Source organism: Streptomyces sp. NPDC048001 (genome assembly GCF_043203115.1).
Lineage (GTDB): Bacteria > Actinomycetota > Actinomycetes > Streptomycetales > Streptomycetaceae > Streptomyces > Streptomyces sanyensis.
In genome coordinates, this window is sequence record NZ_JBIDBN010000001.1 from 286,736 (window position 1) to 512,793 (window position 226,058).

Annotated in this window: 190 protein-coding genes, 3 tRNA genes, 1 pseudogene and 1 riboswitch (2 of these 195 running past the window's edge); of the genes and pseudogenes, 82 read left to right on the plus strand and 112 right to left on the minus strand. The window is 75.0% G+C overall.

The features are described 5' to 3' along the window. A protein-coding gene (locus ACGF15_RS01185) for an amidohydrolase (RefSeq protein ID WP_392796513.1) crosses the window boundary here: on the plus strand, positions 1-1,133 show its 3' portion. 577 nt of this gene lie to the left of the window's left edge; the window shows 1,133 of its 1,710 coding nt (coding positions 578-1,710); its start codon lies beyond the left edge, outside the window; it ends in the stop codon at positions 1,131-1,133. A gap of 264 nt (positions 1,134-1,397) precedes the next feature. Next, positions 1,398-2,033, plus strand: coding sequence for an SMI1/KNR4 family protein (locus tag ACGF15_RS01190; protein WP_392796514.1), 636 nt, complete (start codon positions 1,398-1,400; stop codon positions 2,031-2,033). Positions 2,034-2,101: 68 nt separating this feature from the next. On the opposite strand, the gene ACGF15_RS01195 is transcribed toward ACGF15_RS01190, so the two are convergent. Together ACGF15_RS01195 and ACGF15_RS01200 are read right to left on the minus strand one after the other, a co-directional pair. Next, positions 2,102-2,638 carry a hypothetical protein gene (locus ACGF15_RS01195; RefSeq protein ID WP_392796515.1) on the minus strand — a complete coding sequence of 179 codons (537 nt, stop codon included), beginning with the start codon at positions 2,636-2,638 and terminating at the stop codon, positions 2,102-2,104. A 769-nt stretch (positions 2,639-3,407) separates the two neighbouring features. Next, positions 3,408-3,481, minus strand: a tRNA-Pro gene (locus ACGF15_RS01200). A gap of 132 nt (positions 3,482-3,613) precedes the next feature. Here ACGF15_RS01200 and ACGF15_RS01205 point away from each other — a divergent pair. Then, a complete protein-coding gene (locus ACGF15_RS01205; RefSeq protein WP_392796516.1) occupies positions 3,614-4,108 on the plus strand; it encodes a DUF309 domain-containing protein in 495 nt (164 codons plus the stop codon). A 173-nt stretch (positions 4,109-4,281) separates the two neighbouring features. Here the strand turns inward: ACGF15_RS01205 and ACGF15_RS01210 are convergent, their stop codons facing one another. Continuing rightward, positions 4,282-4,668 carry a DUF488 family protein gene (locus ACGF15_RS01210; RefSeq protein ID WP_345608555.1) on the minus strand — a complete coding sequence of 129 codons (387 nt, stop codon included), beginning with the start codon at positions 4,666-4,668 and terminating at the stop codon, positions 4,282-4,284. Between the two features lie 10 nt (positions 4,669-4,678). After that, positions 4,679-5,308 (minus strand): TetR/AcrR family transcriptional regulator, encoded by a 630-nt coding sequence (locus tag ACGF15_RS01215; RefSeq protein ID WP_392796517.1) that lies wholly within the window; start codon positions 5,306-5,308, stop codon positions 4,679-4,681. A gap of 325 nt (positions 5,309-5,633) precedes the next feature. Here ACGF15_RS01215 and ACGF15_RS01220 point away from each other — a divergent pair, with 325 nt between their 5' ends. Together ACGF15_RS01220 and ACGF15_RS01225 are read left to right on the plus strand one after the other, a co-directional pair. After that, positions 5,634-6,344, plus strand: a complete 711-nt coding sequence (locus ACGF15_RS01220) for a phosphatase PAP2 family protein (RefSeq protein ID WP_392796518.1) — start codon at positions 5,634-5,636, stop codon at positions 6,342-6,344. Then, positions 6,341-7,261: a DMT family transporter gene (locus ACGF15_RS01225; protein WP_392796519.1), complete on the plus strand. Its 921-nt coding sequence runs from the start codon at positions 6,341-6,343 to the stop codon at positions 7,259-7,261. The genes ACGF15_RS01220 and ACGF15_RS01225 overlap by 4 nt, the downstream gene beginning before the upstream one ends. Before the next feature lie 51 nt (positions 7,262-7,312). On the opposite strand, the gene ACGF15_RS01230 is transcribed toward ACGF15_RS01225, so the two are convergent. Beyond that, complete coding sequence (locus ACGF15_RS01230) at positions 7,313-8,110, minus strand: DeoR/GlpR family DNA-binding transcription regulator (protein WP_345608561.1); 798 nt, start codon at positions 8,108-8,110, stop codon at positions 7,313-7,315. Between the two features lie 302 nt (positions 8,111-8,412). Between ACGF15_RS01230 and ACGF15_RS01235 the strand changes: the two genes are divergently transcribed. Together ACGF15_RS01235 and ACGF15_RS01240 are read left to right on the plus strand one after the other, a co-directional pair. Next, positions 8,413-9,426 (plus strand): SIS domain-containing protein, encoded by a 1,014-nt coding sequence (locus tag ACGF15_RS01235; protein ID WP_392796520.1) that lies wholly within the window; start codon positions 8,413-8,415, stop codon positions 9,424-9,426. Between the two features lie 39 nt (positions 9,427-9,465). After that, positions 9,466-10,320, plus strand: a complete 855-nt coding sequence (locus tag ACGF15_RS01240) for a ketose-bisphosphate aldolase (RefSeq protein WP_392796521.1) — start codon at positions 9,466-9,468, stop codon at positions 10,318-10,320. 140 nt (positions 10,321-10,460) lie between these two features. On the opposite strand, the gene ACGF15_RS01245 is transcribed toward ACGF15_RS01240, so the two are convergent. The 3 genes from ACGF15_RS01245 to ACGF15_RS01255 all read right to left on the minus strand — a co-directional run bounded on the left by ACGF15_RS01245 (position 10,461) and on the right by ACGF15_RS01255 (position 14,517). Continuing rightward, on the minus strand, positions 10,461-11,354 hold the full coding sequence (locus tag ACGF15_RS01245) for a lytic polysaccharide monooxygenase (RefSeq protein ID WP_345608567.1): 894 nt from the start codon (positions 11,352-11,354) through the stop codon (positions 10,461-10,463). A gap of 391 nt (positions 11,355-11,745) precedes the next feature. Next, positions 11,746-11,922 carry a hypothetical protein gene (locus tag ACGF15_RS01250; protein ID WP_345608569.1) on the minus strand — a complete coding sequence of 59 codons (177 nt, stop codon included), beginning with the start codon at positions 11,920-11,922 and terminating at the stop codon, positions 11,746-11,748. 294 nt (positions 11,923-12,216) lie between these two features. After that, positions 12,217-14,517, minus strand: a complete 2,301-nt coding sequence (locus tag ACGF15_RS01255) for a M9 family metallopeptidase (RefSeq protein ID WP_392796878.1) — start codon at positions 14,515-14,517, stop codon at positions 12,217-12,219. 405 nt (positions 14,518-14,922) lie between these two features. Here ACGF15_RS01255 and ACGF15_RS01260 point away from each other — a divergent pair, with 405 nt between their 5' ends. After that, the gene (locus ACGF15_RS01260) at positions 14,923-15,633 is read left to right on the plus strand and encodes a GntR family transcriptional regulator (protein WP_362611103.1); all 711 of its coding nucleotides are present in this window, start codon (positions 14,923-14,925) and stop codon (positions 15,631-15,633) included. A gap of 30 nt (positions 15,634-15,663) precedes the next feature. Here the strand turns inward: ACGF15_RS01260 and ACGF15_RS01265 are convergent, their stop codons facing one another. Genes ACGF15_RS01265 through ACGF15_RS01285 form a run of 5 tightly spaced genes read right to left on the minus strand, consistent with a single transcriptional unit; the run spans position 15,664 to position 20,419 of the window. Then, complete coding sequence (locus tag ACGF15_RS01265; protein ID WP_362611106.1) at positions 15,664-16,665, minus strand: proline racemase family protein; 1,002 nt, start codon at positions 16,663-16,665, stop codon at positions 15,664-15,666. 1 nt (position 16,666) lies between these two features. Further along, on the minus strand, positions 16,667-17,563 hold the full coding sequence (locus tag ACGF15_RS01270; protein ID WP_392796522.1) for a dihydrodipicolinate synthase family protein: 897 nt from the start codon (positions 17,561-17,563) through the stop codon (positions 16,667-16,669). A gap of 9 nt (positions 17,564-17,572) precedes the next feature. After that, positions 17,573-19,012: an FAD-dependent oxidoreductase gene (locus ACGF15_RS01275; protein WP_392796523.1), complete on the minus strand. Its 1,440-nt coding sequence runs from the start codon at positions 19,010-19,012 to the stop codon at positions 17,573-17,575. After that, positions 19,005-19,262: a (2Fe-2S)-binding protein gene (locus tag ACGF15_RS01280; protein WP_362611110.1), complete on the minus strand. Its 258-nt coding sequence runs from the start codon at positions 19,260-19,262 to the stop codon at positions 19,005-19,007. Before ACGF15_RS01280 ends, ACGF15_RS01275 begins: the two co-directional genes overlap by 8 nt. Next, the gene (locus ACGF15_RS01285; RefSeq protein WP_392796879.1) at positions 19,259-20,419 is read right to left on the minus strand and encodes an NAD(P)/FAD-dependent oxidoreductase; all 1,161 of its coding nucleotides are present in this window, start codon (positions 20,417-20,419) and stop codon (positions 19,259-19,261) included. Before ACGF15_RS01285 ends, ACGF15_RS01280 begins: the two co-directional genes overlap by 4 nt. A gap of 146 nt (positions 20,420-20,565) precedes the next feature. Between ACGF15_RS01285 and ACGF15_RS01290 the strand changes: the two genes are divergently transcribed. After that, positions 20,566-22,173, plus strand: a complete 1,608-nt coding sequence (locus tag ACGF15_RS01290; protein ID WP_392796524.1) for an aldehyde dehydrogenase (NADP(+)) — start codon at positions 20,566-20,568, stop codon at positions 22,171-22,173. A 1,042-nt stretch (positions 22,174-23,215) separates the two neighbouring features. Continuing rightward, positions 23,216-24,079, plus strand: coding sequence for a LysR family transcriptional regulator (locus ACGF15_RS01295; protein WP_392796525.1), 864 nt, complete (start codon positions 23,216-23,218; stop codon positions 24,077-24,079). A 69-nt stretch (positions 24,080-24,148) separates the two neighbouring features. On the opposite strand, the gene ACGF15_RS01300 is transcribed toward ACGF15_RS01295, so the two are convergent. After that, positions 24,149-25,705: an MFS transporter gene (locus tag ACGF15_RS01300; RefSeq protein ID WP_392796526.1), complete on the minus strand. Its 1,557-nt coding sequence runs from the start codon at positions 25,703-25,705 to the stop codon at positions 24,149-24,151. Between the two features lie 99 nt (positions 25,706-25,804). On the opposite strand from ACGF15_RS01300, the gene ACGF15_RS01305 reads away from it, so the two are divergent. The 9 genes from ACGF15_RS01305 (at position 25,805) to ACGF15_RS01345 (ending at position 43,596) form a co-directional block, all read left to right on the plus strand. Next, positions 25,805-28,639, plus strand: a complete 2,835-nt coding sequence (locus tag ACGF15_RS01305) for a BTAD domain-containing putative transcriptional regulator (protein ID WP_392796527.1) — start codon at positions 25,805-25,807, stop codon at positions 28,637-28,639. Between the two features lie 228 nt (positions 28,640-28,867). Then, positions 28,868-36,112 (plus strand): amino acid adenylation domain-containing protein, encoded by a 7,245-nt coding sequence (locus ACGF15_RS01310; RefSeq protein WP_392796528.1) that lies wholly within the window; start codon positions 28,868-28,870, stop codon positions 36,110-36,112. A gap of 1 nt (position 36,113) precedes the next feature. Further along, a complete protein-coding gene (locus tag ACGF15_RS01315; RefSeq protein ID WP_392796529.1) occupies positions 36,114-37,310 on the plus strand; it encodes an FAD-dependent monooxygenase in 1,197 nt (398 codons plus the stop codon). After that, positions 37,307-38,230: an SDR family oxidoreductase gene (locus ACGF15_RS01320; RefSeq protein WP_392796530.1), complete on the plus strand. Its 924-nt coding sequence runs from the start codon at positions 37,307-37,309 to the stop codon at positions 38,228-38,230. Before ACGF15_RS01315 ends, ACGF15_RS01320 begins: the two co-directional genes overlap by 4 nt. A 356-nt stretch (positions 38,231-38,586) precedes the next feature. Further along, positions 38,587-39,111 carry a flavin reductase family protein gene (locus tag ACGF15_RS01325; RefSeq protein ID WP_345608590.1) on the plus strand — a complete coding sequence of 175 codons (525 nt, stop codon included), beginning with the start codon at positions 38,587-38,589 and terminating at the stop codon, positions 39,109-39,111. A gap of 13 nt (positions 39,112-39,124) precedes the next feature. After that, on the plus strand, positions 39,125-40,333 hold the full coding sequence (locus ACGF15_RS01330) for an acyl-CoA dehydrogenase family protein (protein ID WP_392796531.1): 1,209 nt from the start codon (positions 39,125-39,127) through the stop codon (positions 40,331-40,333). A gap of 44 nt (positions 40,334-40,377) precedes the next feature. After that, positions 40,378-40,773, plus strand: coding sequence for a hypothetical protein (locus ACGF15_RS01335; RefSeq protein ID WP_345608594.1), 396 nt, complete (start codon positions 40,378-40,380; stop codon positions 40,771-40,773). A gap of 12 nt (positions 40,774-40,785) precedes the next feature. Further along, positions 40,786-42,132 (plus strand): hypothetical protein, encoded by a 1,347-nt coding sequence (locus ACGF15_RS01340; protein ID WP_392796532.1) that lies wholly within the window; start codon positions 40,786-40,788, stop codon positions 42,130-42,132. Between the two features lie 33 nt (positions 42,133-42,165). Further along, positions 42,166-43,596, plus strand: coding sequence for an amidase (locus ACGF15_RS01345; protein ID WP_392796533.1), 1,431 nt, complete (start codon positions 42,166-42,168; stop codon positions 43,594-43,596). On the opposite strand, the gene ACGF15_RS01350 is transcribed toward ACGF15_RS01345, so the two are convergent. The 6 genes from ACGF15_RS01350 to ACGF15_RS01375 form a co-directional block, all read right to left on the minus strand. After that, a complete protein-coding gene (locus ACGF15_RS01350) occupies positions 43,531-44,808 on the minus strand; it encodes a LuxR C-terminal-related transcriptional regulator (protein WP_392796534.1) in 1,278 nt (425 codons plus the stop codon). The genes ACGF15_RS01345 and ACGF15_RS01350 overlap by 66 nt on opposite strands. Continuing rightward, the gene (locus tag ACGF15_RS01355) at positions 44,805-46,130 is read right to left on the minus strand and encodes a cation:proton antiporter (protein ID WP_392796535.1); all 1,326 of its coding nucleotides are present in this window, start codon (positions 46,128-46,130) and stop codon (positions 44,805-44,807) included. The genes ACGF15_RS01350 and ACGF15_RS01355 overlap by 4 nt, the downstream gene beginning before the upstream one ends. A gap of 44 nt (positions 46,131-46,174) precedes the next feature. Next, positions 46,175-47,716 (minus strand): amino acid adenylation domain-containing protein, encoded by a 1,542-nt coding sequence (locus ACGF15_RS01360; protein ID WP_392796536.1) that lies wholly within the window; start codon positions 47,714-47,716, stop codon positions 46,175-46,177. 19 nt (positions 47,717-47,735) lie between these two features. Then, on the minus strand, positions 47,736-48,461 hold the full coding sequence (locus ACGF15_RS01365; RefSeq protein WP_345608607.1) for an alpha/beta fold hydrolase: 726 nt from the start codon (positions 48,459-48,461) through the stop codon (positions 47,736-47,738). A gap of 237 nt (positions 48,462-48,698) precedes the next feature. Continuing rightward, positions 48,699-49,670, minus strand: coding sequence for a chlorinating enzyme (locus tag ACGF15_RS01370; RefSeq protein WP_345608609.1), 972 nt, complete (start codon positions 49,668-49,670; stop codon positions 48,699-48,701). A 39-nt stretch (positions 49,671-49,709) separates the two neighbouring features. Continuing rightward, positions 49,710-49,973 (minus strand): acyl carrier protein, encoded by a 264-nt coding sequence (locus ACGF15_RS01375; protein ID WP_392796537.1) that lies wholly within the window; start codon positions 49,971-49,973, stop codon positions 49,710-49,712. A 629-nt stretch (positions 49,974-50,602) separates the two neighbouring features. On the opposite strand from ACGF15_RS01375, the gene ACGF15_RS01380 reads away from it, so the two are divergent. Continuing rightward, the gene (locus ACGF15_RS01380) at positions 50,603-51,088 is read left to right on the plus strand and encodes a VOC family protein (RefSeq protein ID WP_392796538.1); all 486 of its coding nucleotides are present in this window, start codon (positions 50,603-50,605) and stop codon (positions 51,086-51,088) included. A 138-nt stretch (positions 51,089-51,226) separates the two neighbouring features. Here the strand turns inward: ACGF15_RS01380 and ACGF15_RS01385 are convergent. Continuing rightward, positions 51,227-51,300, minus strand: a tRNA-Pro gene (locus ACGF15_RS01385). 138 nt (positions 51,301-51,438) lie between these two features. Between ACGF15_RS01385 and ACGF15_RS01390 the strand changes: the two genes are divergently transcribed. Beyond that, on the plus strand, positions 51,439-52,143 hold the full coding sequence (locus ACGF15_RS01390) for a transketolase (protein WP_362611120.1): 705 nt from the start codon (positions 51,439-51,441) through the stop codon (positions 52,141-52,143). A 33-nt stretch (positions 52,144-52,176) separates the two neighbouring features. Next, positions 52,177-53,073, plus strand: a complete 897-nt coding sequence (locus ACGF15_RS01395) for a transketolase (RefSeq protein WP_345608617.1) — start codon at positions 52,177-52,179, stop codon at positions 53,071-53,073. A gap of 219 nt (positions 53,074-53,292) precedes the next feature. Here ACGF15_RS01395 and ACGF15_RS01400 read toward each other — a convergent pair whose 3' ends face one another. Beyond that, positions 53,293-53,661 carry an MmcQ/YjbR family DNA-binding protein gene (locus tag ACGF15_RS01400; RefSeq protein ID WP_362611125.1) on the minus strand — a complete coding sequence of 123 codons (369 nt, stop codon included), beginning with the start codon at positions 53,659-53,661 and terminating at the stop codon, positions 53,293-53,295. Positions 53,662-54,332: 671 nt separating this feature from the next. On the opposite strand from ACGF15_RS01400, the gene ACGF15_RS01405 reads away from it, so the two are divergent. Beyond that, on the plus strand, positions 54,333-55,529 hold the full coding sequence (locus ACGF15_RS01405) for an acyl-CoA dehydrogenase family protein (protein ID WP_362611127.1): 1,197 nt from the start codon (positions 54,333-54,335) through the stop codon (positions 55,527-55,529). Between the two features lie 94 nt (positions 55,530-55,623). On the opposite strand, the gene ACGF15_RS01410 is transcribed toward ACGF15_RS01405, so the two are convergent. The 10 genes from ACGF15_RS01410 to ACGF15_RS01455 form a co-directional block, all read right to left on the minus strand. Then, positions 55,624-56,193: a GAF domain-containing protein gene (locus ACGF15_RS01410; RefSeq protein WP_345608623.1), complete on the minus strand. Its 570-nt coding sequence runs from the start codon at positions 56,191-56,193 to the stop codon at positions 55,624-55,626. After that, positions 56,190-56,822 carry an ATP/GTP-binding protein gene (locus ACGF15_RS01415; protein ID WP_345608625.1) on the minus strand — a complete coding sequence of 211 codons (633 nt, stop codon included), beginning with the start codon at positions 56,820-56,822 and terminating at the stop codon, positions 56,190-56,192. The genes ACGF15_RS01410 and ACGF15_RS01415 overlap by 4 nt, the downstream gene beginning before the upstream one ends. Beyond that, complete coding sequence (locus ACGF15_RS01420; RefSeq protein WP_345608627.1) at positions 56,800-57,171, minus strand: DUF742 domain-containing protein; 372 nt, start codon at positions 57,169-57,171, stop codon at positions 56,800-56,802. Before ACGF15_RS01420 ends, ACGF15_RS01415 begins: the two co-directional genes overlap by 23 nt. A 1-nt stretch (position 57,172) precedes the next feature. After that, entirely contained in the window at positions 57,173-57,607 is a 435-nt protein-coding gene (locus ACGF15_RS01425; RefSeq protein ID WP_345608629.1) for a roadblock/LC7 domain-containing protein, read from the minus strand. A gap of 7 nt (positions 57,608-57,614) precedes the next feature. Beyond that, positions 57,615-59,495, minus strand: coding sequence for a sensor histidine kinase (locus tag ACGF15_RS01430; RefSeq protein ID WP_392796539.1), 1,881 nt, complete (start codon positions 59,493-59,495; stop codon positions 57,615-57,617). Between the two features lie 448 nt (positions 59,496-59,943). Continuing rightward, positions 59,944-61,914: a hypothetical protein gene (locus tag ACGF15_RS01435; RefSeq protein WP_392796540.1), complete on the minus strand. Its 1,971-nt coding sequence runs from the start codon at positions 61,912-61,914 to the stop codon at positions 59,944-59,946. Beyond that, positions 61,911-65,723, minus strand: a complete 3,813-nt coding sequence (locus tag ACGF15_RS01440; protein ID WP_392796541.1) for a DUF5682 family protein — start codon at positions 65,721-65,723, stop codon at positions 61,911-61,913. Before ACGF15_RS01440 ends, ACGF15_RS01435 begins: the two co-directional genes overlap by 4 nt. Next, on the minus strand, positions 65,720-66,904 hold the full coding sequence (locus ACGF15_RS01445) for an AAA family ATPase (RefSeq protein ID WP_392796542.1): 1,185 nt from the start codon (positions 66,902-66,904) through the stop codon (positions 65,720-65,722). The genes ACGF15_RS01440 and ACGF15_RS01445 overlap by 4 nt, the downstream gene beginning before the upstream one ends. 494 nt (positions 66,905-67,398) lie before the next feature. After that, positions 67,399-72,381 (minus strand): DNA-binding protein, encoded by a 4,983-nt coding sequence (locus ACGF15_RS01450; protein ID WP_392796543.1) that lies wholly within the window; start codon positions 72,379-72,381, stop codon positions 67,399-67,401. Then, on the minus strand, positions 72,378-73,244 hold the full coding sequence (locus tag ACGF15_RS01455; RefSeq protein WP_345608639.1) for a DUF4132 domain-containing protein: 867 nt from the start codon (positions 73,242-73,244) through the stop codon (positions 72,378-72,380). The genes ACGF15_RS01450 and ACGF15_RS01455 overlap by 4 nt, the downstream gene beginning before the upstream one ends. 392 nt (positions 73,245-73,636) lie before the next feature. Between ACGF15_RS01455 and ACGF15_RS01460 the strand changes: the two genes are divergently transcribed. Next, positions 73,637-74,218: a 3'-5' exonuclease gene (locus ACGF15_RS01460; protein ID WP_345608641.1), complete on the plus strand. Its 582-nt coding sequence runs from the start codon at positions 73,637-73,639 to the stop codon at positions 74,216-74,218. Positions 74,219-74,296: 78 nt separating this feature from the next. Here the strand turns inward: ACGF15_RS01460 and ACGF15_RS01465 are convergent, their stop codons facing one another. Next, on the minus strand, positions 74,297-75,490 hold the full coding sequence (locus tag ACGF15_RS01465) for an MBL fold metallo-hydrolase (RefSeq protein ID WP_345608643.1): 1,194 nt from the start codon (positions 75,488-75,490) through the stop codon (positions 74,297-74,299). Between the two features lie 564 nt (positions 75,491-76,054). Here ACGF15_RS01465 and ACGF15_RS01470 point away from each other — a divergent pair. Beyond that, entirely contained in the window at positions 76,055-76,675 is a 621-nt protein-coding gene (locus tag ACGF15_RS01470; protein ID WP_345608645.1) for a TetR/AcrR family transcriptional regulator, read from the plus strand. A gap of 127 nt (positions 76,676-76,802) precedes the next feature. Here the strand turns inward: ACGF15_RS01470 and ACGF15_RS01475 are convergent, their stop codons facing one another. Both ACGF15_RS01475 and ACGF15_RS01480 read right to left on the minus strand, forming a co-directional pair. Then, positions 76,803-77,594, minus strand: coding sequence for an SGNH/GDSL hydrolase family protein (locus ACGF15_RS01475; protein WP_345608647.1), 792 nt, complete (start codon positions 77,592-77,594; stop codon positions 76,803-76,805). 204 nt (positions 77,595-77,798) lie between these two features. After that, a complete protein-coding gene (locus ACGF15_RS01480) occupies positions 77,799-78,782 on the minus strand; it encodes a peptidoglycan DD-metalloendopeptidase family protein (protein ID WP_392796544.1) in 984 nt (327 codons plus the stop codon). Positions 78,783-78,786: 4 nt separating this feature from the next. Continuing rightward, a riboswitch (cyclic di-AMP (ydaO/yuaA leader) is annotated at positions 78,787-78,944 on the minus strand. 566 nt (positions 78,945-79,510) lie between these two features. Between ACGF15_RS01480 and ACGF15_RS01485 the strand changes: the two genes are divergently transcribed. Continuing rightward, complete coding sequence (locus ACGF15_RS01485; RefSeq protein ID WP_345608651.1) at positions 79,511-80,323, plus strand: tyrosine-protein phosphatase; 813 nt, start codon at positions 79,511-79,513, stop codon at positions 80,321-80,323. 67 nt (positions 80,324-80,390) lie between these two features. Here ACGF15_RS01485 and ACGF15_RS01490 read toward each other — a convergent pair whose 3' ends face one another. From ACGF15_RS01490 to ACGF15_RS01575, 18 genes are all read right to left on the minus strand, one after another. Further along, the gene (locus ACGF15_RS01490; RefSeq protein ID WP_256526094.1) at positions 80,391-80,555 is read right to left on the minus strand and encodes a DUF6126 family protein; all 165 of its coding nucleotides are present in this window, start codon (positions 80,553-80,555) and stop codon (positions 80,391-80,393) included. A 21-nt stretch (positions 80,556-80,576) separates the two neighbouring features. After that, a complete protein-coding gene (locus tag ACGF15_RS01495) occupies positions 80,577-81,176 on the minus strand; it encodes an XRE family transcriptional regulator (protein WP_345608656.1) in 600 nt (199 codons plus the stop codon). 382 nt (positions 81,177-81,558) lie between these two features. Then, a complete protein-coding gene (locus ACGF15_RS01500) occupies positions 81,559-82,242 on the minus strand; it encodes a methyltransferase domain-containing protein (RefSeq protein WP_392796545.1) in 684 nt (227 codons plus the stop codon). A 176-nt stretch (positions 82,243-82,418) separates the two neighbouring features. Continuing rightward, complete coding sequence (locus tag ACGF15_RS01505; RefSeq protein ID WP_392796546.1) at positions 82,419-83,813, minus strand: aspartate aminotransferase family protein; 1,395 nt, start codon at positions 83,811-83,813, stop codon at positions 82,419-82,421. A 77-nt stretch (positions 83,814-83,890) separates the two neighbouring features. Continuing rightward, entirely contained in the window at positions 83,891-84,910 is a 1,020-nt protein-coding gene (gene hpnH / locus ACGF15_RS01510; protein ID WP_345608662.1) for an adenosyl-hopene transferase HpnH, read from the minus strand. Between the two features lie 5 nt (positions 84,911-84,915). Beyond that, positions 84,916-85,563, minus strand: coding sequence for a 1-hydroxy-2-methyl-2-butenyl 4-diphosphate reductase (locus ACGF15_RS01515; protein ID WP_345608664.1), 648 nt, complete (start codon positions 85,561-85,563; stop codon positions 84,916-84,918). Then, entirely contained in the window at positions 85,563-87,611 is a 2,049-nt protein-coding gene (shc, locus tag ACGF15_RS01520) for a squalene--hopene cyclase (protein ID WP_392796547.1), read from the minus strand. The genes ACGF15_RS01515 and shc overlap by 1 nt, the downstream gene beginning before the upstream one ends. 146 nt (positions 87,612-87,757) lie before the next feature. Then, entirely contained in the window at positions 87,758-88,843 is a 1,086-nt protein-coding gene (locus ACGF15_RS01525; protein ID WP_392796880.1) for a polyprenyl synthetase family protein, read from the minus strand. A gap of 38 nt (positions 88,844-88,881) precedes the next feature. Next, a complete protein-coding gene (gene hpnE, locus ACGF15_RS01530; RefSeq protein WP_392796548.1) occupies positions 88,882-90,264 on the minus strand; it encodes a hydroxysqualene dehydroxylase HpnE in 1,383 nt (460 codons plus the stop codon). Continuing rightward, positions 90,261-91,199 carry a presqualene diphosphate synthase HpnD gene (hpnD, locus tag ACGF15_RS01535; protein WP_345608668.1) on the minus strand — a complete coding sequence of 313 codons (939 nt, stop codon included), beginning with the start codon at positions 91,197-91,199 and terminating at the stop codon, positions 90,261-90,263. The genes hpnE and hpnD overlap by 4 nt, the downstream gene beginning before the upstream one ends. After that, on the minus strand, positions 91,196-92,110 hold the full coding sequence (hpnC, locus tag ACGF15_RS01540) for a squalene synthase HpnC (RefSeq protein ID WP_392796549.1): 915 nt from the start codon (positions 92,108-92,110) through the stop codon (positions 91,196-91,198). Before hpnC ends, hpnD begins: the two co-directional genes overlap by 4 nt. Positions 92,111-92,476: 366 nt before the next feature. Then, the gene (locus ACGF15_RS01545) at positions 92,477-93,262 is read right to left on the minus strand and encodes an ABC transporter ATP-binding protein (RefSeq protein ID WP_345609817.1); all 786 of its coding nucleotides are present in this window, start codon (positions 93,260-93,262) and stop codon (positions 92,477-92,479) included. Positions 93,263-93,266: 4 nt separating this feature from the next. After that, a complete protein-coding gene (locus ACGF15_RS01550) occupies positions 93,267-94,196 on the minus strand; it encodes an ABC transporter permease (RefSeq protein ID WP_345608672.1) in 930 nt (309 codons plus the stop codon). Between the two features lie 92 nt (positions 94,197-94,288). Further along, positions 94,289-95,134, minus strand: a complete 846-nt coding sequence (locus ACGF15_RS01555; RefSeq protein WP_345609819.1) for a glycosyltransferase — start codon at positions 95,132-95,134, stop codon at positions 94,289-94,291. Positions 95,135-95,169: 35 nt separating this feature from the next. Then, positions 95,170-95,949 carry a CDP-alcohol phosphatidyltransferase family protein gene (locus tag ACGF15_RS01560; RefSeq protein WP_345608674.1) on the minus strand — a complete coding sequence of 260 codons (780 nt, stop codon included), beginning with the start codon at positions 95,947-95,949 and terminating at the stop codon, positions 95,170-95,172. Beyond that, the gene (locus ACGF15_RS01565; RefSeq protein ID WP_345608677.1) at positions 95,927-96,988 is read right to left on the minus strand and encodes an iron-containing alcohol dehydrogenase family protein; all 1,062 of its coding nucleotides are present in this window, start codon (positions 96,986-96,988) and stop codon (positions 95,927-95,929) included. Before ACGF15_RS01565 ends, ACGF15_RS01560 begins: the two co-directional genes overlap by 23 nt. Continuing rightward, the gene (locus ACGF15_RS01570) at positions 96,976-97,725 is read right to left on the minus strand and encodes a phosphocholine cytidylyltransferase family protein (protein WP_345608679.1); all 750 of its coding nucleotides are present in this window, start codon (positions 97,723-97,725) and stop codon (positions 96,976-96,978) included. Before ACGF15_RS01570 ends, ACGF15_RS01565 begins: the two co-directional genes overlap by 13 nt. Continuing rightward, the gene (locus ACGF15_RS01575) at positions 97,722-99,521 is read right to left on the minus strand and encodes a DUF5941 domain-containing protein (RefSeq protein ID WP_392796881.1); all 1,800 of its coding nucleotides are present in this window, start codon (positions 99,519-99,521) and stop codon (positions 97,722-97,724) included. Before ACGF15_RS01575 ends, ACGF15_RS01570 begins: the two co-directional genes overlap by 4 nt. A gap of 435 nt (positions 99,522-99,956) precedes the next feature. Here ACGF15_RS01575 and ACGF15_RS01580 point away from each other — a divergent pair, with 435 nt between their 5' ends. The 3 genes and pseudogenes from ACGF15_RS01580 to idi all read left to right on the plus strand — a co-directional run bounded on the left by ACGF15_RS01580 (position 99,957) and on the right by idi (position 102,402). Then, entirely contained in the window at positions 99,957-100,895 is a 939-nt protein-coding gene (locus ACGF15_RS01580) for a cation diffusion facilitator family transporter (RefSeq protein WP_345608681.1), read from the plus strand. A 254-nt stretch (positions 100,896-101,149) separates the two neighbouring features. Beyond that, positions 101,150-101,665: pseudogene (locus ACGF15_RS01585) on the plus strand (GNAT family N-acetyltransferase); the annotation flags it as partial. 143 nt (positions 101,666-101,808) lie between these two features. Next, on the plus strand, positions 101,809-102,402 hold the full coding sequence (gene idi / locus ACGF15_RS01590; RefSeq protein WP_345608683.1) for an isopentenyl-diphosphate Delta-isomerase: 594 nt from the start codon (positions 101,809-101,811) through the stop codon (positions 102,400-102,402). A gap of 96 nt (positions 102,403-102,498) precedes the next feature. On the opposite strand, the gene ACGF15_RS01595 is transcribed toward idi, so the two are convergent. Further along, positions 102,499-102,975, minus strand: coding sequence for an ATP-binding protein (locus ACGF15_RS01595; RefSeq protein WP_362612279.1), 477 nt, complete (start codon positions 102,973-102,975; stop codon positions 102,499-102,501). A 754-nt stretch (positions 102,976-103,729) separates the two neighbouring features. On the opposite strand from ACGF15_RS01595, the gene ACGF15_RS01600 reads away from it, so the two are divergent. From ACGF15_RS01600 to ACGF15_RS01610, 3 genes are all read left to right on the plus strand, one after another. Next, positions 103,730-104,506: an enoyl-CoA hydratase/isomerase family protein gene (locus tag ACGF15_RS01600; protein ID WP_392796550.1), complete on the plus strand. Its 777-nt coding sequence runs from the start codon at positions 103,730-103,732 to the stop codon at positions 104,504-104,506. 98 nt (positions 104,507-104,604) lie between these two features. Continuing rightward, positions 104,605-105,468 (plus strand): hypothetical protein, encoded by an 864-nt coding sequence (locus tag ACGF15_RS01605; protein WP_345608689.1) that lies wholly within the window; start codon positions 104,605-104,607, stop codon positions 105,466-105,468. A gap of 235 nt (positions 105,469-105,703) precedes the next feature. Beyond that, a complete protein-coding gene (locus ACGF15_RS01610) occupies positions 105,704-108,103 on the plus strand; it encodes a Tex family protein (RefSeq protein ID WP_392796551.1) in 2,400 nt (799 codons plus the stop codon). 131 nt (positions 108,104-108,234) lie between these two features. Here ACGF15_RS01610 and ACGF15_RS01615 read toward each other — a convergent pair whose 3' ends face one another. After that, positions 108,235-109,872: an ABC-F family ATP-binding cassette domain-containing protein gene (locus ACGF15_RS01615; protein WP_345608693.1), complete on the minus strand. Its 1,638-nt coding sequence runs from the start codon at positions 109,870-109,872 to the stop codon at positions 108,235-108,237. Between the two features lie 171 nt (positions 109,873-110,043). On the opposite strand from ACGF15_RS01615, the gene ACGF15_RS01620 reads away from it, so the two are divergent. Beyond that, positions 110,044-111,027, plus strand: a complete 984-nt coding sequence (locus ACGF15_RS01620) for an NAD(P)/FAD-dependent oxidoreductase (RefSeq protein ID WP_392796552.1) — start codon at positions 110,044-110,046, stop codon at positions 111,025-111,027. Between the two features lie 81 nt (positions 111,028-111,108). On the opposite strand, the gene ACGF15_RS01625 is transcribed toward ACGF15_RS01620, so the two are convergent. Together ACGF15_RS01625 and ACGF15_RS01630 are read right to left on the minus strand one after the other, a co-directional pair. Then, positions 111,109-112,857 carry a BCCT family transporter gene (locus ACGF15_RS01625; RefSeq protein ID WP_362611930.1) on the minus strand — a complete coding sequence of 583 codons (1,749 nt, stop codon included), beginning with the start codon at positions 112,855-112,857 and terminating at the stop codon, positions 111,109-111,111. A gap of 82 nt (positions 112,858-112,939) precedes the next feature. After that, on the minus strand, positions 112,940-114,238 hold the full coding sequence (locus ACGF15_RS01630; protein ID WP_362611932.1) for a M14 family zinc carboxypeptidase: 1,299 nt from the start codon (positions 114,236-114,238) through the stop codon (positions 112,940-112,942). A gap of 222 nt (positions 114,239-114,460) precedes the next feature. On the opposite strand from ACGF15_RS01630, the gene ACGF15_RS01635 reads away from it, so the two are divergent. Together ACGF15_RS01635 and ACGF15_RS01640 are read left to right on the plus strand one after the other, a co-directional pair. Next, on the plus strand, positions 114,461-115,999 hold the full coding sequence (locus tag ACGF15_RS01635; protein ID WP_392796553.1) for a M1 family metallopeptidase: 1,539 nt from the start codon (positions 114,461-114,463) through the stop codon (positions 115,997-115,999). A gap of 188 nt (positions 116,000-116,187) precedes the next feature. Beyond that, the gene (locus ACGF15_RS01640; RefSeq protein ID WP_392796554.1) at positions 116,188-117,213 is read left to right on the plus strand and encodes a LacI family DNA-binding transcriptional regulator; all 1,026 of its coding nucleotides are present in this window, start codon (positions 116,188-116,190) and stop codon (positions 117,211-117,213) included. Between the two features lie 77 nt (positions 117,214-117,290). On the opposite strand, the gene ACGF15_RS01645 is transcribed toward ACGF15_RS01640, so the two are convergent. Further along, complete coding sequence (locus ACGF15_RS01645) at positions 117,291-120,062, minus strand: glycosyl hydrolase (RefSeq protein WP_392796555.1); 2,772 nt, start codon at positions 120,060-120,062, stop codon at positions 117,291-117,293. Between the two features lie 382 nt (positions 120,063-120,444). Here ACGF15_RS01645 and ACGF15_RS01650 point away from each other — a divergent pair, with 382 nt between their 5' ends. The 4 genes from ACGF15_RS01650 (at position 120,445) to ACGF15_RS01665 (ending at position 125,177) form a co-directional block, all read left to right on the plus strand. Next, positions 120,445-121,746 (plus strand): extracellular solute-binding protein, encoded by a 1,302-nt coding sequence (locus ACGF15_RS01650; RefSeq protein WP_345608707.1) that lies wholly within the window; start codon positions 120,445-120,447, stop codon positions 121,744-121,746. 107 nt (positions 121,747-121,853) lie between these two features. Beyond that, positions 121,854-122,816: a sugar ABC transporter permease gene (locus ACGF15_RS01655; protein ID WP_345608709.1), complete on the plus strand. Its 963-nt coding sequence runs from the start codon at positions 121,854-121,856 to the stop codon at positions 122,814-122,816. Continuing rightward, on the plus strand, positions 122,813-123,718 hold the full coding sequence (locus ACGF15_RS01660) for a carbohydrate ABC transporter permease (RefSeq protein WP_345608711.1): 906 nt from the start codon (positions 122,813-122,815) through the stop codon (positions 123,716-123,718). Before ACGF15_RS01655 ends, ACGF15_RS01660 begins: the two co-directional genes overlap by 4 nt. Before the next feature lie 58 nt (positions 123,719-123,776). Then, positions 123,777-125,177 carry a GH1 family beta-glucosidase gene (locus ACGF15_RS01665; RefSeq protein ID WP_345608713.1) on the plus strand — a complete coding sequence of 467 codons (1,401 nt, stop codon included), beginning with the start codon at positions 123,777-123,779 and terminating at the stop codon, positions 125,175-125,177. A gap of 109 nt (positions 125,178-125,286) precedes the next feature. Here ACGF15_RS01665 and ACGF15_RS01670 read toward each other — a convergent pair whose 3' ends face one another. Together ACGF15_RS01670 and ACGF15_RS01675 are read right to left on the minus strand one after the other, a co-directional pair. Further along, positions 125,287-126,195 (minus strand): oxygenase MpaB family protein, encoded by a 909-nt coding sequence (locus tag ACGF15_RS01670; protein ID WP_345608715.1) that lies wholly within the window; start codon positions 126,193-126,195, stop codon positions 125,287-125,289. Positions 126,196-126,326: 131 nt separating this feature from the next. Further along, positions 126,327-127,214, minus strand: a complete 888-nt coding sequence (locus ACGF15_RS01675) for an ion transporter (protein ID WP_345608717.1) — start codon at positions 127,212-127,214, stop codon at positions 126,327-126,329. A 296-nt stretch (positions 127,215-127,510) separates the two neighbouring features. Between ACGF15_RS01675 and sph the strand changes: the two genes are divergently transcribed. Then, positions 127,511-128,497, plus strand: coding sequence for a sphingomyelin phosphodiesterase (gene sph / locus ACGF15_RS01680; protein WP_362611950.1), 987 nt, complete (start codon positions 127,511-127,513; stop codon positions 128,495-128,497). A gap of 230 nt (positions 128,498-128,727) precedes the next feature. Here sph and ACGF15_RS01685 read toward each other — a convergent pair whose 3' ends face one another. Next, a complete protein-coding gene (locus ACGF15_RS01685) occupies positions 128,728-129,216 on the minus strand; it encodes a macro domain-containing protein (protein ID WP_392796556.1) in 489 nt (162 codons plus the stop codon). Between the two features lie 175 nt (positions 129,217-129,391). On the opposite strand from ACGF15_RS01685, the gene ACGF15_RS01690 reads away from it, so the two are divergent. Continuing rightward, positions 129,392-130,138: a MerR family transcriptional regulator gene (locus tag ACGF15_RS01690; protein ID WP_345608723.1), complete on the plus strand. Its 747-nt coding sequence runs from the start codon at positions 129,392-129,394 to the stop codon at positions 130,136-130,138. Positions 130,139-130,258: 120 nt separating this feature from the next. Here the strand turns inward: ACGF15_RS01690 and ACGF15_RS01695 are convergent, their stop codons facing one another. Genes ACGF15_RS01695 through ACGF15_RS01710 form a run of 4 tightly spaced genes read right to left on the minus strand, consistent with a single transcriptional unit; the run spans position 130,259 to position 136,025 of the window. After that, the gene (locus ACGF15_RS01695) at positions 130,259-132,436 is read right to left on the minus strand and encodes a 3-hydroxyacyl-CoA dehydrogenase NAD-binding domain-containing protein (protein ID WP_345608725.1); all 2,178 of its coding nucleotides are present in this window, start codon (positions 132,434-132,436) and stop codon (positions 130,259-130,261) included. 45 nt (positions 132,437-132,481) lie between these two features. Further along, positions 132,482-133,696 (minus strand): acetyl-CoA C-acetyltransferase, encoded by a 1,215-nt coding sequence (locus tag ACGF15_RS01700; protein ID WP_362613009.1) that lies wholly within the window; start codon positions 133,694-133,696, stop codon positions 132,482-132,484. Positions 133,697-133,752: 56 nt separating this feature from the next. After that, positions 133,753-134,895, minus strand: a complete 1,143-nt coding sequence (locus ACGF15_RS01705) for an acyl-CoA dehydrogenase family protein (RefSeq protein WP_345608729.1) — start codon at positions 134,893-134,895, stop codon at positions 133,753-133,755. Next, positions 134,892-136,025 carry a CaiB/BaiF CoA-transferase family protein gene (locus ACGF15_RS01710; RefSeq protein ID WP_362613006.1) on the minus strand — a complete coding sequence of 378 codons (1,134 nt, stop codon included), beginning with the start codon at positions 136,023-136,025 and terminating at the stop codon, positions 134,892-134,894. Before ACGF15_RS01710 ends, ACGF15_RS01705 begins: the two co-directional genes overlap by 4 nt. Positions 136,026-136,300: 275 nt before the next feature. Here ACGF15_RS01710 and ACGF15_RS01715 point away from each other — a divergent pair, with 275 nt between their 5' ends. Next, positions 136,301-137,485, plus strand: coding sequence for a saccharopine dehydrogenase family protein (locus tag ACGF15_RS01715; RefSeq protein ID WP_392796557.1), 1,185 nt, complete (start codon positions 136,301-136,303; stop codon positions 137,483-137,485). Positions 137,486-137,500: 15 nt separating this feature from the next. On the opposite strand, the gene ACGF15_RS01720 is transcribed toward ACGF15_RS01715, so the two are convergent. Continuing rightward, positions 137,501-138,199 (minus strand): endonuclease V, encoded by a 699-nt coding sequence (locus ACGF15_RS01720; protein WP_362613003.1) that lies wholly within the window; start codon positions 138,197-138,199, stop codon positions 137,501-137,503. 44 nt (positions 138,200-138,243) lie between these two features. Here ACGF15_RS01720 and ACGF15_RS01725 point away from each other — a divergent pair, with 44 nt between their 5' ends. From ACGF15_RS01725 to ACGF15_RS01740, 4 genes are all read left to right on the plus strand, one after another. Next, on the plus strand, positions 138,244-138,543 hold the full coding sequence (locus ACGF15_RS01725) for a YciI family protein (protein WP_345608735.1): 300 nt from the start codon (positions 138,244-138,246) through the stop codon (positions 138,541-138,543). A 183-nt stretch (positions 138,544-138,726) separates the two neighbouring features. Further along, complete coding sequence (locus tag ACGF15_RS01730; protein ID WP_362613000.1) at positions 138,727-139,146, plus strand: SsgA family sporulation/cell division regulator; 420 nt, start codon at positions 138,727-138,729, stop codon at positions 139,144-139,146. A gap of 393 nt (positions 139,147-139,539) precedes the next feature. Beyond that, positions 139,540-141,195 carry an ATP-binding cassette domain-containing protein gene (locus ACGF15_RS01735; protein WP_345608739.1) on the plus strand — a complete coding sequence of 552 codons (1,656 nt, stop codon included), beginning with the start codon at positions 139,540-139,542 and terminating at the stop codon, positions 141,193-141,195. Positions 141,196-141,401: 206 nt separating this feature from the next. Further along, positions 141,402-142,379 carry an acyl-ACP desaturase gene (locus tag ACGF15_RS01740; protein WP_345608741.1) on the plus strand — a complete coding sequence of 326 codons (978 nt, stop codon included), beginning with the start codon at positions 141,402-141,404 and terminating at the stop codon, positions 142,377-142,379. 154 nt (positions 142,380-142,533) lie between these two features. On the opposite strand, the gene ACGF15_RS01745 is transcribed toward ACGF15_RS01740, so the two are convergent. Both ACGF15_RS01745 and ACGF15_RS01750 read right to left on the minus strand, forming a co-directional pair. Further along, positions 142,534-143,862, minus strand: a complete 1,329-nt coding sequence (locus ACGF15_RS01745; RefSeq protein WP_345608743.1) for an SDR family NAD(P)-dependent oxidoreductase — start codon at positions 143,860-143,862, stop codon at positions 142,534-142,536. A 138-nt stretch (positions 143,863-144,000) separates the two neighbouring features. Then, complete coding sequence (locus tag ACGF15_RS01750) at positions 144,001-144,246, minus strand: WhiB family transcriptional regulator (RefSeq protein WP_345608745.1); 246 nt, start codon at positions 144,244-144,246, stop codon at positions 144,001-144,003. Positions 144,247-144,757: 511 nt separating this feature from the next. On the opposite strand from ACGF15_RS01750, the gene ACGF15_RS01755 reads away from it, so the two are divergent. Beyond that, entirely contained in the window at positions 144,758-145,939 is a 1,182-nt protein-coding gene (locus ACGF15_RS01755; RefSeq protein WP_362612993.1) for an MAB_1171c family putative transporter, read from the plus strand. 160 nt (positions 145,940-146,099) lie between these two features. After that, entirely contained in the window at positions 146,100-146,663 is a 564-nt protein-coding gene (locus ACGF15_RS01760) for a GNAT family N-acetyltransferase (RefSeq protein ID WP_392796558.1), read from the plus strand. Between the two features lie 127 nt (positions 146,664-146,790). Here ACGF15_RS01760 and ligD read toward each other — a convergent pair whose 3' ends face one another. Continuing rightward, the gene (gene ligD / locus ACGF15_RS01765) at positions 146,791-147,795 is read right to left on the minus strand and encodes a non-homologous end-joining DNA ligase (RefSeq protein ID WP_345608750.1); all 1,005 of its coding nucleotides are present in this window, start codon (positions 147,793-147,795) and stop codon (positions 146,791-146,793) included. A gap of 52 nt (positions 147,796-147,847) precedes the next feature. Here ligD and ACGF15_RS01770 point away from each other — a divergent pair, with 52 nt between their 5' ends. Next, positions 147,848-148,915 (plus strand): ATP-dependent DNA ligase, encoded by a 1,068-nt coding sequence (locus ACGF15_RS01770; protein ID WP_392796559.1) that lies wholly within the window; start codon positions 147,848-147,850, stop codon positions 148,913-148,915. On the opposite strand, the gene ACGF15_RS01775 is transcribed toward ACGF15_RS01770, so the two are convergent. The 16 genes from ACGF15_RS01775 to ACGF15_RS01850 form a co-directional block, all read right to left on the minus strand. Beyond that, on the minus strand, positions 148,879-150,162 hold the full coding sequence (locus ACGF15_RS01775; RefSeq protein WP_392796882.1) for a lytic transglycosylase domain-containing protein: 1,284 nt from the start codon (positions 150,160-150,162) through the stop codon (positions 148,879-148,881). The two genes, ACGF15_RS01770 and ACGF15_RS01775, sit on opposite strands and share 37 nt — an antisense overlap. Positions 150,163-150,221: 59 nt before the next feature. Next, a complete protein-coding gene (locus ACGF15_RS01780) occupies positions 150,222-151,052 on the minus strand; it encodes a hypothetical protein (protein WP_392796560.1) in 831 nt (276 codons plus the stop codon). A 23-nt stretch (positions 151,053-151,075) separates the two neighbouring features. Next, on the minus strand, positions 151,076-151,603 hold the full coding sequence (locus ACGF15_RS01785; protein ID WP_392796561.1) for a hypothetical protein: 528 nt from the start codon (positions 151,601-151,603) through the stop codon (positions 151,076-151,078). A 57-nt stretch (positions 151,604-151,660) separates the two neighbouring features. Next, positions 151,661-152,332 carry a hypothetical protein gene (locus ACGF15_RS01790; RefSeq protein ID WP_392796562.1) on the minus strand — a complete coding sequence of 224 codons (672 nt, stop codon included), beginning with the start codon at positions 152,330-152,332 and terminating at the stop codon, positions 151,661-151,663. After that, on the minus strand, positions 152,329-152,817 hold the full coding sequence (locus ACGF15_RS01795; protein ID WP_392796563.1) for a hypothetical protein: 489 nt from the start codon (positions 152,815-152,817) through the stop codon (positions 152,329-152,331). Before ACGF15_RS01795 ends, ACGF15_RS01790 begins: the two co-directional genes overlap by 4 nt. Further along, positions 152,814-154,082, minus strand: a complete 1,269-nt coding sequence (locus ACGF15_RS01800) for an MCE family protein (protein WP_392796564.1) — start codon at positions 154,080-154,082, stop codon at positions 152,814-152,816. Before ACGF15_RS01800 ends, ACGF15_RS01795 begins: the two co-directional genes overlap by 4 nt. Then, positions 154,082-155,209 (minus strand): MCE family protein, encoded by a 1,128-nt coding sequence (locus tag ACGF15_RS01805; protein ID WP_392796565.1) that lies wholly within the window; start codon positions 155,207-155,209, stop codon positions 154,082-154,084. The genes ACGF15_RS01800 and ACGF15_RS01805 overlap by 1 nt, the downstream gene beginning before the upstream one ends. Continuing rightward, complete coding sequence (locus ACGF15_RS01810) at positions 155,206-156,378, minus strand: MCE family protein (RefSeq protein WP_392796566.1); 1,173 nt, start codon at positions 156,376-156,378, stop codon at positions 155,206-155,208. Before ACGF15_RS01810 ends, ACGF15_RS01805 begins: the two co-directional genes overlap by 4 nt. Further along, a complete protein-coding gene (locus tag ACGF15_RS01815) occupies positions 156,375-157,466 on the minus strand; it encodes an MCE family protein (protein ID WP_392796567.1) in 1,092 nt (363 codons plus the stop codon). The genes ACGF15_RS01810 and ACGF15_RS01815 overlap by 4 nt, the downstream gene beginning before the upstream one ends. Then, complete coding sequence (locus ACGF15_RS01820) at positions 157,463-158,494, minus strand: MCE family protein (RefSeq protein WP_392796568.1); 1,032 nt, start codon at positions 158,492-158,494, stop codon at positions 157,463-157,465. The genes ACGF15_RS01815 and ACGF15_RS01820 overlap by 4 nt, the downstream gene beginning before the upstream one ends. Beyond that, entirely contained in the window at positions 158,491-159,729 is a 1,239-nt protein-coding gene (locus ACGF15_RS01825) for an MCE family protein (RefSeq protein ID WP_392796569.1), read from the minus strand. The genes ACGF15_RS01820 and ACGF15_RS01825 overlap by 4 nt, the downstream gene beginning before the upstream one ends. After that, on the minus strand, positions 159,726-160,529 hold the full coding sequence (locus tag ACGF15_RS01830; RefSeq protein WP_345608773.1) for an ABC transporter permease: 804 nt from the start codon (positions 160,527-160,529) through the stop codon (positions 159,726-159,728). Before ACGF15_RS01830 ends, ACGF15_RS01825 begins: the two co-directional genes overlap by 4 nt. A 3-nt stretch (positions 160,530-160,532) precedes the next feature. Further along, positions 160,533-161,348, minus strand: a complete 816-nt coding sequence (locus ACGF15_RS01835) for an MlaE family ABC transporter permease (RefSeq protein WP_392796570.1) — start codon at positions 161,346-161,348, stop codon at positions 160,533-160,535. Further along, positions 161,345-162,370 (minus strand): ATP-binding cassette domain-containing protein, encoded by a 1,026-nt coding sequence (locus ACGF15_RS01840; RefSeq protein ID WP_362613148.1) that lies wholly within the window; start codon positions 162,368-162,370, stop codon positions 161,345-161,347. The genes ACGF15_RS01835 and ACGF15_RS01840 overlap by 4 nt, the downstream gene beginning before the upstream one ends. A 352-nt stretch (positions 162,371-162,722) precedes the next feature. Next, on the minus strand, positions 162,723-164,261 hold the full coding sequence (locus tag ACGF15_RS01845) for a DUF6801 domain-containing protein (RefSeq protein WP_392796571.1): 1,539 nt from the start codon (positions 164,259-164,261) through the stop codon (positions 162,723-162,725). 164 nt (positions 164,262-164,425) lie between these two features. Continuing rightward, the gene (locus ACGF15_RS01850) at positions 164,426-165,019 is read right to left on the minus strand and encodes a hypothetical protein (RefSeq protein WP_345608782.1); all 594 of its coding nucleotides are present in this window, start codon (positions 165,017-165,019) and stop codon (positions 164,426-164,428) included. Between the two features lie 542 nt (positions 165,020-165,561). On the opposite strand from ACGF15_RS01850, the gene ACGF15_RS01855 reads away from it, so the two are divergent. Both ACGF15_RS01855 and ACGF15_RS01860 read left to right on the plus strand, forming a co-directional pair. After that, positions 165,562-166,773: a helix-turn-helix domain-containing protein gene (locus tag ACGF15_RS01855; protein ID WP_392796572.1), complete on the plus strand. Its 1,212-nt coding sequence runs from the start codon at positions 165,562-165,564 to the stop codon at positions 166,771-166,773. A gap of 105 nt (positions 166,774-166,878) precedes the next feature. Beyond that, a complete protein-coding gene (locus ACGF15_RS01860) occupies positions 166,879-168,291 on the plus strand; it encodes a diacylglycerol/lipid kinase family protein (RefSeq protein ID WP_392796573.1) in 1,413 nt (470 codons plus the stop codon). Between the two features lie 77 nt (positions 168,292-168,368). Here ACGF15_RS01860 and ACGF15_RS01865 read toward each other — a convergent pair whose 3' ends face one another. Further along, entirely contained in the window at positions 168,369-169,400 is a 1,032-nt protein-coding gene (locus ACGF15_RS01865; RefSeq protein ID WP_362615073.1) for a zinc-binding alcohol dehydrogenase family protein, read from the minus strand. A gap of 147 nt (positions 169,401-169,547) precedes the next feature. On the opposite strand from ACGF15_RS01865, the gene ACGF15_RS01870 reads away from it, so the two are divergent. Both ACGF15_RS01870 and ACGF15_RS01875 read left to right on the plus strand, forming a co-directional pair. After that, positions 169,548-169,901: a helix-turn-helix domain-containing protein gene (locus tag ACGF15_RS01870; protein WP_345608789.1), complete on the plus strand. Its 354-nt coding sequence runs from the start codon at positions 169,548-169,550 to the stop codon at positions 169,899-169,901. A 510-nt stretch (positions 169,902-170,411) separates the two neighbouring features. Continuing rightward, positions 170,412-170,669 (plus strand): hypothetical protein, encoded by a 258-nt coding sequence (locus ACGF15_RS01875; protein WP_345608791.1) that lies wholly within the window; start codon positions 170,412-170,414, stop codon positions 170,667-170,669. Positions 170,670-170,809: 140 nt separating this feature from the next. On the opposite strand, the gene ACGF15_RS01880 is transcribed toward ACGF15_RS01875, so the two are convergent. Continuing rightward, the gene (locus ACGF15_RS01880; protein ID WP_345608793.1) at positions 170,810-171,244 is read right to left on the minus strand and encodes a YchJ family metal-binding protein; all 435 of its coding nucleotides are present in this window, start codon (positions 171,242-171,244) and stop codon (positions 170,810-170,812) included. Between the two features lie 82 nt (positions 171,245-171,326). On the opposite strand from ACGF15_RS01880, the gene ACGF15_RS01885 reads away from it, so the two are divergent. Then, positions 171,327-172,673, plus strand: a complete 1,347-nt coding sequence (locus ACGF15_RS01885) for a 6-phospho-beta-glucosidase (RefSeq protein WP_392796574.1) — start codon at positions 171,327-171,329, stop codon at positions 172,671-172,673. Positions 172,674-172,986: 313 nt separating this feature from the next. Here ACGF15_RS01885 and ACGF15_RS01890 read toward each other — a convergent pair whose 3' ends face one another. Together ACGF15_RS01890 and ACGF15_RS01895 are read right to left on the minus strand one after the other, a co-directional pair. Beyond that, positions 172,987-173,223 carry a DUF397 domain-containing protein gene (locus ACGF15_RS01890; protein WP_345608797.1) on the minus strand — a complete coding sequence of 79 codons (237 nt, stop codon included), beginning with the start codon at positions 173,221-173,223 and terminating at the stop codon, positions 172,987-172,989. Then, entirely contained in the window at positions 173,224-174,084 is an 861-nt protein-coding gene (locus ACGF15_RS01895) for a helix-turn-helix transcriptional regulator (RefSeq protein ID WP_345608799.1), read from the minus strand. It lies immediately after the preceding gene. Positions 174,085-174,210: 126 nt separating this feature from the next. Here ACGF15_RS01895 and ACGF15_RS01900 point away from each other — a divergent pair, with 126 nt between their 5' ends. From ACGF15_RS01900 to ACGF15_RS01910, 3 genes are all read left to right on the plus strand, one after another. After that, the gene (locus ACGF15_RS01900; RefSeq protein WP_345608801.1) at positions 174,211-174,711 is read left to right on the plus strand and encodes an ATP-binding protein; all 501 of its coding nucleotides are present in this window, start codon (positions 174,211-174,213) and stop codon (positions 174,709-174,711) included. Then, positions 174,705-175,187: a hypothetical protein gene (locus ACGF15_RS01905; RefSeq protein ID WP_392796575.1), complete on the plus strand. Its 483-nt coding sequence runs from the start codon at positions 174,705-174,707 to the stop codon at positions 175,185-175,187. The genes ACGF15_RS01900 and ACGF15_RS01905 overlap by 7 nt, the downstream gene beginning before the upstream one ends. A 113-nt stretch (positions 175,188-175,300) precedes the next feature. Continuing rightward, complete coding sequence (locus ACGF15_RS01910) at positions 175,301-175,597, plus strand: hypothetical protein (protein ID WP_345608804.1); 297 nt, start codon at positions 175,301-175,303, stop codon at positions 175,595-175,597. Positions 175,598-175,673: 76 nt separating this feature from the next. Here ACGF15_RS01910 and ACGF15_RS01915 read toward each other — a convergent pair whose 3' ends face one another. After that, positions 175,674-176,567 carry a transcriptional regulator gene (locus tag ACGF15_RS01915; RefSeq protein WP_345608807.1) on the minus strand — a complete coding sequence of 298 codons (894 nt, stop codon included), beginning with the start codon at positions 176,565-176,567 and terminating at the stop codon, positions 175,674-175,676. Positions 176,568-176,821: 254 nt separating this feature from the next. Between ACGF15_RS01915 and ACGF15_RS01920 the strand changes: the two genes are divergently transcribed. The 5 genes from ACGF15_RS01920 to ACGF15_RS01940 all read left to right on the plus strand — a co-directional run bounded on the left by ACGF15_RS01920 (position 176,822) and on the right by ACGF15_RS01940 (position 181,353). Then, positions 176,822-177,454: a helix-turn-helix transcriptional regulator gene (locus ACGF15_RS01920; RefSeq protein WP_345608810.1), complete on the plus strand. Its 633-nt coding sequence runs from the start codon at positions 176,822-176,824 to the stop codon at positions 177,452-177,454. A gap of 77 nt (positions 177,455-177,531) precedes the next feature. Further along, entirely contained in the window at positions 177,532-178,062 is a 531-nt protein-coding gene (locus tag ACGF15_RS01925) for a toxin-antitoxin system, toxin component (protein WP_256522168.1), read from the plus strand. 4 nt (positions 178,063-178,066) lie between these two features. Then, entirely contained in the window at positions 178,067-179,254 is a 1,188-nt protein-coding gene (locus tag ACGF15_RS01930; RefSeq protein WP_392796576.1) for an MAB_1171c family putative transporter, read from the plus strand. Between the two features lie 68 nt (positions 179,255-179,322). Continuing rightward, positions 179,323-180,738 (plus strand): FAD-dependent monooxygenase, encoded by a 1,416-nt coding sequence (locus ACGF15_RS01935; protein ID WP_392796883.1) that lies wholly within the window; start codon positions 179,323-179,325, stop codon positions 180,736-180,738. A gap of 81 nt (positions 180,739-180,819) precedes the next feature. Then, the gene (locus ACGF15_RS01940) at positions 180,820-181,353 is read left to right on the plus strand and encodes a hypothetical protein (RefSeq protein WP_362612055.1); all 534 of its coding nucleotides are present in this window, start codon (positions 180,820-180,822) and stop codon (positions 181,351-181,353) included. Between the two features lie 54 nt (positions 181,354-181,407). Here the strand turns inward: ACGF15_RS01940 and ACGF15_RS01945 are convergent, their stop codons facing one another. Together ACGF15_RS01945 and ACGF15_RS01950 are read right to left on the minus strand one after the other, a co-directional pair. Next, the gene (locus ACGF15_RS01945) at positions 181,408-182,310 is read right to left on the minus strand and encodes a helix-turn-helix domain-containing GNAT family N-acetyltransferase (protein WP_345608820.1); all 903 of its coding nucleotides are present in this window, start codon (positions 182,308-182,310) and stop codon (positions 181,408-181,410) included. Between the two features lie 349 nt (positions 182,311-182,659). After that, a complete protein-coding gene (locus ACGF15_RS01950; protein WP_345608823.1) occupies positions 182,660-183,355 on the minus strand; it encodes an ATP-binding protein in 696 nt (231 codons plus the stop codon). Positions 183,356-183,568: 213 nt separating this feature from the next. Here ACGF15_RS01950 and ACGF15_RS01955 point away from each other — a divergent pair, with 213 nt between their 5' ends. Continuing rightward, positions 183,569-186,487 carry a LuxR C-terminal-related transcriptional regulator gene (locus ACGF15_RS01955; RefSeq protein ID WP_392796577.1) on the plus strand — a complete coding sequence of 973 codons (2,919 nt, stop codon included), beginning with the start codon at positions 183,569-183,571 and terminating at the stop codon, positions 186,485-186,487. A 21-nt stretch (positions 186,488-186,508) separates the two neighbouring features. Here the strand turns inward: ACGF15_RS01955 and ACGF15_RS01960 are convergent, their stop codons facing one another. From ACGF15_RS01960 to ACGF15_RS01980, 5 genes are all read right to left on the minus strand, one after another. Continuing rightward, positions 186,509-187,570, minus strand: a complete 1,062-nt coding sequence (locus ACGF15_RS01960) for a YeiH family protein (protein WP_392796578.1) — start codon at positions 187,568-187,570, stop codon at positions 186,509-186,511. Further along, entirely contained in the window at positions 187,570-188,142 is a 573-nt protein-coding gene (locus ACGF15_RS01965; RefSeq protein WP_392796579.1) for a cysteine dioxygenase, read from the minus strand. Before ACGF15_RS01965 ends, ACGF15_RS01960 begins: the two co-directional genes overlap by 1 nt. Positions 188,143-188,260: 118 nt before the next feature. Further along, on the minus strand, positions 188,261-189,166 hold the full coding sequence (locus ACGF15_RS01970) for a LysR family transcriptional regulator (protein ID WP_345608834.1): 906 nt from the start codon (positions 189,164-189,166) through the stop codon (positions 188,261-188,263). Positions 189,167-189,424: 258 nt separating this feature from the next. Further along, complete coding sequence (locus tag ACGF15_RS01975) at positions 189,425-190,240, minus strand: SAM-dependent methyltransferase (RefSeq protein WP_345608837.1); 816 nt, start codon at positions 190,238-190,240, stop codon at positions 189,425-189,427. A gap of 285 nt (positions 190,241-190,525) precedes the next feature. Further along, positions 190,526-190,888 (minus strand): MerR family transcriptional regulator, encoded by a 363-nt coding sequence (locus tag ACGF15_RS01980; protein WP_392796580.1) that lies wholly within the window; start codon positions 190,886-190,888, stop codon positions 190,526-190,528. A gap of 125 nt (positions 190,889-191,013) precedes the next feature. Here ACGF15_RS01980 and ACGF15_RS01985 point away from each other — a divergent pair, with 125 nt between their 5' ends. Further along, positions 191,014-191,499 (plus strand): hypothetical protein, encoded by a 486-nt coding sequence (locus ACGF15_RS01985; RefSeq protein WP_392796581.1) that lies wholly within the window; start codon positions 191,014-191,016, stop codon positions 191,497-191,499. A gap of 30 nt (positions 191,500-191,529) precedes the next feature. Here ACGF15_RS01985 and ACGF15_RS01990 read toward each other — a convergent pair whose 3' ends face one another. Together ACGF15_RS01990 and ACGF15_RS01995 are read right to left on the minus strand one after the other, a co-directional pair. Then, on the minus strand, positions 191,530-192,117 hold the full coding sequence (locus tag ACGF15_RS01990; RefSeq protein ID WP_392796582.1) for an isochorismatase family protein: 588 nt from the start codon (positions 192,115-192,117) through the stop codon (positions 191,530-191,532). Positions 192,118-192,201: 84 nt separating this feature from the next. Continuing rightward, positions 192,202-192,531: a deoxyxylulose-5-phosphate synthase gene (locus ACGF15_RS01995; protein WP_392796583.1), complete on the minus strand. Its 330-nt coding sequence runs from the start codon at positions 192,529-192,531 to the stop codon at positions 192,202-192,204. A 696-nt stretch (positions 192,532-193,227) separates the two neighbouring features. Between ACGF15_RS01995 and ACGF15_RS02000 the strand changes: the two genes are divergently transcribed. Further along, positions 193,228-194,043, plus strand: a complete 816-nt coding sequence (locus tag ACGF15_RS02000; RefSeq protein ID WP_392796584.1) for an N-formylglutamate amidohydrolase — start codon at positions 193,228-193,230, stop codon at positions 194,041-194,043. 110 nt (positions 194,044-194,153) lie between these two features. Here the strand turns inward: ACGF15_RS02000 and ACGF15_RS02005 are convergent, their stop codons facing one another. Further along, complete coding sequence (locus ACGF15_RS02005) at positions 194,154-195,350, minus strand: RNA-guided endonuclease InsQ/TnpB family protein (RefSeq protein ID WP_392796884.1); 1,197 nt, start codon at positions 195,348-195,350, stop codon at positions 194,154-194,156. A gap of 156 nt (positions 195,351-195,506) precedes the next feature. On the opposite strand from ACGF15_RS02005, the gene ACGF15_RS02010 reads away from it, so the two are divergent. Continuing rightward, positions 195,507-196,001, plus strand: a complete 495-nt coding sequence (locus tag ACGF15_RS02010) for an NUDIX domain-containing protein (RefSeq protein ID WP_345608849.1) — start codon at positions 195,507-195,509, stop codon at positions 195,999-196,001. 178 nt (positions 196,002-196,179) lie between these two features. On the opposite strand, the gene ACGF15_RS02015 is transcribed toward ACGF15_RS02010, so the two are convergent. Both ACGF15_RS02015 and ACGF15_RS02020 read right to left on the minus strand, forming a co-directional pair. Beyond that, the gene (locus ACGF15_RS02015) at positions 196,180-197,319 is read right to left on the minus strand and encodes a winged helix DNA-binding domain-containing protein (protein WP_345608850.1); all 1,140 of its coding nucleotides are present in this window, start codon (positions 197,317-197,319) and stop codon (positions 196,180-196,182) included. A gap of 130 nt (positions 197,320-197,449) precedes the next feature. After that, on the minus strand, positions 197,450-199,093 hold the full coding sequence (locus ACGF15_RS02020; RefSeq protein WP_392796585.1) for an alpha-amylase family glycosyl hydrolase: 1,644 nt from the start codon (positions 199,091-199,093) through the stop codon (positions 197,450-197,452). 243 nt (positions 199,094-199,336) lie between these two features. On the opposite strand from ACGF15_RS02020, the gene ACGF15_RS02025 reads away from it, so the two are divergent. From ACGF15_RS02025 to ACGF15_RS02040, 4 genes are all read left to right on the plus strand, one after another. After that, a complete protein-coding gene (locus ACGF15_RS02025) occupies positions 199,337-199,828 on the plus strand; it encodes a DUF2975 domain-containing protein (RefSeq protein WP_362615381.1) in 492 nt (163 codons plus the stop codon). After that, positions 199,828-200,049, plus strand: coding sequence for a helix-turn-helix transcriptional regulator (locus ACGF15_RS02030; protein WP_362615380.1), 222 nt, complete (start codon positions 199,828-199,830; stop codon positions 200,047-200,049). The genes ACGF15_RS02025 and ACGF15_RS02030 overlap by 1 nt, the downstream gene beginning before the upstream one ends. Before the next feature lie 316 nt (positions 200,050-200,365). Then, entirely contained in the window at positions 200,366-200,839 is a 474-nt protein-coding gene (locus tag ACGF15_RS02035; RefSeq protein ID WP_392796586.1) for a hypothetical protein, read from the plus strand. A gap of 297 nt (positions 200,840-201,136) precedes the next feature. Next, positions 201,137-201,697, plus strand: a complete 561-nt coding sequence (locus tag ACGF15_RS02040) for a YrhB domain-containing protein (RefSeq protein ID WP_392796587.1) — start codon at positions 201,137-201,139, stop codon at positions 201,695-201,697. 305 nt (positions 201,698-202,002) lie between these two features. Here ACGF15_RS02040 and ACGF15_RS02045 read toward each other — a convergent pair. After that, positions 202,003-202,090: transfer RNA gene (locus ACGF15_RS02045), tRNA-Leu, on the minus strand. A 168-nt stretch (positions 202,091-202,258) separates the two neighbouring features. Between ACGF15_RS02045 and ACGF15_RS02050 the strand changes: the two genes are divergently transcribed. Then, positions 202,259-203,587: a DUF2254 domain-containing protein gene (locus ACGF15_RS02050; RefSeq protein WP_392796588.1), complete on the plus strand. Its 1,329-nt coding sequence runs from the start codon at positions 202,259-202,261 to the stop codon at positions 203,585-203,587. A gap of 259 nt (positions 203,588-203,846) precedes the next feature. Here ACGF15_RS02050 and ACGF15_RS02055 read toward each other — a convergent pair whose 3' ends face one another. Further along, entirely contained in the window at positions 203,847-204,491 is a 645-nt protein-coding gene (locus ACGF15_RS02055; RefSeq protein ID WP_392796589.1) for an HAD family acid phosphatase, read from the minus strand. Positions 204,492-204,568: 77 nt separating this feature from the next. Here ACGF15_RS02055 and ACGF15_RS02060 point away from each other — a divergent pair, with 77 nt between their 5' ends. Continuing rightward, positions 204,569-204,856, plus strand: coding sequence for an AraC family transcriptional regulator (locus tag ACGF15_RS02060; RefSeq protein WP_392796590.1), 288 nt, complete (start codon positions 204,569-204,571; stop codon positions 204,854-204,856). Positions 204,857-204,889: 33 nt separating this feature from the next. Here ACGF15_RS02060 and ACGF15_RS02065 read toward each other — a convergent pair whose 3' ends face one another. Both ACGF15_RS02065 and ACGF15_RS02070 read right to left on the minus strand, forming a co-directional pair. After that, positions 204,890-205,366, minus strand: a complete 477-nt coding sequence (locus ACGF15_RS02065) for an NUDIX domain-containing protein (protein ID WP_392796591.1) — start codon at positions 205,364-205,366, stop codon at positions 204,890-204,892. A 36-nt stretch (positions 205,367-205,402) separates the two neighbouring features. Further along, positions 205,403-206,350, minus strand: a complete 948-nt coding sequence (locus tag ACGF15_RS02070; RefSeq protein WP_345608865.1) for a beta-ketoacyl-ACP synthase III — start codon at positions 206,348-206,350, stop codon at positions 205,403-205,405. Between the two features lie 302 nt (positions 206,351-206,652). Between ACGF15_RS02070 and fdhD the strand changes: the two genes are divergently transcribed. Next, positions 206,653-207,492 carry a formate dehydrogenase accessory sulfurtransferase FdhD gene (gene fdhD, locus ACGF15_RS02075; RefSeq protein ID WP_362613856.1) on the plus strand — a complete coding sequence of 280 codons (840 nt, stop codon included), beginning with the start codon at positions 206,653-206,655 and terminating at the stop codon, positions 207,490-207,492. Between the two features lie 144 nt (positions 207,493-207,636). Here fdhD and ACGF15_RS02080 read toward each other — a convergent pair whose 3' ends face one another. Continuing rightward, positions 207,637-209,076 carry a condensation domain-containing protein gene (locus ACGF15_RS02080; protein WP_392796592.1) on the minus strand — a complete coding sequence of 480 codons (1,440 nt, stop codon included), beginning with the start codon at positions 209,074-209,076 and terminating at the stop codon, positions 207,637-207,639. Between the two features lie 415 nt (positions 209,077-209,491). Between ACGF15_RS02080 and uppS the strand changes: the two genes are divergently transcribed. Together uppS and ACGF15_RS02090 are read left to right on the plus strand one after the other, a co-directional pair. After that, the gene (gene uppS / locus ACGF15_RS02085; protein ID WP_392796593.1) at positions 209,492-210,190 is read left to right on the plus strand and encodes a polyprenyl diphosphate synthase; all 699 of its coding nucleotides are present in this window, start codon (positions 209,492-209,494) and stop codon (positions 210,188-210,190) included. Further along, positions 210,187-211,698 (plus strand): oxygenase MpaB family protein, encoded by a 1,512-nt coding sequence (locus ACGF15_RS02090; RefSeq protein WP_345608873.1) that lies wholly within the window; start codon positions 210,187-210,189, stop codon positions 211,696-211,698. The genes uppS and ACGF15_RS02090 overlap by 4 nt, the downstream gene beginning before the upstream one ends. Before the next feature lie 27 nt (positions 211,699-211,725). Here ACGF15_RS02090 and ACGF15_RS02095 read toward each other — a convergent pair whose 3' ends face one another. Next, entirely contained in the window at positions 211,726-212,136 is a 411-nt protein-coding gene (locus tag ACGF15_RS02095; RefSeq protein WP_345608875.1) for a (2Fe-2S) ferredoxin domain-containing protein, read from the minus strand. Positions 212,137-212,245: 109 nt separating this feature from the next. Continuing rightward, positions 212,246-213,292, minus strand: coding sequence for a bile acid:sodium symporter family protein (locus ACGF15_RS02100; RefSeq protein WP_392796594.1), 1,047 nt, complete (start codon positions 213,290-213,292; stop codon positions 212,246-212,248). A 496-nt stretch (positions 213,293-213,788) separates the two neighbouring features. On the opposite strand from ACGF15_RS02100, the gene ACGF15_RS02105 reads away from it, so the two are divergent. The 3 genes from ACGF15_RS02105 to ACGF15_RS02115 all read left to right on the plus strand — a co-directional run bounded on the left by ACGF15_RS02105 (position 213,789) and on the right by ACGF15_RS02115 (position 217,739). Beyond that, a complete protein-coding gene (locus tag ACGF15_RS02105) occupies positions 213,789-214,715 on the plus strand; it encodes a LysR substrate-binding domain-containing protein (protein ID WP_392796595.1) in 927 nt (308 codons plus the stop codon). 250 nt (positions 214,716-214,965) lie between these two features. Beyond that, positions 214,966-216,765 carry an AMP-dependent synthetase/ligase gene (locus ACGF15_RS02110; protein ID WP_362613862.1) on the plus strand — a complete coding sequence of 600 codons (1,800 nt, stop codon included), beginning with the start codon at positions 214,966-214,968 and terminating at the stop codon, positions 216,763-216,765. A gap of 140 nt (positions 216,766-216,905) precedes the next feature. After that, positions 216,906-217,739, plus strand: a complete 834-nt coding sequence (locus ACGF15_RS02115) for an aldo/keto reductase (RefSeq protein ID WP_392796596.1) — start codon at positions 216,906-216,908, stop codon at positions 217,737-217,739. A 72-nt stretch (positions 217,740-217,811) separates the two neighbouring features. Here the strand turns inward: ACGF15_RS02115 and ACGF15_RS02120 are convergent, their stop codons facing one another. Continuing rightward, positions 217,812-218,114: a 4a-hydroxytetrahydrobiopterin dehydratase gene (locus tag ACGF15_RS02120; protein ID WP_345608883.1), complete on the minus strand. Its 303-nt coding sequence runs from the start codon at positions 218,112-218,114 to the stop codon at positions 217,812-217,814. Between the two features lie 113 nt (positions 218,115-218,227). Here ACGF15_RS02120 and ACGF15_RS02125 point away from each other — a divergent pair, with 113 nt between their 5' ends. Next, the gene (locus tag ACGF15_RS02125; protein ID WP_345608885.1) at positions 218,228-218,734 is read left to right on the plus strand and encodes an FBP domain-containing protein; all 507 of its coding nucleotides are present in this window, start codon (positions 218,228-218,230) and stop codon (positions 218,732-218,734) included. Between the two features lie 18 nt (positions 218,735-218,752). Here ACGF15_RS02125 and ACGF15_RS02130 read toward each other — a convergent pair whose 3' ends face one another. Further along, positions 218,753-220,321: an ATP-dependent DNA ligase gene (locus ACGF15_RS02130; RefSeq protein ID WP_392796597.1), complete on the minus strand. Its 1,569-nt coding sequence runs from the start codon at positions 220,319-220,321 to the stop codon at positions 218,753-218,755. A gap of 156 nt (positions 220,322-220,477) precedes the next feature. On the opposite strand from ACGF15_RS02130, the gene ACGF15_RS02135 reads away from it, so the two are divergent. Beyond that, positions 220,478-221,533 (plus strand): phosphatidylinositol-specific phospholipase C domain-containing protein, encoded by a 1,056-nt coding sequence (locus ACGF15_RS02135; protein WP_392796598.1) that lies wholly within the window; start codon positions 220,478-220,480, stop codon positions 221,531-221,533. 616 nt (positions 221,534-222,149) lie between these two features. After that, positions 222,150-222,581, plus strand: a complete 432-nt coding sequence (locus tag ACGF15_RS02140; RefSeq protein ID WP_345608891.1) for an SsgA family sporulation/cell division regulator — start codon at positions 222,150-222,152, stop codon at positions 222,579-222,581. Between the two features lie 171 nt (positions 222,582-222,752). Here the strand turns inward: ACGF15_RS02140 and ACGF15_RS02145 are convergent, their stop codons facing one another. Continuing rightward, the gene (locus ACGF15_RS02145; protein ID WP_392796599.1) at positions 222,753-224,909 is read right to left on the minus strand and encodes an alkaline phosphatase family protein; all 2,157 of its coding nucleotides are present in this window, start codon (positions 224,907-224,909) and stop codon (positions 222,753-222,755) included. 507 nt (positions 224,910-225,416) lie between these two features. Here ACGF15_RS02145 and ACGF15_RS02150 point away from each other — a divergent pair. Continuing rightward, positions 225,417-226,058: the 5' portion of an MBL fold metallo-hydrolase gene (locus ACGF15_RS02150; RefSeq protein ID WP_345608895.1), read on the plus strand. 141 nt of this gene lie beyond the right edge of the window; only the first 642 of its 783 coding nucleotides appear in the window; the start codon lies at positions 225,417-225,419; the stop codon falls past the right edge of the window.

Below are 226,058 nucleotides of genomic sequence, written 5' to 3' on the forward strand. Positions count from 1 at the left end.
GCATCCTCAAGGAGACGGCACAGGCGCTCGTGCAGGCGATGGTGCCGCCCGCGAGCGTGGAGCAGCGCAAGCAGGCGATCCGGAGCGCGGTCGCCGCACTGCACGCCGAGGGCATCACCAGCTACACCGAGCCGGGACTCGGCCCCGGCGGTACGGAGATCCTCGGCGGCGGCCTGGGCACCGCGACGCTCGACGCCTACGTCGAACTGGCCCGGGCGGGCGAACTGGGCTGCCGGGTGCGGGTGCTGCTGCTGCCCGCTCCGATGGGCGGCTCGGCCGCCGACCTGACGGCCGGCCTGGAGGGGCTCGGCGTGCCCGGGGACGTGCCCGCGGAGAGGCTGGCCGTCATCGGCGTCAAGGTGTTCGCCGACGGTGTGCCGCCGAACGAGACCGCCTGGATGCACGAGCCGTACGCGGACGGCGGCCACGGGGCGCTGTGCGTGCACGGAGCGGACGCCGCCCTGAAGGAGGCCGAACTCGCCGAGATGATCCGCGTCGCCCATGCGGCCGGTCATCAGCTGGGCGTGCACGTCACCGGCGACCGGGCCATCGACGCGGTGGTCGACGCCCTCGTCGCCGCCCAGCGCGCCCATCCGCGTCCCGATGCCCGCCACTATGTGATCCACGGTGACTTCGCCTCCGCGCAGAGCCTGGCGAGACTGGCCGCCCACGGCTACGGCATCAACATGAACCCCGCCATCAAGTGGACGATCGCGGACCTGATGGACGACATCGTCGGCAGCGAGCGGTCCGCCTACCAGTGGCCGGTGCGCTCCGCGGTCGAGGAGGGCATCCCCGTCTGCGTGGGCTCGGACGCCCCCATCACCGCCCCGAACTGGCGCCGCGGCGTCGCGGCCATGCTGCTGCGCGAGTCCAAGGCGACGGGCCGGGTGAGCGGACCCGACCAGCGGGTGGCGCTGGAGACGGCCCTGCGCGCCTACACGGCCAACCCCGCCCGGCAGGACTTCGCCGAGGCCTGGAAGGGCAGCATCGAGGCGGGCAAGGTCGCCGACCTGTGCGTCCTCGGCGGCGACCTGCGCGCGACGGACCCGCACGACATCCCCGACCTGCCGATCGACCTCACGCTCCTCGACGGCCGGATCGTGTTCGACCGCCGGGCGTCTTCCCGCTGAGCCCTCGCGCCGGGGTGGTATGCGCTGCAGACGGCCTGCGGGCGCGGCGGGGCTACGGCGGCCGGGAACGGCCGAGGGCCGGTTCGAAGCGATTGGAGGCGGTCTTGGTTGAAAACCCATCTACCAGGGGCTTCACCACGTTGTCGGTCCAACTACCGAGCTCCGCCTTCAGCTTGGCAAGGGCTCACTGTTGGACGGGTGTGGCGTGGGACTTGTCAGTGCATGCAGCTACGGTGAGCCTCTGACGCCGATCGAGGGAGCGCCGTGCCCGCACAGAACTCTTTGCAGGCGCTGCTCAGTCTTGTCCCCCCGCAGCACGGGGCTGATGAGCACGTGGACTGGCTGGCAGCGGAGCAGGTGCTGGGTACTCGTCTCCCGAGCGATTACCGAGCCTTCATGTCCGTCTATGGCGCGGGTGATATAGGCGAACTCGGAATCCTGGGACCTGTGCCCGTCGACTACCTGCAGTGGGATCCTGGGAGCATACTGGACAGCAAGTCCACATTTCAGGACTTGTGGGACAGGGAGGGCGGTGTCCCCGGCATCACGGCGGCCAGCAGTGCCGTTCTGCCCTGGGGCTCAGGCTGCAACGCCAACGAGTTGGGCTGGCTGATGCTTGACCCGGACCCCAACAAGTGGCCGGTGGTGGCCTGGCGTAGACAGATCCGTTGCGGCAGCTCCAGATGGGCACTCTTCGACTGCGGCATGGTCGACTTCCTGGTCAAGATGATGCGAGCCGAGTTCGACGTATGCCCTCTTGGTGACGCCTCCCTCTGGGGTACGACTGCTCCTTTCGTGCACTGGCGTGAGCAGCAGCGCCGCTGGCTTGCGGGCCTTGATCCCGAGACGGGCGAGCCTGATCCGCTCGTGCAGGACTTTCTTCAGTGGCCCGCACCCTGACCAAAGGGCTCGCCAACCTGCTCATCAGCCAGGTTGGTAAAGGCTCGGTGAATGAGCCGACCTGCGGCCTACGCGATCGCCGGCCGGTCGGAGTCGGTGGTCAGATTCCAGGTGCCCTGACAGTGCACCGCTCGCCATGCCGGTTCGGTGGGCATGATCAGCTCGCCGTCTTTGACCGACCGGCGGCCGCGACACAACTGCTCGACGGCTTGGAACCGGGAGTTCAATCGCTCGATGACGACTTCAACTCTGCGGCTTTCTCGGGTGAGGCGGGCGGTGGCCCTGCTGCCGGTGTAGCGGACGACGCCCCAGCCCTCGCCGCTGATCGAAGTGGTGAACTTCCGGCAACCGCCCACAGACTCCAGCCACGCCTCCCAGTGGGGAATTCTGTCCACGTCGAAATCCAGCGGATCGAACGGTGCTCCCGCAACAGCGTCGTTCGAGATACGGCACCGAACTGATTCCTCGCCACCGTCGACCATCGGGATCGGCAGCCGTGCGGTGAAGTCGCCGCTGGCCTTGAGCAGCACGTCGCGGGGCCGGGTAGTTCTGGCTCCGCGACGCAGCCGCTGCAGAGTGGTCGACAGGCGTTTGCCGTAGGACACGGCCCGAACGACAAGCACCGCCGGAGCGGCGGGGCTCCGGTCGATCCCGAACCCCATCGGTCCGGGACTCTGAAGATGTAGCCCCCTGCTCTGTGCAAGCCGGTCGGTCGGCTCGGCACACCTGGTCCTGTCCCCGATGTGCCTACCGCCTTGTCCGTCCCCTCCGACAGGCCCCTTCTTCTGTCTGGTGGGTCGGGACCGTTCGGGCTGCCGCCCTTGCCTGGCCTGCCCCGTCAGGATCGACAGGTCGCCGTCCTGCAGCCGTACCGCATCCGCTGCGCACACCGGGATCGTCCGGGCCGCGCCGCCCGGTGGGACCCACAGTATTTCGGTGACGGACGGACCGTGTCTCGTATCGAAGAAGCAGAGCGGGACGCACCGTCGGACCGGTCGGCCTCCCTGCGGGCGTCAAGATCTGCCAGCGCCTGACCCCCCTCGGCCAGAGCCTGTCGCACGGCAACGTTCCCCTCGGCTGCGGTGCGGGCGGCAACCAGAACGCGCTTCGCCGCTCCGTATACGTCGAGCGCCGAGGCGCAAGCGGCCAACGAAGCCTCGTCATGCTCAGGCTTCGGCACGAAGTCGTACGCGGCCAGCACCTCACCGAAACGCGTGATCCCCACGTCCAGTTCACCCTCGCCCCGGCACATCGATCAGACCAGGGTGCACTTCGGCCAGTCGAGTGCGCTGATCCTCAACTGGTCCCCAAAAAACGATCAAGAGGCCGCCTCGGATCACTCCGAAGCGGCCTCTGACCTACGACTCTCTCGAGTCGGGACGACAGGATTTGAACCTGCGACCCCTTGACCCCCAGTCAAGTGCGCTACCAAGCTGCGCCACGTCCCGGTGCCCGCTGTGACCTGGGGTTTCCCCCGGCCGAACGTGCATGAGAACCATACAACACTCTGCGGGGCTCCCGTTGCAGCCGGTCCCCGGCACCGCGCGCACGCGGCGGACGGTGTCCGCCACACTGGGTGCATGGACGAGCGAGGAGGCGGCACCGCCCGGCGGGACCGCGACGCGGAGGGACGGGCCCGCAACGCCCGCCCGCGGGACGGGCTGGGGCGGCCGCTCCCCTACGGCGCGCCGGGGGTGGCGCGGCAGCCCGAGGGAGTGCTGCGCACTCCGGCCGGGACCCTGGCGGAGGCGCAGCGGCTGCTGGACGCGGGGATGCCGTTCCACGCCCACGAGGTGTTCGAGGACGCCTGGAAGTCGGGGCCGGAGGAGGAGCGGGAGTTGTGGCGCGGGCTCGCGCAGCTGGCCGTCGGCCTCACCCATGCGGCGCGGGGGAACGCGACCGGTGGCGCGCGGCTCCTGCGCCGCGGGGCGGAGCGGATCGCGGCGCAGGGACCGGCTCACGGGATCGACGTGGCGGGTCTGGTGGTCTGGGCCGAGGACCTGGCGGAGCGGGCGGGCGACGGCGCGGCGGACCCGGTGGCGGAGTCGCCGCGGCTGACGGCGGGACAGGGGTAGCCGCCCTCCGGGGCGGACGGCCGCGCACGGGCGGCGCGGCCCGCGGGTCCGCGGGTCCCGGGAGTCCGGGAAGTCCGGAAGGCCGGGAAGTCCGGGGCCCTCGGCCCGGCTCCCGGATCCCGACTGCCGCCTGTCGCCTCCCGCTTGCCGGAGCTGAATCCGCGCGCCGCAACTCAGTCCGCGTGCCGCCCGGGCCGGGGGTCGAGCAGGCGGCGCAGGACGGCGACGTGCGCGGCCGCCGGGTCCTTCGCGGCCGTGAGCAGGGTCAGGGGGCCTTCGACGGCCCTGGCCCGCAGCTCCTCCAGCGCCTTTGCGGCCTCGGGGGCGGTCAGCTCGGCCTCGTAGCGCCGGCGGAAGCCCTCCTCGTCCGCGTCCGGGCCGTGGTACCAGCGGCGCAGCTCCGTCGAGGGCGTGAGGGCCTTCGGCCAGAGGTCGACGGCGGCACGCCCTCTGGCGAGTCCGCGCGGCCAGAGGCGGTCGACGAGGACGCGCAGTCCGTCGTCGTCCCGGGGGGCTTCGTAGATCCGGCGCACCCTCACGGTGCCGGAGGCTGGCGTCATGCCTCCAGGGTCACCGGGACGGCCGCTCGGGGCCACCCGGCGGGCGGGTGCCCAGTGCGGGGAGGAGGACGGAGTCGACGAAGCCGGCCAGCCCGCCGCTGCCGCCGAACCGCTCCTCGAACAGGCCCTCCACACGGAGCATGCCGAGGAAGCACGGCGCCACATGGGCGAGGGCGGGGTGGTCCGCGGCGAGTTCACCGCGGGCGACGGCCCGGGCGAGGATCCCGTCGAGGGCGGCGACCTCGGGGCCGATGACCGTCTCCCGCAGCGCGGTGCGCAGTTCGGGGTACTGGAGGTACGCCTGGCCGACGGCCTCCATGAGTTCGGGGTCCCGCAGGGAGCGGTCCCCGGCGACGCGGGCGGCCTCGCGCAGGTCGCCGGCGAGCGAGCCGGTGTCGATGCCGCCGAAGAAGGCGCAGCGGCTGCTGCCGAGAGCCGCGGTGACGAGCTGGGCCTTGGTCTTCCACTGGCGGTAGAGGGTCGCCTTGCCGCAGCGGGTGCGCGCGGCGACGCCCTCCATGGTGACGGCCTCGTAGCCGCCCTCGCGCAGCAGGTCGAGGACGGCGGCGTACAGCTCGCGCTCGCGCTCGGGTGTGATGCGGCTGCGCCGTGCGGCGGCCGTGGCGGCCTGCGTGGACATGGGCCCCTCTCCCCGGTTCGGGCGTGCCGGACGGCTCATGGCGGGCATGGCCGCAGTGCCGAGCGTAGCCCCGAAGGAAACGAGACGCAAGCGTATCGAGACGTTTGCGTCTCGATACGTCCGGGATCTAGGCTTCGCCCGATTGCTGCCGACGCGCTCGACCGAAGGGGCCGCCATGACCGCCGGGACGCCCCCTGGCATATCCGGCGATGCCGGCACCGCACCACCACGGCAGCGGAGCCGGACGCGGCCCGCGCGGCGCCCGGCGTCCGCACCTCCCTCGCAGACCCCTCGCAGGCCGCCCCTGGCCCGTGAACTCGCCCTGGTGGCGGCGCTCTTCCTCGTCTACAAGCTGGGACGGGTGGTCGCCGGCGGGCACGAGGCCCGGGCCCTGCGCAACGCCGACGCCGTGTGGAGCGCCGAGCGGGCGCTGCACCTTCCGGACGAGGGCCTGGTGCAGCAGGTGCTGCTGGGCGCGGAGCCGCTCGTCCGGGCCGCCAACACCTACTACGCGGCCGTCCACTTCCCTGCCACGGTGCTGTTCCTGGGGTGGCTCTACCTGAAGCGGCCCGGGCACTACCTGTGGGCGCGGCGCACGCTCGCCGTGCTCACGGCGGCCGGGCTGGCCCTGCATCTGCTGGTGCCGCTCGCGCCGCCGCGGATGCTCGCGTCCGCCGGCCTGGTCGACACCGCCCAGGTGTACGGGCCCTCGGTGTACCAGGCGTCACCGGAGGCCGACCCGCTGGCGAACCAGTTCGCCGCGATGCCCTCGCTGCACGTGGGCTGGGCCCTGGTGGTGGCGATCGGCCTCACCGCGGTCACCCGGGGGCGGCTGCGGGGGCTGTGGCTGCTGCACCCCGCGGTGACCCTGCTGGTCGTGGTCGGCACGGCCAACCACTACTGGCTGGACGCCGTGGCCGCCGCGGTGCTGCTGGCGGGGGCGCTGGCCCTGGTCCCGCGCCCCACGGGCGCGGCGGTGCGCACCGGGCCCCGCCGCACCGCCCCGGGGCGGACCCCCGAGGCGGTGCCGCGATGAGCGGCATCGTCACCGCGGTGCTGCTCTCGCTGCTCTCCGCCGCCGGGTACGCGCTCGCCGCCGTCGCCCAGTCGCGGCTGGCCCGCGCGACCGCACCCGGCCGCCGCGGGCTGCGCTCCCTCGCGGCGCGGCCCCTGTGGTGGTGGGCCGTCGGGCTCAACGCCGCAGCGGCCCTCGCCCATGTCGGCGCGCTGCACCACGGTCCGCTGGTCCTGGTGCAGCCGCTGGGTGCACTGACCCTGGTCGCCGCGCTGCCCCTGGCGGCCCGGCACGCCCGGCGCCGGGTGCACCGCACCGAGTGGCGCGGAGCGCTGGCGACGCTCGCGGGCCTGGGCGCCCTGGTCGCCGTGACGGGGCCGACGCCGCCGGGCGAGTCGCTGTCCGCGGCGGAGTCGCTCGGCGTGGCGGCCGCGGCGGCGCTGCTGATCACCGCACTGGCCCGGGGCCGGGGTCTCGGGTACGCCACCGCCTCCGGCATCGCCTCCGGGGTGGCCTCCGCGCTCACCCAGACCGTGACTGCCGCCGTGGCGGCCGGCGGCGCGGCGGGCTCCGCGTGGTGGGTCACGGCGCTGGTCGCGGCCCTCGTGGCGGCCTTCGCGGCGGGCGGACTGCTGCTCTCCCAGGCCGCCTACCGGGTCGGGCTGGCCGCCCCCCTCGCGGTGGTGAACCTGGCGAACCCGGCGGCGGCCGCGGTGATCGGGGTCCTCCTGCTCGGCGAGACCTTCCGGATGGGCGCCTGGGGCTGGCTGGTCGCGGCGGGCGCCGCGGCGCTGGCGGCGCGCGGTGTGGTGCTGCTGTCCCGCGGCACCGCGCGGGCCGCCGTCACGCCGGCCGGCGCCCGGCCGGAAGGAGCCCGGGAGGCGCGTTCCGGGGACGCGGGGGCGCCGCCGCTGCCGCCCCCGGTGGCGGCGGGCTGACCCCGTGCGGCGCGCCCGGTCCCACCGGCACGGGCGGGGGCCGGAGCGGGTTCAGACGGCGAGGAGCCTGATGCCGGCGTCCTTCAGGCGGGTTGCGCTCTCGCCGTCGATCCCCGCGTCGGTGACGACGACGTCCACCCGCTCCAGCCCGCAGATCCTGGCGAAGGCCCGCCGCCCCATCTTCGAGGAGTCGGCGACGACCACGACCCGGCGGGCCCGCTCGGCGAACTGGCGGCTCACGCTGGCCTCGTCCTCGTGGCGGGTCATCACCCCCAGTTCCGCGTCGAGGGCGTCGACGCCGAGGACCGCGACGTCGAGCACGACCTCCCCGAGCACCCCGGCGGCCAGCGGACCGACCAGCTCGTAGGTCTGGGGGCGGGCGACGCCACCGGTGACGACGATCTTGATCTGGGGCCGGACCGCGAGTTCCCCCGCGATGTTCAGCGCGTTGGTGACCACGGTGAGGAAGGGCGCCCGGGGCTCCGGCGCGTCCCGGTGCGCGCCGCCGGCCCTCAGGGCGAGCACCCGCGCGACCTCGGTGGTCGTGGTGCCCCCGTTCAGGCCCACGACCTCGCCCTGCCCGATCAGGTCCGCGGCGGCCGCGGCGATCCGCTGCTTCTCGGAGGCGTGCCGTGCCGACTTGTAGCGCAGGGGCAGTTCGTAGGAGACCCCGTGCGCGACGGCACCTCCCCGGGTGCGGACGAGCATCTGCTGCCCGGCGAGTTCGTCCAGGTCCCGGCGGATCGTCGCCGGGGACACCCGCAGCGCCCCGGCGGCCTCCTCCACCTCGACCCGGCCCTCGGCGGCCAGCAGCTCCAGCAGCGCGTTCCACCGCTCGTGTTTGGACATGGCTCGCTCTCCTTCGGGCCGGGGCCGGGCACGGACACGCTAGGCCATGGCCGGTTCGCACCCTTCGCAGGGCGGCGCGTGCGTGAAACGGAGGGGGACAGCGCACCGGCACGCACCTTCCGTCATCCCCGCGGGGGCATCGAACGGGATCCGGGGCACCGCACTGGACCGCGGGGCAGTGCCTGCTGAATACTGCCGGGAGCCGACACTGCGCAGTTCTGCTCTTTTCATGGCCCTTATGCGCACTATTGCGCAGGCAGTCGCCACACAGCACCGTCCGCCCGTCCGAGGAGCCCGCCACGATGCCGTCCCCCGCCTCGCCGTCCGCAGCCGGCTCGCCCGGCGCCGACCGGTCATCCGCTGCCGCCACCGCCCCGCCCGGGGGCGCCGCCTCCCCGAGCTTCACCGAACAGGAGATCGCCTCCCAGCCCGCCTGCTGGCGCCGGGCCGCGGCCCTGGCCGGGGAGTTCCGGGGACTGCTGCCGCGCCGGGGGGAGCGGGTCGCCGTCGTCGGCTGCGGCACCTCGTGGTTCGTCGCCCAGTCCTACGCGGCGCTGCGCGAGGCGGGCGGCGGCGGGTACACCGACGCCTTCGCCGCGTCCGAGTTCCCGCTCTCCCGTCGCTACGACAGGATCCTCGCCGTCACCCGCTCCGGCACCACGACGGAGGTGCTCGACCTCCTCGACCGGGTGCGCGGAGCGAGTCCCACGACCGCCCTGACCGCCGACCCGGACACGCCCGTGTCGGCCGCGGCCGACCGCACGGCCGTGCTCGGCTTCGCGGACGAGCGCTCCGTGGTGCAGACCCGGTACGCCACCACCGCCCTCGCCCTGCTGCGGGCGGCGCTGGAGGCCGACGGCACGCTGCCCGCGGGGGTGGCTCCACTCGCGGACGCGGCCGAGCAGGCGGAGTCCGCCGTCTCCCGCGAGCTGCCCGAACACCTGCTGCGCGCCGAGCAGTTCACCTTCCTGGGCACCGGGTGGTCCCACGGCCTCGCCCTGGAGGCGGCGCTGAAGCTGCGCGAGGCGGCGGGCGCCTGGACCGAGGCGTACCCGGCGATGGAGTACCGGCACGGCCCCCTCAGCATCGCGGCACCGAACCGGGTCGTGTGGACACTGGGGCCGGTCCCCGGCGGACTGGCCGCGCAGATCGCCGGGGCGGGCGCCGCCCATGTCCACCACCCCGGCAGCGACCCGCTCGCCGAGCTGGTGCTCGTCCAGCGTCTCGCCGTGCAGACGGCCCTGGCGGCCGGGCGCGACCCGGACGCCCCCCGCCACCTCACCCGCTCCGTCGTCCTGGACGGCGGCCGCGCCTGAGCGCGGCCGCCTCCCCGACCGTTCCGCTGGAGGAACGCGATGCCCCTGTGCCCCACCGAGAGCCTGCTGGGCCGCGCCGCGGAGTCCGGCACCGCGGTCGGCGCGTTCAACGTGATCCAACTCGAACACGCCGAGGCCGTCGTGGCCGGGGCGGAGGCCGCGGGCCTCGCCGTGGTCGCGCAGATCAGCGAGAACACCGTCCGCTACCACGGCTCGCTCACCCCGGTGGGGCTCGCCGTGCTGGCCCTCGCTCGGGCCGCGGCCGTTCCGGTCGCCGTCCATCTGGACCACGCCGAGTCAATCGAGCTGGTGCACGAGGCGGTGTCCCTGGGCTTCGGCTCGGTGATGTTCGACGGCTCGCGGCTGCCGTACGAGGAGAACGTGGCCCGGACCCGCAAGGTGGCCGCGCACTGCCACGGCCACGGCATGTCCGTGGAGGCCGAGCTCGGCGAGATCGGCGGCAAGGACGGTGCCCACGCCCCGGGTGTGCGCACCGACCCCGACGAGGCCCGGTCCTTCGTCGCCGCGACCGGTGTGGACGCCCTCGCCGTCGCGGTGGGCAGTTCGCACGCGATGGCCACCCGGGACGCGGTCCTCGACGACGCGCTCATCGCCCGGCTGCGCGAGACGGTGCCCGTGCCCCTGGTGCTGCACGGCTCCTCGGGGGTCGACGACGCCGGGCTGGTGCGCGCGGTCGCCGCGGGCATGCGCAAGGTCAACATCGCGACGCACCTGAACCGGGCCTTCACCGGTGCGGCGCGCGGCGCGCTGGCCGCCGACCCGGGGCTCAGCGATCCGCGCAGGTACCTGGGGCCCGCGCGCACGGCGATGGCCGCCGAGGTGGGACGGCTGCTGGCGCTGCTGCACGGCGCGGAGCCGCACCGGACGTCCTGACCGGGACCGGACCCGCCCCACCCGGCCGCCCTCCTCCGGGAGGGGCGAACGGCGTGCGGGCGGACGCTCCCTGCCCTGCGCACCGGGAGTCCGGCCGCCGCCGGTGGACCGGCGGCGGCCGGGTCCCGCCGGCCGGCCCGTCAGGAGGCGCGGCGGCGGATCCGGGTGGAGAGGACGAGGCTGCCGACGGCGAAGGCCGCGAGAGCCCCGGCGCCGCCGAGGGCGAGCGGGAGCGAGGAGGAGGCGGGCTCGGCGGGCGAGGAGGCGAGCGCCGGCGGGACCTCGTCGCCGCCGTGGCCCGCGTGGCTGACCGTCGAGAGCTCGGCCCCGGCGGCGATCCTGGCCTCGGTGGGGGCGGAGGCCGAGGCGGCGCCGCCGAAGGTCACGTCCGAGCAGCTGTAGAAGGCCTCCGGGCTGTCGTTGCGCTGCCAGACCTTGTAGATGACGTGCCGTCCGCTGCGGGCGGGCAGGTCACCGGTGAAGTTGTAGTAGCCCTGGTCGGAGGTGCGGGTGGTGCCGTACACCGCGACCGGGTTCGGGTCGAGGTCGGACCACTTCAGGGGCTGCGTGGGGTCGAAGCCCTGCTTGGTGACATAGAGGGTCATGGTGCCCGAGTGGGGGGCGGTCACCCGGATCCTGAAGTCGAAGGCACCGGCCGACACCGCCGTGGAGGGCCAGTCGGTGCGGGCCCAGTCCAGCGCCCGGTACTTCGTGCGGTTGGCCGAGCAGAGCTTGCCGTCGGGGATGACCTCCCGGTGGCGGCCGGCCGCGTCGGCGATGTTCACCTCGTTCCAGTCGTAGAGCGGCTGGGTCCCCGAGTCGGCGACGAGGTCCTTGCACACCTGCGACCTGGGGTTCTCGGGGCCCTCGGCATAGCAGGCGGCGACCCTGCTGACCGGGTTGAAGACGGCGCCGTGCGCGCTGGCCGCGGAGGGCACCAGCGGGACGAGGACGGCGGCGGACAGACCGGCGGCCAGGGCGCCGGACGCGCGCAGGGCACGGGGGGACGACGGCATGGGGATGCTCTCTCTCATACATGGGGGACCTGCAAGCGGCATGCAGGACAAGGGAGTTGGAACCGGACCGGAATCCCGGAGAGAGCGTGGCATTGGTTTATACCAATGCGCAAGAGGCGGGTGGGAATCGGGGCGCGCCGTGCGCGGCGGGCCCTCCGCCCCGGGAACCCGCGCGGAGCGGGGTGTGCGGGCGCGTCCCGCGCGGCCCCGAGGGGGTCTCAGCGCGCAGGACGCCCGCCGGCCCTCGCCCGCGGCACCGGGGCCGCGGGCGCCGCCGAGGACCCCGGGGCCGCGCGGGGGCGCCCGGCCCGGGCTGCGCACCGCCGCCCCGGCCCGCCCCGGACACGGCTTCCGGGTGGGTCCCCCTCCTGGGGACCCACCCGGAAGCCTGCGAACCGCTGCCGTGCCGTCAGCCGAGATCCCAGCAGACGGCGCCGAGGCCGGCCACGTTCACATGGCCGGCCGAGACGTAGCCGCCGCTGCCCCAGCAGCCGCTGTCCTCCACGGGGTCCGCCGCGGCGGGGGCGGCGGCGAGGAAGCCGACAGCGAGCAGACCGGCAAGAGCGATCGAGATGCGCCGAAGCATGTTTCTCTCCTTCGAGTGGGGGGCGTCGCGCCATGAGCCTTTACCAGCGGCCGACCGGCCGCACCCCGGGACCATCCGTCCGGGTGGCCCCGCTCGGCGGCCGGGCCGGGTGCCCACGCGCACCCGGCTGCGTCCCGCGCGGCCGGCGAGCCGCCTGCGTCCCTGCGTCACCACGGCAGGGCAGAGCCCGTCCGGGGAGGTCGCCGGGACCCCCGGGCCCGGGCCGCCCCGCGGTGCCGGGCGAGCACGGAGCGGGGACCCGGCGCCGGGCCGGGGCGGCCCCGGCCCGGGGGCTCAGTACGCGGAGGCGACGGCGGCCCCGGTGAAGGCGCTCGCGGCGTGGAGGCTGACGTAGGTGTAGCCGGCGGGCGGGTCGGTGACCGTCAGGACGTGGCTGGTGCCGGGACCGGCGGAGCGGCTGGTGTACGAGGTCGCGGTGGCCCAGCCGGACCCGCTGTAGTAGAGGTCGGGGTCGCCGGTGCCTCCCGTGGAGGTGATCGTGAGCCGGGCGGTTCCGGGCGGGACGTACAGGTAGAGGTGGACGTGGTCGCCCTCGGCGGCGGTGAGGCCGCTGCGGCGGCACCCCCCGCCGAGGGCCCGGGTGTCCGCGCCGGTGCACTCGGGGACGGCGGTGCCGCAGTCGCCGGCCGCGCACGCGGCCAGCCAGGCGGCGAAGTCGGCGTCGTAGCGGGAGCCGACGGTCGTGGTGAGATGGGCCCGGGCGGCCTCCCACCGCCCGGCCCGGTAGTGGCCCAGCACCCTGTGCAGGTCGGCGGGGTGCCTCTCCAGCAGGTACCGCACGGCCAGGTAGCCCCAGCGGTAGACCCGTGCGCTGCCGTGGCCGTAGCCGGTGTCGAACAGGGTGCTCAGGGCGTAGGTGCCCCGGGCGGCCTCGGCCATCGCCGCGGTGTAGGGCAGACCGCGGTAGGAGTAGGAGACGTACTCCGCGACGCCCTCCACCCACCAGACGGTGGGGGTGGCCATGGCCGCGGCGAAGTCGCCGTACAGGGTGAAGCGGCCGTCGAGGTAGTGGGTGTACTCGTGGTTGAGGTTCCAGACGGCGAACTCCGGGCGCAGCCAGTCCGCCTCGTAGGCGATGAAGCGCGCCTGGTTGCCCGGGGCGGCGGGGTCGCCCTCCAGGTACATGCCGCCGTTGTCGGTGCCGATGCCGTACATCGCGCCCGCGTACGTCCGGTAGTCGGTGCCGGAGTCGTAGACGACCACCTCCAGGACGGTGTTGCCATCGTCGGCGACCGGACCGCCGTGGCCCACGATCCGCTGGAAGGCGGCGTCCTGCCCCGCGAGGCTCGCGCACGTGGCGTCCAGCTGGGCGGCCGTCATCTGCTGAGCGAGGATGCGGACAACGGGACCGCAGGTGCGGCGGACCGGCAGGACCTCCCGCTCCAGGCGCTCCCGCAGGCCGCAGGTGCCGTAGGCGGAGCAGTTGGCGCTGTCGTAGGCGTCGGCCATCTCGGCGACGCCCACCCACAGGGGCGCGGTGGGCCCGGTGGCGGCGCTCCGACCGAGCAGGTCGGCGGCGAGCGGGCGCACCCGGTCCCGCAGGCTCGCGTGCTGGAGGAAGCGGCCGAGTTCCCGGCCTGCGTTGGAGGTCAGGTACGCCTCGTCGGTGCCGAGCAGGGCGGCGTGGTCCACGGCGAAGCGGTGCAGGGCGTGGAGCACACCCGGGTCCGCCTCGACCGCTCCGACGAACTCGGGCGAGTAGTGGCCGCGGAAGGTCACCGTGTACCCGTTGTTCACGGCGGCGAGCATCCACCGGGACGTGTTCCAGGACGGGTCGTACTCCGCCAGCAGCCGCTCGACGACGTGGAGGTAGCGGGCGTTCTCCTGGGCGCTGTCGATCAGCGTGACCGCCTCGGCCAGGGTCTCGCCGTTGGCGTCGGTGACGTCGCGCGAGCGGGGATTCGCGAAGAAGGCGTCGAGGCCCGCGCGGACGGCGGTCCGCAGCCCGCTGCCGTAGGGTCCGACGTCGTCCGGGTGGTACCACTGCACGTAGTACCCGGCCCGGAGGAAGAGCACGAGCTGCGGGGTTCCGGTGCTCGGGTCGCCGGGGTAGTCCGCGGACGCGTCGCGCAGCGCACGGGCGACGGAGGTCATCTGCGCCTCGCGGAAGGCCAGTCGGGCGTCCTCGCCGGTCAGGCCGAAGAGGGTGTTGACGCACGCGGTGGCGGCGGCCTTGATGCGGCGCACCAGCGCCTCGCCGGTGCTGCCGGTGAAGTCGGCCGGATCGCAGGCGGCGGAGGGGGACACGGGCGGCACGGCCGCGTCCGGCTCCCGGGAGGCGTCGTGGTCGTCGTAGGACGTCCTGAGGCGGGACGTGTCGGCGCCGAGCGGCGGGAGCTGGGAGGCCGCCAGCCGTTCCGCGGCCACATGGCCGAGGTCCGGACCGGCGGACTGCTGCGCCCGGGGCGCGGGGGCGGGCGCCGCGGCCGGGTGGGACGGCCGGGCCGGGCCGGGCGCCGTGGTGGCCGGAGGGGAGTCGGGACGCGCGTGGGCCGGTGGCGCGAGCAGCGCGAGGCCGATGGCACCGGCCAGCGCCAGGGGGAGTGCGGCACCCGCACCTCTGCGGACGAGCATGGCTCTCACGTGGTTCCTCCCATGGGGGATCGGGGCACGCGGGGACGTGACCGACGGGGGCGGACGGGCCGTGGGCCGGGGATCTCGCAGGCGGCGGGACGCAGCACACCGCGAGGATTGACATGCTCACGACCTGTGCCATGTACCATGGCACAGGTCACACTTCACAGGGAAGGCGGCCGACCCGATCCCTCAGGACTCCCCCGGCACGGCGAACCCCCCGGCCACGGCACTCCCGGCACCCCCGGCGGCCCCTGCCGGGGGCGCGCACCGAGCGCCCCCGCCTCCCCCACGCACCGGGGGCCGATCGCACCGGCCCTGCCCGCCCCCGCCCTGCCGGCAGTCGGCACGAAGGCCGCGCAACGTGACATTGTAGAGTGCGGTCAACGGCATGAAGGGGAACGCATGAGCGAGCTGACGGGCCGCAAACTCATCTCCGTCCAGGAGCATCTGCGCGACCAGGTGGCCAACGCGCTGCGCGCCGCGCTGATCGCGGGGGACCTGCAGCCCGGCGTGGTCTACTCGGCGCCCTCGCTGGCCGCCGAGTACGGCGTCTCCGCCACGCCCGTGCGCGAGGCCATGCTGGACCTGGCCCGCGAGGGCATGGTCGAGGCCGTGCGCAACAAGGGGTTCCGCGTCACCGAGCTCTCCGAGCGCGACCTGGACGAGTACACCGAGATCCGCTCGCTCGTCGAGATCCCCACCGTCGGCCGCGTGACCCGGACCGCCTCGCGCGGGCAGCTGGAGGCGCTGCGGCCCGTCGCCGAGGAGATCGTGGCCGCCGCGCGGCGCGGCGACCTGATCGGCTACCTGGAGTCGGACCGCCGCTTCCACCTCGACCTGCTCGCCCTGGCGGGCAACGCCCGCCTCGTCGAGACGGTGGCCGAGCTGCGCAAGCGCTCCCGGCTCTACGGGCTCGCCGACCTCTCGCACGAGGGGGCCCTGGTCGCGTCGGCCCAGGAGCACACCGCACTGCTCGACCTGATGATCGCGGGGGACGCCGAGGGCGCGGAGGACCTCATGCGCCGCCATCTCGCGCATGTGCGCACCCTGTGGGCGGCACGGAAGCAGCAGGCAGGACGCGTCTCCCCGCCCCGGCGGCCCGGCGCCCGCTGACCCCGGGGTCCGGGCGCGGGTCGCGGGAGGTCACAGGGTGAAGCCCGCCGGGTAGGGGTCGGCGGGGTCGAGCAGGTACTGCGCGGTGCCGGTGATCCAGGCGCGGCCGGTGACGGAGGGCAGGACGGCCGGACGGCCGCCGACCGTGGCCTCCGCCAGGATCCGCCCCGTGAAGCGGGAGCCGATGAAGGACTCGTTGACGAACTCCTGCCCCTGCCCCAGCAGCCCCCGCGCGTACAGCTGGGCCATCCGGGCGCTGGTCCCCGTCCCGCACGGCGACCGGTCGAACCACCCGGGGTGGATCGCCATGGCGTGCCGGGAGTGCCGGGCACCGGAGCCGGGTGCCTCCAGGTAGACGTGGTGGCAGACGTCGATCGCGGGGTCCTCCGGGTGCGCCACCGGGTTCTGCGTGTTGACCGCCTCCATGACGGCCAGTCCGGCGGCGAGCAGGCGCTGCTTCTCCGCACGTTCGAAGGGGATGCCGAGTTCCTCGGTGCGCACGACGGCGTAGAAGTTGCCGCCGTAGGCCATGTCGTAGCGGACCGGGCCGAAGCCCTCGACGTCGACGACCTGGTCCAGTGCATGGCTGTAGGAGGCGACGTTCTCCAGGGTGACCGCCTCGGCCCGTCCCTCCCGCACGGCGACCCGGGCCGTCACCAGGCCGGCCGGGGTGTCGAGGCGGACGACGGTCTCCGGTTCGGCCGCCTCGACCATGCCGGTCTCCACCAGGACCGTCGCCACGCCGATGGCGCCGTGGCCGCACATGGGCAGGCAGCCGGAGACCTCGATGAACAGCACGCCGACGTCGGCGTCCGGCCGGGTCGGGGGCTGGAGGATCGCTCCGGACATGGACGCGTGCCCGCGCGGCTCGCACATCAGCAGGGTGCGCAGCCGGTCGCGCTCCCGTACGAACCGCTGCCGCCGCTCGGCCATCGTGGCCCCGGGCAGCACGCCGACCCCGCCGGTGACGACCCGGGTCGGCATCCCCTCGGTGTGCGAGTCGACCGCGTGGTAGACGGCGACGGACCGCATGTCACCGCACCCCCGCGTCGACGAGGGCCCGGGTGGCGGCGCGCACCACGGCCTCCGCCTCCGGGGCCAGCGGCTGCCGCGGGGGCCGGCAGGGCCCGCCGGGCCGGCCGGTCATCTCCTGGCCGAGCTTGACCGCCTGGACGAACTCGGTCCTGCTGTCCCAGCGCAGCACCGGGTGGAGTCGCCGGTAGAGGGGCAGCGCGGTGTCCAGGTCCCCCGCCAGGGCGGCCTCGTAGAGGGCGAGGCAGGCCCGGGGGAAGACCTGGGCGTAGCCCGCGACCCAGCCGCGGGCCCCGGCGAGGGCGGCTTCCAGGAGGGTGTCGTCGGTGCCGGCCACGAGGTCGAGCCCCGGGGCGAGCTCGCGGAGGGCGTAGCAGCGCCGGACGTCTCCGGAGAACTCCTTCACTCCGGCGATGAGCCCCTCGGCGTGCAGCTTGGCCAGCAGTTCGGGGCGCAGGTCGACCCGGGTGTCGACGGGGTTGTTGTAGGCGGTGACGGGGAGTCCGGCCGAGGCCACCATGGCGAAGTGCTCCAGGACGGCGCCGTCTCCCGCCCGGTGGCCGTTGGGCGGGAGGCACATGACGGCCTGGCAGCCCGCGTCCCGGGCGACCTGCGCGTGCCGCTTCGCCTCCATCGCGCCGTAGGCGCCCACGCCCGGCATGACGGTGAAGCCCTCGGGGGCGTGCGCGACGGCGGTCCGCACCACGCGGTCGCGCTCCTCGTCGGTCAGGGTCTGGTACTCGCCCAGCGAGCCGTTCGGGGCGACACCGTGCACGCCCTGCTCGGCGAGCCAGGCGACGCTCTCCCCGTAGGCGCCGTAGTCGACGGACAGGTCCCGCCTCAACGGGAGGCTCGTCGCGACGACGACGCCGTGCCAGGGCCTGCGGTCGTGTGCCATGGGGACTCCTCAGCTGGGAACGGAGGGCGGCTCGCCCGGTCCGGCGAGCGCACCGAGGGTGAGGGGGGTCGCGATCAGTCGCTCGGCGGGCGCGTACGGCTGCCCCGGGGCGGCGAGGCCGTGCACGGCGGGCCCGCACATCCGGCCCTGGCACCACCCCATACCGGCCCGGGTCAGCTGCTTGACCTGCCGGTGGTCGGCCGCCGAGCCGTCGGCGCAGACCGAGCGGACCGCGCCGGCGGTCACCTCCTCGCACCGGCAGACGGGGGTGTCGTCGGTCAGCCAGGAGGACCAGCCCGGCGGCAGGGGGTGCGCCCTTGCCACCGCACGGGCGAAGGCCCGGTGCCGGGCCACCGCGGCGCGCCCGGCCGCCAGGCGCCGCGGGTTCGGCCGCCCCGGCGCCCCGAGGTCGGCGAGCACCGACACCGCCGCCAGGCGGCCCTCGCCCACGGCGAGGGCCGCACCGCCCACGCCGCAGGTCTCGCCCGCCGCGTAGAGGCCCGGCACACCGGTGCGCTGGCCGCCGTCGACGGCAGCGGCCATGCTGCCGTCGCCGGCGTCGGCGAGGGGGCAGCCGAGGGTCACCAGGAGGTCGAGCTGGGGGACGAAGCCCCAGCCGACGCCGACGGTGTCCGCCGCGATCGTGCGCTCCGTGCCCGGCAGCGGGCTGCCGTCCGCGTCCAGCAGGGCGGTGCGCACCGCGGCGACCCGCCCCGTGCCCTCGGCCGCGGTGATCGCGGTGCGGGTGCGGACGGGGACGCGGTGCCGGGCGAGCGCCGCCGCGTAGCGGGCGGCCTCGGCCCACCGGGCGGGGCATCGCAGCAGCGGTCCGGGGCGGCGCACCCAGGCCGAGGGCCCCGACGCCTCGCACACGGCGGCGACCTTCGCTCCGCCCGCGGCGAGGGCCGCGGCGACCGGCAGCAGGAAGGGCCCCGTGCCCCCGAGGACCACCCGGGCCCCGGCGGGGACTCCCCCGCCCTTCAGCAGGGCCTGCAGCCCGCCCGCGGTGAGCACTCCGGGCAGGTCCCAGCCGGGGAAGGGGAGCTGGCGGTCGTAGGCTCCGGTCGCCACCAGCAGGGCCGGGGCGCGCAGCGCCACGGCGGTCTCCTCGGGCGCCCGGCCGCGGTCCACGGCGTGCACGGTGAAGCCGTCCTCCGCGCGGGCGGCGGTCCAGGCGTGGTGGTCCGTCAGCAGGGTGAGGCGTCCGGTGCGCCGGTGTGCGGAGAGCGCGGCGGACAGCGCCCGGTAGGTGCGCCGTCCGTGGCGCGGGTCCGCGGCGCGCGCGGCGGCCGGGCCCGCGGTGCGCACGGGGCGGCGCCAGAACTGGCCGCCCGGCGCGGGCCCCGCGTCGAGGAGGGTGACGCGCAGCCCGCCGTGCAGGGCGGTGGCCGCGGCCGCCATGCCCGCCGGGCCCGCGCCCACCACCACCAGGTCGCCCGCCTCACTCATCGCCGTCCTCCATCCCGGTCGTGACGGTCATGCCTCTGCGGGCCCGCACCAGGCAGGCGCGCTGCCCGCCCCTGCCGTCGACGGTGACCAGGCAGTCGAAGCAGACGCCGATCCCGCAGAAGACCCCGCGGGGCCGGCGCCCGATCCGGGTGGTGCGCCAGGCGATCCGGCCCGAGGCGACGAGGGCGGCGGCCAGGGTCTGCCCGGGGACGAAGGGCAGCGGTTCGCCGTCCACGGTGCACTCGGTCATGACGGCGCCCCTTCCCCGGTGAGGAACCGGTCGGGCAGCAGCCCGGCATGGGCGGCCGGGTCGGCGCCGCGCCACGGGCGGCCGAGCAGATGGGCGGTGACCAGGGCGCCGGTCGCGGGGGCGAGGCCGACGCCCGCGCCCTCGTGGCCGCAGGCGTGGACGACCCCGGGGACGCGCGGGTCCGGGCCGACGACCGGCAGGTGGTCCGGGCAGTACGGCCGGAAGCCCCGGTAGGTGCGGATCACCTGGGTGGTGCGCAGGAAGGGGAACAGGCGGCACGCCCCGGCGGCGAGCGCGGCGACCACGGCCGGGTCCATGGCGGTGTCGAAGCCGACGCGCTCGCGGCTGGCCCCGATCAGGATCGTGCCCGCCCGGGTGCCCTCGACGACGCAGGAGGTCTCCAGCCCGGCGCTGTCGGAGGCGACGGCGGCGACGTAGTCGGCGGAGTAGACCTTGTGACGGATCATCGGCGGCAGCGGCTGGGTGACGAGGACGAAACCGCGGCGCGGCAGGATCTCGACGGGGGCACCGAGCCGGCGGCCGACCTCGCCGCCCCAGGTCCCCGCGGCGTTCACCACGGCGTCGGCGGGCAGCACCGCGCCGTCGGCGGTGCGGACCCCGCGGATCCGGCCGCCGCGTCCGGTGACGGGGGCGACGGCCTCGCCGGTCCGCGCCCGGGCGCCGCGCCGACGCGCCGCACCCAGCAGCCCGGCCGCCGCGAGCACCGGCTGCACCTGGGCGTCCTGGGGGTAGTGGACGCCGCCGGGCAGGCCGGGTGCGAGGTGCGGCTCCAGGTCCCGGGCGCAGCCGACGCGTTCGGTGCGGACGCCGGCCGCCGCCTGGCGCGTCGCGAAGACCTGCAGCCCGGCGAGGGCGCCGGGAGTGCTCGCGACGACCAGGCCGCCCTTCGCCTGCAGTTCGACGGTGTGCGGGCCGAGTTCGGCGCCGGCCTCGTCCCACAGCTCGCGGCTGAGCCGGGCCAGCTCCAGCTCCGGTCCCGGCCTCTTGTCGGAGAGGAGGATGTTGCCCTCCCCGCGGCTGGTGGTGCCGGCGCCGACCGGGCCCCGGTCGAGGACCGTGACATCGAGCCCGGCCGCCGCGGCGTGGAACGCGCACGCGGCGCCCACGATGCCCGCGCCCACCACGACGACCTTCATGCCCACCCCCTGGTGCAATGTCACATGCCATTACCTAGGCTAGCCACCCGACCGATCCGAGGACAACGCCGCAAACCGGGCGAGTTGGGCCCGGTACCCGACGAGGGCGCGCCGGACGACCGGCGCGCAGAGGGAGACGCATCGCCGTGAAGCCGCTCGGACACCCGCACCTGAACGGACACTCGCTCCTGGCCGGCCGCGAGGTCACCGGCACGGGGGAGGCCTGGTACGCGGTCGCCGCCGCGTCCGGGAAGCCGTTCGGCCCCGCCCTGCACGACGCCTCGGCGGAGCAGGTCGCCGAGGCCGGGCGGCTCGCCGCGGCGGACGCGCGGGCCTTCCGCGCCCTTCCGCCCGACCGGCGGGCGGCCTTCCTCGACGCCTGCGCGGAGGAGATCGAGGCACTCGGCGAGAGCCTGCTGGAGCTCACGGCCCGCGAGACGGGGCTCGCGCCGGCCCGTCTCGCCGGTGAACGGGCGCGTACCTGCGGGCAGTTGCGGCTCTTCGCCGAACTGGTCAGGGACGGGGCGGTATCCGGCGCCCGGACCGACCCCGCGGCCCGGGGGACGGACCTGCGGCTGCGCAGGATCCCGCTCGGCCCGGTGGCGGTCTTCGGCGCGGGCAACTTCCCCCTGGCGTTCTCCGTCGCGGGCGGCGACACGGCCTCCGCACTGGCCGCCGGGTGCCCCGTCGTGGTCAAGTCGCACCCGGCGCACCCCGGCACCGGCGAGGCCGTGGCCCGTGCCCTGACGGCCGCCGCCCAGCGCACGGGGATGCCGCCGGGTGTGTTCTCGCTGCTCGTGGGCCGCGCGCACCGGGTCGGCCTCGCCCTGGTCAGGGACCCTCGGATCGCCGCGGTGGGCTTCACCGGATCGCGCGCCGGGGGGCTGGCCCTGCTCGCCGCGGCCAGGGCGCGCCCGGTGCCCGTCCCCGTCCACGCGGAACTCTCCGCAGTCAACCCCGTGATCGTGCTCGACGGGGCGCTCGCCGATCCGGAACGGGCGGCCGAGGGCTACGCGGCCTCGCTGACCCTCGGTGCGGGGCAGTTCTGCACCAATCCCGGCCTGCTGCTGCTTCCGGCCGGGCCGGCGGGCGACGCCTTCCTCACGTCCGCGGCGCGGGCCGTGCGGAGCACCCGCGGCCAGGTCATGCTCACACCGGGCGTCTGCCGCGCGTACACCGAGGGGGTGCGGCGGTGGGCTGCGGTCGACGGGGTGCGGGAGGTGGCCCGGGGCGCGCCGGGTCAGGGCCGGTACGCGCCCGCCCCGGCCCTCTTCAGCTGCGAGGCGGCCGTGTACACCGCCCAACGGGACCTGCGCGGAGAGGTCTTCGGCGCGGCGGGGCTCGTGGTGCGCTGGGCCGGGACGCGGCAGCTCCTCTCCCTGCTGGAGGGCCTGGAGGGGCAGCTGACGGCCACGGTGCACGGGACGGAGGCCGACGGGGCCACGGCGGCGCGGCTGCTGCCGGTGCTGGAGGAGCGGGCGGGCCGCGTGCTGTGGGGCGGCTGGCCGACCGGTGTCGAGGTCAGCCGCGCGATGGTGCACGGGGGCCCGTGGCCCGCGACGACCTCACCCGGCACGACGAGCGTCGGGACCCTCGCCGTCGAACGCTGGCTGCGCCCGGTCTGCTACCAGTCCTTCCCCGGCACCCTGCTGCCCCCCGAACTCCGGGACGCCGATCCGCCGGAGGCCGACGCGGCCCGCACCACGCCCCGCGCCACGCCCTGCGCCCGGTGCGAATACCCCCGCCCTACGTGAAATTCACCGGGGAACGAAAAGGAGCGCCGGTACGCCGTGCCGTTTCCCGGGCCTCCGCGGATGGATTCGTGAACCACACGGACCGGCACGCTCTTTACTGGCACTATACCCTGACATGGCGGCGATCCGACCGGTCCTCAACTCCCCCTGGACGGCCCGCTCGCGTACGGATCAGAGGCCCGGAAGGGCACACGACCGGTGTCCGAAAAGGGACGCGCCGACTTCTCGCCATTCCGGACGACACACACTCCGTTCCTGCCACCCGGACCGGCCCCTATCGCTCGGCAATCCTTGTTTCCAACGGCCGCACCCCGCTTCCCACCTGCACCGAAACGCTTCGCCCCAACGCTTCACACAACCCGGACGCGAATCTCGTGGCAGGTGTATATCGGTCCTTCGTCGAAACACCGTTGAACACTTAAGCGCCACCGGTCACACTGAGGACCGAAGCCGCCGGGGCGCGGGCAGTGGGTGTTTCGTCGGCGCCAGGGTCCCCTTACATGCCGATATTCGTCGTTCCCTCGATGCCCATGCGGGGTGGTCCACGTGTGCCGTTCTCCTGGAAAGCGATGACGTGACCCGAAGAGCCACGGCCGGTCTCCTGCCGAGGACCGGCCCTGGGGACACCTCTCAGCCCCCTCAAGGGAATCGGCCCGCCTCCGGGGCCGGCCTGTGGAGCGGGCGGCGTGGCACCGGTGCTGCGGTGGGGAGAGGGCGGGCTGCCCGGGACGGCCTCGCGGAGTGGAGTACGGGGCCGGGGCCGGGGCCGCCGCTGACACCGGCACCGCGGGCGAACCGGCGGACGACAGGCGCAGAGGCGCGCTTCCTCCGATGTCCGGGGCCGCTTGCACGCTTCTGACCGGGTACGCCTCCGGGCCCCGGCGCAGGCCGCGGGTTCCCGTGCGGCGGCCTTCCCGCCCTGGCGTACCGGCGCCCCCTGCCCGACGCGTCCCCGTCCCCCTCGAACGCGCGTCGGTACGGCCCGCGTGCACCCCTTCCGCTCCTCTGCGAAGTACTCCTCTCGCGAAAGGACAGCAGCGTCATGGCTGTGGGAATCCACCACTTGAGGACGTTCCTCACGGCGGTCGACGAAGGCAGCATGTCGAAGGCCGCGATCCGTCTGCACGAGGCCCAGTCCGCGGTGTCCCGCAGACTCGCAGAGCTGGAGCGCCACGTGAAGCAGACCCTGCTGGAACGCTCCGCGGAGGGGGTGCAGCCCACCGTGGCGGGAAAGTTGTTCTGCGCCAAGGCGGATGCGGCCGTCACCGCCTTCGACGACGCCATGCGCTCGGACCTGCACCGGGTCCGTGCCCTGCGGGTGGGGCACGCCTGGTCGGCGATCGGTGTGTACACCAGCGAGATACTGCGCCAGTGGCGGGAGGCGAACCCCGAGGTCCTGGTGCGCCTGAAGCGGGTCGACGACCCCGCGGGCGGGCTCACCACCGGCCAGTCGGACGTGGCGATCATGCGCACGCGCACCGGACGGTGCAGTCTGCACGAGGAGTTGCTCCTCATGGAGCCCCGGGTCGTCGCGGTCCCCCCGGGCTGCCCGCTGATCGGCAGGGACGAGGTGCTGCTGCGGGACCTGGCCGAGTACCCGCTGGTGATCAACTCCTTCTCCGGCACCACCAACCTCGACCTGTGGGAGGAGGGCGGGCAGCCCGTGGTGGCAGTGGAGGTGGACACGATCGACGACTGGCAGAGCTACATCGCCGCCGGTCTCGGGATCGGCGTGACCCCGGCCTCCACCGCCTGGATGCACCCGCACGCCGAGATCAGCTACCTCCCCCTGCGGGACGCGCCCGCGGTGCCGGTGTACCTGGTCTGGGCTTCCAACAATCGCCATCCGGCGCTGCGCTCCTTCATCCAGTTGGCGCGGGACGTGGTGGCGGAGGGGGCCGCATAGGCCGGGGAGGGGCGCGCCCCGCCCCCGTGGCCCCCGCGAGCGGGGGCGACAGGCGCGGGACGCGGCCGGTCAGACCTGCGACTCCGCCGGAAGCGACTCCGCCGCGGGCTCCGGCCCGTCACCGATGACTCCGACGTGCCGCAGCACGACGGCGGACAGGACCGCCAGGACCACGGTGCACGCCGCGGCCACCAGCATCGCCGTGTTCATGCCGGAGGTGGCGGCCTCCTTGGCGAGGTCGAGCCAGCCGGCGGGCAGCTGCTGGGCCGAGGCGACGGCGCCGGCGAGGCTGTCGCCCGCGGCGTCGGCCACGTCCGACGGGGTGCCGACGGGGATCTGGTCGTCGATCCGGCTGCGGTAGACCGCAGTCGCCAGACTGCCCAGGATCGCCACACCCAGCGCGAGGCCCAGTTCCTGCACGGTCTCCGACATCGCCGAGGCCGAGCCGGCCTTCTCGGGCGGCGCCGCCCCGACCACCAGGTCGGTGCCCAGGGCCGCGATCGCCCCGAGCCCGAGGTACACGAGGCCGAATCCGACGACCATCAGCGCGATGCCGCCCGAGGGGCCCACCAGGGCGAGCAGCCCGTACCCGACCGTGGACAGCACCAGGGTGGCCGCCACCACCAGGCCCGGCGGCACCCGCCGCGCGACCAGGGGCGAGCCGATCGCGGCCAGGAACATCATCAGGGCGGGCGGGCCCATCCACAGCCCCGCCTCGACCGGCGCCAGCCCCTCCACGAACTGGAGCTGCTGGGTGATCAGCAGCATCGAGCCGCCGACGCCGACGAGGCCCACGAGCAGCACGCTCAGGGCCGCGCTGAACGTACGGTTGCCGAACAGGCGCACGTCCAGCAGCGGGCTCTCCAGCCTGTCCTGCCGGCGGACGAACAGCACCGCGAAGACCACGCCGACCAGCGCGGCGAGGAGCATCGGCAGATCAAGGCCGTCCTTGGCGAAGCGCTTCACCGCGTAGACCACCGGCAGGACCGCGAGCAGCGACAGCGTCACGCTGATCAGGTCGAACCTGCCGCTCCGTGGCGCCGAGTACTCGGGGATCAGCAGCGGCGCGGCCACCAGCAGCACGATCGCCACGGGCACCGCCAGCAGGAACACCGAACCCCACCAGAAGTGGTTCAGCATCGCCCCGCCGACCACCGGGCCGAGCGCCATGCCGAGCGCGAAGCTGGTGGCCCAGACACCGATCGCCAGGGAGCGCTGCCGCTGGTCGGCGAACATGTTGCTGATCAGGGCCAGCGTGGACGGCATCAGCGTGGCACCGGCGACCCCCAGGGCCGCCCGCGCGGCGATGAGCATGTCGGCGCTGGTGGAGTAGGCCGCCAGCACCGAGACGATCCCGAAGGCCGCGGCCCCGATCATCAGCAGCCGGCGGCGGCCGATCCGGTCGCCCAGCGTGCCCATGGTGAGGAGGAAGCCGGCGATCAGGAACCCGTAGGCGTCCATGATCCACAGCTCCTGGGTGCCGGACGGGCGCAGATCCTCGGCCAGTGAGGGGAGGGTCAGGTACAGCACGGTGACGTCGAGGCCCAGCAGCACGGTGGGCAACGACAGGACGGCCAGCCCTCCCCATTCCCGGGCTCCCGCCCTGCCTGCGGTCGTTGTGCTCATGGCTCTCCCTGCTCTTTCCCGGATCGTCGGCCTGCGGTCGCCACTGTGCCGCCCACCGCGCACGGTTTCCTGAGGGTCGTTCGGCGATAGACTGCGGCCATGCGTTACGGGGTGCTCGGCCCGCTGGCCGTCTGGGACGCCGAGGGACGGCCGGTCAGGGTCCCCGAAGCGAAGGTGCGCGCCCTGCTGGCGGACCTGCTCGTCCACGGCGGCGGGCCGGTGCCGGCGGACCGCCTCATCGAGGACCTGTGGGCGAGCAACCCGCCGGGCGGGTCCACCAACACCCTGCAGACCAAGATCTCCCAGCTGCGCCGGGTGCTGGGCCGGGAGCAGGTGGTCCGCGAGCCCGCCGGGTACCGGCTGCAGCTCGCGGACCACGTGGTGGACGCGCTGAGATTCCAGGAGCTCGCCGACCGCGCCCGCGCCCACCGGGAGCCGTCGGTGAAGGCGGACCTGTTCGCCGACGCGCTCGCCCTGTGGCGGGGCCCGGCCTACGCGGACATGGCCGAGCCCCTGTTCGCCCGCAGTGAGATCGCCCGGCTGGAGGAGCTGCGCCTGGCCGTCGTCGAGGACCACGCCGAGGTCCGGCTGACCCTGGGCGAGCACACGGCGCTGGCGGCGGAACTGGGGACGCTGGTGGCACGGCACCCGCTGCGCGAGCGGCTGCGCATGGCCCACATGCGCGCCCTGTACCGCTCCGGTCGGCAGGGCGACGCGCTGCAGAGCTTCCAGGTGCTGCGCCGGGAGCTGGCCGAGGAGCTGGGGACCTCGCCCGGTCCGGAGGCCGCGGCGCTGCACGAGGCGATCCTGCACCAGGAACCTCACCTGGCCACACCGGCGATCGGGTCGCGGTCGTGCCGGACGAACCTGCCCGCCCCGCTGACCCCGCTGATCGGCCGGCGTGAGGCTGCCGCGCAGGTGCTGGCCCGGCTGGACCCCGGCGCGAGCAGCCGTCTCGTCACGCTCACCGGCCTCGGCGGGGTGGGCAAGACGCGGCTGGCCATCGCTGCGGCGGGCGACGCGGCCGGGCAGTACGCCGACGGGGTGTGGCTGGTCGAGCTGGCCGGCCTGGGCGCCGCGTCCGCCCCGGACGACATCGCCGAGCGCGTCATCACGACGCTGGGCCTGTGCGAGACGGCGGCGACCGAACCGGACCTGGACGACCTGGTGGGCTGGCTGTGCCAGGCGGTGGCCGACAAGCAGCTGCTGATCCTGCTGGACAACTGCGAGCACCTCGTCGAGTCGGTCGCCGTGCTCACCAGGTCCCTGCTGTCGGCCGTGCCGGCGGCCCACCTCCTGCTCACCAGTCAGGAGGCCCTGGACGTCCCCGGCGAGGTGGTGCACCCGGTGCCGCCACTGGCGCTGCCGGAGGACACCGATCCGCAGGTGGTCGCCCGGTCCAGCGCCGTCGAGCTGTTCGTGGAGCGGGCCGCCGCGGCGGCGCCCGGCTTCGTCCTGGACGCGGACAACGCGGCGGCGGTCTCCACCATCTGCCTTCGCCTCGACGGCATTCCGCTCGCCCTGGAACTCGTCGCGTCCCGGCTGCGGACGCTGAGCCCCGGGGAGCTCGCCGCCCGGCTGGACGACCGGTTCGCCCGGCCCGAGGTACGCGTGCGCGGGCTCCCGGACCGCCAGCAGACGCTGCGGGGCATGCTCGACTGGAGCTGGCAGTTGCTGACGCCGGACGAGCGCACCGTGCTGCGCCGCCTGGTCGTGCATGCCGACGGCTGCGTCATGCCCTCCGCCCAGGCGGTCTGCGCCGACGGGGAGCTGCCCGCCGGGCGGATTCCCGATCTGCTCTCCCGGCTGGTGGACCGCTCGCTCGTGGTCCGTGAGGGCGACCGGTTCCGGCTGCTCGAATCGGTGGCGGCCTACTGCGCCGAGCGGCTGGCGGAGACGGACGAGGAGAGCGCCGTGCGGGGGCGCTTCGTGCGGTACTGCACCGAGTCGGCCGAGCGGGAGAGCGAGCGGCTGCGCGGCCCGGACCAGCGGTGCTCCCTGGAACGCCTCGACGCGGAGACCGTCAATCTGCGCCGTGCCCTGGACCTTGCGGTCGCCGGGGGGCCCGCCGGGTACGCGGTGCGGCTGGTGAACGCGCTGGCCTGGTACTGGTTCCTGCGGGGGCGGCTGCCCGAGGCCCGCAGGTCGCTGCGGACGGCGCTGGCGGCCGACGCCGGCGCCGCCCCGGCCGCGCGCCTGACGGCACGGGTCTGGCTGGCCGGTGTGGAACTGCGCACCTCGCAGGCCGAGGTCGTGCCCGGCCCGGCGGGCGAGGACCCCACCGCCGGGATCGAGGACCCGGTGCTGAGGGCCCGGCTCCAGTGGTTCGTCGGCACCGGGCTGACCGGCCAGGGCCACCACCGCGAGGGGCGGCGGCTGGTGGAGGCGAGCCTGGCCGGCGCCCGCGCCGCCCGGGACCCCTGGGGCGAGGCCGCGGCCCTGGTCGAGCTGGCGGGCCACGCCCCGGCCCGGGACGGGTCCGCGGAGCTGGGCGCCGCGCTGTTCCGCGAGGTCGACGACCGCTGGGGCCAGCTCCGGGCCACCCGCTCCCTGGCGCTGGCGGCCGAGCGCGAGGGCGAGCGCGCACGGACCGAACGGCTGCACCGCGAGGGCCTCCTGATGGCCGAGGAGCTCGGCCTGTGGACCGAGGTCGCCGAGACACTGGTCTTCCTCGGCAGGACCGCGCTGGCCGGCGGCCTCACCGAGCGGGCGACGGAGCTGTACGAGCGCGCGCTGTCCGTGTCGAGCGAACGCGCCTACCACCGGGGCGAGATCCGTGCCGAGATCGGCCTCGGGCACGCCGCCCGGCTCCGCGGTGACCGGGACGCCGCCGTGTCCCACCTGAACCGGGCCCTGGCCAAGAGCCGGTCCTCGGGCCACGCCGGGCACGCCGCGGCCGCGCGGGCGGAACTGGACCTCCTCACCCGGGCGTGACCGAACCGCCACGGCCGCGACCGGCTCCGCCCGGGGGCGGCGGGCTGCACGCTGCGGTGTTCCGGCCCGCTCCGGCGGCGTATCCCGGAGCGAGGGCGTATTCGTTCTCGCTGCCTACTCGAATACGCCCTACTCGATTACGCAGTAGCCGCGCCAACCCCTTCACCCTAGCCTGATCCGAGCCGTTGTTTGTTCGCGCACGAATGGCAGGCGAAGGAGTGGCATTCCGTGGGGATAGCAGCTGAATCCAGGGCCCTCGGACTCACCGGATACCAGCGCGACATCTGGGCGGCCGAAGCAAGAACACCGGGGAGCTGCCAGTTCAACGTGCTGGTCCACGAGCGGCTGGCGGGGGCCCTGGACCGGGAGCTGCTCGGTGCCTGCCTGGCCCGTGCGGTGCGGGAGCACGACGCCTTCCGGCTGCGGTTCGGCGAGGACGGCGAAGGGATCCCCCGGGTCCGGCGGATCGCGGAGGAGCCGGACGCCGGGGGGCCTGCCTTCCAGCACATCGACCTCTCCGGGGGGCCGGACCCGGCCGGGGCCGTGCGGAACTGGTGCGAGCAGGAGCTGGGCCGACCGCTGGACCTCGGGGGCGGGCCGCTGTTCCGGGCCGCCGTGGTCACCGAGGGGCCGCAGGCCGTCCACCTGGTGCTGACGTCGCACCACATCGTGACCGATGCCTGGGCCCTGAACGCGCTGACCCTGCGGATTCTCTCCGACTACCGCTCGCGCGTGTCCGGAGAGGACGTTCCGGCCGCCGGGCCGGAAACCGCCGAGTCGGCAGGACGGACCGGTTCCGCCTCCTACTGGAATTCCATCCAGGAATTCGGATCCGCCGTCGGCGACACGGAACGCGAGAACGACCGCGCATTCTACCGAGAATATCTGGCGGGAATGGAGCCCGCTCTCTTCACGCGTTCCGGCGCCGCCCGGCCCGGCCGCGGCCGGCACTCCTTCCCGGTCGGCGAGGAGCTGGTGCGTCGCATCCTCGACGCCGGCGCGTCCCCCTTCCCCTACCTGCTCTCGGCGTTCGCGGTGTGCCTCGGGCGCATCCACCAGGCCGACGAGGTCGTGGTCGGCGTGCCGTTCCTGAACCGCCGGACCGAGGACGAGCGCTCGGTCGTGGGCCAGTTCGCCAACAACCTGCCGGTGCGCATCCCGGTGGCGGAGGATCTGCCGCTGGTCGAACTCGCCGAGGGGGTCCGCCGGCAGATCGACCGGCTCAGGGAGCACGAGCGGCTGCCGTTCGGCGAGATCCTCCGCGAGGCCCCCGCGCAGGACGCCGACGGCCGACGGCTGTTCGACGTCACCGCTTCCTACCTGCGCTTCCCCCGGCCGCCGGGAATCCCGGGAGTGGACCGGACCACCACGATCATGGCCCCGGTCCACGCGTCCGACGCGCTCTCCGTCATGGTGCAAGCCTTCGACGGCGAGCCGGGCCTGCGCGTCGACCTCGACTACGCCGACGACGTGTTCGACGGGCACCTGACGGCCACGGCCCTCGCCGGACACGTCGGGGAACTCCTCCGCCGCGGACTGGACTCCCGGGAGCTGCCGCTCGCGGAGCTGCCCATGCTGACCGACGACGAGTACGAGGACGTCGTCCGCCGCGGCCAGGGCCCCTCCGCGCCCTACCCGCGCGACAAGACGCTGCACCAGCTGTTCGCCGAACAGGCGGCGCGCACCCCCGATCTGACGGCCGTGGTGGACGGTGCCTCAGGCGCCACGCTGACCTTCGCCGAGCTGGACCGGCGGTCCAACCAGGTGGCACGGGCGCTGCGCGAGCGGGGCGCCGGCCCCGGCGACCGGGTGGCGATCCTCGCGGAGCGCGGCCCGGAGCTGCTGCCCGGCCTGCTCGGCATCCTCAAGGCGGGCGCCGCCTACGTACCCGTCGATCCCGGCCACCCGCCCTCCCGCGTCCGGCTGCTCCTGGAGGACTGCGGGGCGAAGCTGGTCCTGTGCGGTGCGCAGGCGGTCGGGGACCTGCCCACCGGCGCCCCGGTGCTCCGGATCTCCGCGCTGTACCGGGGCTCCGGCCGGCCGCTCGGGCGCACCGCGCGCCCGGAGGACCTCGCGTACACCATCTACACCTCGGGCTCCACCGGTCGCCCCAAGGGCGTGATGGTGGAGCACCGCGCGGTGGGGAACCGGCTGGCGTGGATGCAGCGCCGCTACCCCGTCGGTCCGGGCGACACGCTCCTGCAGAAGACGCCCATCTCGTTCGACGTCTCGGTGTGGGAGCTGCTGTGGTGGGCCGTCCAGGGGGCGCGGGTGGTGCTGCTGCCACCGGGAGCGGAGAAGGACCCGGAGCGGATCGCGCGCACGATTCGCGACCACCGGGTGAGCGTGGTCCACTTCGTGCCCTCGATGCTCGGCCCGTTCCTGGACCTGCTGGAGGACCACCCGGAGCTGGCCACCGGAGTCGGCTCGCTGCGTTCCGTCTTCTGCAGCGGGGAGGCGCTGCCCCCGGAGCGGGCGACCCGGTTCAACCGGGTCTTCGACGGCGGTGACCCGCCCCGTCTGGTCAACCTCTACGGCCCCACCGAGGCCGCGGTGGACGTGACCTGCTTCGACTGCCCGCCCGCGTCCGAGGGCCCCGTCACCCGGGTGCCCATCGGGCGTCCCGTGGAGAACACGACGCTCTACGTGCTCGACCGGCACGGCCGCCCGCAGCCGGTCGGCGTCCCCGGCGAGCTGCACATCGGCGGCGTCCAGGTCGCCCGCGGCTATCTCGGCCGGCCCGAGCTCACCGCCGAGCGCTTCGTCGAGGACCCCTTCGTCCCCGGCGGCCGCCTCTACCGGACCGGGGACCTGGCCCGGCTGCTGAACGACGGCAATCTGGAGTACCTCGGCCGGAACGACGACCAGGTGAAGATCCGCGGCAACCGGGTCGAGCTGGGCGAGGTGCAGAACGCACTGGTCGCCCTGGACGCGATCCGCGACGCCGTGGTCGTCGACCACCGGTCCGGCGGCCGGGGTCCGGTCCTCGTCGCCTACTGCACGGCCGACCGGGACCTCGACCCGGGCAGCCTGAGAGCGGCGCTCGGGAACGTGCTGCCCGCCTATATGATCCCGTCGTCCTTCGAGCGCCTCGACCGCCTCCCGCTCACGCCCAACGGCAAGGTGGACCGCAGGGCCCTGCCCGCCCCGTCCGCCGACGCGGCCGAGGCCGCGGACAGCACGCCGCGGACCGCCCGGGAGTCCGAACTCGCCGGCATCTGGGCACAGGTGCTCGGCGTCGAGGAGGTCGGCGTCCACACGGACTACTTCGTGATCGGCGGCGACTCGATCAGCATGCTCCGGGTGCGGGCGCTCGCCGAGAAGGCGGGCATCCGGTTCACCACGGACGACTTCGTGCGCAACCCCACCGTGGCGGGGCTGGCCACCTGCGCCGAGAACGCCTCGGACGCCGGCTCCGCCGTCCCGGCCGGCTCCGCGGCCCCGGCTCCCTTCGCCCTGGTCTCCCCGGTGGACCGGGCCCGCCTGGAGACGTGCGAGGACGCCTACCCGATCACCCGCCTCCAACTCGGCCTGCTGTTCCACAGCCGGGAGAAGCAGGACTCCGCGACGTACAAGGACGTCTTCCGCTACAGCCTCGCCATGCCGTGGCGGGAGCGGGAGTTCCGGGCGGCCTTCGACCGCCTGGTCGCACGCCATCCGGTGCTGCGGTCGTCGTTCGCCCTGGCCGGCCACGCCGAGCCGCTCCAGATCGTCCACTCCTCCGTCGAGGGCGGACTGAGTTGCGGTGATCTGAGGGAGGTTCCGGCCGCCGAGGCCGAGGCGGCCGTCGACGAGCACATCGCGGCCCGGCGCCGGTACGACTACCGGTTCGACCGTGCGCCGCTGTACCACTTCCGGGTGTTCGCCCTGCCCGGGACGGTGGAGCTGGTCTTCAGCTTCCACCACGCCATCCTCGACGGCGGCAGCGTCGCCAACCTCGTCTCCGAACTCCTCCAGGACTACGGCCACCTGCTGGGACTGGACCTGGCGCCGGTACCGGACACCGTGCCGCCCTCGGCCGCGCTGCACGTCGCCCAGGAGCGCGCGGCCGTCGACGCGAAGGAGGGCCGCGCCTACTGGCGGAACCTGCTGACCGACGCGACGCAGCCCCATCTGGACAGCTTCCGTCCGCACGAGGCGCCGGGGACGGACGAGCGGGTGGAGTGCGACCTGCGGCTGCCCGCCGATCTCGTCGACGTTCTGCGTACCACCGCCGGCGACCGGCGGGTCCCGGTGAAGTCGGTCCTGTTCGCCGCGCACGTCCTGATGCTGCGGGCCTTCTCCGGCGAACGGGACATCACGACCGGTCTGGTGACGCACAGCAGGCCGGATGTCGCGGGGGCGGAGCGCACCTGCGGCCTGTTCCTCAACACCCTGCCCGTGCGGGTGGACGCGGAGCAGGCCACCTGGTTCGACGTCGTGGTCCGCGCCCTGGACCGGGAGCGGGAGAGCCACCCCCACCGGCGGGTGCCGCTGGCGGTCATCCAGGAGGACCTCGGCCGGACGTCGCTGGTCGACACCCTGTTCAACTTCATCCACTTCCGGCAGCTCGGGAAGGTCTTCCGGACCCCCGGGATCGCCAGCCGCGGCTTCGCGGTCCGGGAGGAGACGAACTTCTCCCTGGTCGTCAACGCCATGGTCGACCCGGTGGACGAGGGCATCCGGCTCCGTCTCGACTTCTCGGGGCAGTCGTTCACCCCCGCGCAGGCCCGCCTGTACACCGACACCTACGTGCGCATCCTGCGCAGACTCGCCGAGGAGCCGGACGGCGCGGTGGAGTTCGGCTTCCTCGCTCCGGCGCCGGAGCCCCCGCGGGCCGGGCGTCCGCCGGTGAACGCGGTCCGCGCCTTCGAGGAACGGGCCCGTCGTGCGCCCGGGGCGCAGGCCGTGGTGTCCGAGGACCTGACGTGGACGTACGGGGAGCTGGACCGGGCCGCCACCCGGTTCGCCGCCGGTCTGCTGGAGTCGGGGGTGCGCCCGGGCGACCGCGTCGCCCTCGCCATGGGCCGTACGGCCGGTACCGTCGCCGCGCTCCTGGGCACCGCGAAGGCGGGGTGCTCGGCGATGCCGCTGGACACCGCCTATCCGGTGGACCGGCTGCGCGCCATGATCGAGCAGGGCCGCCCCGCCCGCGTCGTCGTGGACGCGGAGCACCGGGGTCTGCTGGAGACCTCCGTCCCCTCCCTCCCGTACGAGGCGCTGGCCGCCGCCCCGCCCAGCGTCGAGCTGCCGGAACTCTGCGAGGACGACGAGGTGTACCTGCTGTTCACCTCGGGCTCGACGGGCCGCCCGAAGGGGGTCTCGGCGCCGCACCGGTCCCTGTCCAACCTGGTGGCCTGGCAGAACGGGATCGCCAGCACCGCCGAGGGGGCCCGCACCGCGCAGTACGCGCCGCTCAGCTTCGACGTCTCCTTCCAGGAGCTGTACGCCACGCTGGCCGGCGGCGGCACCCTGGTCGTCGTCTCGGAGGCGCTGCGGCGGGACATGCCCGCTCTGCTGCGGCTGATGGACCGGGAGCGCGTCGAGCGCATCCACCTGCCGTACGTGGCCCTCCAGCAGCTGGCGGAGGCGTCGGTGACACTCGGCCTGGTGCCGCGGAGCCTGCGGGTGCTGTGCTCGTCGGGCGAGCAGTTCCGGACGACGGACGAGATCCGCCGGTTCTGCGCCTCGCTCGGCGACGTGGTGCTCGACAACCACTACGGCCCCACCGAGACGCACGCCGCCGCCTTCCACGGGATGACCGGCGATCCCGCCGCGTTCCCGGCGCTGCCCCCGGTGGGGCGGCCCATCCACGGGGCCCGGCTGCTGGTGCTGGACGAGCGGATGCGCCGGGTGCCGGTCGGCAGCCGGGGTGAGATCTACGTCGGCGGTGCCGGGCTGGCCGACGGGTACGCGGGCCGGCCCGACCTGACCGAGGAGCGGTTCGTGCCCGCCCCGGACGGCGACGGGCTGGTCTACCGCACCGGGGACGTCGGCATGGTCCTGGCCGACGGGAACGTGGTCTGCCTGGGCCGCGCCGACCGTCAGGTCAAGATCCGTGGCTACCGGGTCGAGCCCGGGGAGATCGAGCTGGTCGCCGCCGGGGCCGCGGTGGGCGGTCCCGACGCGCTCACCGACGTCGCCGTGGTCGCCCGGCGCGGCGAAGCGGGCGAAACCTCCCTGGTGGCCTTCCTGGTCGGCGACGCCGAGCGCGCGGACCTGGACGGGCTGCGGCGCCACCTGCGGGCGAAGCTGCCGGACTACATGGTGCCCGCGCACTTCGTGTGGCTGCCGGCCATCCCGCTCACCCCGAACGGCAAACGCGACGAGGCCGCCCTCCAGCAGGTGCGGCCGGTCCGCACGGGGCCGGCCGGGCAGGTCGCTCCCAGGGACGACCACGAGCGGGTGCTGGCCCGCATGCTGGCCGACCTGCTGCACCTGCCGGACGTCGGGGTGCACGACAACCTGTTCGACCTCGGTGCCACGTCGATCACGGCGATGCGCCTGGTCGTGCTCATGGAGGAGCGCTTCGGCACCGCGATCCCGCTGTCGGACTTCATCCTGGCGCCGACCGTGGCCGAACTGGCCGAACGGCTCCGCTCGGCGGGCAGCACGGCCGCCGGCTTCGACCCGCTGGTGGCGATCCGGCCGGAGGGCTCCCGGCCGCCGCTGTTCTTCGCGCACCCCATGGGCGGCAACGTGCTCTGCTACGTGCCGTTCGCCAGGCACCTGCCGCCGGACCAGCCCCTCTACGCCTTCCAGGCGGCCGGGGCGGACGTCGGCACGGAGCCGGTGCGCGGCCTGGAGCGGCTCGCGTCCGACTACATCGCGGCGATGCGCCGGGTCCGGCCGTCCGGCCCCTACCACCTCGGCGGCTGGTCCTTCGGCGGGTTCGTCGCCTTCGAGATGGCCCGGCAGCTGCACGCCGCCGGGGAGAGCGTCGCCTCCCTGGTCCTGCTGGACACGACGGCGCTCAACCCGGAGCGGCGGCCCTGGACCGACGACGAGGCGCTGCTCGGCTGGTTCTTCTGGGAGCTGCTCTGGCTCCGGCACGGCAGCGCCACCGCCGGCGACCTCCTGCCGCCCGGTCCGGCCACGCTGGACGAGAAGTTCGCGTTCATGACCCGGCTGGCCGTCGACGAGGGCGTCCTGCCCGCGGGCAGCGGTGACGCCGTGGTCCGCAGGCTGTTCCGGGTGTACGAGGCGAACTGGCGCTCCGCCTTCGACTACCGGCCCGGGGCCGTGGACTACGACGTGGTCCTCGTCCGGGCCCGCGATCCGCTGCCGGGCGTGCTGCTGGACATGCACACCGCCATCGACAGCATGCACGCGGACGAGACCAACGGGTGGCGGGCGCGCACCTCCGGCCGCCTCACGGTGGTCGACGCCGAGGGCGACCACCTCACGATCATGGAGGAGCCGCGCGTGGGCGGCCTCGTCGGACCGGTGCTCAGGGCCATGGGACTCCGAACGAACGAAGGCGGGCAGCACTGACATGAGCAGCACACGAACAGCCATCGTCGTCGGCGCCGGGATCGGCGGACTCACCGCGGCCATCGCGCTGCGGCGCGTCGGCTTCGACGTGGAGGTGTTCGAGCGGGCGCCGGAGATGCGGGCGGCCGGGTTCGGGCTCTCCGTGATGAGCAACGCCACGGCCGCGCTCGCCACCCTGGACATCGACCTGGGCCTGGAGAAGCGCGGCCGGGTGATGGAGACGTACCGTGTCAAGGACCGGAAGGGCAGGCTGATACGGGAGTTCCCGTTCCCCGAGATCACCCGGCGCATCGGCGTCCCGTGCATCTGCATCAGCCGGTCCGACCTGTTCGCCGCACTCCTCGACCAGACGGCGGACATCCCGATCCGGCTGGGCGCCGCCGCCGACCGGTTCGCGGTGGAGGGCGACCGGGCCCGGGTGCACCTCACCGACGGCCGGGAGGCGGAGGCCGATCTCCTGGTGGGCGCCGACGGGTTCAACTCGGCCGTACGGCGGCAGCTCACCGGACCGGACGAGCCCGTGCACGACAGCGGGTACATCGCCTGGCTCGGCATCACCGAGTACAGCCACCCCCGGTTCACCCCGGGCTCCGTGGTCCACCTGTGGGGCGACGGGATGCGGTTCGGCCTGGTCGACATCGGCCGGGGCCGGCTCTACTGGTGGGGCACGCAGAACATGCCCTTCGCGCAGTCCAGCACCTGGGACGGCGGCAAGGCGGGGGTCCTCGACGCCTACTCGGGCTGGCCGGACGAGGTCCGGGAGGCGATCCGGGTGACCCCGCCCGAGGACCTGCTGACGCTCAACACCCGGGACCGGGCGTTCCTCCAGCCCTGGGGCACGGGGCCGGTGACCCTGCTCGGGGACGCCGCCCACCCGATGCTCACGAGCCTGGGCCAGGGCTCCGCCATGGCGATGGAGGACGCCGCGGTCCTGGCCCAGCACCTGCGGCACGCCCCGGACGTACCCCGGGGGCTGCGCGGCTACGAGTCGGCGCGGTACGAACGCACCCGGACGATGGTGGAGGCCACCCGCGCCATCAGCGAGTTCGAGCAGTCGCAGGGCCCGGTGCGCCGCCGGGTCCGGGACGCCTGCTTCCGGTGGATGTCCCACCGGAAGCTGGTGGGCAAGCTCGAACCGGCGCTGACCTTCCCGGGCGCCGGCCTCCCCGCCGGCGCGGACGGGGAGGCAGGCCGATGAGCCGGAACCGAGTGCGCGGACCGCGCCGCGGGAGCATCCCGCCGTACGGCCCGGTCCTCGTCACGGGTGCCTCCTCGGGGCTGGGCCGCGAGTGCGCCCTGGAGCTGGAGCACCGGGGCTTCCAGGTGCTCGCGGGCGTCCGCCGGGAGGAGGACGGGGAGAAGCTGCTCACCGAGTCGCAGCACGGCAGGCTCCGCTACGCCGTGATCGACATCACCGACGACGCGTCGGTCCAGGCCTCGGCCGAACTCGTCGAGGACCGCTGGGGCGGGCTGCGAGGGCTGGTGAACAACGCCGGGATCTGCGTACCGGGCCCGCTGGAGTGCATCGACGGCGAGCAGTTCCGCCGGCAGCTCGACGTCAACGTGGTCGGTCACCTCGCGATGATCCGGGCCCATCTGCCGCTGCTGCGCCGGTCCAACGGCCGGATCGTCAACGTCACCTCCGGCCTCGGCAAGGCCGCGGTCCCCTTCCTCGGAGCCTACTCCGCCGCTCAGTTCGCCAAGGAGGCGCTCAGCGACGCCCTGCGGCGCGAGCTGGGGCCCACCGGCGTACACGTCTCGGTGGTCGCTCCGGGCGCCATCCTCACCCCGATCTGGACCAAGGTGTCGCGGGCGGGCGAACAGGCGCTGGCGGATGCCGCTCCCCCGGTCGCCGGCCTCTACCGGTCCGCCCTCCAGGCGTTCCTGGAGGGCAACGCGCAGCAGGCGATGGCGAGCAGGACCACCCCGGAGGACTTCGCCCGCACGGTACTGCGCGCCCTGACCGACGCACGCCCCCGGGCCCGCTACTGGGCCGGGGCGGACGCCCGCCGGATGGCCCGGTTGGCACGGCTGCTCCCCGACCCGCTGCTGGACCGCCGGTTCCGGGCGGTCACGGCCCTGGTGGGCACGCCCGGCACCGCGGACCCGAGGCCGTGACCGCGGCGGGGCGGGGCGGGGCCGGCTGCGGGTGCGCGCAGGGCCGGGAAGGTACGCACCCCGCGCCCCGGGCCGGGGGCCGTGCCGCACGGCCCGGCGGGCGCACGACGACGGCCACGGCACCTCGCCGCGTTCTCGCACCGCCCGCATGCGCCCGGCACGAAGGCACCCCTCCGCCGCGCGAGGCAGCACATCCGGCGGCGCACACCGAGCCACCGGGGCCCGCGGGACGGCACCCGGCGTACGCAGCGTCCCCGCCACGGGGAGAAGGCCCGGCCGGATCGCCGCACGGCCGGCGAACCCGCAGGAGCGGCCCCGTGACCACGCCCGGCCCCTTCACGCTCTGGAGAGAAGACATGGTGACGGAGCGAGACTTCAAGGACTTCATGGCCGATGTCTGCACCCCGGTGGCGGTGGTCACGGCGATGGCGGACGGACTGCCCCACGGCACGACCGTCGGCTCGCTCACCTCGCTCTCGCTGCGGCCGCCCATGGTGACGGTCGCGCTGGAGCAGCGCTCCCGACTGCTGCCGAAGATCCTGCGGTCCGCGCGGTTCGGCGTGAACCTGCTCGGGGCCGGACAGGCGGACGTGGCCGGGGTGTTCGCCTCCTCGGCCGCCGAACGGTTCGACCGGGTCGGCTGGTGCCCGGACGACGGCCTCCCGCGTCTGCGGGGGGCCCCGGGGTGGCTCGTGTGCGAGCTCCGGCGGCATGTCACCGGAGGGGACCACCTGCTGCTGCTCGGCCTGGTGACCCGGGTCTCCGGCACGCGGGGCGCCGCCCCGCTCGTCTACGGCGGCCGGACGTTCGGTACGCATTCCGGGGCAGCGCCGACGAACACCCGTTCCCTAACCGACCGCATCACGGCATTCGCCCACTGAGACGGAGACTCCCATGGCCGACACCCGGACCGAGAGCACACTCCTTTCCTCGGAACCGTCCGAGCTGCTCCGCACCGCACGGGACCTCGTCCCGGTCCTCGCCCGCAACGCCGACCGGGGGGAGCGCGACCGTCGGCTGACCGACGAATCCGTCGAACTCCTCACCTCGGGCGGCATGTTCCGGCTGGCGGTGCCGAAGCGGTACGGCGGCCACGAGGCGTCCCTGCGCACCCTGGTCGACGTGTCCGCGATCCTGGCCGAGGGGGACGGCAGCAGTGCCTGGGTGGTCGCGGTCGGCAACTCGCTGGCCTGGGTCACCAGCCTCTTCCCGGAGCAGGCACAGGACGAGGTGTTCGGGGCCGGTCCCGACACCCGTGTGTCCGGCGTGCTGACGCCCAGCGCCACCGCCGAGCGGGTCGACGGCGGCTACCGGGTGTCCGGCCGCTGGCACTACGCCTCCGGCTCCTGGCACGCCGGCTGGTCCGTGATCGGCTTCCCGGTCCCGGACTCCAGCGGGCAGATCGTCGACCAGGGCATGGCCCTGATCCCCGCCGCCGACTACACGGTGGAGGACACCTGGTTCGTCGCCGGAATGCGCGCCACCGGCAGCAACTGCCTGGTGGCCCGGGACATCCTCGTACCGGACCACCGGGTGGTGTCGGTGCCGAGGGCGATGGCCGGCGACTACCCGGTGCAGCGGTCCGGCGGACCCCACGCCCGCTCCGCCTTCGTGCAGTTCCTCACCGCCGCCCCCCTGGCGGCCACCCAGCTGGGCCTGGGCCGTGCTGCGCTGGAGCTGGTCAGGGACAAGTCCGCCGAGAAGGCCATCACGTTCACCTACTTCGAGAAGCAGCGCGACTCGACGGCCTTCCAGCTGCGGGTCGCCGAGGCCGCGCAGAAGATCGACACCGCTCACCTCCACGTCCACCGCGCCACCGACGACATCGACGGGGCGGCACGGCGCGGCGAGGCCCTGGACCCGCTCCGGCGCATCCAGGCGCGGGCGGACCTCAGCGGGGCGATCGGGCAGGTCACCGAGGCGATCGACACGCTGCTGACCGCGCACGGCGCGGCCAGCTTCGCCGACGCCAACCCGCTCCAGCGGATCTGGCGGGACTCGGCCGTGAGCGCCCGGCACGCCATCCTGCAACCCTCGATGATCAAGGAAATGTACGGCAAGGCCCTGCTGGGCGTGGAGGAGCAGATCTCTCCGCTGGTCTGACGCGGACAGCCCGTCGAGCGGAACACCTCGTGAAGGAGCCGGACATGGCGGCACACACGTACGGAACGAAGCAGGCGAACTGGCAGCAGTTCGCGGACACCCGCATCTACATCGGAGACCTGGCCGACGACGGCGTCCCGAAGTCGATGGGCGCGGGCTTCGCCTGCCTGCACCCCGGCGACGTCATGGAATGGGTGCCCAGCTACGACGAGTTCATCGTCGTCCTGACCGGCCGGTTCGCCGTGGACTTCGAGGGCGGCTCGGTGAGCGCCGGCCCGCACGAGATGGTGTGGGTGGAGCAGGGCGAGCCCGTCGCCTTCCGGGCCGACGGCGAGGAGGTCCTGATCGCCTTCGGCACCAACCCGCCCTGGCAGACCACCCCGGAGACCCGGGCGAGCGCGGGCATGTTCCGGCCGCTCTCCGCGTCGCCGGTCGACTGACCGGGAACGCCCGTGTCCACGACCTCCGGGGCGGTCCGGCGGGAACTGAGCCCGCTGGAGCGCTGGTACTGGATAGCCGACCAGATCTCACCGCTGAACGTCGTCGGACGGGTCCGCCTGCACGGGCCCGTCTCCCGCGCCTCGCTGCGCACCGCTCTGGACGGACTCCAGGCCCGCCACCCGCTGCTACGGGTGGCGGTCGAGGCCGACCCGACGGGACGGCACCCGCGCTTCGTCCCGGCGGACGGCCGTCCCGTCCCGCTCGACCACCGCACCCTCGGCTCGCCGGAGGCCGTGCAGGACGGCTGGCGGCGCGTCGTGGACGAGGAACTGGTCAACGGCCGCATCGACCCGCAGGCCGGTCCGCTCGCCACGGCCGTCGTGCTCAGCGGCCCCGGGCCCGACGGCGAGGTGCACGACCTGGTCCTGAGTCTGCTCCACGTCGTCGCGGACGGGACCACGCTCATCTCGCTGCTACGGCAGTGGGCGGAGCTGGCCGTCGGCGGCACCGTGGCACACCGTACGGTGCTGCCCCCGGCCGAGGACCTGTTCCCGGCCGAACACCGCGGCGCCGCGGGGCAGGTACGGGCGAAGGCGAAGGCCGACCGGGACGGGGCCGACCTGGAACGGCTGCGCCCCCGCCGGGTGGACGCGGACCGGCCGGTGCCCTTCGAGGAGCGCCGCACCCGGTTCCTCCACCGGTCGCTGGACGGCCCGACGCTGGTCCGGCTCGCCCGCGCCTGCCGGGCCCGCGGGGTCACCGTTCACGGGGTGCTCGCCGCCGCGATGGTGCGGGCACTCGCCGTGGACGCCGGGGCCGAGGAGGGCGCCTGGTACTCGATCGGCTCCCCGGTCGACTTCCGGGGCGGCCTCGAACCGGCGGTGGGCCCGGACGACGTGGGCAGCTATGTGGCGACGATCCCCTCGCTCGTCGAGCACCGGGCGGACCTCCCGCTGTGGGAGACGGCCCGGGAGATCAGCGCCGATCTCAGGGCGCGCACGGCGCGGGGCGAGCAGTTCTCCATGATCAACGGGATCGGCGGGGCCGGGCCGCAGAACCTGGCCGAGAGCCTGCCGTTCGTGCGGCACCTGGACGAGAGGGGGCCGATCAACCTCTGCCTCTCCAACCTCGGGCGGGTCCCGTTCCCGGACGCCGTCGGACCGCTGCGGGCCTCCGGCGCCCAGTTCATCGCCTCCCTCTCGGTGGTGGGCGCGTTCGTCGCCACCGTCAACTCCACCCACCACCAGCTCGCCTGGAACTTCACCTACGCCCAGGGGATCGTCCGGGACGACCGCGCCGAGCGGCTCGCCGACCGCTGTGTGGAGCTCGTCCTCGCCCTCGTCCGAGCGGCCGGCTGAAGCCCGCCGCGAACCGCATGGGAGCACCCTCCGATGACATCACCGTCCCGCACGCCCGCCGGTTCCCCGGAGTTCCTGCCCGCCTGCGCACTGCGCGACCTGATCCGCGCCGGGGAACTGTCCGCCCTGGAGGTCACCGAAGCGGTCCTCGGCCGCCTGGAGAAGGTGAACCCCCGGCTGAACGCGGTGATCGCCGTACGGGCTCAGGGCGCGCTCGCCGACGCCCGTGCCGCGGACGCCCTGCCGCCGGAGGAACGGGGGCCGCTGCACGGGGTCCCGTTCACCGTCAAGGACGCCAACGAGTCGGCCCACCTGCCGACCGCCTACGGCTCGCAGCCCTTCACCGCCCACCGGCCCGGCTTCGACAGCGAGGTGGTCGCCCGGCTGCGCCGGGCGGGCGGCATCCTCGTCGGCAGCACCAACATGCCGGAGTTCGGGCTGCGGATCACGACGGACAACCGGGCCTTCCCGCCCACCCGCAACCCGTGGAACACCGCGCACAGCCCGGCGGGCTCCAGCGGCGGCGCGGCCGCCGCCGTGGCCGCCGGCATCGGCCCGATCGCCCTGGCCGCCGACGGTGCCGGCTCCGTGCGGGCCCCCGCGTCCGCCTGCGGCACCGTGGGCCTCAAACCCACCCGCGGCCGGGTCCCCTGGGCGCCTGCCTCGCAGGAGCAGTGGGCGGGCTACGTCAGCAACGGCCCGATCGCCCGCACGGTCGGCGACACCGCTCTGATGCTCGACGTGATGGCGGGCCCGTCGGTCGGGGAACCGTACGGGCTGCCCGCGCGCTCCGCCCCCTTCCTCGCCCCCGGGGCGCGGCCGCCGCGGAGGCTGCGCGTGGCCCACACGTGCACACCGCCGCACGGCAGGGTCGTCCCCGCGGTACGGGAGGTGTTCGACGAAGCGGTGTCGGCCTTCGGCGAGCTGGACGTGGAGCTGGTCGAGGACTCCCCCGACCTCGGCGGACTCCTGGACCCGCTGCTGACCGTCATCGCCGCGAACACGGCCGCGACGGTCCGCGGCGTACCGCCCGGCCGGCTGTCCCGGTTGGAGTCGACGAGCCTCGACATCGCCCTGCACGGCGAGCGGCTCCGCGCGGTCGACTACTGCGCCGCCCTGGCGGCCGCCCAGCGGCGGGCGGCCGAGGTGCTGGGCTTCTGGACCCGGTACGACGTCCTGCTCACCCCCACACTCACCGTGCTCCCGCCCGAACTCGGGAAGGCCCCCGAGGGCACGGGGTTCGAGGAGCGGTGGCGCGAGTACGCCGACTGGCTGGCCTTCACCTACCCCTTCAACATCACCGGCCAGCCGGCGCTCTCGGTGCCCGCCGGGGTGGCCTCGGGGGACCTGCCGGTGGGCGTCCAGCTGGTCGGCGCGCCCGGGGCCGAGGACCGGCTGCTAGAGCTGGCCGCCGCCTTCGAACGCGCCCGGCCGTGGGCGCACACGCGGCCCCGGCTCGGGTGACTCCTCGGACGGGTCGTTCCAGCCCGTCTCCCGCAGCAGGGCGATGCGGGAGTTGACTCCGGTCTTCTGGAACAGCTTCTTCAGGTGGTAGTTGACGGTGTGGGGCGAGATTCCCAGCCGCCGGGCCATCTGCTTGTTGGTCAGCCCCTCCGCGACCAGCTGGACGATCCGGTTCTCCCGGCCGTTGAGCTCCGGCGGCCCGGCGGGCGGTTCCGGCCGGGCCGCCGGGCTCGGGACCTGGCGGCAGTCGGCCGCCTGGCGGCGCAGCGCCTGCCGCAGCGGGACCGGCACCGAGTCGACGACGAGCCGCCACAGCAGCTCGTTGGGGAAGCGGACCCGGGTGCTGCCGACCGCCAGCATGCCGGTGCCGATCAACCGGTCGAGGACGAGCAGCAGGGCGGACGGCGGCACCTGGAGGATCGGCAGCAGGTCGTCGACCGTGCTCTCCCGCCCGAGGACGGCAGCCACCCTCAGCAGCTGGCGGCACTCGTCGGGGAGGTCCAGGAGCATCGACTGCAGGAGCGCCCGCAGCCGCTGGGGGATGCGGTCCTCGACCAGTTGGGCCTCATGGGCCCCCACCCGGAGCGACTGCTCCTCGCGCATCCCCTCCACCAGCTCCACCAGCAGCTTCGGGTGCCCGCCCGCGCCCCGCAGGACGCGGGCCAGCGGAGCGGAGGGCGGTACCCCCAGCAGGTCGGCGGCGATCTGGAGGGCGGCCGGGGCGCGAAGCTCCGCCAGGCGGATCCGCTCGGTGTGCGCGGTGGGCCAGCCGGCCGGCGGGCCGGCGGCCCCCGGCCCGGCGCCCTGCCGGTACGCCACCAGCCGGACCAGCGCCCGATCGCCGTACGGGGCGTGCCGACGGGCGAGCAGGGCCCCGCCCGGCTCCACCGCCGGGAAGTGCGGGTCGTGCAGGACGATCAGCCGGGGCCGGCCGGCCGGGCCCGGGTGCCCCGACCGGGAGCCCGTCACATAGCCGAGCCGCTGCGCCAGGCCCGCGCACTCGTCGAGGAACCGTGTCCGCCCGGAGCCGGGCGGGCCCTCGACCGTCACAAGGGCGCAGCCGCCGTCGGCGCCGAACTCCAGGGCCCGCCGGACGCGGGCCAGTTCCTCCTCACGGCCGCGCAGCGGCAGCCGCGGCCGGACGGGGTCGGGGGGCGTGGCCCGCGTGGCGGGCGAGGACGCCGGCTGCTGCCTCGTGGTCGTTCCGGTCATCGGGCGGCGTCCTTTCCGGCGTGCTTCACGGGTCGCGACGCGGGCGCCGGGACCGGCTCGGCGTCGAGCGGGAAGCGGCTCAGCAGGGGGCCGGTCATCAGGGTGGTGAGCAGGGCCATCACGACCATCGCGGTGAACAGCCGGCTGTCGAGCGCCCCCAGGCCCAGCCCCACGTTGAGGACGACGAGTTCGGTCAGTCCGCGGGCGTTGAGCAGGATGCCCAGCACGGTGGACTCGCGGCCGCCGGAGCCGCAGAGCCGGGCGGCGCCCATGGCGCCGAGGAACTTTCCGGCGCACGCCACCGCGACGGTCGCCAGGACCATGACGACCCCCTGCGGGCCGAGACCGGCGAGGTCCACCGAGAGCCCCGTGACGGTGAAGAACACCGGGAGCAGCAGCAGGCTCGTCTGGTCGATGCGCTCCGGCACCTCGGGGGCGGTCGCGTCGATGTGGCGGCGGGGCGCGACGGCCCCGAACAGGAAGGCCCCGAACACCGCGTGCAGGCCGATCTCGTCGGTGATCCACGCGCTGGCCAGCAGCCCCGAGCAGAGCACGACGTGGACGGTCGGCGCGTTGCCGGCCCAGGGCCGCTGCGGGGCCAGCAGCCAGGCCAGGGCCGGCCGCACCACGAGGAGCAGCAGGAGCCCGAAGGCCAGGGCGCCGCCGACGGTCCGGCCGAGCGACCACAGGCCGCTGACGCTGACGACGGTGACGACCGCGGCCAGCACGGTCCAGGCGATCACGTCCTGGATGGCGGCGCTGACCAGGGCCATCGCGCCCACCCGGTGCTTCTGCAGACCCCGTTCGACGATGATCCGGGCGAGTACGGGGAAGGCGGTGATGGACATCGCGGCGCCGAGGAACAGCGCCGGGCCGAGCATCCCGTCCGTCTTCAGCTGGGACCTGTCGAGCCACGGGTGGAGCAGGACGGCGAGTGCGGCCCCCATGACGAACGGCAGCGCCACCGAGCTGAACGACACCAGGGCGATATGCCGTCCGACGCCCTTCACATGCGACAGGCTCAGCTGGTAGCCGACCCCGAACATGAAGAGCACCAGGCCCAGTTGGGCGAGGACCTCCAGATAGGGGCGGGCCTCCGGGGGGAACAGCAGCCCGGGCAGATCGCCGGGCAGCAGCCCCAGCAGACTCGGCCCCAGGGCTATTCCGGCGACGATCTCGCCCATCACCGCGGGCTGGCGGACCCGTTTGGCCGCGGCGGAGAACAGGAACGCGGCGATCAGTACCAGGGCCAGCCCCACCAGGACGGTTCCGGTGACAGCTGCGCTCTCCTCCGCGCCGAGGACCGGACCGTGCGTCGTCATGCTTGTCCTCATTCCTTCTCCGGAGAAAGGGGAGCGGGCGGTGGTCACAGACGCCGCGCCAGCGCCCTGCGGTCGACCTTGCCGCTGGAGGTGAGCGGCAGCGCGGGCAGGGGGCGGACCGACGAGGGGATCATGTGGTCGGGCAGCCGTACGGACAGGCTCCGCCGGACCGCGGACGCCGCCACCTCGGCGCCGCGCGCCGGGACGCAGAACGCCACCAGCTGCTTGACGCCGCCGGGCCCCTCCCGCACGACCACCACCGCGTCGGCGACCTCCGGCAGGGTCCGCAGGTGCGCCTCGACCTCTCCCGTCTCCACCCGGTGGCCCCGGATCTTCACCTGGTCGTCCAGCCGGCCGAGGAAGTGCAGGATGCCGTCCGGCCGGAGTTCGACCAGGTCGCCCGTGCGGTAGATCCGCCTGCCGCCGGCCAGTCCGGGGACGTTCCGGAACCGTGCGGCGGTCGCCTCGGGCATCCCCAGGTAGCCCTGGGCCAGCACGGGGCCGCCGATGCACAGCTCCCCCGGTGTGCCGGGCTGCCGCGGCCGCAGCCGCTCGTCGAGGACGTACGCCTCGGCGTTGGCGATGGGCCGGCCGATGCCGGGCCGGTCGGGCCAGCCGTCCGGGTCCCCGCGGAGTTCGAGCGAGGTCACCACATGGGTCTCGGAGGGGCCGTACTGGTTGACCAGCACCGCTCCGTCCAGCTGCCGGAAGAGGGCACGCACGGCGGGGGTGACCTGGAGCTGTTCGCCGGCCGTGACGACCTCGCGGAGGGAGGCCGGCCACACACCGACCGAGGCGGCGTGCGCGGCGATCGACTGGAGCGCGACGAACGGCAGGAACATGCGCCGCACCGAGGCGCCGTTCAGCAGGTCGACGAGGGCCTGCCAGCTCCGGCGGGTCGTGTCGTCGGCCACCACCAGGGTCCCGCCGGACGCCCAGGTGCTGAACATCTCCTGGAAGGAGACGTCGAAGCTGAGCGCGGAGAACTGGAGGGTCCGGTCGCCGGTGCCGCAGGCGGAGTGCGCGCACTGCCATGCGATCAGGTTGGCGAGCGGACCGTGGGGCATGGCCACACCCTTGGGCACCCCGCTGGACCCGGACGTGTAGATGACGTACGCGAGGGAGTCCGGGCCGATCTCCGGCGCCGCCGCCGGGGGCGCGTCCCCGGCGGCGGACAGGGCGTCCTCCAGGAGGAGGGCACGGGTGCCGTCCGGCAGCGGGATGCGGTCCAGGAGCGCCCTCTCGGTCAGCAGGACCCGCGCACCGCTGTCGTGCACCATGGCTGCGAGCCGTTCGTCGGGGTAGGCGGGATCGAGCGGCACGTAGGCGCAGCCGGCCTTGAGCACGCCGAGTACCGCGACGGCGATGGAGAAGCCCCGCTCGAAGAACACCCCGACGGGCTGCCCGATGACGCCCGCCAGCCGCAGCGCGTGGGCGAGCCGGTCCGCCTCGCGCCCCAACTCCTCGTAGCTGAGGGACCGTTCGCCCCACAGCACGGCGGGCCGCTCGGGACGGGAGCTGCGCCGCGCCTCGAACAGTTCGTGGGCGAGAGGGGGGTTGCCGCTGGAACTCACTGCCTCGTTCATCGGGGGCTCCCAGGCCGGATCAGGTTCGGGACTGCGCCGGTTCGCCCATGACCGAGGCGATCGCCGCCGCGAGCGGTTCGGCCCCGGCCCCCTCCAGGTAGAGGTGGCCGCCGGGGAACGTGAGGGTGGTGAGCGGCTGGACGCTGCGCAGCCGCCACGGGTCGGTCTGCTCGTCGCCGAAGGCGTCCTGCCTCCCGCGGCAGACGACGATACGGCTCTCGGTCACGGTCCGGGACATGGTGCGGACGAAGGAATCGCAGACGTCGAAGTCGGACCGCAGCAGGGCCACGGCACGACCGGCGATGTGGGGGTGGCCGATCAGCCGTTCGTCCAGCGCGTCGAACCGGGCGGCGCAGGCCAGCACTTCCTCGTCGGACGCGGCGGCGGTGCCGTCGGGGAACAGCGGGGAGCCGAGCTGCGGGGCCAGGTTGGCGGAGGCGAAGAGCGTCTGGCAGCGCGGTCCGCCGCGCCGTTCCAGGTCCGCTGCCACGCCGAGTCCGAGGTAGGCGCCCATGCTGTGGCCGAAGACGGACAGCTCCTCGTCGGGTCGCACCTCCGCGGCGAGCAGGTCGGCCAGATCCCGGACAGCCTCCTGCGCGGTGTGGGCGGCGGGCTCCCGCCAGCGGCGGCCCCGGCCGGGCAGCTCGGCCGCCACGGGCCGGATGGAGTCGGGCAGCAGTCGGACCAGCCGGCGGAACACGGCCGCCGAGCCTCCGGCGTGGTGGAGCAGGGCGAGCACGGTCATCGGTGCGCCTTCCTCAAGGTGGGGGCGGAGCAGCACGACCGGAGGGGACACGGGCACGGGCCGGGCGCGTGTGGGCGGCACCGCAGGGGCGCCCGCCACGCCAGGGGCCGCGGTGGCGGGGCGGTGGGTCGCCGCGTCACCGCGCCCCGTCCGGTCGCCGTCGGCCACGTGCTGCGGGACCGGCCGGCGGGCCGGGCTCGCACGGCCCGTGCCGCCGCCGGCACGGGTCCGGGGCGGTCAGCCGCTGTAGGCCTCCCGGAAGTCCCACGGGCTGAACCTGCGGCCGCGCCGGTTCCGGTCGGTGAGCGTGTTGTGGCCGTACTCGTCCTTGCCGGCGACGAGCACGGAGGCGAAGTCGTCCAGCGGGATGGTGCCCCCGTACTCGGACACGTCGTCGAGGTCCGGGTAGACCTCGACCTGGGTCGGCACGTAGCGGGTCGCGAACCCCATGCGGTAGTCCTTCCTGCTGCCGGTGTGCGGCAGCGAACCGTGCATCAGGGTGGACCAGAAGATCACGCACTCGCCGGGCTGCATGACGAGGGAGAACGCCTTGGACTCGTCGGGGCGCCAGTCGGGGTCCTTCTGGAGTTCGCGGTAGTCGTAGCCGAAGAAGCCGCGCCGGACGCTGTCCTTCTCCCGCTTGTTGATCGTGTCCGGGTTGTAGGACATGCCGAGGGACTCGTCGTAGTTCATCACCCGGTGCGTGCCCGGCATGAGCTGGAGGCAGCCGTTCTCGCGGGTGGAGTGGGTGAACGCGGTCCAGGCGGTGATCGTGCCACCGAACGCCGGCGCGTTGTTCTGCGCGGGCCACCGGATCTGGGGGCGGCCGCTGGAGTGGGCGAACGTCGACGCCTGGTGCCAGTCGGTGCCCTCGTCGCCCTGGTACTTCGGGAAGAACTCGGTGCGCCAGCACAGCAGGTCCGGGCCGAGGACGGAGGCCACCCGCTCGACGATCGCCCGCTGCATGATGTGCTCGCTGAGCAGATCGATATCGAGGTGCCGGTCGTAGTTGGAGAGGTTGGTCACCGCACCCAGCGCGTCTTCCGGGTAAATCGCCCGCGAACGGTCCGGAATGGCTCGGCGTATCTGGATCCAGCGCTTCTCCATCTCCTCGGGTTCATACACCTTGATGGGGCCGATGAAGCCCTGCTCCTCGAACAGGGCGAGCTCTTCGGGGGTCAGTCGGAAATCGGCGGTGCGGTCATTCACGGCTACTCCGGTGGTCGGTCCGAATGCTGGGTGAGCGAATTACGCGACGGCCTGTCCGGCCATCCGCGCATGCAGTTCCGCGATCGCACTGCCGAGCGACTCCTCGAACAGGACCTTCACGTCCAGTTCATGTCCGAAGCGCTGTTGGAAACGCGTGTTGAGGTTCATGGCGAGGAGCGAGTGACCGCCGAGGTCCAGGAAGTTGTCCTCGGGGGAAACCTCCGGATTCTCGACGAACTCGCCCACCCATTCGACGAGCAGCTTCTCAAGTTCGTGCACGCCCTCGGGAATGGAAGCGGGCATTGCCTCCGTACTCCTCTCATAGGGTCCCGTACGGCCCTACGGCCCATGACGGAAATCAGTCTCGGACCGGAGGGTCGCCGAACACGTTGCACAGGGCCAGGCACATGCATATGGCTTGCTGCACGCCTCACCCTATGACCACGGGGACGAGGGCGGTAATGCCGGATACTTGGGGGGTATGCCCGGCGAGGATACGCCAGGAGAATACGCCAGGAGCATGGTGCGGTTTTCTGCCGGGCGGGAGTTCCACCGTCCCGGCCGACCGCGCCGGACCGGCGGATCGCCACCTCGGCGGGGCCGTGCGCCGCCAGGCCGGCACACCGGAGCGATCCGGTTCGACGACGCCTGGGTCCGGGTGCACGCCCTCCGCAAGATCGCCGGCCACGCCTCCCTCCGCCACCCGGCGGTATCCGCACCCCCGGAAGAAGCCGGCGCCCAGCACGTGAATCCGGACGGTCGGCTTGGCGGCGCGCCCGCCTTCCGGACGATCACGGGAGCCCGGCCTGCGACATACCACCGAGTGGCGCAATCGAGCGCTCGGGGCGACGGGTCGGGTCACGCTGTGCCGCATTGACCAAGGTTCCGTCAGAGCCCGGCCGTCGGCGGCCGCCGCGGTTGAGGAGGAGCACATGGGAGTCGGCGTCTCCGGCATTGCGGCGGTGACCATCCTGGTCAGCGACCTCGCACGCAGCACTCGCTGGTATCGCGACGTACTCGGTCTCACCGTCATCAGGGAGTTCGCCGTTGACGGCGCCCTCTGGGGCGTGGTGCTGCTCGACACCGACGCGAACTTCGTGTTCGTCCTCCAGGACAAGGGCACCGCCCCAGGGGTGCAGGATCTGCGGGGCACGCGCCCCGTGGTACTCGCGGCCCCATCACATGCATCCGTCGAGAACACGGCTGAACGCCTGCGCGATATGGCGCTGAGCCCGCGAGGGCCGGTGACCGACCCGGACGGGACCTTCGTGGACGTGACCGACCCGGACGGGATCATTCTGCGGTTTCGGCATGTACCGGACGACGTGTCGTTGGGCTTTCAGGGCGTGTCCTACAGTGCCGACGGCAGTGTGGTCGGCACCTACGACCGCCCGCGACTGGCAGACGCCGCCTCGTGACGGTTCTTGATCCCGGAGTCGCTGCCCACCAGTGCGGTGCGTGAAGCATTGTGGGACGAGAACCCCTGAAACGATCAAGGGTCTTGTCTCACCACAGTGAAACAAGACCCTGACCTGCAAGGACGGAGAAAGCTCCCGTCGGGACGACAGGATTTGAACCTGCGACCCCTTGACCCCCAGTCAAGTGCGCTACCAAGCTGCGCCACGTCCCGATGCCCGTTGTGACCTGGGGTTTCCCCCGGCCGAACGTGCACGAGAACCATACCGCACTCGACCGGGTGGTCACGAACCCGTTCTCCGGCAGGCGGACATTTGACCTCAAGTTCACTTGAGGTTGCACGGTGGGGCTCATGACCACGACACACAACGGCTCCGCGGCCGGCCTCCGGGACGTCGGCCGGCTGATGGCCCTGATGACCGGCGACGAGAAGCACGGGCCCGCCGCCACCTCCACCCTCGACGCCCTGTGGGTGCTCTACGACCGCGTGCTGCGCGTGTCGCCGCACACGGCCGACTCCCCCGGGCGCGACCGGTTCCTGCTCTCCAAGGGCCACGGCCCGATGGCCTACTACGCGGTCCTCGCCGCCAAGGGGTTCGTCCCGGAGGAATGGCTGCCGGGCTTCGGCTCCTACGGCTCCCCGCTCGGCCACCACCCGGACCGGACCCTGGTGCCGGGCGTGGAGATCGGCAGCGGCTCGCTCGGGCACGGCCTGCCGCTCGCCGTGGGGACCGCGCTCGGTCTGCGGGCGCAGGGGCTGACCGAGCCCCGGGTGTGGGTGCTGATCGGGGACGCCGAGCTGGACGAGGGGAGCAACCACGAGGCCCTCGCCTACGCGGGCCCGGAGGGCCTGGAGTCCCTGCACACGCTGGTGATCGACAACGCCTCCGCCACCCCGGGCTGGCCGGGCGGCATCGCCTCGCGCTTCGTCGCCGCGGGCTGGTCCGCGGAGACCGTCGACGGGCGGGACCACGAGGCCCTGTACCGGGCCTTCACCGCGCCCCACCCGGGGCGCCCCCGCGCGGTCGTCGCCCGGGTCGAGCCCAAGAACGCCTGAATCCACCCCTGCACCACCATCGGAGAACCGCTCATGGACACGATGCGCGACCGCTTCATCTCGACCACCACCCGACTGCTGGACGAGGACCCCGGCCTGGCCCTCGTGCTGGCCGAGATCAGCCGCGACGGCTTCGACCAGGCCGCCCGCCGCCACCCCGACCGGGTGATCAACGTGGGGATCCGCGAGCAGCTGCTGGTCGGCGTGGGCGGCGGTCTGGCCCTCACGGGGATGCGGCCCCTCATGCACACCTTCGCCAGCTTCCTGGTGGAGCGCCCGTTCGAGCAGGTGAAGCTGGACCTGGGCCACCAGGGCGTGGGCGGGGTCCTGGTGAGTGCCGGCGGGTCCTACGACTGGCCCGCGGGCGGCTTCACACACATGGCCCCGGGGGACGTGGCGCTCCTGGACACCCTCGACGGCTGGACCGTGCACGTCCCGGGGCACCCGGACGAGGCGGAGGCCCTGCTGCGGGCGGCCGCCGCGGGCGAGGACCGGGTGTACGTGCGGCTCTCCCTCCAGTCCAACGCCGCGGCGATGGAGGTCGGCGGCGGTTTCACCACGGTGCGCGCCGGACGGGGGCCGGTGGTCGTCGCGGTCGGCCCGATGCTGGACGGGGTGCTGGCCGCGACCGAGGGAACGGATGCCGCGGTGCTCTACGCCGCGACCGTGCGTCCCTTCGACGGTGCGGCCCTGCGGGCCGCGACCGCCGGACGGAGGACGGCCGACGTGGTGCTGGTCGAGCCCTATCTGGAGGGGACCTCCACGGCGGCGGCGAACGACGCGCTGGCGGACGTGCCGCACCGGGTGCTGGGGCTCGGGGTGCCGCGACGCGAGCTGCGGCGCTACGGAACGATGGCCGAGCACCTCGCGGCACACGGGCTCGACCCCCGCGGGCTGCGACGCCGGATCGAGGCCTTCGCAGGACGCTGACCGGGGCCGCGGACCGGGACAGCGGACCTGGGGCGCAGGGGCTGGGTGGGCGGCGCCCACGCGAGGTGCCGAGGGTGGCGGACGCCGAGCGGCCGGACGGGCGCCGGGCCGGGCGCGGGGCCGGGCGCGGGACCACCGGCCCCGGGGAACGGGCACCGGCACCGGGGAACGGGCACGGGGAACGGGCACGGGGAGCGGCGCGAGCGGGCCGCGCGGCCTTCAGTCCCCGGGCCCCGCCGCCAGGTCGGGGTGGGCGTCGAGGAGGGCGCGGGGCGCGGCCTGGCGCCAGGAGTCCACCAGGATCGCCCGCAGCTCCTCCTCGTCGTCGAGGGCGGCGAGCCGCACCCGGATCCACGCGAAGGCGTCGTCGTGGCCCTTGCGGAGGAAGAACTTCCCCGGCTCGGCCGCGATGAGCTCCTCGCGGTCCTCCTTGGGGCACTTGACGCCCATCGCCAGGTCGTCCCGGTCCAGCGAGGCGAAGATCCGGCCGCGGGCCTCCAGCCGGAAGGTGGGCATGCCCCAGGCGAGCTTCTCCTGCGCGCCGGGCAGGGCGAGCGCGATTCTGCGAACGTCGTCAGCGGTGGCCATGCGCCGACGCTAGCGCCCGGCACGGACACCCGCGCGGGACACGGGGCCCGCGCGGGGCCTCCCCTCCGGCCGTCCGCCCGGCACCGCGGGCCCGGATGCGGCGCCGGGGAGCGGCGCCCGGCAGGGTGCCCGGGCCCGCGGGCATCCCGCTCGCCGGCCGTGCTCCCCGAGCCGAGCGCCCAACGGGGCGCGCGGTTTCCTGCGCGCGGGACGCGCGCGCCCCCTGCTGCCCGGACGGGCGGCGCACGCTCCCCCTCGCCTCCGCGCGCTGCTGCGCCGGGATGCGCTCCGCCACCACGCGGTGGATTTCGGTCCGTTCCGGCGCAGTATCGATCCTGCCTTCTTTCCCTGAGGCCACATCCGTTCACCTCCGCGCCGGGCGGGGGTGCCGCCGGAGGCACCCGGAGCGAAACCGGAACCGGCCGACAGGTGGCATCCTCCATCCGGAGGGGAAGTGTCCGGTGCGGGGCAGGGCGTCGACCTACCACGCGGTACACGGCCTCAATCACACGTCAACGGTCCATATTTCGGCCAAAGTCGGCATCCACCTTGTCCCTCGGGGCGGCGCTCAACAGGCTGATGTGGTCGGCCTGTTCGGCACGGGATCGCTGCCGACGCACCACCTGCTCGCACAAGTGCGCGAACAGGCGTTTCGCGGAGGGGAGCTCGCGATGGACGGTTACTTCGCCAGTCGACTGCACCACCGGCTGCGCGCCCAGGTGAGGGAGTTCGCCGAGAGGGAGGTGAGGCCTCGTGTTCCGGCCATGGAGGACGCCAGGGTCGTGGACCGCGACCTCTCGCAGCTGATCGCACGGCAGGGCTGGCTCGGGGCCACCATCAGCGAGGACTACGGCGGAACGGCGCTGGGGCACCTGGCGAAGACCATCGTCATCGAGGAGCTCTCCCGGGTCAGCGGTGCCATGGGCGCCATGATCCAGGCTTCGCAGCTGGGCGTCGCCAAGATTGTCCATTTCGGCAGTGACGAGCAGAAGAAGACCTGGCTTCCGGCGATAGCCGCGGGCGCCTGCCTGCCCACGATCGCGGTGACCGAGCCGGAATCGGGCGGGCATGTACTCGGGATGTCCGCGACGGCCGTCCGGGACGGCGAGGACTATGTCCTCAACGGCCGGAAAGTGTATGTGGGAAACAGCCATGTGGGGGATCTGCACGGTGTGGTCGTCCGGACCGGTCCCGGGGCGCGCGGACTGACGGCCTTCCTGGTGGAGTCCGACCGTCCGGGTTTCCGCGTCGGCGAGCAGCAGCCGACCATGGGACTGCACGGGTTCAGCTTCGGCGAACTCCTCTTCGAGGACTGCCGGGTGCCCGCCTCGTGCCGCCTCGGGAACGAGGGGGACGGGCTGGCCGTCGCGTACTCCTCCAGCGTGCTCTACGGCCGGGCCAACCTGACGGCGGTCTCCCTCGGCCTGCACCGCGCGATCCTGGAGGAGACCACGCGCTTCTGCGAGCAGCGCCGGCGCTACGGCAAGCCGCTGCACGAGCTGCCCTCGGTGAAGCTGAAGCTCGGTGCGATGCAGTCCCGGCTGATGACCTCCCGGCTGGCCGCCTACCATGCGGTGCATCTGCTCGACCAGGGCCTGCCCTGCGACGCCGAGCTGATGAACGCCAAGCTGGTGAACGTGGAGTCCGCCATCGACTCCGCGCGCAACGCGATGGAGGTCCACGCCGCGGCCGGGCTCTTCACGGACCGTCCGGTCGAGCGGTACATGCGGGACGCCCTGCACATGTTCGCCCCCGCGGGCACCTCCGACATCCAGCTGCTGCGGCTCGCCGAGGTCGCCCTCGGCACGGCGAAGGGCGACTGGTCCGAGCGGCTCTCGGACGCGGTGCGGCTGGCACCGGCCGGCTGAGGCTCCGCCGGGCGGAAGGCGAGGTCGCGGAGCCCCGGGGGGCCGCGCCCGCTTGCCTCACGGGCGGCCGCGGGCCGCCCGTGAGGCGAGCGGTTCAGATGCGGCCGTCCTCCCGGCGGTGGATCTGCCCGACCAGCTCGGCGGCGAGGGACTTGATCGTCTCCAGTCCCGCCCTCCCCCAGGGCCGGGGCTCGGTGTCCACCACGCAGATGGTGCCGAGCGCGATGCCCGTCCGGTCGATCAGGGGCGCCCCCAGGTAGGAGCGGATGCCGATCTCGTCGACGACCGGGTTGCCCGCGAAGCGGGGGTAGTCGCAGACGTCCTCCAGGACGAGCGCCTTGCGCCGCACCACCACATGGGGGCAGTAGCCGTGGTCCCGGGCCATGAAGCGGCTCACTCCGCCGCTGCCGCCCCCGGGGTCGGCATGGGTGCCCGTGTGGGTGCCGCCCGGGGTGTGCAGTCCGGCGAAGAACTGCTGGTTCTCGTCGATGAAGTTGACCATCGAGTACGGGGCGCCGGTCACCTCGGCGAGCTTCTGGGCGAAGGAGTCGAAGGCCGGGTCCGGGCGGTCGCCGAAGCCGAGCTGGCGCAGCCGCCGCACCCGGGCGGGGGCCTCCCTGTCGACCGGGGTGAGCAGCAGGTGGCCGGTGGGGTCGTAGGTCATGAAGGTGCTCCATAGCTCGGCGCCGGGTCCGGTACGACGGCGGGTGTGCGGGTGAGCAGATGCTGGACGAGGGTGACCAGGGTGCCGATGCCCGAGCTGGCGATCCGGGCGTCGCACAGCACCACCGGCACCTCGGGCCGGAGGTCGATCGCGGCCCGCACCTCCTCGGGGTCGTAGCGGTACGCGCCGTCGAACTCGTTGACGGCGACGACGAAGCCGATACCGCGCCGCTCGAAGAAGTCCACGGCGGAGAAGGAGTCCTCCAGCCGGCGGGTGTCCGCCAGGACCACCGCGCCGAGCGCCCCCTGGGAGAGTTCGTCCCACATGAACCAGAAGCGCTCCTGCCCCGGGGTGCCGAACAGGTACAGCACATGGCGGGCGTCCAGGGTGATCCGGCCGAAGTCCATCGCCACCGTGGTGGTCCGCTTGGCCTCGATCCCGTCCAGATGGTCCGTGCCCACACTCACCTGCGTCAGCAGCTCCTCCGTGCTGAGCGGGTCGATCTCGCTCACGGCGCCCACGAAGGTGGTCTTGCCGACACCGAAGCCCCCGGCGACGAGGATCTTCAGCGCGGTCGGGAAGAGGTCCCCGGCTGCCGGGCCGGAGTCAGAGCCGTCGTCGTAGGCCATCGAGCACCGCCTCCAGCAGTGAACGGTCGGTGGGTGTGTCGTGCGCACGCGGAGCCCGGGCCGTGACGGCTCCGCAGTCCACGAGGTCCGAGAGGAGCACCTTGGTGACGACGGCGGGCAGCCGCAGGTGCGCCGAGATCTCGGCGACCGAGGTGGGGCCGTGGCACAGTCCGAGCGCGAGGGAGTGCTCGGGGCCCAGGTGGCCCTGGGGGGCCGAGCCCGTCGCCATCACCAGGGAGAGCAGGTCCAGGGCCGTCGTCGGGCGGGTGCGGCCGCCGCTCACGGTGTAGGGGCGGATCAGCCGGCCGGCGGCGTCGTCCAGCAGCGGCCCTTCCTTGGGAGCGGGCACGTCACTGCCCCACGGTGCTCGACGCCCCGGCGGCCGTCCTGGCGGGGGTGGTCAGGTACGGGCGCACGCTCTTGACGAGCATGGCCATCTCGTACCCGAGGACGGCCGCGTCGGCCTCGCGGCCGGCCAGGACCGCCAGGCAGGTGCCGGAACCGGCGGTGGAGACGAACAGCAGCGTGGAGTCCAGCTCCACGACCACCTGGCGCACCTCCCCGCCGTCGCCGAAGCGGGCCCCTGCACTGCGCCCCAGCGAGTACAGACCGGAGGCGAGGGCGGCCATGTGGTCCGCGCTGTCGTTGTCCAGGCCGTGCACCGACTTCACCAGGCCGTCGGAGGAGAGCAGTACCGCGTTGCGGGTGTAGGGCACCCGCTGGACCAGACCGGTCAGGAGCCAGTCGAGGTCCGATACATGACCGGTCGGCACATCGCTCGCCATGCTGCATCTACTCCTTGGTCGTGGGGTCGTGGCGGTGCTGTAAGGGCTGTGCGGGCGCGGGCCGGGCCGTGTCGTGGGCGGACTCGGCAAGGACGATGCCGCGCTGGAAGGCGGCCATCAGGCCCGGGTCGTGCAGGGTGTGCTCGTCCTCGCGGCGCGTCGCCGGGGCCTCGCGCAGCTGCGGTACCAGGTGCTCCTGGCTGCGGCGCCGGGGCAGCCGGGGCCGGCCCTCGGCGCCCCGGACCGGGGCGGTCGCCGGATCGGGTTCCGGGTGCCCGGCGGGCGCGGACGCCATCGGCGCCGGGTGGGCCGGGTGGGCCGGGGGCGCCGCGGCTCCGGGGCGGGCTCCCGCCGGACTCGGGCGGTCACGGTAGTCCCCGCGCACGGGGAGGGGGTCCGGTCCGGTCCCGGGCTCCCGGGCGGGCTCCCGCTGCGCGGGCAGCGGCTGGGCGGTTCCTGCCGGTGGGCCGGCGCGGCCGGGACCGGGGTGCGGCCCAGGGCCGCCCGCGTGGCCGGTCCCGCGGGCGTGCTCGCCGTGGAAGCGGTCGCCGGGCGGTTCGGCGGGGGGCGGCTGCGGGAGCCGCGGGGGGGCGGTTGCCGCGTCGGCGGAGGCGACGGCGGTCGCCCGGGCCCCCTCCGGGGCGGCCGCGGCGGGGTCGGGGCCGAGCAGCCCCTGGGGCAGCACGAGCACCGCCTGGACGCCGCCGTAGATGTTGGACTGGAGCCTGACCGCGATGCCGTGGCGGCGCGCCAGGGCCGAGACGACGAACAGTCCGATCCGGCCGTCCTGGAGCAGATGGCCGACGTTGACCTGGTCGGGGTCGGTGAGCAGGGCGTTCATCCTCTCCTGCTCCTCGGCCGGCATGCCCAGCCCGCGGTCCTCGACCTCGACCGCGAGTCCGGCCGTGACGTGCTGGGCGCGCATCAGCACCTGGGTGTGCGGTGCGGAGAAGAGGGTGGCGTTCTCGACGAGTTCGGCCAGCAGGTGGATCACGTCGGCCACCGCGTGGCCCCGCAGGGTGCCGTCGATGGGCGGAACGAGCTTGACCCTCGGGTACTGCTCCACCTCGGCGATGGCGGACCGCAGGACCTCGGTCATGGTGACCGGGTTGGACCACTGCCGCCGGGAGATGGCGCCGCCGAGCACCGCCAGGTTCTCGGCGTGCCGCCGGATGCGGGTGGCGAGGTGGTCGACGTGGAAGAGGCCCTTCAGCAGCTCGGGGTCCTCGACCTCGTTCTCCAGCTCGTCCAGGAGCTGGATCTCCCGGTGGACGAGGGACTGCAGACGCCGGGCCAGGTTGACGAAGACCTCGACCTTCTGCTCGTTTCCTACGCTGCTGGACAGCCGCGAGGCCTGCACCACCGCCGCGAGGGCGGCCTGGTGGGAGCGGCCGAGCTCATGGGCCAGCAGGTCGAACTCGTCCCCGCCGCGGGGCGCGGCCCCGGCGGCGCGGCGGGCGGGCGGGGCCTCGCCGCGGCGCAGCCCGTCGACGGCGGTGCGCAGTTCGGCCTGGCCGCGGGCGGCGCCCCGGCGCAGCGCGGAGGCACGGGCGAGCAGGGAGGCGGCGGTGCGCTCGGCGCCGACGGCGGCCGAGACCACGGCCGCGGCGGCGAGCGAGGCCGCTCCGAGGAGCACGAACCACAGGGTGAAGGTGGGTTCGGGGGAGGCCGCCTGGAGCACGAAGGTGACCGCGGCGGCCCCGCTGAGCGTGGCGACCACGGCCGGCAGGACGGCCGCACGCAGCAGTTGGGGGCGTATGCGGGTGTCCGGCCGTCCCGGCGAGGAGGGCGACCGCCCCGGTGACGGCAGGGAGCGGGCGCCCGGCCGCCCGTGGCGCCCGCCCTCTCGGCGGTCGGACCGCGCGGCGGGTGCGCGTAGTTGAGACATCGGCGTCCTTGGTACGTGGGGTCCCAGGAATCGGCGTACAGCGGGAGAGCGGTGCAGGGGCAGGCCGAGGACACAGGGAGCGCAGCCCACCGTTGATCACCGGCAACACACGGTAGTCGGCGACCGGGCGAGGACGAGCAGCAGTGGGAAAAGTTCCCCGGGGCGCGCGCTGCTCTGGTATGAGGCCCCGCGGGGCGGCGCGATACGGCGTGGGGTGTCACGGCATGTCCCGGGGCGGCGCCCCCCTCGGCGGCGGCCGGAGCGGGGGACGGGGAGGCCGGGCGGATGCCGGGGGACGTGTGCGGGCAAGAACGATTCACCCGGACGGAGGAGGGGGGCGCCCCCCTCCGTACCGGCCCGGCCGAGGCCCGCCCCCGGCGGACGCGCTCCCCTCCGCGACTCCGCCCGGTCCCGGACGGGGTCCCGCATGGGCGGCGGTGCGCGGCGGTCAGCGGGCGGCGGCCGCCACGGGCGGGCGGGGGACCTCCCAGGTGGCCCGGACCAGGGCGCGTTCGGTGGCCGCGAGGTGGAGGGCGGCGGCCAGCCAGGCCCGTGCGTAGCGGTCGGGATCGGCGTCGGTGGACCGCCCGAAGGTGTCGCGGCCCCGCCGTCCGGCCTCCTCGGCGAGGGCGGCGCCCAGCTCGGCGGCGGTGTGGAAGCCCGCACGGCGCAGTCGCGCGGATCCGGGTGTGCCGCCCGCGCCCCGGCCGCCGCCGCGGAGTTGCTCCGCGACCGTCCTGCGCCCCCCGGCGACGGCGAGTTCCACGAGCCGGCGCGCCTGCCACAGGGGCGCGTCGGCCAGGGGATCGGGACCGGTCGCCTCGGCGGGCGGGGGCTCGCTCCCGTCGGCCGGCGGGACATGCGAGCCCTGCAGGCGGTCGTAGCCCAGGTCCGCGCGCCCGCTCCATTCCGGGGGCAGGCGCAGTGTCGGGCCCGTGCCGGGCACGGGGCCCACCGCCAGGGCGTGGAGGGTGGCCGTCCGCGTGGTGTCGACCCGCCCGAGCACCCGTATCCGCAGACCGGGACGGGCCGCGAGCCTGCGGAGGTTGGCCGTGTGGGCCAGGTCGGGATGGCTTCCCGCGGCGACCAGCCGGATCAGCGGGCCGTCCGGCCGGTCCGTCCCGCCGGGGGGCAGCGCGCGGGCGAGCACCTGGTCGCCGCGGGCGCCGACGACCACCATGTCGCCGCCGACCGGTTCCCGGGCCGCCCGCTCCGCCGCCTCGGGGTCGTCCCAGGGGTCGGGGGACAGCCGCTGCGCGACCGCTTCGGCGAGCGGGCGGGCGAACAGGGCGCCCACGGGCCCTGAGGACCACGGCAGGCCGGGCAGCGGCGTGGCCCTCACTCCGCGGCCGGAGCCCAGGCGGCCGTCCGGGGAGACCGTCGCCCCCGCGATCAGCAGCCCCCTGCGGGCGAGGGCGCCGTGGTCGAGGGCGCCGCCGCCGAGTGCCACGGCGGCCGTCCCGGCGCCGCGGGCGCGTGAGGGGCCGCCGGGCTTCACGTCGGCGAGGGTGTACCAGCGGCCGTCCTCCCCCACCAGATGGGTGACCACCCCGGCGTACCCGGTTGCGCTGATCACCGGCTCCCGCAGGACGCCGTGGACCCGCAGGCCGCCCTCCGGCCGGTAGTCGCGGCGGACGGTGCCGACCAGCCCCGGGGCGGGGCTCCCCGAGGCGAGCAGGTCCGTCGTGCGCAGGAGGTCGCACAGGGCCGAGACGAGGTCGGCGAGCCGGTGGCCGTCGTGGCGGGCGCGGGCGGCCCGCAGGCCGCGGACCACCCGCAGCGCCGCGGCCTCCGCCCGGACGAGCCCGGCCAGCCGGGCGGTGTGCGCGGCGCGCAGGAGCTCCGCCTGCGGCACGGCGCCCGCGGCGGGGGTCCCGGCTTCCAGGACGGCGGCCGCGGCCGCCCAGAGTCCGGTCGCGGCCGACCGCTGGGCGGAGGTGGGAGCGGGCGCGGCGGACGGGCGGACCCGGTCCCGGGCGGTGGACGCCTCGGGCGTCCCGGGGCCTGCGTCCGGTGCCCCGGCCCCCTCCCCCGCCCCGGCGGGCCGCGGGTCCGCGGACCGGCGGTCCGGACCACCCGCCCCCGGGTCGGCGACGGGGCAGGCGCCGAGGACCGCCGCCCGGTGCAGGCACCGGGGTGCGAGCAGACAGGTGCAGCGGGCCTGTTCGGCGGCTACGACCGTCCCGGAGGCTCCGGGGTGGAGGGTGACCTCGGCGTCCGCCCCGCAGTCGATGCGCCAGGCGCCGTCCTCGACGGCGACCGGCGCCGCGGCGCAGCGCTCGATCGCCGCGTCCAGCTTCTTGCGGAGTCGCGAGGTGAGGCCCTCGACGGCCGCCGCCACCACCTCGGGTGCCACGGGCGGCAGCGGGACGCGGTCACCCTGGTCGGCGGTGGTGCGGGGGGTACGGGACGATGTCACCGGGCTTCTCCACGGAGGCGGTCCCCCACCCAGCGGGCGAGGGCGAGCGGGCTGAGGGCGGCGACGGGCATCCCGGCCGCGACGAGCTGCCGGGCGACGGGCACCGAGTAGCGCGGCGCCCCGGCGTCGTCCAGCGCGGCGCAGCCCATCAGATGGACTCCGGACGCGGCCAGAGCACGGACCTCGCCGAGCAGCCCGCCGAGCGCGTGGCCCTCCTCGAAGTCGCTGACCACGACCACCAGGGTGCGGCTCGGCACGGTCACCAGCGTGCGGGCGTGCGCGAGCCCCGCCGCGATGTGGGTGCCACCGCCGACCCGCACCTCCAGCAGCAGTGACAGCGGGTCGGCGACCCGGTCGGTGAGGTCCGTGACCCGGGTGGAGAAGGCCAGGAAGTGGGTGGAGAGGGTGGGCACCCCGCCCAGTACGGCGGCGGTCAGCGCGGACCAGACCACCGAGGCCTCCATCGAGCCGGACACGTCGACCACGAGGATCAGCCGCCAGTCCGCCTCCTTGCGGGCCCGGGTGCCGAAGACGGGCCGCTCCGGGACGACGACCGTCCGGCCGTCGTCGAGCCGCCGGGTGTGGGCCAGGTTGGCACGCAGGGTGCGGGGCAGGTCCAGCGGCCCGCCGGGGCGGCGGGTGGGCCGCGGGGTGGCGAGGCCGGTCAGCGCGGGCCGGACGCGGGTGGCGAGCTCCCTGGCGAGTTCCTCGACGAGGCGGCGGACCAGCGGGCGCAGCGGGGCGAGCCGCTGCTCCGGCAGGCCACCGGCCAGGGACAGCACCGAGGTCAGCAGCTCGACCGAGGGGCGGACGGCGTCGGGGTCCAGCTCGGTCAGGACGTCGGTGCGGCCGTGCTCGGCGGCGGCGGCGAGGACCTCCTGCCGGATCTCCTCGCCGAACAGGACCTGGAGTTCCTCGGCCCACTCGCGTGCGGTGGGGAAGGGAGCCTCCCGGCCGCCGCCGCTGCCGCTGCCGTGGTCCGGCGCGAAGTCGGTGGCGCCCTCGCCGCTGCCCCGGCCGTACAGCTCGTCGAGTGCGTGCGCATAGCCGCGGGCGCCTTCGGGGAGGCGGTCCGTCTCCCGGCCGAGGAGCAGTCGCCACCGGTCGGCGGGGGCCAGTCGGGGCTCCGGGGCGCCGGGGGCGGGGGGCGCGTCCCTCTCGCGGTCGGGTCGGCCGCCGGCGCCCGCGGCTGCTTCCGGCGGGGTGCCGGAGGGGGTGGCGGACGGCGGGGCGCCGCCGGGTGCGGGCCCGTCGGCCGGTTGCGGCAGGCCGAGTTCGCGCAGGGCCGCCAGGCCCTCGGCGTCGGCCGCGGTCCACAGGGCGAGGAGCTCCGGTGGGATGTCCAGGGTGAGGTCGACGTTGTCGCCGAGGCGGTCGGTGACGGCCCGCAGCACCCGGTCCCGGCCCGCCGGGGTGAGTGTGTCGAAGCCGCCGCGGAGCGCGGGCAGCCGGTCCAGGAAGGCGCCGTCGGCCAGGCTGCCGATGCGGTCGAGCAGCGGATCGAGGGCGGCGGGGGCCGACTGGAGCAGCGGGGCGGCCGCCGTCAGCAGGCCGGTCAGCCGGCGGGCCAGCCGGCGGCGGCCTTCGGGGGTGGCCGCGCCGTCGATCCAGCCGGCGGCGCGGGTGCCGAGGGTGCCGGCCCCTTCGAGGTCCAGCAGGACCCGGGCGGCCAGCGCGGCACCCTGCACGAGCGGGGAACCGGAGTCGGCCAGGCCGCCCAGGACCTGGTCGAGCCGGAGGCCGAGGCGGTGCTCGGCGGCCCGCGCCGCGAACGCGACCAGGGCCGCGGCGTCCTCCGGGTCGTCGCTGCCCGCGAGTCCCGGCAGCGACCTGACGGCCGTCTCCAGCAGGACGGCGGCCAGTTCGCCTGCCTGCTCCCGGGTGGCCGGGGTGGTACCGGGCAGGTGCTCGCGCCGGAGCGCCTGGAGCAGGTCGAGGGCTTCGAGGAGTTCGGGGAGGGTGGCGGAGGCGGGCAGCACGGCGGAGGCGTCGGCGAGCCGGTCGGCGACCAGCGACGGCAGATCGCAGCGGGCGGCGGCCCCCAGCGCGGTCAGGACCTGCGCGCTGGTGGCTCCGCCGTCGGAGGCCGCGCGGCGGAAGGTCTCGCGGAGCGTGCCGGCGGCCGCCTGGGCGGCCGTGACGCCCCGTGCACCGGCGAGGTCGAGCAGCGCGGGGACCGAGGGGGTCCAGGCCGACCGCCACCGGGTGGTGAGCGCGGTCGAGTCGCCGGTGCCGGTCACCTCGACCGGATGGCCGTAGCCCACCCCGCAGGCGTCGAGCCGTCGCAGCAGGACCTCCCTCCGCCGGTCGAGCTTCGAGCGGAGGGGGTCGAGGCGGAGTTCGCGGGGCTCGGGCCTCTCCGGGCAGGGCAGGCGCAGTTCGGCGAGCTCGGCTTCCACGGACGGGCCGAGCCCTGAGCGGGGTGTGCCGGGGGCGGTCCTGCCCCGGTCGGTGCCGACCAGGACCGTCTCCAGGGCTCGGGCCAGCGCCCGGCCGCGGCCGAGGGGCTCGCCCTGCCCGAGCACGGTCGTCACCGCCTCCAGCAGTTCTCCCCGGCCGGGCGCGGGCAGGCCGCGGATCCGGGCAAGGTCGCAGGCCAGCCGCAGGGTCTCGGCGGCCTCGCCGGTCCCCGCGGTGTGCCCGGCGGAGCGCAGTTCGCGGCACAGGGAGGTGAGGGCAGCGGCGGCGGCGTCGCGTACCCGCGCCGGGTCTCCCCCGGCCTCGAACACGGCCTGCTGCCACCGGGGGTCGCGGATGCCCGCGGGGTAGCCCGAGCGGGAGTCGAGCAGGTCGAAGGTGTAGGGGACGAGCGAGGTGACCGTGGCGCCGGGTGCGGACGGGGCGGGGGGCTCGGCGCCGGCGCCCCTGCCCGGTGCGGCGGCCGCGTCGGCGGGCGCGTCGGCGGGCGCGGGCGGTGGCACCGGTCCGGCGGGCGCGGAGCCGAGCAGGGCCGGGGCGTGGAAGGCACCGACCACCGCGGCGACCCGCCGGCCTCCGGCGGCCGCGCCGGCGAGCACCCGGCGCATACGGGCCTCGCGCGCCAGGTCCGCGGGGGGCACCCCGCCCGCGTTCTCCGCGTCCCGGCGCAGTGCCCAGCCGACGCCGAGTGCGGCCCTGCGGACCGCTTCGGGCGGGCAGCCGGGGGCGAGGACCTCCACGGCCCGGTCCCACAGGTCGTCGCCGTCGCGGCCGGTGCCGGCGGCGGCCAGGGCCTCGGAGAAGGAACGGCCGGGGCGTGCGGGGGCCGCCTCCGGGTCGGTCGTCCCCCGGGTGTGCGCGGCGGTGGTGGCCGTGGGAGCCGCGGGCGCTCCGGGCGCCTGCCGCTCCCCCGCCCCGGGGTGGGCCGCCTGGGGCTCCGGTGCGCCGGAGCGGCCTCCGCCCGGAGCGCTGCGGGCCGGGTCGGACAGGGGGAGGTCGCAGCACAGGACCTCGGCTCCGCGCTCGCGGGCCCAGCGCACGGCGGCCAGTTCGGGCGAGAAGTCGGCGAACGGGTAGAAGCCGAGCCGTCCTTCGGCGGCACCGGCGAGCGCCACGGGTGCCCGGGTGGCCGGATCGGACAGGTAGGGCAGCCAGGGCTGGAACTCGGCCGGCAGCTCGACGCAGACCGTCTCGGCGCCGCAGGCGTCGAGCAGGGCCGGGACGGCCGCCGCCAGCGCGGGGCTGTGGTGGCGTACGCCCAGGAGGTAGGGGGCCGCGGAACCGGCGAGCGCGGCGACGGCCTCGCGGGGGTCCGCGCCCTTGGCGGGTCGTGCGGGGCCGGCAGGGCTCTCGGGGGCCGCGCCGGGTGCGCTGTCGTGGTGTGCCGTCACCGCAGGTTCTCCCGCAGGTCCCACAGGCGGCGCCACAGGGCGGAGCCGTGCTCGGCCCTGCGGCGCACCGGGCCGTCCCAGTAGCCCAGGAGCCGCTCGTGGTCCGCGGGGTCGTCCTTGCGGACCACGCCGAGGAGGTGACCGGGCATCAGGTCGAGGGCGTCCCCGGCGGGCAGGTAGGCGGAGGCCACCCCGAGGGAGGCGGCGACCTGCACCGCCTCGGCGGTGGACATCACGGTGCCCGGCCGCTCCACGTCCCAGCCCTCGTCGGAGCGCCCGGCGCGCAGGTCCCGGAAGACGGTGACCAGGGCGTCCAGCACGGCGTCGTCCACCCCGAAGGACGCCCCGGCCCGCTCCACCGCCGCCGTGGCCTGGCGGCGCACCAGCGCGGTCTCGGCGTCCGCGTCGGCTATGGGGTGGACGGTCTCGAAGTTGAACCGCCTCTTGAGCGCCGCGGACATCTCCGAGACGCCGCGGTCGCGCAGGTTGGCGGTGGCGATCACGGTGAAGCCGGGGGCCGCGGGCACCAGCCCGTCGGCGGTCCCGGCGCCCGAGAGTTCGGGCACGCTCAGCCGACGGTCCGACAGGATCGACACCAGGGCGTCCTGCACCTCGGGCAGGCAGCGGGTGACCTCCTCGATGCGGGCGACCCTCCCCGTGCGCATGGCGGTGAGGACCGGCGAGTCGACGAGCGCCTCCGGACTCGGCCCCTGGGCCAGCAGCAGGGCGTAGTTCCAGCCGTAGCGGAAGGCGTCCTCGGTGGTGCCCGCGGTGCCCTGGACGGTCAGCGCGCTGGTGCCGCAGACGGCGGCCGCCAGCAGTTCGGAGAGCATCGACTTGGCCGTGCCGGGTTCGCCGACGAGCAGCAGTCCGCGTTCCCCGGCCAGGGTGACCACGCACCGCTCCACCAGGGAGCGCTCCCCCACGAACTTGCGGGTGATCTCCAGCTTCGCGGGCACTCCCGCGGGCGGCTCGCCGGTGAGCACCAGGGGCTCGCCGGCGCTGCCGCACACGAAGGTGACCACGGCACGCGGGGTCAGCGCCCAGCCCGGTGGGCGGGGGCCGTCGTCGAGGGCGGCGAGGAAGGCCAGTTCGGCGGCGTGGCGCTGCTCGGCCGGCCGGGTCTGTGTTGCCGGGGGCTCCGTCGTCGGGTCGGCGGGCCGGGTGGCGGATCGGGTCATGGGCTGGGGACTCCGGTGTCGTGCGGGCCGGTTCGGGCCCGCGGGGGGCTGACCGGACGGGTTCTCGGACGAGTTCTCGGACGGGGTGGCCGGGGTGGCCGGGGTGCGCGGGTCCGCGGGCGGTCCCCCGCGTGCCGGTATGCGTCGGCTCCGCGCCGGGGCGCCCGGTGCCGGGCGCCGGCCTGTGCGACGCACGCTACCGACGGGCACCGACAGCGCGTGCCCGCGGGTGCTCCCGCTCGGCACCGGTCCGGTGCCGAGCGGGCTCCCGGCGGCCGACTCGGGCGCACCCGGCTACGCGTGCGCCTGTGCGGCCGCCGGACACGGCGGCCTGGACGCGGCTGCGCGGCGGTGGCGCGTCCGCCGGGGCCCGCTCCCGTGCAGGGGCCCTGCCGGGACGGCGGTGGCCGGGGCCGCCGCCGTCCCGGGCCCTGCCCGGGAGCGGGCAGGCCGTCCGGGCGGGGAGCGGGGGTGCAGCCTGCGGGCGGACGGGCTCAGCGGCGTCCGCCGCGCGGCACGTCCAGCTCCTCGAAGCGGGGCGCGTCGCCCTCCCGGACGCGGGTCCAGGCCCTGCGGTACAGGTCCGAGGCCGGTTCGCCGGGGACCACGACGCCCAGCGGCGCGTCCTGGCCCGCGAGCAGGTCTCCGAAGAGCGGGAGCTTCCACTGCTCCAGGGGTGTGAGCGGGGACCTCAGGGCCGTCCAGCCGCCCGGCAGGAAGAGCGAGCGCCCCGCCCGGGTGCGCCGCGCCTCCACCACCAGCCGCCCGTGCGCGGCCAGTTCGGCCCGGGCGGCCTTGAGCCGGGCCGGTCTCCACCCGGTCCAGCGCGCCGTGTGGCGGTCCGTCGGGTCGGGCATCGCCAGCAGCATCAGGTACAGCGCGGCGGCGTCCGCCCCGAGGCCGTACGCCTCGGCGGCCTCGCCGACCAGCTGGGGCACCGAGCGCGTCGGGTCCTGCGGCCACCAGGTGCCGTCCTGGCTCCGCTCCCCGGCCACCGGGTCGCCGGGACCGGCCAGCAGCGCCTCGAACCGGGGGTCGCGTGCCAGCCGCAGGGCGGCCTCGGCGGGGAAGCGCTCCTGCGTGGCGGCGCGCAGTGCGGGCAGGTACGGGTCCTCCCCGGACGTGTCCAGCAGCGCGGTGCGCAGCGCGGGCGCGGGCTGGTCGTCATGCGTGGCGAGCACCACCGCTCCGTACCGCTCCCATCCGTCGCCGGTCTCGGTGGGGGCGCCGGCCGCCGCGCGGAAGTCCGGGAGGTCGATGTACCGGTCCAGGTCCAGCATCAGCCCCGGGTGGGCCAGCCTGTCCCGGACCGCGGCCAGGGCGGCGGGCAGCGCAGCGCGCAGCGGGTCCCCCTCCGGGAGGCGGTGGGCCAGCCAGGAGGTCAGGGCCACGGCACCGACCAGGGTGGTCGCGTCGAATCCCGTGTCCTGCCCGTCGACCCGGTGGACGCGGTCGCCCTTGATCCGCCACTTCAGGTCCCGGCTGAGCTGGGGTGCTGCGGCGGGGTCGAGCAGGGCGGGCAGCGCCTCGGCGGGCTTCCAGCGGGTCCGCACCGCGCGGACGGCGTCGCCGAGCAGCGCCTCGGGTATCGGGGTCCGCCGGCCCACCCGGGCGTTCCAGACCCGGGCGGCGGCGGTCACGTCGGGGCCCTCGGTCCACAGCCGCCGCGGTTCGGCGGGCAGCAGCGCCGAGGTGACGGCCCGGCGGAACCGGGCGTCGAAGCCCTGCAGGAGGTCCTTGGCCACGGCGGCGTCGGCGACCTTCACCCCCAGGGTGGTCCGCGCCTGCTTCGACAGGAAGGAGCGCCCGAACTCGTCGGTACGGGGCATGCCGGCGAGGACGAGCCGGGCCGTGGTGGAGGTCACGCCGGTGAGGCGGGCGAACTCCTCGGCGGCCGCCGGGAGCCAGGGAGCCGGGCCGCGCTCGTCCAGCTCGGCCAGGAACTCGCGCACCCACCGGGCACCGCGGTCCGGCTCGCCGACCGGCTGCGAGGACCGCACGGTGTACGGGGCGGGCACCTCGAAGCGACCGGACGGGTCGTGGAGGAGTGCGGTGAGGGAACGGCCCCCCTCTCCCTCGCGCGGGCTGCCCCAGGCGACGACGACGAGGCAGGCGCCGCCGTCCAGCGGCAGCACGCCCGACCAGTCGCCGTCGCGCCGCTTTCCGCGGTACGGCGTCAGATGGTGTGCGTCCAGGTGCAGTTCGAACCGGCGCCACCGGGCCGGTCCGGCGCCGGACGCGACTCCCGCGGCGTCCAGCTCCCGCAGCACGGCGAGCAGCGTGTCGCGGTGCTCGGGCTCGGTGGTCTCCGCCGCGGCGCGGAACGCGGCGGCAGCGCACCCGTCGGCGAACGCCTGGAGGTCCGGCCAGGAGCGCTGCGGCAGGGGAGGTCCGTCGAGGTGGAGGCGGACGGCGGCCGCGGCATCCGCGTCCGGGGAGGTCTGCTGCGCCTCGTGTGCGGCCCGGGCGACGGCGCGGAGGCGGCGGAGCGCCCGGTCGGAGTCGGCCTCGCCGTACCGGGTGTAGCCGCCGTCGACGAGTCCGGCGAGGGCCTGCCGGACGAGGGTGTCGCTCGGACCCGCCGGTTCCTCCTCGTGGCGGGTGGCCGTGAGCTGCTGGTCGAGCCGGGCGGTCACCTCGTCCAGCTCCTCCTGGCGTGCCGCGGCGTACCGTGCCACCCCGGCGATGCCCGTCACCAGTGCCTCGTGGGTGACCGCCGGGAGCAGTGCGCGCACCGCCTCGCGGAGGCCCTTCCCCTCGTCGGCGGACGCGGCCTTCAGCAGCGCCGCCGCCGTGTCCCGGCCGGCCCGGCGCAGGGCGGCCGAGCCCTCCGGGTCCCGGGGGCGCAGGCAGTGCCAGTACTCCACCGGCGGAAGGATCGGGGTGCCCTCCCCGAAGGGGCCCGGGGGGTCGTCGGTGTCGGCCGTGGCCGTGACCGCGCCGTCCGGGTCGACCAGGCTGACCGCGTAGCTGCCGCGGGTCACGGCGCGCGGCCGGTCGTCGCCGGGGAAGAGCAGGGCCGCGACCGGTCGCCCGCACCCGGACGGCACGGTGACGGCCCGCCCTTCCGCGTCGGTGCCGCGTTGCGAGCCGTCGGGCAGGCCCACCACATGCCAGCCGGCCACTCCGCCCCCGGGGGTGCCGGACGCGGCCGTGCCGTGCGCGGGCAGCAGCCGGGCCTCGAGGAGCGTGCTGCCCTCGGGGGCGGTGCGCAGCGCGCCGGTCAGGAACGCGGGCGCGCTGCGGGGCCCCCGCTGCCCCGTGGCCGGGTCGTACGCGTACCAGCCGGCGCCCGCCGAGCCGTCGCCGTCCCGTTCCCGGTCCCACACCCAGAACGAGCTGCCGTCGCCCATCACCGGGCGCTCGGCGGGCAGCACGCTGTCCCCCCGGTGCAGTACGCCGCCGCCGGTGGTCCGGCCGCCTGCGGGGAGCGGGAGGCTGAACTCCCGGAACCCGCTGTAGTAGTCCATCTGCCTGCCCCGGGGGCTGTCCGTGCCCTCCAGGGGCTGCGGCCGGCCGGGGGCGGTGTGCCAGTAGCCGCGCAGCGATCCGTCCAGCGCCCGGGACTCCCAGTGCACGAGGAGTTCCCCGTCCACGAAGTGGAAGCCGGGGTCGCGCCAGGTGTCCCCGGCCGGGATCCGCAGGTCGTGGGTGAGGACGGTGCCCTCGGGGCCGATGACCCGGGCCTGGGTGGGGCCTGCGACGACCAGATGGGGCCAGGCCTCCGCGACGATCAGCTCGTCCACGTCCTCCTTGCGTACCAGGGCGGCCGCCGCCTCCTCCCAGGCGGGCCAGCCCAGTTCGTCCAGGAGCCCGGCCCGCAGCGTCCGGGCGAGCAGGTCGTCGACGCGGCCGCGGGCGACCGCCCGGCGCACCTCGTCCGGGGCGAGGGCCAGTGCCTCGCCCGGGATCCAGGCCAGCCGCTTCAGGGCTTCCGGGAAGCCGGGCAGGCCGGCGGCCGACGACCGCGCGGCGACCGTGCGCACCCACTCGGTCAGCAGGGGCCGCCCTCCGGGCGAGGCGGCGAGCAGCCGGACGGTGCGCTCTCCGTCGGCGTCGTCGAAGGAGGCGTCGGCGGAGCGGAGGAAGGCGGGCCGGAACCGGGGGTCGGCCGCCAGGGCCAGCAGGTCCCGCTGCCCCTCCCCCTGCCCCCAGGAGTTCAGGCGCAGGCGGCCTTCTCCCGGGTCGGCCACCGGCAGGCCCAGCGTCAGCAGCAGGTCCAGCAGGTCGACATCGGCCGTGTGCGGCAGCGGCGCCGCGCGCTCGGCGAGTTCCCTGCGCAGCCGCGGGGCCATCCGCTCCACCAGCGCGTACAGGGCGGGCATCCGGTCGGGCCGGTTCCACCGGTGCCGGCGGAAGTCCAGGAACCGCTCCAGCCAGCCCGCGCTGCCGTCGGCGGGGCGTACCGCGCCGGAGTCCTCGTCCTCGCACAGCCCGGCGGTGGCACCGGACTCCTCCAGGATCTCCAGCCACAGGGCGGACAGGCCGTCGTCGTCGCTGTGCGGCAGGACCTCCAGCAGGGTGGCGCGCACCCCCGCGTCCCGGCGGGCGAGTGCCGCCAGGGCCGTGCGGTGCGCCTTCCACCAGCCGGCCGCCGCCCGCACCGTACCGGCAAGCCCCAGCAGCTGCGCCAGGTACTCCTGTTCGGCCTCGCCGGACCGCTGCCCGTGGGCGGCCTTGGCCAGCCGCCGCACGTCCGCGGCCATCTGGGCCGACGGCGGAAGACCACCGGAGGTACGGCGCACGCACAACCGGACGTAGCGCCGCAGCGCCTCCTCCGCGGGGACCCGTGCCGCCAGTTCCTTCGCGTATCCGGACAGCGACTTCACCGGCAGCGCTCCCGCGAGCGCGAACTCCAGGAACACCGCGTCCAGCCGGTCCTCGTCGACCGCCAGTCCGTGCTCGGCCTCGGCCCGGCGGGCCGCGGTGAACATCCGGCCCGCGAAGGCGATGTTGTCCACTCCGAGGAAGGTCCGCCCGGCCTGCTCGTGGAAGGTGGGCAGGAAGTGCGGAACGGACGCGGCCAGTCTGGCGGCCAGCTTCTGGTACGCCTCCAGCGCCGCCTTCGGCTTGGTCCTGGCCCGCTGCGCCGCGCGCTCCAGCTCCGGTACGAGGTCCAGGGCGCGGTGCCCGTCCTCGGGATGGTGCACCAGCACCCACTCCGGGAAACCCAGCTCCCGGCGTGTGCCGACGCCGACCACCGCCGGCGGACCGTGGGGCTCCAGGCCCATGAAGCCGCACGTCAGATCCTCGGCCCCGCCCAGCGTCTCGGGGACCAGGCGCACCACGGTGCGGTCCGGGAGCCCGGGATGGCGGTAGGCGCGGGCGGTGAGCCCCACCGCCGCGGGACCGGCTCCCCCGGTGCCGGGCGGCAGCACCGCACCGGCCGCCAGCAGCTCCTCCGGATCGGTGCCCGGTGCTGCCGATGCGGTGTCCCGGGTCGAGGCGGTGTCCCGGGTCGTGGGGTGGTTGCTCATGCGTCCTTGCCTTCCTCGATGATCCGGCCGGCGTGCAGCGCCGCGGCCATCCGCATGCCCTCGGACCAGGCCACGGGCCCGACGTCACGCAGCCTCAGAATCCTGCCGTCGGCGTCCCGCCACTGCAGGGCCCCGGTCTCGGTGTCGTCGTCCCAGTAGGGCTCCCCGATCCACACCGCCGCCTCGGTGGTCCGCCCGGCCTCCCGTACGAGGCAGGTGGCGCTGCCGCCCGAGACCCGGTAGCCGAGCGAGGCGGCGCGCGCCGCCAGACCGAATCGCGAGGTGTACGCCCCTCCGGCGTACTCCCTGACCTCGGTGCCGCCGGGGGTGGGGTGCTCCGGTGTGCGCCAGGTCGCCCGGTGGATCTGCTCGACCTTCTGCACCACGCCCAACTCGGCGGCGAACTCCCGCAGCTCCTCGAGGTCGGGCAGCAGGACGGGGTGCGGCAGCAGCACCGTCGGCGGCGCCATCCGCACGGTCTCGCCGTCGAGGTTCACCACCCGCAGCTCGCCGGACGCGGTGACGTCCCTCAGCAGACCGGGCTCCTCGGGGTCCTCGCCGACGACCACCAGGTCGCGCAGTGCGGACTGCCACGCCTCGTCCGGCCACACCCGCGCCAGCAGCCCGGTCGGCACCGGCAGCGAGGAGACCATCCAGTTGTCCACGCGCGCCAGGCAGTCCTCGGCGTGCCGGTCCAGCCACCGCGCGAACCGCCGCAGCCGGTCCACCTCGGGGTGGTCCCTGAGCGCCTTCGGCAGCGTCTTCAACTGCCGCCCCGCGGACCGCCCGGTCGTCGACCGGGCGGTCACCCGGCCCCCCACCAGGGCGATTTCGTACCCGTCTCCCGCTGCCAGCCAACCCACCGCAGTCCCCGCCCTTCGCGCACGTGCCCCCGGCGCACGCACCGAAGGCCCGGGCACACCCGCGCCACGGCCTCCGGCACCGCCGTACTGATGCACCGAAGACTAGGTGCCGCCACCGACAACCGGTCCGGGGGCCGCGGCGAACCGTCCGGGGCGGCGCGGCCTTGGCCGGGGCACGCGGCGGTTCCGGGTGGCGCCGGGCCGCCTGCGGGCCAAGGGCCGTCCTGTCACACCCCGGTGGATCGGTGTGCGGCGTCGGATACGGTGCACCCCGCACGGCGGAGGGCCGCCTTCCCGACCGGTGCGGGCGGTGCGACGGCGCGGCTCCGGCCGCGTGCTGCGGCGCGTCGTGCGCCCGCCGGGTACGGCGGGACAGGCCTTAGGCTCCCCTCATGGACGCTGAGGGGACATCGCTGCTGAACGTCGTGGACGTCGAGGCCACGTGCTGGGAGGACCGGCCTCCGCCGGGCGAGGTCGGCGAGATCATCGAGATCGGGCTGACGGTGGTGGACCTGGCCGCGCGGGAGCGGCTGGCCAGGCACCGGATCCTGGTGCGGCCCGCGCGCTCGTCGGTGAGCCCCTTCTGCACCGGCCTGACGGGTCTGACGCAGGACGAGGTGGACACCGGGCTGTCCTTCGCCGAGGCCTGCCGCGCGCTCGCCGCCGAGCACCGGGCCGGGCAGCGTCCCTGGGCCAGCTGGGGCGACTACGACCGCCGGCAGTTCACCCGGCAGTGCCGGGCCACCGCCACCCCCTACCCCTTCGGCTCCCGGCACACCAACGCCAAGGCCGTGTTCACCGAGGCCCGGGGACTGCACAAGCGCCCGGGCATGGCGCAGGCGCTGGCCCTCGCCGGACTGCCCCTGGAGGGCCGCCACCACCGGGGCGAGGACGACGCCTGGAACATCGCCGCGCTGGTGCTCGCTCTCGCGGAGGACGGGGCCTGGCCGACGGCGGAGCGCGCGGCGGGGTGAGCGCTCCCGGGCCGCGCGGACGCGCTGCGGGCCCGGGAGCGCCCGGTGCGTGCCGTCGGGCCGCCCCGGGCCGCACCCTCAGGCGGGGTCGAGATCACCCCTGCGGGCCTCGGCGGGAGCCTTCGCCCGCTCCGGGCGGGGCCAGGCGGGAGTGAGCGGTGCGGACACCGCGCGCCACCACGGGTCGACGGGCAGGACGCCCGCCGGTTCGAAGGGCTCCCCCGGACGGGGGAAGGCGGCGGCCTGGCCCGCCTCCCCGGCCGCGTCCCTGGTCCACTCCCCCGGCTCGGCCCACGGGTGCGGTGCGAGGTTGAAGGTGCCCCAGTGGATGGGCAGCAGGACCCCCGCCGGAACTCCGCCCTGGAGGTCGAGGTGGGCCCGCAGCCCCTCGTCGGGGCGCATGTGGATGTCCGGCCAGTAGTCCGAGTAGGCACCGATCTGGATCATGGTGGCGTCGAAGGGGCCGTGCTGGGCGCCGATGTCGGCGAAGCCGGGGAAGTACCCCGTGTCCCCGCTGTGGTAGATCCGGTGCTCGGGCCCGGCGACGGCCCAGGAGGCCCACAGGGCGTGCTGCCGGTTGCGCAGGCCCCGGCCGCAGAAGTGGCGTGCCGGGGTGGCGGTCAGGCGCAGCCCCGCGATGTCGGTGGTCTCGTTCCAGTCGAGTTCGCGCAGCCGGTCCGGCGCCACGCCCCAGCGCTCCAGATGGGCCCCGACCCCCAGGGGCACCGCGAAGACCGTGCCGGATCCGACGAGGTCGCGGATCGTGGGCAGGTCGAGGTGGTCGTAGTGGTCGTGCGAGATCACCACGGCGTCGACGGTGCCGAGGGAGGCGAGCGGGACGGGCACACGGTGCAGTCTGCGGGGGCCGACGAAGTCGAAGGGGGAGCAGCGCTGCCCCCAGACGGGGTCGAACAGGACCCGCCGGCCGTCGATCTCGGCCAGGACGCTGGAGTGTCCCATCCAGGTCAGGCGCAGGCCGGAGGCGGGCCGCCGGGCCAGGTCGGCGAGGGTGGTGGTGTGCACGGGCACCGAGCCGGACGGGCTGCGGCGGGCCCGCGCCTCCTTCTCGAAGTAGATCCGGGCGAATTCCGACAGGGAGGCGCCGGAGGGGCGCGTCCGGGCGCCGATCGGGTTCCGGAAGGAGCCGTCGGAGAAGTTGGGCGAACTCCGGATGCGCCGCAGGCGCTCACCCGAAGGGTCGGCGCCGAAGGCGGCGGTCCTGAGGGCGCGCAGCCGCGCACGCAGCGGGTGGAAGGGACCTGCGCCGGTCACGGCACCTCCTGGTGGTCGGCGGTTGCTTCCATTATGGGTTTTCCCCGGCGCTCCGGCCGGTTCGGACGGGGCGTCCGCGGTCCCCGGGCAACGTGTGCGCGGGTCGCCGTGTTCCCTGCCGTGGCGGTGCAGGGGTCGTCGGCCCCGTCTTCATCGTGCGCCCGCCGCCTCCGGACGGCCGCCGGACGGGGCCGGGGCGTCCGTCCTCCGGGGGCCGGTCGCCGGGACGCGGCGGGGGCTGCGGGCGGGGGCGGTCGGGGCGGGTGTCACATCCGGCCGGGCCTGCCCCGTCGTACGGGTGGAGATCCGGACACCCCTTCAGGAGGCCGCCATGCCCCGCCCGCCGTCGACGTCCCGCCCCTCCCCGGCCCCCGGGGCGCCCGTGGCGGGCCCGCGGCGGGTGCCCGACCCGGTGGGACACCCGGCGCAGGGCAGCAGGGCCACCGGGGTGCACCACGGGCCGGAGCCGGTCCGGGGGGCTCTGCGTCACGCCTCCGGAATGACCGGAATTAGAGGCTCCGCACTCTGGACCCGCGCCAAGATCCGCTGTGTAGGGTGACGGCCGTGGCCAGAGTCCGATTGAGCGTTGCGCAGCGCCGGGAGGAGCTGCTGAACGCCGCCGTGGAGCAGATCGAGCAGCGCGGTGCGGCGGCGGTGCGGATCGCCGACGTCGCCACCGCGCTCGGTGTCAGCAACGCGCTCGTCCTCTACCACTTCTCCTCCAGGGAGCAGCTGGTGGCCGCCGCGTTCAGCCATGCCGCCGACGCCGATCTGCGGCATCTGCGCAAGATCGCCGCCCGGCGCACCTCCGCGCTGCGGCGCCTGCGCTCGGCGGTGCGCTGGTACGCGCCCACGGGCCAGGCCAAGGGGTGGCGCCTGTGGATCGAGGCGTGGTCGATGTCGCTGCGCGATCCGGACCTGCGCGATCTGTCGCGCGGGCTGGACCAGCAGTGGAAGTCCGCCCTGGCCGAGGTGATCGCGGAGGGCGCCGCGGCGGGCGAGTTCTCCTGCGAGGACCCGGCGGCGGCCGCCTGGCGCCTGACGGCCTTCCTGGACGGCCTCGCCGTGCAGATGACCTGCTACGCAGGCGCGGTGTCCCGGGCGGCCATGCTCCAGTGGGCGGACGACGCGCTCGCCCGCGAGCTGGGGCTGGACCGGGAGGTTCCGGCGCCGGCCGGCGGCTGAGAGAGGGCGGCCCCGCTGCCCGTGCACCGCCCGTCCGGGAGCGGACGGGACGGCCACCGGGCGGCGGCGCCCGGCCCGTGGGCGGTCCCGCCCGGCCCCGGGGTCCGGGGCGGCCGGACGTGGCGGCTCACAGGGGCATGAGGTCCGGGCGCTTGGCCTCGACGTGGTCGCCGGAGCTCTGGCCGCGCAGGCGGCGGCCGATCCAGGGCACCAGGTGGTCGCGGGCCCAGTGGATGTCGTCCCGGCGCACCTCCAGGGCGCCCCGCGGGGGCAGCGGCGGCCAGGGCTGGTCGGGGTCGGCGGGCACCTCGATGCCCAGCACCTGGGCGGCCCGGAGCGCGACCCGGGTGTGCCCCTCGGGGGAGAGGTGCAGCCGGTCGGTGTCCCAGGCCCGCCGGTCCTGCACGGACCTCAGGGACCAGAGGTCGAGGACCGGGCAGCCGTAGCGGTCGGCGATCGCCCTGACGTGCGCGGTGTAGGTGGCGATCTTGCCCCGCAGGTGGCGCAGGACGGGGACGTCCCGGGTGTCGAAGCCGGTGGTCACCATGACCGTGCCCACCGAGGAGGTCAGATCCGCCACGGCGCGCTCGAAGCGGGCGGCGACGTCGTCGGGGTCGGTGCCGGGGCGGATGATGTCGTTGCCGCCCGCGCAGAAGGAGACCAGGTCGGGGGCGAGTTCCTTCGCCCTCGGGACCTGGTCGGCCACGATCTGGTCGAGCAGTTTGCCGCGTACGGCCAGGTTGGCGTAGCGGAAGGCGCCCTCCGGCGCGAGGTCGTCCAGGATCACCGCGAAGCGGTCGGCCCAGCCGACGAACGCGCCGTCCGGTCCGGGGTCGCCGACACCCTCGGTGAAGCTGTCGCCGATCGCTGCGTACGACCCGAATGTGCCGCTGGTCCGTGTTCTCGAATCGTCTGCCACGGACAGTATTTTCCCTGCCCGGATGTGACCTACGCGACCGTAGGGAGGGGTTGACGCCGGGTGATCTTTACCACCGGTCAAGTTTCCCCCAAGCCGGAATACGCGGAATCCCCCGCTCCGCGGGGTGGCGGTGCGGGGGACGCGTCGAGGCCCGGGAAGCGGTCCGCCGCCGGCGCGGGCCGGCGGCGGAACGTGCGGGGGGCGTCAGATCGAGACGCCGTGCTGGCGCAGGTAGGCCACCGGGTCGATGTCCGTGCCGTAGGAGGAACCGGTGCGGATCTCGAAGTGCAGGTGCGGGCCGGTGGAGTTGCCGGTGGAGCCGGAGAGCCCGATCTGCTGGCCGCCGCTCACCTGCTGGCCGCCGGAGACGGAGAGCGAGGAGAGGTGGGCGTACTGCGAGTAGGTGCCGTCGGTGTGGCGGATCACGACCTCGTTGCCGTAGGCCCCGGCCCAGCCCGCGGAGACCACGGTCCCGGCTCCCACGGCCTTGACCGAGGTACCGGTGGAGGCGATGAAGTCGACACCGGTGTGGTAGCCGCTGGACCACATGGCGCCGCTCTGGCGGTACGGCGTGGAGACGGTGGCCCCGGGGATGGGGGCGCTGAAGCCGGAGGCGGGGGCCTCGGCGGCGGGCTTCTGCGCGGGCGCGGCGGCCTTCCCAGCCGGTGCCGCGGCCTTCCCGGCCGGGGCGGCGGCCTTCTCGGCCGGGGCGGCGGCCTGGGCCGGGGCCGCCTCGCGGGCGTCGTCACGCGAGGCGCGGGGCGCCGATCCGGTGCGCACCTCGGGGTCGTTCTTCGCCGCGGACTTCGCGCCGATGGTGAGCTCCAGCCCCGGGTGGATCAGCGAGGGGTCGGCACCGATGGCGCGGCGGTTGTCGTCGTAGAGCTGCTTCCAGCCGCCGCGGAGGCCGCTGTCCTCGGCGATCTGCGACAGGCAGTCCCCGGCGACGACGGTGTACGTGCGGGGCGCCTGCGCGGCCGCGGCCGGGGCCGGGGCCGCCGCGGGGGCGGCAGCGGGCGCCGCGGCGGCCCGGGCGGGTGCGGCGGCGGGCGCCTGGCCCGTGGCCGCGTGGGCGCCCGCGGCGCCGAGCAGCGGCAGGGCGATGGCGGCGCCGCCGGTGCCCGCGACGACGAAACCGCGGGTCAGCGAGGTGGACTTGGGACGGCGGTGCTTACCCTTTCCGGGCATGGCGCATTCCTCTCCGGCGCCTGCGAGGTGAGCTGTCGGGTTCGAGCTGGAGATGCCCGATCGCGCAGTACACGCGATTTCACCCCAAGCCGTCCGAAATCAACCGGATACGGCGTACTACCTGGGTCCCCCGCTCCTGCCACGCGTGGGTGAGTGCGAACTCCGGTCGGCGGCAGGACTAGGCGGTCCGTCCGGATTGAGCGTGACCGTAGGCGAGCCGCCCCGGCGGAACAACCCACCCTGATCCACCGCACCCCGGGAACTCCCGCACGATCACCGCACCCCATCACCCTGCGTGGGCGACCACCCGTCAACTTCCGTCCCTGAACTGGAACTGACACTCCGGCAGCGGGCACGGTGCGTCACGATTATGATCCTGCTCACCCAGGCATTCCCATTTCCCCCATGAAAGGACACCGCCTACTCAAAAACCCAATCCGGACAGAAAGCGCGAAGGCTTATCGAATAGTGCACTTGCCGCGCAGGGCCCGGGGGCCTCGTCCCCTTCGCCCCCATTCCCCTCCACCGGGCCGGCGCACGCCCGCTCCACCCCGGGAGAGTGCGGACCGGCGCCACGGGGCGCAGGGGCGCGGGGCCGGGGCGGAAGCCCGGTGCCCGACGCTTCCCGCGCCCCCGGTCGAGATGGTTGCCGCATGAAACGGATGTCGTATCGTCGGGTTCCCGCCCTCGTCGGCCCCCGCCGACGGCTGTGACCCGAAGGAGTCCATGTGACGCAGCAGCTGCCGCAGGCCCCGTCGGCCGAGCCCGAGCTCGCCGGAGTCCGAAACTTCCGGGACGTGGGCGGGCTGCCGACCGTCGACGGCCGCACAGTCCGCCACGGCAGGCTCTACCGCAGCGGTCACCTCGCGCACGCGACCGCCGCCGACGCGGCGTTCCTCGCCTCGCTCGGGCTCCACACGATCTTCGACTTCCGCAACGCGGCGGACCAGCGGCTGGAGGGACCGGACGTCGACCTCCCCGGGGTGCGCAACCTCAACCTCCCCCTGAGCGACCCGGCCGACGGCGCCGAGTTCTGGCGGATGGTGCGCGACGGCGACCTGGAGCAGCTGAAGGCGATCCTCGCCGACGGCAAGGGCGCGGCGCGGATGACGGAGTCGTACCGCTCGATCATCCGGGAGCGGACCGCGGAGCACGGCCGTGTGCTCCACGCGATCGCCGAGGACAGCGTCCCGGCCCTGATGCACTGCGCGGCGGGCAAGGACCGCGCCGGTCTGTCCGTGGCCGTGACCCTCCTGGCCGTCGGCGTGGAGCGCGACGCGATCGAGGCCGACTACCTCAAGTCCAACGACCCGCACCGCCGCTACAAGGTCCGGCGCGGGCCCGGTGCCCCCGAGGGGATGTCGCCCGCGGTCATGGAGCTGCTGAACCCCCTCTTCGACGCCCGCGCCTCCTATCTGGAGGCGGCCTTCGAGGCCATCGACGACACCTGGGGCGGTACGGAGCGCTATCTGTCCGAGGGTCTCGGCCTCTCCCCCGCCACCCGTGAACGGCTGCGCGGGCGGCTCCTCGACGGCGCCTGAGCCCGCGAGACACCCGAGGGGCCCGCGGGCCCCTCGGGTGCACGCCGTCCCCTGCGGAGCGGCGGGTCTACTGGTTCGAGCCTCCCACCAGGAACAGCAGGTAGAGGAAGGCCGCGATGACGTGGCCGGCGACCAGGTAGGCGAAGAGGCGTATCACCAGGCCGCGGGGGAAGCGGTCCCCGCGCGGTCCGCCCGCCTCGCCGCTGCGGCCGTCCAAGGGGTCGTGGGACATCGCGTGATCACCTGTCTCGGGTCAGGGGCGGACGGATCCGTGGGGGTGGGGGTCGGGGCTCCGGAGCAGCGTGTGGACGAAGAGCAGCTCGGCGCCGCCGGGTTCGGCGGCGGCGATGCGGTGGGGGGTCTCCGAGTCGAAGTGCGCACTGTCCCCCGGCCCCAGCTCGTGCACGGTGTCGCCGAGCGCGAGCCGCAGCCGGCCCTCGACGACGTGCAGCCACTCCTCGCCGGGGTGCACCCGGACCAGGTCGCCCTGGGTCCCGTAGGGGACGGTGACCCGCAGCGCCTGCATGGCCCGGCCGGGCGCGCCGGCCTGGTGGTAGGTCCAGCCGTCCGCCCGGACCGCCTCGTGGCGGCCCGCACTGATGACCGGCTCGCGTTCGGGGGCCTGCTCGCCGAGCACCTCGCCCACGGTGGTGCCGTAGACACGGGCGAGGGCGAGCAGCAGGGGCAGCGAGGGCTGGCGGTTGCCCGTCTCCAGCCGGGAGAGGTGCGCCGGGGAGAGTCCGGCGCGGCGGGCGGCGGACTCCAGGGTGAGCCCCCTGCCCCGGCGCAGGTCCCGTAGTCTCGGGGCGACGGCGTCGAGCCCCTCGGGCGCCGGGTCGGCGGAAGTGGTCATGCCTCCATTCCGCCACCCTTTTGCCGTTGGGGCAAGTTTCTTGCCTGGGAGGCAAACGGAGCGCCCTCCGACGGCGGCCGTGGACGGCTCCCCGGGAACGGCTCCCCGCCCGTCGGAGGCCGCTGCCGCCGACGGCACCGGGCGGCGGGTCGCACGCGCCTCCCGTGCCCGGAGGTGAGCCCGGAGCCCGTGGAGGTCGTCCTCCACCGGCTCCGTCGGGAGCACCCGGGCGTCATCGGTGACGAGGCCCTTCCGCGGGAGCCGGAAGGGGTGCGCGGCACCATCCCCGAGGGGGACCTCCGCCGCCGTCCTCCGTGCCGCCTCCGGGCGGAACCCCGGCGGCGCCTTCCGGGACGCTCCGCAGGTGCCCCGCCCCTGCGGCTCAACGCGCCCCGTCCAGGCGGGCCAGCAGATGGGCGTCGAGGAAGCCCCGCTCGGAGGCCGGATCATGGAGCAGCCTGGCGAACACGGGGAGCCCGGCCCCGGCCAGCAGCTCGGCGAGCCGGTCCGGCGGCCAGCTGTAGGCGGGCGCCACCCTGTGGTCGAAACGGACCGGCCCGGGTGCCTCGGTCGCGAAGAACGAGACCAGGAGCAGCCCCCCTGGTGCCAGGACACGCGCCTGCTCGGCGAGCAGCGCGGGCAGTTCCCGCGGAGGGGTGTGGATCATCGAGTAGTGGGCCAGCACTCCGCCGAGCGCGCCGTCCCCGACGGGAAGGGCCTCCATCCGCGCCTCGGAGAAGCACAGCGCGGGATGGGCCCGCCGGGCGTACCCGACCATGGCCGGGGAGAGGTCGAGCCCGAACGCGTCGACCCCCAGCTCGTGCAGCATGGCCGTCAGATGCCCGGGCCCGCAGCCGACATCGGCCGCGCGCGGGTTGCCCGTCCCGCGCACCAGCTCCGCGAAGGTGTTGATCATGTTCCGCGCGAACGGCTGCGTCTCCAGCCGGTCGCCGAACATCGAGGCGTACAGCTCGGCGACCTCGTCGTAGGCCGCCCTGGTCCGTTCCCGGTGGTCCGACACGGGAGGGAACGTAGCACCCCGGTCCGCAGCCGCTCCCCGGCCCATGGCGGCTCCCTTCGCCGCCGCCGCGGACGAACCCGGACCGCCCGGGCGGAACCGCCGCCGGGCTCCGCGGCGGGGGCCGGGAGCACCTGGAGCGGCGGCCGGCCCGCGACCGGGCGTCGGCTCCGCGGGGAACCGGCGGGCCCCGTCCCGGCGGGCGGGCCGGTGCCGGGCGCCGGTCAGCGTCCGGAGACGGCTTGCTTGACCAGGGTCCGGCCGAAGTCCCACAGCAGACCGCCGCCGGAGTGCGCGTCGTCCATCACCGCGGTGAAGGCGGACACGAAGCGGTCCACCTCCGCCTCGCCGATGATCAGCGGCGGGATCAGCTTGATCACCTCCAGGCGGTCCCCGGAGACCTGGGTGAGGATCCGGTGGCGGTGGAGCAGGGGGTGCACCACCGTCTGCGCGAAGAGCCCCTTGCGGGCCGCCTGGAGCATCGTCCAGCGGCTGCGCAGGCCCAGGGAGTCGGGGCGGCCGAACTCGATCCCGATCATCAGCCCCCGGCCGCGTACCTCGTGGAGCAGCTCGTAGCGGTCCACCAGGGCGGCGAGCCGGGAGCGCAGGAGTTCCCCCGTCACCCGGGCGTTGGCCACGACCTGCTCGTCCTCCAGCACCGCCAGCACCGCGAGCCCGGCGGCCATGGCCTGGGCGTTCGAGCCGAAGCTGGCCGAGTGCACCAGGACCCGGTCCATCGAGGAGTAGACCTTCTTGAAGATCCAGTCCCGCCCCAGGGTCGCGCCGACGGGGACGTACCCGCCGGAGAGCGCCTTGGCCACGCACACCAGGTCGGGTTCGATCCCGGCCTCGTACTGGAAGGCGTAGAAGTCGCCGGTGCGCCCGAGGCCGGTCTGCACCTCGTCGGCGATCAGCAGGGCGCCGTGTCGGTGCAGCAGCTCCTGGGCGCCCTGCAGGAAGCCGGGCGGTGCCGGGTGGACCCCCTTGCCCTGGATCGGCTCGACGACCAGGCCCGCCACGTCCCCCCGGGCCAGCTCCCGCTCCAGGGCGTCGAGGTCGCCCAGTTCGATGGCGGTGTCGGGCAGCAGGGGCGCGAAGCCCTCGCGGAACCCGCTCTCGCCGTTGACGGAGAGGGAGCCGGCGGTCAGCCCGTGGAAGGCGTGGGTGCAGTAGAGGATCCTGGGGCGCCCGGTGGCGTACCGGGCGAACTTCAGCGCCGTCTCCACGGCCTCCGTGCCGCTGTTGCCGAAGAAGACCCGCTCCAGGTGGGGGGTGTGCCCGAGGAGCTTCTCCGCGAGGAGCCCGGGCAGCGGCTGGCAGTCGAAGCGGGTCAGGTCGGCGAGCTGGGCGTCGAGCACGTCGTGCAGGGCGCGGCGCACGACCGGGTGGTGGCGGCCCAGGCCCATGACGCCGAAGCCGGCCAGCATGTCCAGGTAGTCGTTGCCGTCCGCGTCCCAGAAGTAGGCGCCCTCGGCGCGTTCGTATACCTTGTCGAAGCCGAGGGTGTGCAGCATCCGCGGCAGTTGGTGGTTGAGGTGGCGGCTGTGCAGCGCGTAGCGCTCGCCGCCGCGCCGCGCCAGCAGCTCCGCCAGGTCGAAACCCCCCGGTGCCCGGGTCATCGCTCAGCTCTCCTCGTCTCGTGGACCGCTCCGCCGCCGGGCGCGCGGGCGGCGGAGCGCCGCCCGCGCGCCGCCGTTCACCGCGTGCCGCCGACCGACTCCCGCGCCGCCCTCAGGGACTCCTTGAGGGAGCCCATCGTGGCGAGGACGGCGGTGGGCTCGTACCCGCAGTGCGCCATGCAGTTGGCGCAGCGGGCGTCCTTCCCGCGGCCGTAGGCGTCCCAGTCGGTCTCCTCGACCAGCTGGCGGTAGGTCGGGACGTAGCCGTCGCTCATCAGGTAGCAGGGCCGCTGCCATCCGAAGAGGGAGTAGTTGGGGATGGCCCAGGCGGTGCAGGGGAAGTCGGCCCTGCCCTCCAGGAAGTCGAGGAAGAGCGGGGAGTGGTTCAGGCGCCAGCGGCGGCGGTTGCCCCCCGCGAAGGCCTTGCGGAACAGTTCGCGGGTCTGCTCCACGCCGAGGAAGTGCTCCTGGTCAGGTGCCTTCTCGTAGGCGTAGGCGGGCGAGATCATCATCTCGTCCACGCGGAGCTCGTCGTTGAGGTAGTCGAGCACCTCGACGACGGTCTGGGGGGTGTCGGTGTTGAAGAAGGTCGAGTTGGTGGTGACCCGGAACCCCCGGCGCTTGGCCTCCTTGATCGCGGCCACCGCCTCGTCGAACACGCCCTCCTTGGCGACCGACTCGTCGTGGCGCTCGCGCAGCCCGTCGATGTGCACGGCGAAGGCGAAGTACGGGGAGGGCGTGAACTTCTCGATCTTCTTGCGCAGCAGCAGGGCGTTGGTGCACAGGAAGACGTACTTGCGGCGCGCGACCAACTGGCGCACGATCTCGTCGATCTGGGGGTGCATCAGCGGTTCCCCGCCCGCGATGGAGACCATCGGGGCGCCGGACTCCAGCACCGCGCCGACCGCCTGCGCCACCGGCATCCGCTGCTTGAGCACCCCGGCCGGGTGCTGGATCTTCCCGCACCCCTCGCAGGCGAGGTTGCAGGCGTACAGCGGCTCCAGTTCGACGATCAGCGGGAACTTCTCGCGCCTGCGGAGCTTCTGTTCGAAGAGATAGGTCCCGACCCTGATGGTCTGGCGGAGCGGCATGGCCATCTGGCTCACCTCCTGGGGAGCAGCAAAGAACGGTGCCATTCGTGGAATGCGGGAAGGACGGCACAAAGGACGCGGAATGCCGATATTCCACCGCGCACGGTGCTGATCCTGACCAGTTCGTGCTCGGGGGCGTCCACGACCACCCGGACGGCGGCAACCGGGCGGGGGCCCGCCGCCAGGGCGCTGCGCAGGGTGGCCGCGGACTCCATGTCCACGGCGATCGCCCCGGTCGCCTCCAGCCGGGCGCGCTCCGGGCCGCGCACCACGTGGTCGGCTCCGGCCAGCACCCCGGCGTGGACGGTGCGGCCGGGCAGGGCGCGTGCCACCGCCCGCCGCAGCAGGGCGGGTTCGGTGCAGCGCGTGCCGGTGCCGTCGGCGCGGGTCTCGTCGGCGACCACGACGTCGCCCGGGTGCATCCCCGGGGCGAGTCCGGCGCAGAATCCGGAGGCGACCACTGCGGCCCGTCGGAGCGGGTCGGTGGAGCAGGCGGCGAGCACCGCCCGCTCGGCGTTGGCCGGGCCCATGCCCGTGCGCAGCACGGTGGCGGCGGCCCCGCGGGCCGGCCTGCGCAGGGCGAGGCGCTCGATGCCCAGTGCGCAGGCGACCAGCAGCGGCGCGTCCCCGGGGGCCGCGGCCTCCGGCGGGAGGGCCATCAGGCCCCCTCGCGGGGGCCCGCGGGGCCGGTCGACGGGCCGCCGTGGAGATAGCGGCCGAGCGCGGTGAGCGGGAAGACCTGCCGGTAGAGGTGGTAGTTGATGGAGAAGTCCCAGGGGAAGCCGGTGCCGGTGAACTGCGGCTCGTCCCAGGATCCGTCGGGGTGCTGGGACGCGGCCAGCCAGCCGACACCGCGCCGCACCGCCGCACCGTCGTGCTCCCCCGCCGCCAGCAGGGCGAGCAGGGCCCAGGCGGTCTGGGAGGCGGTGGACCCACCGCGCCCGATCCAGCTCCGCTCGCGGTAGGAGCGCAGGTCCTCGCCCCAGCCTCCGTCCTCGTTCTGGACGGACTCCAGCCAGGCGACGGCGCGCCGGACGGCGGGGTGGGCGGGCGGCAGGCCCGCGGCCGTCAGGGCCGGGACCACCGCGCCCGTGCCGTAGACGTAGTTGACGCCCCAGCGGCCGAACCAGGCGCCGCTGGGCTCCTGTTCGGCCAGGAGCCACCGCAGTCCGCGGCGGACGCGGGGGTGGTCGGCCTTGCCCTCGTGGGCGAGCATCTCGACGACGTGCGCGGTGACGTCGGCGGACGGAGGGTCCACCACCTCGCCGAAGTCGCAGAAGGGCAGCCGGTTCGGGAAGGGGCTGGTGTTGTCGGCGTCGAAGGCGGCCCAGGCTCCGTTGCGGGACTGCATGCCGAGGGTCCAGCGGGCGCCGCGCTCGGCGGCCGCCTCGATGCGTGCGGGGTCGGGGTGGCTCACCCGGCGCAGTGCGAGGATCACCTCGGCGGTGTCGTCGATGTCGGGGTAGTTGTCGTTGTGGAACTCGAACGCCCAGCCGCCCGGGCCGAGTTCCGGGCGCCGGACGGCCCAGTCGCCGGGTCGGACGATCTGCTCGCCGAGCATGAAGTCCGCGGCCTTGACGAGGGCGGGGTGGTCGGGCGGCACGCCCGCGTCGCCGAGGGCGATGGTGGCGAGGCAGGTGTCCCAGACGGGCGACTGGCAGGCCTCGACCATGCGGACGGGCAGGCCGTCCTGCTCCCTCCAGACGGCGAAGCGGTCCAGGGAGGCGAGCCCTTCCCGCAGGACGGGGTGGTCGAGGTCGTAGCCGAGGAGGTGGAGGGCGATGAGCGAGTACACGGCCGGGGGCTGGATGCCGCCCCAGCAGCCGTCGTTCTCCTGGCGCTCGACGATCCAGCGGGCGGCGCTGCGCATCGCGGCGCGGCGCAGCATCCGGGGCGCGACGCGGTGGTAGTGGTGCAGGAGCCGGTCGGCGCGCTGGAAGAGGCCGTCCCAGCTGGTCGCCGGGGCCATCCTGCGCGGCGGGCAGGGCTCGTCCGGGTCGCTGTGCAGCTCCTCGAGGGCGAAGGGCGCGGGCCGCACCGGCCGCTTCGCGGAGACGATGGACAGGGGCACGATGGTCTGCCGGGCCCAGCAGCCGAAGTCGTAGATGTTCAGCGGGAACCAGGTCGGCAGGAAGATCAGCTCCGGCGGCAGCTCGGGCAGGTCCTCCCAGCGCCACCAGCCGAAGAGCGCGAGCCAGATGCGGGTGAAGACCCGGCTGGCGGCGATGCCGCCCTGGCCGCGGATCCAGAGCGCGGCGCGCAGCATGTGCGGGTCGTCCGGCCGGTCCCCGGCCAGCCGCAGCGCGACGTACGCCTCCACGGTGGTGGACAGGTCGCCGGGACCTCCGTGGAAGGAGGCCCAGGTGCCGTCCTCGCGCTGGAGGCCGCGGACATGGCGTGCGGAGGCCTGGGTGGTGCGCTCGTCCCGGATGCCGAGGAACTGCCGCAGCAGCAGGTCCTCGGCGTCCATGGTCACATTGGTCTCGAGGTCGCCCTTCCACCAGCCTCCCTCGTCCTGGCGGTCGAGCAGGTGCCGCACCGCCCGCTCCGCCGCCCGGGCCGCGGCCGCGCGGGGGTCGGAGGGGGGCGCGGCCGGGGTCTTGCGCACCGGGGCCCCCGGGCCGGCCCCGGCGGTCGCGGTCCGCGCTCCGGCGGGCGCGGAGCCGGCCCGCACGGGCCCGCTGCCGCCGTCGGTCGTCGCTGTCATGGTGTCCCCTTCATGGCAGTGGTCTCGCATGAGCTTCTGCTGAGCTGGGGTATCCGTCGGCCGGTGACCGCGTGGGTCACCGGCCGGCGACGCGCGTCATATGCTGCGGGGGGTGCTCCGCCCGGTGGTGCTGGCAGTGATGGTGATCATCTCTTTCGTACGACGACGAAGTCCGCGAGCGCGACGAGCTGTTCGCGGACCTCCCGGGGCATGTCGACGCGGTCGAGGGCCCCGATCGCGACGGCGTGCTGGCGGCGGGCCTCCTGGGCGGTCCACTCGCGGCCGCCCGCCTCCTCGATGAGGGCCGCCCGGACGGCGAACTCCTCCTCGGAGAAGGTGTCGAAGTCGATGCTCTTGGCGTCCGCCGCGAGCAGTTCGCCGAGCCGCGCCGAGGCCGGGCCGTCCGCGGCGAGCGCGGCGACGACCGGGAGCGACTTCTTGCGCTGGCGCAGGTCGCTCCAGGTCTGCTTGCCGGTGGACTCCGGGTCGCCCCAGATGCCGAGGAGGTCGTCCACGGCCTGGAAGGCGAGGCCGAGGTGGTGGCCGTAGGACTCCAGGATGTCGGCGGTGCGGTCGTCGGCGCCGCCGAGCACCGCGCCGATGGAGACGGCGCAGGCGAGCAGCGCCCCGGTCTTGTTGCCCTCCATCTCCAGGCACTCCTCGACGGTGACCCGCTCGCGGTGCTCGAAGGAGATGTCCTGGGCCTGGCCGTCGATGAGCTTGCGGGTGGCGGTGGTCAGGCGCCGGGCGGCCCGTCCGGCCTCCACCGTGCCCAGTTCCAGGAGCAGTTCGTTGGCCAGGGCGAACAGGGCGTCGCCGACGAGGATGGCCTGCGCGGGACCGTGCACCTTCCAGACCGTGTCCCGGTGGCGGCGCTGCTCGTCCCCGTCCATCAGGTCGTCGTGGAGGAGGGAGAAGTTGTGGACGAGTTCGACGGCCACCGCGCCGGGGACGCCGACCTCGGGCTCGGCGCCGGCCGCCTCGGCCGACAGCAGGGCCAGGGCGGGGCGCACGGCCTTGCCGCCGTCTCCGTGGGAGGGGTTGCCCGCGGCGTCGATCCAGCCGAAGTGGTAGGCGGCCACGGTGTCCATGGGCGCGGCGAGGCGGTCCACCGCTGCGCGCAGCACCGGCGTGGACAGGGCTCGTCCGCGCTCCAGCAGCGCGGCGATGTCCGTGTCGGGCACGGTCCTTGCGGTCTGTGCGGTGTCTTCGGCCGGATGGGCCGAGGGCACTGTCGGCACGCTTACTCCTCTGATTCCGGTACGGATGCTCACGCCGCCTCCCCGGGCGGGTTGCCGTGGGGGCGGCCGAGCGCGGAGAGCGCAGCGGCTGCGGCACTGAAGCCGCTGCGTACGGCACCCTCCATGGTTGCGGGCCAGCCGGTGGCCGTCCACGCGCCAGCAAGGTACAGGCCGGGGGCACGGGTGTGCGCATCCGGCCGGAGCCTGGCGACCCCGGGGGCGGGCGCGAAGGTCGCGGTGCGCTCCCGGGTGACGAAGAAGTCCCGGACCCGGGCGCCGCGTGCCGCGGGCAGCAGCCGTTGGAGTTCGGGCAGGTAGCGCTCGCGCAGCACGGCGACGGGATCGTCGATCTCGTCCTGCGCCGCGGACTGCGAGAGCGCGAGGTACTGGCCCCCGGTGGCGCCGGAGGCCCCGGTCCGGTCGAAGACCCACTGGACGGGCGAGCCGAGCGCCGCGGCGAAGGGCCCGCGCATCACCCGGCGGTCGTAGTGGACGTGGACGTTGAGGATGGGCGCGGTGCCGATGTCCAGGAGCCGCCCGGGCTCGGGGAGGGCGCCCTCGGGGAGCAGTGCGTGGGTCTCGCGCTGGGCGGTGGCGAGGACCACGGTGTCCGCGTCGAGCCGCCGTTCGCCCGCCGCGACCCGCCACCGGCCGTCGGTCCGGGTGAGGTCGCGGACACGGGTGGACAGTTCGGTGCGCACCCCCGCCTCGTCGAGCGCCTTGCGGCTCAGCGTGTCGTGGAGGTCGCCGAGCGGGACGCGTGCCCAGCCGATGTCCGCCGCTCCGCGCTCGGAGAGCAGGCCGGTCCTGAACACCATGGCGGCCAGCCCCATCGACACCTCGGGGGCGCGGGCGTTGAGCGTGGCGACGCCGACCAGGTCCCACAGCGCGGCGACGGCCCTCGGGGACTGCCCCCGGCGGGCCAGCCAGGTGGCGAAGTCGATGCCGTCCAGGGCGGGGTCGGCCGGGTCGAGGCGCCGGAGCGCGAGGGCGGCGCGGGCGACGGCGGCGCGCTCGGCGAGCGAGAGGTGCGGGTAGCGGGCGAGCCCTCCGGCGAGGTGGAGCGGGACGGGCAGGCCGGTGCGGCGCAGCCGGCCGAGGCGCGGTCCGCCGGGAGCCGCGGCGTCGACCACGGGGACGTCGAGCCGGTCCTGCAGGGGGGCGAGGGAGGTGGCCCCGATCCGTTCCAGCAGCCAGCGGTAGGCGGTGCAGCAGCGCAGGAAGACGTGCTGCCCGTTGTCCACGGTGAGTTCGCCCCGGCGGAAGGAGAAGGCCAGCCCGCCGAGCCGGGGGCGGCCTTCGAGCAGGGTGACGTCCAGTCCGGCGTCGGCGAGGCGGAGCGCGGCGGTGGTGCCGGCGATGCCGCCGCCCACCACCACGGCGCTCCGGGGCCCGGGTGCGTCGGAGCTCACGCGCGCCCCCGGGGGACGCGCCGGGTGTCGAGACCGGACAGGCCGCGGACGGCGACGTACGCCTTCTCCCGGCCGGGCAGGGACACGCGTCCGCGCAGTACGGCGTGCGGGTCGCGGTCGATGCGGTCCAGGAGCCGGCGGTAGATCCCGGCCATCGCCGCGACGCAGGCGCCGCTGCGGCGGTCGAGCAGGGGCAGCAGCCGGTAGCCCTCGGTGAACAGGGCCCTGGCGCGGCGCACCTCGAAGCGGACCAGTCCCTCGAAGTCGGCGCCCGGCGGGAGGGTGCGGCCCGCGAAGCCGTCGGTGCAGCCGAACCTGGCGAGGTCGTCGGCGGGCAGGTAGAGGCGTCCGTTGCCGGCGTCCTCGCGGACGTCGCGGAGGATGTTGGTGAGCTGGAGGGCGAGGCCCAGGGTGTCGGCGTACTCGGCGGCGCGTTCGGCGCCCGGTGCCCCGGACGTGGTGCCGAAGACCCCGAGGGAGAGCCTGCCGATGGCGCCCGCGACGCAGCGGCAGTACTCCCTGAGGTCGTCCCAGGTCTCGTAGGTGCGGCCCCGCACGTCCATGAGCACGCCGTCGATCAGTTCGTCGAGTCCGTCGAGGGGGATCGGGAAGCGGGCGGCCGCGTCGGCGAGGGCCACGGCGACGGGGTCGGTGTCGTCCTCGGCGACGTCGTCCTTGCGGATGCGGTCGAGCAGGTGGCGGGTGTCCTCCAGCCGGGACTGCTTGGCCTCCGGGGCGAGGCCCCCGTCGCCGATGTCGTCGACGCGGCGGGAGAAGGCGTAGAGCGCCGACATGGCCTGGCGCTTGCCGGTCGGGAGCAGCCTGATCCCGTAGGCGAAGTTGCGGGCCTGCTGCCCGGTGACGGCCTCGCAGTAGCGGTAGGCCGCCTGCACCGGGGCCGGCATGCGCTCGGGTTCCTCCATCGTCCGGCTCATCCCTTTCTCCGTGCCCTTCGCAAGACCTGTCCCGTTTCTCGAAGTACCTCCACCTTTGTCGCTTTTGGTGGCCCGGGCAGCACATCATGTCCGGCGGCGGCGATCGCCGCGAGCGCGGCACGCCCACCGCCGACGAAACCGGCGAGCAGCAGCCGCAGCCTGCCGTGCACGCTGCCGACGAGAGCGGCGCCCTCGTCGAGGAGCCCGGCCGCCCGCTCCGCCTCGGCGGCGACCAGGGCGCGCACCGGGGCGCCCGCGGAGGGCGCGGCCAGCTCGTCCTCCGTGACGCGGAAGCGCTTGAGGTCCTCGGCGGGCAGGTACACCCGGTCGCGTGCCAGGTCCTCGGCGACGTCCTGGAGGTGCTCGACGACCTGGAGGGCGGTGCAGACGGCGTCCGAGCGGCGGATCCGCTCGGGGCTCGCCGTCCCGGTGATCCCGAGGACGAGCCGGCCGACGGGGTTGGCCGAGAGCTCGCAGTAGGCGAGGAGGTCGTCCCAGGATCCGTAGCGGCGCACCAGCTGGTCCTGGCGGTTGGCCGCGATCAGCGCGCGGAAGGGCTCGGGGGTGAGGGAGCACCGCCGCACGGTGGGGCGCAGGGCGCCCAGCAGCGGGTGGCGGGGGGCGCCGCCCGGGGCGAAGACCCGTTCGAGGTCGACCTCGAGGGCGTCGAGCAGGGCGAGGCGGTCGGCGCCGTCGCCGTCGCCGGCGCCGAGCCACCGGGCGTCGGCCCCTGCGGGGTCGAGGTCGCCGTCGCCGATGTCGTCGACCAGGCGGGCGTATCCGTAGACGGCCATCAGGTCCCCGCGCCAGGCGCGGGGGAGGAAGAAGGGGGCGACCGGAAAGTTCTCGTCGGCGGCCTTGTCGAGGGTGGCACGGGCCCCGGCCGGGCGTGCCTGCCGTGCTCCCGTCACCGCGCGACGCCCCCTGCCGCGGGGGCCGCGGAGGCCGCGCGGAGCTGATGGGTTTCCGTCAAGGCCGTCACATCTCCTAGTTGTACACCGCTGAACCGGTACATCCCTTTTCGGACACGCCGCCCCCGAGCGGGCCCCCTGTGCCGAGCAGAAGAAGGGTCACTTTGGCACGGTTTGCCCCACTTGCCGAGAATGCGCACCGGACCAGCTTACGTCGTACAACGTCCGGGCCCGCCGCGGGGTGCCCGTGATCGGCGGCCGGAAACGAGCGGGCCCCCGCCGTGCGGCTGCGGCGGGGGCCCGGGGAGCGCCGTCGGGGGTGGGCGCGACCGCACGGCCGGGCATCCGCCCGGCCGGGGCGCCGCGCTACTTGCCCGTCTCCTTCTCGTACGCCCGGATGACCTCGTCGGTGGGACCGTCCATCAGCAGTTCCCCCTTCTCCAGCCACAGGACGCGGTCGCAGGTGTCCCTGATCGACTTGTTGCTGTGGCTGACCAGGAACACCGTGCCCGCCTGCTTGCGCAGTTCCCGGATGCGCCGCTCGGAGCGGATCTGGAAGCGGCGGTCGCCGGTGGCGAGCGCCTCGTCGATCATCAGCACGTCGTGGTTCTTGGCGGCGGCGATGGAGAAGCGGAGCCTGGCGGCCATGCCGGAGGAGTAGGTGCGCATCGGCAGGGTGATGAAGTCGCCCTTCTCGTTGATCCCGGAGAAGTCGACGATGTCCTGGTAGCGCTCGCGGATCTCCTCGCGCGACATGCCCATGGCCAGGCCGCCGAGTATGACGTTCCGCTCGCCGGTGAGGTCGTTCATCAGCGCCGCGTTCACGCCGAGCAGCGAGGGCTGCCCGTCGGTGTACACCTTGCCGCTCTCGGTGGGCAGCAGGCCCGCGATGGCGCGCAGCAGGGTCGACTTGCCGGAGCCGTTGGTGCCGATCAGGCCGATGGCCTCACCGCGGTACGCGGTGAAGGAGACACCGCGGACGGCGTGCACCTTGCGCACCCCGCGGGACTGCCCCCGGTCGCGGCGCAGGATGCGGCTCAGCGCGGCCGTCGCGCTGCCGCGCCCGCCCCCGCCCGCGTTGACCCGGTACACGATGTGGACGTCGTCGGCGATCACCGTGGGGATCCGCTCCCCCGCGGGCGTCGCAAGCATCTCGTCAGCCACGGCCGTACCGCTCCTCCGCCTTCCAGAAGTACACGAAGCCCGCGACGCCGGCGACGAGCGCCCAGGCCAGCCCGGCGGCCCACACGTGGGAGGGCAGGTTGGACGAGCCGTACTCGTCGATCAGGGCGAAGCGGACCAGGTCCATGTAAATCGCCGCGGGGTTGTACATCAGGATGTCCGCGATCCAGGCCGGGCGGTCCTTGAGCATGATCGGGATCGAGAACATCACGCCCGACGCGTACAGCCAGGTGCGCATCACGAAGGGCATCAGCTGGGCCAGGTCCGGCGTCCTGGCACCCAGCCGGGCCATGATCAGCGCCAGGCCGGTGTTGAACACGAACTGGAGGGCCAGGGCGGGGACCACCAGCAGCCAGGACCAGGTGGGCAGGCTGCCGAAGGCCACGACCACGGCGACCAGCACGACCATGGAGAACAGCAGCTGCTGGAGCTGCTGGAGCGAGAAGGAGACGGGGAGCGAGGCCCTGGGGAAGTGCAGCGCCCGCACCAGGCCCAGGTTGCCCGAGATCGCCCGCACGCCGGCCATCACCGAGCTCTGGGTGAAGGTGAACACGAAGACGCCGGTGACCAGGAAGGGCACGTAGACGCTGGTCGACATCCCCCGGTTGGCCTGGAGGATCAGGCCGAAGATCAGGAAGTACACCAGAGCGTTGAGCAGCGGGGTCGCCACCTGCCACAGCTGGCCGAGCTTGGCCTTGCTGTACTGGGCCGTCAGCTTGGCCTGCGAGAAGGCCAGGATGAAGTGGCGCCGCCCCCACAGCTGACGGACGTAGTCGGCCAGCCCGGGGCGCGCGCCGCTGACGGTCAGGCCGTGGGCGGCCGCCAGCTGCGCCGGTGGGAGGTCGTCCTCGACTGGCGGGGCCGGGCTCGTGGCGACGGCACCGTGGTGGGTTGTCTCACTCACAAGTGGATACTTTCATGGTCAAGTTGCACGGCGATCGGGGGCTGGGACGTCCCCCGCCGCCCCGGGCCCAGATGCTCTCAGAACCGAGCTTGTCAGATCACAGGAGGTCGGCCCATCCGTGTGAGCCGCCACACAGTACGCCACCTCATGGGGCGGCGTCCCCCGCAGGGGGTGCGCCAGCCCTCCGCGAAGCCGGAGAACCAGGCCCGCAGCGCGGACGCGGAGGGGCGGCGGAGCAGGGTCAGCAGCAGCCACACCCCGAGGTAGACGGGGACCAGCGGCGCGGGCAGGTTCCGGCGGGCCAGCCAGACGCGGTTGCGGGCCACCAGGCGGTGGTACACGGCGTGCCGGGACGGCGGCGCGGTCGGATGGAAGAGCACCATGTCGGCCCGGTAGCCGACCGACCACCCGGCGTCCAGGGCGCGCCAGGCGAGGTCGGTCTCCTCGTGTGCGTAGAAGAACTCCTCCGGCAGCCCCCCGACCTCGGCGAACACCGCGGTGCGAACCGCGTTGGCACCGCCGAGGAAGGTGGTCGCGCGGGAGGAGCGCAAGGGGTCCGAGGCACGCAGCCGCGGGACGTGGCGGCGCTGGGTGCGCCCCGTGTCGGGGTCGGCGATGCGGAAGCCGACGATGCCGAGGCGGTGGTCGGCGGCGAAGGCCTCGCGCACCAGGCGTGCGGTGTCGGTACGGGCGAGCCGCCCGTCGTCGTCCAGGAAGAGCAGCACGTCGACGTCCCGGCCGGCCGGGCCGAAGGCCTCGATGCCGGCGTTGCGGCCGCCGGGGATGCCCAGGTTCTCGGGGAGTTCCACGGTCCGCACGCCCTCGGGGAGGCCGGTGACCGGGGTTCCGTTGCCGACCACGACCACCTCGACCCGGTCGCCCTCCTGGGCGGCGACCGAGTCGAGCAGGGCGCGCAGTTCCCCGGGGCGGTCCCCCATGGTGATGACCACCGCGCCCACGGTGAGCGGTGCCGTCACTTCAGCCTGCTCGACGCCAGGATCGACACCAGGTGGAGCACGGTCTGGAGCAGGGCGATCCCGGCGAGCACCGCCACACCGAGCCGGGTGAAGAACAGGTCGCCGCGGATCTCGTCCGCGACCGCCAGGACCAGGATCAGCAGCGACGCCTCGATGCCGAGGACCAGCCGGTGGAACTTCAGCGCCGCCGCCGCACGGCGGGCCAGCGCCATCCCCGAGGAGCGCGGCTCGGAGGCGGCCTCCTTGACCGGCGGCAGCCCGCCTTGGTGCCGGGCGAGGCCCACGAGGTCGGTCTCCGCCTTGATCAGGATCGCCCCGAGGGCGGCGAGGGTGCCCAGGAAGGCCCACAGCCAGTCGATCCGCCCGGAGCCCCACAGGTCGGCGGCGCGCAGGCCGAAGCCCACCAGGACCGCCGCGTCGCAGAGGTAGGCGCCCACCCGGTCGAGGTAGACCCCGCCGAGCGAGAACTGCTTCTTCCAGCGGGCGACCTCGCCGTCGACGCAGTCCAGCAGCAGGTACAGCTGCACCATGACGACGCCGAGGACGGCGCCCCACACTCCGGGCACCAGCAGGGCCGGGGCGGCGAGCACGCCGAAGACGGTCATCAGATAGGTCAGCTGGTTGGGCGTGACCCGGGTGGCGACCAGGTACCGGGTGATCCTCAGCGAGATCTCCCGCATGTACAGGCGACCGCCCCAGTGCTCACCGCTGCGCCGGTCCTTCACGCCCGGCGGGTGCACCACGGGGCGGAGTTCAGCTACTGATGGTCTTGGCATAGTCGGCGTACGCGTCCCTGATCTGGTCGTGGGTGAGGTCAAGGTGCTCCAGGACCGTGAACCGTCCCGGGCGGGTCTGCGGGGCGTACTCCACGGCGCGCACGAACTCCTCCGCGGAGAACCCGATCTCCTGCGGCAGCACCGGCAGGCCGTGGCGGCGCAGCACCTCGGCGAAGCTCCGGGCCTGTGCGTGCTCGCCGCGCAGGTGCATGGCGAACGCGGCCCCCAGTCCGACCTGCTCGCCGTGGCTGGCGGCGCGCCCGGGGTACAGCAGGTCGAAGGCGTGGCTGATCTCGTGGCAGGCGCCCGAGGAGGGGCGGGAGTCGCCGCTGATGGACATGGCGATCCCGGAGAGCACCAGCGCCTCGGCGAGCACGGTGAGGAAGGCGTCGTCGCCGACGGTCCCCGGGTGGCGCAGCACCGACTCCCCGGCGGTCCGGGCCATGGCGGCCGCGAGGCCGTCCACGCTCTCGCCCGTGACCCGGTGGGAGAGTTCCCAGTCGGCGACGGCCGAGAGGTTGGAGACCGCGTCCCCGATCCCGGAGCGCACGAAGCGCGCGGGAGCGTCGCGGACCACGTCCAGGTCGATGACCATGGCGATCGGCGACGGGACTCCGTAGGAGCCGCGGCCGTTGTCGTTGTCGAGGATGGAGATCGGCGAGCACAGGCCGTCGTGCGCGAGGTTGGTCGCGACGGCGACCAGCGGCAGGCCGACGCGTGCGGCGGCGTACTTCGCCACATCGATGATCTTGCCGCCACCAAGGCCCACGACGGCGTCGTAGCGGCTGCCCTTGATGCCGTCGGCGAGCTTCACCGCGGAGTCGATGGTCCCGTCGCCGACCTCGTACCAGTCCGCCCCGGGAAGGGCGGGGGCCAGGCGCTCGCGCAGGGCGAGGCCGGAGCCGCCGCTGACGGCGAAGGCCAGCCTGCCGGAGGAGGAGATCCGCTGGTCGGCCAGGAGCCCGGCGAGGTGGTCCAGCGCCCCGGCGCGGATGTCGACGACGACGGGCGAGGGGATGAGGCGGGTCAGTACCGGCACGCGATCTCACGGCCCTTCGCGAGGTCGTCGTGGTTGTCGATCTCCACCCACGCGACCTCCCCGATCGGGGCCACGTCGAGGGTGAACCCGCGGTCGACCAGTTCCTGGTAGCCGTCCTCGTAGTAGAGGTCGGGGTCCCTCTCGAAGGTGGCCCGGAGGGCGTCGGCCAGGTCGGCGGCCGCCTCGGGCTCGATGAGGGTGACGCCGATGTACTCGCCGGTGGCCTCGGCGGGGTCCATGAGCTTGGTGATCCGCCGGACGCCCGCGCCGTCCTCGGCGACCACCTTCATCTCCTCGTCGGCGAGCTTCTTGGCGGTGTCCAGGGCGAGGATGATCCGCCTGCCCCCGCCGCGGGCCGCCAGCAGCGAGCGCTCGACGGAGACCGGGTGGACGGTGTCGCCGTTGGCGAGGATCACGCCGCGGGAGAGCAGGTCACGGGCGCACCACAGGGAGTAGGCGTTGTTCCACTCCTCGGCCTTGTCGTTGTCGACGAGGGTGAGGGTGAGGCCGTACTTCTCCTCCAGCTGCGCCTTGCGCGCGTACACCGCCTCCTTGCGGTAGCCGACGACGACGGCGGCCTCGGTGAGGCCGATCTCCGCGAAGTTGGCGAGCGTGAGGTCGAGGACGGTGAGCGAGCCCTCGCCCTGCGGGTCCACCGGCACGAGGGCCTTCGGGAGCGTGTCGGTGTAGGGACGCAGGCGGCGTCCGGCACCGGCTGCCAGTACGAGGCCGATCATGCGGGTTCTCCTTCGTCGTGTACGGCGGGTGCGCCCCGCCGGTGGGCCGACACCCAGAAGCGGATGCTCTCGGCGAGCACCACGAGCGCGAGGGCGCAGGCGAGCGCCGTCAGCGCGACGGCCAGGCCGTCCCCGTCCAGCAGGAGCGCCAGCAGCGCCACCGCCAGGACCCGCCCCTCGTGACCGCCGAGCGCCCGTACGAGCCACCCCGGCGGTGCCCCGGCCCCGCCGCGGATGCGGTACACGGTGTCGTAGTGATGGTAGGCGACGGCCGCCACCAGCCCGTAAGCGGCCGGAAGGGCGCCGTTCACCCCGGCGTGGGCGGCGAGCAGCAGGACGGTGAGGTACTCGGCGGCGCGGAAGACCGGCGGGACGAGCCAGTCGAGCGCGCCGGTGAGCGGCCGTGCGACGGCGGCGCCCGAGGAGGCGCAGTAGAGGAGGGCCGCCAGGACCGTCCAGGGCGAGCCGTAGCCGGTCAGGCCCGCGGTGGCGACGAGCGCGGCGGCCCCGGCCGCGGCCAGCACCGGCGTGGCCATGCCCGGCAGCCGCCGGGCCGGGCCGCGGGCCGCCCGGGCCACCGCGGAGGCGAGCGGGCCGGAGTCGGCCAGGTCCGCCAGGGCGCGCGCGGCGCGGTCGGTCCGGGTGGCCCGGCGGGTCAGCGAGCGCAGCACGCGCCCCGCGGTGGTGTAGCAGGCGGCGAAGGCGCAGCCGGCGATCAGGGCCCAGAACACGACGCGGGGGGTGGTCACCGCGGTGAGCACGGCGATCATGGCCCAGCGCTCGCCGATGGGCAGCACGATCATGCGGCGGACCCAGACCGTCCAGCCCAGGCCGTCCAGGCGGTCGGAGAGGGCGGCGGTGGGACTGGTGTTGCCGGTGGCGTCGTGGTTGGCCTCGTTGAAGGAGAAGTCGACCACATGGCGGCAGGTCTGGAGGACCATCGCCCCGAGCGCCAGCGCCCACACGTCGTCCCCGTTGCGGGCCGCGCCGAGGGCGAGACCCGCGTAGAACGCGTACTCCTTGGCCCGGTCGAAGGTGGCGTCCAGCCAGGCCCCGAGGGTGGAGTACCGGAGGGAGTAGCGGGCGAGCTGCCCGTCGGTGCAGTCCAGCACGAAGGAGACGATCAGCAGCAGCCCGGCGGCGACGTAGCCGGGGCGGGTGCCGGTGGCTGCGCACCCCGCGGCAACCAGTGCGGTGAGCAGCGAGGCGGTGGTGACCTGGTTGGGCGTGAGTCCCCGGCGCGCGCACCAGCGGGCGAGGTAGCGCGAGTAGGGGCTGATGCAGAAGGTGGTGAAGAACCCGTCGCGGGCCTTCACCGCGGAGCGCAGCCGCACCGCCTCGTCGTCCACGGCCTCGACCGAGGCACGCGCCCGGTGGCGCTGCTCGGCGTCGTCGGGGGTCTCGGCGACGAGCGGGCCGAGGTCCGGGCGGTGCACGGCCGTCCCCTCCGCCTCCAGGGCGGTCGCGGCGCCGTCGGGGAGCGCGGCCCGGCCCTCCGCGGCGGCGGTGCGCAGGGCCCCGGCGAGCGCCGGGCGCGCCTCCGGCTGCGCGGTCAGGGCCCCGGCGACGGCGGCGGCGGGGAAGCGGGGGTCGGTGAGCGCGAGGCGCAGGGAGTGGACGTGGCCGACGAACCGGGGGTCGACCAGGGCGACCCGCTCCCGGGCCGGGGCGGCCGCGACCAGCGCGGCGGCCTCGTCGGGCCCGGCCGCGACGCGTACGTCGAAGCCGAGCGACCGCAGATCGCCCTCCAGCGACGACCCGGGTACCGGCGGACCGGTGAGGATGGCGGTCGACAGACGAACTCACTCCTTGGAGCTGACGCGGCGGGATCCGCGCGGCCCGGCCCGGACCCCGGGCGGCGGCGCGTCGGCAGAGGCTATCGGATGGCGGGGAGCGGAAATTCATCGGGCGTTCACACCGCCGAGGTCCGCGCGCCCATCATGGTCGATGATCACCCTGCGCTCCAAACCTGGCCCGGGCCCGGGCCGGACTCCCCCCGCCCGGTGCGGGTCCCCCGGCCGGGTGCCGCACCGAGGGGCGCCCCGGCCCCGGCCCGCCCGCCCCGCGGCGGCCGGTGGGGGCGCAGCGGGTCCGCACCTCTCTGAGCTGCTGACGTTTCCGCAGGTCAGAGCACATGACAACGGTGTTCAGTCCCGTGTTGACCATACCCCCACCCCGTAGTTCACTGAGCGCTGGAAGGCATGACGGCGACGTTCCACGGGAGGCATCCGATGGGGGCTGGGCACGACCACGGGCACACACACGGCCCCCCGCCGACGGGGACCGCGGCGGCGGCCTACCGCGGCCGGCTGAGGATCGCGCTCTCCATCACCCTCGGTGTGATGGTGGTCGAGATCGTGGGCGGCGTGCTGTCCGGCTCCCTCGCCCTGATCGCGGACGCCGCCCATATGGCGACGGACGCGGTGGGGCTGGGCATGGCCCTGCTCGCCATCCACTTCGCCTCCCGGCCCGCGGCGGGGAACCGGACCTTCGGCCTCGCCCGGGCGGAGATCCTGGCCGCGCTGGCGAACTGCCTGCTGCTGCTCGGCGTGGGCGGCTACCTGCTGTTCGAGGCGGTGGGGCGGTTCATCACACCGACCGAGACCCGCGGCGGCCTGACGGTGGTGTTCGCGCTGATCGGCCTGCTGGCCAACCTGGTGTCCCTGTCGCTGCTGGTCCGCGGCCAGAAGGAGAGCCTGAACGTCCGCGGGGCCTATCTGGAGGTGCTGGCCGACGCCCTGGGTTCGGTGACGGTGCTGGTGTCCGCGGGGATCATCCTGGCGACCGGGTGGCAGTACGCGGACCCGATCGCCTCCCTGGCCATCGGCCTGATGATCGTCCCGCGCACGCTGCGGCTGCTGCGGGAGACCCTGAACGTCCTGCTGGAGGCGGCTCCCGAAGGGGTCGACATGGCCGAGGTCCGCCGCCACGTCCTGGAGCTGCCGGGCGTGGAGGACGTGCACGACCTGCACGCCTGGACCATCACCTCCGGGATGCCCGTACTGTCGGCGCACGTGGTGGTCAGCCAGGAGATGCTGGACGCGGTCGGCCACGAGAAGCTGCTGCACGAGCTCCAGGGCTGCATCGGCGACCACTTCGACGTCGAGCACTGCACCTTCCAGCTGGAACCGGTCGGCCACGCCGAGCACGAGGCGCGGCTGTGCCACTGACCGCGGTTCCCCGCCGGGGAGCCGCACGCGGTCACCGGGCCCGGGCCCGGTGACCACCCGGCGGGGCCCGGCCCCGCCCCCACCGCCCCGCACGGCGCCGCCGCCGTGCCCCTCCCCGACCGAGGAACCCCCCGTTGTCCGACACCTCCTCCCAGCACCCGCACGGCTCCCCGCACGGGGAGCCGAACCGAGCGGGGGCCGCGGCCCCCGGCCGCGAGGCCGGGCATCCGCCCGCCCCCGGCGCCGGCGGTACCCCCGCGGCCCGGCGCTGGCCCACCCGGCCCGAGAAGGAGGAGGACGCCGCGGCCGTGCACGCGCTCCACGCGGCGGCCTTCCCGACAAAGGACGAGGCCCGGCTGGTGGACGCGCTGCGCCGGGACCCCGGGGCGTGGCTGCCGGGGCTGTCCTGTGTCGCCGAGGCACCGGACGGCTCCGTCGCGGCCCATGCGCTGCTCACCCGCTGCCGGGTCGGCGACGCACCCGCACTGGCCCTGGCCCCGGTGGCGACCGACCCCGCGCAGCAGGGCCGGGGTGCGGGCACGGCGGTGATCCGGGCGGTGCTGGAGGCCGCACGGGCCCGGGGCGAGCGCCTGGTGGTGGTGCTGGGGCACCCCGACTACTACCCCCGGTTCGGTTTCGTACGGGCGTCCGCCTATGGAATCCGGACGTCCTTCGAGGTGCCGGACGAGGCGCTGATGGCCCTGGGGCTGGACGGATCGGACGAGGCCCCGGGCGGCACGATCCGCTATCCGGCCGCTTTCGGGGTCTGACGGCGGCACCGCCGCTTCCGGCCACCGTGCGCCGCGGGCGGCGGCGACCGGACATGCCAGAGGGCCGAAGTGCGGAGAAGCACCGTCTTTGCGGCAGACTGGGCCGGGCTCCCCACGGCCGAGGACCGATGCGAAGGACGGACATGCCGATCACACCAGCCACCGAGGCGAACAGCTCGTCGAACGGGACCTCCCCCGCGATCCTGCTCGAACTCGTGGACGAGCAGGGCAACACCATCGGCACCGCGGAGAAGCTCGCCGCCCACCAGGCGCCCGGGCAGCTGCACCGCGCGTTCTCGGTCTTCCTCTTCGACGAGCAGGGCAGGCTGCTGCTCCAGCGCCGCGCGGCGGGCAAGTACCACTCCCCCGGCGTCTGGTCCAACACCTGCTGCGGGCACCCCTACCCGGGCGAGTCCCCCTTCGCGGCCGCGGCGCGGCGCACCTACGAGGAGCTGGGTGTCTCCCCCTCGCTGCTGGCCGAGGCGGGGACGGTGCGCTACAACCACCCCGATCCCGCCTCGGGACTGGTGGAGCAGGAGTTCAACCACCTGTTCGTGGGCATGGCGCAGTCCTCGCTGCGCCCCGACCCCGAGGAGGTGGGCGAGACCGCCTTCGTCTCCCCAGGGGAGCTGGCCTCGCTGCAGGACTCGGCGGTCTTCTCCGCGTGGTTCACGACGGTGCTGGACGCGGCGCGCCCCGCCATCCGGGAGCTGACCGGCGCGGCCGGGGGCTGGTGACCGGACCGCACCGAGCCGCCCCGGGCCCGTCCCGGGGCGGCTGCGTCCTCACCGGCGCGGCCCGGGCGCGCGGCGGGGCCGGGACCGGACGGGGTGTCAGAGCGGGGCCGGATCGCCGAACAGGGCGGGCACCAGCGGCAGCTCCGCCCAGATGACCTTTCCGCCCCCGGCCGTCTGCTCGACATCGCACCGGCCGCCCGCCTCGCGGGTGATCTCCCTCACGAGCAGCAGGCCCCGTCCGCCCGTCTGCGCGGAGTCGGCCTCCAGGGCCCGGGGCCGGTAGGGGTGGGCATCCTCGACGGACACCCGGACCCACCCGCTGCCGATGGCGAGTTCGACGGCCACCTCGGGGGAGAGCAGCGCGGCGTGCCGGACGGCGTTGGTGACCAGCTCGGAAACGATCAGCAGCAGCCCCTGCACGGTGTCCTCGGCCGCCGGCACGCCCTGCCGCGCGAGCAGCTCGCGGACGGCCCTGCGGGACTGCGGGACGGAGGCGTCGACGGCCGGAGCGGTGAACCTCCAGACCCCCTCGTACGACAGCGGTCTGGCGGGCACGCTCTCGCGGCTCTCCATCAGGACCCGGCCAGGTGACGTCCCGCTCCAGCGGGGTGGGGAACGGTTTCCCCGGGCTGCTCCGATCTCGCCTGGGTGCCTGGATGCGCACTGTTCACCTGCACTGCCTTTCTGCCCGCACGGGACCTGCCGCGCTCGTAGGGGGATCGCGTGGCCGCGACCGGGGAGGTGCCCCCGTTCGCCGCCGGCGCGTGCGGCCTCGGACTCCGGGTGCGGTGTCCGCGGCACCGCCGACCGGCCGGACGGCCCGGGAGGCGGCCGGACGAGCCGCGGGGCTCGCGTGCGCCGCACCGGGGCGCACGGCGGACGCGGACCGCGCCGGTGGGGCGGGGGCCCCGGCTCCACCGGGGGCCCCCGGCCGGGCCGGGCGGGCCGCCTGCCGGGCCGGGCGGGCCGCCTGCCGGGCCGGGCGGGCCGTCTGCCGCGCGGCCCGGCCGCGACCGCGGGAAGCCCGCGCGTTCACGCGTGGGTGGAGTCACGTCGACACCCTTGCTCGTTCCGGGACCATCGGGTCATCAGTGTTGGCAGCGCGATGGTCCGGACCGGGGAGCCGATCGCAACTGACCGTCTTTGTGCGACATCCGACCGAACACGGTGGGCGGCGCCCCCGGCGCGACTGCTCGGAGCGGCGTTCTGTCCGTTCGGGGAGGCCGATCGTTTCAGCAGCTTTATCCGCGCCCCGTGTTCCGCGCAGCACGCCACCGCCCGTGGACCGCCCGGGGTACGGGCCGGTACGCCGGATAGCATCCGCACCATGCAGCACTCCGAGATGCCCGGGCCCCGGCTCGCGGTCACCGTGGCGAACGGGGTCGCCACCCTCACCCTCGACAACCCCGCCAAGCGCAACGCGATGACCACCGCGATGTGGCGGGCCCTGCCCGAGGCGCTCGTCCCGCTGGCCGCCGACCCTGCGGTGCGCTCGCTGGTGCTCACCGGAGCAGGCGGCACCTTCTGCGCGGGGGCGGACATCTCCTCGCTGCGCCGGCCCGGCGAGGACCCGCAGGCGCTGTCCGTGCGCGCGGAGGAGGCGCTGGCCTGCTTCCCCAAGCCGACGCTGGCCGTGGTGCGCGGCTACTGCGTGGGCGGCGGCTGCCAGTTGGCGGCCGCGTGCGACCTGCGCTTCGCCGCCGAGGACGCGCGGTTCGGCGTCACCCCGGCGAAGCTCGGGATCGTCTACCCGGCCTCCTCGACCCGGCGGCTGGCCCGGCTGGTCGGCCCCTCGGCTGCCAAGTACCTGCTGTTCTCGGGCGAGTTGGTCGACAGCGCACGGGCCCTGCGCACCGGACTGGTGGACGAGGTGCTACCGGCCGCGGAGCTGGGCAGGCGGGCCGCGGAGTTCACCCGGGTCCTGGGGACACGCTCCCTGCTCACCCAGTGCGCCGCCAAGGAGTTCACGGACGGCCGCACCGACCGCGACGCCTTCTGGGCGGCGGCCGCGGCCGGCAGCGGCGACCCCGCGGAGGGCGTGGGCGCCTTCCTGGAGCGCCGGTCCCCGCGCTTCACCTGGACACCCGCGCCGGACGGGAGCTGAGGCGCCCGGAGGGCGGCGGCCCCGCCCCGGGGGAGCGCCGCGGGCGGGGCGCCCTCCGGGGCTGTACGCCCGTACCGACCAGTCGGTAACCTGCGGCCATGACGCCTCTGCCCCCACGCGCCGGACGCCGGTGCCACAACGCGCTCAACCCCCTGCACTCGACCGTCTACTTCTCCCCCGACCTGGACAGGGAGCTGTCCCGCCTCGGCGTGGCCGACGCCAGGGCCGCCTACTTCGCGAGCCGCTCGGCGGCCATGGGGGCCGTGGGACCGGGCGCCGTCGCGGCCGCCTTCTACAACTTCAACCCCGAACTCGTCGCCCGCCACCTGCCGGCCGTGTGGGAGACCGCCGACCCGGAGCAGGTGCTGGCGGCTCGCACCCGGGCCGCCGACACCACCCTGCGCCGGCTCCTCGGCGAGCAGGTGATCGAGTCCAAGGAGCTGGAGGAGGCGGCGGAACTCGCCCTGCGGGCCGCCGAGGGCTGCTCCCGCCACGCCCGTCCGCTCTACTCGGCCCACGCCGACCTTCCCGTGCCCGGGGAGCCCCACCTGGCGCTGTGGCACGCCGCCACGCTGCTGCGCGAGCACCGCGGAGACGCCCACCTGGCGGCCCTGCTCCTCGCGGAGCTCGATCCCCTGGAGGCGCTCGTCAGCCACACCGCGACCGGCAAGGGCATGGCCCCCGGCTGGATCCTGGCCACCCGGGGCTGGCGCCGGGAGGACTGGGACGCGGCCCGTGAACGGCTGCTCGGGCGCGGCCTGCTGGACGCCGACGGCTCCCTGACCGACGCGGGCACCGCGCTGCGCACCGAGCTGGAGGAGCGGACCGACCTCATCGACCGCGGCCCCTACGAGCACCTGGGCGCGGACGGAGTGGAACGCCTGACCGTGCTGGGCAGGGACCTGCTGATGACGGCCTTCGCGGCCGGGGCCTTCCCCCCGGACCTGATGGGCGGCGCCTGACGCCCGTCCCCGCGGCGGCGTGCGCGGCGGCACCGCGGGCCGCGGGTGCCGCGCGTCGGGCGCCGCCGTGCCGGGAGGCCCCCGGCAGGGACACGGCGCTTCGGCAACGCGGGACCGGCGCGCGACACGGCACCGGCTTCGGCGACCTGCGGGACCGGCACGCGACACGGTCCCCGGCACCCGGCAGAATGCAGGCTCGAAGCACAGCCAGCACGAGAAGGCGAGTCAGGCAACCGTGACCACGTCCATCGAAGGCAGGATCGCCGAGGAGCTCGGCGTACGCGAGCGGCAGGTGAAGGCGGCCGTCGAGCTGCTCGACGGCGGGTCGACCGTGCCGTTCATCGCGCGCTACCGCAAGGAAGCGACCGAGATGCTCGACGACGCCCAACTGCGCACCCTGGAGGAGCGGCTGCGCTACCTGCGGGAACTGGAGGAGCGCAGGTCCGCGATCCTGGAGTCGGTCCGGGAGCAGGGCAGGCTGACCGAGGAGGTGGAGGGGCGGATCCGGGCCGCCGACACCAAGGCCCGCCTGGAGGACGTCTACCTGCCGTTCAAGCCCAAGCGGCGGACCCGGGCGCAGATCGCCCGCGAGGCCGGGCTGGAGCCGCTGGCCGAGGGGCTGCTCGGCGACCCCGGCACGGACCCGGCCGCGGCGGCGGCCGCCTTCGTCGACCCGGACAAGGGGGTCGCGGACGCGGCGGCCGCACTGGACGGCGCCCGGGCCATCCTCACCGAGCGCTTCGCCGAGGACGCCGACCTGATCGGGGAACTGCGCGAGCGCATGTGGACCCGCGGCCGCCTGACCGCCCGCGTCAGGGAGGGCAAGGAGGAGGCGGGAGCCAAGTTCGCCGACTACTTCGACTGCGCCGAGCCCTTCACCGACCTGCCCTCGCACCGCGTGCTCGCGATGCTGCGCGGGGAGAAGGAGGAGGTCCTGGACCTCGTCCTGGAGCCCGAGGAGCAGACCGAGGGGCCCTCCTCCTACGAGCCCCTGGTGGCCTCCCGCTTCGGCATCTCCCAGCAGGGCCGCCCGGGCGACAGGTGGCTCGCCGACACGGTCCGCTGGGCCTGGCGCACCCGGATCCTCGTCCACCTCGGCATCGACCTGCGGCTGCGGCTGCGGACGGCCGCCGAGGACGAGGCGGTCCGCGTGTTCGCGGCCAACCTGCGCGACCTGCTGCTCGCCGCGCCCGCCGGGACCCGGGCGACCCTCGGTCTCGACCCCGGCTTCCGCACCGGGGTGAAGGTCGCCGTGGTGGACGCCACGGGCAAGGTGGTGGCCACCGACACGATCCACCCGCACGTCCCCGCCAACCGCTGGGACGAGGCACTGGCCCGGCTGGCCCGGCTGGCCCGGGAGCACGCGGTCGAACTCGTGGCCATCGGCAACGGCACCGCCTCCCGGGAGACCGACAGGCTGGCCGCCGACCTGATCGCCCGGCACCCGGAGCTGAAGCTGACCAAGGTGATGGTCTCGGAGGCCGGCGCCTCGGTCTACTCGGCCTCCGCCTTCGCCTCGCAGGAGCTGCCGGAGCTGGACGTGTCGCTGCGCGGCGCGGTGTCGATCGCCCGCCGGCTGCAGGACCCGCTGGCCGAGCTCGTCAAGATCGACCCGAAGTCCATCGGCGTCGGCCAGTACCAGCACGACCTGTCGGAGGTGAAGCTCTCCCGGTCCCTCGACGCGGTGGTCGAGGACTGCGTGAACGGTGTGGGGGTCGACGTCAACACCGCCTCGGCGCCGCTGCTCGCGCGGGTCTCCGGCATCAGCACGGGTCTCGCCGAGAACATCGTGGCCCACCGCGACGGGCACGGCCCCTTCCGGTCCCGCAGGGCCCTGAAGGACGTGTCCCGGCTCGGGCCGAAGGCCTACGAGCAGTGCGCGGGCTTCCTGCGGATCCGCGGCGGCGAGGACCCGCTGGACGCCTCCAGCGTGCACCCGGAGGCGTATCCGCTGGTCCGCCGGATGGTCAAGGCCCACGGCGGGGACATGGCGGCGCTCATCGGCGACACGGCGGTGCTGCGCTCGCTGCGGCCCTCCGACTACGTCGACGACACCTTCGGGCTGCCGACCGTGACCGACATCCTGCGGGAGCTGGAGAAGCCGGGCCGGGACCCGCGGCCCGCCTTCCGGACGGCGGCCTTCAAGGAGGGCGTGGAGAAGATCGGCGACCTGGCGCCGGGGATGGTGCTGGAGGGCGTGGTCACCAACGTGGCGGCCTTCGGCGCCTTCGTGGACGTCGGCGTGCACCAGGACGGCCTGGTGCACGTGTCGGCGATGTCCCGGGACTTCGTCAAGGACCCGCGCGACGTGGCCAAGCCCGGTGACGTGGTCCGGGTGAAGGTGCTGGACGTGGACATCCCCCGCAAGCGCATCTCGCTGACCCTGCGCCTCGACGACGACGCCTCCGCGCCGCCCTCGGGCGGCGCGCGGCGCGAGCGCGGCGGGCGCGCGCCCCAGCAGCGCCGGTCCGACGGCGGGCGCGAGGGCCGCGGCGGCGGACGGCAGCAGGGCGGCACTCGGCAGCAGGGCGGCGGGCGCCCGGCGGCCGCGCCCGCGAACAGCGCCATGGCCGACGCGCTGCGCAAGGCGGGGCTGCTCGGCGGCGAGCAGGGCGGCGGACGGCAGCGCGGCTGAGGCGCCTTGCGCGCGGGGGCGGGCGTCCAACGGCTCCCGCTCGCAGGGGGACAGCGACTGAGGCGCCTTGCGCGCGGGGGCGGGCGGTCCCGGGCCGCCCGCCCCCGCGCGACGGGGGCGCCCTGCCGCCCTCAGACCTCCGTGACCTTGCCGTCCGCGACCTCGACACGGCGGGTGGTGTGCACCGCGTCCAGCATCCGGCGGTCGTGGGTGACCAGCAGCAGCGTGCCCGGGTAGGAGGACAGCGCCTTCTCCAGCTGCTCGATGGCCGGCAGGTCGAGGTGGTTGGTCGGCTCGTCCAGGACGAGGAGGTTGACCCCGCGGCCCTGGAGCAGCGCGAGCGCCGCCCGGGTGCGCTCCCCGGGGGACAGGGTGGCGGCGGGACGCAGCACATGCCCGGCCCTGAGGCCGAACTTGGCCAGCAGGGTGCGCACCTCGGCCGGCTCGGTCCCGGGTACGGCCGCGCAGAAGGCGTCCAGCAGCGTCCCCTCGCCGTGGAAGAGCCGCCGGGCCTGGTCCACCTCGCCCACGACCACTCCGGGCCCGAGCGAGGCGTGGCCCGCGTCCGGCTCAAGGCGGCCCAGCAGCGCGGCCAGCAGCGTGGACTTGCCCGCGCCGTTGGCCCCGGTGACCGCGACCCGGTCCGCCCAGTCGACCTGGAGGGACACCGGGCCGAGGCGGAAGCCGCCGCGCACCACCTCGGCCTCGCGCAGGGTGGCCACGACCGCTCCGGAGCGGGGAGCGGCGGCGATCTCCATACGCAGCTCCCACTCCTTGCGCGGCTCCTCGACGACGTCCAGCCGTTCGATCATCCGCTGCGTCTGGCGGGCCTTGGCGGCCTGCTTCTCGCTGGCCTCGCTGCGGAAGTTGCGGCCGATCTTGTCGTTGTCCCCGGCCTTGCGACGGGCGTTCTTCACGCCCTTGTCCATCCAGGCCCGCTGCATGCGCGCCCTGCCTTCGAGGGCGGCCCGCCGGTCGGCGTACTCCTCGTAGTCCTCGCGGGCGTGGCGCCGGGCGGTCTCGCGCTCCTCCAGGTAGGCCGCGTAGCCGCCGCCGTACAGGGTGGTCCGCTGCTGGGCGAGGTCCAGTTCGAGGACCGCGGTGGCGGTCCTGGTCAGGAACTCGCGGTCGTGGCTGACGACGACCGTGCCCGCGCGCAGCTCGCGGACGAAGTCCTCCAGGCGTTCGAGCCCGTCGAGGTCGAGGTCGTTGGTGGGCTCGTCGAGGAGGAAGACGTCGTAGCGGGAGAGCAGCAGGGAGGCGAGCCCGGCGCGGGCGGCCTGGCCGCCGGAGAGGTCGGTCATCGGCCGGTCCAGGCCGACGCCCAGGCCCAGGGCGGCGGCCACGCCCTCGGCGCGCTCGTCCAGGTCGGCGCCGCCGAGGCCCAGCCAGCGCTCCAGGCCCGCCGCGTAGGCGTCGTCGGCACCGGGCGCACCCTCGACCAGTGCCTCGGTGGCGGCGTCCAGCCGCTGCTGCGCGGCCGCCACCCCGGTGCGGCGGGCCAGGAAGGCGCGCACGCTCTCCCCGGGACGGCGCTCCGGTTCCTGCGGGAGGTGGCCCACGGCCGCGCCGGGCGGCGACAGGCGCACCTCCCCGTGCTCCGGGCGGCCGGCTCCGGACAGCAGGCGCAGCAGGGTCGACTTTCCGGCGCCGTTGGGGCCGACGAGGCCGATCACGTCGCCGGGGGCCACGACGAGGTCCAGTCCGGTGAAGAGCGGGCGGTCGCCGTGGCCGGCGGCGAGATCCTTGGCGACGAGGGTGGCAGTCATCAGGGCGGCATTCTACGGCGGCGGCCGACGCGGCCGGGGCGCTGCGCCCCCGCCTCCCGCTCCCGCGGGCACCGGCCGCCGGGGCCCGTCGGGCGGCCGGTGCCGCTGCCGATGCCGGCCGATGCGCACGAGGGCCGGTGACGGGCGGGCGGATGGGCTACGGTCCCCGGCATGACGGGTGATGTGCTGGTGCTGGGAGGCGGGGTCGCCGGGCTGACCACCGCCGTGGAGCTCGCCGAGCGGGGGCACCGGGTCACGGTGTGGAGCCGGGACGCCGCCGAGGCGACCACCTCCGCCGTGGCGGGCGCCCTGTGGTGGCCCTACCGGATCGAGCCGGAGGAGCGGATCGGCCCGTGGGCGCTGGCCTCGCTGCGGGTGTACGGGCGGCTGGCGGGCGAGGGGCCGCCGGACGGCGGGGACAGCGGGGTCCGGCTGGTCGAGGGGGTGCATGCGGGGGTCTCGCTCGACGGACTCGGGCCCTGGGGCCGGGCGGTGGAGGGGCTGCGCGCGGTCGGCGCGGGCGAGGTGCCGGGCGGCTTCGCCACCGGGCTGCGGGCGCGTCTGCCCCTGGTGGACATGCCGGTGCACCTGCGCTGGCTCCAGGGGCGGCTGCGGGCGGCGGGCGGGGCGGTGGAGCGCCGCACCGCGGGCGGCCTGGAGCGGGCCGCGGCGGACGCGGGGGCCTCCGCGGTGGTCAACTGCACGGGGCTGGGTTCACGCGAGCTGGTCCCGGACGCCTCGCTGCGCCCGGTGCGCGGGCAGCTGGTCGTGGTGGAGAACCCGGGCGTGACCGAGTGGTTCACGGCGGCCGACCCGGCGGGCGAGGAGACGACCTATCTGCTCCCGCACGGGGACCGCCTCCTGCTGGGCGGTACCGCGCAGGAGGGCGGGACCTCGACGGAACCGGACGGCCCGACGGCGGCGGCGATCGTGCGGCGGTGCGCGCGGATCCGTCCGGAGGTGGCCCGGGCGCGGGTCCTGGGCCACCGGGTGGGACTGCGGCCCTGCCGGGCGGAGGGGGTGCGCCTGGAGGCGGAGGCCCTGCCGGACGGGCGTCCGCTGGTGCACAACTACGGCCACGGCGGGGCCGGGGTCACGGTGGCCTGGGGGTGCGCCCGCACCGCGGCGGACCTGGTCGAGGCGGCGGTGGGCTGACGCCGGGCGCCCGGGGTGCCGCCCGCCGCGGGGCCCTTCCACCGGTGGAGGGCCCCGCCGGGGCGGCGCGGTGGGGGTCCGTCAGGGGGAGCCCACCGGCGGGCGGTCCAGCGGCCCGCCCGGCGACTCCTCCCCGTCCTCGCCGGAGCCCGGGCCGATCCGGAGCTCGAAGTCGCCGTCGTAGTGCTCGTGCCCGGCGATGACGGCGGACTCCACCGCCTCGGTCCCCAGCTCCCCGCGGACGATCAGGGGGTCGTGGCGCAGGTCCCGCATGAGGGCGAAGCACATGCCGATCATCACCAGGACGAAGGGCGCGGCCACCAGGATCGTCAGGTTCTGCAGCCCTGCCAGGGCGTCCCCCTCGCCACCGCCGATGAGCAGCATGATCGCCGCCACGGCGCCGGTGACCACGCCCCAGAAGATGACGACGGGCCGGGTGGGCTCGAAGGAGCCGCGCTGCGAGAGGGTGCCCATCACGATGGAGGCGGCGTCCGCGCCGGAGACGAAGAAGATGCCCACCAGGACCATGACCAGGATGCTCATGAGAGTGGCGGCCGGGTACTCCTGGAGCACGCCGAACAGCTGGCCCTCAGGGGTGGCGTCGTCGGGCAGCCGGCCGGCCCTCTGGAGGGTCATGGCGGTGCCGCCGAAGATGGCGAACCAGACCAGGCTGACCGTGCTGGGGACGAGGATGACGCCGCCGACGAACTGGCGGATCGTGCGGCCGCGGCTGATGCGCGCGATGAACATGCCGACGAACGGCGTCCAGGAGATCCACCAGGCCCAGTAGAAGACCGTCCAGCTGCCCAGCCAGTCGGCGACGCCCTCGCCGCTGCTGGCCTCGGTGCGCCCGGCGAGCTGCGGCAGGTCGCCGAAGTACGCGGCGATCGAGGTGGGGAGCAGGTCGAGGACGATGATCGTGGGTCCGGCGATGAAGACGAACAGGGCGAGCACCAGGGCGAGCACCATGTTGATGTTGGACAGCCACTGGATGCCGCGTTCGACGCCGGAGACGGCAGAGGCCACGAACGCGGCCGTGAGCACGGCGATGATGCCGATCAGGAGGGCGGTGCTGACCTTCTGCATCCAGTTCAGCTCGGTCATGCCGCTGCCGATCTGGAGGGCGCCCAGGCCCAGGGAGGCGGCGGAGCCGAAGAGCGTCGCCAGGATCGCGAGGATGTCGATGACCCTCCCGAAGACGCCGTTGACGTTGCGTTCGCCGATCAGCGGCACGAAGACGGCGCTGATGGTCTGCCGCCGGCGGCGGCGGTAGGAGGCGTAGGCGATGGCGAGCCCGACGACCGCGTAGATGGCCCAGGGGTGCAGCGTCCAGTGGAAGAGCGTGGTGGCCATGGCGACTTCCATGGCCTCGGCCGCGTCCTGCGGCGAGGTGCCCGGCGGCGGGGTGACGAAGTGCGAGAGGGGCTCGCTCACCCCGAAGAACATCAGCCCGATGCCCATGCCCGCGCTGAACATCATCGCGATCCAGGACACGGTGCGGAACTCGGGCTCCTCGTTCTCCTGCCCGAGTCTGATCCGTCCGTAGCGGCTGATCGCGAGCCACAGTGCGAAGACCACGAAGCCGGAGGCGGCCAGGACGAAGGCCCAGCCGCCGTTGTGGATGAGCCCGTCCAGCAGGCTCGCCGACACGTCCTCCAGGGTGTCCGTGGCCAGCGCTCCCCAGAGCACGAAGGCCACGGTGAGCACGGCGGACACGCCGAACACCACGGGGTCCGTCCGCTGACGCACCGTCTCGTGGTCGGGCTCGGGGAGGTCCGCCGTCACCGGCAGATCACCCCGGCCCGCCCGTCCCTCTTCGTCATGTGACACCGGCGGCACCTTTCACGGGGTAAGGGCGAAGCGATTTCGCCATCCGCTACCCCCTACCACACGCGGCACTCCACCCCACTTCTCAACAGGCGGCGAGGGGCCGTCCGGGGACGAGGTGAAAGCCCGCACGCGCGTCCAGGAGCAGGGGGACGAGGCCGCGCAGCGGCTGGTCCAGCGGCACCAGGGCCCCTTCGCCGTCGGGCACCACGGCGACTCCGTGCAGGGCGAGTTCCCCGCGCACCCCGGCGTAGGCCGCGGCGTCCAGGCGGTAGGCGCACGGCGGGTCCGCGAGCGTCCGCCCGGGGGCCGGCGGGTCCTCGTCGGCGCCGCCGAGGAACAGGGGCCCCGGGCCGGGACGGCGGGCGGCCGCGGTGGCGGCCTCGACGCGGTCCCGGTCGGCCGCGCTGAAGGCGAACACCCCCCTGAGGGCGGCGCGCTGGTTGTCCACCCTGCGGCGGCGTTCGCGGACGGGGTCGTCCCACGGGCCGCGGGGACCTGCGCGGACCTCCACGAGGAGGGCGACGGCGTTCTTGATCCCTGCGGCGTTGCGCAGCATCCGCTCCTGGCCCCCGCCCGCGGCCCGGTCCGCGTCCCCGCCCGCCGCCGGTCCGGCCCGCAGCCCGAAGGTGCCGGTGCTCGCGCCCGCCTCCCCGGCCGCGGCGCGCACCCGGGCGGAGAGCAGGAGCGAGGCCCGGCGCACCTCGGGGCGGGTGTTGGGGTTGCGGGGCCAGAGGTCGAGGACCTCCGGCTCCGCCGACGGCGGGGAGCCCTCGTACTCGTGCAGGTCGACGACGATGTCCGGCAGGTGGTCGCGCAGCACCGCGGCCACCGCCCGCGCCTCGGCCGTGCGCAGGGCGATGTGGTCGCGGTTGACGTCGGCGCCCTCCGCGGTGAGCCGGGAGCCGGCGGCCCGCCCGTCCGGGTTGGCCGTGGGGAGGACGAGCAGCCGGGTCCGGGCGAGGAAGGCCCGGGCCGCCGGGTCGCGCGGGAGGGCGAGGTCGCGGACGGCCGTCAGGCACGCCTCCCGGCCGGAGGGTTCGTCACCGTGCTGCCCGCAGACCAGGAGCACGGTGTGCGGAGCCCCCGGGTCGCCGAGCCGGACCAGGCGCAGCGCCCGGCCCTGAGCGGTGGTGCCGATCCGCGTCACGGCGGCCCCCGGGGTGCGGTCGACGGCGCCGAGCAGCGCCCGCTCCTCGGCCGCGGTGGTCCAGCGGGCCCCGGCGGTCAGCTCGAACCCGGTGCGGGGCAGGGCGTGGGCGGCCTGGGCGGGGCCGGTGACGAGCGGACCGAGGACGGCAGCGGCGGCGGCCCCGGCGACCAGCGCGAGGGCGCGCAGGGGGCGGTGGTGCGTCACGCGGGTGCCGCGCACTCGTATCGGCATGCGCGGGACGGTACTGTGCGCGACCGCGCGGCGACAGAGGGCGTTCGGTGCGGAAGTGCGCGGCCGGGGGACCCCCGCCGCGGCGGGAAGCGCCCGGCACCCCGGACCCCGCCGCGGCGGGCGGGGCACGGTCACGGGAAACGGCTTGGTTCACTCCTGTCACGGGCCCGCGCCGCGCCTAGGGTCGACGGGTTCGCACACCCCTTACGACAGGGAGCATCCGTGCACCGCAGACTCATCGTCCCCGGCGCCCTCGCGTCCGTCCTGCTGCTGGCGGTCCCGGCGTCGGCCGCGTCCCCGGCGCCCGGGGCACCGGGGATCGGCGACCCCTACTACCCGGCGTCCGGGAACGGCGGATACGACGTCTCGCACTACGACCTCCGGCTGACGTACCGGCCGGAGACCGACCGGCTGGAGGGCACGGCGACGATCCTGGCCACCGCCACGCAGTCGCTGAGCCGCTTCAACCTGGACCTCGGGCTGGACGTCCGGGAGGTCCGGGTCGACGGCCGTCCGGCCGTCTCGGTGCGGGAGGGCGAGCAGGAGCTGGTCGTCACCCCGGCCCGTCCGCTGGCCGAGGGGCGGCCGTTCTCGGTCGTCGTCCGGTACGCGGGCAAGCCCTCCGAGGTCAGCATCGGCGGCTGGACGGCCTGGCACCGCACACCGGACGGCGGTGTCGCCGCGCAGGAGCCGGAGTCGGCGGCGTGGTGGTTCCCCAGCAACGACCACCCGCTCGACAAGGCGACCTACGACGTGTCGGTGGCGGTGCCCGACGGCAGCCAGGCCATCAGCAACGGGGTCCTGGTCTCGCAGCGTTCGCGTCTGGGGTGGACCCGCTACACCTGGCGCTCCGACCGGCCGCAGGCCAGCTATCTGGCCACCCTGGCGGTCGGCAGGTTCGACATCACCACCGACACCACGGCGAACGGGCTGCCCGTGCTGAACGCCTACAGCAAGGACCTCGGGGCCGACGCCGGGGCCGCCCGGGCGAGCCTGGAGCGCACGACCGAGGTCGCCGAGTGGCTGACGGAGGTGTTCGGCCCCTACCCGTTCAACGCGCTCGGCGGCTACGTGCCCAATGTGACCAGCGGATACGCCCTGGAGACGCAGACGCGGCCCTTCTACAGCCCGCGGCAGTTCGCGAACGGCGCGAACGTCTCGGTCGTGGTGCACGAACTGGCGCACCAGTGGTACGGCGACAGCGTCTCGGTGCGCGGCTGGAAGGACATCTGGATCAACGAGGGCTTCGCCCGCTACAGCCAGTGGCTGTGGTCCGAGCGGGAGGGCGAGGGGACGGCCCAGGAGCTGGCGGACTGGGTGTACGCGCAGCACCCCGAGGAGGACCCGTTCTGGACGGTGCTGCCGGGTGACCCGGGACCCGAGCGCCAGTTCCACCTCGCCGTCTACGACCGGGGCGCCCTGGCGCTCCAGGCGCTGCGCAACGAGATCGGCGACGAGGACTTCTTCGCGGTGCTGAAGGGCTGGCCCGCGGAGCACGCCTACGGGAACGCCGACGTCGGCGACTTCGTCCGCTACGCGGAGCGGGTGTCGGGCCGCCCGCTGGCCGGGCTCTTCCACACCTGGCTGTACGAGCCGCGCAGGCCCGCCGCCCCGGCGGCGGCCGGGGCGGGGATCGCCGCCGCGGACACCGGGCGGGCCGCTGCGGTCCGGCCGGCGTCCTGGGAGAGGATCGCGGCGACGAACGCGGTGCACGACCACGGCCGGCCGGGCGCGGCCGGTGGCGCGGGGCACCGCCGCTGACGGGACCGGGCCGCCGCCTCCGCCCGGCGGGGGCGGGCGCGGCGGCCCGCGGTGGCCTGGGTGCCGCCCGCCGCGTGGGAGCGCTCTCAGACAGCTGCGGCCCCCCGATATCCTGGGCGTGTCACCCGGCGCCGCAGGTGCCGGGACGAGCCGCCGTACGCGCCCGAGAGAGCCGAGGAGCGCCCGCCTTGCCCGAGCAGACCACGGGGCCCCGCCCCACGCTGGAAGCCGTCGCCGCGCGCGCCGGTGTGTCCCGGGCCACGGCCTCGCGGGTCGTCAACGGCGGGGCGGGGGTGCGCGCCCCGCTGGTGGACAAGGTGCGCCGGGCCGTCGAGGAGCTCGGCTACGTCCCCAACCACGCGGCGCGCTCCCTGGTGACCCGGCGCAACGGCGCGGTGGCCGTGATCATCGCGGAGCCGGAGTTCCGGGTCTTCTCCGACCCCTTCTTCGAGCAGCAGGTGCGCGGGATCAGCCGGGAGCTGACCGCGCACGACGCCCAGTTGGTGCTGCTGTGGGTGGAGGGCCCCGGCGACCACGACCGGATCGCCCGGTACCTGGGCGGCGGGCACGTGGACGGCGCGCTGGCCTTCTCGCTCCACGACGACGACCGGCTGCCCGCGCTCATCGGCCGCACCCGGGTGCCGGCCGTCTTCGGCGGGCGCCCCGCGGCCGGCTCGCGCCAGGGCGTCCCGTTCGTGGACGCCGACAACCGCGGCGGGGCACGGGAGGCGGTGCGGCACCTGGTCTCCCTCGGGTGCCGCACGATCGCGCACATCGCCGGTCCGCGCGACCAGACCTCCGCCCTGGACCGCCTGCACGGCTACCGCGACATCCTGCCCGGCGCCGACCCGGCGCTGCTGTGCCAGGGCGACTTCACCGAGGAGAGCGGGGCCCGGGCGATGGCCGGGCTGCTGGAGCGGCGGCCGGACGTGGACGGCGTGTTCGTGGCCAACGACCTCATGGCCTCGGGGGCCCTGCGCACCCTGCGCGAGCGGGGCGTCGCGGTGCCCGGGGACGTCGCCGTGGTCGGCTTCGACGACATGGCCTCGGTGGCCCCCCGCACCGATCCGGCCCTGACCACGGTGCGGCAGGACATCGAGGGCATGGGGCGGCTGATGGTCAGGCTGCTGATGCGCCTGCTGGACGGGACCGGCGGCGAGGCGCCGGCGTCCGTGGTCACCCCGGTCACCCTGGTCCGGCGGGCATCCGCCTGAGGCGGGCCCGCCCTCCCCGGGAGGCCCCGGGGAGGGCGGGCGCGGCGCGGGCGGCTCCTCATTCGTGCGGGCGGCCCTCAGCCGTAGGGGATCACCACGGCCGAGTCCTCCGCACCGGTGCGCAGCCGCGCGTCGGCGTTGCCGATCGCGCTCCACACCTCCAGGCGGACGGTGCCGCCGCGCAGGTCGCCCCAGGTGCCGGTGGCGCTCTTCAGGCCGCGCCCCTGGTGGTACTCCTCCCAGCCGGCGACCGGGTCGGTGGCGAAGTAGCGGTAGGTCTCGACCCGGTCGAAGGTGCCGTCCCCGGTCAGGTCGTAGCTGATCCGCGCCTGCTGGCCGAGGGCCACGGCCGTGCCGCCGTCCACCGGCAGGCGGAAGGCGGTGGACCCGCCGGGGCGGTAGGTGCCGTCGACGCCCCTGATCTCGTAGACCAGCGGGCGGTGGGGCGTGCCGTCGTGGTTGGCGCCGCCCGCCGAGGGGACGGTGTCGCTGCCGGGTGCGCCGCCCGCGGTCGCGGCCAGGGCGCCGCCGGTGCGCGGGTGGAGGGTGCCGCCCGTCGGGGGCTCGGGGTCCGGGCCGGGGCCGCCCGGCCCGGTGGCGGTGGCGGTGGACCGCGCGGGCACGGTGAGGGTGCGGCCGTCGGAGAAGGTGACGGTGCGGGCGGTGGGTCCGTGGTTGTGGGCCGCGTAGGTGCGGGTGCCGCCCTTGGCGAAGACGGCGGAGGTCGGGACGGAGCCGGTGACGGAGGGGTCGGGCGCGCCCAGGGCGTCGAGGGTGGTGATCCAGTGGTACGTGTGGGCGCGCGACTCGCCCGCCTCCGGGGTGTAGCCGGAGTGGCCCGCGTCCCAGCGGGACTTCGCGGCGGACGGGTCGGCGAGGGACCGGAACTCCCAGAGAAGGTCACGCCACTCGACGGCGGGTCCGCCGTTCTCGCGCTCCATCTCGGCGAGGTTGCGGCGGATCGCCTCCTTCCGCCCGCCCAGGTGGAGCGAACCGCCGGTCACCGGGAGGACGTTGATGCCGTGGATCTCCTCCGGGTTGGCGGTCCACCAGGTGGCGTAGGCGGCGCCGCTGCCCCAGACCATGCCCGCGGTGTCGTGGCCGAAGGAGGCGGGGAAGACCTGCTGGTCGGCGTCGAACCAGTACTGGGCGATCGCCTCCCCCTCGGTGGTGAGCAGATAGGTGCCGAGGTCGCGCAGGGCGGTGTCGCCCGTGGCGGACCCCCACAGCACCAGCGCGGCGCTGAGGTTGGTGGACTCGGAGGAGGACTCCTGGTTGTTGCCCGCGGCGAAGCCCTGGTGGCCGGAGGCCCAGCTGTGGCCGGCGTAGACGTCGAAGCCCCGCAGGAAGGGGTAGGCGGCGTCGGTGCGGCTGGGGTTGGCGGTGTCGCGAACGAGGGTCCCGACCATCCCTCCCCAGGCGGACTCGGCCGCCCAGGCGGGGTCGTACTGGGCGACGACGGCGGCGGCGTAGACGTAGTAGCCGTAGTGGAAGTGGTGGTCGTTCAGTTCGGTGTCGCTGCCGTAGGAGGCCGGGTAGCCGGTGAGCGTCCTCCAGGTCCGGTCGTAGGAGAACTCGGAGGGCCCGCCCGCGGTGAACCACTCCTGGAGGCGGCCCTTGACGAGGGCGAGGAGCTTCCCGCGGAGCGCGTCCTCGCCGATCTGGTCGGCGAGCGGCACGAGTTGCGCCAGCTTCCCGAGCGCCTTGCCCGTCCAGTAGGTGTCGACGGCGCCGGAGAAGGGGTCGGCGGAGTCCGCGACCTCGCTGAGGTACCCGCGCAGCCGGGCGGAGTCCACGGCGCCGGTGGGCGGCAGGCCCGGCAGCACCGGGGCGGCCTTCTGGACGGTGGTGAAGGAGGTGCCCCGGCGGACCTTCATGGTGCCCCGGGGGGAGGCGTAGGTGTAGGCGGTGAGCGGGTCCTGCACGTGGAGCCACTGGTGGCGGTAGAGGGCCTGGAGGGTGCCGCGCTCGGTGCCCTCCCTGGCCTCGGTGGTGAGCCGGTAGGTGGCCCGTACGGTGCCCCCGGTGTAGTCCCACTCCACCGCCGAGCCGGTGACGAAGCTGTAGGCGTAGGGGCGGTAGGCGGCGAGCGCGCCGGTGTCGGGGAGGACGGCGAGGGAGAAGTAGTCCTTGCCGCCGAGGTCGGCGGTGAGGGTGGAGCCGGAGACGTTCCAGTCGCTGCCGGTGGGGGCGAACAGGGCGTAGTGGTGCCCGGCGACGGTGATGCCGAGGACGTTGCCCTGGTCGGCGAAGACGGCCGGGGCGGTGGCGGTGGTGATCCGTGCGCTGCCGCCGGTGCCCTGGGCGTAGACGAAGGGCAGGCCGTGGCCGATGGTCGTCCGCAGGGTGCGGGAGCCGTCGGACCAGTAGGGGGTGACGGTCCAGTCCGACCAGGAGTCGGCCTTGGTGTCGGGGGAGTTCAGGCCGGTGAGCCCGAGGGTGAGGTCGCGGCGGTGGGGGTACTCGTACTGCCGGCCGTCGCCCACGATCGCGGGGGTGGTGGGGTAGCCGATCTCCAGGCCGCCGGAGACGGCCTGGTAGGTCAGCGGGTGGCCGTACATCGGGGTGGACCAGGGGTTGTCGCCGTAGCGCTGGAAGGCCAGGGAGGACCACCAGTCGTTGGTGGGCACCGGCTTGTCGCGGGCGGCGGCCGTGACCTTGGGGGTGACGGGCGTCCCGGTGGCGGTGGTGGGGCCCGAGGTCCCGGGGGGCCGGGTGTCGGAGTGGCTTCCGGCGCCGACGGGGACGGTGGCGGCGGCCGCGGGGGGCGCGGCCGGGCCGAGTCCTACGGCGGCGAGCGCGGCGGCCAGGACCAGCACTGCGGCCGGTCGGGTGCGGGGGGCTGGCATGGAGGCACCTCATGTCATCACGGTGGACGGGCGGACCGCGGGGCGGCCGCCCGTGCCCCGCGGCGCGTCACGCCGGTGCGCGCCGCGGTATACGGCCGATGAGCAGGACGGTGGAGCGGCGGGTCTGGTGGGTGCGGGCCGGGAGGACGGGGAGCATGTCCGGGGGCCCTTCGAGAGCGCTCTCAGATGGCCGTGAACGTAGGACCCCGGAAACGCGGGTGTCAAGACATGGAGCACCGCCGGCCGTCGGCGCCGAATCCAACCCGTTACGCCTTCGACTCTTGACGGAGTGCTCGACCTGCGGGCACGCTCCCCTCGCAGCACTGAGAGCGCTCTCAACCAGCTCGCTCTCGTTCGACCCCGGAGCCAAGGGAGGCTTCCCATGCCCATTGCCCGAGCCGCCACAAGGGCCGCCGTCCGCCTGGGCGCGGTCGCGCTCACCGGGGCGCTCCTCGCCGCCTGCGGCGGCGCGTCGGACGGAGCCCCGGACGCCGCCGGAGGGAAGGTCACGCTCACCGTCGACCTGTTCGGGTCCTTCGGCTACCAGGAGGCCGGGCTCTACGCCGAGTACGAGAAGCTGCACCCGGACGTCACCATCAAGCAGACGGACACCGAGGACGAGGCCGACTACTGGAAGTCGCTCCAGACCCGGCTCGCGGGCGGCGGCGGCCTCGCGGACGTCCAGGGCATCGAGGTGGGGCGGATCGCCTCGGTGACCCAGCAGCAGGCCGACCGGTTCCAGGACCTGCGCGCCTACGGCGCCGAGAAGCTCAAGGGGGAGTTCGCGGAGGCCAAGTGGGCCGCGGCCACCGCGAAGGGCGGCGAGGTGCTCGGCCTCGGCACCGACGTCGGCCCCGAGGCGCTGTGCTACCGCACCGACCTGTTCGCCCGGGCCGGGCTCCCGACGGACCGCGAGGAGCTCGCCCGCACCTGGTCCACCTGGGACGGCTACCTGGAGCTCGGCAAGCGGTACCGGGAGAAGGCCCCCGCCGGGAGCGCGTGGATCGACAGCGTCGGCAGCCTCTACTCGATCATGATCGGCCAGGAGGAGGAGCGGTACTACGACGCCTCCGGGAAGCTGGTCTGGGACACCAACCCCGCCCTGCGCACCGCCTGGGACACCGCCGTGGAGGCGGCGCAGAGCGGTCTCAGCGCCAAGCTGGACCAGTGGTCGCCGCAGTGGAACCAGGCCTTCGCCGCCGGGTCCTTCGCCACCATCCCCTGCCCCGCGTGGATGCTCGGCTATATCAAGGGGCAGGCCGGGGACGCGGGCGAGGGCAAGTGGGACATCGCCGCGCTGCCCGGCGGCGCGGGCAACTGGGGAGGCTCCTACCTCGCCGTCCCCAAGGCCGCCGAGCACAAGGAGGAGGCGTACGAGCTGATCGCCTGGCTCACCGCCCCCGAGCAGCAGGCCAAGCTCTTCCGCACCCAGGGCAACTTCCCCTCCGCCACCGGTGCGATCGAGCAGGTCGCCGACGCGAAGGACCCCTACTTCTCGAACGCGCCGATCGGCAGGATCTTCGGTGAGGCCGCCAAGGCCGCACCCGTCCAGGTGCTCGGCGTCCACGACCAGAACGTCGCCCAGCAGATCACCAACGCGCTCGGCGAGGTGGAGCGCAAGGGCACCGACCCCGCCAAGGCGTGGGCCAACGCCGAGAAGGGCGTGGCCAACACCCTCGGCTGAGGCCCCGCCCCCGCCGCCGCGCACCGGGCGGCGGCGGGGGCCGACGGCCCCCGAGCACCCCCGCGGCTCCCGCCGCACCGCCCGACCTCCTCCCCGAAGGGCTCCCCGTGACCCTCACCGCGCCCGCGCGGCCGGCACCCGGGGGCGACGCACCGCCGCAGCGGCGGCGCAGCGCCCGGCGTGCCTGGCAGACCGTCTCGCCGTACGCCTACATCGCCCCGTTCTTCACCCTGTTCGCCGCCTTCGGGCTCTTCCCGCTCCTGTACACGGCCTTCGTGTCGCTGTACCGGGTCGAACTCCAGACCCCCGGCGAGATGGAGTGGCGTGGCCTCGGCAACTACACCGCGCTGTTCGGCGACGCCTTCTTCTGGACCTCGCTGCGCAACACCTTCACCATCGGGGTGCTCTCCACCGTCCCCCAGCTGGTGATGGCCCTCGGCCTCGCCCATCTGCTCAACTACCGCCTGCGCGGGCGGACCTTCCTGCGCACGGCGATGCTGCTGCCCTACGCCACGTCCGTGGCCGCCGCCACCCTGGTCTTCGCCCAGCTCTTCGGCCGCGACTTCGGTCTGGTCAACTACGTGCTCGGACTGGCCGGCATCGACCCCGTCGACTGGCAGACGGGCACCGTCGCCTCCCAGGTCGCGGTCTCCACCATCGTCGTGTGGCGCTGGACGGGCTACAACGCGCTGATCTACCTGGCCGGCATGCAGTCCATCCCGCGCGAGCTCTACGAGGCGGCCGAGATGGACGGGGCCTCGCGCTGGCGGCAGTTCCTTCACGTCACGCTGCCGGGGCTGCGTCCGACGATCGTCTTCACCGTGGTCGTCTCCACCATCGGCGCCACCCAGCTGTTCGGCGAACCGCTGCTGTTCGAGGGCTCGGTCTCGGGGGGCATCTCGCACCAGTACCAGACGCTCGGCCTCTACCTGTACGAGCAGGGATGGGGCTTCTTCCACCTGGGGCGCGCGGCGGCGATCGCCTGGGTGATGTTCCTGCTGATCGTGGTGCTCGTCGGCACCAACGCCGCCCTCGCACGGCGGCGCACCCGCAAGGAGGCCCGCCCATGACCCGGCTCGCCGACCCGCCGGCCGCACCCCCCGCCGCGGGGGCGGCCCCGCCGCCGCGCCGCGGGCGCCGCTCGCGGGCGGGCCGCACCCTGCACGGCGGGCCCGTCGCCTACACGGTCCTGGTCCTGGCCGTGCTCGTCTCCGCCTTCCCGTTCTACTGGACGATCGTCGCCGCCAGCCGCTCCAACGCCGACCTGGCCCAGGTCCCGCCGGCCCTCCTGCCGGGCCCGAACCTGATGCGCAACTTCGAGGCGGTGACGGAGGAGGCGGACATCGGCAAGGCGCTGGTCAACTCGGTCATCGTCTCGGGGTCGATCACGCTGGGCACGGTGCTGTGCTGCACCCTCGCGGGCTTCGCCTTCGCCAAGCTGCGCTTCCGCGGGCGCGGAGCGCTGCTCGCCGTCACCGTCGGCACCATGATGATCCCGCCGCAGCTGGGGGTGATCCCGCTGTTCATGCTCATCGCCGAACTCCAGTGGGTCAACCAGCTCCAGGCGGTGATCCTGCCCGGCCTGGTCTCCGCGTTCGGCGTGTTCTTCATGCGCCAGTACCTGGTGCAGTCGCTGCCGGACGAGCTGATCGAGGCGGCCCGGGTGGACGGCGCCTCCACGGCGCGGATCTTCTGGTCGATCGTGGTGCCGATCGCCCGCCCGGGGATGGCCGTGCTCGGCCTGCTCACCTTCATGGCCGCCTGGAACGACTTCTTCTGGCCCATCGTCGCGCTCACCTCGTCCGAACCGACCGTGCAGGTCGCCCTGCGGCAGCTCGGCGGCGGATACGTCCACGACCAGTCCGTGATCATGGCGGGCACTCTGCTCGGCACGCTGCCGGTGCTGCTGGTCTTCGGCCTGCTGGGCCGCCAGATCGTCGGCGGCATCATGCAGGGCGCCGTCAAGGGCTGAACCGGTGAACCCTCGCCCCCGTCCGCACCCACGTCTCACCTCCGGGAGTTCCCCCTTCATGACCGCGATCGACACACGGCCCGACGCCATGACGACGCACCGGTTCCCCGAGCACTTCCGCTGGGGCACCGCCACGGCGGCCTACCAGATCGAGGGCGCCGCCGCCGAGGACGGGCGCACCCCCTCGATCTGGGACACCTTCAGCCGCACGCCCGGCAAGGTGCGCAACGGCGACACCGGGGACATCGCCGCCGACCACTACCACCGGATGAGCGAGGACATCGCCCTGATGCGGCGCCTGGGGGTGACCGACTACCGCTTCTCGATCTCCTGGCCCCGGGTGCAGCCCACGGGCCGGGGACCGGTGGTGCGCAAGGGGCTGGACTTCTACCGGCGGCTCGCCGACGAGCTGAGGGAGGCCGGCATCCGGCCGGTCGCCACGCTCTACCACTGGGACCTGCCGCAGGAGCTGGAGGACGCCGGCGGCTGGCCGCAGCGGGAGACGGCCCAGCGCTTCGCGGAGTACGCGCGGCTGGCGGGTGAGGCCCTGGGCGACCGGGTCGCCACCTGGACCACGCTCAACGAGCCCTGGTGCGCGGCCTTCCTCGGCTACGGCAGCGGTGTGCACGCCCCGGGCCGCACCAGCGCGCTCGCCTCGCTGCGCGCCGCGCACCACCTGAACCTGGCGCACGGGCTGGCCGCACGCGCCCTGCGGAGCGTGCTGCCCGCGGCCTCGGAGGTGTCGCTCACGCTCAACCTCCATGCGGTGCGGGCCCACACCGAGGCGCCCGGGGACCAGGACGCGGCCCGCCGGATCGACGCCGTGGGCAACCGGATCTTCCTCGACCCGGTCTTCCGCGGCCGGCTCCCCGAGGACCTGGTCCGCGACACGGCCCGGGTGACCGACTGGTCCTTCGTCGAGGACGGCGACCTGGCCGCCGCCGCGGCGCCCCTGGACTGCCTGGGCATCAACTACTACTCCCCCACGGTGGTGGCGGCGGGGACGAGCGACGCCCCCTCGCCGTGGGCGGGGGCGGAGCGGCATGTGCGCTTCCTGCCCGCCGCGGGCCCGCGCACGGCGATGGACTGGCCGGTGGACGCGGACGGGCTGCACGAGCTGCTGGTGCGGCTGCGGGACGACCTGCCGGGGACGCCGCTGGTGATCACCGAGAACGGCGCGGCCTACGACGACTACGCGGACCCCTCGGGCGAGGTGAAGGACCCCGAGCGGGTGGCCTATCTGCACGCGCACCTGGCGGCGGTGCACCGCGCCCTGGAGGACGGTGCGGACGTGCGCGGCTACTTCCTGTGGTCCCTGCTGGACAACTTCGAGTGGGCCTACGGCTACAGCAAGCGCTTCGGCATCGTGCACGTCGACTTCGCCTCGCAGCGGCGGACGTTCAAGGACAGCGCGCGCTGGTACGCGGACGTCATCGCCCGGGGCGGGCTCGGCGGCTGACCCGCGCAGGGGCCTGCGGGTCAGCCGCACGGTCCGCAGGCCCCTGACCGTGCCCCCCGGACGCCCGTCCGGCAGCCGGTTCGGCACGGTGGCGTCCGTACCCGGCGTTCTACGGTGCCGGTGACGCGCCGGACACGTCCCGCAGCGCTGCCTTCCGTGCCGCGGGGCCCGCCCGCTGCGCCCTCCGGGCCTCGCGGGCCAGGGGCAGGTAGCGCAGCCGCTCCGGGAGCAGCGGCACCAGCAGGCGCAGGACCCGGCCGAAGCGCCGCAGGCGCCGCTCCTGCACCGGCGTCCAGGGGAGCCCCAGGGCGGCGCGGGCGTCGGGCGGCATCAGCCCGACCGTCATGAAGCGGCGGAACCGGGCGAGCGGCGGCAGCAGCACCGGCCAGAGCACCGCCAGCACCGCGCGCAGCGCGCGCGGTCCCCGGTCCGGCGGGGGGACGGCGGCGTCCACGTCCACCAGTTCGCGGACCACCGCGGTGGCCTCCACCTCCTCGGCGAGCATCCGCCGCCAGTAGGGCCAGAACGCCTCGACGGTGGCCGGCATGTCGCGGTCGCGGATCCCGAGGACGCGTCCGACCTGGAGCCACTCGGCGTACAGCCGCCGCTCCTGCGCCGGCGTCAGCTCGCGCACCAGATAGCGGCAGGCGTGGCGGTAGACGGGGAACCCGGTGGCGTGCACCCAGGCGTAGGTGGCCGGGGCGAGGGCGTGGTAGCGGCGGCCCCGGGTGTCGGTGCCGCCGATGGTGCGGTGCAGTTCGCGGAGCCTTCGGCCCTCCTCGGCCGCCCGCTCCCCGCCGTAGATCCACAGCTGGAGGGAGCGCAACGAGCGCTCACCGCGGCCCCAGGGGTCGGTGCGGAAGACGGAGTGCTCGTCGACCCCGGCGCCGACGGCGGGGTGGGCGACCTGGAGGGTGAGCGCGGCGGGCAGCATCAGCAGGGCACGCACGTCCCCGGCGAGGTTCCACAGCACCCCGCCGGGCGGGGGCGGTGCGACGGGGGCTGCGGGGCGGGGCATCCGGGGCTCCTGGGGCGGGTCCGTGCGCCGGGCTCCGGTGCCGGGCGCTCGCCACCAGTATCCCGCCCCCGGGGCCGGCCGCGGGCGGCGCCCGGACGGCACCGGGGCCCGGCCGCCGGGTCGGGGCGGGCTCAGGGGCCCTGCGGCAGCCGGGTCCTGTCGGGTTGCGCGGGCACCTGGGGCAGCAGGCGCTCCATGTCGTCCAGCCCGGCCCGGACGGCCGCGAGCGCCTCGCGCAGCTCCTCGCCGCGGGCGGCGACCGCGGCGGGCGAGCGCCGCGCCTCCTCGGCCTCGCGGGCCCGCGCGAGCGAGTCGATCACCACGCCGATGAGCAGATTGACCATCAGAAAGGCGCTGAGCAGCACGTACGAGGCGTAGTAGACGGCCGCCCAGGGGGAGATCAGCAGGCCGCCGTAGAGGGCGTCGCCGAGCCCGTCGAGGGTCATCAGGACGAAGAGGGTGAGCGCGGCGCGCCCGAGGGAGCCGTAGTGCTCGGGGTCGTCGTCGGCGAAGGCGGCCCACCCGAGCATGGCGTACAGGTACAGCAGGAGCGTGCCGACCATGAGGAAGCTGACCGCCCCGGGGATGGACTTGCCGAGGGCCGTGACGATGATCCTCAGCTGGGGCAGGAAGCGGGCCGTGCGGATCACCCGGGCGAGGCGCACCAGCCGCAGCACGGTGGTGTTGTCGCCCGCGAACGGCAGGAGGGCGCACAGGACGACGGCGGCGTCGAAGAGGTTCCAGGGGTTGCGGAAGAAGGCGGAGGGGCGGTCGGCGTGCGCGACCGCCCGCAGGGCGAGTTCCGCCGTGAACAGCCCGAGCAGCAGTTCCTCCGCCCGGCCGAGCTGGACGGACCAGTCCCGGGCGAAGCCCGCATAGGTCTCCGCGCCGAGCAGGGCGGCGTTGAGCAGGATGGCGGCGACGGCGGTGGCCGAGAACCAGCCTGCGTCCGTGACCCGCCGGGCGTGCGCCGCGACCACCTCCCTGAGGGGTGCCGCGGTGGGGCTGTCGATGCTCATGGTGCTTCCCGTGTCGTGCGTGTGCGTGGCTGCGCGGACCTGCCCGCGCTCTCCGTTCGTGATCAGCTTCGCGCACGCGTGTGCGCCGAACGGGGGCTGCACACCACGTGCGGCGACATGCCAACCGGGTGGGTGACAGCGCGCACTTCTGATCGATCACCGGGAGGGCGCGGCAAGCGTTGCGACCCCGTCAAGAAATCCGGCACCTACCTATTACCTGAAAGTAACTTTGGCTGGTTTGATGTGCGTCGCCGGACGTCGTCCGGCCGACCCCCCCACCCCCGACGGGAGTTCCTGTGCCGACCTCCACGCTCCGCCGCGCCCTGCGCGCGGCGCTCGCCGCCGCACTCTCGGCCACCGCACTCGCCACCGCCGCACCCTCGGCGTCGGCCGCGGCGGACACCTACGAGACCCCGCGGCTGAAGGTGCTCAGCTACAACGCGTTCCTGTTCAGCAAGACGCTGTACCCCAACTGGGGCCAGGACCACAGGGCCTCCGCCATTCCCCGGACCTCGTTCTTCCAGGGCAACGACGTGGTCGTCCTGCAGGAGGCCTTCGACAACTCCTCCTCCGAGGCGCTGAAGTCGAACGCGGCCTCCCAGTACCCGTACCAGACCCCGGTGATGGGGCGCAGCAAGAGCGGCTGGGACGCCACCGGGGGCGCCTACTCGGCGACGACGCCCGAGGACGGCGGTGTCACCGTGCTGAGCAAGTGGCCGATCCTGCGCAAGGAGCAGTACGTCTACAAGGACGCCTGCGGCGCGGACTGGTGGTCGAACAAGGGCTTCGTCTACGTGGTGCTGGACGTCGACGGCACCCGGGTCCACGTGGTCGGGACGCACGCCCAGTCCACCGACCCCGGCTGCGGCTCCGGTGAGGCGGCGCTGATGCGCAGCCGCCAGTTCCGGGCCATGGACGCCTTCCTGGACGGCAAGAACATCCCGGCCTCCGAGCAGGTCGTCGTCGCGGGGGACTTCAACGTGGACCGGCACAGCGCCGAGCACGCGACGATGCTCGCGGACGCGGGGCTGGTCGACTCCGACGCCCGGACCGGGCACGCCTACTCCTTCGACACCCGCGACAACTCGATCGCGGCGTACCGCTACCCCGACGACCCCCGCGAGGACCTCGACCACGTGCTGCACCGCGCCGGGCACGCGCGGCCCGGCCACTGGACCAACGACGTGGTCAAGGAGCAGAGCGCCCCGTGGTCGGTGTCCAGCTGGGGCAGGACGTACACGTACACCAACCTCTCCGACCACTACCCGGTGATCGGCGGCTGAGGCCCGCCCGGGGCCCCTCCCGCCCGTCCGCCGGGGGACGGGCCCCGCACGGATACCGCCCCGGGGCCCGTCCCGGGCCGCCACGGGGCGCCTGTCCGCCGCATCTCCCGTCCGGGCCGCGGCGGACAGGCCCCGTGGGCCGGGGTGCCCTCGCGGGGATCCCCGGGGCACGGTGGCGGCGCGCCGCTCCCCGGGCCTGAGGCGGGGGAGCGGCGCGCCGCTCCCCCGCCTCAGGCCCGCCCCGCGTCACCGCCCTCGTGGTCGTACACCGTCACCGCCACGCCCCGGGCCACCAGGCGCCGGGTGACCAGGGGCTCCACACGGGACCACTCGCCGCCCGCCAGACCGCAGCCGATGCGGGGCATGTGCACGGAGGCGCCGAGCTCCAGCGCCTTGTCCCCCAGGGTCCCGAGCGCCGTGTCGATCGCCGCGGACCGCACGGGCACGGCGGTGCTCCCCTTGGTGCGCAGCCCGTGCTGGCCCACCATGTTCGCCACCCACAGCTCGGGCTCGACCCGGACGAACTGCGCGTCCCCGAGGGCGAAGCCGTCCGCGTACCATGCGCGGAACGCGGCCTCGGGCCCGGGCCACCGGCGGGAGAGGGCGAGCACGAAGCCCTTGCCCCAGCCGCCGGAGTCGTTGCACACATGGGCGATGATCCTGGCGCCACCGCCCCGGGGCGCGGTGGCGTCCCCCTGTACGTACTCGATCGTCGTCATGGAACAAACGTACGATGCCTCTCCGGTGGGCACCCGGGATTTCCTCCGCCCCCGCGGCCCCCGCCCCCTGGAGGCAGGGGGCGTCCCGCGAGGACTTCGCAGTCCCGGTGAGACAGCAATACTGTTGAGCCGGACCGCGGCGGCACGGCACGCGGGAGGCGACGGAGGGACAGGCATGGCGGACGGGAACGGGGAGCCGGCCCTGACCGTGGACGAGCTGGCCGCGCGTGCCGGGGTCACCGTGCGCACGATCCGCTTCTACGGCACCCGCGGCCTGCTGCCGCCCCCCGAGATCGGCCCGCGCCGCGTCGGGCGCTACGGCTCCGGCCATCTGTCCCGGCTCGCGCTGATCGAGGAGCTGCAGCGTCAGGGCATGACGCTGGCCGCCATCGAGCGGTATCTGGAGCAGCTCCCCGAGGACCTCAGCGACCGGGACCTGGCCATCCACCGGGCCCTGGTGGCCTCCTGGGCACCGGAGTCGGCCGAGGAGGTCACCCGGGAGGAGCTGGAGCGGAAGGCCGGGCGGGAGCTGCGCGAGGCGGACGTGGACCGGCTCGCCGCGATGGGGGTGCTGGACCGCACGTCCCGCGGGGAGCTGCGCCTGGACTGCTCGCTGCTGCGCCTGGGGCTGGAGCTGCTGGACGTGCCGATCGCGCACGAGACGATCCTCGCCTCGCGCACGGTCCTGCTGGAGCACGCGCGTGCCGCGGCCGAGGAGCTGTCGCGGCTCTTCCGCGACGAGGTCTGGGGCCCCTACCGGGAGCGGGAGGGGGACGGGGACCATCTGGCGGCCATGAAGTCCCTCTCCGCGCACATGCAGCCGATGGTGGTCCAGGCCCTGGTGACGGCGTTCCAGAGGTCGCTGCGCGAGGAGCTGCGGGCGGCGTTCGAGGCGGACGGGGTGCCGCCTGCGGGCGGGTGACGGCGGCCCGCAGGCCGGCGGCGCCCCCAGGGGCGACGCCCGGCTCCCGGGACCGCGACCGGTCCCGGGAGCCGGGCGTGACGGACGGCGCCGGACGGCGGTGGCCCGCCGCCCGGGCCGTCACCTGGCGTCGGTGAAGACCTCGCCCCGCTCCGCCTTCTCCACCAGCCCCGCCGACGGCAGGAAGCGGTCCCCGTAGCGGTCCGCCAGTTCGCGGGCCCGTGCCACGAAGCCCGGCAGCCCGCCCTGGTAGCCGTTGATGTACTGCAGGACGCCGCCGGTCCACGCGGGGAAGCCGATGCCCATGAGGGAGCCGATGTTGGCGTCGGCGACGGTGGTCAGGACCCCCTCCTCCAGGCAGCGGACGCTGTCGAGCGCCTCCGAGAAGAGCATCCGCTCCTGCATGTCCGCGAAGGGGATCTCCGTTCCCGGGCGGGTGAAGTGCTCGCGCAGGCCCGGCCACAGCCGGGTGCGGGCACCGTCCCCGTCGTACTCGTAGAAGCCGGCGCCGCCGCTGCGGCCGGGGCGGCCGAACTCGTCGACCATCCGGTCGACGACGGCCTCCGCCGGGTGCGGCGTCCAGGTGCCGCCCGCCTCCTCGACCGCCCGCCGGGTCTCGTTCCGGATCCTGCGGGGCAGGGTGAGGGTGAGCTCGTCCATCAGGGAGAGCACCTTGGCGGGGTATCCGGCCTGTGCGGCGGCCTGCTCCACGGAGACCGGGTCGGCACCCTCGCCCACCATGGCCACGCCCTCGTTGATGAACTGCCCGATGACCCGGGAGGTGAAGAAGCCGCGCGAGTCGTTGACCACGATGGGCGTCTTGGAGATCTGCCGCACCAGGTCGAAGGCGCGGGCGAGGGCCTCGTCCCCGGTGCGCTCGCCCTTGATGATCTCCACCAGGGGCATCTTGTCCACCGGGGAGAAGAAGTGCAGCCCGACGAAGTCGGCGGGGCGCCCGACGCCCTCGGCGAGTGCGGTGATCGGCAGCGTGGAGGTGTTGGAGCACAGCAGCGCGTCGGGCGCCACCACGTCCTGGATCTCCTGGAAGACCTTGTGCTTGAGGCCCGTGTCCTCGAAGACGGCCTCGATGACCGCGTCGCAGCCCGCGAGGTCGGCGGTGTCGGCGGTCGGGGTGATCCGGGCGAGCAGGGCGTCGGCCTTCTCCTGCGTGGTGCGGCCGCGGGAGACGGCCTTGGCGCACAGCGTGGCGGAGTAGCCCTTGCCCTTGGCGGCCGCCTCCTCGGTGACGTCCTTCAGCACGACCTCGATGCCCGCGCGGGCGCAGGAGTAGGCGATGCCCGCGCCCATCATCCCGGCGCCGAGGACGGCGACCCTGGAGACGGTCCGCGGTGCGGCGCCCTGCGGGCGGCTGGCACCGGAGTTGACGGCCTGGAGGTCGAAGAAGAAGGCCTGCATCATGTTCTTCGCCGTCTGGCCGGTGACCAGCTCGGTGAAGTAGCGGGCCTCGATGACCTGCGCGGTCTCGAAGTCGACCTGGGAGCCCTCGACGGCGGTGGCGAGGATGTTGCGCGGCGCCGGGTAGGGCGCGCCCGCGGTCTGCTTGCGCAGGTTGGCCGGGAAGGCGGGCAGGTTGGCGGCGAGCTTCGGGTGGGCGGGGGTGCCGCCCGGGATCCGGTAGCCGGGGGCGTCCCAGGGCTGGCGGGACTCGGGGTGGGCGTCGATGAAGGCGCGCGCCTGCCGGATCATCTCCTCCGGTGTGGCGGCCAGCTCGTGCACCAGCCCGGCCTCCAGGGCGCGCTTCGGGGAGTACTGGGTGCCCTGGAGGAGGACCTTCAGCAGGGCGTCCGCGATGCCCATGAGACGCACGGTGCGGGTGACGCCGCCGCCGGCGGGGAGCAGCCCGAGGGTGACCTCGGGCAGGCCGATCCTGGAACCGGGGGCGTCGAGGGCGATCCGGTGGTGGCAGGCGAGGGCGATCTCGTAGCCGCCGCCGAGGGCCGCGCCGTTGATCGCGGCGACGACGGGCCTGCCGAGGGTCTCGATGCGGCGCAGGGCGCGCTTGATGCCCATGCCCGCGTCGAAGACCGCCTGGGCGTCCCCGGGCCCGGCCTTGATCATCTCCTTGAGGTCGCCGCCGGCGAAGAAGGTCTTCTTCGCGGAGGTGACGATGACTCCGCGGACGGACTCCCGCTCCGCTTCGAGGCGTTCGGCGACCTGGGCGATCGACGCCTTGAACGCCTGGTTCATGGTGTTGGCGGACTGGTCCGGATCGTCGAGCACGAGGGTGACGACGCCGGTCTCGTCCTGTTCCCAGCGGATGGTGGTGGACTCGCTCATGGTGGTGGCTGCTCCGTAAGACAGGGCCGAAGGGGACGGGACGATTCAGAGGCGCTCGACGACGGTGGCGACTCCCATCCCGCCGCCGACGCAGAGGGTGGCGAGGCCGTAGCGCTGGTCCCGGCGCTCCAGCTCGTCGACGAGCGTGCCGAGGATCATGGCGCCGGTGGCGCCGAGCGGGTGGCCCATCGCGATGGCGCCGCCGTTGACGTTGACCTTGTCCAGGCTCAGGCCCATGTCCGCGGCGAAGCGCAGCACGACGCCGGCGAAGGCCTCGTTGATCTCGACCAGGTCGATGTCGTCGATGGTGAGACCGGCCTTGGCCAGGGCCTTGCGGGTGGCGGGCGCGGGGCCGGTGAGCATGATGGTCGGCTCGGACCCGGAGACGGCGGCGGAGACGATCCGGGCGCGCGGGGTGAGTCCGTGGCGCTCGCCGACCGCCTTGCTGCCGATCGCGACGAGCGCGGCGCCGTCGACGATGCCGGAGGAGTTCCCGGCGTGGTGGACGTGGTCGATGCGCTCCACCCAGTGGTACTTCTGCAGCGCCACGGCGTCGAAGCCGCCGAGTTCGCCGATGTCGGCGAAGGACGGCTTCAGCCCGGCGAGCGAGTCGGCGGTGGTGCCGGGGCGCATGTGCTCGTCGTGGTCGAGGACCACCAGGCCGTTGCGGTCGGTGACGGGGACCACGGAGCGGTCGAAGCGCCCGTCCTTCCACGCGGCGGCGGCGCGCTCCTGGGAGAGGGCCGCGTACTCGTCCACGTCGCGGCGCGACCAGCCGCCGAGGGTGGCGATCAGGTCGGCGCCGATGCCCTGGGGAACGAAGCCGGTCTGGAGGTTGGTCATCGGGTCGGCGAACCAGGCGCCGCCGTCGGAGGCCATGGGGACGCGGGACATCGACTCGACGCCGCCGGCCAGGACCAGCTCCTCCCAGCCGGAGCGCACCTTCATCGCCGCCAGGTTGACCGCCTCCAGCCCCGAGGCGCAGAAGCGGTTCTCCTGGACGCCGGCGACCGAGTCGGGGAGCCCCGCGGCGATGGCGGCGATCCGGGCGATGTCGGAGCCCTGGTCGCCGACGGGTCCGACGACGCCGAGCACGATGTCGTCGATCGCCGCCGGGTCCAGGTCGGGGAAGCGGCGCCGGACCTCGTGGATCAGGCCGACGACCAGGTCGATGGGCTTGGTGCCGTGCAGGGCACCGTTGGCCTTCCCGCGTCCGCGCGGGGTGCGGATCGCGTCGTACACGTACGCTTCGGTGCTCACCTTGGTTCAGCCTTTCGGGGGAGGATGGGGCCCGGCGGGGAGGGTGCCGGCCGCCGTCAGCCGAGCAGCGAACGGCCGATGATCTCCTTCATGATCTCGGTCGTGCCGCCGTAGATGGTCTGGATGCGCCCGTCGGTGAAGGCCCGGGCGACGGGGTACTCGTTCATGTACCCGTACCCGCCGTGGAGCTGGAGGCAGCGGTCGGCGGCCCGCTTCTGGAGTTCGGTGGCCCACCACTTGGCCATGGAGGCGTGGACGCCGTCGAGGGTGCCGGCGGCGTGGTCCTCGATGCAGCGGTCCAGGAAGGCCCGGGTGACGGCGCACTCGGTGGCCAGCTCCGCGATCTCGAAGCGGACGTGCTGGAGCCTGGCCAGCGGCCGGCCGAAGGCCTCGCGCTCCTTGACGTACGCCGTGGTGATCTCCAGCAGGTGCTCGGCCGCCGCGATCCCGGCGACGGCGATGGCCATCCGCTCCTGGGCCAGGTTGGTCATCAGGTGGACGAAGGCGCCGTTGAGCTCGCCGAGCAGGTTCTCCTTCGGGATCCGCACGTCGCGGAAGAACAGCTCGGCCGTGTCCTGCGACTTCTGGCCGATCTTGTCGAGGTTGCGCCCCCGCTCGAAGCCCTCCATGCCCCGCTCGACGACGAGCAGGGACAGGCCGTGGGCCCCGCCCTCGGGGGTGGTCCGCGCCACCACGAGCACCAGGTCGGCCAGGATGCCGTTGGAGATGAAGGTCTTGGAACCGTTGAGCACCCAGTGGTCCCCGCGGTCCTCGGCGGTGGTGCGGATGCCCTGGAGGTCGGACCCGGCGCCGGGCTCGGTCATGGCGATGGCCGTGATCAGCTCGCCGCTGCAGAACCCCGGCAGCCACCGGCGCTTCTGCTCCCCGGTGGCCAGTGCGGTCAGGTACGGGCCGATGATGTCGTTGTGCAGGCCGATCGCGAGTCCGGGGGCGCCGGCCCGGGTGAACTCCTCGTGCAGCACCGCGGCATAGCGGAAGTCGGCGTTGCCGCCGCCTCCGTACTCCTCCGGCACGGCGAGGCCGAGCAGCCCCTGGCGTCCGGCGGCCAGCCAGGCGGCCCGGCTGACGATGCCGTCCTGCTCCCACTGCGCGTAGTGCGGCAGCACCTCCTTGGCCAGGAAGGTGCGCACGGTCTCCCGGAACGCCTCGTGCTCGTCGGTGAAGATCCGGCGCTTCAACGGTCCTCCTGGGGGTCGGTCAGGGGCACGCCCCAGTCCCGTGCGACCTCCGCGGTGTCCGCGCCGGGCAGGGCGGGCCCCCGGCGCACCGCACCGGGAGTGGCGGAGAAGCGGGGGGCGGGCGCGGGCTGGATGGTGCCGCCGTGTTCGACGAAGGTGGAGCGGGCGGCGAGGTGCGGGTGGTGCGGGGCCTCGCGCAGGGACAGCACGGGGGCGACGCAGGCGTCGGAGCCCTCGAAGAGGGCCGTCCACTCGGCTCGGGTACGGGTGCGGAAGCGGGCGGCGACGGCGGCCCGCAGCTCGCCCCAGCGGCCGAAGTCCTTGCGGGCGGGCAGGGTGCCGGCGATGCCGAGCAGGCGGACGAACTCCTCGTAGAACCGCTGCTCCAGGGCGCCGACGGCCATGTACTCGCCGTCGGAGGTCTCGTAGGTGCCGTAGAAGGGGCAGCCGCCGTCGAGGAGGTTGCTGCCGCGCCGGTCCTGCCAGCCGCCGGCGGCCATCATCCCGTGGATCATGGTGGCCAGATGGCTGGCGCCGTCGACGACGGCGGCGTCCACGACCTGCCCGGTGCCGCCCTCGGTGCGCGCGTGCTGCAGGGCGGCGAGGACGCCGACGACCAGGTAGAGCGCGCCGCCCGCGTAGTCGCCGAGCAGGTTGGCGGGCAGCGCCGGCGGCTCCCCGGCCCGGCCGACCATGGACAGGGTGCCGGTCACGGCGATGTAGGAGACGTCGTGCCCGGCGCGGTCGGCGAGCGGGCCGTCCTGCCCCCAGCCCGTCATCCGGCCGTACACGAGCCGGGGGTTGCGGGCGAGGCATTCCCCGGGCCCGACGCCGAGCCGTTCCGCGACCCCGGGGCGGTAGCCCTCGATCAGGATGTCCGCCGCCGCGGCCAGGTCCAGCACCCGCGCGGGCCCGTCCGCCGACTTGAGGTCGACCAGCACGGAGCGCTTGTTGCGGTTGGTGAGGTCGTGGGCCGGGTCGATGCCGAGGCCCGGCCCTCCGGGGCGGTCCACCCGGACCACGTCGGCGCCGAGGTCCGCCAGATGCATGGCCGCGAACGGGCCCGGCCCGATGCCGGCCAGTTCGACCACGCGCACCCCGGCGAGCGGTCCGTTCCCCGATGCGGCCATCCGCCGACCCCCAGAGGTGTGACACAGTTGATGTAACACCATCGATGATAAGAACGCGCCCCCTGGCGCACAAGGGCTTCCGGCACCTGTTCCGAGCGAGCGCTTAGCTCCGTCCGCCCGCCAGGTTACCGATGGGGAACCCGTCTTCTGCGGGGCCGCGCGGCGCGTTAGGGTCTCCCGGACGGATCACCCGCGGTCCGCTCCCCGGACCCCCGGGGGGACCCGCCCGGCCCCGGCGCCGGAGGGCCGCCGCGGGCCGCACCGCGGAGGAGCCCTTGAACAGCAAGAACGCGCGCCCCTACGACCTCGTGCTCTTCGGGGCGACCGGGTTCGTCGGGGAGCTGACCGCCCGACGGCTCGCCCTCAGGGCACCCGCCGACTGCCGCTGGGCCCTCGCCGGCCGCAGCAGGGCGAAGCTGGAGGCGCTCCGGGACCGGCTGAGCGCGGAGCACCCCGGCTGCGCCTCGCTCCCCCTGGTGGTCGCGGACGCCGCGGACCCCGCCTCGATGCGCGAACTCGCCGAGTCCACCCGGGCCCTCGCCACGACCGTGGGCCCCTATGTCTGGTACGGCGAGGCGCTGGTGGCGGCCTGCGCCGAGGCCGGCACCCACTACGCGGACCTGACCGGGGAGCCGGAGTTCATCGACTCGGTGTTCGTCCGGCACGACGCCAGGGCACGCGAGACCGGGGCCCGGCTGGTGCACGCCTGCGGCTTCGACTCGATCCCGGCGGACCTGGGCGCCTACCACATGGTGCGGCAACTGCCGGAGGGCGTGCCGCTGCGCGTCGACGGCTTCGTCCGCTCCGGCGCGATGTTCTCGGGCGGCACCTTCGCCTCCGCGCTCACCGCCATGGGGCGCGGAACCCAGACGCTGCGGGCCGCCCGCGCGCGGCGCCTGCACGAGCCCCGCCTGGTCGGACGGCGCGCCACCTCCCCCGTCGGCATACCCCAGTTCCGCCGCGAGACGGGGACCTGGGCGCTGCCGCTGCCCACCATCGACGGGCCGATCGTCGCGCGCAGCGCGCGCGCCCTGGAGCGCTACGGACCGGACTTCCGCTACCGGCACTTCGCCTCGGTCCGGACGCTGCCGATGGCGCTCGCCGGGCCCGCGGTCGTCTGCGCGGGCGCGGCCCTCGCACAGATCCCGCCGGTGCGCCGTCGGCTGATCGACCTCGTGGAGCCCGGTACCGGCCCGAGCGCGGAGCGCCGCGCACGCAGCTGGTTCTCCGTCCGCTTCGTGGGCGAGGGCGGCGGACGGCGCGTCCTGACCGAGGTGACCGGCGGCGACCCCGGGTACGACGAGACGGCCGTCATGCTGGCGGAGTCCGTGCTGTGCCTCGCCCTCGACGAACTCCCCGAGGCGTCGGGCCAGTTGACCACCGCGGTGGCGATGGGCGACGCGCTGCTGGAGCGGTTGCGCAGCGCGGGGCTGTCCTTCCGGGTGGTCCACTCCCGCTGACCGGGGCGCGGGAGGTCACCGGGATCCGGTCGCCTCCCGCAGGGCGCGACGGCACAGGGCGTCCGCGCGCCGGGTGGTCTCCGGGAGGCGGAAGTCCCGCGCCAGGTGGAGGGTGTGGGCGCAGGCCGCCTCCAGCGTGGTGCGGTGGCCCGCGGAGACGAAGAGGGGCTTGACCCCCGCGCGGGTCCGCAGCGCACGGCCGACCTCCTCGCCGTCGTCGGCGAGGAGCGGCGCCGTGGCGCCGCGTGCCGGGCCCGGCTCCTCGTGGCGGAAGACGAAGGGGTTCTTGGCCACGCCGATCGCGGGCAGGTCCATCAGCACGCCCAGATGGCTGGCCAGTCCGAAGCGCCGAGGATGCGCCAGCCCGTAGCCGTCGCAGACCACGAGACCGGGATCGGTGCCGAGCGCCTCCAGCGCGGCGCGGACCGTCGGGAGCTCCCGGAAGGCCAGCAGACCGGGGACGTAGGGGAAGGACACCCTGCCCACGGCGGTGGCCTCCGCGACGACGTGCAGGTCCGCCGCGTCCAGCACGACGGCCGCGGCGGCCACCAGGTCGCGCCCGTCGTCGTAGGCGACGTCCACCCCGGTCACCAGGCCGGAGCCCACGGGGGGCGCCTCGTCCGCGAGGACGACACGGCAGCGCAGGTCGTCCTGGAGGGCGCGGGCCGCCTCCTCGGTGGCAGGCCAGTCCGCGGGCGCTTCGACGATCGTCATGGTGGCACCCAGCCTACGGTGTGCGGGTGGGTAACCTGCCCGTCATGTTCGTGATGGAATTGACGTACACCGCCCCGGTCGACCGCGTCGACCCCCTGCTGCCCGCGCACGTCGCCTGGCTCGACGCGCTGTACGCGCAGGGCGTGTTCATCGCCTCGGGCCGCAAGAACCCGCGGGACGGAGGCATCATCCTCGCCGTCGCGGACGACCGGGCGCGGATCGAGGAGATCGCCGCGGGCGACCCGTTCGTCTCGGGCGGTGTCTGCAGCTACCGCATCACGGAGTTCGCGGCGACGAAGACGGCGCCCGCGCTCTCCGCCTACCGGGAGCAGCTCCCCGCCTGACCTCCCGGGGCACGGCAACGGGGCGGCGGGGCGGCCGCGCGCACCGGTGGGTGGTGACACAGCTCACGGTGCGCACCGATGCACGCGAGGGGCCGCCGCGCCGTCTTCCCCCGTACCGGGATATCCGCACCCGGGGGACCACGGCCGGAGGACCCGGCAGCGGCACAGGTGGAGGAGCGGCCCTTGTCCAGCGTCATCGAGCAGGCCGTCCAGGCCCGGCTCGTCGCCTCCGCGCCCCGGATGGAGTCGGTTCCCGCGACGCTCCACTACGACCGCCGGGACCCGTTCACCGTGCGCATCGACTTTCCCGCCCCGGCGACGCTGGAAGGCCGGGACGTGTCCTGGGAGTTCGCCCGGGAGCTGCTGGCGGAGGGGGTGGAGGCGCCCGCGGGCATCGGCGACGTGCGGGTGCGTCCCTTCGGCTACGACCGCACGGTGATGGAGTTCCACGCACCGGAGGGCGTGGCGATGGTGCACCTCCTCACCGGCGAGCTGCTGACCTTCCTGCGGCGCACGGAGGAGCTGGTCCCGCTCGGCGACGAGCGGGACCGCCTGGACCTGGACGGGGCGCTGGCACTGCTGCTGGGAGGCGGCACCCCCTGAGCGGGCCGCGGGGCATGCAGGCGCCCGCGGCACGGGCAGCCGCACTCCCCGCGCCCGGGCCCGCGCCCACGACGGGGACGGTGACGCCGTCGCCGTCGCCGAAAAACAGGTGGCCGCGCGCCGACGCCCCGACTACTGTCGTCCTCGGTTCTGCCGCCGTCGATCGGAGAAGGACGTTGCTCGTCTGAGGTCTTGAGACACCGTGCCCGCCAGCCCTGCGCCGGCGCGCCGCGTGCGACCTCGACGCCCTGCCGTCCTCCGCCCGGCCCGTACCCGACCGCCCCGTCCCCTGCACCCCGTGCAGCGGCCCGCGGTCCACCGCGCCGGCGGCCCGTCGCCGCCCCGGTGTCTCCACCCGTTGCCCCTCTTTCGCCCCGCAACCGGGAGGCCACCGTGCCAACTGCCACCAACCACCATGTCGTCTGCTCGTCCCTCTCCTTCTCCTGGCCCGACGGAACCGAGGTCCTCTCGGGCCTCGACCTCGCCATCGGCCCCGGCCGGACGGGGCTCACCGGCTCCAACGGCTCGGGCAAGTCGACCCTGCTGAAGCTCCTCGCGGGGCGCCTCGCTCCGACGGCGGGCACCGTCCGCGCGGTCGGGGACATCGGCTGGCTGCCGCAGGACGTCGTGCTCGACACCGCGTCCCGGGTGGACCAGGCCCTCGGCATCGCCGCCACCCGGGCGGCCCTGCACGCCATCGAGGGCGGTGATCCGGGCGAGGAGCACTTCGCGGCCGTCGGCGACGACTGGGACGTGGAGGAGCGCTCCCGGGCCACGCTGGACCAGCTGGGCCTCGGCCACATCGGCCTCGACCGCACCATCGGCGAGGTGTCGGGCGGGGAGGCCGTCCTGCTGCGGCTGGCGGCACTGCTGCTGGCCCGCCCGGACGTCCTGCTGCTGGACGAACCGACCAACAACCTCGACCTGCACGCCCGGCGCCGGGTCCACGAGGCCCTCTCCGGATGGCCGGGCGCGCTGGTCGTCGTCAGCCACGACCGGGAGCTGCTGGAGCGGGTGGACCGCATCGCGGATCTGCACGAGGGCGAGGTGCGCCTGTTCGGCGGCCGCTACAGCGAGTTCGAGCAGGCGCTCGCCACGGAGCAGGAGGCGGCCGAGCGCATGGTCCGGGTCGCCGAGGCCGATGTGCAGCGGCAGAAGCGGGAGTTGGCCGAGGCGCAGGTGCGCCTGGCCCGCCGGCGGCGCTACGGGCAGCGGATGCAGGAGTCCAAGCGCGAGCCGAAGATCGTGATGGGAGCGCGCAAGCGTGCCGCGCAGGAGTCCGCGGGCAGGCACCGCATCCTGCACGCCGAGCGGCTGGCCGAGGCCCGCGAGCGCCTGGGCGCGGCGGAGGGCGCGGTGCGGGAGGAGGACGCCATCCGCGTCGACCTGCCGGACACGGCCGTCCCTGCCGGGCGCCGGGTGCTGCGGCTGCGCGGGCTCCGGCTGCGCCACGGTCTGGACCTCGCCCGGGACCTGGACGTGCACGGCCCCGAGCGGATCGCGCTGGTGGGGCGGAACGGCACGGGCAAGACCACGCTGCTGCGCACGCTCGCCGGGGAGCTGGCCCCGCTCGGCGGCGAGGCGGTCGCCGAGGTGCCGCTGCGCTTCCTGCCGCAGCGGCTGGACCTGCTGGACGACGGGCTGAGCGTGGCGCGGAACGTGGCGCGGTTCGCCCCGGGCGCGACGGACAACCGCATCCGGGCGCAGCTGGCGCGGTTCCTCTTCCGGGGGACGGCGGCCGACCAGTCCGCGGGAGCCCTGTCGGGCGGCGAGCGCTTCCGGGCGGCACTGGCCGCCCTGCTGCTGGCGGACCCGGCCCCCCGGCTGCTGCTGCTGGACGAACCGACCAACAACCTGGACACGGCGAGTGTGCGCAGCCTGACCGGTGCGCTCGCCTCCTACCGGGGGGCTCTGGTGGTCGCGAGCCACGATCCGGCGTTCCTCGCCTCTGCGGGGATCACCCGCTGGCTGCTGCTGGACGCCGGCGGCCTGCGGGACGTCTCGCGGGAGGAGGCCCTCGGCGGCGGGGAGGAGGGCGCCGCGGGATAGCACCGGGCGGCGGGGGCGGCGGCGGACGGCTTGCGAGCTGCGTCTCCGCCCGCCCCGCCCTCGCCGTACCCCTCCCCCACCTGGGGACATAACGGTGCGCAAGGGGGCATCACCGATCCGGGCTTGGCCGCAGGCTTACGGCCGCTTAACCTACGGGTTCGTAACCTACGAAGCCGTAAGTACCACTCCCGTCCCCAGGAGCACCAGTGACGATCACCTCTCCCCACCTCGGCAGCAGCTCGGACGCCTGGACGGACGCCCGGCTGCTGTACGCACTCGAAGAGGTGGTCGAGAAGGAGCTGAACCGCCACCTCAAGGCCGCCAAGGACTGGATGCCGCACGAGTACGTGCCCTTCGGCGACGGCCGGAACTTCCCCGGCTTCTTCGAGGACGGCGAGGCCTGGGAGCCGGGCCAGTCCAAGGTGACGGACATAGGGCGCATCGCGCTGGTGGTGAACCTGCTCACCGAGGACAACCTGCCGAGCTACCACCACGAGATCGCCTCCCTCTTCGGCCGCGACGGCGCCTGGGGCACCTGGGTGCACCGCTGGACGGCGGAGGAGGGCCGGCACGGCATCGTGATGCGGGACTACCTGCTCACCTCCCGGGCCGTCGACCCGGACAAGCTGGAGCAGTTCCGCATGGCGCACATGGCGGAGGGCTTCGAGTCGGACAACCGGCACTCGATGCTGCACTCGGTGGCGTACGTGGCCTTCCAGGAGCTGGCGACCCGGGTCTCGCACCGCAACACCGGCCACCAGTCCGGCGACCCGGTGTGCGACCGGATGCTGGCGCGCATCGCCACGGACGAGAACCTGCACATGGTCTTCTACCGCAACCTGCTGAAGGCCGCCTTCGAGATCGCCCCGGACCTGACCATGCAGGCCGTGCGCGACGTGGTGGTGAACTTCCGGATGCCCGGGCACGGCATGCCGGGCTTCGAGCGCGCCGCCGCCCAGATGGCCATCGGCGAGATCTACAACCTGCGCATCCACCACGACGACGTGCTCCAGCCCGTCCTGCGGTTCCTGAAGATCATGGAGATCGACGGCCTGGGGCCGGAGGGCGCCAAGGCCCAGGAGGAGCTGGGCCTGTACCTGGGCGGCCTGGACGCCGAGGCCGTGAAGTTCGACGACCGTCTCGCGGCGCGCAAGGCGCGGATGGCGGCCCGCGCCGCGCAGTGAGGCCACCCGGCCCGGTGCGGCGCCCCGCGCAGTGAGGCGCCCCGCCCGGTGCGGCGCCCGCGCGCCGCACCGGGTGCGGACGGGATTCCCGGGCGGTGCGCCGGAGGGGCGCCGAGGCGCCCGCGCCCCGCAAGGGCCCGCCCCGGCGGGGGGCTCACCAGGCGGCCTCCCGGTAGTCCTTGAGGAGCACACCGGCGACCGGGTCGCCCGCCTCGCCCCGCACGATCGGGTCGTAGACGCGGGCGGCGCCGTCCACCACGTCCAGCGGGGTGCGTCCGCCCGCCTCGGTGATGCGCGCCAGCCGCGGGGCCGGGTTCTCGTCGGTGACCCAGCCCGTGTCCACGGCGCACATGTGGACGCCCTGCCGGGCGAGGTGCGGTCCGCTGGTGCGGGTCAGCATGTTGAGCGCGGCCTTCGCCATGTTGGTGTGCGGGTGGTTCGCCGTCTTGCGGCGGACCGCGAACCGGCCCTCCACCGCGGAGACATTGACGACATAGGCCCGGCCCCGGGGCGAGGCGAGCAGCAGCGGCAGCAGGCGGTCGGCCAGCAGCACGGGCGCGAGGGCGTTGACCAGCTGGGTCTCCAGCACCTCCGCCGGATCGAGCGCGCCCAGCGCGGTGGTCCAGGAGTTGCGGGCGGACGGGTCCGGCAGCAGCCCGGCCTCGTCCGGCTCCCCCAGCACCAGGGCGAGCGCCCCCGCCGGGGTGCCCACCGCCGCATGGGGCCGGTAACCCGGCGCGAGGAGGATCCCTGGGGCCGGGGCGCCGCTCTCCCCCTCCGCCAGCAGCGCGTACGAGGCGGGCGGGCGCCGGATCGTCTGGGCGGCGTTGTTGACCAGGATGTCCAGGGGTGTGCCCTCCCTGCGCAGGTGCGCGCAGAGCCCGAGGACCTGCCGGGGGTCGCGCAGGTCCACCGCGACGACGGTCAGCCGGTCCAGCCAGGCGTCGCTGCCGGGGGCCGCCCGGAAGCGGCGCAGGGTGTCCTCGGGGAAGCGGCTGGTGACCAGGAGTTCGGCGCCGTCCCGCAGCATCATCAGGGCGAGCTGGAAGCCGATCTTCACCCGGCCTCCGGTCAGCAGCGCCCGGCGCCCGGCCAGGTCGGTGCGCAGCCCGCGCCGCGCGGCGTTGTCCGATGCGCACCCCGGGCAGAGGCGGTGGTAGAAGGCGTCGGCCCCGGTGTACGGCTCCTTGCACACATAGCAGCGCCGGGGCTTGAGATAGTGCTCGCCGGTCGGGCCCGGCACGGCCGGGGCGGGCAGCGGGGCGTCCGCACGGCGGTCGGCGGCACCGGTGGCGGTGCGGGCCGCCAGGCTCCGGTCGGCGGCGGCGCGGGCCCGGCGGGCCTGCTTGACGCGCCGGTTGCGGCTCTCCAGGACGAACCGGGAGGCAGCCGTCTCGGCACGCCCCCGGACCGGGTCGTCCAGCGGCAGCTGCCTCAGCCGCGCGATGGTGTCCGTGAAGGACTCCAGTTCCTCGTCCGTCATCTGCCCGTCCATGTGACGTCCCCACCCGTGAAGTTGCCCGGAGCGTAGCGCCGGGCGGGCGGGAGCGGCATCCGCTTATCGCACCGACGCCCCGGGGGACGGGCACCGGCGGGCAGGGGGCGCGGCCGGCTGCCGGGGTCAGCCGCTCTCGCGGCGCAGCTTCAGGCGCTCCTTCTCCGACAGTCCGCCCCAGACCCCGAAGCGTTCGTCGTTGGCGAGGGCGTACTCCAGGCAGGCCTGACGGCCCTCGCAGGCTCCGCAGAGCCGCTTGGCCTCGCGGGTGGAGGAACCGGGTGCGGGGAAGAAGAACTCCGGGCCCGCCTGGGCGCAGAGCGCGGCTTCCTGCCAGGCCAGTGCCGGCTCGGTCGTCGTGTTCATCGGCATGGCGCACAGCCTGCACGGCGGCGATAAACGGCCGATCAACGACACGTCAACGGTCCCGGCGTCAGGGGGCTCCCCGCCCTCCGGCTCCGGGGCGGCCGGAGACCGATTCTGCCGGGGGGAAGGGACCCGCGCCGCACCGTCGCCGCGCTTCGGCGCGTCGCGCGGCGCACAGGCGCCCCACCCGGGCGGCGCGGCGGGCGGCGCGTCCGACCGGCCCGGGGCGGTGCGGCGCAGGCCCCGGATCGGGCCCGCGGCGGAGGGCACCGGCCGACGCGGCGACACGGCGATGTGCTCCCCGGCGTCGCGGCGGGGCGGACCCGGCCGACGCGGCACTAGGATGGGCGGCCCCGCTCGGCCGCGTACGGGAGTTCGAGACGCCGGGGAGCGAAGGAGGACCGACGGGTGGACTCCCACACGATGCGGGCGGCACCCCCGCGGACCGCCCGCGTCCCCGGGCCCGCTCCGCGCGCCGCGGCGCCCGTGCGACGCGTGCACCGGCGGAGAGGGTGACATGGACGGACTGGACTTCTACCTCCCCGCCGCCGTCCTGTTCACGGCCTTCGCCGCCAAGATCCCCGAACTGGCCCGCAACAGGCGGGACCCGCTGCTGCTCTCCATGGGCGTGCTGCTCTTCGTCGCGGGGCTGGTCTTCCTGTTCGCCGCACCGCCCACCATCGTCGCCGTCAACGACCTCACGGGCGTGCCCAACGCCAGTGCCCCGCTGGTCTACACGGTCCTGACCGCCTTCTGCGCGTCCTGCCTGGTCCTGGTCGTGCACTGGCGCGAGGAGCGGCCCGGCCGGGCCCGGTTCGTCACCCGCTGGGTGGCCGGCGTCTACCTCGCCGTGATCGCCGCCCTGTGGGCGCTGTTCCTGCTCGCCGACGCCCCCGTGGAGCGGGTGCACGACCTGGACACCTACTACGCCACGACCCCGTACATGCGGGAGATGATCGTGCTGTACCTGGTGGCGCACCTGGTGGCCTCCTCGGTCACCGGCGGCCTGTGCTGGCGCTGGTCGCTGCGGGTGGGCGGCTGGCTGCGCGGCGGGCTGCTCCTGCTGGTCCTGGGCTTCCTGCTCAACCTCGGCTACGACGCGGCCAAGTTCGCGGCCGTCTTCGCCCGCTGGAGCGGGCGAGACTGGGACGGGCTCAGCACCGACACGGCCCCGCCCCTGGCCTCCTCCTCGGCGCTGCTGATCGGGCTGGGCTTCCTGCTGCCCCGGGTGGGCGGCACGCTCTCGGAGTGCTGGCGCGCCCACCGGACCTACCGCCGTCTGGGCCCGCTCTGGCGGGAGCTGCACGGGATCGCACCGGCCGCGGCACGTCCCTCGGTCTCCTGGCGCGACGGCAACGCCCGCCTCATCGCCCGGGAGTCCGCCATCCACGACGGCCTGCTGCAACTCGCCCCCCACCTGGACGGGCGGGTGCGCGCCGCGGCCGTCGCGCGGGCCGCCGCCGAGGGTGCCGGACCGCAGCGGGCCCAGGCCGTGGGGGACGCGGCGATGGTCGCCGCCGCTCTGGCGGGCCTTCGGACCGGGAGCGTGCCGCGGGATCCGCCGGGCGGCGCGGGCGGTGTGCCTCCGGAGGGCTTCCGGGACCTGGTGGGCATGGCGCAGGCGCTGCGGACCTCGCCGGTGGTGGCCGGTGCGCGGGCCGCGACCGCCGTGCGGCCGCGCAGCCCGGCGGCGCCCTGAGCGGGCCGGCACCCGGGCGCCCGCCGGGCCGGGGCGTCTCCCGGACGGCCCCGCTCCGGGGGCCGGGCACTGCCGGGGCGGGGCACGTACCATGCGGGGTACCGAGGCCGATCCCCCTGCTCCTCCCCCTGTTCCTGCCCCGTCCTCCCCTGGAGCCACCATGCCGCTGCCCTGCCCGGACCTGCTGCCCGGTGAGGGCTTCACCCTGCGTCGGCACCGCCCGGCGGACCGGGAGGCGTTCGCGGCCTTCCTCACGGACCCCGAGGCGACCCGCCACATGGCCTTCACCGCGGAGCAGAAGACGGCGCAGGGCGCGCGGAGCATGCTCGACCACGTGATCTCCGCCTACGGCACCGAGCACGAGGTCCTGTCGCTGACCATCGCGGACGCGGCGGACGACTCGTACCTGGGCTCGGTCGGGGGCACCGCCACCGGGACGGACGGCGTGGTGGAGATCTACTACACGGTCGTGCCCGCCGCACAGGGGCGCGGCCTGGCGACCGGCGCCGTGCGGCTGCTGCTCGCGTACCTCTTCTCGCTCGACGGCGTCACCTCGGTGCGCGCGGACGTCACCGCCGGGAACCGGCCGTCCGTGCGCGTGCTGGAGAAGCTGGGCTTCCGTGACCACGGTCCCGTGGAGCGGACGGCCGAGGGCGGCGAACTCGCCCACGACGCCCTCACCGGGCGCCGGTACGTACGGGACGCCGACGCCTCCGAGGGGTGAACCGCCGCTCCGCGGCCCGCCGGTCGGGGTCGCGCGAGCGGACCGGCAGCGCGCGGGCAGCCGGGGCGGGGCAGCGGCCGGCGGGCGGGAGCGGACCGGCCGCTGCGGCTGCGGCCCGGCCCCACCGTCAGTCCTTGGCCCGGCTCGGCTGCACCCGCTTGGGCTCGCCGGGCATCTTCGGGTACTCCGGCGGGTAGGGCAGGTCGCCGAGGCCGTGGTCCGCCTCGTCCTTGCGCGCCCACTCCAGCAGGTCCTCCAGGGAGAACCGGTGCTCGTCCATGTCCGCGTGGACGTCGCCGAGCTCGGCGTAGCGCCCGGGCATGGTGCGGAGGTCGAAGTCCTCGGGCCGGGCGTCGTCGACCTCCTCCCAGCGCAGCGGCGCGGAGACGGGGGCATGGGGCCGGGGGCGCACCGAGTAGGCGGAGGCGATGGTCCGGTCGCGTGCGGTCTGGTTGTAGTCGAGGAAGATCCGCTCGCCGCGCTCCTCCTTCCACCACCTGATCGTCACCCGGTCGGGCATCCTGCGCTCCAGCCCGCGCCCGCAGGCGATCGCGGCGCGGCGGACCTGGGTGAACGTCCAGCGGGGTTCGATGGGGACGAAGACGTGCAGGCCGCGCCCGCCGGAGGTCTTGGGCCAGCCGCGCAGCCCGGCCTCGTCGAGCACCTCCCGGAGCACATGGGCGGCGCGGACGGCGTCGGTGTAGTCGGTGCCGGGCTGGGGGTCGAGGTCGAGTCTCAGCTCGTCCGGGTGCTCGGTGTCCGCGCGGCGGACCGGCCACGGGTGGAAGGTCACGGCCCCCAGGTTGGCCGCCCAGAGCACGGCCGCCGGCTCCTGCGGGCAGAGCTCGTCGGCGGAGCGGCCGGAGGGGAAGGTGATGTGCGCGGTGGGGATCCAGTCCGGCAGGTGCTTCGGGGCGCGCTTCTGGAAGAAGGACTCCCCGTTCACCCCGTCGGGGTAGCGCTCCAGGGTCGTGGGCCGGTCGCGCAGCGCACGGGTGGCGCCCTCTCCCACGGCGAGGTAGTAGCGGACCACGTCCAGCTTGGTGTAGCCGGGCTCGGGGAAGTAGACCTTCTCCGGGTGGGACACCCTGACGGTGCGCCCGCCTGCTTCGATTTCCACGGCGTCGGCCATGCCCGTCAGCGTAGGCCGCGCCGTGGCGGCACGCATACCGGACAATCGGGCCATGGAGCTGCCCGTGATGCCGCCCGTGAAACCGATGCTGGCGAAGTCGGTGAAGAGGATCCCGCCGGGGATGCAGTACGAGGCCAAGTGGGACGGGTTCCGTGCGATCGTGCACCGCGACGGGGACGAGCTGGTGCTGGGGTCGCGTACCGGCAAGCCGCTGACGCGGTACTTCCCGGAGCTGGTGGCGGTGCTGCTGGACCAGCTGCCCGAGCGCTGCGTGCTCGACGGCGAGATCGTGGTGGCGCACGGGGGGCGGCTGGACTTCGACCGGCTGTCCGAGCGCATCCACCCGGCGGACTCCCGGGTGCGGATGCTGGCCGAGCGGACGCCCGCCTCGTTCGTCGCCTTCGACGTGCTCGCGCTCGGCGACACGGCGCTGCTGGAGACGCCGCTGCGGGAGCGCCGGCGTCTGCTGGAGCAGGCGCTGGCCGAGGCCCGGCCGCCGCTGCACCTGGCACCCGCGACGACGGACGCGGCGCTGGCCGAGCGGTGGTTCGAGCAGTTCGAGGGGGCGGGCCTGGACGGGATCGTGGCCAAGCCGCTCGACCTGCCGTACCGGCCGGACGCGCGCCTGATGTACAAGATCAAGCACGAGCGGACGGCGGACACGGTGGTCGCGGGCTACCGCTTCCACAAGAGCGGCCCGGTCGTGGGCTCGCTGCTGCTGGGTCTGTACGACGGCGCAGGCGCCCTGCAGCACGTGGGCGTGTGCGCGGCCTTCCCCATGCGGCGTCGCGAGGAGCTGGTCGGGGAGCTGGAGCCGCTGCGGATGGGGGACGTCTCGGAGCACCCCTGGGCGCGCTGGGCCGAGGAGGCGGCCCATGAGGGTGCCCGGCTGCCCGGGGCGCCGAGCCGGTGGTCGGGGAAGAAGGACCTCTCCTGGGTGGCCCTGCGGCCGGAGCGGGTGCTGGAGGTGGCCTACGACCACATGGAGGGCGACCGCTTCCGGCACACCGCGCAGTTCCGGCGGTGGCGTCCGGACCGCGACCCCTCCGGCTGCACCTACGCGCAGCTGGAGGAGCCCGTGCGCTACGACCTGTCCGAGGTGCTGTCGGCGCGTGTGTGAAGTGCCGTGCCGGCAGGGCCCCTCGGGGCGCGTGCACCGGATGCGGGCCCGCCGGGCCGGGCCGGTGGGGCGCTCGCCCCTGCTGTCGCGCCGGGGCCGGGAGCCGGAGCGGGCGAGGTGGTCGGGGACGCCGAGGGGCCGGGGGTGGCGGTGGGTGACGCAGGGGGGTCGGGGCGCGGCGAGGGGTCCGGCGTGGGCGAGGGGTCCGGGTCCGGTGACGCATCGGGGGTGGGTGACGGATCGGGCGTCGGCGACGGGTCGGGCGTCGGCGAGGGGTCCGGGTCCGGGTCCGGTGAGGGATCGGGCGTCGGTGACGGGTCGGGGGCGGGTGACGGACGGGGCGACGGCGAGGGGGCGGGGCCCGTGGTGGGCCGGGGGACGGGTGTGGTGCCCCCCGGAGGCGCCGGGCGCTCCGGGGGCGGCGTCCCGCGCGAGGGCTGCACCGGGGGCGGGCCGATGATGATCGAGTCGTCCGGGGCTCCGGTGTCCGGGCCGCCCGCGGCCCCGGGCACGGGGTGGGCGCCCTCGCGGTAGAAGGCGTACCAGGCCAGGACCGTGCGCAGATACGCCCGCGAGCGGTTGTAGGCGAGCACCGCCCGGGCGAGGTCCTCCAGCCGGGCGAGGTCGCGGTCCCCCGCGCACAGGTGGTGTCCGGCGGCGAGTGCGGCGTCGTGGATGTCCGACGGGTCGCGCCGTCCGTCGCCGTCGGCGTCCCGGCCCCACACGGCCCAGGTGGACGGGATGAACTGCATGGGCCCCACCGCGCGGTCGTAGCGGGTGTCCCCGTCGTGGCGGCCGCCGTCGGTGTCGGGGATGCGGGCGAAGCGCACACCGTCGAGGACCGGTCCCAGGATCGGGGCGAGGGCGGTGCCCCGGGCGTCCACCCGGCCGCCGTGCGCGTGGTCCGACTCCACCTTGCCGATGGCGGCCAGGAGCTGCCAGCGCAGCCCGCAGCCGGGGTCGGTGCGGGCCACGGCTGCCGCCGCGCCCCGGTAGGCGGCCAGCACCGTGGCGGGGATGCCGGACTCGGCGCGGAGACGGTCCGGGGCCGGGGCGGCGCGGCGCTGCCCCGGCCCCGCGCCCAGGGGCACGCCGTCCGAGCCGCGCAAGGGAGGCAGTTCGGTGCGGAACGCGCCGTCGCCCGGCCCGTCGGCCGGGGCGCCGCCGGGCTGTCGAGCGGTGGCCGCGGCTCCGGTGCCCGCCCCGCCGGGTCCGGCAGGCGCCTGGGAGGCCGTGAGCGCCGCCATGGCGGCGACGGCCGCGGCGGTGGCGGCCAGGCCCCGGCGGGCACGGGCCGCGGGGCGCCTCACGAGCCCGCTCCGAGGGTGTCGAGGGCCGTGATCCGCCAGGTTGCGTCCTGGCGCACCAGGTCGACGGCGAGCATCGCCGCGGCGTAGGTGGTCGCGCCCTGCGGTGCCGCTCCCCCGGTGCCGGTCCCGGCCTTCCCCGTGTCGCTCGCGGCGCGCTCGGTGGCGGTGCGGGTGCTGCTCTGGTCGGCGTAGACCAGCACCCGGGCACGGTCCCCCTCGACCCTCTCGACCCCGCTGTCCGTGACCGTCGTGGTGAGCACCAGCCGCTGCCGGGGGCCCTGTTCGCGGACGGATGCGAGCAGCGCCGCGTGCTGCCCGACCGCGCCGCCGGTCAGATGGGCCGCGACGGCGCGGTCCAGCGCCTCGGGGTCGGAGAAGTCGTAGCGGAAGACGGCCTCCACGGCGCGGGTGGCGGCGCCCCTGGCCTCGCTGGTGCGGGCGGTGTCGGTGAGGGCGGTGTTGCGCACCGCGGGCCGGTCGCGGAGGTCGTGGGCCCGGGCGGCACCGTAGGCGGCGCACACGCCCAGTACCGCGGCCAGCAGGCACAGCAGCGCGGGCAGCCGGCGGCCGCCGCGGAGCGCCGCCGGCCCGCGGGCCGCCCGGCCGGGCGGCTTCGCCGGTGTGGCGCCGCTCCCGCGGGCCGCCGGGGCGGAGCGTCGGCCCCGGCGAGCGGGCGGGGGCGCCCCGGCGGTGTCCGGGGCGGGCGCGGCGGTGTCCGGGGCGGGCGCGGCGGTGTCCGGGGCGGGCGCGGCGGTGTCCGGGGCCGCTCCCCGGGAGGCCGAGGCCAGTCTGCGCTGCCGGTTGATGAGATGACGGGTCGTCGACATCGGCGGGATCCTCTCGTCGCCTGCTACTCGGCGGCCGTGCGGCCCACGGGCGCCTGGCCGAGGGCGCTGAGCTTCCAGCCGCCGGGGGTGCGGGTGAGCGCCGCGAGCATCCGGCTCTCCTTGCGGACGGGTTCGCCCTCCGGGGCGGTGACGGTGATCCTCAGGGCGACGAGCACCCGGGCTTTCCCGGCCCGTTCGTCGAGCTCGGTGACGGCCGCGGAGAGGACGGATGCCTCCGTCACGGTCCCCGCCTCGCGGATCTGCTTCTCGAAGGCGGCCCGGCCGTCGGTGAGTTGGTCGTGCAGGTCCCCGGTGGCCGAGTCCTCCCAGCCGTCCAGGCCCCGCCGGAGGTCGCGGTGGTCGAGGGTGTTCAGGTTCCGCACGGCCTGCCGCCCGGCGGCGAGCACCTCCTCACGGGTGTGGGCGAAGGCCGCCGCGTCGTCGTGCGCGGCCGCGTACCAGGACCAGCCGCCCCAGCAGGCGGCGGCGGCCGCGGTCGCGGCCAGGGCCAGCGCCGCTGCGAGCACCGGGTTCCTCGGGGTCCGTGCCATGGGTGGCCAGTTCCTCTCCCGGGCGCCGCGCGCCCGTGTGCCCGTGGGGCGCGGCGGTCAGCGTGCGGCGATGTCGGTGATGCGCCACCGGCCGTCCTCCAGGCGGGCGGTGACGGAGAGCTGTGCGGGGACGGTGGCCGGCGCCCGGCCGGGTCGCTCGGCGACCTGGTCGAGGAAGACCAGCAGCCGGGCCCGGCCGCCGTCGAGCCGGGTGACGCCCGCGCGGACGACGTGGGTGGTGAGGGTCAGCTTCTGGCGGGCGGCCTCCTGCTCGACCCGGGCGAACAGCGCGGTGTACTGGCGGGCGGCGCGGCCGTCGAGCAGTTCGGCCGCGGCGGCGCGGGTGCGGCCGGTGTCCTCGGGCCGGTAGGAGAACACCTCTCTCAGGGCGGCGCCGACCTCGGCCGCGACCCGGTCGGTGGCCGCGCCGTCGGTGAGGGCGCGGTTGGCGGCGGTGGGCGAGCCGCTCAGCCGCCGCTCCTGGTGGAGCAGGACGGCGGCGGCGAGGAGCAGCAGGAGCGCCGCCGCGAGCACGGCGGCCGTCCCCCGGGTCCGGGCGGCGGCCCGGTGCGCGGGGGCGGTGGTGTCCTCGGGGGCGTCCGGCGGCTGCGGGGGCCGGGGTGCCCGGGGTGCGGGGGCGGTGGTGTCCTCGGGGGCGTCCGGCGGCTGCGGGGGCCGGGGTGCCCGGGGTGCGGGCGGTTGCGCAGCGGCCTCGGGTGCGGGGCTCATCGCTCCCCTCCCACCGGGACGGCGGCCAGCGAGCGGGGCTTCCAGCCTCCGCCGGTCCGGTCGAGGAGGGCCTCCAGGCGCTTGCGCTCGGTGTGCGCGGCTCCCTCGCCCTCGGGGCGGGTCTCCACCTCGACGGTGGCGATCAGCTCGGCCGTCCCGGCCCTGCGGTCCAGCGCGGTGACCGCCGCCGCCGTGACACGGGCGCGGGCGGTGGGGCCCGTCCCCGCGCCCGCCCGGGCCAGCTCCTCGCGCAGCGCCCCCGTCGAGGCCCGCAGCCAGGACTCCCGCGCGGCGCCGGGGTCGTCGGCGTCGAAGCTGGTGAGTTCGGCGACATGGCGCGTGGCGTCGGCGAGGACCGCCTCGCGGGCCCTCGCGTGGGCGAGGTCCTCGCCGCCCCTGGTCTGCGCGTAGGTCCACCCGGCGAAGGAGCACAGCAGGGCCGCGAGGACCAGGGCGGCCCGTGCGGCGGCGCGGCCGGCGGTCATCGGCCCCCCTCCGGCCCGAGCAGCCCGAGCAGCCCGCGCATGCCGGTGGGGCCCTCGGTGAGGGCGGGCAGCCCGAGGACTCCGGGGAGCGGGGCGGCTTCCGTCCCCGGGCGCCCGGGGTCCGGGAGCACCCCCGGTCGGGCGGGGTCGGGCACGCCGCCGCCGTCCGGGGCGTGCGCGCTGCCGCGGACACCCGTGCCGGTGGAGGCCGGAGCGGTGCAGCGGGCGCGGGTGTTGGCGGGGGCCGGCCCGGTGTCCAGGCCGTTGCGGTAGGCCGTGTCCTGGTAGCCCGCGGTGCAGGGCAGGGGCTCGAAGAAGGTGACGGACAGGCCGAAGGAGGCGCCCTCGGGGGTGACGGCCGTCGCCCCGGCCGCCGCGACGGCGGGAAGCTTCACCAGCAGTTCCTCGATGCCGCGCTGGCGGGTGACGGCGAGTTCGGAGGTGGTGAGCAGGTTGGCGACGACGACGCCGAACGAGGGGTCGAGGTCGCGCAGGAGTGCGCTGAGCTGACCGGCCGCCGCGGGGGCGGTGGCGATCAGGCGCCGCAGGTCGGTGTCGGACTCCTTCAGGGTGGCGGCGAGTTCCGCGGCCCCGCGGGCGAAGCCCCGCAGGGCGCGGCCCTGTTCGATCTGGGTGCGCAGCACCGTCTCCCCGTCGGCGAGCAGGCCGGTGGTGGCGGGCAGCGCCCGGTCGGCCGCGCGCACGAAGTGTCCGCCGCTGTCGAGGAGGACCTGGAGGTCGTCTCCCCTGCCCTGGAGGGCGGAGCCGAGTTCCTCCACGACCGTGCGCAGCGACTCGGTGTCGACGGAGGAGGCCAGGGCGTCGACGCTGGTGAGGACGGTGGTGACGGGTTCGGGGATACGGGTGCGGGAGCGGTCGATGACGGATCCGTCGGCGAGGTGGGGTCCGGCGGACCGGGCGGGGCGCAGGTCGATGTACTGCTCTCCCACGGCGGAGAGTCCGGCGACCACCGCCTGGAGGTCGGCCGGGATCGGGGGTGCGGAGTCCTTGATGCGGAGTTCGGCCTCGACCCCGTCGTCGGTGAGTTCCACGGCCCCGACCCGCCCGACGGAGACGCCCCGGTAGGTGACGTCGGAGTGGGTGAACAGCCCTCCGGTGGCGGGGAGCTGGACGCGCACGGTGTAGTGGTCGCGGAGGCCGAGCCGGGGGCCGAGGTCCGCGTAGCGCAGGCCGAGGAAGCCGAGGGCGAGCACGGCGACGAGCAGGAAGGCCAGGTTCTTCAGGCGGGTGGCGGCGGTGACCATCAGCGCTCCCCTCCCCCGGCGGGGACGGCGGGCAGGGCGAGGGGCGCCCCGCCCCCGCCCGCCGAGGCGGTCGGGCCCTCCCCGTCCGTCTCCGGGACGAACTCCGGGACGACGGTGGTCCCGGGCGCCGCGGCGGTGTCGAGGTAGACGTTGAGGTAGTCGCCCTTGACGCCGCGCAGCACCTCGTCGGTGAACGGGTAGGTGAGCAGCACCTGGAGCGAGTCGGGCAGGTCCTGCCCGGAGTCGGCGAGCGCCCTGAGCGTGGGGGCGAGCGCCTTCAGGTCGGCCACGGTGTCGGCCCGGGACCGGTTGACGGTGTCGACGGCGACGTCGGCGAGGCCGTCGAGCGAGCGCAGCATGCCCAGCAGGGCGGTGCGCTGCTCCTCGAGGACCTTCAGCCCGGGGCTGAGACCGGTCAGGACGGTGCCGACGTCCTGGCTGCGGGTGGCCAGGGTGGCGGAGAGCCGGTTGACGGCGTCGAGGGCCCGGGTGATGTCGCCCTTGTGGGAGTCGAGGCTGGTGACCAGTTCGTCCATCCTCCTCAGCAGCGAGCGGACCTCGGGTTCGCGCCCGCCGAGTGCCTTGTTGAGTTCGGTGGCGATGGTCCTGATCTGCTGGACGCCGCCGCCGTTGAGCAGCAGGGAGAGCGCTCCGAGCACCTCCTCGACCTCCGGGTTGCGGTCGGTGCGGCTCGCGGGGATCACCGCGCCGTCGGCGAGGGTGCCGCGGGCGCCGCGGACGGGGGCGGCGAGCTGGACGAACTTCTCGCCGAGCAGGCTGGACTGTTCGAGTCGGGCGTAGGCGTTGGCGGGGAGGCGTACCTCGCGGTTGATCCGCAGGGTGACGGCGGCCGTCCAGCCGTCCGGGGCGAGTGCGATGCGGGTCACCCGGCCGACGGGGACGTCGTTGACCTTGACCGCGGACCGGGGCACCAGGCTGAGGACGTCGGCGAACTCGGCGGTGACTTCGTAGGGGGAGTCTCCGAGGTCGGCTCCGCCGGGCAGCGGCAGGGAGTCGATGGCGCCGAGTCCGGGGGGCGCGCAGGCGGCGGCTCCCGCGGTGAGCGCGAGGGCGAGCAGGAGGCCGGCGGCGCGGCGGGGGGCGGGGCGGGGCGGGGCGGTGGTCATCGGTGCTCTCCCTCCCGTGCCGCGGGCGAGCTGGAGGGCGCCGTCCCGGGTGGTGCGGAACGGTTCTGCCCGGGTGTGCCGTAGACGGTGCCGACGGCGGGCAGGGGCACCGCGGGCAGGGCCCGCCGGTGGGAGCCGGCGACGGGGACGAGGCCGGCGGGGACGAGGCCGGCGGGGCCGCCCGCCTCGGCCGGCACGGTGATCTCGGGTCCGAAGGAGAGTTCGTTGATGTTCGCGCGGCCGTTGAGCGTGCGGTGGAGGGGGTCGTAGGCGCCGAGGGCGTTGCCGGCGGCCAGCGGCGCGGTGTCCAGGGCCTCGGCGAGGGAGGCCCGCTGCTCGACCAGGGTCCGGGTGAGGGGGGCGAGGGCGTCGACGTTCTCCTTCAGCGCGCCGCGGTTCCTCTGGATGAAGCCCTTGACCTGGCCCAGGGCGGTGCCGAGTTCCTTGAGGGCGGCGCCGAGGTTCTCCTTGTCGTCGGCCAGGAAGCCGGTGACGTCGGCGAGTTGGCGCTCGGCCCTGGCCACGTTCCCGTCGTTCTCCTTCAGCATGGCCGTGAAGGACCGGAGGCGGGCGAGCGCCTCGAAGAGGTCGTCGCTGCTGCCGTCGAGGGTGCGGGCCGCCTTGGCGAACTGGTCGACCGAGTCCCCGATCGCCTTGCCGTTGCCGTCGAGGTTGGCCGCGGCCGTGTCCAGGAGCCCGGCGAGGGCCCCCTGGGCGTTGGCGCCGCCGGGTCCGAGGGCGGTGGCGAGCTCGGTGATCGACGCGTAGAGCTGGTCGACCTCCAGCGGCAGGGCGTTGCGTTCGGCGGGGAGCACGGCGCCGTCCCGGAGGGCCGGGCCTTTGGTGTAGGCGGGGGCGAGCTGGACGTAGCGGTCGGCGACGACGCTGGGGGCGACGACCACGGCGCGGGCGTCGGCCGGCACGGTGACTCCCTCGTCGACGCGCAGGGTGAGTTCGACCCGGTCGCCGTCGGGGCGCACACGGTCGACGGTGCCGACCTTCACTCCGAGGACCCGCAGGTCGGAGCCTGCGTAGACGCCCGTGGCGCGTTCGAAGTAGGCGGTGATCCGGGTGCTGCCGGAGGTGTCGAGGGCTCTGACCCCGCTGATCGCCGCGACGAGGGCGAGGGTGAGGCCGCCGGCGGTCGCGGCGGTGCGTCGGAGGTTCACGGGGCATCGCCTCCGCTGGTGGGCTTGGGCGGCATGCACCCTGTCTCGGGGGGTGTGCCGTCGGGCAGGTAGTGGCGGGGGACGAGTCCGCAGAGGTAGGTGTCGATCCAGCGCCCGTTGCCCAGGGTGTTGCCGATGAGCCGGTAGTAGGGGCCGGCCAGGGCGAGGGTCTCGTCGAGGTGCTTGCGGTTCTTCAGCAGCACGGCGGTGACCTTGGACAGGGCCTCCAGTGTGGGGCCGAGGCGGCGGTCGTTGTCCTGGACGAGGCCGCGGAGTTCGGTGCCGAGGCTCCTGGTCCCGGCCAGCAGCGCATGGATGGCGTCGCGGCGGGCCTGGATCTCGCCGAGGAGCAGGGTGCCGTCCTGGAGCAGGGTCTCGAAGCTGCTCTTGTTGCGGTCGAGGGTGCCGGTGAGCCGCTTGGCGGCCCGGAGCAGTCCGGCGAGCCGGGCGTCGCGTTCGGAGACCGTGCGCGAGAGCGCGGACAGGCCGGTGGCGGCCTTTTTGACGTGCTCGGGCGAGTCCTCGAAGGTGGCGGAGATCGCCTCGAAGCTCTGGGCGAGGCGGCCGGTGTCGATCGCGCCGAAGGTCTCGCCGAGCCCGTCCAGTGCCTGGGTGACGTCGTAGGGGCTGGTGGTGCGGGAGGCGGGGATGCGGGTGCCGGGGTCCTGGGGGCGGGTGCCGAGCGGGTCGACGGCGAGGTACTTCTCGCCGAGGAGGGTCTTCACGGCGATGGCGGCGGTGCTGGCGTCGCCGACCCAGGCGTCCTCGACCTCGAAGGACACGGCGACCCGTGCGCCGTCCAGCCGGACTCCGGCCACCCGGCCGACGGTGACGCCGGCGATGCGCACCTCGTCGCCCTCGGTGATGCCGGCGGCCTCGGTGAACTCGGCGGTGTAGACGGCGGGCCGTCCGGTGAACGGCAGGGAGTCCGCGCGGTAGGCGCCGACGGCGAGCAGGGCCAGGGCGAGCAGCCCGGCCACGGCCACGGCGACGGGGTTGCGCTCGCCCACCGGGGTGCGGCGGCGTGGGGGGCGGTCCGCTGCGCCGCGTCGCGGTCCTCGGCGGTTCCATGGGGTGGTGGGGGTCATGCCAGGCACCTCGGCTCGGTGATCGCGATACCGGTGGGGGGCGCGCTGCCGTCGGAGGTCGACACCCCGCTGACGGTGGCCTCGCACAGGAAGAGGTTGAGCCAGGATCCGTAGGAGGCGAGGCGGGTGAGGGCGCGCATCTTCTCGGGGGTGCGGCGCAGGAAGTCCTCCACCTGCCCGCTGCCGCGGTCCAGCTCCCGGGCGAGGCGGCCGAGTTCGGCGATGTCCTGCTTCAGGGGCTCCCGGCCCTCCTGGAGGAGTCCCGCCGTCACGGTGGTCAGCTCGCCCATGGCGGTGACGGCCTCGCCGAGGGGGCGCCGGTCGCCGGAGAAGCCGGAGACCAGCTTGCGCAAGGTCACCGCGAGGTCGTCGAAGCCTTCCTCGCGGTCGTTGACGGTGGCGAGCACAGTGGTGAGGTTGTCGACGACCTCGCCGACGACCCGGTCCTTGGCGGCGACCGTGGTGGTCAGTGAGCCGATGTGGCGGATCAGGCTGTCGACGGTGCCGCCCTCGCCCTGCAGGACCCGGACGATCGAGTCGGCGAGCTCGTTGACCTCGTCCGGGGCGAGGCCCTCGAACAGCGGCTGGAAGCCGTTGAACAGCTGGGTGAGGTCCAGCGCCGGGCTGGTGCGCTCCAGGGGGATGGTCCCGCCGGGCGGGAGGGAGTCCCCCCCGGGCCCCGGGCCCCGGGCGAGGGCGAGGTAGCGCTGCCCGACCATGTTCCGGTACTTGATCGAGGCGGTGGCGCCCGCGGGGAGGCTGCGCCCCTCGGCGACGCTGAAGGAGACCTCGGCGATCCGGCGGTCCGCCACGCGCACGGATTCCACCCGGCCGACCTTGACCCCGGCGATGCGGACGCCGTCCCCGGGGGCGAGGCCGGTGGCGTCGGTGAACCGGGCGGTGTAGGAGGTGGTGGCGCCGACGCCGGGGTCCGCGATCCCGAAGGCGAGCAGGGTGGTGGCCAGGACGGTCACCAGGACGAACACGGCCGATTTCAGCAGGGGGCCGACGAGGCTGCGGCGTCTCATCGGAGCGTCACCTCCGTTCCCCGGTAGACGGGCCCGGCGAGCACGCTGCTCCAGTCGGGCAGTTCGGCGGGGCCGGTCCCGAGCCCGGGTGCGAGGAGTTCGTTGACCAGCCGGTTCTCCTGTGGGGAGTTGGGCAGCGGCAGGTTCTCGGCGGCGGCCTCGGCGGCGGCGGGTGCGGGGCGGCCGGTGTAGGGGACGCCGTAGCAGCGCGGCCCTCCCGTGGCCTCGTAGACGGGGGTGTCCTCGCCCGGGACGTACCGCCCCAGGGAGGGCACGGAGGTGACGGTGACATGGAGTCCGGGGCGGTCCGTCCCCTTGCCGAGGGCCTTGTCCATGGCCGGGACGAACCCGGCGAGTGTGCGCAGGGTGCAGGGGAAGGACGGGGCGTACTCGGCGAGGAGTTCGAGGGTGTCCCGGCTCGTCGCGGTGAGCCGGATGAGGTGGTCCCGGTGGGTGCGCAGGAAGTCCGCGAGGTCGTCGGCGGCGGTGGTGGCGGTCCGGTGGAGCGCGGCCAGCTGGTCCCGCCGGTCGGAGAGGGTGGCGCTGGTGGTGGTGGCGTCGGTCAGGGCGTCGAGGATGCCGGGGGCGGTGTCGGCGTAGAGGTGCCCGACCCGGACCAGGGCGGTGATGTCGCGGTTGAGGGTGGGCAGGTGGGGGTTGAGCCTGCCGAGGTGGCGTTCGAGGGCGGTGAGGGTGTCGCCGAGCTGCTCACCGCGGCCCCGGAGGGCGTCGGCGGCGGCGGTGAGGGTGGCGGCCAGCTTCTCGGGCTTGACCGCGGTCAGCAGGGGCAGCAGCCCGTCCAGCACCTGCTCCAGCTCGACGGCGCTCGCGGTGCGGTCCTGGGGGATGGTGTCCCCGGGCGCGAGGCGTCGGGCGGTGGCCGCTCCCCCGGGCTCCACCAGGGCGACATGGCGGGCGCCGAACAGGGTGGTGGGCAGCATCCGGGCGGTGACGCCGGCCGGGACGCGGGCCAGGGCCTCGCGGCGGAGGGCGAGGGTGAGCCGGGCTCCGCGGCCGTCGGTGGCGACGGCGCGGACCTCGCCGACCACGACGCCCCGCAGCTTGACCTCGGCCCCGCGCCGCAGCTCGTTGCCGACGGGGCCGGCGAGCACGGTGACGGTCGCGTCGTCGCTGAACTCCTTGTCGTAGACGGCCACGGCGAGCCGTGCGAGCAGGACGGGCACCAGCAGGAAGACGACGCCGGCCAGGCGCCGGCGCAGGGTGTGTGCTTTCATCCGGCCACCTTCACGGTCGTGGTCGCCCCCCAGACGGCGAGGGAGAGGAAGAAGTCGGTGACGCTGATCAGGACGATGGCGTTGCGCACCGAGCGCCCGACGGCGATGCCGACGCCCGCGGGGCCGCCCTCGGCCCGGAAGCCGTAGTAGCAGTGGGCGAGGATCACCATCACGCTGAAGACCAGCACCTTGAGGACGGACAGCACCACGTCGTCCGGCGAGAGGAAGAGCGCGAAGTAGTGGTCGTAGGTGCCCGCCGACTGGCCGTTGACGACCACGGTCACCCACCGCGAGGCGAGGTAGGAGCTGAGCAGGCCGACGGCGTACAGGGGGACGATCGCCACGACCCCGGCGATGATGCGGGTGGTGACGAGGTAGGGCAGCGAGCGGACGCCCATGGCCTCCAGGGCGTCGACCTCCTCGTTGATCCGCATGGCCCCGAGCTGTGCGGTGAAACCCGCGCCGACGGTGGCGGACAGCGCCAGGCCCGCCACCAGGGGGGCGATCTCGCGGGTGTTGAAGTAGGCGGAGACGAAGCCGGTGAACGCCGAGGTGCCGATCTGGTCGAGGGCGGCGTAGCCCTGGAGCCCGACGACGGTTCCGGTGAACAGGGTCATGGCGACCATCACGCCGATGGTGCCGCCGACGACGCCGAGGCCGCCGCTGCCGAAGGCCACCTCGGCGAGCAGGCGCTGCACCTCCCTCAGGTAGCGGCCCAGGGTGCGGGGGGTCCAGAGCAGGGCGCGGACGTAGAAGGCGAGGTGGTCGCCGGAGCGGTCCAGCCAGCCGAGCATCGCCATCGCTCAGCCTCCCTTCGGCGGGACGGTCTCGAGGTAGACGGCGGTGAGGACCATGTTCACGAAGAACAGCAGCAGGAAGGTGATCACCACCGACTGGTTGACGGCGTCGCCGACGCCTTTGGGGCCGCCGCGCGGGTTCAGCCCCCGGTGGGCGGCGACCACTCCGGCGATGAAGCCGAAGACCAGCGCCTTGAACTCGCTGATGTAGAGGTCGGGGAGCTGGGCGAGGGCGGAGAAGCTCGCCAGGTAGGCACCGGGGGTGCCGTCCTGCATCACCACGTTGAAGAAGTAGCCGCCCAGGGTGCCGACCACCGAGACCAGGCCGTTGAGCAGGACCGCCACCAGCATGGTGGCCAGTACCCGCGGGACGACGAGCCGCTGGACGGGCGAGATGCCCATGACCTCCATGGCGTCCAGTTCCTCCCGGATGCTGCGGGAGCCGAGGTCGGCGCAGATCGCCGAGCCGCCCGCGCCCGCGATGAGGAGGGCGACGATCAGGGGGCTGGCCTGCTGCACGACCGCGAGGACGCTGGCGCCGCCGGTGAAGGACTGGGCGCCCAGCTGCTGGGTGAGCGAGCCGACCTGGAGGGCGATGACCGCGCCGAAGGGGATGGAGACCAGCGCGGCGGGCAGGATGGTGACCCCGGCGATGAACCAGAACTGCTCGACGAACTCCCTGAACTGGAAGGGCCTGCGGAAGACGGCGCGCACCACGGCGGCGGCGAGGGCGAACAGCCTGCCCGTCTCCCGCAGGGGGGCCAGGGCCCGGGAGGGCGTCCGCCCACCGGTGGGGGACGCGGTCCCGGGGCGGGCGGTCACGGGCGCACCCCGTCGGCGGCGGGCGGGTGGCCGGGGGCGGGCGACGGGTCCGGTCCGGGGGCGGTGCGTCCGCGGAGCACGGCCTCGCGCGCGGCCCCGGGCAGGGTGTCGAGCAGGCCGAGCACCCGCTCCCGGCGGCGCAGGGCGCCCTGGCGCGGGGGCAGTCCGGGCGAGGGTTCGAGCTGCGGTGCCAGGAGCCGGGGGCCGTCCGGGCGCGGGGCGGAGGCGCGGTCCTGCTCGCGGGCCAGGGCCGCCGCGTCCTTCTCCTCCGACATGCCGATCGGGCCTTCGCGCCGCCCGCCCAGGAACTGGGCGACGACGGGCTCCTCGCTGGTCAGCAGCACCTCCCGGGGGCCGAAGGCGACGAGCCTGCGCAGAAAGAGCATGCCCATGTTGTCCGGGACGGTGGCCGCGATGTCGAGGTTGTGGGTGACGATCAGCATCGTCGCGTCGATCTGGGCGTTGAGGTCGATCAGGAGCTGGGACAGGTAGGCGGTGCGCACGGGGTCCAGCCCGGAGTCCGGTTCGTCGCACAGGACGATCTGGGGATCGAGTACCAGGGCGCGGGCCAGGCCGGCGCGCTTGCGCATCCCGCCGGAGATCTCACCGGGCAGCTTCCCCTCGGAGCCCACCAGGCCGACCATGTCCATGCGCTCCATGACGATGCGCCGGATCTCCGACTCCTTCCTGCGGGTGTGCTCGCGCAGCGGGAAGGCGACGTTGTCGAAGAGGGACATCGAGCCGAAGAGCGCGCCGTCCTGGAACATCAGGCCGAAGAGCTTGCGGACCTCGTAGACGTCCCGTTCGCGACCGCCGACCATGTCGACGCCGTCCACGAGGACGCGGCCGTGCTCGGGCCTGAGCAGTCCGACGAGCGATTTCAGGAACACCGTCTTCCCGGTGCCCGAGGGGCCGAGCATCACGCTGACCTCGCCCGCGGGGAGGGTGAGCGTGACGTCCTGCCAGATGTTCTGTCCACCGAAGGACTTGGTCAGTCCCTCGACGACGACCTCGATTCCCATCTCACCTCCCGGTCCGGCTGGTTGCGCGCACACGCAGGCGGTGTGTGCGCGGTGGGGCGGAAGTTGCATCGGGCGCCCGCACGCTACGGTCGCCCACATCACCGGGGCAATGCCTGTGACCAGCGGTTTCCGGTCGAACCGCAGGGTTTGTCACCCGGTGACAACGCGGGGTGCGCACCTTGTCGGCGGGTGCGCGCCCCGGCGGTCGGCCCGCGCCACGGGCCGGGGCGCCGGGCGAGGAGCCGGGGCGCCGGGCGAGGAGCCGGGGCGCCGGGCGAGGAGCCGGGGCGCCGGGCGAGGAGCCGGGGCGCCGGGCGAGGAGCCGGGGCGGCTGCGCGCGGGGCCCTCCGGCTCAGTCGCCCTCCTCCCGGCCGGGCAGCACCGGCACGTCCGGCGGGCAGGACAGCTGGGACACGGGCACGCACAGCGGGCCCTGGTTCATGGCGACCAGGTTCCCGGGGCCGGAGAGCGCGGCGCTGAACAACGGGTCGAGGTCCTCGCCCGGGGTGCCGCAGCCCTCGAACTCCGGAATGGTGACCGTGCCCCGCATCGGCCCGCCGAACAGCACGTTCTGGTAGTGCGGGAACTCTCCGTGCAGCACGACGCGGAAGGGGCGGGCGGTGCGGCAGACGGGGCCGACGTCCAGGGGGGTGCCGTTGACGGTGACGTCGTGGATGCGCAGCGACTGGTAGAAGCCGGCCATGGCGAAGTTGACGCGGTCGGGCGGTGAACCGATGGTGCCCGTGGTGATGGTGAGGGGGCCGTTGGTGAACTCCACCCGCGCGCTGACCGGTTGGAAGCCGAAGGCGAGGAAGGTCGACTCGGCGTCGGGGAGGGCGATCTCACCGAAGGAGTCGGCGCGGAAGTAGTTGCCGCCGGGGCGTGTGCCGGGCCGGACCACGGTCCGCTTGACGGCCATCGCGTTGATCTTCTGCGGGTTCCGGGCGGGGTCGTTGACGATCATCGCGCCGCCGAGCTTCCTGACGTTGGCGAGCCCGACGACGTAGGCGCAGCCGTGCCGTCCGGGGAGGTCGATCACCCGGGGCGGCTCCCCGGGGGTGGGTTCGGGGACGAAGCTCTCGTCGAAGCCCCCGGTGGGCGGGGCCTCGGGGCAGGTGTCGGCGGCGGGGGGCTCCGCACGCGCGGCACCCTCCCGGCCGCCGGACGGGGCGCCCGGGCCGGGCACGGTGTCGGGGCCGGTGTCGGGGCCGGTGTCCGAGGGGGGTGCGGCGGGGCCGGTGTCCGGGGGGCTCGGCGGCCGCGTCGGGGGGTGGAGTGCACGGACGGTGGCGAGCAGCGTGTCCCGGTCCTCCGCGGGGGTGCACTCCACGGGCGGCAGGGGCAGGGGCTCCGCGCCGTCGGCGGTCTCCGGGTGCAGCTCCAGCCGGATGTCCCCGGCCCGGAAGGCGACGTCGCCGGGACCGGTGACGGTGACGGCGGGGACGGGGCCGGTGTGCTCCAGGGCGAGCCCTCCCTCGGGGCCGGGGGCCGCGGCCGGGGCGGTGAGGCGGTCCCAGGAGGCCTCGGCGGTGCGGCCGTTGTGCGCCACCAGGGTGGTCATCCGCAGGGTCGCGGAGACGGAGGCGGTCCCCTCGGGGAGCAGTCCGGCGACGGCCTCGGGCGGCAGTGCGACCCGCACGGCCGGGTCGCCCGGGGTGATCGGCCGGCCCGGCACGGCGGTCTCCGGGAAGGCCCCGGTCACACGCACCGCCACCTCGTGGGTGCGGCCGAGCACCTGGCAGCGGTAGGCCAGGGGGGACGTGCCGTCGCGGGCCTGGGCCGGACCGGGCCCGGCGAGGAGGCCGGCGGCGAGCCCGGCGGTCAGCGCGACGCCGGTGAGGACGGTGGTACGCCGTATGCGGCGAGCGTGCCGCTCCGCGACCGCGGTCATGCGTGTGCCCCCCTGTGGGGTCCCCTGCTGCGGGGGACGTCGGGATCGGGTGCCGTGGGCCGGGGCGGTCCCCGGGCGCGGGCCGTACCCGCGGCCCGCGCCCCGGAGCGGCACGGGCCGCGGGTGGGGCCCGCGGTGCGGGCCCCACCGCCGCCTCCCGGGCGTCAGTCCCGGGTGATGGTGTGGTTGCCGGTGACGGCGTAGTCGGCCTCGAAGAGGGCCTCGTCGCCGTCGTTGATGAGGCCGAAGCAGTCGGCCCCGGAGGCGGTCAGGTCGCCGCCGTCGATCACCAGGCGCTTGGTGCCGTTGAGGTAGCGGCCCGTGACGGTGCCGGTGAAGTCGGCGGTGCAGCCTGAGCCGCTGATGGTGGCGTCGACGCCGCTGATCGAGCCGTCGACGGCGCCGGGGACGGCGCTGACGGCATCGACGTTGAGGCTCCAGGGCTTGCTCGCGGTGGTGACGTCGAAGGGGATGCCGATCACCGAGCAGTCGGTGAAGGTGAGTTCGGTGATCGAGCCGATGCCGGCTCCGGCGTTGCCGGAGCCCGTCTTCAGGGTGCCTTCGGCATCGGAGCCGGCGCACTGCAGCGTGGCGGCCGGGGTGCTGAGCGTGGGGTTGTCGGCATGGGCGGTGAACGCCCCGCCCGGGGCGACGGTCCAGGTGGCCGGCGAGGTGGCGGAGGCGGAGGCGGCCGTCATTCCGAGGGCCGCCGTGAATGCCGCGGCGGCGGTCACGGCGTTTCTGGTGAGTCTGCGCACGAGTCGGTTCCCTTCCGGGGGATAGGCGCGTACCGAGGGATCGCTTTTCGGCCGCACGGCCCGAAAAGCGATTGCGGCTCTTTCGTGGAACGCGCACGGAAACGGAGCGCGGGCAATGCCTTTCAGCCACGCGAGCGAGCGGGTTGCGGAAGCGACGTTACGAGCGGGTAACCCGGCAGGCAATACCGGCCCGCCAGTTTCCCGGGCGCCCCCTACCAGCGGGTATTTTCTTGTCGCGACGCGAGGAGGGGACAGCGCTTTCTTGTCGCCCGGTGAGCAATCGGCCGCGGCCCTCCGCGGCCGCCGTCGCGTATCGGTCGCGCTCGCACCCGGCCGTCCCCACCGCTGTGCAGGGGCGCCGGACTGGTCTATGTTCAGCACTCAATGACCGCCGCCGCGCCTGGGAGGACCCCGGCAGGGCCAGGCGCGGTCCGCCCCGTCGCGCCCCCACCGGACGGGACCGGAGAAACACCGCCGGGGCCGCGGAGAGGAGCAGCGGAGGCGCGGTTCTCCGGGAATCCCGGCCCACGAGGGGAGAATGCATGCAGAGAACCACCCGTCCGTCCGGGGCCGGTGAGCCCCTGGCACCACTCCCCCAGGAGTTCGCCGCCCTCATCCGGCCCGAGTTGCCGAGTCTCATCCAGGAGATAGGAATCGAGGTCACCCGCGCCTATCCCGAGTACGCCCGATTACTGAACGGACCGTACGGAAAGGCCGTCCAACTCGGCGTGGAACAGAACATCCGGGTCTTCGTCGAGCAGGTGGCCCGGCCCTCCTCCCCCTCCCCGCTGCGGGACGAGATGCTGCGCCGGTTCGGCCGCTTCGAGGCCTACGAGGGGCGCAGCCTGGAGTCGCTCCAGGGCGCCTACCGGCTGGGCGCGCGCGTGGCCCTGCGCCGGGCCAAGCGCATCGGCCGGCGCTACAACCTCTCCCCCACCCTGATGCTGAGCTTCGCCGACGCGCTGTTCGCCTATGTCGACGATCTGGAGGCGCTCACCCGGGAGGGGTACCTGGAGGTGCAGGCCCGGTCGGGCGACCGGGCGGAGGCGACCCGGCGCAGGCTGCTCCATCTGATCCTGGCGGGCCCGCCGGTACCGCGGGCCGCGCTGGCGGAGCTCTGCGAGCAGGCGCGCTGGCCGCTCCCGGAGCAGGTGACCCTGGTCGCCCTGCGGCCCGTGCCGGATCTGACCGAAAGAGGGCTCGACAACGATGTCCTCGCCGACCTCGCAGGACCGCAGCCCCATCTGCTGCTCCCCGGTCCCTTCGACGACCGCCGCCGCCGCACACTCTCCTCCCTCCCCGAGGACGCCCGTGCCGCGGTGGGCCTGACGGTGGCCGTCGAGGGCGCGGCCGACTCGGTCCGCTGGGCGCGGCGCCTGCTGGAGCTGGTCGACACCGGGGCGGTGGACGACGCCCCCGTGCTCTGCTGCACCGACCACCTGCTCACCCTCTGGCTCCTGTCCGACCCCGCGCTCCTGGAGCATCTGGCCGACCGGGAGCTGGCCCCGCTGTCGGGCCTGACCGCGACCCGGCGCAACCGGCTGGTGGAGACGCTGCGCACCTGGCTGGAGACACGCGGCACGGCCGCCCGGATGGGCGAGCTGCTGGCGGTGCACCCGCAGACGGTGCGCTACCGGCTCCGCAGCCTGGAGGCGATCTTCGGGGACCGGCTCGCCGACCCGGACGGGCGCTTCGCCACGGAGGCCGTGCTGCGGGCGCTGCAGCTGCGCGGGCGCGGCAGGCCCGGCAGCTGAGGCCCGGCCCCGGGCCGGCCGGGGGCGTCCGTGCGGGGCCGTGCACCGGGGCGCCGCCCCGGCCCCGGCGCCGCCGCGCGACCGCGGGGCCGTCCGCTCCCTAGGATGACCTCCGGACAAGGGGGATCGATGGGGCTGGAGACGACGGAGCGCGCACACCGCGCCCAACGCTGGGCGGCGAGGGCCTCGCTCGCCGCGGCCGCGCTGGCCGCGCTGCTGCCGCTCTGGTTCGGCGGCGCGACGGGGGTGCTGCTGCTCCTGGCGGGAGCGGCCGGGCTCGCCGTCACCGCGGCCGCCCTGTGGTGGGCCCTCTCCCGGCGGGGACCCGTCCGGGCGGCGGCGGCGGTGCTCGCGGTGGCCGCGCCGCTGTCCGTCATGGTCCTGGTGGTCTCCACCCGCCTGCTGTGGGTGGTGGCCGCCTCCGCGGCCCTGTGGGCCCTCGCGCTGGCCACCGGGCGGTACGCGCTGCGCTCGACGGGCCTGCGCCCGGCCCGCCCCAGGGAGTACCGCACTGCCCGCCCCCGCCGCCCGGTCATCCTGATGAACCCGCGCTCCGGGGGCGGCAAGGTCGGACGGCACGGGCTCAAGGAGCGGGCGGAGCAGCTCGGGGCGCGCGTGGTCCTGCTCGACGCGGACCGCCACGTGGACGTGGCGGCGCTGGCCCGGCAGGCGGTCCGGGAGGGGGCGGACCTGCTGGGCGTGGCCGGCGGCGACGGGACCCAGGCCCTGGTGGCCGCCGTCGCGGCGGAGCACCGCGTGCCGCTGCTGGTGGTGTCCGCGGGGACGCGCAACCACTTCGCCATGGACCTCGGACTCGACCGCGAGGACCCGGCGAGCTGCCTGGAGGCCCTTTCCGACGGCGTCGAGCTTGACGTGGACCTGGGCTTCGCCGGGGACCGCCCCTTCGTCAACAACGTCTCCTTCGGGGCCTACGGGGCCGTCGTGCAGAGCCCGGCGTACCGGGAAGACAAGGTGGGCACCGCGCTGGAGCTGCTGCCGGACCTGCTCAGCAGACGGCGCGGCCCGCGGCTGACCGTCCGGGCGGGTGCCACCGTCCTCAGCGAGCCGCAGGCGGTGCTGGTCAGCAACAACCCGTACCGCACGGACGACCCGCTCGGGCTGGGACGGCGCGAGCGGGTGAACGGCGGGGTGCTGGGAGTGCTGGGGCTGCGGGTGGACAGCGCGGCCGAGGCGGCCGCACTGCTCCTCGCCCCCGAGCGCGAGGGGTTCACGGTGCTCACGGCCCGCACGGTGGTCGTCGACGCCGACGCGGCGGAGCTGGAGGCGGGCATCGACGGGGAGGCGGCCGTCCTGGCCGCGCCCGTCCACTGCCGGATCGCCCGGCACGCCCTGCGGGTCCGGGTGCCGCGGCACCGCCCGGGTGTGCCGGGTGTGCCGCCCCGCTTCGAGTTGCGGCGGCTGCGCAAGCTGGCCGCCGCGGTCGGCCGCACGGCCGTCACCGGGTACGACGCCCCGCGCCGGGAGCGCGCCGGCCGCGGCGCGGGCCCCGGGGCGTGAGGGCGCCCGGGGCGTGAGGCGGCCCGGGGCCCTGGGGCCCGTTCCCGCCGCGCTCCGCCCGCCGGGTCGGCGGCCGCTCAGAAGCCGGTGAGCGTGGTCTTGCCGATCGTGCCGCCGGACTCCTGCAGCCGGTGCGCCCGGCGCAGTGAGGCCGCGCTGACCGGGCCCAGGTCCCGGGTGGCGGTGCTGACCAGGGCACCCACGTCGGCGAGGCGGGCGATCCGGGTCAGGATGCGGTGCTGGGCCTGCCGGTCGGACGTGCCGAACATGGACCGGGTGAACATGAACTCCCAGTGGAAGGAGATGCTCTTCGCCTTCAGTGCGCCGAGCGGCAGCTCGTCCACGTCGTCGATGGCCACGATCCGCCCGAAGGGGTTGAGCACCTCGGCGAACTCGCCGAGCCGGCGGTCGGTGCCGTTGGTGCTGAACACGTAGTCGACGCCCTGCGGGGCCGCCTCGGCCAGCTGCGGCACCAGCGGCCGGTGGTGGTCGACCACGTGCTCGACGCCCATGCGCCGGGCGAACTCGGCCGTCTCGGGGCGCGACGCGGTCCCGATCACCGTGAGGCCGGTCAGGGCGCGGGCCAGCTGGGCGGTCACGGCCCCGACGCCCCCGGCGGCGGCCGTGATCAGCAGGGTCCCGGTGCTCTCCGTCCCCGCGTCGCGCACGCCCAGGCGCTCGAACAGCCCCTCCCACGCGGTGAGGGAGGTCAGCGGCAGGGCGGCGGCCTCGGTGAACGAGAGCGAGGCGGGCTTGCGGCCGACCAGGCGCTCGTCCACCGCGTGGAAGCGGGAGTTGGCGCCGGGGCGGTCGAGGGCCCCGGCGTAGAACACCTCGTCTCCGACGGCGAACAGCCGGACCTCGGAGCCCACGGCCACCACGGTGCCCGCGGCGTCCCAGCCGAGGACCTTCGCCTCCCCGCCCGGGTCCACGTTCTGCCGGACCTTGTGGTCCACGGGGTTGACGGCGATCGCCTCGACCCGTACGAGCAGGTCGCGCGGACCCGGCTCGGGCACCGGGAGCTCGACGTCGACCAGGCTCTCGGGGTGGTCGACGGGCAGCGACCGGCGGTAGGCGACGGCGGGCATGGTCGCGGGGACGGTGCTCATGGGGGCCTCTCACGGGGTTGCGGATGCGGGCGGGCACGGCGGCCCGGGTCCGGCGGACGGGTGGGCGGCCGCCGGTGGCGACAACGGTATGGAAGGGGTAGTGGTTACCCGCAAGGGATACTGGTACCCGTTGGGTACCATGGCGCCATGACGACGACCACCGAGCCGGGGGCCACCCCCGGGAGCGTCTACGCCGCCGCCTGCCCCTGCCGCGACATGCTCGATCTGCTGGCCAACAAGTGGAGCGCCCTGGCCCTGGGGGCCCTGGAGGAGGGCGCGCAGCGCTTCGGCGCCCTGCGCAACCGCCTCCAGGGTGTGAGCCCCAAGGTGCTCACGCAGACGCTGCGGCGCCTGGAGGAGCACGGGCTGGTGCATCGCGAGGTCTTCGCGGAGGTGCCGCTGCGCGTCGAGTACAGCCTCACCCCGCTCGGCCGGGACGCCTGCGCCCCGCTCGCGCACCTGCGCTCCTGGGTGGAGGAGAACATCGACCGCTTCGACTGAGCCCGGGGGCGGTGCTCGGGACGCGCGCGGGCCGGGCGGGAGGCACGACCGCGTCGACGGCGCCGTCCTCGGACGCGCGGGACGCGCGCGGGCCGGGCCAGGACCGAGGGGCGCGCCGCCCGGTCGCCGTACGGACGCGGGACGCGCGCGGGCCGGGCGGGGGCTCCCCGGCCCGCGCGCGTCGGCGCGGGCGGCCCTCGGGGCGCGCGCGGTCGGGGCGGGCGCGGCCTTCGCGTAGGGTGGTCCGGCGCCGCCGACGGGGGGCCGCGGCACGTGGCCGCGGGCTTCCGGGGACGCGGCGGCGCCGCTCCGGCAGGTCCGCGCACCACCGCCCCCTGCCCGCACGCACCCCTGCCCGCGCGGAGGCGGACGCGGGCCGGGGCGGGCCGCGGGGACCGGCGTTCCCCGCCGAGGGGACCCCGCCGGGGAACCGGGATGACCTTCCGGTACTCATGAAGGACGGGACCGACCGACCGACGGGCCCGACACAGCAGAAGACAAGGACTCCACGTGACCGCCTCCGACCTCGTACCGGTCCCCATCCCCGACCGCGTCGCCGTGCTCATCGGCTCCTGCATGCCCGCGCATGTGCTGAACGCCGAGATGGAGGCCGTCTGGGCGGCGCGCGAGGTGGGGCGGTTCCGCGGGCCGCTGTGCACCGAGGACCGCGCCGACCGCGAGCACGCGCTCGCGGCGCTGGCCCGGGCGAACAAGGTGCTCGCCGCGTACAACCCGGGCCTGACGGTCCGTCCCGACGGCGCCCACTGAGCGTGCCCTGAGCGACCGCGGGCCGCCCCCTCCGGAGGGAGCGGCCCCGGCGTCCGGCCGCCCGGGGCCCGCGACGGGTGCGGCCGGGTGCTCCGGCCGCGGGCCCCGCCGCGGCCTTCGGCGGGGAGCCGCAGGGACGGTCAGTCCAGGAAGGTGCCGTCCACGTAGACCCAGGCCCCGCCCTCGCGCGCGAACTCGCTGCGCTCGTGCAGCTCGCCCCGCTTGCCGTGGTGGCGGTAGCGGGCCCGGAAGGTGACGGTGCCCCGGGAGTGGAAGGCGCTCCCGTCGGTGGCCCCGGTGATCTCCAGGCCGGACCAGCGCATCCCCTCGTCGAGTTCCAGGCGCGGCGGCCGGGTCGAGGAGTGCCAGGTGCGCAGCAGGTACGCGGCGTCGCGGACCACGAACGCGCTGTAGCGCGAGCGCATCAGCCGCTCCGCGGTGGGTGCCGCCTCCTCCCCGCGGTGGAGGCGGCCGCAGCACTCCCCGTACGCGGCGGGAAGCCCGCAGGGGCAGGGCGATCCGGCGTCGGGGAGGGCCGGTGCGGTGCGTTCGCTGCGCTTGGTGTGACGTGGCATGCATCCATCTTCCCGCCGGGGCGGCGAACGGCCCACGCGGGTCCCGCCCCGGCGCACGGGGCGCGCGCGTACCGTACGGGACATGAAGCTCACGATCCTCGGCGGCGGCGGGTTCCGGGTCCCTCTGGTCTACGGGGCGCTGCTCGGCGACCGCGGCTCGGGGCGGGTCACGGAGGTGGTGCTGCACGACGTGGACGGCACGCGCCTGGCCGCGGTGCGCAGGGTCGTCGAGGAGCTTGCGGCCGGGAGGGCGGACGCCCCCGCGGTGACGGCGGCCCGCAGCCTGGACGAGGCGGTGCGGGGGGCCGACTTCGTGTTCTCGGCGATCCGGGTCGGCGGCCTGGCGGGGCGTGCCGCGGACGAGCGGATCGCGCTCGCCGAGGGCGTGCTCGGCCAGGAGACGGTGGGCGCCGGGGGCATCGCCTACGGCCTGCGCACGGTGCCCGTGGCCGTGGAGATCGCCCACCGGGTCGCCGCTCTGGCCCCCGAGGCCTGGGTCATCAACTTCACCAACCCCGCGGGGCTGGTCACGGAGGCGATGAGCCGGGTGCTCGGCGACCGGGTCGTCGGCATCTGCGACTCCCCCGTCGCCCTGGGCCGGCGGGTGGCGCGGGCCGCCGGGGCGGACCCGGCCACCGCCTGGTTCGACTACGCGGGCCTGAACCACCTGGGCTGGCTGCGCGGACTGCGGGTGGGCGGACGGGACCTGCTGCCCGGGCTGCTCGCGGACGACGCGGCGCTCGGCAGCTTCGAGGAGGGGAAGCTGTTCGGTGCGGACTGGCTGCGCTCGCTCGGTGCCGTCCCCAACGAGTACCTGCACTACTACTACTTCAACCGGGAGACGGTGGCCGCCTACCGCCGGGCGGACCGGACCCGGGGGGCGTTCCTGCGCGAGCAGCAGGCGGGGTTCTACGAGCGGGTGCTGCGCCCCGGCTCGCCCGCGCTGGAGGTCTGGCGCCGCACGCTGGCCGAGCGCGAGGCCACCTATATGGCCGCCAACCGGGGGGCCGCGGGAGCGGGCGCGCGCGAGGAGGAGGACCTCGAGTCCGGGGGCTACGAGCAGGTGGCCCTCGCGCTGATGCGGGCCATCGCCCGCGACGAGCGCACCACCCTGGTCCTGGACGTCCGCAACCGCGGTGCGCTGGCGCCCCTCGACGCGGACGCGGTGGTGGAGGTGCCGTGCCTGGTGGACGCGGGCGGGGCGCACCCGGTGGCGGTGGACCCGCTTCCCGGCCATGCGACCGCGCTGGTCACGGCGGTGAAGGCGGTGGAGCGGGAGGTCCTCGCGGCGGCGGAGGGCGGTTCGGTGTCGGCGGCCGTGCGGGCCTTCGCCCTGCACCCGCTGGTGGACTCCGTGTCCGTGGCACGGCGGCTGGTCGACGCCTACCGGGCGGAGCACCCCGGCCTCGCCTACCTCAGGCGCCCCTGAGTCCTGCGGCAACCGCGGCCCCGCAAGCCCGGCCGAGGCGGGTGCGGCACCCGCCCGGGAGCGGGTGTCGTGGGTCGGCGTCGTCCGGCGCCGCAAGCGCGGGTGCGGCGCCCGCCCGCGAGCGGGCCGGCGACCGGGTGCGCCCGGGGTGCCGGCTCCCGGGGCTTTACCATCCGTTGATCATTCACGTACACTGAGCACCGGCCGCCCGGAGTGCGGCCGGTGCTCCCGGGCGCCGGAACGGCTCCTCTTCGTCTGACGAGGTGCCACCCGCCCGCGGCTCCGACGAGCCTGCTGCCCCCGCGGCAGCAGGTCAGCCGACCAGGAAGTCCGCCTTGCCCGCCTTGGCCCCCTGGATGAACGCGGCTATCTCGCTCCGGGTGTAGATCAGGGCGGGTCCCTCCGGGTCGGAGGACTGGCGTACGGCCACCCTGCCGTCGGCGAGCTTCATGGTCTCGACGCAGTTGCCGCCGTTTCCGCCGCTCCAGGGTTTGTGCCAGCCCTCCTCGCCCAGCTCGGCGGCGGGCATCCCGTTGTATATGGGTTTCATTCACAGCTCCTTGCGGAGTTCATCGAGGATCTCCTTCGTGCGTTGCGCCGACGCGGCCTGTGCCGCCATGCGGTCCATCACCTCCAGGTGCGTGGCGACTTCGGGGCGCGCGTCCAGGTAGACGGCGCCGGTCAGGTACTCGCTGTAGACCATGTCCGGCAGTTCGGGCACCGAGAACCGGAAGAGCACGAAGGGCCCGTAGGTGCCCGGGTGGTGCCCGCCGGCGAACTCGGCGATCTGGAGCGTCACATGGGGCAGCCGGGTGCAGTCGAGCAGCTTCTCCACCTGGCCCCGCAGCACCCCGGGCGCCCCGACCGGCCTGCGCAGCACCGTCTCGTCCATGATCACCCAGAGCCTGGGCGCGTCCGGGCGGGCGAGCAGCGCCTGACGCTCCATCCGCAGGGCCACATGGCGCTCGATCTCCTCGGGGTCGGTGTGGCCGATGGCCCCGCCCCGCATGATGGCCCGCGCGTAGTCCTCCGTCTGGAGCAGTCCGGGGACGAACTGCGGTTCATACGCACGGATGAGGCTGGCGGCACCCTCCAGGCTGACGTACATGCTGAACCAGCCGGGCAGGACGTCGTGGAACCGCTGCCACCAGCCCGGCTTGTTGGCCTCCTCGGCCAGCTCCACGAAGCCCTGGGCCTCGTCCTCGGGCACGCCGTAGGCGGCCAGCAGCAGTTGGACGTAGGGGATCTTCAGCGCGACCTCGGCGGTCTCCATCCGGCGGATGGTGCCGGGTGCGACGCGCAGGACCTTCGCCGCCTCCTCGCGCCTGAGCCCGGCGCGCTCACGGAGGTCCTGCAGGCGCCGGCCCAGGACCACCTGGCCCACGGTGGGGGCGGACCGCGGCTCGCTCACTTCGACTCCTCCCCACGTGCTCCGATGCGAGCAGTGTGCCACGGAGCATCCGCCTTGAATACGACCACTCTGAATTTTTCAGAGTGAGCCTTGCCAAGGTGGCTGTTGCGGCGGGAGACTTGCCGTGTGAACCGTGACGCGCTCACCACCCCCCTCCTGGACGCGAGTCCGGCCGCCGACACCTTCCGCCACGGCTTCGAGGTGCCCGCGCGCGCCGAGTCCGTCTCACGGGCCAGACGCCGGGTGGACGAGGTCCTGCACCGGTGGGGCGTCAGCGGCGACGACCGCGAGACAGCCCTGCTGGTCGTCTCCGAGCTGGTCACCAACGCCGTGGTGCACACCGGCGGGCACCTCGTCTCCTGCGTGCTCCACCGCACCGCCGACCGCCTGCGCGTCACGGTCCACGACCAGGGCTCGGGGCCGTCCGGCCCGCGCGTCTGCCGGGAGGCCCGAGGGGAGCGCGGGCGCGGGCTGCTCCTGGTCGAGGCGGTCAGCCTCGCCTGGGGGAGCTACGACGGCGAGCGCGGCGCGGGCCGCTCGGTCTGGTGCGAACTCCCGCTCCACCCGGACGCGTTCCCCGCGGAGGGGCCCGGCAGCGGCCCCCGCGGTGCGGCCTGGCCGTGCTGAGGAGCCTGGCGAACCGGCTGGCCCGCGGCCAGGCCCCCGTCGGGGCGGGCCGGGAGGCGCACCGCCCCTCCCGGCCCGCCCCGCGGCTCCTCCCCTCGTTCCTGCGCGAGGAGGCCCGCCCGATCCGGCTCGACGTGCCCCTCGCGGACCCCGGCGGCCCGGGGTACGACGCCGTGGGGCTGCCCGCCCGCTACGGGACACGGCTCATCGGCCGGACGGGCGGGGGCGGTTGCGTCTTCGCGGACGAGGGCTGGTGGTGGTGGATCGTCCCGGCCGGCTCCGACCACGGGCTGCGCTGGCCGCTGCCGTCGCACTACGCTCCCGGCGCCCGGGTCCCCGGGCACCGGCCCCGGCTGATCCGCGGCGCCGACGGCCCCTCCCCCTACACCCCGCCCATCCCGCTGTACCTGATGACCTGCCAGCTGACCGGCTCCGAGCCGCACTGGCCCGTCGCCGCCCCGGGGCTCCGGCGGTGACCGGGCCCGCCTCCGCACCCGCGGGGCGGCCCGGGGCCGGCGGGCCGCCCGGACCCGCCGAACGGCTCCGGACCACCGGGGCGGGCCCCCGCCCGGGCCGATAGGCTTCCCGCATGTCAGAAGCCAACGTCGACCCCGACGAGCACCCGGGTCTCACTCCGCGTCAGGCGCGCCGTATCCGCATAGCCCTCTCCGGCGGCATCATGATCGCCGTGGGCGCGGTCCTGGCGCTGCGCCTGGGCAGTACGCACTCGGTGCTCACCGTGGCGTTCTACGGGATGGCGCTGATCCTCTCCGGCAGCGCCCTGATGCTCAGCCGGGCGGGCCGCACCCGCTGGGCCACCCTGGTCCTGGGCGCCGGCGTCGCGGTGGCGGTCGTCGCGGAGTGGGCCGTGGCGTCCGCGCGCTGAGGCGTGCGGCGCCCCTCCCGGGCCCCGCATGCGCAACCGGGGCGGCACGGTCCGCGCCGGTGCCGCCCCGGGCCGCTCAGCCTCCCGAGACCGCCCGCAGATACGGCTTGGCGCGATGGGCGCCGGGGACCGCGGAGCGGTTCTCGCGCAGCACCAGCGTGAGCCGGGTGTACCCCTGGCCGCGCAGACCGGCCGGAGTCTCGTCCACCACCCGGCAGTCGGTGCTGCCCCACCGCGGGTCGGGGTGGTGCACGGGGCGCACGGCTCCGTCGTGGCGGAGGGCGGCCGCGCCCACCGCGCTGATCCACAGCGGCAGACCGCACCGGTAGGCGGCGTCCATGATCGGGTCGAGGGCGATGTCGTCGCGGACCGCCTGCAGGGCCCGGTCGTCCGCCCCGTCCCCCGCCTCCTCCAGGGCCGCGGCGAGCTGCGCCATCACGGGCAGGCACCAGCTGGTCTCGTGCTCGGCGAGCACCGTCCGCGCCTCGGGGTGGAAGAGCACGAAGCGCAGGAAGTTCTGCTGGGGCATGGCGGTGGGGTGCGGGCCGATCGCACGGAACAGGGCGTCGAAGGCGGCGTTGGCGTGCACCACGTCCCACCGGCGGTCGATGAGCAGCGAGGGCAGCGGCACGGCGTCCATCAGGGCGGCGTAGTCGTGCAGGTACGCCTCCCCGTCCGGCTCCCGGGGCGGCTGCGGCCCGGCGGGACGCGCAGGGGGGCGCGGGGCGGCGGGGGCGGGGTCCGGCAGCGGGTGCACGGGCCCCGGGGGGCGCACCGGCACGGGCCTGCGGCCGGGCGAGGAGGGCGGGACGGGGCCCGAGGGGCGCAGCGGTGCGTTCCACGGGCCGGACGCGGGGCGCTCACCGATCAGCCTGCGCAGCCGTATGCTCCTCACGCCGCCGCGCGCCGTTCCGGTCCGGCCCAGGGGTCCCTGGGTGCCGGTGAGTCCGATGCCCGCCTCGTTCGCCATCGAGAACGCCACCTCTCCGAAGTTCTCGAAGTCCTGCCAAGTCCCGCTCTGGCAGCCCCCTTTGGATCTTCTCGTTCTTCCGCGATCCTGCTACCGCGGAGCCGCGGATGTCAACTATCGTGGCATTCGGCCGCCCTGAGCGCCGGTTTCGCGCCACAGCTGTGGCAAGGTGTGGCTGCCTTCGTCCATAGCGGCTAATCTCCCGGCAGCCCCTTGTGTGCGGGGCGGCCCCGCATGATCTAGGAGACCCACAGGTGACGGACGGCTTCTCGGTTCCGGGTCCGGCGTCGCACGGGCAGTTGGCGGCCACGGTCGCCCGCATCGCCGACCTGGCGGACAAGCTCGGAATCAGCCATGACGAGGTCTTCGACGTCGAACTGCTGTCGGAGGCCTCCGGCGTCCCGGCGGACGTGGTCCGGGCGCTGATCGACGGCAGACCGGCCGGCGAACCCGACCTCCAGGCACGCTTCCTGCAGCGCTTCGACCTGCTCCGGCGCACCCGCCTGAAGGCCAACGGCCGCCGCTACACACAGCAGGAGATCGCCGACGGAGCAGGGATGTCGCGCCAGCAGGCCGGTGCCCTGATCAACGGCGACCGCAGACCCACCATGGAGCACTGCGACGCCATCCAGCGCTTCTTCCGGGTGCACGCCGGCTTCCTCACCGCCGACGACGCGGACGCCCTGGAGACCGCCCTGCAACGCACCGAGCAGGGTCTGCTTCAGGACGTAGCCGGGGAAAGCGACCCGCTGGAGCGGCTCTTGCAGGACCATGGAGTGCGGGGCATCGCCTGGCGGGCGGCGCAACTGCCCACGGACAAGCACCGGGACAAGGTCACCGAGTGGCTGGACCTGCTCCTGGAGAGCGTGAAGCCGACGGGCACCTGACAGCGGGACGGACGGGATCCACACGTGTCCGAACGGGAACGGGCGGGGAAGGGAGAGCGATGAGCATAGGCAGGGACATGCGCCGGCTGTGCGGCGAGCTGGTCGCCGGGATCGACCTGCCCGCCCCCACCGCTCCCGCCCATCTCTACGGGGCGCTCTGCGGAGTGATGAGCCGCCGCCGCGGCAGGCCCGTCAGCTACCGCATGGCCTCCTTCCCGCCGGGGACGGCGAGCGGCCTGTGGCTCGACATGGCCGAGCAGGACCTGATCGTCGTCGAGGAGCGCACCGCGCCCGACCACCAGCTGGTCATCCTCGGCCACGAGCTCTGGCACATGAACGCCGGCCACTGCAGCCACCACGTCGAGGGCGCGGCGGTCGCCGCACGGCTGCTGAGCGACGAGGCCGACCTCCAGGCCACCGTGCGGCAGGTCGCCGCCCGCTCCCGCTCCGACGCGGCCGAGGAGCGGGAGGCGGAGAGCTTCGGGCTGCTGCTGGGCAGCAAGTGCCGCGCATGGCTGCCCGGTTCACCGGGGCGCGGGCCGGTGCGCCGGGACGGGCTGGCCGGGCGGATCGAGGCGTCGTTGGGATACCGAGGGCCACAGGGCTGACCGAGTGGACGGTTCGGACTACTACATACCGGCCGCGGCCCTCGCCGTCGCGCTCGCGTGCAAGCTGCCGGGGCTCAGGCGCGACTGGCGCGACCCGCTGCTGCGCTCGGTGTGCGCACTGCTGGTGCTCGGGGCCTGCACCTTCTTCTTCGCCGCGCCGCCCACGATCGGGGCGGTGAACCGGCTGACGGGTGTGCCGAACGTCTCCGCGCCGCTGGTGTACTGCATCCTCTCGGCGTTCAGCGCCTCCTGCCTGATCCTGCTCGTCAACTGGCGCGGCGGGCCGCCGCGGGAGACGCGCAGCGTCTCCGCCCGGTGGATGGCGGGGTACGCCGGCGTCGTGATCGCCCTGGTGGCGCTCTTCCTGCTCGGCGAGGCGCCGGTCGAGCGGCTGCGCGACCTGGACACCTACTACGCCAACACGCCCTACATCCGCGAGATGATCGTGCTCTATCTGATCGCCCACAGCGTGGCCGCGGTGAGCATGACCGTCCTGTGCTGGCGCTGGTCGACGCAGGTCCGCGGATGGCTGCGCGGCGGACTGACCGTCATCGTGGTGGGGTCGCTGTTCAACCTCGCCTACGGGGCGAGCAAGTTCGCGGCCGTCTTCGCCCGCTGGGGCGGCACCGACTGGGACGGGCTGAGCAGTGTCCTCGCGCCGCCGCTGGCGTCCGTCGGGGCGCTGCTGAGCGCCGTCGGCTTCGTCCTCCCGCTGGTGGGCCAGCGGCTGTCCGACCACTGGCACGCCTGGTCGGCCTACCGCAGGCTCGGCACGCTGTGGCAGGAGCTGCGGGCGGCCGCCCCGACCGGGACCCCGGCCGTGCGCATCTCCCCCTTCTCCCCCGTCGCGCTGCGGGTGACCCAGCGGGAGTCGGACATCCACGACGGCATGCTGCAGCTGGACCCGTACTTCGACCGGAACCTGCGCACCGCCGCCTACCGGGAGGCCCTGGCCTCGGGCGCCGACGCCCGCCAGGCACAGGCCGTCGGCGACGCCGCCATGGTCGCGGCCGCCCTGCGGGCCAGGGCGGCCGACCCCGAAGGGGAGATCATCAGTTCGGCCCAGGAGTACACATCCGAGGCGGCGGAGGGGCAGCGCGACCTGGTGCGCATGTCCCTGGCGCTGCGTCATTCCCCCGTCGTCGCGGCAGCGCGCGAGCGCGCGGCCAGGTCCGAGAGCGGTACCCCGTGAGCGATCCCGTGAGAACCCGCCCGAGCGCAACGCGCACCGCGGTCGTCATCGGCGGCGGCCTGGCCGGCATGCTGGCCGCCGCCGCCCTGTCCGCGTCGGTGGACGAGGTCACCGTCGTCGAGCGCGACGTGCTGCCCGACGGGCCGCGGCCCCGCCGGAGCCTCCCCCAGGCCCACCACGCCCACCTGCTGTGGTCGGGCGGGGCGCGGGCGATCGAGTCCCTGCTGCCGGGCACGACCGCGCGCTGGCTGGCGGCGGGGGCCCGGCGGATACCGCTGCCGACCGGGCTGGTGTCGATGTCGGCGCTGGGCTGGTTCCGGCGGTGGCCGCCGATGCAGTTCCTCGTCGCCTGCAGCCGGGACCTGCTCGACTGGGTCGTACGCGAGCAGGTCCTGGCCCGGCCCGGGGTGCGGCTGCTGGAGCGCACCGAACTGCTGGGCCTGGACGGGGACGGAGCGCGGGTGCGGGGGGTGCGGATCCGGTGCGCCGAGCACGGGGAGCGCACCCTGGACGCCGATCTGGTGGTCGACGCCGGCGGACGGGGCTCCCGGGCCCCCCAGTGGCTGCGGGAGCTCGGCGTCGGCCCCGTGGCCGAGGAGACGGTGGACTCCGGGCTGGCCTACGCGACACGGATCTTCCAGGCCCCGCCCGGGTCCGGGGAGTTCCCCGTGGTCAACGTCCAGGCGGACGCGCGCGAGCCGCGCCCCGGCCGCACGGCCACGATCGTGCCCATCGAGGGCGACCGCTGGCTGGTGACCCTCTCCGGCACCCGGGGCGGGCAGCCGACCGCGGACGCGGAGGCCTTCGAGGACTTCGCCCGCTCGGTGCGGCACCCCGTGGTGGGCGAGCTGATCTCCCGGGCGAGGCCGCTGACGGACGTCGTCGTCAGCCGCAGCACCGTCAACCGCAGGCGCTACTTCGAGAGGACCCGCGGCTGGCCGGAGGGCTTCGTCGTGATCGGGGACGCCGTGGCGACCTACAACCCGGTCTACGGCCACGGCATGTCGGTGGCCGCACAGGGGGTGCTGGCGCTGCGGTCCGAACTCGACCGCCACGGGGTGCGCGCCCCGGGTCTGGCGCTGCGGGTGCAGCGGGCGGTCGCCGGGCCGGTCGCCACGGCCTGGGACCTGGCCACGGGCCAGGACATCCTCTACCCGGGTGCCGTCGGCAGGGGCCCGGGGCGCGGGTCGGAGGTCGTGCGCCGCTATCTGGACCGGCTGATGCTGACGGCGACCGGACGCCCGCTGGTGACCAAGGCACTGTTCGACGTGATGACGCTGTCGGCACCGCTGACCTCGCTGCTGCGGCCGGAGATCGTGTGCGCCGTGCTCCGCGGGCCGAAGCTGCCCCCGCTGCCCGGGCCGCCGCTGACGGCCCGGGAGCGGGAGGCCGCCCGCCGTCCGGCGGCGCACGGCGAGGGCCACCGGGGCGAACGGGTACCGGCGTCCGGCGGCCCCGGCCGCCCGGAGGCCGGGGAGGGGTAGGGGCCCGGCAGGCGGGGCGTGCCCGTCACTTCCGGCGGGCGGCAGTGCTCCGGGGGCGGCCGGTGTGCCAGGCTGCCGGGCATGGGGTGGACGTACAAACTGCATGCCGGGGTCGCGATCGGGCTGGGCTGCCTGCTGCTGGTGTCGGCGGCGCTCACCTGGCTGCCCGGGACCCCGTCGTGGACGGAGGCCGGGTGGCCGGTCGGCGTGGTCGCCCTGCTGCTGGTCCCGGTGCTCGTCGCCGCGCCGGTACGCGTCCTCCTCACGAGAGCGGACCGGCGCGCACTCTGGTGGGCGTTCCGGTGCCTGCCCGGCGGGGTCCAGGCAGGGCTCGGCGCCCTGGCCCTCACCGGGATCGTGTTGGAGGGACTCGGTGCGAGCGGGGGGAGCACCCTGCAGGCCGCCGAGGTGCGGGAGGGCCGCTACTACGCCTTCGAGACCGCACCGTACGCCCGCGGCACGGTGGAGATCTCCCGGAGCCGCTACCTGGCCGTGCTGGAGGACGACCGGCGCGTCTGGCTCACGGCCCCGGGGGTGCTGTGCGTCGTCGCCGCGTACGCCGTCCTGGCGGCCGGGGAGCTGCGGCGGGCGGACCGCGGCGCCGCGCGGTCCTGACGCCGAGCGGCCGGGCGCCGCCCCGGGGGCGGCGTCCGGCCCCGGGTACCCGGCTCAGGCCGCGGGTCCGTCGTCGAGGTGCTTCTCGAACCAGTGGTCCGCGTAGGGCTCGTCGTTGAAGGCCGGCACCTCGCGGTAGCCGCAGGAGCGGTAGAGGGCGAGGGCCGCCTCCAGGTGACCGTTGCTGTCGAGCCGCAGCACCGTGCGGCCGAGGCCGCGGGCCCGGGTCTCCAGTTCGGCCAGGAAGCGGCGGCCGAGGCCGAGGCGCCGGGCACCGGGGGCGACCCACATGCGCTTGATCTCCGCCGGGGCGCCCTCGGGGAGCTTCAGCCCCGCGCAGCCGACCGGTTCGCCGTGCAGCCTGGCCAGCAGGAGCAGACCCTGCGGCGGGCGGAGCCCGGACGCGTCGGGCAGCAGGCTCTGGTCCGGGTCGTAGCCGCTCGACAGGCGCTCGTGGAGTTCGGCGAAGTACGCCCCCATGCAGTGCCGGGCGTCCGGGTGGTCGGGGTCGACGGCGTCGACCGTGACGGTGGCCGCCGTCAGCAGCCGGTCGACCTCCGCCATGGACCGGACCAGCCGCGCCTTCTGGACCTCGTTCAGCGGCTCCAGCAGCGAGCAGGCCAGCTCGTCGCTCCGCCCGTCCAGGGCGGCCAGCTCCTCGCGCCCCGCCCCGGTGAGCCGGACGGTGCGCACCCGCCCGTCACGCGCCTGGCGCTCCACGGTGACGAGCCCGTCCGCCTCCAGGGACCGCAGCAGGCGGCTGACGTAGCCGGAGTCCAGACCGAGGCGGTCGCGGAGGCGGCGGACGTCGGACCCCTCGTCGGCGTCGATCTCCCACAGCAGGCGGGCGGCCCCGATGGAGCGGTCGCGGCCGAGGTAGCTGTCGTGCAGCACGCCGACGCGTGCGGTGACGGTGCGGTTGAAGCGGCGCACCTGGTCGATCTGCTCTCTCTGCATTCTCTGACTCTAGTCAGAGACCAGGGGGCTCGCCACCCCTTTCCACGGCTCGGGAGCGGACGGCGGGACGGCGGCGGCTCCCGGGCGGGGGCCGCGCCGCCCCCGCCCGGGTACGGGAGGCCGGGGTGTGCGGGCGCCCCGAGCGCGCCCGCACACCCCGCGGCCGGGAGGCCGTTCGGCCGCCGCGGCGCGAGACCCGGGAGGCGGAGGCCGCCGACGGCGCCCCTCCGCGGACCCGGCGCGCGCACGGCCCGGGAAGCGGCGGGCGCGAGCGGCATGCCGGTGGGACGGGGCCGGTCAGGAGGCCGGACGGTCACGGATGGTCACGGACGGCCCGGGGGCCGGACGGTCACGGCCGCAGGTCGAAGTCGAGGTCCAGGCCCAGGTCGCGGTCAAACTCCTCCAGCTCGGCCTCCACGTCCAGCCCGAGGCCCTCGGCGGGATGCTCCAGGGTCTCGGCCATCTCCAGGTCGAGGTCCGGGTCCAGGCCCGGGTCGAGACCCAGTTCGGGGTCCACGGCCTGTCCGTCGGCGGCGAGCCCCCGGCAGCCCCGGGCGGCGGCCTCGCCCTGCCCGCGCGGCACACCGGAGGCACTGCACAGCGCGATCTCGGCGAGGACCACGCTGCCGTGGTCGTAGCGGTGGGCGACCGTGCGGTGCGCGTAGGCGTCCACCAGGGTCAGCCCCCTGCCGCAGGGCACGTTCGCGTCCAGCGGCTCCTGCCTGCGGTCCCGGCGGTCCTTCCAGCACCCGCCGTCCATGACCTCGATCGTCACCGCGTCCCCCCGGACGCTGATCACCGTCGACACCCAGGGGCTGCCGCTGTGCATCACCGCATTGGTGACGAGTTCGGTGACGATCACCGACAGCGCCTCGTCGAGATGCTCGGCCAGCCGCCATCGGCGTGCGACCGCCCGGGCGAGGCGCCGGAAGGTGCGCGCGGCCTCGGGCGAGGCCGGCATCGCGCAGTGGGCCAGACCCCGGAGGTCCGAGGCCGGACCGGCCCGCCTCCGGGCCGGGTCCGAGGCACGTTCTATGGCAATCACTTGGGCTCCTGTTCGGTCGGGCTCCTGCGCCTCGACCTAGGTCCAGCGGCCTGGAGGACGGTTCGCGTCGCTCCCGGGCCGTCGACAGCCATGCAGATCTTCTGCGGCAGCACACACACTGTCGGGCAGCGCCGAACCGCCGCAATCAGGGACACTGAAACCCGTATACGTAAAGAATCGAATTGCCCCGGAACCTCCCAGGAGGGTGATGCGGTGGACACCGTGAGTGACGAGGCGGGCGACCGCTGGCTCGCCCGTGTCCTCGCCCGCGACGCAACGGACGCGGAGCGTGCGCCGGGGGCCGCGCTGCTGCTGGTGGAGGGCCCCGCCGGTGCCGGGCGCTCGCGGCTTGCGCGCCGGCTCCTCGCCGGGGCGAGGGCCTCCGGCGTCCGGACGGTGGCGGTCGCCTTCTCCCCGTTCGGCGCCGCGCTCGCGGGCTCCGGCGGCACCGGCGCCTCCCCGCGGCCGCAGGGCGCGCCGCGCGCACCGGAGCGCGCCCTGCCGGAGGGCGCCCCGGGGGCGCGGTCCGCGAGCACCCCGCACGACGGCGGCGCACCCGGCGCCGCCCTCCCCCCGACCGGCGGCGAGCACCTCACCGGCGAGGCGTTCGCCGCCGCGCTGGACCGTCTCCTCGCCCCGCGGGCCCGCGCGGCCGGGGAGGGACCCGGCGTCCGGCCGGTCCTGCTCGTCGCCGAGGACGTCCATCTGGCCGACCGCGCGGCGCTGCGGCAGCTGCGCAGGGTGCTCGGCGAGCCCCCGGCCGGGCTCGCGACCGTCCTCACCTACCGGCCCGAGGAGCTGCGCGAGCCCGGTCTGCCCCTCGGCCACGCGGCCCGGCTGCCCGCCGGGCTGGCCGTTCAGCGGCTGCCGCTGGCGCCCCTGGACACGGCGCAGGTGCGGGCCGTGGTGGAGGAGGTACTCGGGCCCGACTGCGGGCCGTCGGAGCTGTTCGCCCGGATCGCGCAGCGGTCCGCCGGGAATCCGCAGGTGGCCGTGGACCTCGCCCGGCTGCTGCGCGACACCGGCGAGCACCGGGAGCGCTACACGGTGCGGGACCTGGAGGCGGTCGGCGCCCCGCCCCGGCTGGCCCATCTGGCCCTCGCCCGGGCCGCCGCACTGCCGGAGGCGGCGCGCCCCGTCGTCCGGGCGGCCGCCGTGCTGGGCGAGCCGGTGGAGGCCGAGGAGCTGTGCGCGGTCGCGGGGGTGACGGGCGAGGCCGGGACCCGCGCCCTGGTGGGAGCGCTGCGCGGCGGCCTGCTGACCGAGGACACCGGGGGCCGCTATGGCTTCTTCGCCCCACCGGCCGCCTCGGCGGTGTACGCGGAGATACCGGGGCCGGTACGGCGGGAGCTCCACCGCACCGCGGCGCATGTGCTGGGGCACCGCCGCCCCGTGCCCTGGATGGCACTCGCCCGGCACCGGCGCCACGCCGGCGAGGTCCGCGGCTGGCTGTACGCCGTGGAGCAGGCGGCCCGGGAGCGGGCCGCGGCCGGCGACCACCAGGCCGCCGTCGACCTGCTGGAGCAGACCCTGTCCGGTCCCGCCGTCCCGCTCGGCGCCCGCGCCCGTCTGGCCCCCCTGCTGGCGCACAGCGCGGTCCTCGGGCTGCGGTCGGAGCAGACCGTCACCGTGCTGCGCCAGATCCTCAGCGAGCAGTCGCTGCCCGTGGCCGTGCGCGGCGAGATCCGGCTCGACCTCGGCCTGCTGCTGTGCAACCAGGCGGTGTCCGGGATGCAGGGCCGGCTGGAGCTCCAGCAGGCGGTGGAGGAGCTGGCGGAGCGCCCCGTGATGGCGGCGCGGGCCATGTCGGCCCTGGCGATGCCGCTGCTGTCGACCGTCCCGCTGGAGCGGAACCTGTACTGGCTGGAGCGGGCCGAGAAGACGGGAGCCGCCAGCGGCGACGAGGAGGCGCGCACCTCGGTGGCGGCCAACCGGGCCGGCACCCTGATGTACACGGGGGACCCGGCCGCCTGGGCGGCGCTGGAGGCCCTGCCGAGGGACACCGACAGCCCCGTGTACCAGCAGCACGTGGCACGCGGCCTGTGCAACGCGGCGGACGGGGCGCTGTGGCTCGGCGAGCTGGGCCCCGCGCGGGAGCTGCTGGCGGAGGGCGTCGCGATGGCCACGCGCAGCGGTGCGGCGTACGTGGAGGAGGGTGCCCGGGGAACCGGGCTGCTGCTCGACTGGGCCGAGGGCCGGTGGGACGAGCTCCCGGCGCGGGCGCGGGCGTTCGTGGCGGAGGTCGAGACCATGCCGGGGATGGCGGTGGACGGGCGGATGGTGCTCGGGATGCTCTCGCTGTGCCGGGGCGAGTGGCAGCAGGCGACGGCCTGGCTGACCGGGGACGGCCCGCGGGACCGGGACGCCGTGGCGGTGCCGCATCTGGCCGCCGCCTCGGGGGCCCTCGTCCGGATGGCCCTGGTCCGCGAGGACGTGGCCGCCGCGGCGGAGGAGGCGTCGGACGCCTGGGACAGGGTGCGGGACAAGGGCGTGTGGGTGTGGGCGGCGGAACTGGCCCCGTGGGCCGTCGAGGCGGCGCTCCGGGCGGGGCGCCGGGAGGCGGCCCGGGGCATGGTGGAGGAGTACGCCGCAGGGCTGGCGGGGCGCCGGGCACCCGCCTCGGACGCGGCCCTGCTGTGGTGCCGGGCCCTCGAGGCGGAGGCCGACGGCGAACCGGCGGCGGCCGCCGCGCTGTTCCGGGAGGCGGCCGTGGTCTACGCGGGCCTCCCGCGGCCCTACGCGGCGGTGCTGGCGACCGAGTCCGCGGCCCGCTGCGCGCTCGCCGGGGACGGGGACACCGACGCCGCCGTCGCCGAACTGGCCTCCTGTGTCGAGCGGCTGACGGAGCTGGGAGCGGGATGGGACGCGGCCCGGGTCCGGGCACTGCTCCGCGCCCACCGCCCGGCCGAGGACCGGCGGCCGCGCGGGCGCCCCGGTTACGGGGACGAGCTGTCCCCGCGCGAGCAGGAGGTGGCGGACCTCGCGGCGACCGGTCTCACCAACAAGGAGATCGCGGCGACCCTGCACCTGTCGCCCCGCACGGTCGAGCAGCACGTGGCGCGGGCGCGGCGCAAGCTGGAGTCCCGGTCGGGGCAGACCCTCTCCCGGGGCAGGTCCGCGCGGGGGTCCTGAGCGCACGCGGCCGCGCGCGGCTCAGCCGCCGGCCAGCAGCACACCTCCGTAGGAGGCTCCGGCGACCACCACCCAGGCGGCCAGGCCCAGCAGGGCGACCCGGCCTCCCCCGCGCACCAGCGACGGCAGCCGCACCGCGCTTCCCAGGGCGAACAGCGCCGCGGCGAGGAGCAGTTCCCGCACCGCATGGGCCCCGCCGAGGACGGCGCCGGTCAGCAGCCCCGTACTGCGCAGGGCCACCGCCGCCAGGAAGCCGAGGACGAACAGCGGCACGAGCGGGGGCCGCCGCGCCCCTCCCCGGGCGGTACCGGGCGCGGCGGCGTCGGCGGGCTGCCGCAGGCGGCGGCGCACGGACAGGGCGACCACGGCGACGACGGGCGCCAGGAGGGCCACCCGCATCAGCTTGACCATCACGGCCTCCCCCAGTGCCTCGGGCCCCGCGGTCCGGGCGGCGGCCACCACCTGGCCGACGTCGTGCACACCGGCGCCGACCCAGCGGCCGAACGCCGCGTCACCGAGCCCCAGGGGCCCCTGGAGCAGGGGGAGTACCAGGACGGCCAGGGTGCCGCAGAGGGTCACCAGGGCCACCGCGGCGGCCGCGTCGCGCTCCTCGCTCTGCCTCGCCTCGGCGACCGCGCCGATCGCCGAGGCGCCGCAGATCGCGTATCCCGCGGCGATCAGCAGGGGCTGGTCGCCGGGGAGGCCGAGTCTCCGCCCGAGCCACCAGGTCCCGAGCAGCGTGGCACCGACCACCGCGGGCACCGTCAGGGCGGTGGCCCAGCCCAGGCCCAGGATGTCGTCGAGGCCCAGCGCGAGGCCCAGCAGCACGATGCCGACGCGCATCAGCCGACGCCCCGCGAAGGTGAGCCCCGGCCGCGCCCGGCCGCGGACCACCGCGCCGAGTCGGGGCAGATGGGCCGCGGCGATACCGAGGACCAGGGCCGTGGTGAGCAGCGGCACCCCGGGCAGCAGCAGGTGGACCGCCCAGGCGGCGGCCACGGCGGCGGCGGCGAGGGCGAGCCCGGGCAGCGGCCCGGGCGGCGCGGCCCGCCCGGTGGGGGGCCGCGCCCTCAGCAGGGCCATCAGCGGTCGGCGGGCAGGTCGTAGACGCGTCGGACGCTGGTGCCGAGCCGGGAGATGTCGGCTCCGTAGACGTGCAGCGAGAGGGCGGTGCCGGGTCCGGCGTTCCACACCCGGTGGATGTCCCCGGGCGGGGCGAAGCCGCAGACCTCGCCCCGGTGGTTGACCGCCTCGGCGGTCGCGAGGAGGTGCGCGGGAGCGGAGGGGCCGTCGCCGGGGACGAGGCGGTACCGGCGCTCCCGCTCCTCGCCCTCGTGGACGCCGGTGGTGCACCAGGCGACGTGGTCGTGCACGGACGTGCCCTGCCCGGGGAGCCAGACCAGGGCGACGAGGGAGAAGCTGCCGTCGTGCTCGGCGTGCAGCAGGTGCTGGCGGTACCGCCGAGGGTCCCCCTGGCGCTGCTCGTCCGTGAGCAGGTCCCGCTCCCCCAGGTGGGGGGCGAGGGCCTCCCCGGCCGCCCGGGCGGTGCCGTCCGGGCACAGGCCCGGGCGCACCGCCCGGCGCACGTCCTCGATCAGGCGCTCGGCGCGCGGGGTGAGACGGGGTGCGGTGTACGCGGAGGGAAGTGTGGTCATACGAAGAGGCTCGGGGTGCCCTTCCGCCGCGTCCAACGACCGTTTCTTGGACTCCCCGTCGAAACGCTTATGGTTCGGGAGGCGCCTCGCCGCCCCCAGGCGCCCGGCCCGCGCGCGGTCAGCAGCCGGACTTGTTCGCGGCGACCGCGCGCAGTTGCTCTAGGACCGCCGCCGTGGCGGGGATCCGCAGGTGCTCGCGGAGGACGTAGGCGAAGATCCGGCGTCGGGTGAGCGGCTGGAGCGGGCGCCCGGTGACGGCCGGGTGGCGCAGGAAGGTCAGCACCAGCGCGGGGATCATCGCCACGCCCAGCCCCTCGGCGACCAGGCCCTGCACGGCCAGGTTGTCGTCGGTGGTGAAGGCGACGTCGGGGACGAAGCCCGCCTCCGCGGACTCGTGCAGCAGGTTGGCGCGGCACCGGGGGCATCCGGCGATCCACCGCTCGCCGGCGAGGTCGTGCAGCCGCACGGCGCGCCGCCGGGCCAGCGGGTGCCGGGCGGGCAGCAGGACGGTGAGCTGGTCCTCCAGCAGCGGTATCTCCACCAGTTCCTCGGGCACGTGCTCGTGGAGGCCGGGATAGGTGAAGGCGAGGGAGATGTCGCACTCTCCGCGGGCCAGGCGGCGCAGGGAGGCGGGGGGCTCGTCCTCCAGCAGGTCGACCCTGATGCCCGGGTGGGCCGCGTCCAGTCGGGCCAGGGTCTCGGGCACCAGGGTGGCACCGGCGCTCGGGAACGCGCACAGCCGCACCCGGCCGGTCTTCAGCCGGGCCAGTGCGTCCATCTGCTCCTGCGCGGCGGCCATCGAGTCGAGGATGCCGCGGGCGTGGCGGGCGAACGACTCCCCGGCCTCGGTCAGCCTCATGCCGCGGCCCACCCGGACGAACAGGGCCGATCCCACGTCCCGTTCGAGGGCCTTCATCTGCTGGGTGACGGCCGGCTGGGTGTAGCCGAGGGCACGGGCGGCGGCCGAGTAGGACCCGGTGCGGACCACCTCGTGGAACGTCTTGACGTGCCGTGAGTCGAACACCGGCGCATCATAGGCCCGCGCGAACCATAAGGAGCGGTTGGGGACACGCGTCCTTCTCCGCCGCGTGCACTCCCGCCCCGCCCGGCACCCGCGCCCCACCCGCCCGGCGCCCGCGCCCTCGCGGCATCCGCCCGAGGCCCGCACGCCGTCCGCCCGAGGCCTGCCCGTCCGCCGTGCCCTCGCGGCATCCGCCCGGCGCCCGGCGCTCCCTGCCGCCCCCGGACCGGGGGCGGCAGGGGGCTCCGGGCGTACGGCCGCTCAGGGCTTGCGGCCCACGGCTCCGTACAGGGAGATCACGGCGCCCTCCAGCACGGCCTCGTCGACGGCCAGTTCGGGGCGCCACCCGGTCACCTGCACGACGCCGGGGTCGACCAGTTCCAGGCCCTCGAAGAAGCGGCCCACCTCGGCGTGGGTGCGCGGCGCCAGGGTGACGCCGCTCGCCTTGTACATCTGCACGCCGGTCATCACGGCCGCCGGGTCGAGGTCGGCCGTGAGCTGGGAGAGCACCAGGTAGCTCCCCGAGGGCAGCGCCCGGACCAGCTCGGCCACCAGGTCGTAGGGCCGGTCCTCGTCGCCCAGGAAGTGCGTCAGCGCCACCAGCGACAGGGCCAGGGGGCGGTCGAAGTCCAGGGTCCTGCGGGCCTCCTGCAGGATGCGCCCGGGGTCGCGGACATCGGCCTGGATGTAGTCCGTCGCCCCCTCGGGGGTGCTGCGCAGCAGCGCCGCGGCGTGGGTGAGGACGATGGGGTCGTTGTCGGTGTAGACGATCCGCGCGGCCGGGTCCGCGGCCTGGGCTATCTGGTGCAGGTTCGGCTCGGTCGGGATGCCGGTGCCGATGTCGAGGTACTGACGGACGCCGGCCTGCCCCGCGAGCCAGCGGACCACCCGCTGCATGAACCAGCGGTTGGTCCGTGCGACGTGCTGCGCCGTCCCGTCCACTCCCATGATCCGGCGGCCGAGCTCCTCGTCCACCGGGTAGTTGTCCTTGCCGCCGAGGTACCAGTCGTAGACACGGGCCGGATGCGGCCTGCTCGTGTCGATCCGCGAGAAGGCGGCCGGATCGGTCCCGGTCATGGTCGGACTCCCTCACTGGTGGGCGTGCGGGGGACGGGCCACCCGCAGCGGTCGACCAGTGATCTTCGCAGGCGGGCGGGACGGGGGCAAGCAACTCCGTTGCGCAGTGCGGTGATTGGCGAACGCCGGCCGCGAAGGGGCGGAGCCGGACGAGGACGGGGACGGGGACGGGGCCCGCGACCTGATCCGGCGCGCGGACGCCCGGCCCGGCGCCTGCCCGGTCCGGCGCCCGCCCGGCCCGGCGCCCGCCCGCCCGGCCCGGCGGCCCCGGGCGGCCCGGCGGGCTCAGTCGGAGCTTCCCGTCAGCACCGGGCAGGGGACGCCGAGACGCGCGTCGAGGTCGGCGCGCAGGGCCGCGAGTTCGGCCATGCGCTCGTCGATGAGGCGGATCCTCTCGCGCAGCAGCGCGTCCAGCGCCCCGGCGGCGTCCGCGGCCCCGCGGACGCCTTCGCCGTGCTGCGCGATCTCCGCGAGGGTGAAGCCGAGCCGCCGGGCGGTGCGGACCTGCCGGAGCCAGTCCACCGTCTCCGGCGGGAAGTCCCGGTACCCGTTGGGCAGTCGGCGGCCCTCGACGAGCCCGAGCTTCTCGTAGAAGCGGATGGCGTCCCGGCTCATCCCGGCACGCTCCGCCAGTTCGCCGATACGCATCGCCGCCTCCGCCGGGCCGTGGAGTCCGTGCACCGGGCCGCGGTCGCCGTCCGGCCTTGACCCTGGAGCGTACTCCACTGTTTACGGTCGGGCTCCACCGAAGACCGACCGAGCAGGAGCCCGCCGTGACCCCCTTCCCTCCCCTGACCGCCTCGCACCGCTATCTGCGGCTGGTGCGTGCGAGCGCCTGGTACGACCTGGTCGTCACCGCCGGTTTCATGACCCCGTGGACGTACACGCTGCTCCACCGCGCGCTGTCGTGGTCGGGTGAGGCGCTGGGCCTCGGCGGAATGCCCCCGCTCGACCCGATGCAGACGCTCTACGCCAACCTCATGGGCTCGGTCGTGGTCGTCTGGGCCCTGCTGCGCCTCACCGGGACGCGGGCCGTGCACGGGGTCTTCGACGGTGCGGCACGGGTGCTGTTCGCGCTGTGGCAGGGCTACGCCCTGGCGCACGGCGCGCCGCGGCTGCTGTGGTTCTTCCTGGTCGTCGAGGTCGCCTTCGGCGCGGTGCAGCTCGCACCGTGGGTCCGCCGCCGGTCCCGGCGCGCCGCGGGTTCCGCCCGGGCGGGGAGGGCCGCGGCCGGGTGGCCGGGTTCCGCCCGCAGGTGAGGGGCGGCGCGGGGCGGCGCCGCCCCGCGGTCAGCGCGGCGGCACCGCGGGCGGGCGGGTGAAGCGCACCTCCGCCGCGCGGGGGACCACCTCCGCGTCGCTGCCCAGGGACCACTCGGCCACACGTGAGACGACCGCCGCGGGCACGGCGTCGGCGATGCCCGGCGCCGCCGGGATGTCGTGGGTGGCATGGGCGTCGTGCGGCAGCACCACACGGTGGTCCCTCGACAGTGCCGCCTGCGCGGTGGCCCGGACGCACATCTCCGACATCAGCCCGCAGACCGCGAGGGCCGTCACGCCGCGGTCCTCCAGCAGCCGTTCCAGCGGGGTCCCCTCGAAGCCGTCGTCCTCCTCCTTGCGCACCACCGTCTCGTCCGGGCCGCGCACGACCGCGTGGTGGAGTTCCCAGCCCGGTGTGCCGGGCTCGTCCTCCGCGCCGGGCGGCCCGTCGTTCTGGAGGTGCACGAGGAGGGCCCCGGCCGCGCGTGCCCGGGTGATCAGATCCGCCGTCCGCGCCAGCAGCCGCTCGGCACCGGGCACGGCGCCGTCCCCGGCCACGAAGGCGCGTTGGACGTCGACGACGAGCAGGGCCTGCACGGGCGGGGGGTGTTCGCTCATGGCGGCATCATCACCGCCGCCGGCCCGCTCCCACCACCGGATATCTCGTCCGCGCGCAGGCGGGACCGGCCGGGCCCCTGCCGGTCAGGGGAGTTCGGGGCGTACCAGCGCCCGGGCGATCGGCTCGCCCGTGCGCTCGGCGTGCACCATCCGCTCGCGGACCTCCCGCAGGGTACGGGGGCGGTATCCGGGACCCCCGCAGCAGCCCGCGCGAAAACGCACGCCCGCGTTCAGCAGCACGGACAGCGTCCGCCAGGCGGCCCGGTCCCGGCGCGGCGGAGGCGCGAACGCGGAGCCCGCGTGGACGAGCGGCGCGGCGCAGCGGGGGCACACCCGCTGCCGGGACGGGTCGGAGTGCTGCTTGTAGGAGGCGCGGCAGGGAAGGCAGACGTAGGAGGTTCTCGACGGGGGCATGCGCATCAGGCTAGGGCCGCGCGGGCCGGGGTGCACCGGGAATTTCCCGGCGCCTGAAGACCCCGGCCGCGTAGCCCGCGCCGGTGAGCGAATCGGGGTACACGGACACGGCGGGGCGCGCGGTCACCCTGCACGAGGTGGACGACGGGAACTGGCGGGCGGTGGCCGACGTCGCACCGCTGGACGGGCAGTGCGCGCACGCCCCCGCACGGGCCGCGCGCCGTCCGCTGCTCTCGATGCACGGCGGGGTGTGGAACTCCCTCGCCGTCCGCGTCGACGGCAGAGTCGTGGGGCAGGTGACGGGGGCACGCGACGAGGACGGCCCGTACGGGATCGGCGGCCTGCCGATCGACGGAGCGGAGCAGGGCCGGGGGTGCCGGACGGGCGGCGGCGGCCGCACTGTCCGGACGGCTGGCGGCGCGCCGGACTGCCGCGTCCTGCGCCTGTCCTACGCGCCGGGGAACACCGCGGCCGGTCGGCCGTACGCCTCGCTGGGCTCGCGTCACGGGGGACACCGAGGGCGAGGGCGAGGAGATGGTCGCCGAACTCGCCGCGGAGCGGGTGCCCCCGCCCTCCTCCGTCGCGCTCCCCCGCTGCTGAGGGCCGCCGCCCGGCACCCGGCCCGGCGGCGCGGCGGGCCTTCCGCACGGATGAACGGGGGTGCCGTGCCCGCCCGGCATGCGCTTCCATGACGTCATGACCACACGCGACGACGCTTCCTTCCACGTCCTGCCGGGAGCTGCCGGCTCCCCCGTGCTCCTGCACGTGCCGCACTCCTCGCGCGCTCTGCCGCCCGAGGTACGCCAGGGGATCCTGCTGGACGACGAGGCGCTGGAGCGCGAACTCAACCTTCTCACCGACGCCCACACCGCCGAGTTGGCTGCGAGGGCCGCCGGGCTGGCGCGGGAGAGGCCCTGGCAGTTCGTCAACCGGCTGTCCCGGCTGGCCGTCGACCCGGAGCGCTTCCCGGACGAGCGGGAGGAGATGCTCGCCGCCGGGATGGGCGCCGTGTACACACGTACCGCGCACGGGCGGCCGCTGCGGGCCGGGGACTTCGACCCCCGCGGGCTCCTCGGGCGCTACTTCGCCCCCTACGCCCGGGCGGTGGCCGAGGCGGTGGACGACCGGCTCGCGGCCACGGGGCGGGCCGTGGTGATCGACGTGCACTCCTACCCCAGTGCGCCACTCCCGTACGAGCTGCACGGCGACGGCCCCCGGCCGCCCGTCTGCCTCGGTACGGACCCCTTCCACACACCGCCGTGGCTGCGGGAGGCGGCGCGCAGGGCGTTCGACGGCTTCGGCGGAACGGGCCTCGACAGCCCGTTCGCCGGGACGTACGTGCCGCTGGAGCACTACGGGCGGGACCGGCGGGTCGCCGCCCTGATGGTGGAGATACGACGGGACCTCTACATGGCCGAGCCGGGCGGCCCGGCCGGGTCCGGAGCGGAGGCGCTCGCCTCTGCGCTGGCCGTGCTGGCCGACGCGGCGGCCGTGGCGGAGGCGGGTGCCTGAGGCACCGTCATCACCCGCCGGGGCACCGCGGCGCCGCCCCCTCCGCTTCGGACCGGGCGGGCGGCAGACTGTGGGCTTGACTTCCTCGCCCTCCTGAAGGAGGGGGATTCCTACGGCTCGCGCCGTGGGGTTTTCTGCTTCATCGCCGACTGCCTGCCCGGAGCACTCCGTTGAGGTCTTACACCAGCTCCACAGACAGACGCCGTCAGCCCGACGGCCAGAATGTTCTTCGCCCCGTTCACGTCCCGGTCATGGGTCGTCCCGCAGTCGCACGTCCAGGTGCGGACGTTGAGCGGCATCTTGTCCTGCAAGGTGCCGCAGACGGAACACAGCTTCGAGCTGGGGAACCAGCGGTCGATCGCGATCACTTCGCGGCCGTACCACTGGGCCTTGTACTCCAGCATGCTCCGGAACTCCGACCACGCGGCATCGGAGATGGCGCGGGCCAGACTGCCGTTCTTCACCATGTTCCGAACGGCGAGGTCCTCGATCACGATCGTTTGGTTTTCACGAACGAGCCGAGTGGTGAGCTTGTGCAGGTGGTCACGCCTGCGGTCGGTGATGCGTGCGTAGACCTCGGCGGCCTTCCGGCGTGCCTTGGCCCGGTTGGCGCCGTCGCCCTTGGCCTTGCGGGCAAGCTGCCGCTGGGCCTTGGCGAGACGGGCACGGTCGCGTCGCTCGTGCCGGGGGTTGGAGACCTTCTCCCCAGTCGACAGCGTCAGCAGGTGGTCGAGGCCGACGTCGATGCCGACGGCTGTGCCGGTGGCGGGGAGCGGCTGGACGGAGGGGTCCTCGACCAGCAGGGACACGTACCAGCGTCCGGCCGCGTCCTGGGACACGGTCACCGTGGACGGCGACGCGCCCTCGGGCAGCGGACGGGACCACACGATGTCGAGCGGCTCAGCCATCTTCGCCAGGGTCAGCCTGCCGTCCCGGAACCGGAACGCGCTGGTCGTGTACTGCGCCGACTTCCGCGACTTCTTCCGCGACTTGAAGCGCGGGTACTTGGACCGCTTGCCGAAGAAGTTCGTGAACGCCGTCTGGAGATGGCGCAGGGCCTGTTGGAGCGGGACGGAGGAGACGTCGTTGAGGTAGGCGAGTTCCCCGGTCTTCTTCCAGGCCGTCAGCATTGCCGACGTCTGGTTGTAGTTCACCCGTTCCTGTCGCGTCCACGCTTCCGTGCGTGCGGCCAGGGCGAGGTTGTAGACCTTCCGCACGCAACCGAACGTGCGGGACAGCTCTGCTGCCTGCACGTCGGTCGGATAGAAGCGGTACTTGAACGCCCGCTTCGCGTGGGTGGTCTTCAGGGCTCACATGTTACCGCATCAGCTTGTGACCGAGCGCGGGCAGTTGAAAGTGGACGCCGGTCCGCCCTGGCGGCGAACCGGCTATCCCTGCCCCGCTCCGCAAGAGCTTCGTTTCCTCCCCCGGCCGAAGCCGCGGGTATCCACAAAGGAGACTCGATGAACGGATCACCCTCGGCCGAGCGCCCGGAGCGGGTGTCGCCCTCGCCCAACGGGCTGATCGGCGTGGGCGTCGCCCTGCGGGATCCCGCCGGGCGGGTCCTGCTCGGCCTCGGACACGACGGACGCTGGGAACTCCCCGGTGGCAAGGTCGATCCCGGCGAGCGGTTCGAGGAGGCGGCGGCCCGCGAGGTGGAGGAGGAGACCGGGCTGAGGCTGGACCCCGCGGCCATCACCGTGGGCGCCGTGCTGCTGGACGGCGAACGCGGGCTCACCCGCGTGACGGCCGCGGCCACGGCCCCGGCGGCCACGGGCCTCGCGAGAGTGCGCGAGCCGGACAAGATCGTCCGATGGGAGTGGTTCGTCCCGGACGAACTGCCGCAGCCGGAGCGGCTCTTCGCTCCCTCGGCGGCGGTGCTGCGCCACTTCCTGCCCTCGCTGCCCCGGCCGTCCGGGGGCCCCGTGTTCCACCGCCTGCCGGTCGGGGGCGCCTGAAGCAGCCGCCGTAGCCGCAGCGCCCGGGCACCCGGCGAAGGCCGGTTCCCGGATGCGCGGGCACCGCGGGTCCCGCGCCCACCGACCGGGCCGGGTCACCTGCCGCGCCGGCGCCCCGTTCGGCTCCCGCTCGGCCCGTCTGCTCCTGTCTGCTCCTGTCTGCTCCCGTCAGCTCCCGTCAGCTCCCGACGATCCTCTGCTCGGCATGGGGGAGCCCCTTCTCCCACCAGTGCCCGTAGCGGCGGTAGACGCTGCGGTCCCGGGCGGCCAGCACGCCGCAGAGGCCCTCCGCCTCCTCGGTGAGGCCCCGCCACGCGGCCCTGCCGAGCCGGTGGAAGGCGGTCAGCTCCACTCCGGCGCCGACCGCCCGCCAGACACCGGCGACCCGTCCGTCGACGAGCAGGCAGGGCAGCACATCGCCGTTGCGCCGGACCGTGAAAGGACGGTACTCCGGGGGCATCAGCCTGCCGGGGACGGCGTGCGCCAGCAGGGTGCTGTCCCACATCGGCAGCAGCCTCGGGGGCGCGGGGGTGTCGTCGGCGGGCACCCCCGACCCGGCCACGTCGAGGACGGGGGCCCGCGGGGAGCCCGCGACCTGTACCACCCGGTCGCCGAGTTGCCGCACCGCCCTGGCGATCACGGAGCGCGTCAGCAGGGTGAAGCGGGCGAAGTCCTGGGCCGACGCGGGGCCGAACGCGCGCAGGTAGGCGAGCAGCAGGTGCCGGACACCGCCATCGGTGTCCGGCCCGTCGGCCGCGGGGGCTGCCGGGGAGGCGCGGTAGGCGTTGCGGTGCCCGAAGGCCCAGGACCCGCCGGTCGGCGCGTGGTGGATCGGTGCGTAGGTGCGCAGCGCCCACCACATGCGGTGCGCGTGCTCCCCGTGCCGTGCCGTGACCTCCCGCTCCACCTCGGCGCCGGTGCGCGGCCGGCGGAGGTACGCGGCGAGATCCGGGAGCAGCGCGTCGGCGTCCTCGGGTGCCAGCCCCGTCGCGGCGAAGCGGCGGTCGTGCAGGCGCGAGGCCCGCAGGGTGGCGAGCATGGCCGCACGGAAGGGCTCGTAGTCCTCGGCGTGGACGGCGTGCAGGGTGATGCGCATGAGGCTGGCCTTGACGATCCGGCCGTCCGCGAAGGCGGCGTCGAGGTCCTCGGGCGCGAAGTCCCGTACCCGGTTCCACAGGGCCAGGTAGGGGGAGGCGGGTTCCTGTGCCTGGAGGGCGCAGACCCGGCGGACGGCCTCGGCCACGTCGAGGTGCCGTCGTTCGAGCAGGAGCTGGCGATCCAGGGTGGCCAGGGCGAGCTGTCGCGCCGTGAGACTCATGTCAGGACTATGTCACCGGGGTGCTCCGGGGGCCGGGGCGGGGCCCGTCCCGTGCGGTGCTCCGGGAACCGGGGGTCCCGTGCGGTGCTCCGGGGGCCGGGGCGGAGCCCGTCCTGGAGCGGCCGTCCGGTCAGGGGAGTTCGAAGACGCCGAAGCCGTGGCCCTCCGCCGCCACCCGCCCCGCGCCGACGCGGACGCCCTCCACCAGTACGGGCCGCGCCGCCGCCGTGCCGGGGAGGTCCGATCCGGCCGGTTCGCGGCGCGGGTTGACGACGACGAGGTAGCGCTCGCCGCGGACGTAGGCGAAGGGGTAGCCGGAGGCCAGCACGCGGACGGCGCCCCGGGGCCCCAGTTCGGGGGCGGCCCTGCGCAGGGCGATGAGCCGGCGCACGAGGTGGAGCAGGGAGGCGGGGTCCCGGCGCTGGGCGGCGACGCTGGGGCGGTCGGGGGACGGGTCGAGCGGCAGGTAGAGCGCCTCTGCGGGGGCGGTGGAGAAGCCCGCCCCGGGGGTGTCGTCCCACTGCATGGGGGTGCGGGACCCGGCCCGGTTGTACCGGGGGCCGAGCATGGAACCCTCGTGGTCGGGGAGCCCCTCGACATAGCGCATGCCGATCTCGTCGCCGTAGTAGACGGCGGGCAGGGTGGGCCAGGTCAGCAGGAACGCGAAGGCCGCACGGAGCTGTTCGGCGGTGCGGGGCCCGGAGGCCAGACGGGAGAAGTCGTGGTTGGCGGTGGGCAGGGCGATCACGCCCCCGCCCGCGAGACGGGCCGCCTCCGCGGCGGCCCGCCAGTCGCCGAGGAAGGTGCCCACGGCACCCGCGCCCTCGGCGTCGAAGTAGGCGGGCAGCGGTGCCCAGTGCTCGTGGACCGTGCCGGTGCCGTTGCTCCACAGCGAGCGCAGCGCCAGCCCGTCGGCGTCTCCGCCGAACTGGAGGAGGAAGTCGGCGTGGAAGCCCGCGGCGAGCGCGGCTGCCGGGTCCCCCCACTCCGCGATCAGCACCGCCTCCGGGTGGGCCCGGTCGAGCCATGCCCGCTGCTCCCGCCAGAGCCGGGCGGTCTCGGCGTGGCCGGGGTCGTCCTTCACCAGGGAGGAGGCCATGTCGACCCGGAACCCGGACACCCCGAGGGCCAGCCAGTGGTCCATGGTCGTGCGGAGCGCTCCGCGGTTCGCCCGGGGCCCTTCGGCGTCGACGGGCAGGCGCCAGGGCTCTGCGGGGTCGGGGCGGGCGTAGCCGTAGTTCAGGGCGGGCTGGCTCGGGAAGAAGTTGGGCCGGTACCAGCCGCGCCGGGTGCCCGGGGACGCCTCGAAGCCCTCGCCGGGCCGCTCGTCGGTGTCGGCCCAGATGTAGCGGTGGTCCCCGGGGTCCCGGGCGGAGCGGGTGAACCAGGGGTGCCGGTCGGAGGTGTGACCGGCGACGAGGTCGAGGAGTACGCGGATGCCGCGGGAGCGGGCCCTGTCGACGAGCCGGGCGAGGTCGCCGGTGGTGCCGTAGCGGGGTGCGACGGCCAGATGGTCCGTGACGTCGTAGCCCGCGTCCCTGAACGGGGAGGCGAAGCAGGGGTTGAGCCACACCGCGTCCACCCCGAGCCAGGCCAGGTGGTCGAGGTGCTGCTCGATACCGGCGAGGTCCCCGATGCCGTCGCCGTCGGAGTCGGCGAAGGACTGCGGGTAGACCTGGTAGAGCACGGCGTCCTCCAGCCAGGCGGGGCCGGTGCGCCCGGGGCGGGCGCGCGGGTGCGCCCGCCGTCCGTCCCGGCGGGGCGGGGTCGTCATCGGGGGGCCTCCTTCGGTCCGCGGGAGCACCCGCCCGGGGCGGCGCTCCGCTCCGAGCAGGCCCCTCTCCGACGATGGCGCGCGGTCAGGGCCGGCACAAGCCCGCGGGGCGGGGCCGCCGGCCGACCGCGGGGCGGGGAAGGGCGCCCGTGGGCGGGACCACCGCCCGCCCCTCGGCCCGAACCTTGCCTCACTTATCGATATTCGATAGATTCTTGTCGTGGTTCGATGGAAGGACGGAGCATGGGACGACTGACCGTGCATGCGCTGCGCGCCGTGATCGCGCTGGTGTTCACCGGCGCCTTGTTGGTTCAGGCACTGATGGCGTGGACCCTGGTCAGCGGAAACGATCCGGAGGACGGGGCACTCCCGCTGACTTGGCTGCGCGTCATGACGGTCCTGGGCATCGGGACGGCCCAGGTCGCCCTGGTCTGCATCTGGGGACTGGTGACGAGGGTGCGACGCGGAACCGTCTTCTCCCACGCGGCCTTCCGGTACGTGGACGTCCTGATCGGCGCGATCGTCGCGGCCGCTCTCGTGTGGTTCGCGGTCACGGCCCTCAACGCGCCCGGTCAGCGGGACGACCCGGGCGTCACCCTCGTGATGGGCGGCATCGGCGTGGCCATCCTGGGAGTCGCGCTCATCGTGGTCGTACTGCGGACACTGCTCGCCCAGGCCGTCGCCCGCGACGTCGAAGCAGCGCGGATGCGGGCCGAGCTGGACGAGGTGATCTGATGCCGATCGCCGTCGACATCGACGTGATGCTGGCCAGACGCAAGATGTCCGTGGGCGAACTCGCGGACCGCGTGGGAATCACGCCCGCCAACCTGGCGGTACTCAAGAACGGCCGCGCCAAGGCCGTGCGCTTCTCCACGCTCGCCGCGCTCTGCGAGGTGCTCGGATGCCAGCCGGGAGACCTGCTTCGCTGGGAGGCCGAGGACACCACGACCGGATGAACCGCGCCCACCGACGCGCCACCACCGGTGAAAAGGGGGGCGACCACGACCTGATACGACTGAGCGTGAACGAAATCCGCCGCCTGCCGGCCAAGGTCGTCCACACCGTCCGACACGAGGCCGAACACGTCCCGCACTGGTCACGCCGGCGCCGCCGCCATCAGCACCGAGCCCGCCTCAGCCACTACCGCCGCCGCAGCCACCGACCCCCACAACCACGTCAACAGAACGGGGCCTGTGATCTCCCGCCCCGAAGCCACTTCACACCAACCGCGCGCCGAACGTGCAGTTCACGCGTGGCAAGGAGCGACAGGGCATGATGAGCCATGGAACGATCAAGGTGGGCGACATCTTGCGTGTCAGCTGTGTCTTCGCTCCCACACGGGTAGTCGAGATCTCAGACCGGCACGTGTCCATCGCCTGGCCATGGGAGCAGATCGATCCTGACTCCGAAATCCGGTGGAACGGCCACTACGCGATCCCGCGCACGCAAGGCTCTTACGAGTCTCGGCTCAGCCTCTTCCAGACCGATCCTGCCCCCTGGACGCTATCTGCGGGTGACAGCTGTGGCGTGGGTATTCCCGAGCAGTTGGTACGGGTCATCGGCATCGAGCACTGCGATCCACCTCAAGAGGTTGGGTGGCTGCCGCGCCCTCACACGATGCTGATCGTGCTACCCGCCGATTACGAGGACCCTCAAGGGCTCGCTGAAGGCGACACAATCTCCGCACCGTCTGTGGCGCCGGTCAGGTTCGAGCGCGTGCAGCAAGAAGAAGCTCCCGGGGGCTGACAGGCCAGCCGGATTGGCCGGGTAGTCGCGGACCACGGCAACTGCGGCTGCAGCACGAGAAGAGAGTGTTCCGTGTACTCCGTCAGGACAGGACTGATCGCTGGCTTCGCTCCCTTCGAGCGGTTCTGGCTCAGCATCTGTGGCGGAGGCACGGCAAGTGATCGTTCGGAACCCCATCACCCGGAGAATCAGCAACGTCGCTTGGCGCCGTCCACGTGTGTCCACTGTGGTCCGCGAAGACGTGAAGCGAGCAGGAAACCGGTGGTAGCCATCCAAGCCCTACGGGATGCTGACAGAATGATCGAGCGAGATGCCGCGGTTCAGATCGTCGAGGAAGAGCTGGAACGCGACTACCAGCGGGAGCTGTCGCTTGGGGTTGACCCGATCCGTATGACTGTGTCTCATATAGAGCAGCATGAGCTGGTATGGATCGTTTCCTGGACGTCTGCGGAGTATCTGCGCACCCGCAATCCAGACTTCGCGCTGGCCGGGAACGGACCGTACCTTGTTGACCGTGTCGACGGAAGCCTGCACCAGATCGGTGTCGCCTCCGCAGTCGTGGACGCGTGGGAGGCGGACTACCGAGTTCGTATGCGAAGTCAGGTCACACGGACCGCAGTAGACGATCTGCACGAAGAGGTCCGGGCGGTGGCAGAGGCCCGTGGGAGGGTTCACGCCATGCACACCCTGCGCCGAAAGGTGCCGGCGCTCTCCCACGCTCAGATCATCGAATACGTGACCGCCTTGCAGCATGGCGATGCTCCGGCGCACCTGGTAGAGGCTTCCTCCAGGGAGCTGGTGCCGTCTGCCGATCCGTTCTCGTCCGTGGTGACCATCCGCAGAGCTGAGAACCGTTGAGGCGGTAGGGGCTGTCGAGCAACGAGACTGAGCGTTCGCGGTGACCAATGCCCGTCACATGGTCGCTGTCATCGCAGGAGCACCACCCGAGAACGACAGGACTGCACCGAGCCACCACAGTGTCCCGAACCCCCGAGAACGCGGGCGATCCGGGCCCCGGCCCGGCCCGCGGGAGCCAGACCGACCACGGCCGGCGTCGTACCTTTCCCTGCTCCGACCAGGCGATTCCCTGGGCCGTTGGTCGCACGGCCGGTCGCACCGCAGCCCGGAAATGCAAAAAACCCCAGATCAACTGGGGTCTCTGCTGGTGTCCGAGGGGGGACTTGAACCCCCACGCCCGATAAAGGGCACTAGCACCTCAAGCTAGCGCGTCTGCCATTCCGCCACCCGGACCAGGCGGTCGGCCCCGGTCTCCCGCGGCGACATGGACAACAATACCAGGGGTTCGCGGCGCCCCTCACCCGCATTTGCCGTGGTCAGCGACGCCCGGACGCACCATCCACGACACCCCTCGCCGTGTGTGCCCACGCGTGCACGCTGCGTGGGGATAGCGTCGGCGGTGTGAGCACCGGCAGCCCTCCCACCCCCCGCCGCACGCGGCAGCCGCGCCCTCTCTCGCCCCTGCGCGAGCATCTGCGCGACACGTTCTGGTTCGCCCCCACGGCCGCCCTGTTCCTGGTGGGGTTCGTCTGGAGCGGGGCGCAGGCGCTCGACGAGGCGATCCTCACGGAGCTCCAGCAGGCCGGGCAGGACGAGGCCGTGCGGACCCTGGTGTCCTGGGCACAGGACGCCAGGGCGATCGTGACCACGATCAGCTCGGCGATGATGACCTTCATCGGCGTGGTCTTCAGCATCTCGCTGGTGGCCGTGCAGATGGCCGCGGGTAACTTCAGCCCGCGGGTGGTGCGGTTGTTCACCCGCAGCCGCATCAGCAAGGCGACCTTCGCGGTGTTCCTGTCGACCTTCGCGCTCTCGCTGCTGGTGCTCACCTCCTACGACAGCGAGACGGACCCGGCCCGGGTGACCTCGGTGCCCCTGGTCCAGAGCCTGCTCACCCTGCTGCTGGTCGGGCTCAGCCTGCTGCTGTTCATCGCCTACGTCACCCAGACGCTGCAGCTGATGCGCGTGGGCCCGGTGGTGGACCGCGTGCTGCGGGAGTCGCTGACCGGGCTGACCCGGATGCCCGTGCAGCCGCCGGACCGCTCGGACCTGCCGCCCGAGAGGGGGCGGCTGGAACACCGGGGACCTGCGGGGACGCTGCGGGACGTGCATGTGGCCCGGCTGGTGCGGGCCGCCCGGCGCAAGGACGTGGTGCTGCGGCTGATCCCCCGGATCGGCGACTACGTGGTGTCCGGGACCCCCGTCCTGGCGGTGCACGGGCACGGGGCGGAGGCGCCCTCGACGGCGGTGCTGCGGTCGGCGGTGTCCGTCGGGGTGGAGCGGACCTTCCACATGGACCTCGGCTTCGGCCTGCGGCAGCTGGCGGACATCGGGCTGAGGGCGGTGTCACCCGGCGTCAACGACCCCACGACGGCCGTGCAGTGCATCGACCGGATCGTGGCCTACCTGGCGGTCGTCGCGCACCGCCCCCTGGGCGCCGTGCACCATCGGGACCGCGGGGGCGCGGTGCGGCTGGTGCAGGAGGGCCCGGAGTGGGAGGACCTGGTCGACCTGGGCTTCGCCGAGCTGCGCGGTCGCGCCGTGGACGACCCGCAGGTCTCCCGGCGGCTGATGGCGAGCTTCGAGGACCTGCTGAGGATCGTGCCGGCGGAGCGGCGCGGTCCCCTGGAGCGGCACCGGGGCCTGCTGGTGCGGGCGGTGACCGGCGAGCAGCCGGTCACCGCCGACCGGGTGTTCGCCCTGGAGCCGGACCGCCAGGGGATCGGCTGAGGAGCGCCCCTTCGGAGGGGGACCTGCACGGGCCCGCCGTGCGCCGTGACGCGCGACCGCGAGGGGCCCGGGGACCCGCGGGGACGCGCCCACCGCGGGCCCCCGCACCCCCGGCCCGGCACTTGAGCGCCCCAGGGCTTCAGGACTTCAGGACCCCAGGGCCCCAACGCTTCACGGCTTCAGGGCCCCAACGCTTCAGGGCTTCAGGGCTTCAGGGCTTCAGGGCTTCAGGGCTTCAGGGCTTCAGGGCTTCAGGGCTTCAGGAGAGCTTGCCACCGTAGTCGGGCAGCTTGAACGCCCGCTCCGCGTGCCCGCCGACGATGTCGGTGGTGCTGTTGCCGATGTTGGCGATGATCGTGTATCCCTTGGCCTCGATCTCGGCCCGCTTCTCCGTCTTGTAGGTGCTGACCTCCTCGAACAGGTCGGGCAGATCGCGGACGTAGAGGCCGTCGACGGGGTAGCCGGCCTTCTTCAGGTTCCAGTCGGTGAGCGATCTGATGATGCCGGGGCGGGCGGTGACGAAGAAGACGGCGACACCCTGCGAGTCGGCGTAGCGCGCGAGTTCGCGGACGGGCGCCACGGCGGGCGTCGGCAGCTCCCAGAACCAGTGGAAGTCCGTCTCCAGCGCGGTGTTGTCGATGTCGAGGACGATCGCCTGCTTCTGCTGTCCCGCCTGCTCGGCGCGCTCCTCGACATAGGGCCGCGCCTCGGCGACGACGGCGGCGACGTCGCGCTGCCAGGTGGCGTAGTCGACGTCCACCGGCACGATGGCGGCCGCGGAGGCCGGGGCGGTGCGCTCGGGGGCCGTGTCCGCGGCCGAGGCCGAGGTGGCCGGGACGGCGACGAGGACGGCGACCGCCGCGAGTCCCGCGGCGGCGCGCAGGGCGATGGCATGTGCGTGCATGGGGGGTCTCCCGGGTGTGGAACCGACTCATGTCCCGCTCGCCGAGGCCGGACGAGCGGTTGTCATGCTCGCGCTCAATGGTGGACGGCAGGCGACCATCCCACTACCTGTCGGTAGCATCTTTTTCCGCCCCCCACCGGCGCGCGGGCCCCCGGGCCGTGGCCGGGGACTCCGACGCCTTCCCCGAGGCGCTCCAGCGGCTGTGGCGCGACGTGTTCACGCAGTGGAGCCCGGTTCACGCAGTGGTTCCCGGCGAGCGGCTTCCGCAGCAGGCCGGCCCCGAGATCCGGCGGGCCCGGGTCGCCGCCGGCGGCTCGACGGCCGAGGCGGAGCCGCGGATCCCCGTGGAGCGCGTCCCGGGCTGAGGGGGGCCGGTGCCCCGCCCCCGGGGGGCGCCGTCAGCCGCCGCCCTCGCCGAGGAGGTCCAGCAGCCGGTCGAGGAACGCGCGCTGGGCGGCCACCAGCCGCGGGCGGGCGGCCTCGGGAGTGCACCACCGGGCGCGGTCGATCTCGGGGAACTCCCGGCGGTTCCCCGAGCCCGGCGGCCACTCCATGGTGAAGGTGCCCGGCACCACCAGCCCGGTGTCCAGGTCGCCCTCCAGCGCCCAGGCGGTGACGATCTTGCCGTTGCGCTGCCGGACCTCGCCGAGCGGCCTCCAGGCCCCGGGCGGCGGCCGGAGACCCAGTTCCTCCTCGAACTCGCGCCGTGCGGCGGCGGCCGGTTCCTCGTCGGCCGTGTACTCGCCCTTGGGGATGGACCACGCCTCCCCGTCACGGCCGGCCCAGAACGGTCCGCCCATGTGCCCGATGAGCACCTCCAGCAGGCCGCCGCTCCGGCGGTACAGCAGCAGCCCCGCACTCCGCTTCGTCGCCATGGGCCCAGTGTGGCGCGGCGGGGGCCCGCTCGGGGCTCAGGGGCAGCGGATCACCTGTCCCGCGTACGAGAGGTTCCCGCCGAACCCGAAGAGCAGCACCGGGTCGCCCGAGGCGATCTCGCCGCGCTCGACCAGCTTGGACAGGGCCATGGGGACGGAGGCGGCCGAGGTGTTGCCGGAGTCGACCACATCGCGGGCGACCACGGCGTTGACCGCACCGATCCGCTGGGCCATCGGCTCGATGATCCGCAGGTTGGCCTGGTGGAGGACGACCGCGGCCAGGTCCTCGGGGGCGAGGCCGGCCTGCTCGCAGACCCGGCGCGCGATCGGGGGCAGCTGGGTGGTGGCCCAGCGGTAGACGGCCTGGCCCTCCTGTGCGAAGCGCGGCGGGGTTCCCTCGATCCGCACGGCGTGGCCCATCTCCGGGACCGAGCCCCAGACCACCGGGCCGATCCCGGCCTCCTGACCGGGACCGGCGGCCTCCACGACCGCCGCGCCCGCTCCGTCGCCGACGAGGACGCAGGTGCTCCGGTCGGTCCAGTCGGCGATGTCACCCATCTTGTCGGCGCCGATCACCAGGGCCCGGGTGGCGGCACCGGCGCGCACGGTGTGGTCGGCCGTGGCGAGGGCGTGGGTGAAGCCGGCGCAGACGACGTTGAGGTCCATGACGGCGGGCGCGCCCATGCCCAGGCGCGCCGCGACCCGGGCGGCCGTGTTCGGGGAGCGGTGCTCGGCGGTGGAGGTGGCGACCAGCACCAGGTCCACGTCCGCCGGGGTGAGGCCGGCGGAGGCGAGGGCCTTCGCGCCCGCGTGCGCGGCGAGTTCGTCGACCGGCTCGTCGGGGCCGCCGATATGGCGGGTGGAGATCCCGACCCGGCTGCGGATCCACGCGTCGCTGGTGTCGACCATGGCCGCCAGATCGTCGTTGGTGAGGACCCTGGCGGGCTGGTAGTGCCCGACGGCGACGACACGTGAGCCGGTCATGGTGGTTCCCCTCGGTACTGCGGTGGCGATGAACCACCCAGTCTTGGCTGCTACCAGCGGGTACGGGGGCAGGTGATCCCACAGCTTCGCGGCCCAGGATTTGGAGGCTTCCCCTCCGCCTGCCCCGGCGTGGCGGCGGGGCGGGCGCCGCGAGGCCCGGAGCGACCGTACGGGACAATGGGGGCGCCGAGGTCCGCGCGGCGTTGGACGGCCGGGGGACCGCGGCGCCCGCCGCGGCACGGGTGGTGCCGCTTTCCGGTGTGTCCGGCGGTTGCCGGACCAAGGACGAGTGGACTGAAGGCATGGGACGGGTCACCGAGCGCCGCCGCACCCTCCGCATCCGCGACGGGGCCGTCTCCGCGCGCCCCGACACCCTGGTGGCGGAGGAGCCCCTGGAGATCCGCCTCGACGGGAAACCACTGGCCGTCACGATGCGCACCCCGGGCGACGACTTCGCCCTCGCGGCGGGCTTCCTGGTGAGCGAGGGGGTCCTCGGTTCGGCGTCCGAGCTCCGGACGATCGTGTACTGCGGGGGTGCGCGGGAGGACGGCTCCAACACCTACAACGTGGTGGACGTGCGGCTCGCTCCGGGCGTCCCCGTTCCGGACATCACCCTGGAGCGCAACGTCTACACGAGTTCCTCCTGCGGGCTGTGCGGCAAGGCGAGTCTGGACGCGGTCCGCACCACCGCCCGGTTCCCGGTCGAGGACTCGCCCCCGGTGCGGGTCACCCCGGCGCTGCTGTCGCTGCTGCCGGACCGGCTCAGGGCCGCGCAGCGGGTCTTCGACCGGACCGGCGGGCTCCACGCGGCGGCGCTGTTCACGCCCGAGGGAGAGCTGGTGGACGTCCGCGAGGACGTCGGTCGGCACAACGCGGTGGACAAGCTGGTGGGCCGGGCGCTGCGGGAGGACCGGCTGCCGCTGTCCCGCTCGATCCTGCTGGTGTCGGGGCGGGCGTCCTTCGAACTGGCGCAGAAGGCGGTGATGGCGGGCGTCCCCGTGCTGGCGGCCGTGTCCGCGCCGTCCTCGCTCGCCGTGGACTTGGCCGCCGAGTCGGGGCTCACCCTGGTGGGCTTCCTGCGCGGCAACGGGATGAACGTGTACACGGGGGCCGAGCGGATCGACGTCGGGAACGGCGCCTGAGCGCCGCCGGCACGCGGGGGGCGGCGCGCGGGACGGCCGGGCCGTGCGGCCCCGTCCCGGGGCACGCCGCCCGCTCCCCCGGTCCGAGGCGCCCGCCGGTCGGCACCGGGCCCTCGTGCGCCGGGGTGCCGGGGTGCCGGGGCGTCATACCGGCGCGGGGACCCGGCGGGGCGCGGCGGTGGCGGCGTTCCCCGTCCGGGCCACGCATCGCAGGATCTCGCGGAAGGTCTCCGCGAACCGGTGCAGGTTCGTCGCGGCGACGCCGGTGTCGGGGTGGCGGGCGAACAGGTAGAGGCCGTCCGGCGCGCACATGGCCCACAGGCACGCCTTGCCGCTGTCGGAGATCCGGGTCAGGAGGCGGGCGTTCCACCGGGCCCAGTCCTTCGCACCGGGGAGTTCGCGCAGGTCCATGTAGGAGAGCAGCGAGAACGGGTCCGGCTCGGTTCTCCGGTAGTCCACGCCGAGGAGTTCGGAGACCCGGAAGAACGGGACGCGGGCCACCCGGCGGGCCTCCCGGGCCGCGGCCTGGGCGAGGGGGAGGGCCGTGCGGAAGTCGCAGGCGGGCGGCAGGTCCACCTCCACCGGGCCGACGCCCACGAACCAGCCCACGGAGAAGGTCCATTCCGCGCGGGATCGGGTGTGGAACGGCATCACGGTCCGGTACGGTCCGGGTGCGCCGAGCGCGCTCGCGGTCATGGCGGCCGCGGCGAGCACCCCGGAGGGCAGGATGGTGTCCTCGGCCCGGCAGACGTCCGTGAACGCGGCCGTCTCGGCAGGGTCCAGCAGCCACCGGAACAGCGACTTCTGGGGCAGCAGCTCCCCCTCGCGGGTCCCCAGCGGCAGCGGGAAGCGCGGCGGCCGTCCGCCGCAGTCCGCGAGGAAGCGCTCCCACGCCAGGACGGCGGGGTGCCCGCGGTCGATCCCCTGCGCCTCGTGGCGTTCCACGGCGCTGTAGCCGACGTGGCTGCCGGTGGCCGCGAGCACGGGGGCGCGGCCTTCACGGGCGGCCAGGTAGAACTCACGGACCTCCTGCACCATGCCGAACAGCGTGTAGCCGTCGAAGTGCAGGTGGTCGAAGGCCAGCAGCACCGTCACCGAACCGGTCCGCTGCACGGTCTCGACCACGAAGCTCGGCCACCGCAGCGTATGGGTCCCCGCGTCGAGCCGGTCCCGCAGGAAGCGGTTCAGCGCCGCCGCGTCCCCGAAGTCCCCCAGGGCCTCGCAGCTCAGTTCGATCGCGTCCGCGGGCAGGGTGAAGCGGTGCATCTCCCCGCCCGCCATCTCCCCGCCCGCCTGGCGGAACCCGCTGCGCAGGGACTCGTGGCGGCCCATCCAGGCGACCAGCGCCCTGCCGAAGGCCCCGGTGTCCAGCTCGTCGGGCAGCTCGAACGCCACACCGGCCCAGTCCGCCGTGCGGGTGCCGAGCTCCGTCAGCCGGGCCATGGTGCGGATGTGGGACTCCTGGTTGTACGAGGGAGGCGCCGCGTCCCGCCCGGCCCGGCGCGCGGCCGAGAACACCGAAGGGTGCAGCGTCCATTCCCGTACCAGCCCCGGCCGCACGGCGTAGTCCTCAAGCTCCGTCATCTTCATGTGCGGGACAACGAGGCATCACGGCGACGGACACTCGGACCCCAGGGGCACCGTGTGCGCACGCCCGCACCCCGTCTCCCGGCGGCGGGGTGCGGGGCCGCCGGAGCGGAGCGCCTGCGGCGGCCGTGAACGGCGCCTCGTACGTACGAGCCAAGGGTGACGGCATCCGGTAGTGCCCGCGCCGCCCTCCCCGGCGGTGCCAGAATCCCGGCAGGCACCGCGCCGGACGGGGGCGCGGGCGAGGCAGGGGGCGGCGAAGCAGGTGGGGTCGACCGTGCGTGGCGGTACCGGGTGGGCGGCTCCGGACGGAAGGGCCCGGAGCGTCCCCGGCGGGGCGGCTCCGGACGGGAGCGCCCGCAGCGTCCCCGGCGGGGCGGCGGCGGGGCCCCGGCCGGGACGGCCGCGGCACGTGGCATGCGTGATGGACGGCAACGGCCGCTGGGCGAAGCGGCGTTCGCTGCCGCGCACGGCGGGCCACGAGGCCGCCGAGGCCACCGTCATCGACGTCATCGAGGCAGCCAGGTCGGCCGGTGTGGAGTGGCTCAGCCTGTACGCCTTCTCCACCGAGAACTGGAACCGGCCCGGTGCCGAGGTCGACCATCTGATGCGGCTGGTCCGCCGGGTCGTGCGCAAGCACGCGCCGCTGCTCCTCGCCCGCGGCATCCGCTGCCGCTTCCTCGGCGTCTCCGACCCGCGGATCCCCCCGGGACTGGCCCGGGACTTCGCGGACCTGACCACGCTGACCGGCGGCAACCGGGCCATGACGCTGACCGTGGCCTTCGACCACGGCGGGCGCCGGGACATCGTGGAGGCGGCCCGCTCGCTGATCCGCGGCGGGACGCCCGCCGAGGAGGTGACCGAGCAGCTCTTCGCGGCGCATCTGCCGTTCCCCGACACCCCGGACGTGGACCTCGTCATCCGCACCTCCGGCGAGCAGCGCATCTCCAACTTCATGCTCTGGAAGGTGGCCTACGCCGAGTGGGTCTTCCCCGAGGTGCTCTGGCCGGACTTCCGGGCCCCCGACTTCCTTGCCTGCCTGCACAGTTACGGGCGCCGGGAGCGCCGCTTCGGCGGCCTGCCGCCCCAGTCGAACGGAGAGACCCGATGACGACCGGTACAAGCGGCGAGAACGCGCCCCGCACGGACACCGGACGACCGGCCGGCGGACCCGACCTCCTCGGCCCCGACGCGCACTTCCAGGCGTTCTTCGACGACCCCCGCTGGGCGCTCGCCCTCATCCGCGCGACGGTACTGGAGGCGGCCCACCCCCAGGTCGGCGCCGCCCTCGCCGCCAACTCCACCTTCGTCGCACACCCCTGGCGCAGGCTCCGCAACACCCTGCTGAGCCTGCGGCGGATGTTCGACGCCGACCCCGCGGTACGCGAGCGGGAGGCCGCCCGGCTCAACCGGCTGCACGGCCGCATGAGCGGCTCCGACGGCCGGGGCCGGGCCTACGACGCGATGGACCGCCCCACCCGCGCCTGGGTGGTCGCCACCCTCTTCGAGAGCGCCGTCACCATGTGCCGGCTGAGCGGCCAGCCCCTCGACGGGGACACCGTGGAGCGGCTGTACGCGGAGCACCGGGCGTTCCTCGCCGTCCTGGACGGGGACGCCTCGGAGCTCCCCGAGGACCTCCCCGGCTTCTGGCGGTACTTCGACCGGGTCGTCGAGAACGAACTGGAGAACACCGAGGCGGCGCGCGTCATCCTCTTCCGGCTCTTCGACCACCTGCCCGCCCCGGCGCTGCTCGACGGGGCGCCGGCGCTGTGGGCGGCGGGCCGTGCCGTCGCCGGGCCGCTCCTCGGCGCGATCACCGTCGCCTCGCTCCCCGAACCGTACCGCCGGAGGGCCTGCCTGCCGGAGATGCCCGGTGCCCGCACCCTCATGCAGGGTGCCTACCTCGCCGCCGGGCTGGCGCGCTTCCTGCCCGAGGGCTGGCTCGACGCAGAGAGCGCCATCCACCTCCTGACCCTCTCGCCCGGCGACGAGGACCCGCAGTCCCGGACCGCCGCGGCCCTGCACAGCCGCATGAAGCGGGCCTCGGCCCTGCTCCGCCTGCTCGCCCCGCTCGGCGGGGGCTCCGGTCCGGATCCGGCGCCCACCGCGCGTCCGGCCTCCGCCGCGGGCCGGCGGGAGGAGCGGCGTCCGGCGGAGGAGTTCTTCCGGCAGGTGCTGGACCAGACGGGCGACGGCTACCTCGACTGGCCCGACCTGGCCGCCATGGCCCGCGAGCTCTGCACCCGCCTCGACCTGGACGAACCCGAGGAGACCCGGCTCTACGACGCCTTCGCCGCCTGGTGGCGCGAGCTGCAGGCCGCCCTCGACGCCGACGGGGACGGGCGCGTCAGCGCCGAGGAGTACGCCGCCGCCGTCCCCTCCCTCGCGGGGCCCGCCCTCATCCGTGTGGCGGAGGTGCTCTTCGACGCCACCGACAAGGACGGCAGCGGGACCATCGACGCGGACGAGTACCGGGCCCTGTTCCGGACCGCCTTCCACCGCGACCTCACCGGCACCGACGGGGTCTACGGCCGCAGCGCCTTCGTCGGCGACTTCCTCTCCTTCATGTCCGCCCGGCGCACGAGCACCCCTTACGACGCCGTGCTCGCGGACGCCTGAGGTCCCTGCCCCACGAGGTCAGCCAGGTCAGCGTCGGGCCCGGCGGCGGGCCTGGGAGGGCGGCGGGATCATCTGGAGGGTGAGGGCGGCCGGGGGTTCGGCGATGCCCGGTCCCCCGCTCCCGGCCCACCGGATGACGTCCTCCACGGCGTCCTCGTCGAGCGCCCAGCCGATCCAGGCGGCACGGGCACCCCGGCGGCGCCCCTCGGCGGAGGGCTGCACCACGATGACGTTGGCCTGGCCGCAGGGGCCGAGGCAGTCGCTGGTGCGGACGGCGAAGCGGCCCGCGGAGGCCTCGGACGCCTGGTGGAGGCGGGCGAGTTGGCCCGCGTGGTCGGTGCCCGGGTTCTTGCGTGCGTCGCCGCAGCAGCAGCCTCGGCAGACGACCAGGGTGCAGGGGCGGGCTCCGAAGGCGCGTAGCGCGAAGGTCGTCGTCACCCGGCGATCCTCGCAGCCCGCGGGCGCGGGCGGCACCGCGGGCGGCCGTCCGGGGGCGAGGCGTTGATCACGTGCACGGCGGCGGTGCGGCTCGGGCGCCGGCGGGCGATCAGGCCGGGACGGTCCCGGGGAGCCCGACCGCGGCGCCCGGTGCGGGATCCTCGCCGCGGGGGTCGCGCCCGCGCCGCTTGGCGATCACGGCGCACACCATCAGCTGCATCTGGTGGAACAGCATCAGCGGCAGCACGGCGAGGGCCGCCTGGGCGCCGAACAGCACGGCGGCCATGGGCAGTCCGGCGGCGAGGCTCTTCTTGGAACCGGCGAACTGGATGGCGACGCGGTCGGCGCGTCCGAAGCCCAGCCGCCGTGCCCCGTACCAGGTGAGGGCGAGCATCGCGGCGAGCAGCAGGGCCTCGGCGCCCAGCAGCGCGGCCAGGCGCCCCGGGGTGACCCGGCCCCAGATCCCCGCGGTCATCCCCTCGCTGAAGGCCGTGTAGACGACCAGCAGGATGGCACCCCGGTCGACGCGGCCGAGGAGCCTGCGGTGCCGGTCGAGGAGCCCGTGGAGCGCGCCCCGCAGGAGTTGCCCGGCCAGGAAGGGGACGAGCAGCTGGAGGGCGATCCGCAGCAGCCCGTCCGGCGACACGCCGCCGGCGGTGCCGCCGAGGAGCAGGGCGGCCAGCACCGGGGTGAGGACGAGGCCGGCGAGGCTGGAGAAGGAGCCGGCGCAGACGGCCGCGGGCACGTTGCCGCGTGCCATCGAGGTGAAGGTGATCGAGGACTGGATCGTCGACGGGACGAGGCACAGGAAGAGCAGCCCGTCGGCGAGCGCCGGGGTGAGCAGCGGCCCGGCGGCGGCGCGGGCGGCGAGCCCGAGGAGCGGGAAGACGGCGAAGGTGGCGGCGAGCACCGTCAGATGGAGCCGCCAGTGGCGGAGCCCGTCCAGGGCCTCCCTCGTCGACAGCCGGGCCCCGTACAGGAAGAACAGCAGGGCCACGGCGGCGGTGGCCGCCCCGCCCGCGGCCTCGGCCGCGGTGCCGGAGGCGGGCAGCAGGGCGGCGAGCCCCACGGTGGCCAGCAGGGCCAGGACGTAGGGGTCGACCGGCAGGCGGTTGGGGGCCTGCAGCGGCACACGCGGGAGTCGGGGGCGGTTCATGGGTCCGTTCGGCGGCGGTCGGGGGAACGTACCCGCCCCATGATCCGCTCCCGAGGGCGATCGGGAAACCCGCACACTGCACTGACTGCCATCATGTTTCGTGATGACGATGCTGCTGGCGGGGTGCCGCGGCGGCACGACGGCCCGGCATGCCGCCGCGGGCGGGGAACCGGGGCGGGCGGGGCGGGCGGGGAGCCGGGGCGCGGTCCGGCCGCAGGGGGCGTCGCCGCGGGCGGGGAGAGGCCGACCGGGAAGCGGGCGGCCCGGCCGGGATGCGGCCCGGCCGGGATGCGGCCCGGCCGGGATGCGGCCCGGTCGGGATGCGGGCGGCCCGGTCGGGATGCGGTCCGGACCGCGCCTGCACCAGGAGCGCGCGGACGGTCTCCTCGGCCCGTCACCACCGCACCCTCGCGCGCCGCAGGCGGAGGCCCGGCGCCGGGACCGTTCCGCCGCGCTCCCGCCGGTTCACCGGCGGGCCCGGGCTTAGGCTCGTGCCATGCCCGCCCCGTCGCCCCTGTACGACCCGAACCAGTTGCGGACGTTCCTGGCCGTGGCGCAGACGCTGAGCTTCACGCAGGCGGCCCGACGGCTCGGGCTGCGCCAGTCCACGGTCAGCCAGCACGTGCGGAGGCTGGAGGAGGCCACCGGCCGGGCCCTGTTCACCCGGGACACCCACACCGTGGAGCTGACCGAGGGCGGCGAGGCGATGCTCGGCTTCGCGCGCACGATCCTGACGGCCCACGAGCGGGCGGCGGCCTTCTTCGGCGGCACCCGGCTGCGCGGCCGGCTGCGCTTCGGGGCCTCCGAGGACTTCGTGCTGACGCGCCTCCCGGAGATCCTGGAGTCCTTCCGGCAGGAGCATCCGGACGTCGACCTGGAGCTCACCGTGGAGCTGTCCGGCACCCTCCATCGCAGGCTGGAGGCGGGGCGGCTCGATCTGGTGCTCGCCAAGCGCGGTGCCGGGCAGGACGCGGGGGCCGCCCGCGGGGAGCTGGTGTGGCGGGACCGGATGGTGTGGATCGCCGCCGAGGGCTTCCGTCCGGACCCCGACCGGCCGCTGCCGCTGATCCTGTTCCCGCAGCCGGCCGTGACCCGCGCCCGCGCACTGGACGCGCTGGAGCGCGAGGGCCGCGCCTGGCGCGTGGCCTGCACCAGCGGCAGCCTCAGCGGCCTGGTCGCCGCGGCCCGCGCGGGGCTCGGCGTGATGGCCCACACCCGGGGGCTCGTCCCGCCGGGGCTGGTGCCCGTCCCCGAGCGGGTGGGCCTGCCGGATCTGGGCGGAGTGGATTTCGTGCTGCTCTACGGGCGGCGGCCCGCGACCGCGCAGGAGGCGGCGGGCGCCCTGGCCCGGGCGCTGCTGGCGGCCGGCGACCGGCTCCAGGCACCGGCCGGAGGGGCACCGGCCGCACCGGCCGGGAGGTGACCGCGCCGCACGGAAGCCGCAGGGATTCGGTGGAGATCGCGCCGCACCGGCCCGGCGGTCCTTACCCCGGGGTAAGAATGCTCGTCACCAGCCGTCTCCCCTGCTCCGGCGTCCCCGGCCACCCGTGCGGCTGCCGCGGGTCCCGGTGTGTGCACGGCCCCTCCCGCACGGGCGGAGGGTGGGGTAGCGTCGCGGCGCTGTGCGGAGCGCCACAAGGAGCAGGCCATTGCGCGAGTTCACCGTCCCCCCGATGGCCGCGGCACCGCAGGTCGGCGGTCTGGCGGATGCCGTCTTCGACCATGCGGAGCAGGAACCCGGCCGGATCGCGCTCCGGCGCAAGGACACCGCGGGCGCCTGGCGGGACGTGACCTCGGCGCGGTTCCGGGACGAGGTGCTGGCGCTCGCCAAGGGGCTGCTGGCGCAGGGGGTGCGCTTCGGCGACCGGGTGGCCCTGATGTCCCGTACCCGCTACGAGTGGACCCTCTTCGACTTCGCACTGTGGACGGTGGGCGCCCAGCCCGTCCCCGTCTACCCGACCTCCTCGGCCGAGCAGGTCTCCTGGATCCTCCGGGACTCGGGGGCCTCGGCCTGCGTGGTGGAGCACGAGGACCACGCCATGACGGTCGGCTCGATCATGGACCGGCTGCCCCAGCTGAAGCGGCTGTGGCAGCTCGACGCCGGAGCCGTGGCGGAGCTGGCGGCGGCCGGGGAGCGGATCGAGTCCGAGACCGTGCACCGGCACCGCCGGGCGGTCACCCCGGACTCGGTGGCCACGGTGATCTACACCTCGGGCACCACGGGGCGGCCCAAGGGCTGCGTCCTGACCCATGCCAACCTCATGTTCGAGGCGGACACGATGGCCTCGCGCTGGGAGCCGGTCTTCCGCTCCCGGCCCGGGGACGAGGCGTCCACGCTGCTGTTCCTGCCGCTGTCCCACGTCTTCGGGCGCATGGTCCAGGTCGCGGCGGTGCGGGCCCGGGTCACCCTGGGGCACCAGCCGGCGCTGACGGCCGCCGAACTCCTGCCGGACCTGGCCTCCTTCCGCCCGACCTTCGTGCTGGCGGTGCCGTACGTCTTCGAGAGGGTCTTCCACGCGGCCCGCCGCAGGGCGGAGACGGAGGGCAGGGCGGCCGCCTTCGACAAGGCGGTGGAGGTGGCGGTGCGCCACGCCGAGGCGCTGGAGCACCGGGCCTTCGGGCAGGGGCCCGGCCCGTCGGCGGGACTGCGGGTCCAGCACCAGCTGTACGAGAAGCTGGTCTACTCCCGTGTGAGGGAGGCGCTGGGCGGGCGGGTCCGCCACGCGATGTCGGGCGGCTCCGCGATGAACCGCAGGCTGGGCCTGTTCTTCGCGGGTGCGGGAGTGACCGTGTACGAGGGGTACGGCCTGACGGAGACCTCGGCGGCCGCCACGGCCAACCCCCCGGAGCGGCCGCGCTACGGGACCGTGGGCATGCCCGTGCCGGGGACGAGCGTGCACATCGCGGAGGACGGCGAGGTGTGGCTGCGCGGCGCCCATGTCTTCTCCGGGTACCTGAACGACCCCGAGGCCACGCGCACCGTGCTGCACGGCGGCTGGCTGGCGACCGGCGACCTCGGCTCCCTCGACGCGGACGGCTACCTCACCATCACCGGGCGCAAGAAGGAGGTGCTGGTGACCTCCGGGGGCAAGACCGTGTCCCCGACGGGCCTGGAGGAGCGGGTGCGGGCGCACCCGCTGGTGGCGCAGTGCCTCGTCGTCGGCAACGACCGCCCCTACGTGGCCGCCCTGGTGACGCTCGACCCGGAGGCGGTGGAGCACTGGCTCTCCCTGCAGGGCCGGGGGCCCCTGGCCCCGGCCGAGCTGGTGCGGGACCCGGGCCTGGAGGCGGAGATCCGCCGTGCGGTCGTCACGGCGAACACCCTGGTCTCGCAGGCCGAGTCGATCCGCACCTTCCGCATCCTGGCGCACCCGTTCAGCGAGGAGCACGGCCTGCTGACCCCCTCGCTGAAGCTGAAGCGCCGGGCGATCGAGAAGGCCTACGCGGCGGAGGTGTCCGCGCTCTACCGCTGACCCGGCAGGCTCCCGCGCCCGTCCCGTGCGCCGCGGGCGGAGCGGCCGGCTCGCCCTGCGCGCATGCGGGAATGCGTCCGGGTGTGTGATCGTTGGTGCTCGGAGTACACCCCACGACGACGTAAGGATCGAGACCGGCCGTGACCAAGGTCCCCTCCATCACCCTCAACAACGGTGTCACCATGCCGCAGCTCGGCTTCGGTGTCTGGCAGGTGCCGGACGACGAGGCGCGCACGACGGTCGGCACGGCCCTGGAGGCCGGCTACCGCAGCATCGACACCGCCGCCGTCTACGAGAACGAGAAGGGCACCGGCGAGGCCCTCGCCGCCTCCGGCCTGCCCCGCGAGGAACTCTTCGTCACCACCAAGCTGTGGAACAGCGAGCAGGGCCGGGACGCGACGCTGCGCGCCTTCGACGCCTCCCTCGGGCGACTGGGCCTGGACTACGTGGACCTCTACCTGATCCACTGGCCGATGCCGGCCAAGGACCTCTACGTGGAGACGTACAAGGCCCTGGAGGAGATCGCCGCCGAGGGGCGCGCCAAGGCCGTCGGCGTGTCGAACTTCCTGCCCGAGCACCTCGAACGGCTGATCGGCGAGACCTCCGTGGTCCCCGCGGTGAACCAGATCGAGCTCCATCCGCAGCTCCAGCAGGCCGCCGCCCGGGAGGCGCACGCCCGGTACGGCATCGCGACCGAGGCGTGGTCGCCGCTCGGCCAGGGCCGGGGGCTGCTGGAGGTGCCGACGGTGGTGGCCGTCGCGCAGAAGCACGGGCGCAGCCCCGCCCAGGTGGTGCTGCGCTGGCACCTCCAGCTCGGCAACGTGGTGATCCCCAAGTCGGTGACCCCCTCGCGGATCGCCGAGAACATCGACGTGTTCGGCTTCGAGCTGGACGCCGACGACCTGGCCGCCCTGGCGGCACTGGACGAGGGCCGCCGGCTGGGCCCGGACCCGGCCGTCTTCAACATGGCCTGAGCCACGGGTCCCCGCCCCGCACCGGCGGCCGCCGGTGCGGGGCGGGGACGGCAGGACCGTCCGGGCGGGCGGTCAGGCGGCCCCGTGGGCGGCCGCGGCGTCCTCGACCCGGCGGGCGAGGGTGAAGTCCCGGTCGGTGAGGGCGTCCACGTCGTGCGAGTGGACGCTGAGCCGGACGGTGTCGTAGCCGAGCGTGAGGTCGGAGTGGTGGTTCAGCTCCTCCTGGATCCGGGCCACGTGCACCACCAGGGCGGCGGCGGCGATATGCGAGCCGAGGCGGTAGCCGCGGGTGAGGCGCCCGTTCTCCTCGGACCAGCCCGGCAGTTCCCTCAGGCGGTCCTCGATCTCCTTCTGCGACAGCGGCTCGGTGGGCATGGCCGTGCTCCTTCGGTGCGGGGACGTGGGGCGGTGTGCCGGTCGGGGCCACCATAGGGCCGATGCCCGGAAACCGGGCTGCGTGCACCAGGACGCGCGTGTACGTTCACCGGGTGGAACCCCTGACCGACACACAGATCCGCTCGTCCTTCGTCAACTGCACCAAGGGCGAGGCGGCACGCATGCGGCTGCCGCCCGACTTCGCCGAACGCCCCTGGGAGGACCTGGACTTCCTCGGGTGGACCGATCCGGGGGCGCCGCTCCGGGCCTATCTGGTCGTCCCGCGGGAGGACGGCCCGTGCGGCATCGCGCTGCGGGTGCCGGGCAGCTCGCGCACCAGTGCGGTCAGGTCCAGCATGTGCCAGGTGTGCCTGACCTCGCACGCGGCCTCGGGCGTGGCCCTGTTCGCGGCGCCGCTCGCCGGGAGCGCGGGCCGCGAGGGGAACAGCGTGGGGACCTATCTCTGCGCGGACCTCGACTGCTCGCTCTATGTGCGGGGCAGGAAGCAGCCGCGGCTGCGCCACGGCCGGCACGAGGAGTCGCTGACCCTGGAGGAGCGGATCGCGCGGACCGGGTCGAATCTGTCGGCCTTCGCCGACCGGGTGCTCGCGGGGCGGTGAGGCGCCCGGGCCGCGCCCTCAGCGCCCGGGAGCCGCGGGGGCGTCCGGCGCGCCGCCCGTGGCGAGCACGTGCTCGATGGTGTCGGCCTCCGCGGCGCTCTTGTCGGGCCGGTGGCGTACGACGCGGGCGAAGCGCAGGGCCACGCCCGCCGGGTAGCGGGGCGACCGCTGGAGGCCGTCGTAGGCGATCTCGACGACCAGTTCGGGGCGGACGGTGACGGTCCGGCCGTCGTCCCGCACGGCGAGGCGGCCCAGGTGCTCGGTCTGCCAGGCGAGCATCGCGTCGGTGAGCCCCTTGAACGTCTTGCCGAGCATCACCATGCGTCCGTCGGTGCCCCGGGCGGCGAGGTGGAGGTTGGAGAGCAGCCCGGTGCGCCGCCCGTGGCCGCGCTCCACGGCGACCACCACCAGGTCGAGGGTGCGGACCGGTTTGACCTTGAGCCAGGAGCGGCCGCGGCGGCCCGCGGAGTAGGGCGCGTCCAGGGACTTGACCACCACGCCCTCGCGGCCGTCGCGCAGGGCCCGGTCGAAGAAGCGCCGCGCGGCGTCCGCCTCCTCGGCGGAGGCCGGGTCCACGACCGTGAGGCGGCGTACGCGCAGGTCCTCGGGGACCAGGGCGGCCAGGCGCGCATGCCGCTCGCGGGCGGGCAGGTCCAGCAGCCCGGCCCCCTCGGCGGCGAGGAGGTCGAAGTAGACCGGCGACAGCGGCAGGGCCGCCCGGGCGGCCGCGACGTCGGAGCGTGAGCCGACCCGGGAGGCGATGTCCTGGAAGGGGGCGGGGCGGCCCCCGGGGGTGAGGGCGATGACCTCCCCGTCCAGGACGAAGCCGTCGCCCGCCAGCCGGCCGGCCGCCTCGGCGACGTCGGGGAGCCGGTCGGTGATGTCCTCCAGGGAGCGGGTGTAGACGCGGACCTCGCCGCCCCGGCGGTGGACCTGCACCCGGATCCCGTCGAGTTTCTCCTCCACCGCGCAGGCGGTGCCGAGTGCCGCCAGCGCCTCGGCGACGGTCCCGGCCGAGTGGGCGAGCATCGGCTGGACGGGACGGCCCACCTGCAGCCGGAACAGGGTCAGCGCCGGGGCCCCGTCGGCGAGGACGGCACGGGCGACCCGCGGCAGCGAGCCGTCGAGCATCACCGCCCTGCGCAGGTCGGCGGCGGGGACTCCGGCGGCACGGGCGACGGCCTCCAGGGCCACGGCGTGCAGGGCGCCCTGGCGCACCTCCCCGGTGAGGAGCCGGACCAGGAAGCGCTGCTCCTCGGCCGTCGCCGCGCCCAGCAGTGCGTGCACCGCGTCCCGGCGCGCGGTGCGGGAGCCGGGTCCGGTCGTCCCGGCGATCGCGGTGAGGGCCGCGTCCGTCTCCGTGAGGGTGAGGGTGGGTTCCGTCGCGGCCGGGACCTCCTCGCCCAGCAGGCGCCACCCGATGCCGATACGGCCCTGCGGCGGGCGCCCCGAGAGGTAGGCGATCACGAGCGCCACGTCCTCGGGGCGCGCCTGTCCGAACAGGTCGGCCAGGAGTGCGGTCTTGCCGGAGCGGGCGGAGGTGCCGGCCACCTCGCGGGAGGCGGCGGCGACGCGGGCGAGCAGCATGCGGCCATGCTGCCCCGTCCCCGGGGCGGGCGCCCGTCCGGCGCGCGCGGGTGGCCGGAGGCGGACTCCCGCGACCCGTCCGGCTCCCCTAGTCTGCACTCGACCTGAACATGTCAAGCTACGGCCTCACGGCCGGTGACACAGAGGGACGGGCAGATGGGGAAGCTCCTGCACACGCTCGCGACCGCCGCCGCCACCGTCGGCCTGCTCGCCGCGGCGCACGCCCCCGCCGGCGCCGCCGGCGCCGACCCGGGACGGCTGCCATACGCGGCGACCACCTCGGTGGGTGTGCACAACGCCTACGAGCAGGCGAAGTTCCCCTACTTCGCGGACGCCCTCGACTCCGGGGCGGGGATGCTGGAGATCGACGTGTGGACCAATGTCTTCGGCCGGTCGTGGCGGGTCTCGCACAGCAACCCCTTCGGGAACGCCAACAACTGCGCGGGCGCGGCCCACGAGGGCGAGCTGCGCACGGGGGCGCGCAACCGCGACCTGGGCGGCTGCCTCGCGGACCTGCGGGCCTGGCACGACGCCAACCCCGGGCACCGGCCGATCCTGATCAAGATGGAGCTCAAGGACGGCTTCCAGGCCAACGCGGGCCGCGGGCCCGCCGCACTCGACGCCCTGCTCGGGGCCCGCCTCGGGGACGCGCTCTTCCGCCCCGCGGACCTGGCCGCCGGGCACCCCGACCTCGACACCGCGGTCCGGACCTCCGGATGGCCCACCCGCTCCGCCCTGGCCGGCCGGTTCCTGGTGGAGCTGATCCCGGGGACCCTGGAGGAGGGCAACCCGCTGGACTCCCTGTGGACCGACCGGGAGTACGCCCAGCACCTGCGCGGACTCAGGGCCGCGGGCAGACTCGCCGAGGCGGGCGCCTTCCCCGCCGTCCACCACGCGGCCGCGGGCGACCCCCGCACCCGCTACACGGACCCCTCGATCCGGCCGTGGTTCGTGGTCTTCGACGGGGACGCCGCCGCCTACGCGGGCGGGACGATCGACACGAGCTGGTACGACCGCAACGGCTACCTCGTCGTCATGACCAGCGCCCACGGGGTCGCCCCGGCCATCGACGCGACGCGGCCGGACGAGCGTCAGGCGCTCGACCGGGTCGCCCTGCTGGCGGACCACCACGCCGGCGTGGTGTCCTCCGACTGGTACCCGCTGCCCTCGGTGCTCGGCACGGTGCTCGCCCGGGGCGGGGCCGGGCTCTAGCCGTCGGGCAACGCTCGCCCCGCCTCGCGCACCCTGCCCGATGCGGCGCGAGCCGGGCCGGGTCCGGCACATCCCGCCCGGCGCGCGGCGGGGCCGCGAGGGCGGCCCGGCGGCGGGCACGCACCCGCCGCCCTGCGGGAAGGGCGCCGCCCCGCGTTGCACGCATCACATCGGCCCCCGGGGAGTCCACGGCACACACCGGATGATTTATCGTTCACCTATCGCCCCGGCCGAAATCCCCCGTTCGGCCGGGGCGCTTTCCTGGGCCCGCCGGCCGCCCCACGACGCCCCCGTGCCGACCCGGGCCACGCGCCCCCGCACTCCGATCCGGCCACGCACGCCGGGCAGCCGCCGCCCGGCCCGGGTTCGTACACACCTCGCCCCGGGACGGACCCAGGACGGACGCGAACGCTCAGGGGCGGACAGAGGCGGTCACCGGCCGGAAGCATCCCGGAATCCGGTGGCGCAAGGGTCTGGCCATTCCGCCTCCGGAGTTCGAAGGTGGTGATACAGGTCACACGCGCCACTGGTGTAGCTCGCGTCCGGTGAGCCCTGCCGTGACGTCGTCGTCCCGTGCAGAAGGAGCAGATCCGCGCAGCAGCAAGAGGAGCGAGCGATGTCATCCTCCATCGAGCAATCCGTCGAGCAGTCTGTTCTCGCCCGCCTGATCAGCGACGCACCCCACCCCTCGGGCGTGCCGGTGGTCCTGCGCTACCGCCGGAGCGACCCGCTCGCCGTCCGGATGGTCTTCCCTGCCGAGGTCTGCCTCAGCGAGTCCGCCGTGACCTGGACCTTCGCCCGGAGCCTGCTGGACGGCGGGCTGCGCGCACCGACCGGCGACGGCGATGTGCACATCTGGCCCTGCACCCGCTCGCAGACCATGGTGGAGCTGCGCTCGCCCGAGGGGGTGGCCCTGCTCCAGTTCGACACCGCGAGCCTCCGCCGCTTCCTGCTGCACACCTACGCCGCCGTCCCCGCGGCCCACGAGAGCGCCGCCATGGACATCGAGCGGGCTCTCGCCGCCCTCCTCGGCGAGGCGCGCGGCTGACCGACCGCGGCACGGCCCCCGCCCGGGCCCGGCGGACGGCAGGCGGGGACGTACTACGGGTCGGGCCGTGACGACCGCCGCGAACGGAACGGCCGCGGCGGCCCGGGCGGGCCACCCCACCCGGCGCCCCCGGCCCCGGGCCGCCACCCGGCCGGTGCCGCCGGTGCCCCGTCAGGCGGGGCGCTCGTCCGGCTGGGGGCGCTCGTCCGGCCGGGGGACGCCGCCGGGCCGGACGGGCGGGCGGCGGTCGGCGGGCACGGCGGCCCGCAGGGGCTGCGCGATCGGCACCTCGGGACCCTGCGCCTCCCTCAGCCAGCGGCGCAGCACCCGGTGCACCTGCTCGGCCCCGGCCAGCTCCCCGCCGACCGGGACGGGCGGGGACAGCTCGAACGGGGAGAGCAGGAAGGGCCGGGACTGCTCGCCGCCCAGCCCGCCGTGCGAGCCGATCTGCTCCTCGAAGGCGTGGACGACCCCGGTCCGCGGCTCGTACACGGAGTTGACCATGATGTCGGCGGCGTGCGGGAAGCCGTCCGTGCGGCGCACGGCGGCGGCCGCGCCGGGGCCGAAGACCTCCAGCGGCCCGGGCGCGCCGTCCCTCAGCTGTGCGACGGGGATCTCGGCGCCGTCCTTCCCGAGCACCAGCGAACCGTGCTCCTCACTGCGCACCAGCAGGAAGCCGATCCCGGGGTGGGAGGCCAGCGTGGGCAGCAGCGCGGGGTGGCGGCGGTCGATCTCCTCGCGGCTCATCCGGTGCGGCACGTCGGGGAACGAGACCAGGGCCAGGTTCCCCGAGGCGAGGACGACGGGGTCGGGTCCCTCCGTCGGGCCCGCCTCCTCGCCCGGTTCGTCGAGCTGCCGGTGGAGCGCGGTGCGCAGGGCGTCGCGGGCGGCGTCGCGGGCCTCGGCCCCGCTGCGGGAGCGCCGGGCACGGCGCGGCAGCGGCAGCCCGCAACCGGCCCGGACCAGGTCTCTCAGGGTCAGCCCGTAGGCCGCCTCGAAGGTCGTCCCGGGGCTCTGGCCGTGGTCGGAGAGCACCACGATGCGGTACTCGCGGGGCGCGTGGTCGGCCACCTTGGCGATCAGCGCGAGGGACCGGTCGAGCCGCTCCAGCACGTCCTGCGCGTCCCCGCTGTGGGGGCCCGAGTGGTGGGCCACCTCGTCGTAGGCGACGAGGTCGGCGTAGACCACGGTCCGCCCGGCAAGCATGTCCCCGACCACCGCGGCGACCACCACGTCGCGCTCGACGACCGTGGCGAAGGCGCGGATGAAGGGGTAGAGGCCGCCCCGGCCGACCCGCGGACGGTCCCCGCGCAGCCGGGCCCGTAGGGACTGCCCGAGTTCCCGGAGCACCTCCGCCACGAAGGACCCGGCGGTGCGCACCGCGTTCGCGGGGTCGGAGAAGTACGCGAAGTAGCCGGCCCGGGAGCGGTTGGCGCGGCCCCGCCGGGCCGCCACCGACAGCACCAGCGCGAGTTCGTCGGCGCCGCCGCTGAACAGGTTGCCCCGGCTCGCCCCGTCGAGGGTGAGCAGCCCGCCGTCGGCGGTGCGGGCCACCGCCCGCCGCTGGAGTTCCGCGGCGCCGGAGGGCCGGTTGCTGACGATGAGCCGGCCGGTGTCCTTCTCGTACCAGCGGAAGGCCGGGACGTCGTGGTTGGAGCCGTGGAGGATGCCGAGCTGGCTGGCGCCGGTCTGGCTGGACCAGTCGGTGCGCCACGGCGTCAGCCGGTGGGTGGCGCCGATCCACCCGGCCACCGTCGGCATGACCCCGCTGTCGGCGGCGCGCCGCAGGACCTCGTGGCCCACCCCGTCGAGTTGCAGGAACACGGTGCCGGGCGGGGCGGAGGCGAGGTCGCGGCCGCCGCGTCTGCGGCGCCTGCGCTGGGCCAGCCGGGAGAGCCTGCGCCGGTAGGCGTCGTCGTCCCGGACGGCGAGCGCGGTGGAGGTCGCGGAGGCGACGGCCGACATCACGGCGGCCACCACCACGGCGGTCTCGGGTGCCGCCGCCCCGCGGCCGCCGGGTATGAGCCAGAGGGCGAGCAGCAGCAGCGAGCCGTTGAGGAAGAACACCAGCAGCCCCAGCAGCAGGGCCGGCACCAGCAGCAGGGCCCGGACGATGACCGGCCACACCAGGGCGCCGAGCAGGCCGAAGGCCCCTGCGCCCCAGGCGGCGGTGAGGGCGGTGCGGGTGATCGAGTCGCCGTCGCCGGACTGGAGCCGGAAGTCCGGCAGGGCCCCGGCGAGTACCAGCATCGTCGCGGTGGAGACGGCCCACACGGCCACCACCCTGAAGACGGCGCCGCCCACCGTGCTCCATCGGCCTGCGGCCACTCGCGCTCACCTCACCCTCCACCGCGGGTCTCCAGCCTGTCACAGCCCGCGTGGAGGGGGGTGGGCGGCCGGAGCACACCCCGCCGCAGGCACGCCGCACACGCCGCCGTGCGCCCCGGGGCGCACGGCGCGCGGGGCGGGCGCCCGCGCTCGGCGGGGAGCCGCGGAGGGGCGGGTCCCGGGCCGGGGCGGAGGGGACGCGGGTGCCCCTGCGGCCCGCCCCCGGCGCGGCGGGGTGCCGGGCCGGGGACGAACCAGGTCGTGTCAGGTCGTGTCCGGCACATGGCGCTGTCCGCCCGCAGGGCGGGGTGCGCGGCGTCCGGTGCGTGCGACCGCACGGCGGAGGGGCATCCTCGTACCGGACGTCCGTGGACGGCCCCGGAACGCAGCGGGTGCGCGTGCCGGGCGTCGCGAGCCAGGCAGGATGTGCCGGACACGACCTAACCTCGGAGGCGTACGCGCCCCGGGCAGGCGACCGGGCGGGAGCGGCGGCGAGGAGGGCGGCACGTGCCGGTGGAGGTCACCTGGTGGGGTCATGCCACCTGCACCATCGAGGACTCGGGCATGCGGATCCTGACGGACCCGCTGCTGGTGCGGAGGTTCGCCCATCTCCGCAGACGGCGGGGCGCACTCCCGCCCGCCGAGGCGACGGCCGCGGACGCCGTGCTCGTCTCCCATCTGCACTCCGACCACCTGCATCTGCCCTCGCTGGCGCGGCTGGCGCCCGGCACCCGGCTGATCGTGCCCCGGGGGGCGCTGCGCGCGGTGCGGGGGCTGCGCCGCACGGCCGCCGCGGCGGGGTTCGAGGTGACCGAGGTGTCGGCGGGCGAGGAGGTCCGGGTGGGCGCTGTGGCGGTGCGTGCCGTGCGGGCGGCGCACGACGGCCGGCGCCTGCCGGTCGGGCCCCATCACGCGCCCGCGCTCGGCTACGTGGTCAGCGGCGAGGCGGCCACCTACTTCGCCGGTGACACGGGGCTGTTCGACGCCATGGCCGAGGAGGTGGGGCACGTGGACGTGGCGCTGCTGCCCGTCGGGGGCTGGGGGCCCTATCTCGGCCACGGCCACCTCGACGCGGGCCGCGCGGCCGAGGCCCTGGCCGCCCTCGCGCCCCGGGCCGCGGTCCCCGTCCACTACGGCACCTACTGGCCC

Bases quoted from the DNA above. Each gene is read 5' to 3' on its own strand.
- ACGF15_RS01620 (WP_392796552.1), top strand. From the start codon at position 110,044: ATGACGGGTGATGTGCTGGTGCTGGGAGGCGGGGTCGCCGGGCTGACC.
- ACGF15_RS02140 (WP_345608891.1), top strand. From the start codon at position 222,150: ATGTCATCCTCCATCGAGCAATCCGTCGAGCAGTCTGTTCTCGCCCGC.
- ACGF15_RS01825 (WP_392796569.1), bottom strand. From the start codon at position 159,729: ATGAAAGCACACACCCTGCGCCGGCGCCTGGCCGGCGTCGTCTTCCTG.
- ACGF15_RS01615 (WP_345608693.1), bottom strand. From the start codon at position 109,872: ATGACTGCCACCCTCGTCGCCAAGGATCTCGCCGCCGGCCACGGCGAC.
- ACGF15_RS01205 (WP_392796516.1), top strand. From the start codon at position 3,614: ATGGACGAGCGAGGAGGCGGCACCGCCCGGCGGGACCGCGACGCGGAG.
- ACGF15_RS01650 (WP_345608707.1), top strand. From the start codon at position 120,445: ATGCCCATTGCCCGAGCCGCCACAAGGGCCGCCGTCCGCCTGGGCGCG.
- ACGF15_RS01405 (WP_362611127.1), top strand. From the start codon at position 54,333: ATGGACGGTTACTTCGCCAGTCGACTGCACCACCGGCTGCGCGCCCAG.
- ACGF15_RS01450 (WP_392796543.1), bottom strand. From the start codon at position 72,381: ATGAGCAACCACCCCACGACCCGGGACACCGCCTCGACCCGGGACACC.
- ACGF15_RS01775 (WP_392796882.1), bottom strand. From the start codon at position 150,162: ATGGCGGCGCTCACGGCCTCCCAGGCGCCTGCCGGACCCGGCGGGGCG.
- ACGF15_RS01940 (WP_362612055.1), top strand. From the start codon at position 180,820: ATGGGGTGGACGTACAAACTGCATGCCGGGGTCGCGATCGGGCTGGGC.
- ACGF15_RS01380 (WP_392796538.1), top strand. From the start codon at position 50,603: ATGGGAGTCGGCGTCTCCGGCATTGCGGCGGTGACCATCCTGGTCAGC.
- ACGF15_RS02130 (WP_392796597.1), bottom strand. From the start codon at position 220,321: ATGCTGCTCGCCCGCGTCGCCGCCGCCTCCCGCGAGGTGGCCGGCACC.
- ACGF15_RS01390 (WP_362611120.1), top strand. From the start codon at position 51,439: ATGACCACGACACACAACGGCTCCGCGGCCGGCCTCCGGGACGTCGGC.
- ACGF15_RS01325 (WP_345608590.1), top strand. From the start codon at position 38,587: ATGGTGACGGAGCGAGACTTCAAGGACTTCATGGCCGATGTCTGCACC.
- ACGF15_RS01935 (WP_392796883.1), top strand. From the start codon at position 179,323: ATGCTGGCCGCCGCCGCCCTGTCCGCGTCGGTGGACGAGGTCACCGTC.
- ACGF15_RS02110 (WP_362613862.1), top strand. From the start codon at position 214,966: ATGGCCGCGGCACCGCAGGTCGGCGGTCTGGCGGATGCCGTCTTCGAC.
- ACGF15_RS01515 (WP_345608664.1), bottom strand. From the start codon at position 85,563: ATGGCCCTCCCGCCGGAGGCCGCGGCCCCCGGGGACGCGCCGCTGCTG.
- ACGF15_RS01840 (WP_362613148.1), bottom strand. From the start codon at position 162,370: ATGGGAATCGAGGTCGTCGTCGAGGGACTGACCAAGTCCTTCGGTGGA.
- ACGF15_RS01890 (WP_345608797.1), bottom strand. From the start codon at position 173,223: ATGAAACCCATATACAACGGGATGCCCGCCGCCGAGCTGGGCGAGGAG.
- ACGF15_RS01330 (WP_392796531.1), top strand. From the start codon at position 39,125: ATGGCCGACACCCGGACCGAGAGCACACTCCTTTCCTCGGAACCGTCC.
- ACGF15_RS01365 (WP_345608607.1), bottom strand. From the start codon at position 48,461: ATGACCGTGCTCGCCCTGCTCCACCACGCCGGAGGCTCGGCGGCCGTG.
- ACGF15_RS01545 (WP_345609817.1), bottom strand. From the start codon at position 93,262: ATGCTTGCGACGCCCGCGGGGGAGCGGATCCCCACGGTGATCGCCGAC.
- ACGF15_RS02070 (WP_345608865.1), bottom strand. From the start codon at position 206,350: ATGACCGGCTCACGTGTCGTCGCCGTCGGGCACTACCAGCCCGCCAGG.
- ACGF15_RS01760 (WP_392796558.1), top strand. From the start codon at position 146,100: ATGCCGCTGCCCTGCCCGGACCTGCTGCCCGGTGAGGGCTTCACCCTG.
- ACGF15_RS01720 (WP_362613003.1), bottom strand. From the start codon at position 138,199: ATGACGATCGTCGAAGCGCCCGCGGACTGGCCTGCCACCGAGGAGGCG.
- ACGF15_RS01815 (WP_392796567.1), bottom strand. From the start codon at position 157,466: ATGACCCCCACCACCCCATGGAACCGCCGAGGACCGCGACGCGGCGCA.
- ACGF15_RS01500 (WP_392796545.1), bottom strand. From the start codon at position 82,242: ATGGGCCGGGGAGCGGCTGCGGACCGGGGTGCTACGTTCCCTCCCGTG.
- ACGF15_RS01865 (WP_362615073.1), bottom strand. From the start codon at position 169,400: ATGAGCACCGTCCCCGCGACCATGCCCGCCGTCGCCTACCGCCGGTCG.
- ACGF15_RS01695 (WP_345608725.1), bottom strand. From the start codon at position 132,436: ATGAGCGAGTCCACCACCATCCGCTGGGAACAGGACGAGACCGGCGTC.
- ACGF15_RS01335 (WP_345608594.1), top strand. From the start codon at position 40,378: ATGGCGGCACACACGTACGGAACGAAGCAGGCGAACTGGCAGCAGTTC.
- ACGF15_RS01845 (WP_392796571.1), bottom strand. From the start codon at position 164,261: ATGACCGCGGTCGCGGAGCGGCACGCTCGCCGCATACGGCGTACCACC.
- ACGF15_RS01860 (WP_392796573.1), top strand. From the start codon at position 166,879: ATGACCTCCGGACAAGGGGGATCGATGGGGCTGGAGACGACGGAGCGC.
- ACGF15_RS01885 (WP_392796574.1), top strand. From the start codon at position 171,327: ATGAAGCTCACGATCCTCGGCGGCGGCGGGTTCCGGGTCCCTCTGGTC.
- ACGF15_RS01350 (WP_392796534.1), bottom strand. From the start codon at position 44,808: ATGACCGGAACGACCACGAGGCAGCAGCCGGCGTCCTCGCCCGCCACG.
- ACGF15_RS01275 (WP_392796523.1), bottom strand. From the start codon at position 19,012: ATGAGTGAGGCGGGCGACCTGGTGGTGGTGGGCGCGGGCCCGGCGGGC.
- ACGF15_RS01255 (WP_392796878.1), bottom strand. From the start codon at position 14,517: ATGCTCGTCCGCAGAGGTGCGGGTGCCGCACTCCCCCTGGCGCTGGCC.
- ACGF15_RS02080 (WP_392796592.1), bottom strand. From the start codon at position 209,076: ATGACGGAGCTTGAGGACTACGCCGTGCGGCCGGGGCTGGTACGGGAA.
- ACGF15_RS02040 (WP_392796587.1), top strand. From the start codon at position 201,137: ATGATCGAGCGAGATGCCGCGGTTCAGATCGTCGAGGAAGAGCTGGAA.
- ACGF15_RS02060 (WP_392796590.1), top strand. From the start codon at position 204,569: ATGGTGGACGGCAGGCGACCATCCCACTACCTGTCGGTAGCATCTTTT.
- ACGF15_RS01925 (WP_256522168.1), top strand. From the start codon at position 177,532: ATGCGCCGGCTGTGCGGCGAGCTGGTCGCCGGGATCGACCTGCCCGCC.
- ACGF15_RS01400 (WP_362611125.1), bottom strand. From the start codon at position 53,661: ATGGCCACCGCTGACGACGTTCGCAGAATCGCGCTCGCCCTGCCCGGC.
- ACGF15_RS01685 (WP_392796556.1), bottom strand. From the start codon at position 129,216: ATGACGACGATCGAGTACGTACAGGGGGACGCCACCGCGCCCCGGGGC.
- ACGF15_RS02030 (WP_362615380.1), top strand. From the start codon at position 199,828: ATGCCGATCGCCGTCGACATCGACGTGATGCTGGCCAGACGCAAGATG.
- ACGF15_RS01280 (WP_362611110.1), bottom strand. From the start codon at position 19,262: ATGACCGAGTGCACCGTGGACGGCGAACCGCTGCCCTTCGTCCCCGGG.
- ACGF15_RS01345 (WP_392796533.1), top strand. From the start codon at position 42,166: ATGACATCACCGTCCCGCACGCCCGCCGGTTCCCCGGAGTTCCTGCCC.
- ACGF15_RS01710 (WP_362613006.1), bottom strand. From the start codon at position 136,025: ATGGCCGCATCGGGGAACGGACCGCTCGCCGGGGTGCGCGTGGTCGAA.
- ACGF15_RS01990 (WP_392796582.1), bottom strand. From the start codon at position 192,117: ATGAGCGAACACCCCCCGCCCGTGCAGGCCCTGCTCGTCGTCGACGTC.
- ACGF15_RS01210 (WP_345608555.1), bottom strand. From the start codon at position 4,668: ATGACGCCAGCCTCCGGCACCGTGAGGGTGCGCCGGATCTACGAAGCC.
- ACGF15_RS01870 (WP_345608789.1), top strand. From the start codon at position 169,548: ATGACGACGACCACCGAGCCGGGGGCCACCCCCGGGAGCGTCTACGCC.
- ACGF15_RS01800 (WP_392796564.1), bottom strand. From the start codon at position 154,082: ATGGTCACCGCCGCCACCCGCCTGAAGAACCTGGCCTTCCTGCTCGTC.
- hpnD (WP_345608668.1), bottom strand. From the start codon at position 91,199: ATGAGCCGGACGATGGAGGAACCCGAGCGCATGCCGGCCCCGGTGCAG.
- idi (WP_345608683.1), top strand. From the start codon at position 101,809: ATGCCGATCACACCAGCCACCGAGGCGAACAGCTCGTCGAACGGGACC.
- ACGF15_RS01495 (WP_345608656.1), bottom strand. From the start codon at position 81,176: ATGACCACTTCCGCCGACCCGGCGCCCGAGGGGCTCGACGCCGTCGCC.
- ACGF15_RS01670 (WP_345608715.1), bottom strand. From the start codon at position 126,195: ATGCCCCGCCCCGCAGCCCCCGTCGCACCGCCCCCGCCCGGCGGGGTG.
- ACGF15_RS01490 (WP_256526094.1), bottom strand. From the start codon at position 80,555: ATGTCCCACGACCCCTTGGACGGCCGCAGCGGCGAGGCGGGCGGACCG.
- ACGF15_RS01560 (WP_345608674.1), bottom strand. From the start codon at position 95,949: ATGCCAAGACCATCAGTAGCTGAACTCCGCCCCGTGGTGCACCCGCCG.
- ACGF15_RS01250 (WP_345608569.1), bottom strand. From the start codon at position 11,922: ATGCTTCGGCGCATCTCGATCGCTCTTGCCGGTCTGCTCGCTGTCGGC.
- ACGF15_RS01240 (WP_392796521.1), top strand. From the start codon at position 9,466: ATGCCCCTGTGCCCCACCGAGAGCCTGCTGGGCCGCGCCGCGGAGTCC.
- ACGF15_RS01660 (WP_345608711.1), top strand. From the start codon at position 122,813: ATGACCCGGCTCGCCGACCCGCCGGCCGCACCCCCCGCCGCGGGGGCG.
- ACGF15_RS01830 (WP_345608773.1), bottom strand. From the start codon at position 160,529: ATGGCGATGCTCGGCTGGCTGGACCGCTCCGGCGACCACCTCGCCTTC.
- ACGF15_RS01305 (WP_392796527.1), top strand. From the start codon at position 25,805: ATGCGTTACGGGGTGCTCGGCCCGCTGGCCGTCTGGGACGCCGAGGGA.
- ACGF15_RS01230 (WP_345608561.1), bottom strand. From the start codon at position 8,110: ATGTCCAAACACGAGCGGTGGAACGCGCTGCTGGAGCTGCTGGCCGCC.
- ACGF15_RS01945 (WP_345608820.1), bottom strand. From the start codon at position 182,310: ATGCAGAGAGAGCAGATCGACCAGGTGCGCCGCTTCAACCGCACCGTC.
- ACGF15_RS01430 (WP_392796539.1), bottom strand. From the start codon at position 59,495: ATGTCTCAACTACGCGCACCCGCCGCGCGGTCCGACCGCCGAGAGGGC.
- ACGF15_RS01745 (WP_345608743.1), bottom strand. From the start codon at position 143,862: ATGACGGACGAGGAACTGGAGTCCTTCACGGACACCATCGCGCGGCTG.
- ACGF15_RS01915 (WP_345608807.1), bottom strand. From the start codon at position 176,567: ATGGCGAACGAGGCGGGCATCGGACTCACCGGCACCCAGGGACCCCTG.
- ACGF15_RS01795 (WP_392796563.1), bottom strand. From the start codon at position 152,817: ATGACCGCCGGCCGCGCCGCCGCACGGGCCGCCCTGGTCCTCGCGGCC.
- ACGF15_RS01570 (WP_345608679.1), bottom strand. From the start codon at position 97,725: ATGATCGGCCTCGTACTGGCAGCCGGTGCCGGACGCCGCCTGCGTCCC.
- ACGF15_RS01855 (WP_392796572.1), top strand. From the start codon at position 165,562: ATGCAGAGAACCACCCGTCCGTCCGGGGCCGGTGAGCCCCTGGCACCA.
- ACGF15_RS01425 (WP_345608629.1), bottom strand. From the start codon at position 57,607: ATGGCGAGCGATGTGCCGACCGGTCATGTATCGGACCTCGACTGGCTC.
- ACGF15_RS01410 (WP_345608623.1), bottom strand. From the start codon at position 56,193: ATGACCTACGACCCCACCGGCCACCTGCTGCTCACCCCGGTCGACAGG.
- ACGF15_RS01600 (WP_392796550.1), top strand. From the start codon at position 103,730: ATGCAGCACTCCGAGATGCCCGGGCCCCGGCTCGCGGTCACCGTGGCG.
- ACGF15_RS01675 (WP_345608717.1), bottom strand. From the start codon at position 127,214: ATGAGCATCGACAGCCCCACCGCGGCACCCCTCAGGGAGGTGGTCGCG.
- ligD (WP_345608750.1), bottom strand. From the start codon at position 147,795: ATGGCCGACGCCGTGGAAATCGAAGCAGGCGGGCGCACCGTCAGGGTG.
- ACGF15_RS02090 (WP_345608873.1), top strand. From the start codon at position 210,187: ATGACGACCGGTACAAGCGGCGAGAACGCGCCCCGCACGGACACCGGA.
- ACGF15_RS02105 (WP_392796595.1), top strand. From the start codon at position 213,789: ATGCCCGCCCCGTCGCCCCTGTACGACCCGAACCAGTTGCGGACGTTC.
- ACGF15_RS01260 (WP_362611103.1), top strand. From the start codon at position 14,923: ATGAGCGAGCTGACGGGCCGCAAACTCATCTCCGTCCAGGAGCATCTG.
- ACGF15_RS01285 (WP_392796879.1), bottom strand. From the start codon at position 20,419: ATGAAGGTCGTCGTGGTGGGCGCGGGCATCGTGGGCGCCGCGTGCGCG.
- ACGF15_RS01395 (WP_345608617.1), top strand. From the start codon at position 52,177: ATGGACACGATGCGCGACCGCTTCATCTCGACCACCACCCGACTGCTG.
- ACGF15_RS01360 (WP_392796536.1), bottom strand. From the start codon at position 47,716: ATGAACGAGGCAGTGAGTTCCAGCGGCAACCCCCCTCTCGCCCACGAA.
- ACGF15_RS01725 (WP_345608735.1), top strand. From the start codon at position 138,244: ATGTTCGTGATGGAATTGACGTACACCGCCCCGGTCGACCGCGTCGAC.
- ACGF15_RS01880 (WP_345608793.1), bottom strand. From the start codon at position 171,244: ATGCCACGTCACACCAAGCGCAGCGAACGCACCGCACCGGCCCTCCCC.
- shc (WP_392796547.1), bottom strand. From the start codon at position 87,611: ATGACAGCGACGACCGACGGCGGCAGCGGGCCCGTGCGGGCCGGCTCC.
- ACGF15_RS01320 (WP_392796530.1), top strand. From the start codon at position 37,307: ATGAGCCGGAACCGAGTGCGCGGACCGCGCCGCGGGAGCATCCCGCCG.
- ACGF15_RS02120 (WP_345608883.1), bottom strand. From the start codon at position 218,114: ATGCCCACCGAGCCGCTGTCGCAGAAGGAGATCGAGGACCGCCTGAGG.
- ACGF15_RS01975 (WP_345608837.1), bottom strand. From the start codon at position 190,240: ATGACCGGGACCGATCCGGCCGCCTTCTCGCGGATCGACACGAGCAGG.
- ACGF15_RS01805 (WP_392796565.1), bottom strand. From the start codon at position 155,209: ATGACCACCGCCCCGCCCCGCCCCGCCCCCCGCCGCGCCGCCGGCCTC.
- ACGF15_RS01235 (WP_392796520.1), top strand. From the start codon at position 8,413: ATGCCGTCCCCCGCCTCGCCGTCCGCAGCCGGCTCGCCCGGCGCCGAC.
- ACGF15_RS01605 (WP_345608689.1), top strand. From the start codon at position 104,605: ATGACGCCTCTGCCCCCACGCGCCGGACGCCGGTGCCACAACGCGCTC.
- ACGF15_RS01910 (WP_345608804.1), top strand. From the start codon at position 175,301: ATGTCAGAAGCCAACGTCGACCCCGACGAGCACCCGGGTCTCACTCCG.
- ACGF15_RS01445 (WP_392796542.1), bottom strand. From the start codon at position 66,904: ATGACCCGATCCGCCACCCGGCCCGCCGACCCGACGACGGAGCCCCCG.
- ACGF15_RS02025 (WP_362615381.1), top strand. From the start codon at position 199,337: ATGGGACGACTGACCGTGCATGCGCTGCGCGCCGTGATCGCGCTGGTG.
- ACGF15_RS02135 (WP_392796598.1), top strand. From the start codon at position 220,478: ATGGGGAAGCTCCTGCACACGCTCGCGACCGCCGCCGCCACCGTCGGC.
- ACGF15_RS01820 (WP_392796568.1), bottom strand. From the start codon at position 158,494: ATGAGACGCCGCAGCCTCGTCGGCCCCCTGCTGAAATCGGCCGTGTTC.
- ACGF15_RS01995 (WP_392796583.1), bottom strand. From the start codon at position 192,531: ATGCCCCCGTCGAGAACCTCCTACGTCTGCCTTCCCTGCCGCGCCTCC.
- ACGF15_RS02000 (WP_392796584.1), top strand. From the start codon at position 193,228: ATGACCACACGCGACGACGCTTCCTTCCACGTCCTGCCGGGAGCTGCC.
- ACGF15_RS01665 (WP_345608713.1), top strand. From the start codon at position 123,777: ATGACCGCGATCGACACACGGCCCGACGCCATGACGACGCACCGGTTC.
- ACGF15_RS01750 (WP_345608745.1), bottom strand. From the start codon at position 144,246: ATGCCGATGAACACGACGACCGAGCCGGCACTGGCCTGGCAGGAAGCC.
- ACGF15_RS01690 (WP_345608723.1), top strand. From the start codon at position 129,392: ATGGCGGACGGGAACGGGGAGCCGGCCCTGACCGTGGACGAGCTGGCC.
- ACGF15_RS01645 (WP_392796555.1), bottom strand. From the start codon at position 120,062: ATGCCAGCCCCCCGCACCCGACCGGCCGCAGTGCTGGTCCTGGCCGCC.
- ACGF15_RS01375 (WP_392796537.1), bottom strand. From the start codon at position 49,973: ATGCCCGCTTCCATTCCCGAGGGCGTGCACGAACTTGAGAAGCTGCTC.
- ACGF15_RS01315 (WP_392796529.1), top strand. From the start codon at position 36,114: ATGAGCAGCACACGAACAGCCATCGTCGTCGGCGCCGGGATCGGCGGA.
- fdhD (WP_362613856.1), top strand. From the start codon at position 206,653: ATGGGACGGGTCACCGAGCGCCGCCGCACCCTCCGCATCCGCGACGGG.
- ACGF15_RS02015 (WP_345608850.1), bottom strand. From the start codon at position 197,319: ATGAGTCTCACGGCGCGACAGCTCGCCCTGGCCACCCTGGATCGCCAG.
- ACGF15_RS01355 (WP_392796535.1), bottom strand. From the start codon at position 46,130: ATGACGACGCACGGTCCGGTCCTCGGCGCGGAGGAGAGCGCAGCTGTC.
- ACGF15_RS01960 (WP_392796578.1), bottom strand. From the start codon at position 187,570: ATGGCCCTGCTGAGGGCGCGGCCCCCCACCGGGCGGGCCGCGCCGCCC.
- ACGF15_RS01770 (WP_392796559.1), top strand. From the start codon at position 147,848: ATGGAGCTGCCCGTGATGCCGCCCGTGAAACCGATGCTGGCGAAGTCG.
- ACGF15_RS01480 (WP_392796544.1), bottom strand. From the start codon at position 78,782: ATGCCCGGAAAGGGTAAGCACCGCCGTCCCAAGTCCACCTCGCTGACC.
- ACGF15_RS01555 (WP_345609819.1), bottom strand. From the start codon at position 95,134: ATGGGGGACCGCCCCGGGGAACTGCGCGCCCTGCTCGACTCGGTCGCC.
- ACGF15_RS01505 (WP_392796546.1), bottom strand. From the start codon at position 83,813: ATGACCCGGGCACCGGGGGGTTTCGACCTGGCGGAGCTGCTGGCGCGG.
- ACGF15_RS02010 (WP_345608849.1), top strand. From the start codon at position 195,507: ATGAACGGATCACCCTCGGCCGAGCGCCCGGAGCGGGTGTCGCCCTCG.
- ACGF15_RS01785 (WP_392796561.1), bottom strand. From the start codon at position 151,603: ATGGCACGGACCCCGAGGAACCCGGTGCTCGCAGCGGCGCTGGCCCTG.
- ACGF15_RS02100 (WP_392796594.1), bottom strand. From the start codon at position 213,292: ATGAACCGCCCCCGACTCCCGCGTGTGCCGCTGCAGGCCCCCAACCGC.
- ACGF15_RS01265 (WP_362611106.1), bottom strand. From the start codon at position 16,665: ATGCGGTCCGTCGCCGTCTACCACGCGGTCGACTCGCACACCGAGGGG.
- ACGF15_RS01965 (WP_392796579.1), bottom strand. From the start codon at position 188,142: ATGACCACACTTCCCTCCGCGTACACCGCACCCCGTCTCACCCCGCGC.
- ACGF15_RS01270 (WP_392796522.1), bottom strand. From the start codon at position 17,563: ATGGCACACGACCGCAGGCCCTGGCACGGCGTCGTCGTCGCGACGAGC.
- ACGF15_RS01245 (WP_345608567.1), bottom strand. From the start codon at position 11,354: ATGAGAGAGAGCATCCCCATGCCGTCGTCCCCCCGTGCCCTGCGCGCG.
- ACGF15_RS01595 (WP_362612279.1), bottom strand. From the start codon at position 102,975: ATGGAGAGCCGCGAGAGCGTGCCCGCCAGACCGCTGTCGTACGAGGGG.
- ACGF15_RS01980 (WP_392796580.1), bottom strand. From the start codon at position 190,888: ATGCGTATCGGCGAACTGGCGGAGCGTGCCGGGATGAGCCGGGACGCC.
- ACGF15_RS01755 (WP_362612993.1), top strand. From the start codon at position 144,758: ATGGACGGACTGGACTTCTACCTCCCCGCCGCCGTCCTGTTCACGGCC.
- ACGF15_RS01790 (WP_392796562.1), bottom strand. From the start codon at position 152,332: ATGAGCCCCGCACCCGAGGCCGCTGCGCAACCGCCCGCACCCCGGGCA.
- ACGF15_RS02055 (WP_392796589.1), bottom strand. From the start codon at position 204,491: ATGCACGCACATGCCATCGCCCTGCGCGCCGCCGCGGGACTCGCGGCG.
- hpnH (WP_345608662.1), bottom strand. From the start codon at position 84,910: ATGGCCATGCCGCTCCGCCAGACCATCAGGGTCGGGACCTATCTCTTC.
- ACGF15_RS01460 (WP_345608641.1), top strand. From the start codon at position 73,637: ATGGACGCTGAGGGGACATCGCTGCTGAACGTCGTGGACGTCGAGGCC.
- ACGF15_RS02065 (WP_392796591.1), bottom strand. From the start codon at position 205,366: ATGGCGACGAAGCGGAGTGCGGGGCTGCTGCTGTACCGCCGGAGCGGC.
- ACGF15_RS01225 (WP_392796519.1), top strand. From the start codon at position 6,341: ATGAGCGGCATCGTCACCGCGGTGCTGCTCTCGCTGCTCTCCGCCGCC.
- ACGF15_RS01215 (WP_392796517.1), bottom strand. From the start codon at position 5,308: ATGTCCACGCAGGCCGCCACGGCCGCCGCACGGCGCAGCCGCATCACA.
- ACGF15_RS01300 (WP_392796526.1), bottom strand. From the start codon at position 25,705: ATGAGCACAACGACCGCAGGCAGGGCGGGAGCCCGGGAATGGGGAGGG.
- ACGF15_RS01780 (WP_392796560.1), bottom strand. From the start codon at position 151,052: ATGTCGACGACCCGTCATCTCATCAACCGGCAGCGCAGACTGGCCTCG.
- ACGF15_RS01295 (WP_392796525.1), top strand. From the start codon at position 23,216: ATGGCTGTGGGAATCCACCACTTGAGGACGTTCCTCACGGCGGTCGAC.
- ACGF15_RS02020 (WP_392796585.1), bottom strand. From the start codon at position 199,093: ATGACGACCCCGCCCCGCCGGGACGGACGGCGGGCGCACCCGCGCGCC.
- ACGF15_RS02035 (WP_392796586.1), top strand. From the start codon at position 200,366: ATGATGAGCCATGGAACGATCAAGGTGGGCGACATCTTGCGTGTCAGC.
- ACGF15_RS01415 (WP_345608625.1), bottom strand. From the start codon at position 56,822: ATGGCCTACGACGACGGCTCTGACTCCGGCCCGGCAGCCGGGGACCTC.
- ACGF15_RS01580 (WP_345608681.1), top strand. From the start codon at position 99,957: ATGGGGGCTGGGCACGACCACGGGCACACACACGGCCCCCCGCCGACG.
- ACGF15_RS01630 (WP_362611932.1), bottom strand. From the start codon at position 114,238: ATGCCGATACGAGTGCGCGGCACCCGCGTGACGCACCACCGCCCCCTG.